Source organism: Corynebacterium jeddahense, from assembly GCF_028609865.1.
In the GTDB taxonomy this organism is placed as follows: domain Bacteria; phylum Actinomycetota; class Actinomycetes; order Mycobacteriales; family Mycobacteriaceae; genus Corynebacterium; species Corynebacterium jeddahense.
The window spans coordinates 1124651-1355336 of record NZ_CP063194.1 but is presented as its reverse complement, the minus strand read 5'-3'; the positions used below and the strand labels follow the sequence as shown (position 1 = coordinate 1355336).

Below are 230686 nucleotides of genomic sequence, written 5' to 3'. Positions count from 1 at the left end.
GGCAAAGTGTCGAGTAGATGCGCGCGAACTAGGCTCAGTTCCCATGACGCGCTACTTGGGAACCGAGACCGAATACGGCATCACCTGCCCCGACAACCCGCAGATCAGCCCGCTGGTGACGTCGACGCACGCGGTGGTGGCCTACGCGGCGCTGCGCACCCAGGCCCGCACGCGCTGGGATTACGCGGAGGAGGCGCCCCTGAAGGACACCCGCGGCTTCGACCTGCAGCGCTACCGCAGCGTGCCCGTCGTCGACGCGAACGCGATCGGGGTCGCCAATGTCGTCGTCGCCAACGGGGCGCGCTACTACGTGGACCACGGCCACCCGGAGTACTCCAGCCCGGAGTGCTCGAACGCCTTCGACGCGATGGTCTACGACGCCGCCGGCGACATCATCTTGAACGACGCCGCCGCGGACATCCGCAGCCTATGGGACCAGCAGGTCTCCGTGCTGGCCAAGCACGACCCGTGCCCGCCGCTGAAGTTCTACAAGAACAACGTCGACGGTAAGGGCCGCTCCTACGGCAGCCACGAGAACTACCAGTACTCGCGCCACACCAACTTCGAGCGCCTCACCGCCGCGCTCATCCCGTTCTTTGTCACCCGCCAGGTCATCATTGGCGCGGGCCGCGTCGGCATCGGCCAGGCCTCGGAGCGCCCCGGCTTCCAGATCTCGCAGCGCGCGGACTACTTCGAGCAGGAGGTCTCGCTGGAGACGACGCTCAACCGCGGCATCGTGAACACCCGAGACGAGCCGCACGCGCCGGAGGAGGAGTTCCGCCGCCTCCACGTCATCGTCGGCGACGCCAACATGAGCCAGACCTCCACCTTCCTCAAGCTCGGCATGACCTCGCTCGTCCTCGACGCGATCGAGGACGACGTCGACTTCGCCGACCTGCGCCTGGCCAACCCGGTCGAGGAAATCAAGGCAGTCAGCCACGACCCCTCGCTCGCCCACGAGCTCTTGCTTGACGACGGCCGAAGGCTCACCGCCGTGAACCTCCTCCGTGAATACCGGAAGCGGTGCCGGGCGCGAAGCGACGTCGATACGCAAGTGCTCGAGACATGGGGCGAGATCCTCGACGACCTCGAGCGCGACCCGCTGTCCACGGCCGACCGGCTCGACTGGACGGCGAAGTGGGCGCTCGTGCGGCGCTTCGAGGAGCGCGGCGCGAGCCAGGCCAAGCTGCAGGCACTCGACCTGCATTACGCGGACATCGACACGGCGAGCTCGCTCTACCACGCGCTCGTGCGCAAGGGGGCGATGCGCACGCTGGTCGGCGCCGACACGATCGCGCACGCCGCGGCGCACCCGCCGGAGGACACGCGCGCGTACTTCCGCGGCGTGGCGGGGGAGAAGTTCGGCGCGGACCTCACGGCCTCAAACTGGCAGTCGATGCTGTTCACCGTGGACGGCGAGCTCTACCGGGTGCCGCTGGACATGGTCGGCGAGCACACGAAGGCGGACGTCGGCGAGCTCATCGAGCGCTCCGGCTCGGCCCGCGAGCTGCTTTCGGGCCTGGGGCTCATCGCCAAGTTGTAGGGTTTGACGTATGGCTACGCAACAGACACACGCCGCCGGCGGCGGCAACCGCGACGAGGGCGGGGACGACTTCGACGCGGGCCAGGCCCAGATCAACACCAGCGGCACGGAGGACTTGCTCGACGAGATCGACGCGCTGCTCGACTCGAACGCCGAGGAGTTCGTGAAGTCCTTCGTGCAAAAGGGCGGGCAGTAGGCGCATGGCCACCGGGTACCCGCGCCGCATCATGGGCGTGGAAACGGAGTTCGGCATCGCCGCGTACGACGGCGCGCGCCAGGTGCTCGCGCCCGAGGAAATCGCCCGCTACCTGTTCCGCCCCGTGGTGGCCGCGCACCGCAGCTCGAACGTCTACGTCGGTAACGCAGCCCGGCTCTACCTCGACGTCGGCTCGCACCCCGAGTACGCCACCGCGGAGTGCGACTCGCTCTCGCAGCTGCTCGCGCACGACAAGGCGGGCGAGCGCATCTTCGTCGGGTTGGCCAAGACCGCGGACGAGGCGCTGCGCGCCGACGGCGTCGGCGGCGCGACGTACCTGTTCAAGAACAACGTCGACTCGCGCGGCAACTCCTACGGGACCCACGAGAACTACCTGGTCAGCCGCGAGCTGGCGCTGAAGTCGTTCGGTCAGCAGTTCCTGCCGTTCCTCATCACCCGCCAGCTCATCTGTGGCGCAGGCAAGATCGCCGGCGGCCGCTTCCTCATCTCCCAGCGCGCCGACCAGGTGTGGGAGGGCGTCTCGTCGGCGACGACGCGCACGCGCCCGATTATCAACACCCGCGACGAGCCGCACGGGGACTCGCACCGGTTCCGCCGCATGCACGTCATTGTGGGCGACTCGAACATGTCCGAGCCGACGTTCGCGCTGAAGGTCGGCTCGATGCTGCTGGTCATCGAGATGCTCGAGGCCGGCTTCGACCTGCCGGACATGGAGCTTTCCGACCCGATCTCGCACATCCGGGACATTGCCGCCGACCCGGCGGGCAGCACGGCGCTCGACCTCTCCGCCGGCGGAACCGTTACCGCGCTGGAGGTGCAGCGCCGCACGCTCGAGGCAGCGACGCGCTGGCTCGCCGTGCGCCCCGACGAGGGCACGCCGAACGAGGAGATGGCCCGGGTCGTCGAGCTGTGGGGCAGGGTGCTCGACGCGATTGAGACCCAGGACTTCTCGGGCGTGGACCAGGAGATCGACTGGGTGATCAAGCGCAGGTTGCTGGAGCAGGTGAAAGACAAGCTCGGCTGCGGGTGGGGCCACCCGAAGCTCGCGCAGGTGGACCTCACCTACCACGACATCGACCCGGACCGCGGCCTGTTCTACCTGCTGCAGCGCAAGGGCCTGGCGAAGCGCTGGATCACGGACGCGGACATCGAGCGCGCCGTCGCGGCCCCGCCGGAGACCACCCGCGCGGCGATCCGCGGAGAATTCCTGGACGCCGTGCGCGAGCGCGGTCTTGCGCATAATGTCGACTGGGTGAACCTCAAGGTCAACCGTTTAGAGCCGCGCACGGTCGAGCTGCTCGACCCGTTCGCCGCCACCGACCCCGCCGCGGCGGAGCTCATCGACTGGGTTCGCCAGCAGCCGGCGGAGGAGTAGTACGCCGTGGCCAACGACAACGACATGGTCGTGCGCCAAGTTGGGCTCACCTTCGCGTTGCTCGCCTCGCCGGGCAAGCGCGACGTGGCTTGGGTGCAGGCGCATGTCGATGGCTACGGCGGTCGCACCCGGGACGCGGCCGCCCACCTCCTCGACCGCGACGTGCGCGATCTGCGCCGCCTCGGCGTCCCCGCCCGCTACGTCGACGGTGAGGTCTGGGTGAACAAGGACCTCTACGAGTTGCCGCCCGTCGACCTCACCCCGGAGGAGGCGTCCGTCGTCGGGCTCGCCGCCGACCTGAGCAAGCCGGGCTCGCTCGGCGAGTTCGCCCGCTCGGGGTGGACAAAGCTCGCCGCCTCCGGCGCCACCCGCGGGAACGAATCGACCGCACTGTCGTCGGTGTCCAACGACATCTTCCAGCTGCGCCCCGAGACGCTGCGCGACATCGTCGCCTGCGCGGAGGCGAAGCAACGCATGTCCTTCGACTTCGTGCGCGCCCCCGGTAAGGAGCCGGAGCGGCGCGAGGTGGACCCGTGGGGCGTGGTGTCGCTGAACAACCGGGCTTACTTCGTCGGCTACGACATCGACCGCGGCGCGGAGCGCGTGTTCCGGGTGAAGAAGATCTCGCGGGTGAAGAAGGTAAAGCACGCGGACGCGTTCCACGAGCCGACGCGCCCGCTGCAGCAGATCGTGGAGGAGTCGCTGCGCGGCGAGACGGTCGACGCCACCGTGCGGGTCACCGTCGGCGTCGGCGACGAGCTCGCGGCGCGCGGCACCCGCGACGGGGAGACCATCACCCTTACCGGGGTGGATCGCGACTGGGCGGTGCGCGCGATTGCGGCGCTTGCCGGCAACGTGGTCTCGGTGGAGCCGGATGGGGTGCGGGACGACGTCGTCAAGCTACTGCGCGCTGCCGCGGAAAGGGGCGAGTGATGGGCAACGAACTCCAGCGCCAGGAGCGGGTGGTGCGCCTGCTCAACCTGCTGGCCTACGCGTCGAACCACCCCGGGCTCACGCCGCTCGAGATCGCCCGGGACCTCGGCGCGGACCCGATGCAGGTGCGCGACGACTTCAACCTGCTGTTCCTCTCCGGCGTGGGCACCGGGCCGGGGGAGATGATCGACCTCGAGTACTCCTGGAAGGGCGTGCACATTGTCGACGACCAGGGGATGACCACGCCGCTGCGCCTCGCCCCCGCGGAGGCGAGCGCGCTGCTCGTCCTACTCGATTCCCTCGAGACGATGCCCGGCCTCGTCGACGCCAGCGCGGTGCGCTCGGCCGCCGCGAAAATCCGGGCGGTGGCGAACTCGCGCGGCGTGAGCGACGCGGAACATCCCACGGAGGCCGGCATCGCGGTCACTATCGCCGACGCGCTCGCGCAGCGCCGCCCGCTCGAGGTGACGTACTACTCGGCGTCCTCCGACGCCACCACGCGCCGCCGCATCGCCCCGGCGAACCTCTTCCACGAGTCCGGCAACACCTACCTGCGCGCCGCCGAGGCGGGGGAGATGAAGACGTTCCGGCTCGACCGGATCAAGGACGCGTTGCTTCTCGACGCTCCTTCGGGCCCCGCCGAGCCCAACACCGGCGCCGCCGGCCCGGCGTTCGACCCCGCCGACCCGTTTGGCATGGCCGGGCGGGCCCAGGCGCGGCTGCTCATCCACCCGGACGCGACGTGGCTGGCGGACTACTGGGAAATCGAGCTCGAACCCGCACGAACTTCCGGGGACGGGGGCGCCGACGACGTGGACGGCGGCCGCGAATCCGCTGCGTGGATCCCCGCCACAATGCGCTACGGCAGCGAGGATTGGCTGGTGAGGTTCTGCCTCGGGCAGGCGGACCGGGTGCGCATCGTCGAACCGGAGGAGTTGGCCGCGGAGGTGGTGGCGCGCGCGAGGCGGGCGATCGAGGCGTTACACTGATAAGCCTTAACGTCCGTTGTTGAAAGGAATGCCATGCCGAACCTCGGTTGGACGGAACTCCTCATCATCCTCTTCGTCGTGCTGCTACTGTTCGGCGCGAACAAGCTCCCGGACCTCGCGCGCTCGATGGGCCGCTCCGCGCGCATCTTCAAGTCCGAGGTCAAGGAGATGCGCAACGACGACGAGCAGCCGGCGGCCCCCCAGCAGCACCAGATCGAGTCCGCGACCGCGCAGGAGACCCGCAGCGCCGCGCAGGACGCCGACTTCTGGGAGCGCCCGGAGAACCAGCCGCGCTAGACCCGCCTGATGGCACGCACGAAAAAGAAGAGGCCGAAGAACCCGACCGGCGAGATGACGCTGGTGGAGCACCTCCAGGAGCTCCGCCAGCGCATCATCGTGTCGCTTGTCGCCGTCACCGTCGGCACCGTCATCGGCTTCATCTGGTACCAGAGCGCGCCGCCGCACATCATGTCGCTCGGGGAGATCATCAGGGGGCCGTACTGCAACTTGCCGAGTGACCTGCGCGCGGACTTCACCGGCGAAGGGGAGTGCCGGCTGCTGGCCACGAGCCCGTTTGAGATGTTCATGCTGCGCCTCAAGGTGGGTGCGCTCGCGGGCGTGGTGCTCGCGTCGCCGGTGTGGCTCACGGAGATCTGGAAGTTCATCACCCCCGGCCTGCACAAGAACGAGCGCCGCTACACCCTCACCTTTGTCACGCTCGCCGTCGTGCTCTTCGTCGCCGGCGCGCTGCTCGCGTACTTCGTGCTGGATAAGGGACTCTACGTGCTTATGTCCATGGGCTCGGAGGTCCAGGTCGCGGCGCTGACCGGCGGGGAGTACTACAGCTTCCTCATCGCCCTCATCGTCATCTTCGGCGTGAGCTTCGAGGTGCCGCTCGTCATCGTCATGCTCAACCTCGTCGGCGTGCTGCGCTACGAGCACGTCAAGGACAAGCGGCGCGGCATCATCGTGCTCATCTTCATCTTCGCCGCGGTGATGACGCCGGGGCAGGATCCGTTCTCGATGGTCGCGCTCGCCCTGTCCATCTGCGTGCTCGTCGAGGCGGCGTTCCAGTTCTGTCGCGTCCACGACCGGAAGCGCAACGAGGAACGCCCCGCGTGGATGGACCTCGACGACGAGGAAGCCTCCGGGCCGATCGAGGCGCCGGCGCCGATCGGTACGGCGGGGCGCATCACAGCGGAGCCCATCGAGGCGCCCGCCCCGATTCGCTCGGCGCCCGCGCGGCGGCCGGGAGGCGCGGATACGCAACGCGCGCCGAAACAAGGCTTCGAGGGCGGGGCCGATTTCGGCGACGTACTCTAGGGGGCATGCTTTCCCCCGAGAACTCAACGACCTTCCTGAGCGAATTCGCGAACGCGAAGCCGTTCGAGCTCGACGACTTCCAGCTCCGCGCCTGCGCTGCGGTCGAGGAGGATCGGGGGGTACTCGTCTGCGCGCCGACCGGATCGGGCAAGACGATCGTCGGGGAGTTCGCGGTGGCGCTCGCGCTGCGGCGGGGGACGAAGTGCTTCTACACCACGCCGATTAAGGCGCTGAGCAACCAGAAGTACCACGACCTCGTCGCCGAGCACGGCGCGGACGCGGTGGGGCTGCTCACCGGCGATACCAGCATCAACGGCTCGGCGGAGATCGTGGTGATGACCACCGAGGTCCTGCGCAACATGCTCTACGCGGAGTCGCCCCAGCTCGACCGGCTCACGCACGTGGTCATGGACGAGATCCACTACCTCGCGGACCGCGAGCGCGGCGCGGTGTGGGAGGAGATCATCCTCAACCTCGACGACTCGGTGAGCGTCATCGGCCTGTCTGCGACCGTGTCCAACTCGGAGGAGTTCGGCGAGTGGCTCGCGGCGGTACGCGGCGACACCGAGGTCATCGTCTCCGAGCACCGCCCGGTGCCGCTGAGCCAGTACATGATGGTCGGGCGCAAGATGCTCCCGCTGTTCGAGCCGGGGTCTGACGGGCGCGTCAACCACGCACTCGAGCACGCCATTGAGCGCGTCGAGGCCGGCTCCTCCGATGAGGGCCGCCGCGACTTCGAGGAGGGCCGAGGCTTTCGCTCCCGCTCGCGCGGCGGGCGCAGCGGCCGCACCCGCGGCCAGGACAAGGTCCGCCCGGTCGGCCGGCCGGAGACCGTTTCCGTGCTGCAGGGCCAGGACATGCTCCCAGCGATCGTCTTCATCTTCTCCCGCGCCGGCTGCGACGGCGCCCTGTTCCAGTGCCTGCGCTCGCGCAAGGAGCTGACCACGCCGGAGGAGCGGGAGCTCATCGCAACGCTTATCGACGAAGGCGTGACCGGCATCCCCGACGAAGACCTCGAGGTGCTCAACTTCCGCCAGCTGCGCACCGCCTGGATGCGTGGCTTCGCGGCCCACCACGCCGGCCTGCTGCCCGCGTTCAAGCACATCGTCGAGCAGCTGTTCGTCCGCGGCCTAGTCAAGGTCGTCTTCGCCACCGAGACGCTCGCGCTGGGCATCAATATGCCGGCGCGCACCGTCGTGCTGGAGAAGCTGGTGAAGTTCAACGGCGAGGCCCACGTAGACCTTACGCCCGGCCAGTACACGCAGCTCACCGGGCGCGCTGGACGCCGCGGCATCGACCACATCGGCAACGCAGTCGTGCAGTGGGCGCCGGCGATGGACCCGCACGAGGTGGCCGGGCTCGCGTCGACACGCACGTACCCGCTCATCTCCCAGTTCCAGCCCGGCTACAACATGGCCATCAACATGCTGGCCATGAACGGCTACGAGGATTCGATCCGCCTCATCGAGCAGTCCTTCGCCCAGTTCCAAACCGACCGCTCCGTGGTCGGCGAGGTGCGCGACATCGAGCGGCTCCAGGCGAAGGTGCGTGAGCTGCGCGCCGCCCTCGAACGCGACATCGCGCGCTTCGCCCCGCCGTCGGACGACCCCGCGGCCGAGCTCGTCGAGTACTCGCAGCTGCGCCGGGACCTCAGCGACGCGGAGAAGAAGGCGCGGCGCGACGCGCTGGACAGCCGACAGACCGAGACGGTGCGCGTGCTCGGCCGCCTCCAGGTCGGCGAGGTCATCGCCCTGCCCGGCAAGCGCTCGCCCGAACTCGCCGCCGTGGTCCAGGCGGCGGGCAAGCCGAACGACCCCCGGCCGTGGGTGACTACCGAGCGCGGCTGGTCCGGCCGCATCGACGCCGCCTCGTTCCGCAACCCGCCCGTCGTGGTGGGGCGCATCAAGGTTCCGCGCCACATGCAGGACCAGCCGCGCAAGCACGCCCGCAAGGTCGCCGACATGCTGCACCGCGGCCACTTCAACGCGCCGAAGCGCCTGCGCGAGGAGGCGCGGGTGCGGCCGAACAAGCAGGTCACCGCGTTGCGCGAGGCGATCCGCAACCACCCCGTGCACGCCTGGCCGGCCCACGAGCGCGAGCTACTCGCCCGCACCGCGGAGGAGATCGTGCGCGAGGAGCGCCGGCTCGCCGCGGTGGAGCGCCGCATCGACGACTCGACGGACTCGTTGGGACGCACCTTCGAGCGCATCATCGGGCTGCTCGCGGAGATGGACTACGTCGAGATTGTCGGCGGCGAACCGCAGGTGACCGACGAGGGCGAGCGCCTGTCGCGCATCCACAGCGTGTCGGACCTGCTCGTCGCGCAGTGCCTCAAGCGCGGCATCTGGGACGGGCTCGACCCGGCGGAGCTCGCGGGGGTGGCCTCGATGGTGGTCTTCGAGAACCGGCGCGCCACCGGGGGCTCGCCGGAAGCCGCCACCGACGCGATGGCGGACGCGATGAACGAGACGATGCGCGTATACAACGAGCTCGTGTCCGACGAGCAGCGCCATCGCCTGCCCGCCACGCGTCTGCCCGACCCGGGCTTTAGCCTCTCCGTCCACCAGTGGACCGCGGGCGCGCCGCTCGGCTACGCGCTCGCCGCGGCGGCGGAATCCGGCGCAGAGCTCACCCCGGGCGACTTCGTGCGCTGGTGCCGGCAGGTGATCGACCTGCTCGAGCAGATCAAGAAGACCGGCTACTCCGAGCAGATCCGGGACAACGCCAACCGGGCGGTGGACGCGATCCGCCGCGGCGTGGTGGCCATCGGCAACTAGCCCAGCCGGCGCTATCCCAATTGGCACTATCCCAATTGGTGCAGTGCGTCGGCGGGCCCGTTCGGCCCCGCCGGCCACAGCGCGACGGTGGACAGGCGCAGGTTGCGCCCGCCGGGGTTGAGGATGAGCGACTGCAGCCCGATGACGCGCCCGCCGACGAGCACCGGGCCCCCGGAATCGCCCTTGACGGCGGGCGGGTCGGCGTAGACGAAGCCCGCGGGGCGCACGCGCGTGGCGAAGGTGCACGAGTACGACACCGGCAGTTCGCCGAGGAACACGCCCGGGCGCGCGGCGGGCGCGGCGGCGCGGGCGCCGAAACCGAACGTGACCGTGCGGCTCAGCGGCCGCGGGGAGGGACCGAGCGGCAAGGGCTGGGCCGCGACGCGACGCGCGAGCCGCACGAGGGCGATGTCGGTGCCGGCGAGGACCTGGGTGGAGGCGGAGGGGACCGTGAGGCCGTCGATACGCACCTGCACCTGCGAGCGTCCCGGGCGGAAGAAGTGGGCGCACGTGGCCACGATGTCGGGGGCGATGAGCACCCCCGAGCAGTACCCGGCCCCCGAGGCGGTGAGGCGCGCGATCGATCGGGGCAGGGCGGAAGGCACGCGGCTCATGGTAGCGCTCTAGCATGGCCGCATGAGTGTCTTTGATGCAAGCGTGTACCGGGCGCGGCGGGCCAGCGCCGTCGAGCTGGTGAACGACCGGGCGATGGGCGGGCTGGTGATCGGCACCGGCGCGGAGTTCGCCTTCCTCACCGGATCGTTCGCTTCCTCGCACGAGCGCCTCACCGCGCTCGTGGTCGCGCCGGACGGGCTGCGGGTGGTCGCCCCGCTGACGGACATCGGCTCGCTCGGGCTCGGCGGCGCGGACGACGTCGAGGTGGTCGGCTGGCGCGACGGCGAAGACCCGTACGAGCTCGTCGCCGAGGTGCTCGGCGGGGGCGAGGTGGGGCTGGGCTCGTCGCTCACGGCGGACCACGTATTCGCGCTCCAGGCGCGCGTGGCGGACACCGTCCTCGCCTCCGACGCGGTGGCGGAGCTGTTCATGGTGAAAGACCCGCTCGAGGTCGAGCAGCTCGCCGCGGCGGGCGCGGCGATCGACCGGGTGCACGAGCGCGCGGCCGCGCTCCTCGTGCCTGGGACCACCGAGCGCGAGGTGGCGGCGCAGCTCGAGGCGATAATCCTCGAGGAGCACGAACGCGTCGAATTCGTCATCGTCGGCTCCGGCCCGAACGGCGCCAACCCGCACCACGACTTCTCCGACCGCGTCCTCGCGGCGGGCGACCCGGTCGTGGTGGACCTCGGCGGCGCGCTCGCCTCGGGCTACCAGTCCGACTGCACGCGCACCCACGTCGTCGGCGGCGCCGACGCCGCCCCGGCCGAGTTCCGCGAGGCGTACGCCGTGCTCGAGCGTGCCTTCGACGCCGCGTGCGCTGCGGCGCGGCCGGGCATCACGGCAGGCGAGCTCGACGCCGCGGCGCGCGACGTCATCGCGGAGGCCGGCTACGGCGAGTGCTTCACGCACCGCCTCGGCCACGGCATCGGCCTAGCCGGCCACGAGCAGCCGTTCATCATCGCCGGCAGCGACACCGTCCTGCGCGAAGGCATGGCGTTTTCCATCGAGCCGGGCATCTACGTGCCGGGCAAATGGGGCGCGCGCATCGAGGACATCGTCGTGCTCACCGAGGGCGGCGTCGAGCACCTCAACACCACGGGCCACGGGCTGGGAGAGGCGCGTGCGTAGCGCGGCCGCAGCGGCGGCGCGCCCTGGTACTGTCCTGCTCCTCGGCGCGCGCAGCGACATCGGCGGCGAGGTGACTGCCCGCGTGTGCGCCGGCCGGGAGGTCGTGCTCGCGGCCAGGGGCGGGGCGGGCCTGGGGGACGTCGAGAAGCGGCTGCTCGACGCCGGGGCCGCGGGCGTGCGCGCGGTGGACTTTGACGCGACTGATCTGGAGTCGCACCGCCGCGTCGTGCGCGAGGCGGGCGAGGTGACCACGGCGATCGTCGCGTTCGGCATCCTCGGCGACCAGGCGCTCGCGGAGCGCGACGAGCGTGAGGCGGCGCGTATCGCTGCCGTCGACTACCTCGCGCAGGTCTCCATGCTCACCGTCCTCGCGGACGAGATGGAGCGCGGCGAGATCTACGCGTTTTCCTCCATCGCCGGGTGGCGGCCGCGGCGCGCGAACTACGTCTACGGCTCGACGAAGGCCGGCCTCGACGCGTTCTGCCAGGGGCTCATGGACCGGCTCCACGGCACGTCGCTGCACCTCATCCTCGCCCGCCCCGGTTTCGTCATCGGGTCCATGACGGAGGGGATGAAGCCGGCGGTGATGTCGGTGACGCCGGACGTGGTCGCGGACGCCGTTGTCGCCGCCGCGGGCAAGGGGAGAAGCGCGACGGTGTGGATCCCGCGCCGCCTCGCCGCACTCGCGGCGGTCATGCGGATCGTGCCGCGCCCAATCTGGCGGCGGATGCCGAGATAGCGGGCGTGCCCGGGTACCCTCGTGCCATGCCGATTTTCTTTCTCGCCTACGTTGTCGTCGAAGCGCTGGCCTTCTTCCTCGTGGCCAAGCTCATCGGGGTGGGCTGGGCGCTGCTCGCGGCCATCCTGCTCATGATCCTCGGCGGGGCGATTTCCACGAACGAGCTGCGCAAGGCCCTGTTCGACGCCGTGGACGGACGTACGAGCGTCGGGCAGCTGGCGGGGGATTCCGCGCTGCTCATCGCCGGCTGGGCGCTCAGCGTCGTGCCGGGCTTTGTCACCTCGCTGCTCGGCCTGCCGCTCGTGTTCGCCCCGACGCGCGCTATCGTGCGCCGCACCATGACCTCGCGCGTGCGCGCCCGGGTGGAAGACCTCGGCGCCGCCGTGTACGCGGCGACGCCGCTCGGGCAGCAGACCACCTCCTACGGCAGCTTCGCGGACCCGGCCCGCCCCGCCGGCGGCGCGGGCTCGACGAGCGCAGAGCGTCACGAGGTCATCGACGCCGAGGAGCTCGAACAGTGGTACCGGATGGACGGCGGGGGAGAGCGCTAGGTGCCAGCTTTCCTGCGTCTCGGCCTCGCCGCGATTTCCGGCTGGCTGGTCTACCTGTCCTACGAGCCGCACGGCTTCTGGTGGTCCGCCCTCGCCGGCATCGCGCTGTTTTGGCTCACCCTCGTGCCGTGGCCACGGGCGGTGACGGCGCGCGTCGGGATGGCTGGCGAGGCGCAGGAGCGGCCCTCCGTGCGGTTCGGGGCGCTCGTCGGGTTCACCCACGGGCTGTTTTGCTACCTCTTCCTGCTGCCGTGGGTCGGCGAGTTCGTCGGCGCGATGCCGTACGTCGCGCTCGCGGTGTCCATGGCCGTCTACGCCCTGGCCACAGGCGCGTTCGGGGTGCTCGTCGCGCGGTGGTGCTACGGCTTCGCCGCGTTCGCGCCGGTGTACCTCGCAGTCGAGTTCGTCCGCTCCTCGGTGCCGTTCGGCGGTTTTAGCTGGGTGCGCCTCGCGTGGGGCCAGATCGACGGCCCGCTCGCCGCGCTCGCCGCGTGGGGCGGCCCCGCGCTGGTCACCCTCGCCGCGGTGCTCGTGGGTACCGGACTCGCATCGCTTATCGACGCGCGCACGCGCCCAGCCGGCGCCCTCGCCGTCATCGTCCCGCTGGCCCTCGGCGCCGCGGCGGGGCTCGGCGTCGACCGGGACGGATCGACCGTGGGGGAGGCGACGGTGGCCGCCGTGCAGGGCAACGTGCCACGCATGGGCCTCGACTTCAACGCGCAGCGCCGCGCCGTGCTCTCGAACCACGTCAACGAGACGCTGCGCCTCGCCGAGGACGTCCGTGCGTCCGGCACGCACCTCGACATGGTGGTCTGGCCGGAAAACGCCTCCGACGTCAACCCGTTCGCGGACACGGAGGCGGCGTCGCTCGTGGGTGTGGCGCTGCGCGCCGTCGATACGCCACTGCTCGTTGGCACCCTCACGCGCGACGACGTTGGCGCGCGCAACACGATGGTCGTCTTCGACCCGAAGACGGGGGCGGGGGACTACCACTACAAGCGCTACCTGCAGCCGTTTGGCGAGTACATGCCCATGCGCAGCTTCTTCCGGAAGTTCTCGGACCTCGTCGACCTGGCGGGGGACTTCAAGCCCGGCGACGGCGACGGCGTGGTGCGGATGGGTAACATCCCCGTCGGCGTGGCAACGTGCTACGAGGTCGCCGAGGACGACGCGTACCGGCGGGCCGTGCGCAACGGGGCGCAGATCCTGGCCACGCCGACAAATAACGCCACGTTCGGGTTCACGGATATGACCTACCAGCAACTCGCGATGAGCCGGATGCGCGCCATCGAGAACGACCGCGCGGTGGTCGTGGCCGCCACGTCGGGCGTGTCGGCGATCGTACGGCCCGACGGCTCGGTGTCCCAGCAGACCAAGATCTTCACGCCGGCACACCTCGTGGACACGCTGCCGCTTCGCGACGACGAGACGCCGGCCGTGCGCTTCGGCGGGGTGCTGGAATGGATGCTGGTCGCCCTCGGCGCAGCGCTCATGGCCGCCGCGACCGTCGCATCGCGCCGGCGCGCGCGGGGGTATGCTCCTGAGGGAACTGAGTAAGCAGCACTACCCCCGAGGAGACACAGCACCGTGGCCAACGACACCCTGGTGATCATCCCGACCTACAACGAGGTGGAGAACCTCCCGCTCATCGTCGGCCGCGTGCTGGCCGCGCAGGACGGCGTTGACGTCCTCGTCGTCGATGACAACTCGCCGGACGGCACGGGCGCGAAGGCCGACGAGCTGGCCGCCGAGCACGACGAGGTCAACGTCCTGCACCGCGCTGGCAAGGAGGGCCTGCTCGCCGCGTACCGCGACGGCTTCCGCTGGGGCCTCGAGCGCGACTACCAGGTGTTCGTGCAGATGGACGCCGACGGCTCGCACGCGCCCGAGGAGCTCGGCCGCCTGCTCGGCGCGATCGACGACGGCGCCGACCTGGTCATCGGGTCGCGCTACATCGACGGCGGCGAGGTGAAGAACTGGCCGAAGAACCGCTACCTGCTGTCCAAGCTGGGCAACGAGTACATCGCGCTCGCGCTCGGCGGCGACGTGAAAGACATGACCGCCGGCTACCGCGCCTTCAAGCGCGAGACACTCGAGGCGCTCGACTTCGATGCGCTGTCCGGCAAGGGCTACATCTTCCAGGTGGAAGTCGCGCACAAGGCGGAGCAGCTCGGCTTCGACGTGCGCGAGGTGCCCGTCACGTTCGAGGACCGCAAGCTCGGCGAGTCCAAGCTCGACGCGAGCTTCGCCGCCGCCTCGCTCGCCGAGGTGACGAAGTGGGGCGTGCAGGACAAGGCGACCGTTGTGAAGGACCTGTCCACCGAGACCGGCCGCCAGATCGTCCACGCCGCCGAGCAGTCGAAGCTCTCCGGCCTGGGCAAGCGTATCGAGGGCGCGCCCGAGCAGGTGGTCAACGCGATCAGCGAGTTCGTGCCCGTGGTGAAGCACGAGGTCGAGGGCCTGCAGCTCGGCTCGCTGCGCACCCGCGCCGCCCGTCGCACCAACGACGCGATCAACCTCGGCGCGGAGACGATCCGCCAGGCGCTGCACGCCCTGGGGCTCGACTCGAAGAAATAGCGGCGTACGCGAAAGCGCCCGCCGCCACCGAGGGGGGGTGGCGCGGGCGCGTCGTCGTTGTTGCTGGGGGAGCTGCGGGTGGCTAGCTCTCGTTGGCCTGCTGCTGCTCCTTCGCAATGCGGGCCGCGGTGCGGCGGCGCTTGCGCAGCTGCTCCAGGCGCTCCTCGAGCAGCACGTCGAGCTCCTCGATGGAGCGGCGCTCGCGCAGCATGTCCCAGTGGGTCCGCGGCGGCTTCGCGGGCTTCGACTCGACGCCTTCGCCCTCCATCAACGTGCCAACCTGGCCGTTCTTGCACATCCACTCTTCAGGAATCTCAGCCTCGTCGGCGAACGGCACCTCGAACACCTCACCGTTGGGGGTGCGGTACTTCGCCATCCGGCGCGGCGCGAGGTCGTGGTCGCGGTCCGTCTCGTAGCTCACCGCGCCCATGCGGCTTCCGCGCAGCACTCGATCCGCCATGACTGTCACCATCCTTTTCGTTGTCAAACCCGTGCGTCAACAGTCGCTCCAGTATAACGGCGCGCACCATTGCATTGTTCCCCGGTACGCACCGGGCCGGACACGTGTAATAGAGTGGGTGACTGTGATGGAAAACCAGCGCGCCCAACGCGGTGAGACTCCGACGTGTGCGTGGTGCGGCAAAGAGATCCCGGTGAACACTGGCCGCGGCCGCAAGCGTAAGTACTGCGGCGCGTCCTGCAAGCAGCGGGCCTACGAGCAGCGAACCATGCTGGCAGGCACCACGGTGGACGAGGACGCGCTGATTTTGAGCCGCAGCAGGGTCGAGGAGATCCGCGACAGGCTCTACGCGCTGCGCTGCGCCGCTGAGGACGTGCGCACCGCGAGCGCCGAGGGGGCGTCGCCCCGAGAATTGGGGGCGCTGTGTGACGATTTAGTAGGCTTAGCCAAACAATTAGAGAAGTTGAGGTAAGCCGCACGTGGAAGACCGAGAACCCGCTCGAGACATCACAGCATCCCAGACGCAACGACAAGCACAATCGCGCAAGCGCACACTGCTCATCGTCGCAGTGTCCATCTTTATCGTCATCGCGGTGGTGATCGCCGCGGTGCCGCTGGTGCGTACGCTGTTGTTCAGTCACGGCGTGAAGACGGAGGGCATCGACCGCGGGCACGTCTCGGCCGCCGGCACGGACATCGACGGCGACTGGGAGGTCTCGCGGCGCCCAGAACGCAACGCGACCTCGGCTGGCTTCACCTTCGACGAGGTGCTGCCGGGCGAGCGCCGCAGCACGTCCGCGTCGACAGACGAGGTCTCCGGCTGGGCGACCATCGAGTCCGGCACGCTCACGGCCGGCGAGATCACCGTCGACATGACCCACCTCACGTCCGACAGCGACGTGCGCGACGAGAGCGTGCGCCAGCGCATCCTGCACACCGCGCAGTACCCGGAGGCGACGTTCAAGGTGACGCAGCCGGCTGATGTGTCCGGCGTGCCCGGCGACGGCACGGTCGGCTCCGTGGAGCTCACCGGCGATCTCACCATCCACGGCACGACGCGGCAGATCTCGCAGCAGTTCGACGTCGCGCGCTCCGGCAAGAGCCTCATCGTCGCCGCGGACATTCCGATCAACCGCTTGGACTACGGCGTGGAGACGCCGGAGCTCGTCGCCGCGAAAATTCACGAAGAGGGCAAAGTCAACGTCCGCGTGAACATGCAGAAGCGGTAGCCGCTTAATCCGTCACGTTACGTTTTAACGGTGTACCGGGCGGTGGTTCGCCACCTCAGGAGGTTGTCCGATAATGTACATTATGTAAACTACCGCGCTAGGCCACCGCCCCGCGTCCGGCGCGCTTGCTTAACGACGCCCCCTCCGGCTCCTCCGCGCCAGCACCATTTGACTCACGTCGATCATGCCCAGGCGCGCCAGCGCCTCGCGCAACGCGAACTGCCACGTCCACAGCCGCCGGAACACCGCGTCGTAGCCGTCGGCCGCCGCCTCGCGCAGGTGCGAATCAAACACCATGCGCTGTAGGCGCAGCGACGCCCCAAGGTGCTCCGGCGCGCTCGTGCGCTCCACGATGCGCAGGTTCGTTGACCTGTCCACGGCCCGCGCGAGCTCCTCCGGCGCGGCGTAATGCAGCCCCGGCCAGACGTACGCGCGCAGCGAGTCGAGGGCGCGATCAGCCGTCGCCGAAAACGCGTCGGTGCGCACGACGGTCTGCAGCCCAGCCCGCCCCGCCGGCGCGAGCAGCACGTCGACCGCCTCGAGGTAGCGCACCTGCCCCGCGACGGGCAGCGCCTCGAGGACCTCCATGCTCACCACGGCGTCGTAGACGCCCGCCCGCTGTCGCGCGAACTCGGCAGCGCCACCGGCCGCAACGTCGAGGCGGATGGATGCGTCCACGCCGCCGACGACGAAGCGCTCGAGCACGGCCCGGCGGCTAAGCTCGTCGCGCACTGCGGCGTCCACCGTGGCACCCGCCGCGTTCGCCTGCATCGCGAGCGCGCCGCCCTGGCACGGGTACTCCAGCACGTGCGCCCCGGGCCCCACGCCGACCGCCGCCAAGAGCATCTCGGCGCTGCGGCGCTGGGCGTCGCCCAAATCCGGGCGGTCCGAGGCGAGCGGCGCGCCGATGCTCGTCGCGTCGACGAAGTGGTGCGCAGGTTCCCCGCCCTTGCCGGCGCCTGGGGTGTGCGACTTCTCCCGCAGCCGTTCGGTGGTGGCCACGCCGGTGGCAAAGTGCCCCTGGAAGGCGCTCATCCCATCGCCCGAAAAGAGCGCCACGAGATCCGGGGGCAGTTCGCCGCCCTCGGCCCGCTTCTGCGCGACCACCCGCGGGGCGCGCGGGCGGTAGTCGGCGCGGATGAGGGCCGTGAGGACGTCGACAAGCTGTTGCGATGAGCCTGTCTCCCACTCCCGCGCCATGTAGCCCTCGGCGAGACCCACCCAGCCGCTCGCGGCGATGCGCGCGAACAGCTCGGAGCGCTCGACGGTGAGGTCGCGCTCGGGCCCGTCGAGCGAGAGTCCCGCCTTCGCGCAGGCGCGGGCAAACCCTGCCTCGGCGCGCTTCACGTGCAGGCTGCCTCCGGCGAGACCCCGGGGCTGCGGGACCGTGGCGACGCCGGGCCACGCGGCGGCATCGACGGACGAGAGGTGCGCGGGAGAAGGTTCGGCCATTCCCCGAATGCTAGCGCCCGGGCGCGCGCCCACAGGTGAGCCACGGCGGTGGCCGCGCTGAGTGTGTCCGAACAGACGCGTAGGATGTAGCCCGTTCCAACTACACGTCCAAGACCACGAGGAGAGAATTCACATGGCCTCTACGGTGCACCGCCCCGAAGGTAGCCGCCACCACGTCGTTATCGTCGGCGCCGGCTTCGGCGGCGTCAACGCTGCGAAGGAACTCGCAGACGCAGACGTCGACATCACGCTGATCAACAACACCAACCACCACCTGTTCCCGCCGCTGCTCTACCAGGTGGCCACCGGCCTGATGTCGTCCGGCGAGGTCACCGGCGACATCCGCCAGATGTTCGCGGGCCAGCAGAACGTTCGCATCGTCCGCGGCAACGTCGAGTCCGTCGACGTCAAGGCGAAGACCGTCACCTCCGTCGAGGGCGGCAAGGAGTCCACGTTCGGCTACGACTCGCTCGTCGTCGCGGCCGGCGCCGGCCAATCCTACTTCGGCAACGACCAGTTCGCCGAGTTCGCCCCGGGCCTGAAGACCCTCGACCACGCGTTTGAGATCCGCGCCCGCCTCATCGCCGCCTTCGAGCGCGCGGAACTGGCGGAGACCCCGGAGGAGCGCGACCGCGAGCTCACCTTCGTCATCGTGGGCGCTGGCCCGACCGGCGTGGAGCTCGCCGGCCAGGTCGCCGAGATGGCGCACCGCGCGTTCACCTCCGGCCGCTACTCCTTCAGTACCGAGCAGGCCAAGATCTACCTGCTCGACGGCGCTCCGCAGGTGCTGCCGCCGTTTGGCAAGCGCCTGGGCAAGAAGGCGCAGCGCCTGCTGGAGAAGGCCGGCGTCACCGTCATCCTCAACGCGATGGTGACCAACGTCGACGCGGACTCCGTGACCTACAAGGACATGAAGACCGAGCAGGAGCACACGATTAACACCCCGACCAAGATCTGGTCCGCCGGTGTGGCCGCTTCCCCGCTGGGCAAGCAGATCGCGGATCAGCTCGGCGTCGAGGCGGAGCGCTCCGGCAAGGTCCCGGTCAACGCCGACCTCACCGTGGGCGACGACCACGACGTGTTCATCGTCGGCGACATGATGAGCCGCGACCGCCTGCCGGGCGTGGCCCAGGTGGCCATCCAGTCCGGCGCGTACGTGGGCAAGACCATCAAGGAGCAAGTCGAGCACGACGTCACTCCGGAGAGCCGCGACCCGTTCAACTACTTCGACAAGGGCTCCATGGCCATCATCAACCGCTTCAACGCGGTGGTGAAGATGGGCAAGGTTGAGATCTCCGGCTTCATCGGCTGGCTGATGTGGCTCGGCGTCCACCTCTCCTTCCTCACCGGCACCCGCAACCGCCTGGTCGCGGCGAACGAGTGGACCATCAACGCGTTCTCCCGCACGCGCCACAACCTCGCCGTCACCGACGTGCAGCTCGAGGGCCGCACCTCCGTCGACGCGCAGACCGCCGAATCGAAGTAGCCCGCCGCTGCTTCCCTCCCCCGCTATGCAACCGGCTTACGCCGGCTGCACAGCGGGGTTTCTTTGACGGCCGTACCCCCGGTAGACAACCGGCTCCGCGCGCGTAATATCACCTAGGTTGTCGAGCGCGCCCCGCGTGCGCACTCTCCGCCGCAATTGGGGTCCGCGCTCCGGCGTGCCGGCCCCTCGCACGAACGAAAGGGGGCTGAGCCATGCCACCGCGTATTCCAATGCCGGGTCAACGACCGAAGAGGGTTGAGCCCCCGAGGCGCCCGACCATCCCCGTGCCGCTGGAGAGACAGATCGACTTCTGCCGCGTGTTCGTGGACGGCAAGCGCCAGCCCGGAAACGTGCGCATGGCGCACGCCCTCGAAGTCGTGGAGCGCTACGAGAACGCCTTCGTCTGGCTCAGCCTCAAGGAGCCGACGAACGAGCAGATGGAGAAGATCGCGGAGATCTTCGACGTCGAGGACCTCGTGGTCGACGACGTCGTGGACGCGCACCAGCGCCCGAAGATCGAGCGCAACGACGAGCAGCTGTTCATGGTCGTGCGCTCGGTTTCCTACCGCGACGACGAGGAAGTAGCGGACGCCCGCGAGATCATTTCCACCGGAGAGGTGCAGATGATCGTCGGCGAGCGATTCGCCATCACCATCCGCCACAACGCGCACCTGCCCGACCTCACGGCGAAGCTGGAGGAGGAGGAAGACCTCGCAGTCCTCGGCCCCACCGCCGTCGCGTGGGCCGTGTCCGACTACCTGGTGGACAACTACCTCAAGGTCACGGACTTCCTCGAGGACGACGTCGACGAACTGGAAAACGAGGTGTTCACGCCGCGGCACACCATCAACATCGACAAGATCTACAGCTACAAGCGAGAGGTCTTGGAGATGCGCCACGCGATCGACCCCCTCGCACCCGCCCTGCGCAACGGCCTGACCAACAACAAGGACCTGCTGCGCAAGGCGCTGCGCTCCTACTTCCGGGACGTGCAGGACAACGCGACCATCGTCTCGGACCGCCTCTCCGGCTTCGACGAGCGGCTCACCTCGCTGCTCGACGCCTCGGTGGCGAAGGTGACCATGCAGCAGAACGCGGACATGCGCACGATCTCCGCCGTCGTCGGCATGGCCGCGGTGCCGACGCTCATCGCCGGCATCTACGGCATGAACTTCGAGGAGATGCCCGAGCTGAAGTGGTCCTTCGGCTACCCCCTCGCCCTCGTGGTCATGCTCGCCGCGATGGCGCTGATGTTCTGGTGGTTCCGCAAGAACCACTGGCTGTAGGCCATCATCGGTCCAGGATCATCAGCTTGAGGTTGGTCACGGCGGCGAGGCGGTCGCCGGCGCGCATCTCCACGCGCCACAGGTGCGTCCGCTTGCCGGTGTGCACCGGCTCGGCCACCGCCCGGATCGTCTCCCCTTCGCGCACCCCGGCGAGCAGGTCGGTGTAGTTGCTCATGCCGACCGCGGGCTTGGCCGTGGCGGCGACGGCCGCGATGGAGGCGGTGGTCTCGCCTATCGCGCAATAGACGCCCCCGTTGACGACGCCTGTCGGCTGGAGGTGGCGCGCCTCGACGAGCAGGCTCGCCTCGAGCCGGGTGGCCGAACAGTACGTGAGCTGCAACCCGAGCCCCTGCGCGAAGTCGACGTTCGCGGCGTTAATCGCCGCGAGCTCGTCGTCGCTCAGCGGCGGGTCGATGATGTCGTCGTACAGCCTGCAGTCGGTGAGGTCCATACCCGCCGATGATACGGGCTGGGCCCGCGTAGACTGCGAGCCATGACTACCCCCGCTTCTGCACAGCAGCACCTCGCACACATCGGCGTCGTCGGCATGGCGGTGATGGGCTCGAACCTCGCCCGCAACTTCGCCTCGAAGGGCCACACCGTGGCCATCTACAACCGCTCGCCGGAAAAGACGCGCGCGGTGATGGAGGAGTTCGGCGCCGAGGGCGACTTCATCCCGGCTGAGACGATCGAGGAGTTCGTCGCCTCGCTCGAGCGCCCCCGCAAGGCCGTGATCATGGTCCAGGCTGGCCCCGCGACCGACGCCGTCATCGCCCAGCTTGTCGACGCCATGGACGAGGGCGACATCATCATCGACGGCGGCAACTCGCTGTTTACCGACACCATCCGCCGCGAGCGCGAGGTGGCCGCCACAGGCCGCCACTTCGTCGGCGCAGGCATCTCCGGCGGCGAGGAGGGCGCGCTGCGCGGCCCGTCGATCATGCCGGGCGGCCCGGCGGAGTCCTGGGAGACGCTCGGCCCGCTGCTCGAGGACATCGCCGCGAAGGTCGACGGCGTGCCGTGCGTGACCCACATCGGCCCGGACGGCGCCGGCCACTTTGTGAAGATGGTGCACAACGGCATCGAGTACGCCGACATGCAGGTCATCGGCGAGGCCTACCACCTGCTGCGCTACGCGGCCGGGCTCGAGCCCGCCCAGATCGCCGACATCTTCGCGGAATGGAACAAGGGCGACCTGGACTCCTACCTCATCGAGATCACCGCCGAGGTGCTGCGCCAGGTCGACGCCCGCACCGGCCAGCCGTTCATCGACGTCATCGTCGACGCCGCCGGGCAGAAAGGCACGGGCCGCTGGACGGTGAAGGAGGCGCTCGACCTCGGCGTGCCCACCACCGGCATCGGCGAGGCCGTCTTCGCCCGCGCATTGTCTTCCGCGCTGGCCCAGCGCGAGGCGGCGCACGAGGCCGGGCTGCCGGCGGGCGAGGTGTCGACGTTGGCGTCCCTGGGCGTCGATACGCAGGCGTTCGTCGAGGATGTGCGGCGCGCGCTCTACGCCTCGAAGCTCGTGGCGTACGCGCAGGGCTTCGACGAGATCAACGCGGGCTCGCAGGAGCACGACTGGGGCATCAAGCCGGGTGATCTCGCGCGCATCTGGCGCGGCGGCTGCATCATCCGCGCGAAGTTCCTCGACCGCATCACCGAGGCGTACGAGCGCGACCCGGAGCTGCCGTCGCTGCTGCTCGACCCGTACTTCAAGGGCGAGCTGGAAAAGGGCCTGGTGGATTCGTGGCGCCGCGTCGTGGTTGTAGCTACGCAGCTCGGCCTGCCGGTGCCGGTGTTCGCGTCCTCACTGTCCTACTACGACTCGCTGCGTGCGGACCGCCTGCCGGCGGCGCTCATCCAGGGCCAGCGCGACTTCTTCGGCGCGCACACCTACCGCCGCGTGGACATGGAGGGTACCTTCCACACCACCTGGTCCGGCGAGCGCGAGGAACTCAGCTACTAGCGGGCGGGTGCCACCGCGTAGACTGGCCCGAATGACTACGTTCGCCGACCTCGGCCTCCCCCGCGACATCGTCAACGTCCTGCGCAAGGAGGGCATCACCGAGCCCTTCCCCATCCAGGAGGCAGCGATCCCGGACGCGCTCGCCGGACGCGACGTGCTCGGGCGCGGGCCGACAGGCTCGGGCAAGACGTTCACGTTCGGCCTGCCCATGCTTGCGCGCCTCGCGGGCGCGCCGTCGAAGCCGGGCCACCCGCGCGGTCTCGTCCTCGCCCCCACCCGCGAGCTCGCCGCGCAGATCCGCGAGCGTCTCGACGCACCGGCGGCCGCCCTCGGCCTGCGCGTCTTTGACGTCGTCGGCGGCGTGAACATCAACCAGCACATCCGCGCGCTCGCCTCGCCGGTCGATCTTCTGGTGGCCACCCCGGGGCGCGCCGAGGACCTCATCAACCAGAAGAAGCTCTTCTTCGACGCGGTGGAGATCACCGCCCTGGACGAGGCGGACCAGATGGCGGACATGGGCTTTCTGCCCCAGGTGCGCAAGCTGCTCGACCGCACTCCCAAGGACGGGCAGCGCCTGTTGTTCTCCGCCACCCTGGACGGGGACGTTCAGAAGCTCGTCGACCGCTACATGCACGACCCGGTGACGCACTCCACCGCGCCTGCGGAGGCCGCGGTGGACACGATGGAGCACTACCGCCTGCTCGTGGGCGGACGCGAGGAGCGCGGCGAGATCGTGCTCCAGATCGCGGCCCGCGAGGGCAAGACCATCATGTTCATGCGCACGAAGCACGGTGTGGACCGCCAGGTGAAGAAGCTGCGCCGGGCCGGCATCAACGCGCAGGGCCTCCACGGCGACAAGGGCCAGGGCGCGCGCACCCGCGCGCTCGAGGGGTTCTCGGACGGCTCGACGCCGGTGCTCGTGGCCACGGACATCGCGGCGCGCGGCATCGACGTCGACGACGTCTCCCTGGTGGTCCACGTCGATCCCCCGGCGGAGCACAAGGCCTACCTGCACCGCGCTGGCCGTACTGCGCGCGCGGGCACCTCCGGTACCGTCGTCACGCTGGTGATGGACGAGCAGCGCAAGGAGGTCGACCAGCTCCTGCGCAAGGCGGGCGTGGACGCGCCCGCCGTCGAGGTCGAACCGATGTCGCCGCAGTTGGTTACCATTACCGGTGCACGCGTCCCGCAGGGATCGCCCCTGCCCCCGCCGGGCCAACCGCAGGGCAAGGGGCAGCGCCAGCCGCAGCGGCCCAACGCCGCCGGCGGGTCGGGCCGCGGCAGGCGCAGGCCCTCCCGCAACCGCGGCGGGAACAGGAACCGAAGGAGTAACGCCGGCTAAGGCGCAGATGCACCCCGATGGACATAGTCGTATCCATTCTTTCCCTCGCGGCCTTCGTGCTGCTCACCGCCTCGACCGGCCTGTTCGTGGCCGTCGAGTTCGCGATGACGGGCCTCGAGCGCTCCACCATTGAGGCGGACCTCAAGGAGCGCGGGGACGCCACCGCGCACGCCGTCGCCCGCGACCACGGCAACCTCTCGTTCACGCTTTCCGGCGCCCAGCTGGGTATCACCGTGACCACGCTCGCCGCGGGCTTCCTCGCGGAGCCCGTCTTGGGCAAGTTCTTCACCCCGCTGCTCGAGCTCATCGGGCTCGGCGCGAACGCCTCGCAGACGGTGGCGGTCATTCTCGCGCTCATCGTGGCGACGCTGCTGTCCATGGTGTTCGGCGAGCTGGTGCCGAAGAACATCGCCATCACCGACCCGCTCGCCACGGCGCGAGTGGTCGTGCCCCCGGTGCACTGGTTCAACGTCGGGGCCAAGCCCTTCATCGACCTGCTCAACGCGTCGGCGAACTGGGTGGTGCGCAAGATGGGCATGGAGCCTGCCGACGAGCTCGCGTCCGCGCGGTCCTCCCAGGAGCTCGGCGCGATGGTGCGCAGCTCCGCGGAGGCGGGTGGCCTCGACGCGGCGACGGCAGCCGTGATCGACCGCTCCCTGCGCTTCGGCGAGACCACGGCGGAGGAGGTGATGACGCCGCGCTCCACCATCGACTCGCTCGATGCCGACGACACCGTGGCCGACCTCATCAGCCTCGCCCGGGAGACGGGCCACTCCCGCTTCCCCGTTCGCCGCGGCGACCTCGACGACACGCTCGGCGTCGTGCACATCAAGGACGCGTTCTCGGTGCCACGCGAGGAGCGCGCCACCACCCGCCTGGCCACGCTGGCCCGCCGCGTGCCGTTCGTGCCGGGCACCCTCGACGGCGACTCGGTGCTCAACCGGGTGCGCTCCGCGGGATCCCAGGTCGTGCTCGTCGCCGACGAGTACGGCGGCACGCAAGGCCTGGTCACCATCGAGGACCTGGTCGAGGAGATCCTGGGCGAGGTCTACGACGAGTACGACGACCGCGAGGGCGAGCGGGACTTCGCCCGCCTCGGCACGTCGTGGCAGGTCGCGGGGCTCGTGCGTCTCGACGAGCTCGCGGAGCGCATCGGCTACACCGCCCCTGACGGCCCATACGAGACCCTCGGCGGCCTGGTCATGGCGACGCTCGGGCGCATCCCCGAGGTCGGCGACGAGGTGGTGCTCCACGAGTCCGTCGCAAGCTTCCAGGAGGAGTTCCAGTCCGCCGGTGCCGGCGACTGGCTCGCCCAGGTCACGGAGATGGACGGGCGGCGCATCGACCGCGTCATGCTGCGCCCCGTCCCGCCGGAGGAGGTCGCGTAAATGAGCATCTGGCTTGCGATCCTCCTCATCGCGGCGCTGCTGGCCGTCAACGCGTTCTTCGTCGGCGCCGAGTTCTCCCTCGTTTCCTCCCGCCGGGACCGCCTCGAGTCCCTCCTCGCCCAGGGCAAGACGAAGGCCCAGGACGTGCTCTACGCCACCGAGCACCTCTCCATCTACCTCGCCGGCGCCCAGTTCGGTATCACGGTGGCGTCGCTCGTGCTCGGCAAGGTCGCCGAGCCGGCCGTGGCCTCCTACATCGAGGGGCCATTCCTCGCGCTCGGGATGCCCGCGAACCTGCTGCACCCCGTCGCGTTCATCCTCGCGCTGGCGATCATCTCGTTCCTGCACATCCTGTTCGGCGAGATGGTGCCCAAGAACATCGCCATCGCCGGCCCGGAGCAGACCGCCATGTGGCTCACCCCGGCGATGACGGCGTGGGTGAAAATCACCCGGCCGGTGCTCGAGTTCCTCAACTGGGTGGCCCGCAAGACGCTCGGGCTGTTCGGCATCGAGCAGAAGGACGAGCTGGAATCCACCGTCGACCAGCAGCAGCTCGCGTCCATGATTCAGGAGTCGCGCGAGGAGGGGCTGCTCGACGCCGAGGAGACGGTCCGCCTGGCCAAGGCGCTGCGCCAGGATTCGCGCCAGCTCAAGGAGGCGATGATCCCGCTGGAGCGGGTGAAGATGCTCCCCTACGACCCGCGCGGCGTGCGCCTCTCCGCGATCGAGCAGGCCGTGCAGGAGACCGGCTACTCCCGCTTCCCTGTCCGCATCGACGCGACCTCGCTCGCGGGCTACATCCACGTCAAGGACATCCTCGACCTCATGGAATCCCCCGAGCAGGACCCGCGCGTGCCGCTCAAGCGCATCCGCCCGCTCACCACCATCGAGGCCACGCAGTCCATGGACGACGCGCTCGCCCTGCTCCACCGGCGAAGCGCCCACATGGCGGAGGTGCACGACGCCGGCAACCTCGTCGGCGTCGTCGCGCTCGAGGATCTCATCGAGGAGTACGTGGGCACGGTGTCCGACTGGACCCACGAGGCCGAGTGATGGAGGTCCTCGCCCGCGAGGAGTACATGCCCCGCATCGCCGCGCATGAGGCGCGCGCCGCGGTGTGGGCGGACCCCCGTGTCGCGCGGCGCGCCCGCGGCGGGTACCACCCAGTGTGGGACTTCCTCTTCGACTATTACCCACTGCGCCCGGGGCACCTCAAGCGTTGGCACCCCGGCGTGGGCGTCGCGCTCGAGGACGCCGCCGACCTCCCGCAGGCGGGGTGGCGGGACTACGCCGTCGCCCCCGACGGGACGGTCGCGCTCGACCTCGAGCGGTTCCTCGCCCACCGTGGGAGCGAGGTGGAGGCGGTGGCGGAGCTCCTGCGGGCCGTCGCTACGCACGATGCCCACTTCGACTGCTTCGGCATGCACGAGTGGGCGATGGTGTACCGCACCGACCACCCCCGCCACGGGCTGCCGCTGCGCCTCGGTGCGGACGGCACCGACGAGGTCGTGCGCTCCCACCAGCTGAAATGCTCCCATTTCGACGCGTACCGCTTCTTCACCCCGGCCGCGGTGCCGCTCAACCTCACGGTGCTCAGCCGCGAGGCGCAGGCGGACAACGACCAGCCCGGGTGCGTCCACGTGAGCATGGACCTGTACAAGTGGGCGTTCAAGCTCGGCCCGCTTGTGCCGGGCGAGCTGCTCATGGACTGCTTCGAGCTCGCCGCCGACGCCCGCAGGCTGGACATGGAGGCCTCGCCGTACGACTGCCGCGGGCTCGGCCTCGGTGTCGTCGCGGTGGAAACGCCCGAGGGTAAGGCGGAGTACGTCGCACGCCAACGCGGGCTTGCGGCGCGCGCGGAACCGCTGCGCGCCCGGCTTGTCGCGCAGGTTGAGGCGGCCCTCGGACGCTAGACTCGGAGCAGGTTTTCACACGTTCACGAGCAAGGGGCGGCGACCACGATGGCACGGCATGCAAGCGGCAAGAACAACTTCAGGCTGGCCGGGTGGGTCATCGCGTTGCTCGTGGCGCTCGCGCTGGCCGTGGCGCTCATCTGGTACCTCGCCCAGCGCGACGGCGGCAGCGACTCTAACGCCGCCGCCGAGCCGGAGTGCGTCGCGGGCGAGCTGACCCTCCCCATCGCCACATCCGACACGCAGGTCGGGCAGCAGCTTATCGACGCCTACCGGGACACCCACCCCGTCGTCCGCGACTACTGCGTCAAGCCGCAGCTCGTGGACAGCGTGAGCGCCGCCGCGGTCTACGTCGCGCCGAACACCACCGTGAGCCACACTGAGCTCGACAACGCCGGGCGCACCGCGGCGGTCGCGGACCCGCAGGCTGTCTTCAGCGAGCCGGCGGGCGTGGCCAGTAAGGACGGGGTGAAGCTCGAGGACCTGAAGATCGCCTCAGTGCGCTTCCCCGTCGAGGAGGAGTCGGCGGCCTCGGCGCTGGTTGCTCGCAAGGTGGCGGGCGACGACAACGCCGCGGTGAAGGCACTCACGGACCAGCGCATTTCCACGCTGGCGGACTTCAACGCGGGCGGCGGCGATGCGGTAGCGACGGTCGAGGACAACGTGCCGAGCGGTCTGCAGTTCACCCCGGTCGGCTCTGACGTTGTCTACGCGGCTATTCCGCTGAACCAGACTGAGAAGGTGAACGAGGACCAGTCGCGCGCCGGGCAGGACTTCGCGCGCCACTCTGCCGAGCAGTTCGACGGCTCGGCGAACGACCAGCCGGTGATCTCCGACCTCGTGTGGGCGGCGGCGCTGCCCGGCGGCGGCGAAGGCCTCACCGGCGACGCCGGCAAGAGGAACGCACAGGCGCAGTCGTCGGCGCACACCACGGCACCGGTGGCGCAGGTGCAGCCGGAGAACACGCTGTTCCTGCTCGACACCTCCGACGCGATGGCGCCCTACATCGAGTCCGCGAAGGACGCGATCGCGGACGCCGCGCTCGCCCTCGGCGCCGACGGCAAGGAGGTCGGCCTGTGGAACTACTCCTCGCCGCTCAACCCGGGCGTCGTCGTCGGCTACCGCCAGAACCTCACCGTCTCCCCCGACGCCGAATCCGTCGCTGTTGCCGTGCGCCGCTTCCTCACCGGCGGCGTGCCCCAGACCCGCGAGGCGGTGGAGGCGGCGGCCGGCGCCTACGGCGGCGCGGCAACGACAACGCGCATCGTGCTCGTAACCACGGGCACCGCCGACGCCGGCGACGACAAGGCGTTCGCCGACGCGGTGCGCAAGGCCGCGGGCGACACCGTCCACCTCACCGTGGTGCGCGTCGGCGAGGGCGAGCCGGACGCCGCGGTAAGCGGCCTCGCGCAGAAAGCCGTTGACGCGAAGCAGGCAGATGCGATCCCGGCCGCCGTGCGGGAGGCCGCGGGCCTGTAGCCGGGCCGCACCCGCGCCACGCGGAGCTGGGGATAGTGCCCAGCGGGAATGAGGACAATATCGCCCTCATTCCCTCGCACCCCTCCCTCCAACTACCGAGGGCAGCGAAAGCGAACGCCGGCCCCGTTCGGTCGGGGCCGGCGTTGTGGGAGTAACGCGCGCTAGGAGGTCTTGCGACGGCGGCGATCCGCGAGCTCGTCGAAGCCGATGACGTTGGTCGGCTCCTCCTCCGCGACGCGCTCCGACGGGAACGCGGAGATGGTGCCGGTGAGCTCTTTCATGATCTGAGGGACGGCGATGCCGAACACGCCCTGGCCGCCGCCGAGGAGGTCGATGATCTCCTCGTTGGAGCGGCACTCGTAGACGGTGACGCCGTCGGAAACGAGGGTGATCTCGGCGATGTCGGAGACGCCGCGGTCGCGGAGCTTGTCCACGGCGAGGCGGATGTTCTGCAGGGAGATGCCGGTGTCCAGCAGGCCTTTGACAATCTTGAGCACGAGGATGTCTTTGAACGAGTACAGACGCTGGGAGCCGGAGCCCTTCGCGCCGCGGATCGACGGGCGGACCAGACCGGTGCGCGCCCAGTAGTCGAGCTGACGGTACGTGATGCTGGCGACCTGGCATGCGATGGGCACGCGGTAGCCGACCTCGTCGGACGGGCCGACGTCGAAGAGGGATTCCTGCACTGCCTCGAGCTGAGGGTCCTCGGTGATGCTCACGTAATTACTCCCATGAAAGTTAGCTGAACGCCTGATGACTATTAAAAGCTAAGGATACGCAGCTGGTCAAGAGTCACACGCGTAACACGCCGAAAGTCTCAACTAAAACTTGAGGGTTTTTACTGCTCCGGTTCGGCGTCGCCGCCATCCCCCAAATCGGATTCCTCGACGCCGAAGCTGCGCATGAGTTCCTCGAAGTCGGCGTCCGCCTGCGCGTCGCCACTCGCCGACTCGCGCTCCCCTTCCGCCTCCACCGGCGCGATTTCCGCCTGCAGGTAGCGGCGGGCATCCTCGGGCGAGAGGAAGACCGACGCCTGCGCGGCGACGGTCTCGTCGACGGCGATGTCGACGTCCAGCTCCGACGCGAGCAGCAACGCGTCCGAGGCGCGCATGTCGATTTCGGTGCCGTCCGCGAGCGTCGTCGTCGCCATCATGATGCCGTCGACGTAGCTGGACAGCTCGATGGATTCGACCCCGGGCGTGGACTGGCGGATGAGGTCGGCGAGCGCGTCGGTCGGGCGCGGGCGGTTCGGCGCCCAGCCGCCCACGCGACCGGCGAGCTCGGCGCCCTCCTGCGGCGGCAGCCAGACCGGGATGCAGCGCCCGTTCGAGGGGCGCTGGAGTAGCGCGCAGAGGAAGTTTTCCGGGCCGACCGGGAACACCCCGATGAGCTGGACGGATTCCATTAGTTGCCCAGCTGGCGGCGCAGCTCGTTCTTCACCAGCGACGCATGCAGCGACACGACGAGCGCGGACATCTGCTGCCCGATCTCCTCGGCCTTTTGCTTCGCGGTGACCTTGCCGGACTTTGCGACGGGCTCCGCCACCTGGTTGATCATGTCCGCCTGGCGCGCCGCGGCGGTGCGCAGCGTCTTCAGGTGGCGCGCGTCGAACCCGAACTCCGCGAGCGAGAGCGCGGTGGTGGCGGTGCGTACATCGTCGGCCGTGAACAGGCCAGCGGCGTCTGGGGCGATGAGGCCGAGCGAGATGTACTCGTCGATCGCCTCCTGCGGCGCCTGCGCCTGCTCGGCGACGTCGGTTGCCGTGAGGTGCGTCGCCACGGGGGCTCGGAAGTTCTCCGGGGAGATCATCGGCTCCGCATCCGAAGATGCGGCCGAGAGCAGCGCGGTGACGTGGCCGGAATCCATCGCCTCGAGCTGCTCGCGGATGACCTTGAGCGGCAGGTAGTTGTCGCGCTGGGTGACCAGGATGTAGCGCAGGCGCTCGACGTCCTCTTCGGTGAACCGCCGGTACCCCGAGGCGGTGCGCTGCGGGGTGATCAGCCCCTCGGACTCGAGGAAGCGGATCTTCGACACCGTGACGTCCGGGAACTCCGCACGCAGCCGCTCGAGCACGACGCCGATCGACATGGTCTTGGCCGGCTTGGCGGCCTTGGCTCCGGCAGGTGCGGTCTGCAGGGCGGCGGCGGTTTGGCGGATTGCGCTCACTGGGTCGTTCTCTTCTTTCTCGGGGCCGGGGCTAGCGGTGCGGAAACGGGTTTACTTGTCCGCGGCGATGAAGACGAGGCGGAATTTGCCGATCTGGATCTCGTCGCCGTTGGTCAGTTCCTGGGAGTTGCGCGGCTCGCGGTTGACGTAGGTGCCGTTGAGGGAACCCACGTCCACGACCTCGTAGCCGGACTCGTTTCGGCGGAATTCAGCGTGGCGGCGCGAGACGGTCACGTCGTCGAGGAAGATGTCCGCCTCCGGGTGGCGGCCCGCGGTGGTGGAGTCCTGGTCGAGCAGGAAGCGGGCGCCAGCGTTCGGGCCACGCTTGACGACGAGCAGCGCCTCGCCCTCGGCGAGCTTGTCGGCGCCCGCCCCGGAGTCTACCGAGGCTGCCGCACCGGATTCCATCTCTTTGAGCAGGTCAGCGCGGAAGACCGAGGTGGTTTCTACCTGGTTCTGCGGCGTGTTGTCGCTCATCGTTCGCTCCTTGACTGTCGAGTCGTGGTTGAGATCTTCTGCCATACTAGCGCCCCGCGGGCTTGGACGGGCGACTAGCGGAAGATGTTTCCAATGCCGGTGATTATCGAGTTGCCGGAACCCGCGAGCGGGTTGTCGGAAACCATGTACGTCCACGTGGCGCTCGGGCGCTTCCAGCCGGCGTCGGCGAGGTGGGCGCCGGAGGCGTCGATAGGCACTGTCCGGAACGTGTCCACCGACTCGTCCACTGCCCTGTTGGCGAGGTCCTTGAACTCGCGCACCGCGATGCGGTGGTACTCGGTGATCGGCGTCTCGCGCGCGATGGCGCGCAGGTGGATGGACTCGCGGACGTCGTCCATGAGCGCGAGGTGCTCGGACCACTCGGCGTCGAGGTGGAAGAGCATGATCTCGCGCGCCGCCTGCTCGAGGACCTCCTGCGGCAGCCCCGCCAGCTCGGCGGCGCGCTCGGGGGCCCGCTGCGAGAGCTCGCGCCAAGCGGTGTCAGTGTCCAGCAGCGCCGCGCGCCGCTCGTCGAGGATGTCGCGGTGGTCCGCGAGCAGCTTGTTGTACTTCCAGGTCTGGGAGTGGATCTCCAGCAGCTGCCCCTCGGTGACGCGCTGGCAGTGCTCGACGAACTGCTGCGCGCGGTTGCCGGTGATGCGCCCGTCCGCCTCGGGCTGCGCGGAGAACTGCTCGTCCGCGCCGCCGGTGGCCACGATGTCGTCCTCGAGGGAGACGAAAAACAGGCTCAGGCCCGGGTCGCCCTGGCGTCCGGCGCGGCCGCGCAGCTGGTTGTCCAGGCGGGCCGTGCGGTAGCGGGCGGTGCCGAGCACCGCCAGGCCGCCGAGGGCCGCGACCTTGTCGTGGTCGCGCTCGTCCGCCCCGCCGAGGCGGATGTCGGTACCGCGGCCCGCCATCTGGGTGGACACGGTCACCCGGCCCACGTCACCGGCCTCGGCGATGATCCGGGCCTCTTCCGCGTCGTTCTTCGCGTTGAGCACGTTCGCCTCGATGCCGCGCTCGCCCAGCGCCTCCGCGAGCGCCTCCGATTCCGCGACGTCGTGGGTGCCCACGAGCACCGGCTGGCCGGTGGCGTGGATGTGCGCGATCTCGTCGACGATCGCGGCGTTCTTCTCCTCCATGGTGGCGTAGATGCGGTCCGCCTCGTCGAAACGCTTGAGCTCGTTGGCGCGGTCGATGACCGCGACGTGGAGGTCGTAGAACGAGCGCAGCTGGTCGGTCGCCTCGACAGCGGTGCCGGTCATGCCGCACACGAGCGGGTAGCGGCGCATGAGCGCCTGGAGCGTGATGGAGTCGAGGATGCGCCCGCCCTCGGAGACGGCGAGGCCCTCTTTCGACTCCACCGCGGCCTGCAGGCCGTCGGGCCAGCGCTGCAGCTCGGCGACGCGCCCGCGCGAGGCGTCCACGAGCGCCACCTTGCCGTCGTCGACGATGTAGTGCACGTCCCGGATGAGCAGCGCCTTCGCGTGCAGCGCGAGGTTGACGCGCACGAGCGTCGTGCCGATGTGCTCGTCCGAATAGAGCGAGTCGATGCCGAGGAGGCGCTCGACCTTGCGCGCGCCGTCGTCGGTGAGAAAGACGTTGCGGCCCTCCGCGTCGATCGTGTAGTCCTCGTCCTCCACGAGGTGCGAGACCGCCTCGGTGATCTGCCCGGTCGCCTGCTGGGTGCCCTCGGAGCCGGCGAGTACGAGCGGCACGAGCGCCTCGTCCACGAGCACGCTGTCCGCCTCGTCCACGAGGGCGACGTCGGCGGCGGCCTGCACCGTCTGGTTGCGGGAGGTGATCTGGTTGTCGCGCAGGTGGTCGAAGCCGATCTCGGTGACCGGCGCGTAGACGACGTCGCAGCGGTAGGCGGCCACGCGCTCGTCGCGTGTCGACGCCTCCGTGACCGCCGAGACCGTCAACCCGAAGAATTCGACGAGCGGGCGCATCCACGCCGCGTCGCGGGCGGCGAGGTAGTTGTTCACAGTGATGAGGTGCACACGCTTGCCTTGCAGCGCGAACCCGGTCGCCGCCATGGCGCCGACGAGCGTCTTGCCCTCGCCGGTGGCCATCTGGATGACGTCGCCCTCGAGCAGGCGCAGCACCGCCTGGTTTTGCACCTCGAACGGGGTCATGCCGAGGGTGCGCTGCGAGGCGACCGACAGCCCGGCGAGGAAGCGGGCTTTGTCGGCGATCGCGCCGTCGCGGACGGTGGAGCGGACTGCGTCGGCCAGCGAAGCGTCGTCGAGAAGCGAAAGCTCCTCGATGAGGCCGTGCGCGTCGGCGACGACGGCCTTCGACTTCTTGTTGTTGCGCTCTGCGGTGGAGCCCATGGCCTTCCAGAACCAGTCGAATTTGCCCATGGGGCAATGGTAGGTCAACCGGTCGGTCTCACCGTCTTCGCCTAGGCTTGGGCACCATGCTTTCGATGAATGTTGAAGTGCCCTCCTCGAAGGGCCTCAAGATGGCGGGGACCATCGACCGGCCCGACGGCCCGGCGCAGGCCTACGCCATCTTCGCGCACTGCTTCGCCGGCTCGCGGCACACCCCGGGCGCCTCGCGCATTGCCAAGCGGCTCACCGAGCACGGCATTGCCACCCTCCGCTTCGATTTCCCCGGCCTGGGCCAGTCCGAGGGCGAGTTCAAGGACACCTCGTTCTCCGAGAACGTCGACGACATCGTCGCCGCCGCGCAGTGGCTCGAGGAGAACTACAAGGCCCCGCAGCTGCTCATGGGCCACTCCCTCGGCGGTGCCGCGGCGCTCAAGGCGGCGACGCGGCCGGAGCTGAAGAAGATGATCAAGGCCGTGGCCACCGTCGGCGCCCCCTTCGACCCTGCACACTCCGTGCTGCACTACGCCAACGCCATCGGCGAGGCGGACGCGAACGGCTCCGTGCCGGTCGTCCTCGGCGGGCGCGAGCTCATCATCTCCCGCGAGTTCTTGGAGGACCTCGCGGACACTAACCCGGAGGAGTACCTGCCCAAGCTGCGCAAGCCACTGCTGCTCGTGCACTCGCCTATCGACGTCACCGTCGGCATCGACAACGCCCAGAACATCTTCTCGCTCGCGCGCTACCCGAAGTCGCTCATGGCCCTGGACAAGGCGGATCACCTGCTCACCCGCCAGGGCACCGCGCAGCGCGCCGCCGACATCATCGGCTCGTGGGCGGTGCAGTACATCGAGCCGCTGTTCGAGCCCGCGAAGACGACGGACACCAACGCCGTGTCCTACTCCGCGCGCGGCACGAAGTACGGCGACGTCGTGCGCACCTCCGACGTGGCGATTACCACCGACCGTTCCAAGAACACCGGTGGCAAGGGCCAGGGCGTGACGTCAACCGGCCTTTACATGTCCGCGCTCGCGGTGAGCTGCTCGCAGGCCGTGCGCGAGGCGGCGAAGGGCATGAAGCTTGACGACGTCCGCGTGGAGGTCAACCACAACGGCGACGGCACTTTCACCCGCCTGATCACGCTGTACGGCGACCTCACCGACGAGCAGGTGGAGACCCTGCGCACCGCCGGCGCCTCCTCCACCGTCGACGGCTACGTGGCCAAGGACAACATCACCACCACCGCCGAGACCGCCTCGCTCGAGCGCCGCCGCCGCCAGAACCGCCTGCACCGCGCCGAGCGCCTGGGCAAGTAATGCCGACCAAGCTCTGCCCCTGCGGGCTTGGCCTGCCGTACGACGAGTGCTGCGGGCGCTACCTCTCCGGCGCCGCGAATGCCCCGACCGCGGAGGCGCTCATGCGGGCGCGCTACACCGCGTTCGTGCGCGGTAACGGCGACTTTGTCTCCGACACCTGGGCACCGGAGACCCGCCCAGCCGACCTGCGCGTCGACCCGGCCGGCGAGCCGTATACCGGGCTCACCGTGCTGAGCGCGCAGCGCGGCGGCCCGTTCGACGCGGAGGGCGTGGTCGAGTTCGCCGCCCACTACCCCGGAGGCGTGATGCGGGAGCGCTCCCGCTTCGAGCGCCGCGCCGGCCGCTGGGTCTACGTTTCCGGCGTACTCGGCTGACCTGCCGGTTTTGGGCACGCATCACAGTGCTGTAATATCTTCCGAGTTACCGCTTCTACCATTGGTAAAGCAGTAGCGGATCGGGCTGTGGCGCAGTTTGGTAGCGCACCATACTGGGGGTGTGGGGGTCGCAGGTTCAAATCCTGTCAGTCCGACAACATGCGCAAAACCCCCGGCCTGAGCTGGGGGTTTACGCGTTGATGCCGTCTTACGGCTTGAGGACGACCTTGATGCAGCCGTCCTGCTTCTTTTGGAACTTCTCATACATCGTGGGAGCCTCGTCGAGCGGCGCTGTGTGGGTGGTCAAATCGAGCACGCCGAGTGGATCGGACGGGTCGTCCACCAGCGGGAGAAGGTCATCGGTCCAGTTGCGCACGTTGCACTGGCCCATCCGCATCTGAATCTGCTTGTCAAACAGCGTCATCATCGGCATCGGGTCCTTCATCCCGCCGTACACGCCGCTCAGCGAGATGGTGCCGCCGCGTCGCACGGCTTCAATGGCGGTGTAGAGCGCGCTCATGCGGTCCACACCCGCATTCTCCATAGCGGCGCGGCCGAGCGGAGAAGGCAGCAGGCCAGTCGCGGCCTGGGCGATGCCTGCGACGGGAGACTCGTGAGCCTCCATGCCGACGGCGTCGAGGACGGAGTCGGGCCCGCGGCCGTCGGTAAGCTCGCGCAGCTTCTCGACGACCTCCTCGTCGCTGCCCTCGATGACCTCGATGCCGTGACGGGCTGCCATAGCGCGTCGCTCCGCGACGGGGTCGACGCCAATCACGCGGTAGCCGAAGTGTGCGCCGATACGCGTGGCCATCTGCCCGATCGGGCCAAGGCCGAGCACCGCGAGGGTGCCACCTTCAGGTACGTCGGCGTACTTGACGCCCTGCCAGGCGGTCGGCAGCACGTCGGAAAGGAAGAGAAAGCGCTCATCCTCGCCGACGCTGGGGATTTTGATGGGACCGTAGTCGGCGTGAGGGACGCGCAAGTACTCGGCCTGGCCGCCCGGAAGCGAACCGTACAGGCGCGAATAGCCGAGCAAGGTAGCTCCGTTGCCGTACTCGCGAACCTGCGTGGTCTCACACTGGGACTGAAGGCCGTGCTCGCACATGTAGCAGTGCCCGCAGGAAACGTTGAAGGGAACGACCACACGATCGCCAGGTTTCAGGTTGGTGACAGCGCTGCCAACTTCTTCGACGATGCCCATCGGCTCGTGGCCAATCACGTCGCCCTTGTCCATGAAGGGGACGAGAACCTCGTAGAGGTGGAGGTCTGAGCCGCAGATGGCGGTAGAGGTAACGCGGATGATGGCGTCGGTGGGTTCGATGATCTTCGGGTCTGGAACTTCCTCGACAGACACGGTCCGCTTGGCTTGCCAGGTTAGGGCTTTCATTGGGGGCCTTTCACTCGTATAAGGTGCACCATGCAATGAGGCACCATGTAATTCACGTTACATAAAACGCCATCTATTTGTCCCAAGCGTCACCGAAGAAAGAAAACGTTACATGCGTGTCGTCTCTTGAGTGAACGGGAGTTTACGAGTAGCAACTAGTCGATAGGTGCTACTCGGATCTGGTTGCCGTCTGGATCCGCGACGACGAACGTCGTTCCGAACACGTCCTGGTGGGGCTCTCGAATGACGTCAACCCCCTTGTCCGTCCAAGTCTTGAACAGTCCCATGACCTCTTCCGCGTTGACGTTGAGGCACACTTCAGTCGTCCGCGCCGGGGCGCCAGCAAGGGCCGCGGAGTTTCCGGTCCACAGTGCGAGAGCGACACCGTCCGCCAAAGCGAACGTCACGTAGCGGGGTGAAACAAAATCGGTTTCCAACTCCAGGAGGGCTGAGTAAAATTCGACCGATCTCTCGATGTCGGTCGCGTAAACGATGAAGACGATCTCGCGGTTCACTTGGGCACCCTTCCTTCTCGATACTTTGGGACCCACCACGTTACGCAAGCTGCCCCAACCCTGAGTCCGTCTCTATCGCACCATCCAGCAGCTACTCAAATATGACACAATACTGCTATGAACACGTCAAAAGTGAGTATCCGTAGAACTCCCCGCGCGGTTGAAGGCGGACTTATCGAGATCGGCGAAGATCTGCAGCGCTGGCGTCGCCTCAACCGTCTCACAATCGAGCAGGCTGCCTACCGCGCCGACGTGAGCGTGTCCACGTTGCGTCGCTTAGAGCAAGGTCACGGCGCGACGATGGAAAATTTCCTCAGGGTGTGCCGCGCGTTCCAGCTGCTCGACCGCGTAAAAGCTGCGGTTGATCCGATGGAACACGATCGCGGTCGGGCTTTGATTGAGCAGATGATTTAGCGATGGCACCCACGTCTATACACATCTGGACGGAGATCGGAGACCGCAAGCTCTCTGTCGCAACCTATTTTCCGCATCAACACGGAGGGACGCTCGAGTACGAAAAAGAGTGGATACAACATCCGGACGCGTACGAGATCAGCCCTGCGCTTCCCCTTCACAGCGGAAAGCAACCTCTTGTCTCTGATCGCGGGCATCTGCCCACCGCTCTTTCTGATTCTGCCCCGGATCGCTGGGGGCGATTGCTCATTCAAAAACAGTATGCGCGGCGGGGTGATCAGCCGTCCGAGGTCGACTACCTCCTCGGTGTGAATGATCGCCTTCGCTTAGGAGCGTTGCGTTTCGAAGTGAACGGGGTGACCCAATCGCCGAGCAGCCGGGTACCCAAAATTGTGAACCTCGCTGACATTGAGCGTGCCTCGCGCGCCGTTGAGGAGGGCGATGATGCAGTGGATGCCTTGAGACGCATCGCCGTTGCAGGATCCTCTCTGGGGGGCGCCCGTCCGAAAGCGACAGTCATCGATGACGAAGGCAAGCTGATGATGGCGAAGTTCTCGTCATCCGCGGACACTATTGACGCAGTTGCCTGGGAAAAGGTCTGTTTGGATATCGCAGAACTTGCGGGCATCACCACACCGAGGTCGAGACTTTTGGAGATAAACGGGCGGTCCGTATTGCTTCTGGAAAGGTTCGACCGAGCCTACGGTGAGGATGGAAGCGAAGCCCGTATCCCCTACATGTCCGCAATGACTCTGCTCAATCGTACGGACGGCGACCGTGCGTCCATGGTTGAGATCGCTGAGGAGCTTCGGCTGCTGAGCATCAATGGCGATTCCGCGGCTGAGCTTTTTAGCAGGACAGCGATCAACCTGCTGGTGGGCAACACCGATAACCACCTGCGAAACCACGGATTCATTCGCGTAGATGGCGCGTGGCGGCTCTCCCCCGTATTCGATATCACGCCCGCCACAACCAAAACCAATTTTGCCACTTCGGTGGACGTTATCGGCGACGATTCGGTAGAAACACTCATTGGTGCCGCGGGCTGGTTTGGCCTCAATGACGCTCAAGCCATCGAGCGACTCAGCCGCGCAGTTGACGCAGTGAAGCAATGGAAAGAGCTCGCACGCAGAAACCACATCGCCGTCGCCGAGGACAAACTGGTTGCGCCTGGTTTTGACGGAGGGCATCTGCAGCGAGCTCAACAGCTTATCCGCGAGCACCGCACCTAGGAAACAATATTTCCGTTCACGTCGTAGGTGTAGAAGCCCTGCCCCGCCTCCAGGCCAGTCTTGCCGGCGGCGATCATCGGCTCAAGGGTCTCCTTAACAAATTGCTTCTTCCAATCAGCGGCGTTCTCGTCGGACTGGATCACGGCGGCCAGGGTGCGCACACCGACGAGGTCCATGATCTCGAACGGGCCGCGCGGCGAGCCGGTGGAGTTGCGCCAGTCACGGTCGATGTCAACCGGTTCGGCGACGTCGTGGTGCAGCAGATACATACCAGCACTCAGGAGCGGCACCAGCAGGGTGTTCAGCACGTAGCCGGGCTGCTCGCGCTTAAGCGGGACCGGCACCATGTTAATCTGCTCTGCAAACTCGACGAGCTGGTCCACATACTTCGGGTCGGTGCCCTCGTGCGGCATCACCTCGGCGGTGTTCTGGATCCAGATGTGGTTGGCAAAGTGCAGCGCCAAGAAACGCTCCGGAGCGCCCGTCGCGTCTGCGAACTTGCTTGGCATGAGCGTGGAGGTGTTGGTGGCGAACACCGCGGTTTCCGGGGCGTACTGCCCCACCTCAGCCCATACCTTGCGCTTTAGCTCGAGGTTCTCCGGGATCGCCTCGATGACCAGGTCCGCGTTCGCCACCGCCTCCTTCAGGTCCGAGGTCTGCGTCAGGTTGGCGTGCGCTGCCGCGACGGTTTCGTCGTTGGCGGATTCGAGCTCCGCCTTCATCTGTTCACCGATGGCGTCGAAACGCTTCTTGCCGGCCGCGAGGGCCTCCTCGTTGATGTCGTAGGACACAACCTTCTTGCCCGCGAACGCAGAGCAAAAAGCGATCTGCGCGCCCAGGACACCTGCACCAAGTACTGTTACGTTATTCAATGTCATAACAGTCACATTACTCCTCTTTGCGTGACTTTGATGATTCTTTCAATGTGAACTTCTACTCCTTAAACCGCTCCACCGGCGCCAAACCGGTGGCCGCCCGCCGGCCCAGTTCCACGTAGTACGCCGCGTGGCGCAACCTCGCCTCGTAGGTGTCCGGATCGAGCGTGCGCTTCACTTTAGCGGGCACGCCGGCCGCCAGAGAGAACTCCGGCAGCTGCTGTCCTTCGAGCACCACTGCCCCGCCCGCCACGATGCTGCCCTTGCCCACGCGGGACCTCGACAGCACCGTCGCGCTCATGCCGATGAGGCAGCCGGGCCCGACGTGGCAGCCGTGGACCATGGCGAGGTGGCCGACGGTGACGTCGTCGTCAAGCAGTGTCTCCCCGTTCGTGTCCACGTGGAGCACGGAGCCGTCCTGGACGTTGACGCGGGCGCCGAGGCGGATCGCGCCGACGTCGCCGCGGATGACCACGCCGGGCCAGATGTTGGCGTCCTCGCCGATGGTGACGTCGCCGATGATGGTCGCGTCTTCTGCGATGAACGCCGAGGGGTGGATGGTGGGGGCCTTGCCTTCGAAGCTGTAGATCATGGGGCCCATTGTGCCCGCGTGGCTAAGCGCGGTCGACGCCGAAGAACTTCAGCAGGGCGTCGGTGGCGAAGCCGGCCGGCACGAGGCCGGAGTTGTCGGACGCGCCGCCCGGCCAGATGTGCCCACCGCCGGCGATGCGGTAGTGGCTCAGCGCCGCGTCGCAGCCGACCCAGTCCACCTCCGTCACCGTCGCGGAGACCTCGACGTCCTCGCCGCGCGCGTCGCAATGGTTGCGCACCGCGGCCTCCTCGAGCATCTCCGCGGTGGAGTCGTAGACCGTCTCGTGGCGCTCGCCGCCGTTGTAGGCGATGACAGGGTCGGCGGTGCCGTGGAAGTCGATGTGCTTCATCGGGATCTGGGAGCACCCCTCCGAAACGCGCTGGTAGAACGCGCCGGCGACGGTGGCGATGCCGGTGAACTCCTGCGGCCGCTGGCACCCGACGAAGGAGGCGAACCCGCCCCCGTTGGAGAACCCGGCGGCAAACACGCGCGCCCGGTCGATGGAGAACTCCCCCTCCAGCTGCGCGACCACCCCGTCCACGAACGCGAGGTCCTGCTCCCCCGTCGTCGTCGCGTACGGGGCCGGCGCCCACGCGTTGCCCACGCCGTTGAGGTAGGCGACCACGGCGTCCGCGCCGTCCAGCCCGGAGTTGGCGCGCAGCTTGTCGGCGTCCTCGCGGTAGCCGTGGAAGGCGAGGATGAGCGGCAGGCGCTCGCGCTGCTTCGCGCCCTGCGGCAGCGAGAGGACAAAGTCGCGCTTCATCCCCGCAGACACAATGGTGCGGTGCTCGGACGACGCCGCGTCCCACGGCTCGAGCTCGCGCACGGAGTCCTCCAACGTCGGCGCCGACGACGTCATCGCGACCGGGAGCCGGCGCCCGTCCGCGGAGCACCCGGCTGCGACGAAGCATCCCGCCACCGCTGCCGCGGCGAGCGCCCTCCGCAGATGCTCTCGTGTACACACGCAAGGTAGATTAACTGATCATGCACGTCGGCGGAACACAACCGGGCCCCAGCAGGAAGTCCGGCCCGGCCTTCCGCGACCGGGCCCACCGCACGCAGGCGGCCGCCGCGTTCGTCCGCGACGCGCACCGCTACGACGTCGCCCGCCCCACCTACCCCGCGGCCGTCGCGGAGCTGCTCGCCGGGTGCGGCGAGGTGTGCGACGCCGGCGCAGGCACCGGCAAGCTCACGCAGTTGCTTCACGACGTCGCTCGCGCCACCTACGCCTTCGACCCCAGCGCCGACATGGTCCGCGTCCTGCGCGCGCAGCTTCCCGACGTCCCCGTGTGGCGGGCCACCGCCGAGGCGACCGGGCTGCGTGGCGGCGCGGTCGACGCGCTGGCCTGCGCGCAGACCTGGCACTGGGTCGACGCGGAGGCGGCCAGCCGCGAGGCCGACCGGGTTGTGCGCGACGGCGGCGCGCTCCTGCTGTGCTGGAACACGCTTGCCGTGCGCCACCCGTGGGTGCTGCGGCTGAGCCGCATCATGCACTCCGGCGACGTGCAGCGCGAGGGGTTCTACCCCACCGTCGCCGCCCCGTGGCGCCTCGAGACCGAGCTGCGCGAGGAATGGGTGCAGATGATCGCCGTCGAGGACTGCTTCGAGCTCATGGCCACGCGCTCCTACTGGCTCAAGGCGGGCGAGGCGACCCGCGCAAAGATGGAGGCGAACCTCACCTGGTACCTCTACGAGCGTCTCGGCTTCGAGCGCGGGCAGGTGATCCCCCTGCCGTACCGCACGGACGCGTTCGTCTACCGGCGCTAGCCCAGTTACCGGCGCGAATCGAGGCCGAAGAACTCGAGGATCTCCGCCGTAGCGTCGACGCCGCGCCGGGCCGCACCCGAACCCGTCGGCCACTCGTGCCCCATCCCCTCGACTCGGCGCAGCGTGGCTGGCCGCCGACGGCGATCTCGCGCGTGCGCATGGCTACCTGCCGGTCACTTGCGCCCGCGGCGCTCGCGCACGCGCACCGCGATGCGCACCGGAGTGCCGTGGTAGCCGAACTGCTCGCGGAACTTGCGCTCGAGGTAGCGGCGGTAGCCCGCGTCGAGGAAGCCGGTGGTAAACAGCACGATTGTCGGCGGGCGCGTCGACGCCATCGTGGCGAAGAGGAGCTTCGGCAGGCGGTTGTTCTTCATCGGCGGCGGGTTCGCCGCGATGGCCTCGCGCAGCCAGTTGTTGAGCTGGCCGGTGGAGACGCGCTTGTCCCAGTTCTCCAGCGCCTCCTTCATCGCCGGCTCGAGGCGGTGCAGGCCGCGGCCGGTGTCGGCGGAGATATTCAGCTTGGTCACCCACTTGAGCTGCCCCATCGTCTCGTCGAACTCGCGGTCGAAGTCGTAGCGGCGATCCTCGTCCATGAGGTCCCACTTGTTGAAGCAGATGACCATCGCCTTGCCGGCCTCGAGCACCATGGAGATGACGCGCTGGTCTTGCTCGGAGATCTCCTGGGAGGCGTCGATAAGCACGACGCACACCTCGGCCGCCTCGATCGTGCCGCGGGTGCGCAGCGACGCGTAGTACTCGTGGCCCTGCGCGTTCTTCACCTTCTTGCGCAGGCCGGCGGTGTCGATGAAGGTCCAGAGGTCCTCGTCGAGCTGGACGAGCTCGTCGACCGGGTCGACCGTCGTGCCGGCGACGTTGTCCACCACGGAACGATTCGACTTCGTCAGCTTGTTCAGCAGGCTCGACTTGCCCACGTTCGGCCGGCCCACGAGCGCGACGCGGCGCGGGCCGCCCGTGATGGAGTCCTTTGCGCGGGGCACCTCCGGGAAGAGCCGGAGGATCTCGTCGAGCACGTCAGCGCCGCCGCGGCCGTGCAGCGCCGAGACCGGCCACGGGTCGCCCAGGCCGAGGGAGTAGAACTCCGCGACGTCGCCCCACTGGCTGTCCGACTCGAACTTGTTGGCCACGAGGATCACCGGCACCTCGGAGCGCTGCAGGTTGCGCGCCATGACGGCGTCGGTTTCCGTGATGCCGGTCTTCGCGTCCACGACCATGACGATGACGTCGGAGGTGGCCATCGCGGCCTCGGACTGGCGCGCGATGGCGGCGTGGATGCCCTTCGCGTCCGGGTCCCAGCCGCCGGTGTCTTGCACCCAGAAGCGGCGTCCGCCCCAGTCGGTGATGTAGCTGACGCGGTCGCGCGTCACGCCGGGGTGGTCCTCCACGACGGCCTCGCGGCGGCCGATGAAGCGGTTGACCAGCGTGGATTTGCCCACGTTCGGGCGGCCGACGACGGAGACCGTCGGCAGCGCCTCGGTGACCATGGCGGGCTGGATAATGCCGTACTCGGCCTCGAGCGCGGCCCAGTCCTCGTCCGTATAGTCGTCGGCGTCCTCGGCCTCGTCATCGAATTCGTCGCCGTAGTCGGCCTCGCCGAACTCGGAATCGTCGAACTCGTCTGCGTCGAACTCGTCTGCGTCGAACTCGTCTGCGTCGAAGTCGTCTGCGTCGAAGTCGGCGTCCTCGTAGTACTCCGCGCTGTCGGCGCCGACCTCGTAGGCCTCCATTTCCTCGTAGCCCGAGGCGTCGATGCCCGGCTGGATGAACTGGGTCTCCGGCTCGCGGTCCTCGCGATTGTCCTGCGTGCTCATCGCGCACTCCTCTCCACCACAGCGGTCAGCGCGGCGAGTACTTCGTCCGGGGTCATCGCGGACGTATCGACGAGCTCCGCGTCCTCCGCCGGCTTCAGCGGGCTGGTGGCGCGGGAGGAGTCCGCCTCGTCCCGGCGCTTCACGTCGGCGAGCACCACGTCGAAATCGGCCTCGCGGCCAGCGGCGACGTCCTGGTCGTAGCGGCGCTTCGCGCGGACCTCCGGGCTCGCCGTCATGAACACCTTCGCCGGCGCGTTGGGCAGCACGACGGTGCCAATGTCGCGGCCCTCCACGATCGCCCTGCCCGCCTCGCGCGCCAGCTTGCGCTGCAGTTCGACGAGGTTCACGCGAACCTCCGGGATCGCGGAAACCGCGGAGACGTGGCGGGTGACCTCCGGGCCGCGGATCTCGCCCTTGACGTCCTCGCCCGCCAGCAGAACCTGGGTCGAATCCGGGTCGTCCGAGACCTCCAGCGGCAGGTCCGCCGTCGCTTCGATCACCGCGGCCGTATCGGCTGGGTCGATGCCGGCGCGCAGCACGGCGAGTGTGGCCACGCGGTACATCGCGCCGGTGTCCACATACTTCGCGTCGAGGCGCTTGGCCAGCGCGCGGCACATGGTGGACTTGCCGGTCCCCGAAGGCCCGTCGACAGTGAGGATGAGCCCGCCGTCGGGCAGGTTGGAAAGCGTTGCGTCAGCCATCACATCTCCACCGCCTTGTACAGCGAGGCGAGTTCAGAGGAGTTGAGCGCGCGCATCGAACCCGGCTTCATGTCACCGAGCTGGACGGTGTGGAACTTCGTGCGCACGAGCCGCTGCACCGGGTAGCCCGCCTCCTTGAGCAGGCGGCGCACGATGTGCTTGCGGCCCTCGTGCAGCTCGACGCGGACGATGGACTGGCCGTTGTGCACGTCCACGATCTGGGCGTAGTCGACCTTGGCGGGGCCGTCGTCAAGCTCGATGCCCTCCTTGAGCTGCTTGACCAGCGCGTTGTTCGCCTCGCCGAGCACGGTGGCCAGGTAGGTCTTGGACACCTCGTACTTCGGGTGCATGAGGCGGTTGGCCAGCTCCCCGTCGTTGGTGAGCAGGAGCAGGCCCTCCGTGTCGGCGTCGAGGCGGCCGACGTGGAAGAGGCGCTGGCCCGCGGCGGTGCGCTCGGAGAGGTAGGAGCCGACGGAGGTGCGGTCGAGCTCGTCCTTCATCGTCGAGTGCACGCCGCGCGGCTTGTTGAACGCGAAGTACTCGTGCTCCTCGTTGACGTTGATGCGCGCGCCGTCGACGCGGATGACGTCCACGTTCGGGTTCACGCGCATGCCTTGGCGGGTGACAATCTCGCCGTTGACCTCCACGCGGCCCTGGTCGATCATCGCCTCCGCGTGGCGCCGGGAGGCGACGCCTGCCTGGGCGAGCACCTTCTGCAGGCGCACGCCCTCGTTGCCCGCGGGCGCGTCGTCCCACCAGTTGTCTTCCAGCGGGTGCTCGTCGTGCTGCTTGGCGGCGTCGGCCTTGCGCTTTTGCAGGTTAACGTGCTGTTTCTTGGCCGGCTTGGCGTACGAGATGTAGAACGGATCGTCCTTCTCGTGCCTGTCCGGTGTGCCGTCTCGGCGAGCGGGAGGTGTCATGGGGCCACAGCCTACCAGGCGTCCTCGATGGAATCGATGTCCGGAAGCAGCGGCGCGAGCTCGGGCAGCCGGTCGAGCGAGTCGATGCCGAGCAGCTCGAGGAACAACTCGGTGGTGACGTAGCGGTGCGCGCCGTGCGCCGCCTCGTCGCCCTCGGCCCCCTCGGAGCCTTCCGGGTCCACCTCCGCGATGAGCCCGCGCAGCGCGAGCGTGCGCATCACCCCGTCGACGTTCACCCCGCGCACGCCCGCGACCTGGGCGCGCGTCACCGGCTGCCGGTACGCCACCACCGCGAGCGTCTCCATCGCGGCGCGCGAGAGCTTCTTCTGGGTGCCGTCGAGGAGGAACGCCTCCACGGCGTCCGCGTTCTCGGTGCGGGTGTACAGCCGCCACCCCTCAGCGGTCTCGCGCAGATCCATGCCGCTGCCGCGCGCGTCGAGCTCCGCGCTCCACGCGCGCAGCACATCGGACACCTCGCGTATCGACGCCCCAAGGGCCCCCGCCAGCGCCTCCACCTCCACCGGTGCGTCGACGACGAGCAGCACCGACTCGATGCGCGAGCGCAGCTGGGACACCATCGGCATGTTCTCCATGACGAGGCAGTCTATCGCGGTGCCTACTCCCAGTTCGCCGCGGCGACGACGGCCGGGTCCACGTTGAGGCCCGTCCAGGCGACGTCGAGACGCCCGAGCGCCTCGGGCTGTTCCGCCTCCACCGCGCGCGCCTTGTAGAGCTCGAGTAGCGCGAGGAACCGGCCGACGACCTCCATCGACCGCGTGCAGTCGCGGGTGAGTGCGGCGAACGTGAGCCACGCCCCGGTGCCGGCGAGCTTAAGCGTGTCCAGGATCTTGCCCGCCTGCTCCGGCACAGACACCGCGACGGCGTGGAGGTGGTCGGTGCGCACGTCCTCGGGGGGCTTCGGGCGGAACACGCTGGCGGCGAGCTCCGCGAAGCTCGCCGGCGTGTGGCCGAGCTCCACCGGTGGGAGCAGGTCGGCGAAGCGCGGCTCCATGGCCACGGCGCGCGGGTAGCGGCGCAACGCGTGCTGCTGCCAGTGCGCGAACTGGTCCGCCACCTGCTGGTAGGCGCGGTACTGCAGGAGGCGAGCGAAGAGGAGGTCGCGGGCCTCGAGCAGCTCGAGGTCCTCGATCTCGCTGCCGTCGTTGCCGGGCAGCAGGCGCGCCGTCTTAAGGTCGAGCAGCGTCGCGGCGACCACGAGGAACTCCGTCACCTCGTCGAGGGCCTGCGTCTCGCCGAGCGCGCGGGTGTAGGCGATGAACTCGTCCGTCACCTCGGCGAGCGCGACCTCGGTGACGTCGAGCTTCCTCGACTGGATGAGACTGAGCAAGAGGTCGAACGGGCCCTCGAAGTTGGCCAGCGCGAGGGTGAACCCGGTGATCTCGGGCTGCTCGTAGCGGTCCGCCACTAGCTGGTGCGCTCCAACACCTCAAGCGCGAGGTCGCGGTACTGCTTGGCGCCCTGGGAGTTCGGGGCCCAGGTGATGATCGGCTCGCCGGCGACCGAGGTTTCCGGGAACCGGACGGTGCGGGTGATCACGGTGTCGAAGACACGGTCGCCGAAGACCTCCACCACCCGCTCCATCACCTCGCGGGCGTGCGTGGTGCGGCGGTCGAACATGGTGACCAGGATGCCCACGATGTCGAGGTCGAAGTTGATGCGGTCGCGCACCTTCTCCACCGTGTTCGTGAGCAACGCGAGGCCGCGCAGGGAGAAGTATTCGCACTCCATCGGGATGATCACGCCGTGCGAGCACGCCAGCGCGTTGACCGTGAGCAGGCCGAGCGACGGGCCGCAGTCGAGGATGATGAAGTCGTACTCGCCGCGCACCGGTCGCAGCGCGCGGGCCAAAGTATGCTCGCGGCCCACCTCGTTGACCAGCTGGATCTCCGCCGCCGAGAGGTCGATGTTCGCGGGCACGAGGTCGAGCCCGCTCACGTTCGTGGGGTTGATCGCGGCGTGGATGCTCGCGGTGGTGTCGAAGAGTAGATCGTAGACGGTGACCTGGTCCTCGCTCGCCGCCACGCCGAGGCCGGCGGAAAGCGCGCCCTGCGGGTCGAGGTCCACGAGCAGCACCTTGCGCCCCTGCTCAGCCAGGCAGGCGCCGAGGTTGATCGTCGAGGTGGTCTTGCCCACCCCGCCCTTCTGGTTCACCATCGAGATGACGGTGGCGGGCCCGTGCTTGTCCAGCTCCTTCGGCTGCGCGAACTCGCGCCACGGCCGCCCGGTCAGAAACGTCTTCTGATCCGCCGCGTCAAACAACGCCTCGTCCGCCATGGCCGACCCTTCCCTTAGATCACGTCTTACACCTTGACTGCGGCCATCTTACAACGGTGTGATTACCCCGTCACGCCACCTGACCGCGCCGGCGGCGTCGCAGCAGCGCGATGAGGAGCGCAAGCGCAGCGAGGAGCGCCACGCCCGCCACCATCAAGGGGACGATATTGCGTGACGACGACCCTCCGGCGTCAACCCTCTCCCCTTGACGCGGCGCGTAGTCCGAGTCCGCCGCAGCCTGCTCGACGGGCGCGTTCGTCGCCGTAATGGTGGCAATGAACTCGGCGTTGCCGTCGCGCACGACCTCCATGATGAACGGGTTGTCGGGCGTCTCTCCCTCCGGGTACGTGAGCGTGAGCGTGCGCCCGGCAATATCGATGTCGCGCTTGACCCCCTCGATGACGTTGCCGTTGACGTCGAGGTAGCGCAGCGTCGCGTGCTCCTTGTCGTAGTTCGCGTACTGCATGAGGTCCTTGGCCTTGGACCACGGCACCTTGACCACGATCTCGTTGCCGCGGATCTCGCCGTCGAAGTACAGCCGCTTCGCCGAAGTCGTATCGACGTGCTCCGCCTGCCGCCGCTCCGGGTGCTCCACCGCCACAGCACCCGAGCCTGCGCCCGTCCCTGCGCCCGAGCCGGCGCCCGAGCCGGCCTCGCTGCCCTGCGTGCCTGTGTCTGGCGCGCTCTTTTCTTGCGTACCGGCGTCCTGCGCGCCGCCCTTGGCGCCCGCACCGCCCGCGCCCTTTGTACCTTCCGCGCCGACGGCGACCAAGTTCACGGTCGTGGAGAACCCACCCGCGGACGCCGGCACGGCCGCGGACGCGCCCGGGCGGTCGGGCGCCGTGACGGTCACCGACGTCCCGGAGGAGCTGACCACCCAGCCGTCCGCAGCGTAGTTGACGTCGACGGGCACACCGACGTCGACGGTCGTGCTCTCCCCGGCGGGTACGGAGATCTCCGACGGGATCATCGACTGGACTGCCTCGGGGTTGAGCCCTCCAGGCAGCTGCGCCTGCGCGGCGGGCGCCCCGCCGGCAGCGGCGAGCGCCACCGCAGCCGCCGCGGCGGCAACAGCGAGCCCAGGGGCTCGGCGGGCGGTGTGGTTACGTCGTGCGAAAGCCAAGGCAGGCAATCCTTTCGTTCGGGGTCAGCCTGTACAGAAAGCGACAAGCTTACGCACGCGGGTGCGCGCTGCGCCACACCTCGCGGAGGTTGTCGGCGGTGATGTGGGTGTAGATCTGGGTGGTGGTCACCGACGCGTGGCCGAGCAGCTCCTGGACGCTGCGCACGTCCGCGCCGCCTTCGAGCAGGTGCGTGGCAAACGAGTGCCGCAGCGTGTGCGGCGAGATCTCCTTGTCGATTCCGGCCCGTTGCGCCGCCTGCTTGATCGCGTTCCACGCGCTCTGGCGCGAAAGCGCGCCGCCGCGGGCGTTGAGGAACAGGGCATGGGACTTGCCGTTGGCGAACGCGGGCCGGGCGCGCACGAGGTACGCCTCGAGCGCCTCGCGCGCGTGGCTGCCCAGGGGAACCAGCCGCTGCTTGTTGCCCTTGCCCGTCACCGCGAGCACGCCGTCCGCGGCGACGGCCGCGGTCACGTCGTCGACACTGAGCGCGAGCGCCTCGGAGACGCGCGCGCCGGTGGCGTACAGGGTCTCCAGCAGCGCCTTGTCGCGCAGGCCGGAGGCGGTGTCGGTCGGGCACGCGTCGAGAAGCGATGCAACCTCGGCGATGCTCAGCGTGTCCGGCAGCTTCTCCCCCGCGGACGGCGGCGCGACCTCGGCGGCGACGTCCGCGGCGAGGACTCCTTCCTCGACGCCGAACTTGTGCAGGCCGCGCGCGACGGTGAGCGCCCGGGCCGCCGAGGACGCGGCGAGCGGGCGCGCGCCGTCCACCCCGCGGCGCAGGTCCGCCACGTACGCCTCGAGGTCCGTCGCCGCCACCTGCGCCAGGTCGGTCTTGCCCGCCGCGGCGAGCCAGTTCGTGTACCGGTGCACGTCGCGGGTGTAGTTGCTCAGCGTGTGCGGCGACACCCCGCGCTCCACCGCGAGGTGGGTGAGCCAGCGCTGCGCCAGGTCTTCGGCCTCCATAGGCGTGCCTAGATGCGCTTCATGTCCGGCACGATGCCGGCGGCGGCGCGGCGCTCGGCGAGCGAGGTCGGCCGGAACTCGAACGGTTCCGCGACGTCGCGCGGACTCGCCTGGCCGGCCTCGACGCGGCAGGCGGCGAGGATGCCGGCGACCGCGATGGAGTTGACGATGCGCCCGCTGAGCACCATGTCCGCGGCGTCGGTGAGATCCACCCAGCGCAGCGTCATGTCGGCCTCTTCGTTCTCGGCCTCCGGCCGCTCCACCTCCTCGAGGTCGCGGGCGATGAAGACGCGCACGGCCTCCTCCGCGAAGCCCGGCGACGTGACCAAGTCCACGAGCACGCCCCACTCGCGCGCCGCGAGCCCGGCCTCCTCCTGCAGCTCGCGCTTCGCGCAGGCGAGCTCGGCCTCCGCGTGCATGTCCAGCAGCCCGGCGGGCAGTTCGAGCAGCCTCGTGCCCACGGAATGCCGATACTGCTCCACGAGCGCGACGCGGCCCTGGTCGTCCAGCGCCACGACGGCAACGGCGCCGAAGTGCTCCACGATTTCGCGGTCCGCCTCGTTGCCCCCGGGCATGACGAGCCGGTCTCTGCGCACGGCGATGATCGGCGCGTCGACGAGCAGGGAGGATCCGGTGACGGTGAATTCGTGGCTCATGGTGCCCAACCCTAGCGCCCCGCAGCGCCCTGCAACTGCGTTAGGACGTCGCGGCGAGCACCGCCGAGATCCGGCCGGTCTCGGTGTCCACGCCGCCGACGACCTTCACCCCGCGCACCTCGCCAGGGTCGTACTCCGCGTTCGCGAGCACCGTGGTCCCGCCCGACGCCAGGCCCTCCGCGAAGTCGCCCACCATCTTCTGGGCGAACTCGCCGCCGCCCGAGCCGTCGCGCCGCCCATCGACCACGACGATCTTCCGTGCGGGCACGACAGACCCGCGGAAGTCGACGTAACCGGCCTGTTGCAGCGATTCGAGGACGAGCGTGCGCTCGGCCGCGTCGACACGCGACTCGCCCTTCGCCGGGTCCTCGAACAGCACCGCGGACAGTGACTCGCCCGCGTGCGCGCCGGGGGCCCGGTTCTCCACGGAGAGCTGCGCCCCGGCCGGCAGCGTGTTGGCCACGATCGAGGACAGCTCGTCCGCGGCCGACTGGTCGGTGAAGCGCTCGGTGAGCTTGAGCTCGCCGGCATCGGAGGCCCCTGCCGCGTTGAGCAGCCAGCGCACCGCCTCGACGTCCTCGTCCGCGGCCGCAGCGGTGCGCACGATGGTCACGGGCACGTCCTTGAGCGCCCCGGCCACGATGGAGACGGACTCCTCGGCGAGCAGGTCCTCCGCCGCCTCGGCGCGCTGCTGCGCGTCGCGCAGCGCAGGGTCGTCCCCCGCCTCCTGGGCCGCGGTCGCCCCCTTTGCGTGGTCGCCGAACCCGACGTCCGCCGTGCCCGGGATCGACGGGGCGAGCACGAGCGCGCCGAGGGCGATGCCGAGGGCCGCACCCCAGCCGAAACCCGCCGTGACCAGGCCGGTCCTACCAGTCGTCTTCGCCATTGCCGGGCCCTCCTATTTAAACCAGCTCTGCACGGTGGTTGCGATGGCGTTCCACGTGTCCACGAGGTTGTCCGCGAAGTTGCCGTCGCCGCCGAGACCAGCGATGAGGATCGCCGCGGCCGCCGCAACGAGGAAGCCGAGGATCGCCCAGGCCCAGGCCACGCCGGCGCCGGACTCCACGGTGTACAGGTGCTCGATCACCGTGGAGTCCACGAGCTTGCGCCCCGCCTTCAACCGGGACAGCAGCGCGGCCGGTTCCGTCGCCGGCGTCCCGGTCGCGTTCGCGGAATCCGCGAAGATGCGGTCGAGCTCCACCGGCTGCCCGACGGTGACAATCATTTCCGCGTCGTGGAACGTCGCGAGCAGGATGGCCAGGTCCGTCGGGGATTCCGTCGCGGCCGGAAACGTCATCGCCCCGACGCCGAGGTCCTGGATCCGCTCCAGCCCGGGGGCGTAGCCGTCCGGCTCCGCGGGCAGAATCACCTTCGCCTCGGAGCGCAGGTTCTCGGCGGCCACATCGGTCGGGTCGCCGACGATGAGGTCGGGGGCGTAGCCCATGTCCGCGAGCGTGTTCGCCGCCTGGCCGACGCCGATGACGACGGGGGTGTATTCCTGCATGAAGTTCTTCAGCCCGTCGAGACGCTCGCGCGTATCGGGCGCGGGCGAGACGACGACGACCTTGCGCTCGGCCATGATGTCGCCGAGCTCCGGGGCGCCGACGCCGTCGATGAGCAGCGGCGCCTCGGAGTGGATGAACTCGATGGTGTTGCCGAAGTACGCCTCCATGTTCTCCACGAGGCCGCGCTGGGCCTGCGAGAACGTCGCGTCGACCTCCGTGCGGGTCACCGGCTGCGCGGTGCCGGCGGCCTTGCGCCCCACGGTGATCTCCCCCGCCGGCGTCACGGTGACCTTCTTGCCGTCGCGGATCTTCGCGCGCATGCCGCTGCCGGCCGCCTCGAAGAGCGGAACGCCGGCGTCGAGAAGCAAATGCGGCCCGAACGTGGGCAGGGTGCCGGTGGAGTACGGCGCGAGGTTGACCACCGCGGCGGGGCGGCGGGCGACGAGCTGTTCCGCGAGCCTACGCGACATGTCGGGCGCGTCAACGAACGCGATGTCGCCCTCGCCGAGGCGCCCCAAGCCCTTGCCCTGCGGCGTGCAGTCGCGCAGCGTGCCGCGCAAGGTGCCGGCGGCGGGGTCCATCGTTGGTTCTCCGGCGGGGGGTGCAACAGTCATGCACACCATTGTGCATCCTTGACCTGCCGGAACCGGGGAGGCGCGCGGGGCTAGGCGCGCAATTCGGCCACCTCGCGCCGGGCGCGCCCGAACAGCTCCGCCGCGTGGGCCCGCCCCGTGTCGGAGTCCTCCATGCCCGCCATCATGCGCGCGAGCTCCTCGATGCGCGCCTCCGGCTCGAGCGCCGCGACGCCGGACGTCACGGTCTCGTCCCCGACATCCTTGGACACGTGCAGGTGCGTGTCGGCGTACGCGGCGACTTGGGGCAGGTGCGTGACGACGATCACCTGGTTGCGCCCCGCCAACCGCGCGAGGCGCCGCCCGATCTCCACGGCGGCGCGCCCGCCCACACCGGCGTCCACCTCGTCGAACACGAGGGGCGCCCCGCTCGATGACTCGGACAAGATGACCTCGAGGGCGAGCATGACGCGCGAGAGCTCGCCGCCGGACGCGCTGGTGGCCAGCGGTTTCGGCTCAAGCGATGCGTTCTGCGCGAGGAGGATTTCCACCTCGTCCGCGCCGTCGCGGCCGAACGGCGCCTCGCGGACGTCGACACGCAGCTGCGCCTTCGGCATGGCCAGCCCGTGCAGCTCCTCGGTGACCGCGGCGCCGAGCTGCTTCGCGGCCTTCGCGCGCGCCTTCGTCAGCGCCGCCGCCTTCGCGCGCATCGCTTGCTCCAGCTCCGCGACCTTCGCCTTGAGCTTCTCGACGGCCGCCTCGGACGTGTCAATCTTTTCCAGCCGCGCCCCGGCCTTCGCGCGCCACGCGATGACACCCTCGACGTCGGGGGCGTACTTGCGCGTGAGCGACTTGATCTCCTGCTGCCGCTGGAGCATCCGCTCCAGCTCGCCCGGGTCGGATGGGAGGTTCGCGGTGTAGCTGCCGAGTTCGGCCGAGACATCGCCGAGCAGGCCCGCCACCTCGCCGAGGCGCGCGCCGAGCTCGCGCAGCGTCTCGTCGCTCGCCCCCTCGAGCGCCGCCTGCGCGCGCCCCACGAGGTCGGAGGCCGGCTCCTCCTCGCCGCCACCGTCCCCGCCGCCCACGGCGTCTGCCCCGTCGATCGCGGCGAGCGCGGTCTCCGCCGCCTCGCGCAGCGCATCGACGTCCTGCAGCCGGTTGATGTCCGCCACCAGCTCGGCGTCCTCCCCGGGCTGCGGGTCGACGGCGTCGATCTCCTCGACCGCGAACGTGAGCCTGTCGAGCTCCTGGGCGAGCTCGAGGCGCTTCTCCGTGCGCTCCTTGAGATCCTTCGCCGCGAGCCGCCACGCGGTGTAGGCGGCCCGGTAGGCCTCGAGCTTGCCGGCGATCGCCGGGTCGAACCGGTCGAGCGCCGCGAGCTGCTGGTCCGGGGCGAGCAGCCGGAGCTGATCGTTCTGCCCGTGGATAGTGAGCAGCTCCGCGGACAGCTCCGCGAGCGTGGCCGCCGGCACCTTGCGGCCGCCGAGGTGGGCGCTTGACCGGCCCGTCGCCTTCACCGAACGGGTGACCAGGTACTCCCCGTTCTCGTCCGCCTCGGCGCCGGCCTCCTCGGCGATGCGGCGCACCGCCTCGCGCGCCGCCTCCGGCAGCTCGCCCGTGTGAAACGCGCCCTCGACGACCGCGCCGTCGGTGCCCGTGCGCACCCGGGAGGCGTCCGCGCGGCCGCCGGTGAGCAGCCGCAGGCCAGTGACCACCATCGTCTTGCCCGCGCCGGTCTCGCCCGTGAGCACCGTGAGTCCGGGGGAAAACTCCGCCGAGGCGTGGCTGATCACACCGAGGTTCGAAATCGCGATTTCAGCGAGCAACATGCCTCCCTGTCGGTGTCTGCATCGGCCGCCGCGCTAGACGCCGCGCGGCCCGCGCCAGCCGGACACTGGCAGCTGGAACTTGTCCACGAGCCGATCCGTAAACGGCCTGTCGTCCAAGCGTACCCACCGCACCGGACGTGCGCCCCGCACCACCTCGACGCGGGAACCGGGCGGCACCGGCAGGCGCCGCACGCCATCCATCACGGCGGTGGCGGCGCTCGTCTGCGGCTCCGACTCCACCGCTACCGTCGAATTCGGCGAGACGACGAGCGGCTTCGCAAACAGCGCGTGCGCGTTGTTGGGCACCACGAGGATTGCGTCGAGCTGCGGCCACATCACCGGCCCCCCGGCCGAGAACGCGTAGGCCGTGGAGCCCGTCGGGGTGGAGATAAGCACCCCGTCGCACCCAAACGATGACACGGGGCGGAAGTCCACCTCGAGGGTCGCATCCAGCACCCGGGAGCGTTCCGTGTTTTCCACGCTGCACTCGTTGAGCGCCCAGCTCTGCCCGATGGCCTCGCCGTCCTCGCCGGTCACCGTGACATCGATGGTCATGCGCTCCACGACGCGGTACGACCTGTCGATGACCTGGTTGATCACCGTCTCCAAACTCGCCGCGTCGCCCTCTGCGAGGAAGCCGACGTGCCCGAGGTTGATCCCCAGCACGGGGATGTCCTGGGCCCGCGCGTAGCCCGCCGCGCGCAGGAACGTGCCGTCGCCGCCGAGCACCAAGACGAGCTCGCAGCCCGCCGCCGCGGCGTCGTCCGCGTGCGCCCTGCGCAGCCCGCACAGCACGGGGCTCGTCTCAATCTCCTCCATCTGCTCCTGCTCGAGCAGCCGCACGGCGATGCCAGCGTCCGTGAGCAGCTGCGCCGCCCGCGCCGCCGCGGCGATGTTCGACGAGCGGAACAGGTGCGGCACGAGGAGGATTTCGCGGTCGGATTCGGTGGTCATCGGCTACTGCGGTCCTTCCTCCACTGCCCGGGCAATTGTTTCGGCGAGGGCACCGCGGTCAAGCATCCGCTCCCCGCCGTCCTTCACCAGCCACAGGAAGTATTCCACGTTGCCGCTCGGGCCCGGCAGCGGGGACGCCACCGCGCCCTTCACACTCAGCCCGAGCGTCTGGGCGAAGCGGGCGACGTCGAGCGTGACTTCCGCGCGTAGTTCCGGCGAGCGCACGACCCCGCCACTGCCGAGCCGGTCCTTGCCTACCTCGAACTGCGGCTTCACCATCGGCAGCATGTCCGCCCCGTCAACCATGCAGTCGGCGAGCGCCGGCAGCACGAGCTTCAGCGAGATGAACGACAGATCGCCCACCATGAGCTCCGCCGGCCCGCCCATCATGTCCGGGGTGAGGTTGCGGATGTTCGTGCGGTCGAGCACACGCACGCGCTCGTCGTTCTGCAGCCGCCACACGAGCTGGCCGTACCCCACATCCACCGCGACCACCTCGCTCGCACCGCGCGCGAGCAGCACGTCGGTAAACCCGCCCGTCGACGCGCCAGCGTCGAGGGCTTTTCGCTTTGCGACGACAAGCCCCTCCGGCCCGAACGCGTCCAGCGCCCCAATGAGCTTGTGGGCCCCGCGCGACGCCCAGTCGTCGACGTCGTCGGTGTTGACCTTGATGGAGACCTCGGGTTCGACCACCGTCGCGGGCTTCGTCGCCACGAACCCCGCCACCTCGACGCGGCCCTCCTTGATCCAGGTCTGCGCCTGGTCCCGCGACCGCGCGATCTTGCGCCGGACGAGCTCGGCGTCGAGCCGTGTGCGCTTCGGTGCCATCGTGCCTCCTTTCGGGTGGTTAGCGGTCTTGGTCTAGCGGTCTTGGTCTAGCGGTCTTGCAGCGCGTCGTGGAGCACGGCGTGGGCGCGGCTGAGTTGGTCCGCTTCCGCGGCGAGGTCCTCGGCTGGTTCGGCGAGGATCGCCTCGACAGCCCGGGTGAGATCCTCGGCGCTGACGCGCGGGGCGCGGGGGTCGCGCGGCTTCGGAGCTGGCATCGCGCTCACCACCAGTGCTCGAGGGCGGCTTCGGCGACCTCCGACGCTGCGCGCACGCGTTCGACGCGCGCGCCGGAGTCCCACGCTGCGGACACCGCGGTGCGGACCGCTTCGAGCAGGCCTGCGCCTGCATCGCCGCCGTCGAGCACGACCGCGTCCCCGTCCACACGGGCGGTAAAGCCCCCCTGCGGGCGCGGCCGGAGCTCGCCCGGGTCGGCGCCAAGCGATCGCAGATCCGCCCCGATGTAGGTCGGCCGCTGGTTCTCGGGCGCCTCGAGGAGCGCCTGCGGACCGGACACCCCGGTGAGCACGTGCAGCGTGGGCATCCCGGCCGCGACGCCCCCGGCGATGTCGGTGTCGAGCCGGTCCCCGACCGCGAGCGGGCTCCCCGCGCCGGCCAGCTCTGCGGCCTGATGGAACATCGCCGGCCCCGGCTTACCCGCTGCCTCGGGCGTGACCCCGGTTGCCGACGTCACCGCCGCCACCATCGACCCATTACCCACCATGAGGCCGCGCTCCATCGGCAGCGTCGTATCCAGGTTCGAGGCGAGGTACACCGCCCCGCGCTGGATCGCCAGCGCGGCCTCGGACAGCTCGCGCCAGCCGGTTTCCAGGTTGTGCCCGTGCAGCACCACCTTCGGGTGGTCGTCCGCGCTCTCAACCACGGCGTACCCCGCGTCCCGCACCAGCTGCTTGAACGAATCGGCGCCCACCACGAGCACCGGATCCCCCGCCTCCAGCCGGCCCTTCGCGAGGCCGAGCGCCGCCATCGCGGACGTGAGCACGTCCTCCTCGCTGGCTGCCAGCCCGATGTCGCGCAGCCGCTCAGCGACGTCTGCGGCACTCCGCGACGCGTTATTGGTCACGTACATCGCCCGCAGACCGGACGCCTCGATCGCCTCCACCGCGTGCGGGATCGCCTCGCCTCCGGACCACACGGTGCCGTCCAGGTCGAGCAAGAGGGCATCATGCTTCTCGACGAGCTCCGCCACCTGACCTACCCCAACTCCGCAGCGCGCTCTGCCGCGTCAGTAAGCCCGTCAACATCGATTTCCGCGGCATGCTTGAACCACGTCGCCGCTTCGGCCTCGTTGCCCACGGCAAGGAGCGCATCCGCGTACGCGTACGACAGGCGCGCCTGCGAGAGCCCCTGCGAGTCAAGCGACGGGTTGAGCCGCTGCAGCGTCGCCACCGCAGAGTCGTGCTGGCCTAAATCGTGCCGAGCGCCAGCCATGACGATGGCGAGCTCGATCTGGCCGTCCTCGTCAAGCTCCCGCGCCTCGGGGCTGCGCCCCAGCTCGAGGGCCTTCTCCGGACGCCCGAGTCCGCGCTCCGCGTCAGCCATGACAGCTAGCAGCCCCGGGCCGCCGGAGATGCGCCGTGCGGCGCGCAGCTCGGAAAGCGCTTCCTTCCACTCCCCGGCGTGGTACGCAACGACGCCGTTGGTCTCCCGCACGACGCCGACGCGACCCGCGCGGTTCTTTGCCGCCCGCGCGTGCCGCAGCGCAAGCTCCGGGTCGTCGTGCAGCAGGTCGGTTGCCATGAGCATGTGCTTGGCCACCCGGTCAGCGTTCTCCTTCGCCAGCACCTTCAGGTCCTGCAGCACCGAGGGGTCCAAGTCGTTGACGTCGAGTCCCTGCGGCAAGTCGGGCTCGCGGTCCTTGAGGGACATGCGATCTTCGCGGTAGCCCTCGCGACGCGGGTTCGAGCGATCGTGGCGCGGCCCGCCGTCCCGGCCGCCACTGCGACCAGCGTTCCTGCCGCCACTTCTGCCACCGTTTCTGCCGCCGCCGTTCCTATCGCCGCGGCGGTGATCATCCCTACGCCCGCCATCTTTGTGGTCGCCGCGGGCACCGCGCTTATGGTCCCGGTTCGCTCCATCGCCACGGGATCGGTTTTCCCGGGACGCGTCGTCTCCCTGACGACCGTCTTCCGCATCTACCATCGGACCCTCCAATTCGTATCTCGACCATTATAGGAAAGCGTTCCACACCCCCGCGTTCGGTACTCAGCCCAAGCACCCCGGGCGACCGGACCGTGGCCGGCTTCCGGCACTCACGCGCCCAGACCCCTGATTCTTCATGACCACCCCGGCCAATACCGCCACTTTGCTAGCCCTCAGCGTTGTCCCCTTCGCGTTTGCCCTGGTGGCGTGTGACTGGTGTGGTGGTTTCTGCACTGAGGGCTAGTGGCGTTCGTATAGCTAGCCCTCAGCGTAGTTCGCCAGATGTATTGCCAGGAGCTGTGTTGCTCATGTGGCGACGCACTCCCTGAGGGCTAGCAGCATGGAGACTGCGCAGCCACAACAAACCTGCATTGCGGAGTGTGTAGGTACCTCCATTGTCTGCAATGCAGAGAAGCGCAGTCCGCAACGGGGGCGGGCTTTTACGTCCGCGGGGCGTCCGCAATGAGTCCACGCCTCGCCTACCTGCCTACGAGACTGCATTGTGGAGTGTGTAGGTACCTTCGTTGTCTGCAATGCGGAGTGGCGGAGTCCGCAACGGGGGCGGGCTCTTACGTCCGCGGGGTGCCCGCAATGAGCCCACGCCTCGCCTACCTGCCAACGAGTCTTCATTGTGGAGTGTGTAGGTACCTGTAGTGTCCGCAATGTGGAGCTGCGACGTCGGACCGCAGTGAGGCCGGAGAACCCTCCCCTCGCTGCGCACTAGGTTCCCCCGTTGCGGAATCGGTGGGTACCTGCAGTGTCTGCAATGCAGTGTCCGCGATGCGGAGTTGTGGTGTCCGCGAGTCGGTGGTGGAGGGGGTATATAGAACACCCGCCGCGCACCAGTTGGGTTGGTGTGTGGCGGGTGCTGGTGTGAAGTTGTTGGGTCGGCGGTAACCTACTCTCCCACCTCCTCCCGGGGGCAGTACCATCGGCGCGGGCGGGCTTAGCTTCCGGGTTCGGAATGGGACCGGGCGTTTCCCCGCCGCTATCAACCACCGACACATCCATGAGGGGTGTACACGATATGTCTGTGTGTATTTGGTTGTGTGATTGTGTTGGTGTTGTGTCAGTGACTGCACAGTGGACGCGGTGGATTGTTTTCTTGTCGTGTTTCGTGTTTGGTTGTTTGGTGTTTTGCACACCTGGTTGAGCGTGTTGGTGTGTTTATTGGTGTATTAGTACCGGTCGCCTCCACACCTTGCGGTGCTTCCAGTTCCGGCCTATCAACCCAGTAGTCTGCTGGGAACCTCGAATGAAACCTCATCTTAAAACAGGCTTCCCGCTTAGATGCTTTCAGCGGTTATCCCTCCCGTACGTAGCCAACCAGCGATGCTCCTGGCGGAACAACTGGCACACTAGAGGTACGTCCGTCCCGGTCCTCTCGTACTAGGGACAGCCTTTTTCAAGTTTCAACGCGCGCGGCGGATAGAGACCGAACTGTCTCACGACGTTCTGAACCCAGCTCGCGTGCCGCTTTAATGGGCGAACAGCCCAACCCTTGGGACCTACTCCAGCCCCAGGATGCGACGAGCCGACATCGAGGTGCCAAACCATCCCGTCGATATGGACTCTTGGGGAAGATCAGCCTGTTATCCCCGGGGTACCTTTTATCCGTTGAGCGACACCACATCCACAAGTAGGTGCCGGATCACTAGTCCCGACTTTCGTCCCTGCTCGACTGGTAAGTCTCGCAGTCAAGCTCCCTTGTGCACTTACACTCTTGCACCTGATTGCCAACCAGGCTGAGGGAACCTTTGGGCGCCTCCGTTACATTTTGGGAGGCAACCGCCCCAGTTAAACTACCCACCAGGCACTGTCCCCAACCCAGATCATGGGCCAAGGTTAGATATCCACTACGGTCAGAGTGGTATTTCAACAACGACTCCACCACCACTAGCGTGACGGTTTCACAGTCTCCCACCTATCCTACACAAACCGCACCGAATGCCAATACCAAGCTATAGTGAAGGTCCCGGGGTCTTTTCGTCCTGCCGCGCGAAACGAGCATCTTTACTCGTACTGCAATTTCACCGGGCCTGTGGTTGAGACAGCAGGGGAGTCGTTACGCCATTCGTGCAGGTCGGAACTTACCCGACAAGGAATTTCGCTACCTTAGGATGGTTATAGTTACCACCGCCGTTTACTGGGGCTTAAATTCTCCGCTTCGACCCAACAAGGGGTCTAACAGGTCCTCTTAACCTTCCAGCACCGGGCAGGCGTCAGTCCGTATACATCAACTTCATCGTCTTCGCACGGACCTGTGTTTTTGATAAACAGTCGCTCCCCTCTCTTCTCTGCGACCACCCTCAGCTTCCACCACGTGTGTGGTGCCACCGAGTGTGGTCCCCCTTCTCCCGAAGTTACGGGGGCATTTTGCCGAGTTCCTTAACCACAGTTCACCCGAGCGCCTTAGTATTCTCTACCTGACCACCTGTGTCGGTTTAGGGTACGGGCCGTACACGCACATCGCTAGAGGCTTTTCTCGGCAGTCCAGGATCACCAACATCACCCAACGTTTGGGCTACGCATCACGCCTCACACTTATTGACAGCCGCATTTGACATGCTGTCGTGCCACACGCTTGCACCGCAATCCAATAAGCGGCTCGGCTACCTCACTGCGTCACCCCATCACTGACCTACCACGGATCAGGCCCCACGCGTTACCACCAACTGATCATCAATGATGATCATGCCGGAGGGTCAGGGTGGTTAGTATCACCGCTTCGATACTGGGCGCGCGTATACGGGTACGGGAATATCAACCCGTTGACCATCGACTACGCCTGTCGGCCTCGCCTTAGGACCCGACTCACCCTGGGAAGACGAACTTGACCCAGGAACCCTTAGTCATCCGGCGGGCAAGATTCTCACTTGCCATTCGTTACTCATGCCTGCATTCTCACTCGCGTGCAGTCCACCGCGCCTTACGATACGGCTTCACCCCACACACGACGCTCCCCTACCCAACAAAACATTGTTGCCGCGGCTTCGGCGGTGTGCTTGAGCCCCACTACATTGTCGGCGCGGAACCACTCGACCAGTGAGCTATTACGCACTCTTTCAAGGGTGGCTGCTTCTAAGCCAACCTCCTGGCTGTCATCGCGATCCCACATCCTTTTCCACTTAGCACACCCTTAGGGGCCTTAACCGGCGATCTGGGCTGTTTCCCTCTCGACTATGAAGCTTATCCCCCACAGTCTCACTGCAATGCACCACTTCAACCGGCATTCGGAGTTTGGCTGACGTCGCTAAGATGATAGTCCCGCTCAACCAACCAGTAGCTCTACCTCCGGCAAGCTCACATCACGCTGCACCTAAATGCATTTCGGGGAGAACCAGCTATCACGGAGTTTGATTGGCCTTTCACCCCTACCCACAACTCATCCCCTCAGTTTTCAACCTAAGTGGGTTCGCGCCTCCACAACCTCTTACAGCTGCTTCACACTGGCCATGGGTAGATCACCCCGCTTCGGGTCCAGGACATGCCACTAACAACACCCTATTCGGATTCGCTTTCGCTACGACTACCCCACACGGGTTAACCTCGCGACATGCCGCTGACTCGCAGGCTCATTCTTCAAAAGGCACGCCATCACACACATACAGGTGCTCTGACGGATTGTAAGCGCATGGTTTCAGGAACTCTTTCACTCCCCTCCCGGGGTACTTTTCACCATTCCCTCACGGTACTTCATTCACTATCGGTCACACTGAGTATTCAGGCTTACCGGGTGGTCCCGGCAGATTCACAGCAGATTCCACGAGCCCGCTGCTACTCGGGAACACAAACAACACAACCACACATGCCTTCACGTACGGGACTTATCACCCACTCCGGTGCACCATCCCAGATGCTTCCGCTGACACACGCGCATCATGCTCACAGTTGACAGCCTGCGACATTCATGCCCCACAACACCGCACACGCAACCCCTGCCAGGTATCACACGCACACGGTTTAGCCACCATCCGCTATCGCTCGCCACTACACACGGAATCACAATTGTTTTCTTCTCCTACGGGTACTGAGATGTTTCACTTCCCCGCGTCAACCCCCACACAGGCTATGCATTCACCTGCAGGTAACACCACACAACTGGTGCTGGGTTTCCCCATTCGGACATCCTCGGATCAACGCTTTGTTGGCAACTCCCCGAGGCATAACGCAGCCTCACACGTCCTTCATCGGCTCAGCATGCCAAGGCATCCACCATACGCCCGTAACAAAACACACGGACACACAATCAGCGCACAAAACACTAAAACACAAAAAAAGAAAGAAAAATAATGCTCGCGTCCACTATACAGTTCTCACACAACACCACCCCCCACAAGCACACCACCACCAACACAGCAGCAGCACACCCACGACAGGGGCACAATCAGGAACACACACACTCGTGCTGCCCCAGACACCCAACAGTGCACCAACAAACCACTTTTGCCACGCAACCAGGTCACTCAACCCACCACACACACACCGTGTTCACGCGCAACCCCTTTGTGGTTGCTCCCTATCCACCCCACACACAATGAGGCAGGTGCGCATCCACTCCGGATTTCTCAAAATACAGGTGGCAGTCACACACTCGGTGACATCAACCACCACACCCACAACTGCGGGCAAACATAAAGCTCCTTAGAAAGGAGGTGATCCAGCCGCACCTTCCGGTACGGCTACCTTGTTACGACTTCGTCCCAATCGCCGATCCCACCTTCGACAGCTCCCTTTCACAGGCCACTGGCTTCGGGTGTTACCAACTTTCATGACGTGACGGGCGGTGTGTACAAGGCCCGGGAACGTATTCACCGCAGCGTTGCTGATCTGCGATTACTAGCGACTCCGACTTCATGGGGTCGAGTTGCAGACCCCAATCCGAACTAAGGCCGGCTTTCAGCGGTTAGCTCACCCTCACAGGCTCGCGGACGCGTTGTACCGACCATTGTAGCATGTGTGAAGCCCTGGACATAAGGGGCATGATGATTTGACGTCATCCCCACCTTCCTCCGAGTTAACCCCGGCAGTCTCTCATGAGTCCCCGGCCGAACCGCTGGCAACATAAGACAAGGGTTGCGCTCGTTGCGGGACTTAACCCAACATCTCACGACACGAGCTGACGACAACCATGCACCACCTGTACACCAACCACAAGGGAAACTACATCTCTGCAGCGATTCAGTGTATGTCAAGCCCAGGTAAGGTTCTTCGCGTTGCATCGAATTAATCCACATGCTCCGCCGCTTGTGCGGGCCCCCGTCAATTCCTTTGAGTTTTAGCCTTGCGGCCGTACTCCCCAGGCGGGGCGCTTAATGCGTTAGCTACGGCACGAACCCCGTGGAAGGGACTCACACCTAGCGCCCACCGTTTACGGCATGGACTACCAGGGTATCTAATCCTGTTCGCTCCCCATGCTTTCGCTCCTCAGCGTCAGTTACTGCCCAGAGACCTGCCTTCGCCATCGGTGTTCCTCCTGATATCTGCGCATTCCACCGCTACACCAGGAATTCCAGTCTCCCCTACAGCACTCAAGTTATGCCCGTATCGCCTGCAGTCCCGCAGTTAAGCTGCGGACTTACACAAACGACGCGACAAACCACCTACGAGCTCTTTACGCCCAGTAATTCCGGACAACGCTCGCACCCTACGTATTACCGCGGCTGCTGGCACGTAGTTAGCCGGTGCTTCTTCTCCAGGTACCGTCAATTACTCTTCGTCCCTAGCGAAAGGAGTTTACAACCCGAAGGCCGTCATCCCCCACGCGGCGTCGCTGCATCAGGCTTGCGCCCATTGTGCAATATTCCCCACTGCTGCCTCCCGTAGGAGTCTGGGCCGTATCTCAGTCCCAATGTGGCCGTACACCCTCTCAGGCCGGCTACCCGTCGACGCCTTGGTAGGCCATTACCCCACCAACAAGCTGATAGGCCGCGAGCTCATCCCACACCGAAAAAACTTTCCACCACACCATCCAAAATGCGGTCCTATCCGGTATTAGACCCAGTTTCCCAAGCTTATCCCGAAGTGCAGGGCAGATCACCCACGTGTTACTCACCCGTTCGCCACTCGAGTACCCCTGCAAGCAGGAGCCTTTCCGTTCGACTTGCATGTGTTAAGCACGCCGCCAGCGTTCATCCTGAGCCAGGATCAAACTCTCCACAAAACGTTTCAACAAAACCAGTGAAACAGGCCGTGAAAAGCCCAAAACCCAACCAAAAAAACAAACCAAACCAACACCACCACCACAACAGCAGCAGCATCAGACCTGGCAAAAAATCCAAAAATTACAAAGGTTCAACAACCAACCCCCACCCGACAGGGAAAAAGGGGGTCAGTAAAAATACGCGAGAAAATCAACCAACCCGCGCACACCAAACCAAACAGCAGCATGATCCATCAATGGATTCAACCACACCACCACCGGCACACACCCAAACAAACACAAAGGATGCAAAACACAGTGCACACAAGGCAGGCAAACAACCCACGCAACAAAAGTACATTGGCACACTATCGAGTTCTCAAACAACACCAGCACACCCACCAACCAGAACCACACAGTCCCAGCCGATCAAGCGGCGCAGAAGAGTAAGTTACCCACCCGGTAAACAAAAGTCAAACCCAAGTTCAACCACCGTTCACCAAACGGCAACCATATCAACTTCACTCATTCCCCCTGACCGGCAACAACCGCTCAGAAGCAACGGATGGATATATAACCACGAACCACCAACCAACACAAACACCCAGGCAGAAGCGTATTTTCTGCCTGGGTGTTCGTGAATAAAGCGGGCTATACGCGCTTCGCGCCGGCGAAGTTCTTCTTCCCGCGGCGCAGCACCAGCCACGAGCCGTGGAGGAGGTCATCCGCCTCCGGGGCCCACGATTCGTCCTCGATGCGCTGGTTGTTCACGTACACGCCGCCCTCCTTGATGGATCGGCGGGCCGCACCTTTCGAGTCGGCGAGTCCAGCGCCGACGAGTAGGTCGACGATCGTCGGCTGGTCACCCGCGCTGAACTCGAACACGTCGGTCTCGGAGACGGCGGCGGCGAGCGTCGCCTCGTCGAGATCCGTAAGCTCGGCGCGGCCGAAGAGCGCCTGCGAGGCGAGCTCGACCGCCTCTCGAGCCTCCCTGCCGTGGACGAGATCGGTCATCTCCTGCGCCAGGCGCCGCTGCGCCTCGCGCTTGAACGGCCGCTCGGCGACCTCGGTCTCCAGGCGCTCCAGCTCCTCTTGGTCCAGGAACGTGAACCAGCGCAGGTAGCGGATCACGTCGGCGTCCGCGGTGTTCACAAAGTACTGGTACCACGTGTACGGGCTGGTCATCTCTGGGTCGAGCCACAGCGACCCGCCGCCGGTGGACTTGCCGAACTTCTTGCCCTCGGAGTCCGTCACCAGCGGCACCGTCAGCGCGTGCACCTGGGCGCCGTCCATGCGACGGTTCAGGTCCACGCCCGCGACGAGGTTGCCCCACTGATCCCCGCCGCCGATCTGGAGCACGCAGTCGTGGTTGCGGCGAAGCTGGACGAAGTCGTTCGCCTGCAGGAGCATGTAGGAGAACTCGGTGTAGGAGATGCCGTCGTTTTCCAGGCGGCGCTTCACCGTCTCGCGCCCGAGCATCGTCGACAGCGAGAAGTGCTTGCCGATGTCGCGGAGGAACGCGATCGTCGTCAGGTCCTTCGTCCACTCGTAGTTGTTCACGAGCTTCGCCGCGTTCTCTCCGTCGAAGTGCACGAACCGCTTGAGCTGCCCGGTGATGCGCTCGGCCCAGTCGCGCACCGTGTCTTCGGAGTGCATCGAGCGCTCCCCGACCTCGCGCGGGTCGCCGATCATCCCGGTCGCGCCGCCGGCAAGCACAATCGGTGTGTGCCCGGCCTCCTGGAAACGGCGCAGCATAAGCAGCGGAACGAGGTGGCCCGCGTGCAGCGACGGCCCGGTCGGATCGAAGCCGCAGTACAGGGCGATTGGCTGTGCCGTCGCCTCGCGCAACTGATCCAGATCCGTGGACTGGTTAATCAGCCCGCGCCACGTCAGCTCGTCGATAATGTTCGGGGTTGCGGTCATGGTGGCTTTCTTAGTTCGAGGATGCGGGGGTGTACGGCTCTGCTTCGTCGATGAGCAGCACCGGGATGCCGTCGTCTATGCGATAGGCGACGCCGAGCCGCTCGTTGACCAGCAGTTGCTTGTCTTCGTCGTACGTCAGCGGGCCTTTGTCCTGCGGGCACGCGAGGATCCCAAGGAGCTTCGGATCGAGTGTCATGCCCTCGGATCGTACCCGGCGCCGCCGTGGTAGCTGTCGTCGAGTCCGGGCAAGTCGCCCAATTCTTGGCGCAGGAACTGAGCCTGGGAGTCCATCGCCCGCAAGTTGTCGTCGAGGATTCCCTGGCGGATGCGCCAGGCTGCGCGCGTGAGCGTGGACAGCGAGTCCACCACCACGCTCACCGCCGCCGGGTCGCGGTACTGCGGCGCCTCGAGATAGGTCTTCACCACCTCCGGGTAGTACACCTGCACGACGTTCCAGATGGTCTGCCGGTGTTCGGGGGTCGGCTCGAGGTGGTCCCACTCGGCAAGGACAAACCGCACATATTCCTGCAGCGTCTCCGATTGGGCCATCACTTCGCGCGGCGGGCGGGCCATCGCCAGCTGCGCGGAGGTGCGGCGCAGCGATTCCTCGAGCACGACGGGTGTCGGCTGGGATTCAGTGAGTTCGCGCCGCTTCGGCGCCGGGGCGAGCGCGGCGCCCGCGCCGTACGCGGCCAGCGCCGCCACCGGCCAGAGGTCGCCGAGCCCGACCACGAGGTGCAGGACGATAACCAGGATGGCGAGCACCATCCCCACCTGGTTCTTCGCCGAGACGAAGTAGCGGCCGATGGCGCTGCCGATCGAGCCGGCGGTTGCGTTACTGGAAGCCACGAATCTCCTTAAATGCCCTGGCGAGGTCGCCGCCGAAGGCATCGAACACCTCGCCGCCGGTCAGCTCGGCAAGCCCGCGCATCTCTTTCTCGTTCGCGTCGCCGTAGAGGATGACAAAAACGGGGATCGACCGCTGCGCCGCAGGCAGGGCGTTGTACTCCTTGCGGAACTGGGAGAAGTTCGGGCCCATCGTATCGGCGCCGTCGCTGAGCAAGACTATCGACGGAATACCTTCGGCGGGATCCGTCGCCTTCAAGGCGGCGAGCAACGTCTGGTACATCGCGGTATTCCCGCTGGCGTTCAACCCGTCGATGTACGAATTCAGCTCGTTGGCGCTCGCGGGGTTGTCCCGCTGGAATCGCACAGTCACCGGGGTGCCGGGCGACGTGTCGAAGGCCCACATCGTCACATTCTCCCGGTCGCGCAGGGAAACGTCTCCGGTGAGGGTCGAGGCGGAGCCGTCGATAAGCGAGTGCATGATGTCCTTCAGCGAGCTGATCCGCCTGCCGTCCATGGAGCCGGATGTGTCCAGGACGAACGTGGTGGTGCCGGGCTTGCGGTACGAGTTGTTGTACGCGTAGATCAGCTCGTTGACGACGCCCTGGTTCGCGGGGAACGGCAGCTCGATGACCTGCTGCTGGGCGATCTCCGGGGGAAGGTTGCCAACTTGGGTCACGGGTCGGCGGTACGACGAGGCGATGTCGTCCTGGTGCGCGAGGAGCCACTCGGAGAGGGCGCGGACGCGTTCCGACGCGTCGCCGTGCGCGGGCGCGGCGAGCGTGGACAGCGGGTAGTCCGCAGAGATGACGCCGTCGGCGGGCACAACCACCTCGATCGGCTTGCCCTGGGAGCGCAGTTGGTGCAGCGTGGACTCGTAGTTGACGATGGCGTCGGCGCGGCCCGGGTCGTTGACGAAGGCCTCCGCGAGCCAGCCGGAGGACCCCGAGACGAGCGACTGCGCCTCGAACAGCCCCTTCATCGCCGGCGAGACGCGCTCGAGGTCGCCCGTCGTGATGGCCTCGCCGGTGTCCGCAAGCGCGGTCGCGACGGCGACGAGCGCCGAGAACCCGGAGTTCGACGACGACGGGTCGGTCATGCCGAACGTGAACTCGCCTGCCTCGGCGGCCTTGGCGAACTCCGCCCACGTCGGCTGCTTTGCGTCCCACCCGAGGCGCTTCGCGCTCTCCTCCCAGACGCCGAACGCGACGGGGCTCGTGGCGATTTTGGTCTCGTCGGCGAGCTTGTCGGAGGCACCGATGAGGTTGACGTAGCGGTTCGTGGCAAACCAGGTCGCGTCGACCTGGCCGTCGAACCTGCCGCGGCTCAAGTCCTGCGAGTTGTCCAGCGTCCCGCCCGGGAACTGGAGCTCGATGGAGAAGCCCAGCTCGCGCGACCCCTTATCGACGAGGTCCTTGAGGTCCTTGAGCTCGGTGGCCGCGACGATGGTCAGGTCGGCCTTCTCGCCGGGCTTCCCGTTGCCCGAGTCGAGCGGCGTCGAGCACCCGGCAACGAGGAGCACCGACAGCAGGCCAGCGAACAGGCCCGTGATGAGTCTGGGGAGGCGGTTCACTGTTCGTCTTCCTTTCTCGCTGGTGGCGCGGCGCCGGAGTACTGCTCGCCGACCCCGCTAATGAGCTGTTCGAGCCTGTCGTAGGGCGGCGGGTCAATGGAATCCGCGTAGTCCGACGGGGCCGCGAGCCCGTGATCCTCCATCTCCTTCGCGAGCGAGCCGGAGGTGCTCGGGCGGAAGCCGTGCCGGGCGGCGAGCTGCTGCAGCTGCGGGTCGGTGGTAAGCAGCCTGCCGAGTTCCTTGCCGCCCGCCGTCACGCCGACGATCCCGTGGTTGGCCAGCACCGTCGGGCTGAGCTGCAGCAGCGCCATGTCGTCGCGGATGCGCGACGTCTGCTGCATCTGCTCGCCGAGGTACTGCGCCTCGTACACCATCACCATGGGCGCGGCGCCCATGCCCTGGCTCAGGTAGTCAGAGAACGGCCCGGACGAGGAGGACTCGCTGTAGCCCTGGCCGGTGAAAAACGGCGCGATCTCGTCAACGAGGAACTGCACGTCGTTCGCCTTGTCCGGATGCTTGTCCGCCACCTCCCATGCCAAGAGCGAGAGGTACATCGCCGCCGAGTTCGAGGTGCGGATGTCGGTCGAGCGGATCTGCACGCTGCGCGGCGAGGGGTAGGCCTCCCCCAGGTCGCGCCACCGCTTACCCGAGCGCGCGAGGTCCATGTACGCCGGCATGTCCAGCACGTAGGCGCCGCCGCGCTCGCTCACCACGCCTTGCTGCTCGAGCAGTTGCACGATGGGCTTCCAGCTCGCGACGGCCATCGGGGTAAAGAACGGGTAGTCCACCGAGTACCCGCTCCCCTGTTCGCGCACCTTCTGCGCGGCGGGCGCGGAGGAAGGAAAGACGAAATCCTGGGCCGCGATGTCCGTCTCGGTCGCGATCTGGCGCGACCCCGCGGTGGTGAACGTAACGCTGTAGCCCAGCTCGGCGAGCCGCGCCTTCACGTCCGGGTCCTCGAAGTAATCGCGCTTCTCGGAGCCGATGACGCCGTGCAGCGCGGTGAGCTTCGACCCGCCTCGCCCGCCGCCGCCGTCTCCGTTGTCATCGGTGGAGCCGTCCGGGCTCCATACTCCCTTGCCGATGAGCACCGCCGCGGCGGCCACCGTGAGAAGAACGACACCAAGCACGACGGAGAGCTTCCTCCCCTTGCGCGTCGTGTCATTGCTGCTTGGCGCACTCATACCCCTCATGCTAGAGGGTCAGTGCGCCGCGCGCGCGACTATTTCGAACGCACCGGCGTTTCCGCCCACGCGCGCGCCTCGGCGTTCGCCTCCCGCACGCGCTCGCGCTGCTCTTCGACGCGCGGTTTCGCGGTTCCGCCGCGCGTGTCGCGCGAGGCCACCGCGCCGTCGACGGTGAGCACCTCCCGCACCTCGGGGCGCAGACGCGTATCGACGCTTGCCAGTTCCTCGTCCGTCAAATCCACCAGGTCAACGCCCCTGGCCTCCGCGATGCGCACGCACGCCCCGGACGCCTCGTGCGCCTCCCGGAACGGCACGCCCTGGCGCACCATCCACTCCGCGAGGTCGGTCGCGAGCGTGAACCCGGCGGGCGCGAGCTCGCGCATCCGGTCCTCGTGGAACTCCAGCGTGGACACCAAGCCGGTGAACGCGGGCAGGAGGATGGACAGCTGGGTGACCGAGTCGATCACCGGCTCCTTGTCCTCCTGCAGGTCGCGGTTGTACGCGAGCGGCATGGCCTTGAGCGTGGCCAGCAGGCCGGCGAGGTTGCCGATCAAGCGTCCGGCCTTGCCGCGGGCGAGCTCCGGGACGTCCGGGTTCTTCTTCTGCGGCATGATCGACGAGCCGGTAGACCAGGCATCGTCGAGCGTGACGTAGCCGAACTCCGGCGTGGACCAGGCGATGATCTCCTCGGCGAAGCGGGACACGTCGATCGCGATCTGGGTGAGCACGTAAGCGGCCTCCGCGGCGAAATCGCGCGAGGCGGTGCCGTCGAGCGAGTTGTCGGTCGCAGAATCGAATCCGAGCTCAGCGGCGATCGCCTCCGGGTCGAGGTGGAGCGACGAGCCCGCGAGCGCGCCGGAGCCGTACGGGGAGACGGCGAGGCGCTTGTCGCAGTCGCGGATGCGCTCGAGGTCGCGCAGCAGCGGCTGGGCGTGCGCGAGCAGCGAGTGCGCGAGCAGGATCGGCTGCGCGGCCTGGAAGTGCGTTTTGCCCGGCATGATCGCGTCCGGGTGCGCCTCCGCCTGCGCGACGATCGCGTCGACGAGGTCGCAGACGTCCTGCGCAACGCCGCGCAACGCATCGCGCAGCCACATGCGAAACATCGCGGCGACCTGGTCGTTGCGGGAGCGTCCGGCGCGCAGGCGGCCGCCGACCTCGGGGCCGACGCGGTCGATGAGGCCGCGCTCCATCGCGCCGTGCACGTCCTCATCGGAGGGCAGCGGGCCGAACGAGCCGTCCGCCACGTCGCGGCCGAGCTGATCGAGGCCGGCGAGCATCACCGCGAGGTCGTCGTCGTCAAGCAACCCGGCCCTGTTGAGCACCTTCGCGTGCGCCTTCGAGGCGAGGACGTCGTACGGGGCGAGCACCCAGTCGAAGTGGGTGGACACGGACAGGGCGAACATCGCCTCCGACGGTCCGCCGGAAAAGCGCCCGCCCCACAGGGCACCCTCGTTGGTCTTGTGCTGCTCCATTTACTTGCCGGCCTCGCGGTCGCGCTTGTTCGCAATCTGGGAGGACAGGCCGTGCAGGCGCACGAAGCCTTTCGCCAGGGTCTGGTCGAAGGTGTCGCCCGTGTCGTAGGTGGCCAGGTTGAAGTCGTAGAGCGAGTGGTTGGAGCGGCGGCCGTTCACTGTCGCTGTACCGGCGTGCAGCACCATGCGGATGTCGCCGGTGACGTGCTCCTGGGTGGACTCGATGAACGCGTCGAGGGAGCGCTTGAGCGGGCCGAACCACAGGCCGTCGTAAACCTCCTCGGACCAGCGGGCGTCGACGAGGCGCTTGTAGCGGGCGAGCTCGCGCTCGACCGTGACGTCCTCGAGGGCCTTGTGGGCGGTGATGAGCGCGATCGCGCCCGGGGCCTCGTAGACCTCGCGGGACTTGATGCCCACGAGGCGGTCCTCCACCATGTCGAGGCGCCCGATGCCCTGGGCGCCGGCGCGACGGTTCATCTCCTCGATGGCCTCGAGGACGGTGACCTTGCGACCGTCGATGGCGACGGGCTTGCCGGCCTCGAAGGAGATGATGACCTCGTCCGGGGCGTTGCCCAGCGCCGGGTCCTCGGTGTAGGCGTAGAGGTCCTTTGTCGGCGGGTTCCACAGGTCCTCGAGGAAGCCGGTCTCCACCGCGCGTCCCCACACGTTCTGGTCGATGGAGAACGGCGAGGCGGCGGACTGCTCGATGGGCAGGTCCTTGCCCTCGGCGTACTCGATGGCCTTGTCGCGGGTCCACGCGTAGTCGCGGGCCGGGGCGATGATCTCAAGGTTCGGGTCCTGGTTGAGGAAGCCGACCTCGAAGCGGACCTGGTCGTTGCCCTTGCCGGTGCAGCCGTGGGCGACGTGGGTGCCGCCGAACTGGTGGCCGGCCTCGACGAGGTGCTTGACGATGAGCGGGCGCGAGATCGCGGAGAGGAGCGGGTACTGGCCCTGGTACATGCCGTTGGCCTTGATCGTGGGCAGGCAGTATTCGTCGGCGAACTCGTCCTTCGCGTCGACCACCACAGCCTCGACCGCGCCGCAGTCGAGCGCGCGCTGGCGCACGGACTCCATGTCCTCGCCGCCCTGGCCGAGGTCGAGGGAGACGGCGACGACCTCGCCGCCCGTCATCTCGGCGAGGTACGGGATGGCGACAGAGGTGTCCAGGCCGCCCGAGTAGGCGAGCACAACGCGGTTAGTCATAACGGTATATCTCCTTGAGGTTGAGTTCTTGGAAAGTTGGTTTTGTGGTTAATCGTGCATCCCGAAGATCTCGCGGGCGAGGTCTTCTCCCGTGAGCGGATCGCGCGCGAGCACGAAAATCGTATCGTCACCCGCGATGGAGCCGACGACCTGCTCGAGGCCGACGCGGTCGATGTAGCTCGCGAGGTATTGCGCCGCGCCCGGCGGGGTACGCAGCACCGCGATATTGCCGGAGTGGTCGACCGAGACGACGAGTTCCTCGATCATCCGCCGCAGCTTCTCCCGCGGGCCGGAGTGCGCGACGTCGAGCGCCTCGGCCTCGCCGCCGACGGTGTAGTACGCACGCCCGCCGCCGCGCGGCCGGACCTTCTTCGCGCCGAGCTCGTCGAGGTCGCGCGACAGGGTCGCCTGCGTGATGTCGATCCCCTCGTCCAGCAGCAGCTCGGACAGCTGCACCTGGGAGGACACGCGAGTCTGGTCGAGCAGCTCGAGGATTCTCGCCTGCCGCGCGGTGCGGGACACGGGTTGGGTCATGCTTGATGCTCCAGAAGCCAGGCCAGCAACGCTTTCTGGGCGTGCAGGCGGTTTTCTGCCTCGTCGAAGACGCGCGACTGCGGGCCGTCGATAACGTCCGCGGCGACTTCGTTCCCGCGGTATGCGGGGAGACAGTGTAAGAATATGGCGTCCTCCGCCGCGGCGGCCATCAGGTCCGCATTCACCTGGTACGGCAGGAACGGCGTGCGGCGGTCCTTGCCGTCGCCCTCCATCCCCATGGACACCCAGGTGTCCGTGATCACGACGTTCGCCCCGGCGGCAGCCGCGACGTCGTCAGTGACCTCGACCCGCGCCCCCGTCTCGGCGGCGCGTCGACGCGCCCGCTCCACGAACTCCGCGCGCGGCTGGAAGCTAGCCGGGGCGATGACGGTGATATCCACCCCGGCGGTGGCGAACCCGATGAGGTACGAGTTGGCCATGTTGTTGTCGCCGTCGCCGAGGTACACGGCCTTCACGCCCTTCAGCCCCGCCGGCCCCTCCTCGGGGCAGAACTCCTCGACCATCGTCTGCAGGTCCGCGAGGATCTGGCACGGGTGCAGGTCGTCGGACAGGGCGTTGACGATGGGCACGGTCGCGGTCTCCGCCATCGCGAGCAGGTTGGATTGGGCGTAGGTGCGCCAGACGATCGCCTCGACGTAGCGCGAGAGCACCGCCCCGGTGTCCTGGTAGCTCTCCTTCTCGCCCATCTGCGCGTTGCCGGTCTCGGTGACGACGGCGTGCCCGCCGAGTTGCGCGATGCCGGCGTCGAAGGAGAAGCGGGTGCGCGTTGAGGTCTTATCGAAGAGCACGGCGACCGACCGCGGCCCCTCGAGCGGGCGGCGCGAGAACGGCGCGCGCTTGAGCTCCGCGGCGAGCGCGAGCACCTCCGCCTGCTCCGCCGGGGTGAGGTCGTCGTCGGCGAGGAAATGTCGAACCATGGTGTTAGCTCCTTTCTGTTGCGTCCGCGATGGCCCCGGCGAGTCGCTCGGCGGCCTGACGGATTTCTTCATCGTTGATCACCAGCGGCGGCGTCAGCCTGATCACCGTGTCGCTCGGCGCGTTGAGGATCACGCCGCGCTCGAGCCCATGCGTGACGACGAGCTTCGCCACCTCAGCGTCCAACACCACCCCAAGCATCAACCCGCGTCCGCGGACGTCCTTGACGCCGGGGATGCGCGAGGCTTCGTCGCGAAGCAACTGTCCCTTGCGCCGCACCTCGGCGAGGAACCCGTCGTCGACCGTGCGCAGCACCGCGCCGGCGGCGGCGCACGCGACGGGGTTGCCGCCGAAGGTGGTGCCGTGGCTGCCCGCCGTGAACAGGCCGGCCGCCGGCCCGCGGGCGATGGTTGCGCCGATGGGCAGACCGCCGCCGAGGCCCTTCGCCATGGTGATCACGTCGGGCAGCACGCCCTCGTGTTCGAAGGCGAAGAAGTCGCCGGTGCGGCCGACGCCGGTCTGGACCTCGTCGACGATGAGGAGGATGCCGTGGGCGTCGCACAGCTGGCGCACCGCGGGGAGGAAGCCGGCGGGCGCGGGCACGACGCCAGTCTCCCCCTGGATCGGCTCGAGGATGATCGCGGCGGTGCCCGCCGGATCCTGCGCCACGAGGGCCGTGAGCGCGTCGATGTCGCCGTAAGGGTAGAACTCCACCCCGGCGGGCATCGGCTCGAACGGCGCGCGCTTGTCTGGCTGGCCGGTCATGGCGAGCGCGCCCATCGTGCGCCCGTGGAAGCCCCGCTCGGCGGCGAGGATGCGGCGGCGCCCGGTCAGGCGGGCGAGCTTGAAGGCGGCCTCGTTGGCCTCCGCCCCGGAGTTGCAGAAGAACACGCGCGCCGTGTCGTCCCCCACGCGTGCGCACAGCCCCTCGGCGGCCTCGATAACCGGCCGGGAGCCGAACAGGTTGGACACGTGGCCGAGGGTGCTCATCTGCTGGGTCACGGCCTCCACCACGGCGGGGTGCGCGTGGCCGAGGGCGTTAACCGCGATGCCGGCGAGCATGTCGATGTAGGTGTTGCCGTCCGCGTCGGTGACGGTGGCGCCGCTGCCGGAGACCAGCTCCACCGGCGGGGCCGGGTAGGTGTCCAGCAGCGCGGCGCCCCAGCGGGATTGGAAGTCGCTCATGCGTCGTCCTTTCTGAAGATGTTGCCGTCGGGGTACTGGGCGCGGTCGTAGTCGTCGGGCAGCACCATGGTGCCCACCCCGCCCGTGGTGAGCAGCTCCAAGAGCACCGAGTGGGCCACCCGGCCGTCGATGACGTGCGCGGCCTTCACCCCGGACTGCACCGCGTGGAGGCAGGCCTGCATCTTCGGGATCATGCCAGTGGACAGGCTCGGCAGCATGCGCTCGAGCTCCGCCGCCTCGATCTTGGACAGCAGCGAGTCCTTGTTGGGCCAGTCGGTGTACAGGCCTTCGACGTTGGTGAGCACCACGAGTCGCTCCGCGCCGATCGCCGCCGCGAGCGCCCCGGCCGCCTCGTCGGCGTTGATGTTGTAGACCTCCTCGTCGCGGCCCGGTGCAATGCCGGAGACGACGGGGATGCGCCCGGCCTCGATGATGTCCATCACCGCCGCCGGGTTGACGTCCGTGATGGTGCCCACGAGCCCGATGTCGCGGGACTCGCCGTCCACCTCCACCGTCCGGCGCTCGGCGGTGAATAGCCCGGCGTCCTCGCCCGAGGTGCCGACGGCGTACGGGCCGTGCGAGTTGATTTTGCCCAGCAGGTCCCGGCCCACCTGCCCGAAGAGGACCATGCGGACGACGTCGAGGATCTCCGGCGTGGTCACCCGGAACCCGCCGACGAACTCACCGCCGTCGAGCCCCAGCCGGGCGAGCATCGCGCTGATCTGCGGGCCGCCGCCGTGCACGACCACCGGTTTCGCGCCGACGGTGCGCAGGAAGACCATGTCCGCGGCGAAGGCGGCCTTGAGGTCTTCGTCGATCATGGCGTTGCCGCCGTACTTCACCACCACGATCTTGTCGCGGTAGTGCTGCAGCCACGGCAGGGCCTCCGCGAGCACGGTGGCGCGCTGCTCGTTGGTGAGGTTGGGCATCATATTGGCCATCCCCCTAACTCGTGTACGCGGAGTTGATCTCGACGTACGCGTGTGAAAGGTCGGTCGTGCGCACCGTCGCGCGGCCCGCACCGCCGGTGCCCAGATCCACCACGACGTCGATGTCCGCGCCGCTGAGGTCCACGTCCCGGGCCCCGGGCGCGCCGGCGGAGCGCTCGCACACGGTGTGGCCGTTGAAGGCCACGGTGATGTTCTCCGCGTCCATCTCCGCATCCGCCATGCCCACGGCCGCGAGCACGCGGCCCCAGTTCGGGTCGGAGCCGAACATCGCCGTCTTCACCAGATTGTCGCGCCCGATCGTGCGCGCCGCCTCGAGCGCCTGCGCGTCATCCGCGGCGCCGGCGACGGTGATGGACACGCGCTTGGTCACGCCCTCCGCGTCCGACTGCATCAGGGCGGCGAGCTGCGCGCACGCCTCGTGCACCGCCGCGTCGAGCTCCTCCTGCGCGGGGGCCACGCCGCTCGCGCCGGAGGCCATCGCGATCACCGTGTCGTTGGTGGACGTCGAGCCGTCGATGTCCAGCGTGTTGAAGGTATCGGCGACGGCGGCCTCGACGGCCCGCTGCAGCGCCGCACTGCTCACCTGGGCGTCCGTGGTCACGCACACGAGCATCGTCGCCAGCGACGGCGCCATCATGCCCGCACCCTTGCCCATCGCGCCGAGCGTCCACCCGCTGCCACGGACTACGACCTGCTTCGCCACGGTGTCCGTGGTCATGATCGCCTCGGCAGCCGCCGCGCCGTGATCACCGAGCTGCGTGGCAGCGGCCCCGATCCCGGCCGCCACCTTCTCCATCGGCAGCGCGTCGCCAATAATGCCCGTCGAGCACACCGCGACCCTTACCGGGTCGGCGCCGACGCCCTGCGCGGCGAGGCGTTGCATCTCGCGCGCGTCCGCCTCGCCCTGCGCGCCGGTGCAGGCGTTGGCGTTGCCCGAGTTGAAGACGACGGCCTGCAGCGCGCCGCCGGCAACGGCCTCGCGGCTGACCTTCACGGGCGCCGCGAACACTTTGTTGCGGGTAAAGACAGCGGCTGCGGCGTACTCGGGCCCTTCGTTGACCACGATGGCCACGTCCGGCTTGCCGGACGGCTTGATGCCGGCGCGGGTCGCGGCGGCGGAGAATCCTTGGGGCGCGGTGACTCCAGTCTCGCTCATTGGGGTTCGGTCCTTTCGACGGGGAGGTTCTGGGGCGGGGCGGCGGTTACGGAGCCACCGCGGCTCGCGGCAATCCCGCCGCCTCCTCGAACCCGAGCGCGAGGTTCATGCACTGCACCGCCGCTCCCCCGGTGCCCTTGGTGAGGTTGTCGATTGCGGAGGTCACCACCAGCTTGTCCTGGGCCGGATCGACCGCGACCTGCACGTGGCACATGTTCGAGCCGAGCACGTGCTGCGTTTCGGGCTGCTGCTTCTCTGGGAGCAGGCGCAGGAACGGCTCGCCCTTGTAGGCGGCCGCGTACGCGGCGCGGGCCTGCGTGGTGCTCACATCCCCGGCGAGCGGCGCAACCACCGTGGTGAGGATGCCGCGCGGCAGCGGCGCGAGGACCGGGGTGAAGGTGAGGCGGACGTCGTCCTCCGCAACCTCCTGCAGGTTCTGCACCATCTCCGGGGTGTGGCGGTGAGCGCCGGCGACGTTGTAGGCGCGCAGCGACCCCATCGTCTCGGCGCCGAGCGTAGCCACTGAGGCCTTCTTACCCGCCCCGGAAACACCGCTGACGGAAACGACCGACAGGTCTGGCTCGATGAGGCCCGCCTCGAGCGCCGGCCACGCGGCGAGCGTCGCCCCCGTGGGGAAGCACCCCGGCACCGCGATCCTGCGCGCCCCGGCGAGCTCATCGCGGTGGCCCGGCAGCTCCGGCAGCCCGTACGGCCAGCACCCGGCGTATCCGGGGCCGTAGTGGGCCAGCCAGTCGTCCTCGTTGCGGAGCCGGAAGTCGGCGGCGCAGTCGATCACCACCACATCGTCTGGCAGCGCGGCCCCGATTTCCGCCGAGTGCCCGTGCGGCAGGGCCAAGAAGACCACATCGTGCTCGGCCAGGGTGTCCAGCGCCGTGTCCTCGATCTCCCGGTCCGCGAGCTGCGGCAGGTGCGGCATGAGCTCCCCCACGCTGGCGCCCGCGCTCGACGCGCCGGTGAGCGCCCCGATCTCGAGCTCACCGGTGAGGTAGGCGGGGTGGCCGAGTAGGAGGCGGAGAATCTCCCCACCCGCGTACCCGGACGCACCCGCGACCGCGACCTTCCACACGCTGTCTGACATACCGGCGAGTATATCAGTTATACAGTCGAGTGGAAGTTATTCACCCGAAACGGGTGCGGATCAGCCGCGCATCTCCGCGCCGTGGCGCTGCTTCGCCAGCTCCGCGGCGGCGAGGCGCGCCTCGGACGCCTCCTCCTCCGTGAGCGTGCGGTCAGGGGCGCGGAAAGCAAGGCCGAACGCGAGCGACTTCTTGCTTTCGCCGAGGGCGTCGGAACGGTACACGTCGAAAAGCTGCACCGCCTCGACGAGCTCACCCGCGCCCTCCTCGAGGGTGCGGCGGACGTCTTCGGCGGCGACCGCCTCGTCGACGACGAGCGCGATGTCCTGGTTGAGCAGCGGGAACGCGGACAGGCGAGGGGCCGGGAAGCGCTCCTCGAGCGGGATCGCGGTGAGGTCGATCTCCATCGCGCACGTGCGGGCGGGCAGCCCGAGCCGTTCGAGAACCTGCGGGTGGAGCTCGCCGGCGTGGCCGACGACGACGTTCGCGCCATCCGCGCCGCGGACCGACAGCTCGGCGCAGCGGCCCGGGTGCCACGGCAAGTACTCGGCGGCTGCAACGGCCAGCTCGACGCCGCAGGCGCGGGCGACGACCTGGGCGGCGTCGACGGCGTCGGACCAGTCGTAACCGCGGCCCGCACCCCACGGCCCAGCGAGCTCGGCGTTGCCCACCGCGACGGTCGCGGCGTGGAGGTGCTGCTCGGGCAGGGACTCGATGAGTTCGGCGATGACCTCTGCCGACGGCCGCTCGGCGACGCTCGGCAGCGGCGAGACGTCCGCGCGCTTTTCGGAGGTCTGCGCGACCGAGTAGACGGCGACGTCGGCGCGGCCGCGCGCGACGTTGCGCCCCACCGCCTCGAGCATCGACGGCAGCAGCGTCGTGCCCAGCACGCCGTAATCGGCGTCGAGCGGGTTCTGGACCTTCACGGTCTTGCGGCGCGGGTCGTCCGCGTCGAGGCCCCAGGTATCGAACGTGTCGTTGGCGATGAACGGCGTCGGGATGATCTCCGCGTAGCCCGAGTACGCCAGCGCGTGCGTGACGGCGCGGCGGCGGCGCTGCAGCGGGCTCAGACCCCGGCCGCCGCGCGGGGTGGGCAGCACGAGCGGGATCTCGTCGAGCCCCTCGAGGCGCACGACCTCCTCGACCAGCTCCACCGGCACCGTGATGTCCGTGCGCCACGTCGGCGGGGTGACCTGCAGCTCCTCGCCGTCGCCCTCGACCGCGCAGCCAACCTCCTCGAGGCGGCGCACGACGGTCTCGCGCGGGTACTCCACGCCGACGAGCTCCGACGGGCGCGCGGCGCGCATCGCAATCGCAGTCCGCGTCTCGACGCCGCCGACCAGCGTGCGCCCCGCCGCCACGGTGCCGCCGGCGATCTGGGTGAGCAGCGCGCAGGCGATGTCGAGTGCGACCTCCACCAGCGCGGGGTCCACGCCGCGTTCGAAGCGCCGGGACGCCTCCGAGCTGAGCTTGTGGCGGCGCGCGGTGCGGGCGACGGTGAGCGCGTCCCACGTCGCTGCCTCGAAGTGCACGTTCACCGTCCCGCCGGAGATCTCGGAGGTCGTGCCGCCCATGACGCCGGCGAGCGACTGGATGCCGTTGTCGTCGCTGATCACCACGTCCTCGGCGCTCAGCGTGCGCTTCACGTGGTCGAGGGTCTCGAATTCTTCGCCGTCGGCGGCGTTGCGCACGTGCAGGCCGCCGGCGATCTTGTCGGCGTCGAAGGCGTGCATCGGCTGGCCGGTGAGCAGCATGACGTAGTTGGTCACGTCAGTCGCGGCGTTGACGGAACGGATGCCGGCGAGCATGAGCTCGCGCTGCATCCAGAAGGGCGCGGCGGCGTGCGGGTCGATGCCTTCGACGGTGCGCAGGCCGAAGCGCTTCGCCTTCGTCGCCGGGTCAACGGTGACCGCGATGGTCTCCCCGCTCGGCGCCGGGACCACGCTCACGTCGATGCCGGCCACCGACGGGTCACTGGCGACGTCGGTATAGCGCAGGTCGAAGGCGGAGGCGATCTCGCGGGTCAGGCCGCGCGCGGACAGCGCGTAGCCGCGGTCCGGGGTGACGTTGACGTCGAAGACGGTGTCGTCCGAGCCGAGGATGGCGCGGGCGTCGTCGCCGGGGGCGGTGCCGGCCGGCAGGGAGGCGTCGTCAAGCGTGATGATGCCCTCGCTCTTCTGGGCGAGCCCGAGCTCGGCGGCGGAGGCCATCATGCCGTTCGAGATGTGGTCGTAGGTCTCGCGCGCGGCGATGGCGAAGCCGCCCGGCAGCACCGCGCCCGGCAGCGAGACGACGACGAGGTCGCCCTCCTTGAAGTTGCGCGCGCCGCAGATGATGCCCTGCGGCTCGCCCGTGCCATTCGCTTGGCCGATGTCGACCTGGCAGTAACGGATCGGCTTCTTAAACCCGGTGAGCTCTTCGATCTCTTTCACGCGGCCGATGACGAGCGGGCCGGTCGTTTCCGGCAGCGGCGCGTAGCCCTCGGTTTCAAAGCCGACGCGCACGAAGCCCGCGTCGAGCTCCTCGTCGGTGGGGTTGAAGCCCTCGTTGCCCGCGTTGGCCAGCAGGCGGGTGATCCAGTTCTTGGAAATCAGCATTCTCGGTTCTCCTTTTCGCCTGGTTACGCCTGGTTACGCCTGCACGCCGAACGGGATGGTGAAGCGGACGTCGCCCTCGACCATGTCGCGCATGTCCGACAGTCCGTTGCGGAACTGCAGCGTGCGCTCCAGCCCCATGCCGAACGCGAAGCCGGAGTACTCCTCCGGGTCGATGCCCACCGCGCGCAGCACGTTCGGGTTGACCATGCCGCAGCCGCCCCACTCGATCCAGCCGGCTCCGCCCTTCTTGTTCGGGAACCACACGTCCACCTCCGCGGACGGCTCCGTGAACGGGAAGTAGTTCGTGCGCATGCGCGTCTTCGTCTCTGGGCCGAAGAGCACCTTGGCCAGGTGGTCGAGCGTGCCGCGCAGGTGCGCCATCGTCAGGCCCTTGTCCACGGCGAGGCCCTCCACCTGGTGGAAGACCGGGGTGTGCGTCGCGTCGAGCTCGTCGGTGCGGAACACGCGGCCCGGGCAGGCGATGTAGATGGGCACGTCGCGCTCGAGCATCGTGCGCACCTGCACCGGCGAGGTGTGGGTGCGCATCACCTGCTTGGAACCCTCTTCACCGATATAGAAGGTGTCCTGCAAGGTACGAGCCGGGTGGTCGGGGATGAAGTTCAACGCGTCGAAGTTGAAGTACTCGGCCTCCACCTCGGGACCCTCGGCTACTTCCCAGCCCATGCCGATGAAGATGTCGGCGATGTGCTCGCTCAGGGTGGTGATCGGGTGCATGGCTCCCGCGTGACGACGAGCCGTCGGCAACGTCACGTCCACCCTTTCTTCACGCAACTGCTGCTCGCGGTGCTCCACCTCGCGCACCTCGCGCAGCTCGGCGTAGCGCTTCTCCGCGCGGCCGCGCGCCATGTTGACGAAGCGCCCGGCGTCCTTGCGCTGGTCCTTCGGCAGCGTGCCGAGGGCGCGGCGCGCCTGCGGGATCGGCGCCTTCTCCCCCAGGTGCGCGCGGTGCGCCTCCTCCAGTGCGGCAAGGTCGGGCGCCGCCTCGAACGCTGCGATGGCGGCCTCCGCGGCCTGGTTCAAGGCCTCTTCGGTCAGTTCAATCTCGGCCACGTTGTGCCTTTCTTCTCGCGCGGTGAAAACGGTGACAAGCATACCCAGCGGCCCGACCGGCGCCGGCGCAGGGCGGGCTGCGCGCGGCAGCGGGTGCGCGCCTGACGCATTCCGCCAGAATCTGTCAGGCGAGCCGCAAACCCCCAGGTCACTGACAAATCAGGCCGAGTTTACAGGCCAAGCAAACGTGCAGGTACCTACTAGCTTGCCCGGTACGTCCGCGAACGCAATTACCAAAGTGTGCCGGTACCTTCCTTTCTCGTGCATTAGGAAAGGAAGGTCCCATGACCAGATTCTTCGAGGGCCGCGCCCTCCACCGCCCAGACGACGACGTCGAGGACCAGGGCCTCGCCTTCGACCTCGGCACCATCGAAAACCGCCTCTCCCGCCGCAAACTGCTCGGGATGCTCGGCGTCGGCGCCGGCGCGGCGGCCCTCGCCGCGTGCACATCCGGCACCTCAAACGCGAGCTCGACGGCGAGCTCAACTGCGAACAGCACCTCAAGCGGCGCCGCGACAACTACCGCCGCCGCGGCATCCTCCTTCACCGAGATGAAGACCGAAACCGCGGGCCCCTACCCCGGCGACGGCTCAAACGGACCCGACGTGCTGGAGAAGGTCGGTGTGGAACGCAGGGACATCCGCGGGTCCATCGGCGGCGGCGCGACCGCGAGCGGCGTGCCGCTTACCCTGAAGATGAACATTATCGACATGGTGAGCAACAACGCCCCGATGGCGGGCGCGGCCGTGTACGTCTGGCACTGCGACGCCGCCGGCAAGTACTCGATGTACTCCACCGGCCTTGAGGACGAGACGTACCTGCGCGGCGTGCAGGTCACCGGCGACGACGGGTCGGTCGAGTTCACCACCATCGTCCCGGGCTGCTACGAGGGGCGCTGGCCGCACATCCACTTCGAGGTCTTCTCCTCCGTCGACGACATCGCCGAAGCGTCGAAGGCCATCCTCACCTCCCAAATCGCCGTCCCGGAGGAGGTGGATACGGCGGTCTACGCCACTGACAACTACGCGGACTCCGTCTCGCCGTTCTCCCACATCACCCTGGCCAACGACAACGTCTTCTCCGACGGCTGGGACCAGCAGCTGCCGTCCTTCACCGGCGATGTGCAGGCGGGGTATTCGTTCACCATCGACGTGCCCATCGACACCACCACCCCCAACTCCGGCGGCGGCGCGGCCCCGAACCCGGGTGGCGGCCCCGGCGGGCAGGATGGGCCGGGTGGCCCCGGCGGTACGCCCCCGACCGGCATGCCGCAGCCGCCGGCAAGTTACTAGCGCCTACTCCCCCAGCGCTTTCGAGGATTCCCACAGGCAGATCGCCGCGGCGGTGGCGAGGTTCAACGACTCGGCCGACCCCTTGATCGGGATGGTCACCCGCGCGTCGCACGCGGCCTCGACGTCCTCGTCAAGCCCGTGCGCCTCGTTGCCGAACAGCCACGCCGTCGGCCGGTCGAGCAGGTCGCCGGGTGCGGCGAGGGAGGTGTCGCCGTCGATGGCGGTCGCGAGCGTCGATAAGCCTGCTGCCCGAAGCTCCCCGAGCACCCGGCGCACGTCGCGGTCGCGCGCCACCGGGATCTGGAAGAGCGATCCCGCGGTCGAGCGCACCACTTTCGGCGACTCCGGGTCGACCGTGTCGCCGGCGAAGATCACCGCGTCAGCGCCGACCGCGTCCGCAATGCGGATGATCGTGCCCGCGTTGCCGGGGTCGGCGGTCTCCACGCAGACCGCGACCAACTTCGGCCTACCCTTCAGGATGGCGCCGACCGACCACAGCACCGGCTTGCACACCGCGAAGATGCCGGTGTGCGTCACGGTGTCGGCGAGCGCGTCGGCGGCCTTATCCGTGATCGCGTGGGTGTAGACGTCCATGTATCCCGCCGCGCGCACGATCTCCTCGAAGCGCTCGGCGGCGAACTCGGTGACGAAGAGGTCAGTCGCCGCCCCCGTGGCCACCGCGGCTTCCACCGCGTTTTCCCCCTCCGCCAAAAAAGCTTTTGCTTTACGACGCCCCGGTCCACGCTTCAACTTCCCCGCATTCACCACACGGGGGGTTCGCTCTGTAAACGGCTGCCCGAAATCCAACGCCATGCGCGCAACGATACCCGCACGCTTTGGAGACAGTTTGGGTGCTATAAAAACTTGATGGAAATTAGGTCGGCCATGCGGCCAGTGGTGTTCGTGCTCATCGGCTCGCTGGGGATTCAATCCTCCGCAGTCATTTCCTCCACGTTGTTTGCGAAGCACGGAACCGTAGCCGTGTCAACGTTCCGCCTCCTTATCGCAGCAGCCCTGCTCCTCATCGTGTTCCGCCCCTCGCTGCGCAGACTGACTCGGCAAAGGTGGATCAACGCCTGTATCTACGGCACAGCAATGGCTGCGATGAACCAATTCTTCTTTGCGGCGGTGGCGCGCTTACCACTCGGTGTAGCGGTCACGCTAGATTTCCTCGGACCATGTCTGGTGTCGTTTTTTGGACTACGGCGAGGAAAGGACCGAGTCTGGGCTGTGTGCGCTTTTACGGGCGTAGTTCTGATCGCTGGGCCGTCTTCAGGGCTGGACCCGTTAGGTGTCGTGTTTGGATTGCTCGCAGGAGCATTCTTCGCGGCCTACACGGTCTTTGCGGAACGCGTGGGCAAGTCGGAGAGCGGATTGGGCGATCTCGCCATCTCGGTTTCGGTAGCCGCGCTACTGACGTTGCCGCTCACCGCGCCAAAATTGAGCGAGCTGAACGTCCGTGCGTGGCTGGTGCTCACTCTTGCGGCCGTCGTAGGCGTAGTCATTCCCTACATCGCTGACACGCTCGCCGCGCGCTTCTCCTCTGCCCAAGTGGTGGGGACTCTATTCGCCCTCGACCCCGTAGTCGGCTCAGTACTTGGCTGGTGGTGGGCGGGCGACGAGCTTACCGGGCGAATGGTGGTGGGCATCGTACTTGTCACGCTCTCCGGCGCGATTATCACGTGGCGTTCGTCGAAACCTAACCTCGCTGAGGTCGCCCCGTCCCCAGGACGCGAACTCTAGGATGCATATCGGCCGAGTAATGCAGTCCCCAGCGGCTGTTTGGGCCAGTTTTACTCGACGAATCTACACCTAGGAATTCACATGTAGAGAGTTCGCAGCCTCGAGTTCGCATCTACGCCTTGACCGAGTCTGAGGTGCAGCAATACAACAACGCCCCGCCTCCGCCGATGCGGCGGGGACGGGGCGTCGCTAAGCCGGAATGCGCTTAGGCGGCCTTCGGCGCGTTGACGTCCTCCGGAAGGGCGTTCTTTGCAACCTCGCACAGCGCGGAGAACGCGGCGAAGTCGTTGACCGCGAGCTCGGCGAGGATCTTGCGGTCGACCTCGACCTCGGCCAGCTTGAGGCCGTGGATGAGGCGGTTGTAGGTGATGCCGTTCATGCGGGCAGCGGCGTTGATGCGCTGGATCCACAGCTTGCGGAACTCGCCCTTGCGCTTACGACGGTCGTTGTAGGCGTAGGTCTGGGAGTGCAGCCACTGCTCCTTGGCCTTGCGGTACAGGCGGGAGCGCTGGCCGCGGTAGCCCTTCGCGGACTTGAGAATCGCGCGGCGCTTCTTCTTCGCATTGACTGAACGCTTCACACGTGCCATGAGTCAAACTTCCTTTTCTTTGTGGTGGTCGGTTGATTGATCGGGCCGTGCTTAGGCCTTGCCCAGGAGGCGCTTTGCGCGCTTGACGTCCGAGCCGGCAACGTCGGTGGTGCCGGAGAGCTTGCGGCGGCGCTTCGACGAGAGCTTCTCGTTGAGGTGGCGCTTGCCGGCCTGCTCGCGGCGGAGCTTGCCGTTGCCGTTGACCTTGATGCGCTTAGCGGTGCCCTTGTGGGTCTTCTGCTTCATGGTGAAAGCCCTTCAGAGTGTCGATTTCGTGAACTACTTCTTGCCCTTGCGGGCGGGTCCGAAGACCATCGTCATGTTTCGGCCGTCCTGCTTCGGGCGGGACTCGACCACACCGAGATCGCCGATGTCGTCGGCGAGGCGCTCGAGCAGCCGGTAGCCCAGCTCGGGGCGGGACTGCTCGCGGCCGCGGAACATGATGGTGACCTTGACCTTGTTGCCCTTCTCCAGGAAGCGCTCTACATTTGCCTTCTTGGTCTGGTAGTCGTGCTCATCGATCTTGGGGCGGAACTTCTGCTCCTTGACCACGGTCTGCTGCTGGTTCTTGCGGGCCTCCCGGGCCTTCTGATCCTGCTCGTACTTGAACTTGCCGTAGTCCATGATCTTGGCCACGGGCGGCTTCGCGTTCGGGGCAACCTCGACCAGGTCGAGATCCGCCTCGTACGCCAGCTTGCGGGCGTCGTCCGTGCGGACGATGCCGACCTGCTCGCCGGACGGGCCGACGAGACGAACTTCAGGGACGCGGATTCGTTCGTTAATCCGAGCTTCAGCGCTGATGAGAACTCCTAGAGACTTCGAGAAACAATGTGTGCCGCACTCGAGCCCCAACCGAGCTCATCCCACGCGAAACTCCCGCGCACCGTGGTCGGTGGCGGGAGATCGTCCAAAACGCGCCGGTCTTGCGCCGGCGCACTCTTGACCCGTATCCAGCTCGCCGGAGCGAGCGGCTTGGGGTGGGATTCACTCCACTTGCGGCCCCGCACCCGGAAGCGGGCGCGCTGGGCGGTGTAGGTGGCACTGTACACGCACCACAGCGCGGCGACCAAATCGCGCCGCGCTACCCCTTCGCCAGGATGTCCTGCAGGAAGTGGCCGGTGAAGGACGCCTCGACCTTGGCGACGTCTTCCGGCGTACCCTGCGCGACCACCGTGCCGCCGCCGGAGCCACCCTCCGGACCCATGTCGATAATCCAGTCTGCGGACTTGATCACGTCGAGGTTGTGCTCGATGACCAGTACAGTGTTGCCCTTGTCCACCAGCCCGTTGAGCACGAGCATGAGCTTGCGGATGTCCTCGAAGTGCAGGCCCGTCGTCGGCTCGTCGAGGATGTAGATGGTCCGCCCGTTCGAGCGCTTCTGCAGCTCAGAAGCGAGCTTCACGCGCTGCGCCTCGCCGCCGGAAAGGGTGGTCGCGCTCTGCCCGAGGCGGACGTAGCCAAGCCCGACGTCGACAAGCGTCTGCAAATACCGGTGGATCGAGGTGATCGGCTCGAAGAACTCGGCCGCCTCCGAGATCGGCATCTCGAGCACCTCGGCGATGTTCTTGCCCTTGTAGCGCACCTCGAGCGTCTCGCGGTTGTAGCGCGCGCCGTGGCAGACCTCGCAGGGCACGTACACGTCGGGCAGGAAGTTCATCTCGATCTTGATCGTGCCGTCGCCGTGGCACGCCTCACAGCGCCCGCCCTTGACGTTGAAGGAGAAGCGCCCGGCCTTGTACCCGCGCACCTTCGCCTCCTGCGTCTCGGCGAAGAGATTGCGGATCTTGTCAAAGACGCCGGTGTACGTCGCCGGGTTCGACCGCGGGGTGCGCCCGATCGGCGACTGGTCCACCTGCACGAGCTTGTCCAGGTGTTCGAGCCCCTCAACCTTCTTCACCCGGCCTGGCACCTGGCGCGCGCCGTTGAGCTGGTTCTGCAGCGTCTTCGCCAAAATCTGGTTCACAAGCGTCGACTTCCCGGAGCCGGACACGCCCGTCACCGCGACGAGCACGCCGAGCGGGATGTCCACCGACACGTTGTCGAGGTTGTTCTCGCGCGCGCCGACCACTTTGAGCTTGCGTTGCGTATCGACGGGCCTCCGGCGCTCCGGCACCTCAATCTTTTTCCGGCCGGACAGGTAGTCGCCCGTGAGCGAACCCGTCGCCTCGAGGATGCCCGCCGGCTCGCCCTGGTAGACCACCTCGCCGCCGTACTCGCCGGCGCGCGGGCCGATGTCGATGAGCCAGTCCGCTTCGCGGATCGTGTCCTCGTCGTGCTCGACAACGACGAGCGTGTTGCCGAGGTCGCGCAGCTTCTTCAGGGTGGTGATGAGGCGCTGGTTGTCGCGCTGGTGCAGGCCGATCGACGGCTCGTCGAGGACGTAGAGCACGCCCGCCAGCCCGGAGCCGATCTGGGTGGCCAGGCGGATGCGCTGCGCCTCGCCACCGGAGAGCGTGCCCGCTGAGCGCGCGAGCGTGAGGTAGTTCAGGCCGACGTCGAGCAGGAAGTGCAGCCGGGCCTGGATCTCGCGCAGCACGGCGCCGGCGATCATCTCCTCGCGGTAGCCGAGCACGAGGTGGTCCAGGTACTCCGAGGCCTCCTCGATGGACAGCTCCGTCAGCCCCGCGATGGACTTCTCCCCGTGCGTCGTCGACGCGAGGCGCACGGCGAGGATCTCTGGCTTGAGGCGCGTGCCCTCGCACGTCGGGCACGGCACCTCGCGGGTGTAGGCGAGCAGGCGCTCCTTCTGCGTGTCGGACTCCGCCTGTTCCAGCTTGCGTTCGAGGTAGCCGACGATGCCCTCGTAGGCCGCGGTATAGGAGCGCTGGCGCCCGTAGCGGTTCTTGTACTTGACGTTGACCTGCGTCGACGAGCCGTGGATGAGGTGCTTCTGCTGCGTCTTCGTCAGCGAGCTCAGCGGCGCGTGCGCGTCGAAGCCCTCCTCCTTCGCCAGCGCCTCGATGAGTTTGGTGAAGTACTTCTTGTTCGGGCTGGAGTTCCACGGCTGGAACGCGTCCACCGCGGGCGCGTCGGGGTCCGGGATGACAAGGTCGACGTCGATCTCCTTGCGCACGCCCAGACCGTCGCAGGCCGGGCAGGCGCCGAACGGCGAGTTGAAGGAGAACGCGCGCGGCTCGTACTCCTCCAAGCCGAGCTTGTGCCCGTTCGGGCACGCCATCTTCTCGGAGAAGATCTGCACGCGGTCCGGGTCGTCCGCGTCGAGGTCGACGAAGTCGAAGCCGACCAGCCCGTCCGCGAGCTTGAGCGCCGTCTCCACCGAGTCGGTGAGGCGCTGCTTCTGGCTCGCCTTCACGGTCAGGCGGTCCACCACGACGTCGATGTTGTGCTTGACCTGCTTCTCCAGCTTCGGCGGGTCCGTGAGCTGGTACGTCTCCCCGTCCACGTTCACGCGCGAGTAGCCCTGCGCCGCAAGGTCCGCGAAGAGGTCCTGGAACTCGCCCTTGCGCTTGCGCACGATCGGCGCGAGCACCTGGAACTTCGTGCGCTCCTCCATCTCCAGGACGCGGTCGACGATCTGCTGCGGCGTCTGGCGTTCGATGACGGCGTCGCACACCGGGCAGTGCGGGGTGCCGGCGCGGGCGTAGAGCAGGCGCAGGTAGTCATAGATCTCGGTGATCGTACCCACCGTCGAACGCGGGTTGCGGTTCGTCGACTTCTGGTCGATCGACACCGCCGGGCTCAGCCCATCGATGTAGTCCACGTCGGGCTTGTCCATCTGCCCGAGGAACATGCGCGCGTAGGAGGACAGCGATTCAACGTAGCGGCGCTGCCCCTCAGCGAAGATGGTGTCGAAGGCCAGCGAGGACTTGCCCGAGCCGGACAGGCCGGTGAACACCGCCATCTTGTCGCGGGGCAGCTCGATGTCCACGCCCTTGAGGTTGTGCTCGCGGGCGCCGCGCACGGTGAGTTTGTCTGCCACGTCTGTCTCGCCTTTCGTCGTTGCGTACCCCCAAGAAGCTACCAACGCCGGGCGGGCGGCGAGCATTCCTCGCTAGCCTGGGGCGCATGCTCGAACTGCACCACATCTCCGTTTCCAGCATGGACAACAACTGCTACCTCCTCTGCGACGAGGGGCGGGGCTTGCTTATCGACGCCGCCAGCGACCCCGACGCCCTCCTCGCCATGGCGCGCGAGGCCGGCGTGGAGATCGCGGCGGTGCTCACCACGCACCGGCATCACGACCACACGCGCGCGCTCGCGGACGTCCTGGCGGCGACCGGGGCGACGCACTACGCGCCGTTCTTGGACGCCCCCGCGCTGCCCGCCCGCGTCGACGTCGAGTTGACGGAAGGCGACGTCGTCGAGCTCGCGGGCCACCGGTTCCCCGTGACGATTTTGCGTGGCCACACTCCGGGAGGGGCGTGCCTCGTAGCAACGATCGACGGCACCGACAACCTCTTCGTCGGCGACTCGCTCTTCCCCGGCGGCCTGGGCAAGACCCAGTCCGAGGGCGACTTCGTGCGCCTGTTCAACGACGTGAAGAAAAAGGTGTTCGACGTCTTCCCCGACGAGGCGGTCGTGTGGCCGGGCCACGGCAAGCCGACGACCGTCGGCACGGAGCGCCCGCACCTCGACGAGTGGTGGGAGCGTCGCTGGTAGAGCCAATCCTGCGACCGGGCCGCGGCAAAGTGGTTACACTCGGGGGAAGCACATACAGCTACGAAAATGTAAGGATTGGGTAGAGATATGATCCGCAAAATCGCACGCCCGATGCTCGCTTCGGTCTACGTGATCGACGGTGTCGAGACCCTGTTGAACCCGGCAGGCCACAAGGAGAGCGCCGAGAGCGTCCTCAAGAAGGTCCGCGCTATGACGCCGCGCGAGTACCGCAACTTCCTGCCGAAGGACGCGGAGACCGCGGCGCAGATCGTGGGCGCCACGAAGGCCGGCGCCGGCGCTTCCTTCGCCATCGGCAAGGCCCCGCGCCTGTCCGCCTCCCTCCTCGCCGCGACGGCGCTGCCGACCATCCTCGGCCGCCACGCGTTCTGGGAGGCTGAGGACGACGAGGAGAAGGCACGCCGCCGCAACGGCGCGCTGACCGACCTCGGCCTCGCCGGCGGCGTCCTGCTCGCTACCGTCGATACGGCGGGCAAGCCCGACATGAAGTGGCGCGCGCAGAACGCCGCGCAGACCGCGCAGAAGAACATCCAGCAGGCGCTGCCGGGCAAGTCCGAGCGCGAGAAGGCCTTCGACAAGGCCGGCGACTGGTTCTCCGACCAGACCGATCGCGTTACCGATTACATCGACGACAACAAGGGCGACTGGAAGAAGGCCGCCGCGAAGGCGGGCGACACCGCAGGCGACTGGTTCGGCGACGCCAAGAAGCAGGCCTCTCACTTCCTCTCCGACGCGGGCGACTGGCTGGACGACGCCGCCGATAAGGCCGAGGACAAGGTCGACGACCTCAAGCCGTCCAAGGTGCAGCAGTACAAGGCGAAGCGCAAGGTCAACGGCCTGGTCGGCGACCTGCAGGATCAGCTCGACGACCTCAAGCCGTCGAAGTTCGAGCAGTACAAGACGAAGCGCAAGGTGAACAAGGCCACCTCCAAGGCCCAGGGCAAGGCGCAGGACGCGATCAACGACCTGCAGCACGCCTGGGGCAAGCTGGACGCGAACCCGTCCTGGTACACCAAGCTGAAGTGGAAGCGCAAGGCCAAGAAGGCTGAGAAGCGCGCGAAGAAGCTGGTGAAGAAGGCGCAGAAGAAGCTCGGCTAAGGCTCGAGCGGCTACACGGCCCCGCGGCAGGGAATAATCCCCGCCCCGGGGCCGTTTGTTGTGGGGATGCAGGACTCAGAACAGCAGTACGTGGACACGCTCTTCGCCCACCTCGATGCGGAGGTGGCGAAGGCGCAGGCCCGGCTCGACGCCGTGCAGCGCGACGTCGACCCGGACAACCCGGACGCGGACGCGCTCGTGCGCCGCGAGACGGAGTACCACTCGCTGAACGCCAAGCTCGACGCGCTCAACGTCGCGGAGACCGGCCTCGTGTTCGGGCGCATCGACGTCACGGAGGACCACCCGGAAAACCCCGTGCCGGGCCGGCCGGACCTGGAGCGGCGCTACATCGGCCGCATGGGCATCGACGACCGCGAGGACGACTACCGGACCCTGCTGCTCGACTGGCGCGCGCCGCTGGCGCGGCCGTTCTACTTGGCCACGACGGCGCACCCCGAAGGCGTCGAGAAGCGGCGCAACATCCGGATGCGCGGGCGCGCGGTCACCGCCGTCGACGACGAGGTCCTCTCCGGCGACGGCGCGGAAACCTCGGCGGCCGGCGTCGGCTCGGAGGCCGCGCTGCGCCGCGCGATGAACGAGGCGCGCACGGGCCACATGCGCTCGATCGTGGAGACGATCCAGCGCGAACAGGACAAGATCATCCGCGACCCCACGCGCGGGGTCATGGTGGTCCAGGGCGGCCCCGGCACGGGCAAGACCGCGGTGGCGCTGCACCGCATCGCGTACCTCATGTACACGTGGCGCGAGCAGCTCACGCGCACCGGCGTGCTCGTGGTCGGCCCGAACCCGACGTTCCTCGAGTACATCTCGCGCGTGCTGCCGGAGCTCGGCGAGACGGGCGTGGTGCTCGCCACCGTCGGGCAGCTCGTCCCCGGCTTCACCCCCACGGGCGCGGACACGCCGGAGGCCCGCGAGGTGAAGGGTTCCGAGGAGATGGTCACCGTGCTCAAGCGCGCGGTGCAGGCCTACGAAACGGTCCCCGCCGAGGCGGTGCAGCTGCGTTTCGACGGCGTCCCCGTCGCCGCCACCCCGGCCATGGTCAAGGCCGCCCGCACCCGCGCGCGGCGCAGCCACAAGCCGCACAACCAGGCCCGGCCCGTCTTCGCGGAGCACCTCACCCAGCTCCTCGCCGAGGCGCTGGCGCAGCGCATCGGCGCCGACCCGCTCGGCGGGGCGAACCTGCTCTCCGCCGCGGACGTGGACCAGCTGCACGACGACCTCGCGGAGGAGCCCCAGGTGCAGGCGCTCATCGACGCGCACTTCCCCGAGCTCGATCCGGTTGAGGTGCTCGACGCGCTGCTCACCAGCGAGGAGGCGATCGCCGCGGCCGCGCACGACTACGACGATTACACCCGCGCCGCGCTGTACCGCTCCCCCGGCTCGCCGTTCACGGACTCGGACACCGCGCTCGTGGACGAGCTCGCGGTGCTCATTGGCACCATCGATCCGGAGGAGCAGCGCCGCAAGGAGGAGGCGGAGTGGCGCGAGCTCGTCGCCGAGGCCGAGGGCGCGCTTGACGTGCTGTCCTCGTCCGAGTCCACCGACAACGACGACGACCAGTTCGAGGCCGAGATCCTCTCCGCCGCCGACGTCATCGATGCGGAGACGCTGGCGAGCCGGCAGCGGGAAACGGACACCCGCTCCACCGCCCAGCGCGCCCGCGAGGACCAGACGTGGGCGTACGGCCACGTCATCGTCGACGAGGCCCAGGAGCTCTCCCCGATGGAATGGCGCATGGTGTTCCGCCGCTGCCCGTCGCGGTGGATGACGCTTGTGGGCGACACCGCCCAAACCTCGTCGCCGGCGGGGGTCGACGACTGGACCGCGGCACTCGAGCCGTTCGTCGGCGGGCGCTTCCGCCTCCACGAGCTCACGGTGAACTACCGCACGCCGAAGGAGGTCTCGGACTACGCCGCCGACGTGCTCGCCCACATCGATCCGGACGCGACCGTCCCCGAGGCGATCCGCGCGTCCGGCGTGCCTGTGCGCCACGTCCGCGAGCTCACCGAGGTTGAGCGGCGCGACGACGGGCTCACCGCCGTGATCGACGCGGGCAACGTCCGAGACATGAAAGGACTCGAATTTGACCACGTCGTTGTGGTGGAGCCGCACAAAATAATTGAGGCCTCGCCACAGGGGTGGCAAGACCTCTACGTCGCCGTCACCCGCGCCACACAGACGCTGACGGTGGTTGGCGAGTGATTAGTTGACCGTGTGCACGATCATCACGTCGCAGTCCGACTGCCGGGCGACGTCTGCCGGCACCGAGCCGAGCAGGCGGCCGGTGAGCGAGTTGATGCCGCGGTTGCCCACGACGAGCAGGTCGGCGTTGTTGTCGTTGACGATGGCCATGAGGGCCTGCACCGGGGTGCCCGGGCGGGTCGCGGTCTGCACCTCCGGGGCGCCGGCGGCGCGCGCGTGCTCGGCGGCGCCCTCGAGGTTCTCCAGCGCCTTCTGGTCGCCCAGGATGGTCACGGAGTCCTGGCGCAGCGTCTTCGCGGCGTCCTCCTCGTTCTCGTAGTACGCGGTACCGATAACGAGCGTGGAGCCGAACGCGGCGGCCAGCTTCGCGGCGCGCTCGACCGCGAGCAGCGAAGACTTGGAGCCGTCGGAGCCAACGACGATGGTCTTGTACGGGGAATCGGCCATGGTGGGATCACCTTTCAGAACATGAGGTCACAGCAGTACGAAGTGTACTCCCAATCAGTTGTGGCCCTCGGCACGGGTATCCACCAGCATGACGTCCACCGGCGCCTTCTTGGCCACGTTGCCCGGGATGTTGCCGAAGATGCGGCCGGCCATCGAGCGCATCCCCTTGTTGCCCACGACGAGCAGGTCCACGCCGTGCTCATTGACGGACTCGATGAGCACGTTGGCGGGCTGGCCACCCTTGGACACAAGGTTGATCTTGCCGGCCTGTTCTTCCTTCGCGATCGCCTCGGCGCGTTGCAGGATGTCGCTGGCGTTCGTCTCGGTGACGATGTCCACGCGGCTGAGTTCGGCGTTCGTCGAGTTCAGCATCGAGCCGGAGGCCGTGTAGTGGGCGCAGATAATTGTCAGCTCCGCGCCGTAGACGCGGGCCAGGCTGGCGGCGGCGCGCACGGCGACCATGGAGGTGTCCGAGCCGTCGGTGCCAACCGCGATCGAGTTGTAGGTGTACATTGCTTCGGTCCTTTCGCTAATTCCCTGTGTCCTTGATACCACGCAGCTCACGTTTGAGATCGGCAATCTCGTCGCGCAGCCGCCCCGCGAGCTCGAATTTCAGCTCGCCGGCGGCGTCGCGCATCTGAACCGTGAGGTCGTCGATAAGCTGCTGCACCTCGTCGGAGGCCATGTTGGCCACGTCGGGGCGATCCGCGACGGCGGCGTCGGAGGCGAGGCTCGGCGACGCGTCCGGGTCCCCGTCCTCGTAGACCTGGTCGAGGATGTCGGCGATGGCCTTGCGCAGCGGCTGCGGGTCGATGCCGTGCTCCTCGTTGTACGCGATCTGCTTCTCGCGGCGGCGCTCCGTCTCGTCGATGGCCTCCTGCATGGACTCGGTGACCTGGTCGGCGTACATGATCACCTCGCCGGAGACGTTGCGGGCGGCGCGGCCGATGGTCTGGATGAGCGACTTCGTCGAGCGGAGGAAGCCCTCCTTGTCCGCGTCGAGGATTGCCACGAGCGAGACCTCGGGCAGGTCGAGGCCCTCGCGCAGGAGGTTGATGCCCACGAGCACGTCGTACTCGCCGAGGCGCAGCTGGCGCAGCAGCTCCACGCGCTGCAGCGTGTCGATGTCGGAGTGGAGGTAGCGGACCTTGATGCCGTTGTCCAACAGGTAGTCGGTGAGGTCCTCGGCCATGCGCTTGGTCAGGGTGGTCACTAGCACGCGCTCGTTCTTCGCGGTGCGCTGCCGGATCTCGTCGATGAGGTCGTCGATCTGCCCCTTCGTCGGCTTCACCGTCACCTTCGGGTCCACGAGACCGGTCGGGCGGATCACCTGCTCGACGAACTCGCCCTGCGCGGCCTCGAGCTCGAAGTCGCCGGGGGTGGCGGACATGTAGACGGTCTGGCCCACGCGCGCCTCGAACTCGTCGAAGGTGAGCGGGCGATTATCGACGGCCGAAGGCAGGCGGAACCCGAACTCCACGAGGTTGCGCTTGCGGGACATGTCGCCCTCGTACATGCCACCGATCTGCGGGACGGTGACGTGGGACTCGTCGATGATGGTGAGGAAGTCCTCTGGGAAGTAGTCGATGAGCGTCGCCGGCGCGGAGCCGGCGGGGCGGCCGTCCATGTGGCGCGAGTAGTTCTCGATGCCGGAGCAAAAGCCCACCTGCTGGATCATCTCGAGGTCGTATTCCGTGCGCATGCGCAGGCGCTGCGCCTCGAGCAGCTTGCCCTTGCTCTCCAGCTCCTCGAGCCGGTCGGCGAGCTCCTCCTTGATGGCCTCGACGGCCTTCTCCATGCGTTCGTCGGTGGCTACGTAGTGCGTCGCCGGGAAGATGCGCACCTCGTCCTCCTGGCTGATCACGTCCCCGGTGAGCGGGTGGATGTAGTAGAGCGAATCAACCTCATCGCCGAAGAACTCCACGCGGACCGCGACCTCCTCGTAGGCCGGGATGATGTCGACGGTGTCGCCCTTGACGCGGAACGTGCCGCGCTTGAAGTCGATGTCGTTGCGCTCATATTGCACGTCCACGAGCAGGCGGAGGAAGCGGTCGCGCTCGACCTCCTCGCCGACACGCAGCACGATCGAGCGGTCGAGGTAGCTCTGCGGCGTACCCAGGCCGTAGATGCAAGACACCGACGCGACCACGACGACGTCGCGCCGCGAGAGCAGCGCGGAGGTGGCGGAGTGGCGCAGGCGCTCCACGTCGTCGTTGATGGAGGAGTCCTTCTCGATGTACGTGTCCGTCTGCGCGATGTACGCCTCGGGTTGGTAGTAGTCGTAGTAGGAGACGAAGTACTCGACGGCGTTGTTCGGCAACAGCTGGCGCAGCTCGTTGGCGAGCTGGGCCGCGAGCGTCTTGTTCGGCGCGAGCACGAGCGTGGGCCGCTGCTGCTTTTCAATCAGCCACGCTGCGGTAGCGGACTTACCGGTACCGGTTGCGCCCATGAGCACGACGTCGCGCTCGCCGCGGCGCAGCCGCTCGTCGAGCTCCTTGATCGCGTGTGGCTGGTCGCCCGAGGGCTGGTACTCGGAGACGACCTCGAAGGGCTTTTCCCGCCGCTCGATCTCGCCGACGGGGCGGAACTCGGACTGGGCGAGGACGGGGTGTTCAGCAGCAAACGCCATGCGTTTCAGTCTATCTGCGCGGGCAAATCGGGCCTTTGCTTATCGACGATCTTTCGTTAGGTGACGAAAACCTTGGAGTAGCGTGGACTCTATGTTCGATTTCCTGCAGAGCATCATGAGTCCGGCCTCCGTCCTCTTCGTCGTGGCGATGATGTTCTCGACGGGGCTGTCGCTAAAAGTCGGCGATTTGAAGGAGACTATCTCCGACTGGCGCTACTTCGCCCGGCTGCTCATCGTGAACTTCCTCGCGGTGCCGGGCATCATGCTGGTGTTCATCAGCCTGTTTAACATCGAGCAGCCGTATTCGACGGGCATGCTTATCCACGCCTGCGTGGCCGGCGCGCCGCTGATCATGGCGCTGACCCAGCTGAGCAAGAACTCCATCGCGCTGGGCGCGACCGTACAGATGGTGCTCATGGTGGCAACGGTGATTATCATGCCGCTGCTTCTGCCCGCGCTCATCGGCATCAACGACTTTTCGGTCTGGCCGCTGATCCGCTCGCTGCTGCTGCAGATGGTGCTGCCGATGGTCATCGGCATGGTGCTGTTGTACTTCTCCCCCGATATGACCGCGAAGATCCGGCCGGTGGTCTCCAAGACCGCCAACATCATCATGCTGATCTTCCTGGTGCTCTCCGTCATCGCGTTCGCGCCGTACTTCACCGACGGCCACCTGTGGAAGGCGGTGCTGCTCGGCATGCTCGCGCTGACCGTTGCGTTCTACGTCGGCTTCGGCACCGGCTTGGACGGCGGCGGCCCGAAGTCCCAGCTGGGCGCGCTCGGTTCGGCGCAGCGCAACACCGCCGCCGGCGTGATCACCGCGTTCGCGTTCGATGACGCGCTGGTGTTTATCACGTTCGTGTTCATCAACAGCTTCATGATGTTCGTGCTCATGGGCTTTGCCAAGCGCTTCGGCGCGGGCAAGGAGATGCCACTGTTGACCTCTCGCTCGTAGCCGCGCGCACCTGCACAACCTGACATAATCTCACCCACTTGTGGGTGACACGCGTGATAATGGTCGGCATGATTTCCACGATTGTGCCGGATGGCTTTGAAGTAAAAGAACACACCATCGAGGTCCCGTGGGACCGCAGTGATCCCTCACTGGGCAACCTTGAGCTGTTCGCTCGGGAAATTTACGCAGACCCGTCTGCCCCGCCGCTCGCCTACTTCCAGGGTGGCCCCGGCAACCCCGGCCCGCGCTCCATGATGCCGTGGATCCCGGAGGCGCTGAAGCACTACCGCATCTTTCTTATCGACGAGCGCGGCACCGGCCGCTCCACCCCGATCGACAAATCGCGCCCGGAGCTGATCGACGTCGCTCACCTGTCGCGCCTGCGCCCACCGGACATCGCGGCGGATGCGGAGGAGCTGCGCAAGCACCTCGGGTTTGAAAAGTGGGATCTGCTGGGCAACTCGTTCGGAGGCATCTGCATCGGCTCGTACATGTCCTACTACCCGGAGGGCATCGGCCGAGCTATGCTGACGGGCTCCATCCCACCGTTCGGTATTTCGGCCGACTTTTACAACGACAAGATCCTCGACCTGCTCGAGCGCCGCGTAAAGAAGATTTACGAAAAGGCCCCCTGGATCGAGGATCGCATCCGCGAGGTCAGCGAGTACTTAAACCACAACGAGGAGTTCCTGCCCACCGGCGAGCGCCTGACCTCCCAGCGGTTCCGCTTCGTGGGCGTCATGCTCGGCGAAGAACACGGTTGGGAGAAGCTGGCGATCCTGCTCGAGGAGCCGTTCCACCGCGAAGGCGGCAGGAAGCACCTGCGCCCAGACTTTTTGGCCACCGTCGGCATGACCGTCAGCACCGAGACGAACCCAATGTGGCCGGTCGTCCACGAGCAGATCTTCGGTGGGTTTACCGAGGGCTCTGTGGACTGGTCCTGCGAGCGCGTCTACAACCAGCGCGAGGGCTTCGAGCTGGACGCGGATCCGGGTGGCAAGACGTTCTACCCGTTCGGCAACGCGTTTTTCCGCTTCCATTTCGACGAGGACCCTGCGCAACAGCCGTTCCGCGATGTGGTGCACGAAATTTTCCAGAAGACCGACTGGCAGGCTGTTGCGAACCAAGAGCAGCTGCTGCAAAACGAGGTTCCGGCTGCGGTGTTGCTCTACGAGGACGACATGTTCATCCCGTTCGAATTCGCAAGCAGCATCGTGGAGAAGATCCCGAACATGAACCTGGTCACGCACCCCGAGTACCAGCACGACGCGATCTACCGCCACGGTGACGTGTTCAACCGCGTCTTCGAAGCACTCCCCCAATAGGGGAAAATTGCGATAGTTTGACTACAAATCAGTCAAACTGTTGCGATCGTTCACAGCTGACCATACGGTTTACGTATGGTTTCGTCCCAACCCCATTTCACCGCGCGCGCCGCAATCCAGGCCGCGGGCTTGAAGCACCGCGACGTGGCGGCGGCACTCGGCATCGACGCGAGCAAGCTGTCCAAGTCGCTGTCTGGGGTGCGCAAGTTCAACCCCGAGGAGCTGCGCCGTCTCGCCGAGATCACCGGCGTGGACGCGGAGTGCCTGCAATCCCCGCCGACCTACCCGGGCTCCGACGAGCAGGCGCACCCCAACCCCCGCACCAGCGGGGAGGAGCACGCCCGCCGCAAGCGCCACATCGTTGACGCCGCCTGGCCACTATTTACGGCCCGCGGATACCACGCCGTCACCGTCGCGGACATCGCCGCCGCGGCGGGCATGTCTACTTCGGCGGTGCACTACTACTTCCCGGCCAAGAACGACGTGTTTATCGAAACGCTCGGCGTGTGCGTGCAGCGGGCTGCTCTGCGACGAGCGTTCGTTCACGACATCGCTGACCCGGCCGAACGCCTGCTCCGCTTCGCCGAAGTGCAGCTCGACGGCTCCCCGGAATCCATGCGCGAGTGGACCACCTGGGCGCAGTTCTGGGCCTCCGCACTCGCGTTTTCCGACGCACAGCAGGCCACCGCGGCCGCCTACGCCCAGTGGCAGCAGGGGCTTCGCGACATCGTCGAGGACGGCATCGCCGCAGGCCGGTTCTACCAGGGCAACCCGGAGGACATGGTCAACGCGGTCACCGCGATGCTCGACGGGTTTGGCGTACGCATGCTTTCTGGCGTGCTCACCGCCCAGCAAGCCCGCGACGCCGTCACCGCCTACCTGCGAACCTGGCTGCTTCCACAGGAGCAGCCCGCGGCGGCTTATTAGGAAAGGGACAGCTCAACATGCTTCAACTCACCAGACGCCAACTGTTGCAGGCCACCGCGCTTGGCGGTGCAGCCTTCGCGTTGACCTCGTGCTCGGGCGAAGCCCCGGTCGAGCAGGTCGACACCTCCGGCCCGCCGCGTTCCGGCGGCACCCTGCGCGTGGGACTCGTCGGCGGGTCCGCTACCGACACGATCGACGCGCACATCCCCGCCAGCCAGTCCGACGGCGCGCGCCTGATCAACATGTACGACGCGCTCGCCCGCCGCGACGAGAACTACGAGCTGCAGTACCGCCTGGCCACGGCCATCGAGCCGAACGACTCCGCCGACGAGTGGACCATCACCCTGCGCGAGGGCGCGCTGTTTTCCGACGGCTCGCCTGTGCGCCCCGAGGACGTCATCTTCTCGCTCAACCGCATCAAGGACCCGGACGATCCGAAGTCCGGTGCGGCCTCGATTAACCACATCGCGTCGATGGAAGTCGTCGATAAGCAAAGGCTCAAAATCTTCCTTTCCACCCCCGATGCGACGCTCGTCGACTCGCTCGCCGAGTACCAGATAGGCATCGTGCCGGAGGGCTACGACCCCAAAAACCCGATCGGCGCGGGCCCGTTCAAGCTGGAGTACTTCTCCCCCGGCCAATCCACCGTGCTGGTACGCAACGACAACTTCTGGGGTGGCGCGCCCTACCTTGAGCGCCTCGAGCTCATCGACTTCCAGGAGGAGGACGCGATGCTCAACGCGCTTTTGTCCTCCCAGGTGGATGCGATCGGTAGCCTGAACCACTCGCTGGCGCGCGTCATCGAATCCGATCCACGACTGAACATCCTCGACTCCGAGACCGGCATGTGGCTGCCGCTGACCATGCGCGTCGACGTCGAACCCTTCGACGACGTGCGCGTGCGCCAGGCGATGCGGCTTGCGGCCAACCGCCAGCAGCTGGTGGATCAGGTCTACTCGGGCGAAGGGCAGATCGGCAACGACATGTTCGCCATCTACGACCCCACCTACCCGCACGACTTCCCGCAGCGCGAGCAGAACATCGAGGAAGCCAAGCGATTGCTCGCGGAGGCGGGCTATCCCGACGGTATCGACGTCACGCTCGCCGCCGCCGAGATCCAGACCGGCGCGATCCGCTCCGCGCAGGTGTTCGCCGAGCAGGCACGCCCCGCCGGCATCCGGGTCAAGATCGAACAGGTCGACTCCTCGACGTTCTTCGCCGACGGCAACTACCTCGAGTACCCGTTCGCGCTGACCTTCTACTACACGCGCAACTTCTTGCAGCAGGTCAACCAGTGTGCCACCGCGGACTCCCCGTTCAACGAGACGCACTGGGACGACCCGGAGTTCACCGCCAAGGCGAACGAGGCCCGCACGATCGTCGACGAGCAACAGCGCGGCCAGATGATCCGCGAGCTGCAGCGCGAGCTATACGACGAAGGCGGCTACATCGTCTGGGGCTTTGCCAACCAGATTGACGCGTACCACAACTACGTGGTCGGCCTGGGCCCCCACCCTGGCGGCATGCCGCTAGGCCAAGCCATGTTCGAAAAAGTTTGGATTGCGGAGGTTTAACCAACGATGGGAAAGTTCATTCTTCGCAGACTCGCGGTGAGCATCTTCATCCTCTTCGCCGTGTCCATCATCATTTTCTGCGCCACGCTCCTGCTGCCCGGCTCTCCCGCCGAGGCGATCCTGGGCCAGCAGGCCACCCCGGAGCGCATCGCGGCGCTCGAGGCCGAGATGAACCTGGACAAGCCGCCGGTGGAGCGCTACTTCCTCTGGCTCGGCGGCGTGTTCGCCGGCGACTTCGGCACCTCCACATCCACCGGCGGGCCGGTCTCTGACCTCTTGGGCGAGCCGCTGGTCAACTCGCTGGTGCTCATGGCGCTCGCCGCGCTGTTCTCCATCCCGCTGGGCATCTTCGTGGGTATCTACTCCGCCTGGTGGCGCGGCTACAAGCGCGACACCACGATCACGTGGATCACGCTGATCTTGGCGGCGATGCCGGAATTCGTCATCGGTATTGCGCTGATCACCCTGTTCGCCACCTCGGTCTTCCAGGTGCTGCCGGCGGTGACGATGAACCCGCCGGGCAGCCACGTGTGGGAGTACCCCTCCCAGCTCGTGCTGCCCACGTTGACGCTCACGCTGGTGGTCAGCCCGTACATCGCGCGCATGACGCGCGCGACGATGATCGAAACGCTCGACTCCGGCTACGTCGAGATGGCGCGGCTGAAGGGTGTGCCGGAGCGCCGCGTGATCTTCGGCCACGCGCTGCCGCACGCTGTTGGCCCGATCGCGCAGGTGGTGGCGATCCAGCTGGCGTGGCTCGCCGGCGGCATCGTGGTCGTCGAGTACCTTTTCCGCTACCCCGGCCTCGGCGTGGCTTTAATCGACGCGGTGAACTACCGCGACGTCCAAGTCGTCCAGGCCGTCTCCCTGCTTATCGCCGCGGTCTACGTGGTGGTGAATCTCCTCGCCGACATCATCGGCATCCTGGCCAACCCGAAGTTAAGGAGCAACTCATGACTACTCCTGAAAACACCCAGCAAGCCAGAGACGAGCTCAAGGCGTCCGCCTCCAAACCGGCCCCGATCATGAGCCGCATCTGGGCGCAGCCGGAGGGCAAGGTCGGCATGATCATCACCGGCGTGATCCTGCTGCTCACCCTGGTTGGCTACTTCTTCGCCGAACCGCTGACCGGCTACTCCACCACCGAGTTCATCGGCCTGCCGTTTAGCGATACCGGCCCGTTCGGCACCGACAACCTGGGCCGTTCCGTGCTCTCCCGCTTCGTCGCCGGCGGCCTGGTCCTGCTCGTCACGGCGTTTCTGGCCACGCTGCTCGGCATGATCGTCGGCACGATCATCGGCATGATCGCCGGCTACGCGGGCGGGGCGACCGACTCGGTGCTCATGCGCTTAAACGACGTCATCCTCGCGTTCCCGCAGCTTATCTTCGCTATGCTGGCCATCGTGATCTTCGGCCCGTCCGCGACGGTGCTCGTGCTGGTCATTGGGCTTACCCACGCGCCGCGCATCGCACGTGTCGCCCGCGCAGCCACGCTGGACGTGACCAACGAGGATTACATCCGCGCCGCCCAGATGTACTCCGTGCCGCACTGGAAGATCCTGGTCCAGGAGATCCTGCCGAACATCACCGGCCCGCTCGCCGTCGAGGCCGGCCTGCGCCTGACGTACTCGATCGGCTCCATCGCTTCGCTGTCGTTCTTGGGCTTGGGCATCCAGCCGCCGACCGCGGACTGGGGCTTGATGATCAATGAGAACCGCATCGCCCTGTCCATCCAGCCGTGGGGCGTGCTGCTGCCGGTTATCGCGATCGCGTTTTTGACCATCGGCACCAACCTGCTCGCCGACGCCACCGCGCGCGCCACCGCGACCACCGCAATGCCGGTCAAGCGCACCGGCGGCGTTGTCGGTGAGCAGAAGCCGAAGACCGAACCCATCCGCCACGACGCACCGGTGAAGGAGACCCGCTGATGACCACCGCTTACCGCCCCGGCGCAACCCTTAATCCCGGCGGGCAAGATACACCCCGCGAGACCGTGCTCGAGGTGCGCAACCTGCGCCTGGGCACCCTCGACGGCACGGAGATCCTCCACGGCATCGATTTCGACCTGCACCGCGGCGAGATTGTCGGCCTGGTCGGCGAGTCCGGCTCCGGCAAGACCACCGCGGGCCTGGCCGCAATGGGGCACTTCCGCCCGGGACTTTCGCTTTACGACGGCTCCGTGACCCTCCACACCCACGACGGCGAGACCATCGACGTGCTCGGGCTTGACGAGGACGGCCTGCGCTCCCTGCGCGGGGCGCGTGTGGCCTACGTCCCGCAGGACCCGGCGCTCAGTTTGAACCCCACGATGCGCATCGGAGCCCAGATCCACGAGGTGCTGGGCATCCACGGCTTCGACGGCGACGCCACCGAGCGCGTCCGCGAGGTCATGCGCGACGTCGACCTGCCGGATACCGACGAGTACCTCGCGCGCTGGCCGCACCAGCTTTCGGGCGGCCAGCAGCAGCGCGTCGGCATCGCCATGGCGTTTGCGATGTACCCGGATGTGCTGGTCCTGGATGAGCCGACCACTGGCCTGGACGTGTCCACGCAGGCGCACGTGCTGGAAACGGTGCGTTCGATGACCGAGCGCAACGACGTGGCCTCGCTTTACATCACGCACGACCTGGCGGTCGTCGCAGAACTTGCCGACCGCGTCGTGGTGATGCTGCGCGGCGACATCGTCGAGGAAGGCCCCGTGGAAACCGTCCTCTACGAGGCGGAGCACCCCTACACCAAGAAGCTCCTGGCCTCGATCCCGGACCTGCAGGGCAGAAAGGACATAACCGGGCACGGCCGCCCGCAGCCGTTCGGCGGCGAAACCTTGGAGTCCGCCCCGCTTTTGGACGTGCGCAACCTGGAGATGGCTTACGGGGACAACAAGGTGCTCCACGGCATCAACCTGTCTCTAGATGAAGGCGAGTCGATCCTGCTGCTCGGCGAGTCCGGCTCCGGCAAGACCACGCTCGCCCGCTCGATTGCGGGGCTGAACCCGGATTACACCGGCGAGGTCGCCTTGCGCGGCGAGGTACTCGAGCACGGCAGCCGTCAGCGCACCGTGGAACAGCGCCAGGACATCCAGTACATCTTCCAGTCCCCGTTCTCGTCGTTGAACCCGCGGCGCACCATCGGCGAGTCCCTGTCGGTGCCGCTGCAGATGTCGGGCAAGCTGTCGCGCTCCGAGCAGCGCGCCGCAATCGAGGAAGTCTTGGAGGCGGTGCAGCTCGACCGCAGCTTCTACGATCGCCGCCCGGGCGATCTCTCCGGCGGCGAGCGCCAGCGCGCCGCGATCGGCCGCGCGCTGGTCAACGCGCCGAGCGTGCTGGTGTGCGACGAGATCACCTCGGCGCTGGACGTCTCAGTGCAGGCCTCCATCTTGAGCCTGTTGGCGGAGCTGCGCCAGGAGCGCGGGCTGTCGATGCTCTTTGTCACCCACAACATCGCGCTGGCCCGCCACACCGCCACGCGCGTCGCGGTGCTGAACAAGGGCGCGATTGTTGACGAGGGCCCAACAGACGAGGTCTTGGAAAACCCGCAGCACGAGTACACCCGCGAGCTGTTGGCCAACATTCCCGAACTATAAGGCCTGCTCACCTGCCATTTAGTAGGTAGTCTTGGTGCTGACCACGACTACCTACGGAAGGCAGAGAAATGGCGGCGTCCCTGACCATCGCACCGCACCCAGCAACCACCGACCTGAAACCGCTTCCCGTCCCGGAACTCGACAACTCGCTCGACGCGTACTCGCACGCGCTCGAGGCGGTTCTCGAAGGCGACCGGCTCGAGCGGGCCAAGGGCATCGTGGAAGACTTCCGCACCGGAAAGGGCCCGGAGCTCGACGCGAAGCTGCGTGAGCGCGCCGCTGAGCGCGAGGAGCAGGGGGTCAACTGGCTGCACAACGAGTGGTACGCGGGCTATCTCACCGTCCGCGAGCCGCTGGCGTTGTCCACCAACGTGCTGTTCCAGATTGACCTGCCGGACAAGGACATGCCGGTCGGCATGGGGCGCGCGGTCGAGTTCATCCAGCGCGCCGCCGCGATCCACCTACAGGCTGCCGCCGGGGAGACCCCGGAGGACCAGGACGCCCGCGGCAACCGGATCACCATGAACCAGTGGTTCCCCTACGCCGGCGCGATCCGCCACCCGGAGCCCGGCGAGGACGTCATCATCCAGACCGAACTCGATGCCACCAACCGCGAGATCGGCGTGTTCTGCAACGGCCAGTTCTTCGCCCTGCAGATCAGCGACGACGAGGGTAAGCCCGCCTCCGATAAGGCCATTGCGGACGCGCTGGAGAAGATCCTTGCAGCCAGCCAGACCGAGGAGGGCACGTTCGACTTCAACGTTCCGTCGCTCATCGGCTCGGGCGCCCTGGCGGAGCTGTTGCCGGATCTGCTCGAGCTGGGCTACAACCGGGCGGTTTACGACCGCCTTGCCAACATGCTGTTCACCATCGACATTGTCGACGCGGAGATGGCGGGCGACCGCGAGCACTTCAAGCGCGATACCTTCGCACCGCGCGGCGCATGGCTGTACAAGCCGATGAGCTACCAGATCTCGCTGCGCGACCACTGGATCGGCCTGCAGGTGGAGCACTCCTGCCAGGACGGCGCCACCCTGGTCACCGCAATCAAGCGCATGCAGTCCGTGGTACTTCCCGCCGAGGCCTCGAACACGCTGACCGAGATCGAGCCGCAGTTTTTGATCTGGGAGATCAGCGACGAGCTGGGCGCCAAGCTGCAGCAGGAGCTGGACCAGACGCTCGCGCAGGCCGATAAGTTCGACGTGGAGATCATCACCGTGCCGCATAAGCAGCCGGCCGAGATGCCGTTCAAGGTCTCCCGCGACGCGTCCGCCCAGCTGACCATGTCGATCGCGCAGGAGCTGACCTACGGCCGCGTCCGCGCGGTCTACGAAGCGGTGGATATGCGCGAGTTCCGCGCCGGCCGTACCGAGTGCCTGCGCGCCGCGACCCCGGAAGCGGTGAACTTTGCCAAGAAGCTCGTCGCTGGCAAGGCCACTAGCGAGGACCTGGAGTCCGCGATCAACGCGCACCGCGGCTGGGTGAAGCGCTGCAAGTCCGGCAACGGCTTCGACCGCCACTTCCAGATGCTGGCCACCGTCGACGAGGAAGCCGCGGCCAACGAGCCGTTCTTCACTGACGAGGACGCGACCGCAGCGCGCCGCGACTTCCTGTCCACCACCTCGATCGGCGGCGCTGACCAGGTCGTGCGCTACTCGTTCGTCCCGTCCCTGCCGGAAGGCTTCGGCATCGCCTACACCCCGCTGCCGCAGGACGGCGAGTTCTGCGTGTCCTGGAACACCGAGACCGCCGAGAAGCCGGAGGAGTTCCGCGCGAACCTGGAGAAGGCCTCCGATATGTTCTGGGGTTTCTGCGCGACGCTCTAGGCGCGCACGCTAGGAGACGAACCGGCGGGTCACGGCGAGCCACTCGTCGAGCTCACCGGTGTCCTCCCACAGCGAGTACAGCTCAGAGCCGCCCGGGCGCACCGCGGCTTGGGCGCGCCGCCTGATCCACTGTTTGTCGTCCATGGTGAACGGGTAGTCCAAATCAGACGGGGAGTAGTTGTCCGGCGCGTGCCCATTGAGCACGGCTGCGAGCGCGATGATGGATTCCGCATCGTCCGTGGCCAGCGGCCCCATGCCGCACTCGAAGCGGAACTGATCCATGCGGAACGTGCCGTCGGCCAGTGCGGCGACGGCATCTGCTGCGGGGTCATTGTCGAACGGCCCCGTGTTCCACGTTCCCACGAGGGGTCACAGTAGACCCGTGAGGTAAATAAATTTTTACCTATAGGTTAATTTCGCGGGTATAAATCTTTACCTTTTGAGCGTCTCGATCAGCTCTCGCACCTGCGGCTCGAGCGCCTCTTTGGGCCCGTTGTTGTCGATGATGACGTCGGCTGCGGCTTTGCGGGTGTCGTCGTCAAGCTGCTGCTTGATACGCGCCCTCGCGTCGGCCTCGTCGAGCCCTCGCGTAGCGACGAGCCTCCGGACCCGCTCCTCCACATCCACGTCCACGACCACGGTGAGGTCCATGTCCTTGTCCAGGCCGAGGTCCACGAGCAGCGGCATGTCGTAGACGACCGCCGGCTCCCCCGCCACCGCCGCCGCGGCGAACCTGCGCTCGGACTCCGCGCGGATGGCCGGGTGGGTGATGGCGTTGAGCCGCGCTGTCTGCTCCCGCGAGGCGAACGCGCGCCGCGCCAGCTCGCCGCGGTTGAGCGCGCCGCCGGGGCCGATGAGATCCGCGCCGAACTCGCGGGCTACCTCGTCGAGCACCGGCGAGCCGGGTTCCATGATCTCGCGTGCGATCTGGTCCGCGTCCACCACCGCGAACCCCGCGTCGGCGAGCATCCGCGCCACCGTCGACTTGCCGCTGCCGATGCCGCCTGTCAGGCCCACTTTCTTCATGGGGCCGAAGATAGCAAAACGTCCCGCCCCCGCTGGTTGCGGCGGGGGCGGGACGAATCGTCGTGAAGCGAGGTGCTTAGTTGCCGGCGAGCTTGTCGCGCAGCGCGGCGAGCTGCTCGTCGGAGGCGAGGGAGCCGATGTTCTCCTCGGCCTGGTCGGCTGCCGGAGCCGCAGCCTCAGACTCGGAGGAGTAGTTCGTCTGCTCGCCCTCGTGCTCCGCGGCCTCGGCGGCTGCGGCGCGGTGGCGCTCGATCTGCGCGGTGTGCGCGGTGTGGCGGCGCTCCGCCTCGGCGTAGCGAGCCTCCCACTCCTGGCGGGCCTCGTCGTAGCCTTCCATCCACTCGTTGGTCTCCGGGTCGAAGCCCTCCGGGAAGATGTAGTTGCCCTGCTCGTCGTAGGAGTCGGCCATGCCGTAGCGAGACGGGTCGAACTCCTCGACGTAGTCCTCGTCAGCCTGCTTGAGCGACAGGGAGATGCGGCGACGGTCCAGATCGATGTCGATGACCTTGACCATGACCTCCTCGCCGACGTTGACAACCTGGTCCGGGACCTCCACGTGGCGCTGGGCCAGCTCGGAGATGTGGACGAGGCCCTCGATGCCCTCCTCGACGCGGACGAACGCGCCGAACGGGACGAGCTTGGTCACCTTGCCCGGGACGATCTGGCCCACGGCGTGCGTGCGGGCGAAGACGCGCCACGGATCCTCCTGCGTCGCCTTGAGCGACAGGGAGACGCGCTCACGGTCGAGGTCGACGTCGAGCACCTCGACGGTGACCTCGTCGCCCACGGCGACAACCTCGGACGGGTGGTCGATGTGCTTCCAGGACAGCTCGGAGACGTGCACGAGGCCGTCAACACCGCCGAGGTCGACGAACGCACCGAAGTTGACGATGGAGGACACGACGCCCTTGCGCACCTGGCCCTTCTGCAGCTGGTGCAGGAAGTCGGAGCGGACCGCGGACTGGGTCTCCTCCAGGTAGGCGCGGCGGGACAGCACGACGTTGTTGCGGTGCTTGTCCAGCTCGATGATCTTCGCCTCGAGCTCCTGGCCGATGTACGGATCCAGGTCGCGCACGCGGCGCATCTCGACGAGCGACGCCGGCAGGAAGCCGCGCAGGCCGATGTCGAGGATGAGGCCGCCCTTGACGACCTCGATGACGGTGCCGGTAACCGGCTGATCGTTGGCCTGCAGCTCCTCGATGGTGCCCCACGCACGCTCGTACTGCGCACGCTTCTTGGACAGCATGAGGCGGCCTTCCTTGTCCTCTTTGGTCAGGACAAGCGCGTCGATCTCATCGCCGACCTCGACCACGTCCTCCGGGTCGACGTCGTGCTTGATGGACAGCTCGCGGGTGAGGATGATGCCCTCGGTCTTGTAACCGATGTCGAGCAGGACCTCGTCGTGGTCGACCTTGACCACGGTGCCGGTGACGATGTCGCCATCGTTGAAGTACTTGATGGTCGCGTCAACTGCGGCGAGGAATTCCTCAGGGCCACCGATGTCGTTGATGGCAACCTGGGGTGCGTTGGAAGTGCGCATAAGAAGTATGTGCTCCGAAAAATAGGAGATCGTAGGTGTACAGGAACGCATCTCTCGGGGGCGCGTTGGCCGCCCGATCCCACGCCGCGCTGGCAGCCTCACCCTCCTATTACGGTGGGCGCCGCACGGTCGCGTCGATACGCCCGAGCAAGTGTAGACACTTTCCCCAGCTAGAGCAAATAATTCGCAGATGCGTATCGACGCCCCTCCGGTCGCCCCGCACGAACCGGCGACTATCATAGCCCGCGTCTTATCAATCTCCCAGATTTTGGAGCCACCAGTATGTGGAAACGCAGTGTCGCTGTCGCCGCCTCGTTCGTTGGCATCGTCGTCGGCGCCGGATTCGCCTCGGGCATGGAGGCGATGCAGTACTTCGTGGCCTACGGCACGGACGGGTTCTACGGCGTCATCCTCGCCGGGGTGACCATGATCTTCGCCGCCACTGCCTTCATGACGTTCGGCTCCTACTTCCTCGCCGACGAGCACAACGAGGTCTTCTACAAGGTCACCTCGAAGCCGGCGGCGTTCATCATGGACTGGTCCGCCGTGGCCTGCATGTTCTCCGTCGGCTTCGTTATGTTCGCCGGCGCCGGGTCGAACCTGCGACAGTCCTTCGGCTGGCCGATCTGGGTCGGCGCGTCGCTCATGCTCGCGCTCATGCTCGTCGTCGGCCGCTTCGACGTGGACAAGGTCTCCTCCGTCATCGGGTTCGCCACCCCGGTCCTGGTCATCTTCGTGCTCATCGGCGCGATCTACTCCTTCACCCAGGTCGACGTCGACTGGGCTCAGGTGAGCGACTACGCGCAGTCCGAGGTCACCCGCGCCGACGGCACGCCATTCTGGTGGCTCGGCGCGCTCAACCACACCGGCCTCAACGCGCTGTGCGGCGTGTCCATGGCGCTGGTGATGGCCGGCGACGAGTTTGACACGAAGTCGAGCCGCCTCGGTGGCATCATCGGCGGGTTCATCTACGTGGGCATGCTCGCGCTCCTCGTCGCGTCCCTGCTCATCCAGGTGGAGTCCGTCAACGGCGACGACATGCCGCTGCTCTCCGTCATCGAGAACGTCGACCCGGTGCTCGGCTTCATCATGACCTGGGTCATCTTCCTCATGGTCTTCAACACCTGCCTGGGCATGTTCTACGCGCTGGCGAAGCGCCTCACCCGCAAGCACCCGGAGAAGTTCTACCGCGTGTACGCGATCGCCTGCATCGTGGGCTTCGTCCTGTCCTTCGCTGGCTTCCAGCCGCTGGTGAACAGCCTCTACCCCGTTCTCGGCTACCTCGGTCTCTTCGTCATGGCCGTGATGACGGCGGTCTACCTCAAGCACCGCTCCGAGCTCAAGGACGAAGGCGAGCGCCGGGCGCGCGCCGTTGCGCTGGCCAGCGGCGACGCCGCCTCCGACGACAACGCATCCGAGCGCTATGAGAGCAGCAACAACGGCGACTACGACAGCCCCGGCAACCCAGCGGGCTACGCCGCGCACATCCCGGCCGCCGACGCGGACGAGGACACTGGCGACGACGCCGACGATGCGGTGGCTGGCAAGGACCTCGACGAGCTGGCCGGCGACTCGAACCTCGATGACGAAGAGTTCAAGAAGGCCCTGCGCGACGAGGTCGACTCCTCCGATGGGGACGAGCGGCGCTCGCTCAACGACCTGCTCTAGCCCGGCCGCCCGAGCGCCACGGGGGTAGCCGGCGGGGGCGAAACAGGCGGTGGACCGCCGGTGAACGACGGGTGAACGAAACCGATCGCCAAGCTGGCCACGCGCCCTACTACGCTGCCGTCCAAGTTAAACGGTTGGTGACACCTAAGAAACACCTTGCCCCCTATTGAGCTTTCTCTCAGCTTTCTGCTAGCTTTAGCTCTGGCACTCGGGGGACAGACCCAGCCAGGGGTGAAATCGAAGCCCCGGCACGGTCGCACGGCCGACCCCCGCGGCCCCTTCCCCCCGGGGAGGACGACAATTGAATATGGTAGCGGGGTTTTGGGGGAAGCCCCTGGGGGGAATCTGCGGTGGCCGGGGTGGTCCGCCGCACGCGAGGCGGGCAGGGTTGCGACGCGGCCCTGCCCGCCTCGGCGGTTAGTGCGCCGCCGCGTCCCAGTTCGCACCGGTGCCGGCCGAGACCTCGAGCGGGACGAGCAGCTCGATCGCACCGTCCATTTCGCGTTCGACGATCGCGCGGACCGCCTCGAGCTCGCCCGGGGCGACCTCGACCACGAGCTCGTCGTGCACCTGGAGCAGGACGCGCGAGCGCTTGCCCTCGAGCGCGGCGTCGACGCGCAGCATGGCGACCTTGATGATGTCGGCGGCCGTGCCCTGGATCGGCGCGTTGAGCGCCGCGCGCTCGGCGTTCTCCCGGGCCACGCGGTTGTCACTGTTGAGCTCCGGCAGGTAGCGGCGGCGGCCGAACACCGTGGAGGTGTAGCCATCGCGGCGCGCCTGCTCGACCACCTCGTCGAGGTAACGCTTCACCCCGCCGAAGCGCTCGAAGTAGCTGGCCATGATGTCCTTCGCCTCGCCCGCGGAGATGGAGAGCTGGTTCGACAGCCCGTACGCGGACAGGCCGTAGACCAGGCCGTACGACATCGCCTTGACGCGGCGGCGCAGTTCCGGGGTGACCTGGTCGATGGGCACGTCGAACACGCGCGAACCGACGAAGTTGTGCAGGTCCTCCCCCGCCCGGTACGCCTCGATGAGCCCGTCGTCCTTGGACAGGTGCGCCATGACGCGCATCTCGATCTGGGAGTAGTCCGCGGTGAGCAGGCACTCGTAGCCCTCGCCCACGACGAACGCGGAGCGGATCTTGCGGCCGGCCTCGGTGCGCACCGGGATGTTTTGCAGATTCGGCTCCGCGGAGCTGAGCCGCCCCGTCGAGGCGACCGTCTGGTTAAACGTGGTGTGGATGCGCCCGTCCGGTTGCACCGTCTTGATCAGCCCCTCGATCGTGGACTTCATCTTCTGGTGCTCGCGGTGCGCGAGCAGCTGGTCCAAGAACGGGTGCGGGTGCTTCTCCGCGAGCGCCTCGATCTCGCCCGCCGCGGTGGAGTAGCCGGTCTTCGTCTTCTTCGTCTTCGGCAGCCCGAGTTTGTCAAAGAGCACCGCGGACAGCTGCTTGGGGCTGGAGAGGTTGAGCGAAGGCTCGTCGACAAGCTGGCGCGCCTCCTCCTCGACCTGCTCGACCTTGAGCGTGAACTCCTTGCGCAGGCCCTCAAGGACCTCGATGTCGACGGCGATGCCAGTGTGCTCCATCTCGGCGAGCACGGTTACGAGCGGCAGCTCGAGGTCCGAGTACAGCTCGTAGGAGTCGATCGCGCGCAGCTCCTCCGCCAGCGCCGCCGACAGCTCCAGCACCGCCGCTGCCGCGTCGAGGTCGGCGGTCTCGCTGAGCAGGCTGAGCTGGTCCGATCCCGGGTTGAGCTGGCGCTGCAGGTGGCGCTGGTAGATGTCCTCGAGCGCGTACGTGCGCTGGCCGGGCCGCAGCAGGTACGCGGCGATCGCGGTGTCGTGCGCGATACCGCGTAGCTCGATGCCGCGCCCGCGCAGCATGTGGTACGCCGCCTTCGCCTCGTGGAAGAACTTCGGCGCGTCCGACTCGAGCCAGCGCTTCAGCGCCACGTCCTCGGCGGCGCTCAGGTCGGCGGCGAGCTTGCTTACGCCGTGCCGTTGCTTATCGACGATCGCCAGCGCCACCACGTCACCCTCCCCGGGCGTGGCGTTGCCGGTGACGTAGACCGCCAACCCGTCGCCTTCTCGCTGGGCCAGCCAGGCGTCCAACGGGGCGTCGTCAAGCGTAATGTCCTCGAGCTCGACCGCCTCGGCGGCGGGCGCGGTGCCGTCTGTGGGCACCGCGGCGAGCACGCGCTCGCGGAGGTTCACGCCGAACTCGAGGTCGTCGAAGCGGGAGGCGACCCTGCTCACCTCGGCGGGCTTGAGTTCGAGGTCGTCCGGGCCGACCGGCAGCTCGACGTCGGTGACCATCTGCGTGAGCTCGCGGTTGAGGCGGACCTGCTCGATGCGCTCGCGGAAGTTGTTCGCGGCCTGGCCCTTGAGCTCGTCGGCGTGGTCGATGAGCCCGTCGAGCGTGCCGTACTGCGCAATCCACTTCGTCGCGGTCTTCTCCCCCACCTTGGGCACGCTGGGCAGGTTGTCGGACGGGTCCCCGCGAAGCGCGGCGAAGTCCGGGTACTGCGCCGGGGTGAGGCCGTACTTGCGCTCCACCTCCTCGGGCGTGAAGCGGGTCATGGTAGACACGCCGCGGGTCGGGTACAGCAGCGTCGTCGTGGCGTCGACAAGCTGGATGTAGTCGCGGTCGCCCGAGACGAGCACGATCTCAAAGTCGCCCGCCGCCCGCGCCTGCGTGGTCAGGGTGGCCACGATGTCGTCCGCCTCGAAGTTCTCCTTGCTCAAGGTGGTGATGCCGAGGTCGCCGAGCACGTCCTCGATGATCGGCACCTGGCCTTTGAACTCCGGCGGTGCCGCCTCGCGCTGCGCCTTGTACTCGGCGAACTTCTCGGTGCGGAAGGTCTTGCGGCCGACGTCGAAGGCCACCGCAGCGTGCGTCGGCCGCTCCTCGGCGAGGATGTTGGCGAACATGGAGAGGAACCCGTACACCGCGTTCGTGTGCTGCCCACCCGTGGTGGAGAAGTTCTCCGTGGGCAGCGCGTAAAAGGCGCGGAAGGCCATCGAGTGGCCGTCGATCAGCAGCAGTCGCTTCGTGTTCTCGGGTGTCTCGCTCACGGTCAGCCAGTCTAGCGGCCGCCCCGACACGGCCCTGCTGCGCTCGCTGCGCCGGGATTTCCTGGGGCGCGGGCGCTGCGATAGACTTTCGCGCGACGCCCCAGTAGCCCAATTGGCAGAGGCAACGGATTCAAAACCCGTCCAGTGTGAGTTCGAGTCTCACCTGGGGCACGAAATAATACACTCCATTAACCAGTAACAACGAGGTCAGGCGGGGTGCTATCCACAAATGAATAGGCAAAAAAGCCAATAAATAGGCACTTCCAGCACTGCTATTGCCGTATGGATGCCGTACAGCTCCGCCCCTAGAGGATGGAATCCATCGCTGCTGTCAGAGAATCTAGGTCACTATCGAACAGCTCGGTGTAGTGATCCAACGTCATCGAAATGTTCTTGTGTCCCACCTGACGTGAGATTACAGAGATGGGTGCCCCCACGCTCACCTTCAAAGAGATGGCGGTGTGACGAAGATCATGAGATGTCACATGGGGGAAATCCTCATCTACTGCTTGAATGCGTCCTACGGCACAACCGAGCCACAACTTCGTCCCCTGCGGTCGCTTTAACGGCTCTTTTGTTCCCTGTTTGGTGAAGAGGAAATCTGTTTTCTTCTTCCCCTCGCACAGTGCTGTGAGTTCGTCGTCAAACTTCGAAGAGAAGGCAACTTCACGCCTTGAACTCTCAGTTTTGAGAGCTTCCTTGACATGCACTTCATTGCCAACCGTGACAGCCTGACGCTTAATACTGATACGGTGCCGTTCCAAGTCAAGGTCTCCCACCTGAAGCCCCGCAACCTCACCGAACAGTATTTCCCGCCTGCATTCCGCAGAATCGACCTAGACTTAAACGTGAACGTGGTGCTGCCACCACTTGCAGAACGGAGGGAAATTCATGGTCAACGAGAACATCGAGAAATTATCAGCCACGCTGGAGGAAACTCGTGCCGAGCGGGAAGAGCTGTATAAGTGGTTCCACCGGAACCCGGAGTTGTCCATGGAGGAGCATGAGACAGCCGCCCGCATCGAAGAAGAGCTCAAACGCATGGGGCTCGAGGTGCAGACATTCGCGGGGACCGGCAAAGTCGCTGTCATCGAGAATGGCGACGGCCCGACCGTCTTGTTCCGGTCCGACCACGACGCGCTGCCGATCGCCGAAGACACTGGAGCCGATTACGCCGTGCCGGCCGAGCAAGGTGTCATGCATGCGTGCGGTCACGACATGCACACCGCCGCGCATCTCGGTGCCGTGAATGCGCTCGTCCGCAATAAAGACGCTTGGTCGGGTACCTTCATCGCCCTTTTCCAACCCGGCGAGGAAGCTGGGGGCGGGGCCCGCCGAATGGTGGAGGACGGCCTTGTTCAACGGTTGCCTAAGCCGGATTACGTGTTCGGCCAGCACGTTCTAGCCGAAGACCCGCCGCTCGGCTTCGCCTTCACGCCGGGACGAATGACTACCGCCGCGTCGAACTGGAAGGTTCGCATCCACGGAAAATCCGGCCACGGCTCCCTTCCGCACCGCGCAATCGACCCGATTCCAACCGCGGGGACGATTGTCACCCGACTGCAAGCTGCGGTAGCCCGCGAGATCGACCCGCTCGAGATTGGCGTGATCTCGGTGGGATCTATCCACGGCGGAACGTCGTCCAACTCGATCTGCGATCTCGTCGAGCTCGGAATCAACACGCGTGCCTCAACCGACGAGATCTCCGAACAGATCCAGGACATCATGAAACGCGTCATCACCGCCGAGTGCGAGGCCGGTAACTGTCCGGAGCCGCCTGAGTTCGAATACCTCGATTCCGTCCCCGTGATCTACAACGACAGGGATCTGACCGAGCGCCTTAAGGACACTTTCACCGATTACTTCGGCGAAGAACTGGTCGGATGGGGCACCGGCTTATCCGGCTCCGAGGATTTCCCGGTCATCCCGAACGCCTGGGATGCCCCCTATGTCTTCATTGCCTGGTCCGGATTCGAGGAGGGCCACGACGGTCCGCCCAACCACAACAAGGGTTTCCTCCCGCAGCTCCAGCCGACTCTCGACCGCGGCTCCATGTCTGTGCTCCTCGCCGCAGCCACGGTCATGGCCAAGGATTAAGGCGCGCCCCCGCTTATCGACTATCGGCCCCGAGGCTTCCCCTCGGGGCCGATTTCATGTGTCGGCACGATGCTAGCGCTGATGTCTGCGAGCTACTTCTTCTGATTCTTCGCCCACAGCTTGCGGGTTTTCTTGACCGAGAGCGTGAATCCGATCATGAAGATGACCGTCACGAACGGGACGAGGACGAAGCCGGCACCATAAGAACCGAATTTGTCTGGGAACGCTCCCCACAACGGTGTTCCTACCGCCAAGCCGATGGGGTAGGCCATGCCGAGCACACCCCAGATCTTAGAGAAGTCCCGCTGCCCGAACGTCGCCTGCGCGACGAGTGGGGGAGACACCGTACCGTTCGAAGTGCCCAGGGACATAATGACGATGAGGACAAGGTACGGAATGAAGTAGGTGACCCAGGTGGAGATGAACACCGCAACACCGGCCACTCCCAAGGTCAGCCACATCGCCGGTAGAAGCCCCATCTTGTCGATCAACCAGCCGATCAGCGGTTTGAACACGATCAAACTCAGAGTCGCGGTGATGACCACCGCGGAGATCTTGCTGGAGGAGACAAAGATGCCCCACGGAGTGCCAGACAGGTACGCCACAAAGTGCTGCGTCATCGCGTACGTCATGCCGAAGAGAAAGTAGGACGCGATGAGCACGTAGAACCAGGGCACCGAGAACGCTTCTTTTTGGGTCAAGCCCGGCTCGACTCCGGAGACGTCGGCGGCTTCATCAGCGTTGACAGCCGTCTCGCCGTAGCCCGGGATTTGATAATCCAGTGGGGAGTTGCGCACCAGGAAGATCGCCGGAAGTATCGTGAACGCCGCCATGAATGCCGCGAGGAAGAATGAGGCGGCGCGCCAGCCGACTGAATCCAAGAGATATGGCATGCCGATTCCGAGGATCATGCCTCCCACCCCGGAGCCAGCCAAGACGACACCCATGATGGTGCCCTTATTCCGGAAGAACCATCGGTTGACCACAACGATAGGCACATACTGTGCAGAAAGGCCCACACCGACACCGATCACGATGCCCGCGAGGTAGAACATCCACAGCGACGTTGACAGCCCAAAGATGATTAGCCCCACCGCAGCAATGATTCCGCCGATAATGAGCAGTCCCTGTGCCTTCAGCTTGTCCACCAGCTGACCTGCCACTGGCATCGCCAAGGCCGATGACACACCGAGCAGCGTGTAGTAGACGAGGAATGACGAGCTCGTGAACTCCGGGAATTGCGACAAGATCACCGGGGTGAAAAAGCTCATCGCCGTGAACGACACGGCCATCGCGATATTGACTAGCAGCGCACCGACGGCCACCCGCAGATAGATTCCGGACAGCTTCTCGCTGGCGGCGATGTCTTCACCAGAAAAACCGCCCGCCCCGGGATTCGATGCGCCATCAGCTCCGATAGCAGTAGACATAGGGGCTCCCTTCTCTCACCTTGAGCGTACAGCTCGATGGCCGAGGGGCCGTGGGTTTCGCGCTCTGGCTGGCCCGTCGCAATGACAGACACATTGGGCGGGCCTGCAGTTTTCGCTGTCGACGATGAGTTCGGGTCTCACCTGGGGCACGAATTATTACACTCCAGCAACCAGCAACCACGAGGTCAGGCACTACGCCAGGCCCGGGATGTAGGCCACGCTGCCGCCAAGCGACATCGTGACAAACAGCGGGGTGAGCACGAGGGGGCCGAGCCACGCGCGGCCGGTCTGCGAGTAGAACAGCTTGTTCATGATCGGCAGCAGGATCATCATCGGCAGGATCGACTGCAGCATGTTCACGTAGAGCCAGTCGTCGGTCCAGTGCACCGTGCTGGTCGCGGTGAAGACTGCGTACTGCACCACGAAGATGGCGGCGAGGCCGAGGGAGTTCGCAACCGCCGCGATGAGGTACGTCTGCCACGCCGGAACGTCGCGGTAGCGCGTGCCCACCGCAGCGCGCAGGGAGTTGGCGAAGTAGAAGACGAACATCACGGGCACGTACTCGCACGCGACGAGGAACCAGCGCAGCGTCAGCGGCCGGGACGCGATGACGAGGAAGCGGTAGTCCGTGTGGAACGCGGTGTAGACCACCGCGAGGATTGAGAAGTAGACGAACAGGATGCACACGGCGAGGACGACGGTCCGGCCGAAGGAGCGCCACGGCATGGTCATGCCCCACGCGCGGCTACGCTCGCCCGCCGGGTAGGTGTCCTTGTCCCGCGTGAAATCGCCCACCCTCCGCGGCTTCGTCAGTGCCGCGGGCCCGGTTTGGCCGGCTGTTTCGTGTGGTTGGAGCACTGTAGACACTGTTGACACCTGGGGGTTCTACTTTCCGTTTTCAGTCACGTGACCGAGGGATCGTATCTGCCCCGGGCGCCGCCCGGCAGCCGTTCTTCAGGATCCCACAGTTTGCTTTTATATAGCCTAACTATATAGTGTGCCTATGCAATCGGATCAGGATCTCGCCTCGCTCGCCGTCGACCTCGTCTCCGCGGGCAGCCACTTCGCACGCGCCGTCTTCCAGGCGACCGGCACCGAGCTCTCCTACGTCTCGCTGCGCGTCCTCGCCACGCTCGAGCGCGAACCCGGCCTGCGCGTCGGGGAGCTCGCGAGGCGCGAGGGCATCACGCAGCCGTCGATGAGCCAAGCGATCAAGCGGCTTGTCGACGACGGCCTCGTCGACCGCGCCCCCGCCCCCGACGACGCGCGGGCGAGCGAGCTGACCGTGACCGATGCCGGCCGCCGCGTCGTGCGCGACTACCGCGACGCCTCGGCGAGGCAGGTCGTGCCGATGTTCCGGGATCTCTCCCCTGGTGACGTCGAGACGCTGCAGAGCGCCGCGGCGCTGCTACCGAAACTCACCGAACAACTCCGAGACCGCAAAGGAGGCCGCGCGTGACGGACACGCCACACGTTGAAACCGAACCCCATTCCATCCTGAAACAGCCCATCGCCGTGTGGGCGCTCGCCTTCGCCTGCGCCGTGTCCTTCATGGGCATCGGCCTGGTGGATCCGATCCTGCCCGCGATCTCGCGCGAGCTCAACGCAACGCCGACGCAGACGATGCTGCTGTTCACGAGCTACCTGCTCATCACCGCGATCGCGATGTTCTTCAGCGCGTTTATCTCCTCGCGCATCGGCGTCAAGCGCACGCTCTTGATCGGCCTCGCGCTCATCGTCGTGTTCGCATTCCTCTCCGGCGCGGCCGGCTCCGTGGACGCGATCATCGGCTTCCGCGCCGGCTGGGGCCTGGGCAACGCGCTGTTCATTTCCACCGCGCTCGCGGCCATCGTCGGCGCCGCGGCCGGGCACTCGGGTGAGGCCGTCATCCTCTACGAGGCCGCGATGGGCATCGGCATGGCCGTCGGCCCGCTACTCGGCGGGGTGCTCGGCAGCATCAGCTGGCGCGCACCGTTCTACGGCACCGCGGTGCTCATGGCCATCGGCTTCGCCGCCATCGCACTGCTGCTGAAGAAGGCGGAGCACACCCCCGAGCCGGTCGAGCTCGCCGCGGGCCTCGCCGCGGTGAAAGACCCGGCGCTGTTCACGCTCGGGCTCGTGGCATTTTTCTACAACTACGGATTCTTCACGCTGCTCGCCTACTCCCCCTACCCGATCGACGAGGCCGCGGCTGAGGCCGGCCGCGACTTCGGCGCGACCGAGCTCGGGTTCGTCTTCTTCGGCTGGGGCCTCGCGCTCGCGCTCTCGGCGGTCTTCCTCGCGCCACGCCTGACCCGGGCTTTCGGGCTCATGCCGGTGCTGGTGACCATCCTCACCAGCTTCGGCGTGGTCCTTGCCGCCCTCGGCTTCGGCGTACACAACCTCACCGCGGTGATCACTTTGGTCATCATCGCCGGCGTCTTTATCGGCGTGTTCAACACCGTGCTCACCGAGGCGGTTATGGAGGCGACCGAGATGCCGCGCAACGTTGCGTCCTCGAGCTACTCGGGCATGCGCTTCCTCGGAGGCGCGGTCGCCCCGGCCGTCTCTGGGCCGCTCGCCGCGTCGTACGGCGCCGGCGTGCCCTACTGGGTGGGCGCAGTCTCGCTCGCGGTCTCGCTCATCGTGCTCTTCGCGGGCAAGCGTTCGCTCCACCGCATCGCGTAGCGGCTAGAACGGCAGCGTGATTCCGAACTGCTCGGCGAGCTGCGGACCGTAGAACCCGAGGAGGCCGACCACAAACAGCACTGCCCAGATAGCGGTGGACGCCGCCTCGGAGATGCCGAGTTTCGCCGACAGCGAGTCGGTCGCCGCGATGATAATGTCCGAGACCTTATCCAGGGCCGGTTCCAGCGCCGCCGCGGGTGCCTGCCGCGCCGGCGCAGACGCGCCCGCCGGCAGCGGACGGCGCGGCATTCGGTGCGATGTACGGGGCCGCCACCGGGGCGGCGAGGGACAGGCTCGTCGCGAGAGCAAGTGCGGGGCGGGCGCGGTTCATGGGCATGATGCTACCTGTTCACGGCCGCGCGGGAGCAGTTATGATACCCGCTATGCGCAAGACCTACCTCGCCGGCGCGGTCGCCGGAGCACTCGTTTTCACCACCCTCGCCCCCGTGCCGGCCTTCGCCCAGACCGACACGACTGGGGCGTCGAACGCCGCGGATAGCGACAAGCCCGCGAGCAACGACAACGCCACGGGTACGACGAACCCGGACGGCGAAAAGGCCCTCGTGGACGCAGCGAAGGCGTTCCAGGACCTTTCCGACGCCTCCGGTTCCGCGAACAAGGACGGCGCAGGCTCCTCCTCCGACCTTAAGCTCGACCCGGAGAACGACCCCCTCTACATCGACCCGGAGAAGAACCCGCTGAAGAAGGTCTCCAGCTCCGAGATGTTCCTCGAGGTCACGGGCAAGCCGGCGAACGGCGAGGATCCGAACGTCGCGCAGGCGTGGGCCGCGAACTCCTCGATCCCGGACACCGCGAACCCGATCGAGCTGCTCAAACAGGAGGCGCAGGGCTCCTCGATGATGTGGGAGGGCTTGTTCACCGGGGACTTCGCGATGTCGTCCGCGGGTTCGAGCCAGGCGACCTCGGTGTGGCTCTCCACGGTCATCGGCATCGCCGTCATCGGCCAGATCATCGAGCTCATCATGCGCGGGATCCGGATGGCGCAGCGGTAGCTTGCCGGAGGTGCGTCGATACGCATTGGCCCGGGGTGTAATATACGATAAATCGTAATTATTCATCCCCGATGGAAACGAGCCATGCGACATCCCACCTCGACATTTGCGGCGCTCGCCGCGACCAGCCTGCTCGCGGGCTGCGTCACCAACGCTGAAGGCGGCACCCCCGACGGCTGGGAGCCGATCGTGCCGGACGCCGTGCCCGAGATCGCGGCGATGGTGCCGCCCGACGTCGCCGCCGACGGTGTGCTCAACGTCGGCGCCAATCCCCCCTTCGCGCCGTTCGAATACAAGGACTCCACGGGCAACATCATCGGGGTGGAGATGGACCTCGCGCGCGCCGTTGCGGCCGTGATGGGGATGGACTTTCACGTCGACGACATGGACTTTTCCATGATCCTGCCCGCCGTGAGCGCGGGCAGCCTCGACGCCGGCTCCTCCGGGTTCACCGACAACGAGGAGCGCCAGAAGTCCTTCGACTTCGTCGACTTCCTCTACGCCGGCGTGCAGTGGGCCGCGCAGCCGGGCGCGGGCGTCGACCCAGACAACGCCTGCGGGCTCACCGTGGCGGTGCAGCGCACCACAGTCTCCGACACCGACGACGTGCGCCCGAAGTCCGAGGCGTGCGAGGCGGCGGGCAAGGACCCCATCACCGTGCTCGCCTTCGATACCGCCGACAACGCCGCGCTCGCCGCGCTCGTCGGCCGCGCGGACGCCTACAGCGCGGACTCCCCCGTCGCGGCGTGGGCGGTGGAGCGCTCCGACGGCAAGCTCGAGATGATCGGCGACATGTTCGACGCCGCGCCGTACGGCTTCGCGGTGCCGAAGGGCTCGCCGCTCGCCCCTGCAATGGCGGCGGCGATGCAGCACCTCATCGACACCGGCGACTACGCCCGCATTCTCAAGCAGTGGAACATCACGAGCGGCCTGCTGGATACGGCCCTGATCAACGAACACCCCGTGGGAGGAAAGTGACATGAGCACCCCCTATTCCAAGTACGCCGCCCAGCGCGGCGAGCGCACCCGCCCGCAGCGCATCGAGGCGAAGCCGCTGCGCCACCCCGGGCGCTGGGTGCTCGCGGCGGTGCTCGTCGCGCTCGTCGTGTGGTTCATCATCGGTGCCGCGCGTAACGACGCCTACGGCTGGGACACCTACTTCCAATACCTCTTCGACACCCGCATCGCCACCGCCGCGCTGCACACCATCGCGATCACGTTGCTGGCCATGCTCATCGGCGTGGCCGGCGGCGTACTCCTCGCCGTGATGCGGATGAGCCCGAACCCCGTGTTCAAGACGGTGGCCTGGGTGTTCCTGTGGATCTTCCGCGGCACCCCGGTCTACGTCCAGCTCATGTTCTGGGGCCTTATCGGCGCGATCTACGACACGATCAACCTCGGCTTCGCCGACATCCCGCTCGAGCCGTTCACCTCCTCCGCGTTCGCGCTCGCCGTCGTCGGGCTCGGGCTCAACGAGGCGGCCTACATGGCCGAGATCGTCCGCTCCGGCGTCTCCGCCGTGCCGGAGGGCCAAGTCGAGGCGTCGAAGGCGCTCGGCATGAGCTGGGGGCAGACGATGCGCCGCACCGTCCTACCGCAGGCGATGCGCATCATCATCCCGCCCACCGGCAACGAGTTCATCTCCTTGCTCAAGACGTCCTCTCTCGTCGTCGCGGTGCCGTACTCCCTCGAGCTCTACGGCCGCTCGATGGACATCGCGGCCGCGCTCTTCGAGCCGGTGCCGCTACTGCTCGTCGCCGCGACGTGGTACCTGGCCATCACGTCGCTGCTCATGGTCGCCCAGCACTACCTCGAGCGCTACTTTGACCGCGGCGCGACCCGCCAGCTCACCGCCCGCCAGCTCGCGTCGCTCGCCGACGCCGAGGGCACCATCCCCAACAACGTGCAGATCGTCGAGCAGCCGCAGAAGAAGGGACGCTAGCCATGACCATCAAACAGACCCCGATGATCCAGGCCGTGGACGTCTGGAAGAACTTCGGCAACCTCGACGTGCTCAAGGGCATCGACCTCGAGGTCGCCCCCGGCGAGGTGGCCTGCCTCATCGGCCCGTCCGGCTCGGGCAAGTCCACGCTGCTGCGCTGCGTGAACCACCTGGAAAAGGTCAACGCCGGGCGCCTCTACGTCGACGGCGAGCTCATCGGCTACCACGAGCGCGACGGCGTGCTCCACGAGATGAGCGAGCGCGACGCCGCGAAGCAGCGCCGCGACATTGGCATGGTGTTCCAGAACTTCAACCTCTTCGGCCACCGCACCGTGCTGGACAACATTATCGAGGCCCCGGTCCACGTCAAGGGCCAGCCCGTCGACCAGGCGAAGGCCCGCGCGATGGAGCTGCTCGACATGGTCGGCCTCGCCTCGAAGGCAGACGCGTACCCCATCCAGCTCTCCGGCGGGCAGCAGCAGCGCGTGGCCATCGCGCGCGCCGTGGCGATGGACCCGAAGCTCATGCTTTTCGACGAACCCACCTCCGCCCTCGACCCAGAACTCGTGGGCGAGGTGCTGCGCGTCATGCGCGACCTCGCCGACGGCGGCATGACCATGCTCGTGGTCACCCACGAGCTCGCGTTCGCGCGCGAGGTCGCCGACAAGGTCGCGTTCATGGACGGTGGCCAGATCGTCGAGTACGGCACCCCGCAAGAGGTGCTCGACCACCCGCAGCACGAGCGCACGCGCGCGTTCGTGTCCACGCTGTTCTAGAGCTCCAGGCCGGGGCTTGCAGGACAGGCGCTGCTAGCCCTCAGCGTCGGCGGCGCCCCATGAGTCACACGCGACCTGGGGAAACGCCCCGGCGGGTTCGTTGAGGGCTAGCAAACCCCGCGTGTTCGCAGGCCCGCAGCGCTACAGCAGCCCGCGCACGAGCGCCGTCGCGCCCCCGAGGAACGCAAGCGCGAGGGCGATCTTGTGCGCGATGTCGGAGGGCACCCGCGGCGCAAGCAGCTTGCCGACGACGATCCCGACCGCCAGCGCCACCAGCGTCGTCGCCCACAGCGCCGGCTCGATCGCGCTGACGTCGGCCGCTCCGGTGAGCTCCTTAACCGTGAACGAGAGCGCCCCGGCGACGAGGAAGATCGGCTGCAGCGTCGCGGCGTAGACGCGCTGAGGCCAGCGCGCCGCGTGCGCGTAGACGGTGATCGCGGGCCCCGCGACGCCGGCGAGGGTGTTCATGAACCCGCCGATCACGCCGGAGATCGCGGCGGGGACGACGCCCTCGACATCCGGGACGTAGCGCTTGCCCAGGGTCACGATGGACAGCGCGAGGAGCAGCAGCGCGCCCACGAGGACGAGGAGCACCTTGGGCGAGACGTGGGCGATGACCCACGCGCCCGGGAAGACGCCGAACGGGAGGGCGAGGGCGATGGGCCAGAACTTGCGCCAGTCGACGTCGTCACGCATGCCCCACGTATTGGTCGCCGCGTTGATCACGGCGAGCAGGTTCACCAGCAGGACGCCGTCGACCGGGCCGAGCAGCAGCGACAGCACGGGCGCGGCGATGAGCCCGACGCCCATGCCGGAGATGCGCTGCATCGTCGCGCCGATTGCGACGGCCAGCCCCACGCCGAGAATGACGAGCATCAGCGGAACTTCTCCAGCATCGCCTCGCGCACGGTCTCGGGGACAAGGCCGGTGACGTCGCCGCCGTACTTCGCCACCTCCTTGGTCAGCGAGGAGGAGATGTAGCCGTACTTCTCGTCGGTGAGCAGGAAGTACGTGTCCACGCCGGTGAGGCGGCGGTTCATCTGCGCCATGGGCAGCTCGTACTCGTAGTCCAGCGAGGAGCGCAGTCCCTTCACCAGCGCGGTGATGCTGTGCTCGGAGGTGTAGTCCACGAGCAGCCCGCCCCAGCTGTCCACGCGCACGCCGGGCAGGTGGGCGGTGGCGGTGCGGATGAGCTCGACGCGCTCGTCGATGGTGAACAGCCCCGAGGTCTTCGTCGGGTTGCCGGTGACCAAAACGACCACCTCGTCGAAGTGCCGCGAGGCGCGGGTGACAATGTCCAGGTGGCCGTTCGTGATCGGGTCGAACGAGCCGGGGCACACTGCAACAGTCATTTATTCCTCCGCTTCCGGGTCTGCGTAGACGGCCATGTCCATCCGGGCGATGCCGTAGAGGCGCTTCTTCAGCTTCTGCCCCGTCGGGGTGAACTCGGGCGGCCAGGCGGTCTCGGGGCTCTCGCGGTGGCGCTCGACGACGACCACGGCGCCGTCGACAAGCGTCGGCTTGAGCGCCTCCACCATCTCCGCGACGGCCTCGTCCGCGAGCTCGTAGGGCGGGTCCGCGAAGACCATGTCGAAGTGCTTGCGCGGCGCGCCGGCGAGGTAGGTGGACGCCTTCACCGGCTCGACGCGCACGTGTGGGTGGCCGACAACGCCGGCGTTGTACTCGATGATGCGGACCGCGTCCGGGTTGTTCTCCACGAGCACGACCTCTGCCGCGCCGCGCGAGGCCGCCTCGAGCCCGAGCGCGCCGGAACCCGCGAAGAGGTCAAGCACGCGCTTGTCCACGAAGCCGAACCGGACCTGCAGCGAAGAAAACAGCCCCTCGCGCGCGCGGTCCGAGGTGGGCCGGGTGCCCTCCGGTGGCACCTTGATCTTGCGGCCGCGGGCCTCGCCCGAGATGATGCGATTCATGCGGACAACCTTAGCTCTTGTCCAAATACTCGAAGTCGGCGGCGACGAAATCGGCGGTGACTGCGCGCGCGTACTCCAGGTTGGTGTTCACGATGGCCTCGGCGTCGTCGTAGGCGCGCTTCACCAGGTCGAAATCCTCCACGAGGTTGATCAGCTGCAGCGTGCGGTGCAGGCCGGACTGGTTTGTGCCCAGCACGTCTCCTTCGCGCCGGTTGAGCAGGTCGAGCTCGGCGAGCGTGAACCCGTCGCTCGTCGCCGCCACCTGGCTCACGCGGGTGTAGGCCGGCGTGTCCTCCTCGGCGAGGGTGTGGAAGAGGCACAGCGACTGGTTGCCTCCGCGGCCGACGCGCCCGCGCAGCTGGTGCAGCTGGGAGACGCCGAAGTGCTCTGACTCGCGCACCATCATCACCGTCGCGTTCGGCACGTCGACGCCGACCTCAATGACGGTGGTGGCCACGAGCACGTCGACGCCGCCCGCCGCGAAGTCCGCCATCACCCGGTCCTTCTCCTCCCCCTTCATCCGGCCGTGGAGCACCGCGACGGTCAGCCCGCTGAACTCCGTCGCGGCGAGCGTGGCGGCGACCTCGGTGACGCCGCCCTCGCCGTCGATGCGCGGGCAGACGATGTACGCCTGGTGGCCGGCGGCGACCTCTTCACGGATCTTCTCCCACGCGCGCTCCACCCAGCGCGGCTTGAACTCCGGCACCACCGCCGACTGGATCGGCTTGCGCCCGCCGGGCAGCTCGCGCAGCGTGGAGACGGTCAGGTCCCCGAACACCGTGATCGCGATCGTGCGCGGGATCGGCGTCGCCGTCATTACCAGCAGGTGCGGCGTGGACTCGCCCGCCTTCGCGCGCAGCTGGTCGCGCTGCTCCACGCCGAAGCGGTGCTGCTCGTCCACCACGACGAGCCCGAGCTTGAAAAAGTCCACCCCTTCCTGCAGGAGCGCGTGCGTACCGACGACGATGTCCGCCTCCCCCGAGACAATCTTGAGCAACGCCTCCTGCTTCCTGCCCGCCGGCATCGAGCCGGTGAGCGCCACCACACGCGTGGGCAGGCCGGCGCGCATGAGCGTCTGCGTCATCGAGCGCGCGTGCTGCATCACGAGCACCTCGGTCGGGGCGAGGAAGGCGCACTGCGCGCCGTTGTCCACCGCCTGGAGCATGGCCAGCAGCGCAACGATCGTCTTGCCCGAGCCGACCTCACCCTGCAGCAGGCGGCTCATCGGCGCGGTGCGCGCCAGGTCCGCGGCGATGTCGTCGAGCACCTCCTGCTGCCCGCCGGTGAGCGGGAACGGCAGGCGCGTGAGCATGGCCTCCTGGTCGCGCCCCGCGACGCGCGGCAACGCGGGCGCGGTGTGGTTCGCGGCGTCGGCGCGGCGCACGCCCATCGCGAGCGCCACGGAGAGGGCCTCGTCGTACTTGAGCCGCTGCAGCGCCTTGTGCGGCCCGGTCGCCGGCGGCTCGTGGATCTGCCGGACCGCCGAGTTCAGCGGGAGGAAGCCGATCGGGGTGGAGCCCATCGGCTCGTCGATCGGCGGCAGCGACTTGAGCACCGTGTGCACCGCGCCCATGATCGTCCACGTGCTCACGTTCTTCGCGGCCGGGTAGATGGGCAGCCACTCGCGGCCGCGCAGGATCTCCTCGAGGTCGCCGAAGTGGGCGAGCTGCTTGAGGGAGCCGGTGGCCTCCGTCGGGCCGTCGAGAAGGACGAAGTCCGGGTGCGCAAGCTGCGGCTGGTTGCGGAACAGCTCGTACTTGCCGGTGAGCATGACCCGGCGGCCCTCCTTGAGCACGCGCTGGGCGTAGTTGGAGCCGAAGAAGGTGGCCTGGAAGACCCGCCGCCCGTCGTCGACGTAGACCTTCGTGATCGTGCGCTGCGGCGGTTTGTGCGTGCGGAACGATTCGGTGTGCGTCACGGTCCCCACGACGTTGACGGTGTCGCCCGGCGCCACGCCGTCGAGGTCCGCGCCGCTGCCGAAGTGCAGGTAGCGCCGCGGGTAGTGGTGCAAAAGCTCGCCGCAGGTGTGAATCTCGAGGTGTTTGCCAATCGCCCTCGCCTGCTTCAGCGGGATGACCAGGTTGAGCGGCCGCGTGTCCTCGAACCCGAGCATTACTCCACCCCTATCTCCGCGCAGGCTTCCAATCCGTCGGCAGGATAAACCATGACCTCGACACGCAGCGCGGAGGCGAGCTCCTCCAGCTCCGCGGCGGAGAGCTCCGCCGGGTCGAAAAGGATGGTCACCTGCTCTCCCCCGTGCTCGAGGAGACGGCGGCACGCGCGCTCGACGGCATCGGCGGGGCGGTCCGCGATGAGCAGCGTCTCGCCGCGCGCGGTGACCACCACGTCGCCCTTGCCCACGGCGCCGCCCTGGGTGAGCGCGCCCTTCTCCGCGCGCACCGCCACCGCCGTGCGCATCTCGCCCGCCGCCTCGGACATGGTGAACGCCGCGGTGGCCAGCGGCTGCGTCTCGTCGTACACCGACAGCGCGGCGATGCCGGAGACGAGCCGGACAGTGGGCAGCAGCGTGATGGTCTGCTCCATCGCCCGTGTCGCTTTCTCCACCGCGGCGAGGTTGTCGCTGCTGAGCAGCCCGTTCGGCAGGACGATGATCTCGTCGCTCTGCGAGTGCTTGATCGCGGCGAGCATGTCCGAGATCACCTCCGGGCCCGGGGCGACGGTAACGGCGCCGGACTCGGCGTAGAGCGTGGTGAGCGAGCCGGGCGGGGTCACCGCGATGATGAGGCGCCGCGGCGCGGCGGTGGCGGGCGCGGGGGCGGCCGTCGCGGGCGGGAGCGCCTCGAGCCGCAGCTCGCTCACCGCGCCCGCAGCGTAGGCGGCCTCAACCACGCGCCCGGCCTCGTGCGAGTGGATGTGCACCCGGCCCGCGGTCTCGTTGAGCCGCGCCACAATGAGGCTGTCGCCGAGCGGCGCGAGCGCACCTTCGAGCGCGTCGAGATCCCCCTCGAAGGAGAACAGCACCTCGAGCGCCACATCACCCCCGAGCCCATGCGTATCGACGTCCTTCGGCGCAGCCTCGCTCGCCAGCCCGGGCGCCGCGGGCGCCGTCTCACCGACGAGCGTTTCCAGCAGCACGACGAGCCCCGCGCCGCCGGCGTCGACCACCCCGGCCTCGCGCAGGGCCGGCAGCTGCGAGGGGGTGCGCGCGAGCGCGACGCGGGCGGCGTCGGTGGCGGGCACGGCGACGTCGGTAAGCGAGAGCGCGGCGGGGTCGTCGGCTTCCTCCACGACCTCACGTGCTTCGGCGGCGGCGGCGCGCAGCACGGTGACCACGGTGCCCTCGACGGGATCCGCGATCGCGCGGTCGACGAACCCCACGGCGCTGCCGAGCGCCTCGGCGACCATGACCCCCTCGGAGGCGTCCTCCGCGATCGACTGCGCTACGCCGCGCATCACCTGGGAGAGCACGACGCCGGAGTTGCCGCGCGCGCCGCGCACCGCCCCGACGGCGAGCGCCTCGGCGACCTCCTCGGCCCCGGCGCCCGGCCCGAGCGCCTCGGCCTCCTCGACCGCGGCCGCCATGGTGTGGGCCATGTTCGAGCCCGTGTCCGCGTCGGGCACCGGGAAGACGTTGAGCGCGTTGATCTCCACCCGGCGCCTGTCCAGCTCGTCGGCGGCGCGGCGGGCCCATGCGAGCAGCCGGGTGCCGTCGAGAAGCGGGGATGCAGCCATGGTGGGTGAGTTTACAGCCCCCAGTCCACGGGCTGCGCCCCCATCTCCTCGAGCGCCCGATTCGCGCGCGAGAACGGGCGGGAGCCGAAGAAGCCCCGCGAGGCGGACAGTGGCGAGGGGTGTGGCGACTCGATGCGCGGGGTGTCGCCGAGGAACCGGGCGGCCGACTGCGCGTCGCGGCCCCAGAGGATGGCCACCAGCGGCGCGTCGCGGCGCACGAGCGCCTCGATCGCAGCCTGCGTCACCGGCTCCCAGCCCTTCCCGCGGTGCGAGGCGGGCTTGCCGGGGCGGACGGTGAGCACCCTGTTGAGCAGGAGGATCCCCTGCGTGGACCAGGAGCTTAAATCCCCGTCCGCGCGCGGCGGGACGCCGAGGTCGTCGTTGAGCTCCTTGTAGATGTTCACGAGCGAGCGCGGCGCGGGCACGCCGGGCTGGGTGGAAAACGCCAGCCCCATCGGGTGGCCGGGCGTGGGGTACGGGTCCTGGCCGAGGATGAGCACGCGCACGTCGTCGAACGGGTCGGCGAAGGCGCGCAGGATGTCGTGGCCGCGGGGCAGGTAGTCCCCCTCGGCGCGCAGGAAGTCCCCCATCGCGTGGATCTGCGCCTCGACCGGGGCGAGCGGTTCCTGCCAAGACTCGTGGACGGGCAGCATCAGAAGCTCTCCCATCCGGCGGTGACGGCGGGCACGGCGCCGTCGACACGCACGCCCGCCTTGCGGGAGACGGTGCCGATGGAGCGGAAGCCCACCGGCGCCGAGCCCTCGATGGTGCCCAGCAGTGTGTGGTCCTCGCCGCCGCCGAGGACCCACTGCCACGGGTCGGTGCCGAGGAGCTCGCCGGCGGCGACGAGCAGCGGGTCCGGGGCGATGGCGGTCGAGGCGAGCTCGATGCCCACCCCGGACGCTTCCGCGAGCATGGTGAGGTCCCGGATGAGGCCGTCCGAGTTGTCCGTCATCGCGCAGGCGCCCGCCGCCCGCGCGACCACCCCGCGGCCCGGGATGAGCTCCGGCACCTGGTGCGCGTGGACGAGGGGTTCGAGGCGCTCCGGCACGTCCACCCCCGCCTGGAGCAGCGCCAGTCCGGCGGCCGAGTAGCCGAGGCGCCCGTGCGCGATGACGCGCTGGCCCGGCCGCGCCCCGTCGAGCGTGAGCGGCGGGCGGTTGCCGCCGAGCGCCCCGATCGCGGTGACGGCGACGACGAGCCGGTTCCCGCCGGTGACGTCCCCGCCGACGAGTTCGCAAGCGTAGGCGGAGGCTTCGTCGGCCACGCCGCGGGCGAGGTCCTCGAGCACCCGCGCCGGCGTCTCCGGGTCCGCGGAGACGGCGAGCAGCGCCGCGATCGGGCGCGCGCCCATCGCCTCGATGTCGGCGAAGTTCTGCAGCACCGCCTTGCGCCCGACGAAGTACGGCGTCGACGTCTCCGGCGCGAAATGGCGCCCCTCGACGAGCATGTCCGTGCTCGCCACCACGCGGGAGTTCGGCGCCGCCGGGGTGAGCACCGCGGCGTCATCGCCGTTGAGCGAGGACGGGGCGGCCGCGCGCATGAGGCGGATGACCTCGCGCTCGCCGAGCTCGCGCAGCGTCGGGCCGGAAGCGGGGAAGCCTGTCGTAATCACGGGCGCAGACCACCTTTCACTAAACTTTTCCGCCATGAGTTCCACGGCGCACGAACCACAGATTAACCGCACCGTCGTCTTCGTCAGCCTCGGGCTCGCGCTCGCGCTCGTCCTCGCCGTGCTGGTCGGTGCGCGCGTGTTCTACAACCGGGTGGCCCTTCAGCCCGTGGCCATGTCGGAGCTCCCCGCGCCCGAGGCGTCCTCGCCCGAGTGCGCCTCGCTTATCGACGCCCTGCCGGGCTCCCTCGCCGGCCTCAAGCGAGCGGAGCTGGCGGAGCCCGCCCCCGCCGGCGCCGCCGCGTGGCAGTCCTCCTCCACCGAGCGCATCACCCTGCGCTGCGGCGTGGACCTGCCCGCGCAGTACACCCCGTACTCGCAGACCCAGGACGTCGGCGGCGCGCAGTGGCTGCGCGTCGACGACGCCACCCCGGGCTCGGACCTGACCACCTGGTACGCGGTCGACCGCTCCCCCGCCCTCGCGGTGACGGCCTCCGGGGAGCGCTCGCGTGACGACGAACCTCCGGTCGCCGACGTCGACACCTCCGCGCTCTCCGCCCTCTCCGCCACGGCGCCGCACCCCAACCCGGCGCCGCTCGCCGACCTCCCCGCCGCGGCGGGCGCGTCCGGCGCGTGCGCGGAGCTCATCGGCGCCGCGCCAGACTCGATCGCGGGGGGCTACACGCGCGTGGCCGAGCCGGCGAGCCCGGACACCGCGGCCTGGGCCGCGCCGGGGCGCGACGCCATCGTGCTGCGCTGCGGCGTGGCCGCGCCCGCGAGCTACCGGCCCGGCGCGCGCTTGGATCAGGTCAACGGCGTGCCCTGGTTCGAGGACGTGACGCTCGCCAACGGCACCACCGCGTCCACCTGGTACGCGCTGGGGCGGACGGTCAACGTCGCCGCCTCACTGCCACAGGCTGAAAGCAACGAGGCGATCACGAACCTCACTAACCTCATCGAGGCGCACACGGCGAAGGATCCCGCGGCGAACTAGCGCAGCGCGGTCTGCACCAGCGTGTCCAGCAACTCCGGGTAGTCCAGCCCGGAGGCGGCCCAGACCTGCGGGTACATCGAGATCGCGGTGAACCCGGGCATGGTGTTCACCTCGTTGAGCACCGGGCCGTCGGCGGTGACGAAGAAGTCCACGCGCGCGAGCGACTTACAGTTCAGCGCCTTGAAGCAGGTCACCGCCATCTCCTGCAGCTGCGCGGTGAGCGCCTCGTCGTACGGCGCGGGGATCGTGGCGGTGACCTCGTTGTCGAGGTACTTCGTCTCAAACCCGTAGAAGCCCTCCGCGGAGTCCTCGGTGCCGTTGAGCTTGGCGGGCACGGACGCGGCGACAGTGCCGTCCGGGCGCTCGAGCACGCCGACCTCGACCTCGTCGCCGACGAGCTCCGCCTCGACGATCACCTTGCCGTCGGACTCGAGCGCGAGGTCGACGGCCGCGGGCAGCTCCTCCCACGAGCCGACCTTGGACACGCCGATGGAGGAGCCGCCGTTCGCCGGCTTCACAAAGACGGGCAGGCCGAGGTACGCGCGCTCGTCGTCGGTGAGTTCGGTGCGCCCGTCGAGCACCACCTCGCGGGTGATCGGGATGCCGGCCGCGGCGACGAGCTTCTTCGTGTACTCCTTGTCCATCCCGCACGCGGAGGCGAGCACGCCGGGGCCGACGTACGGCAGCCCGGCGAGCTCGAGGAGGCCCTGTACCGTGCCGTCCTCGCCGTACTTGCCGTGCAGGGCCGGGAACACGGCGTCGACGCGGGTGAGTTCCTCGCCTGTGGTGACGTCGTAAATCAGCCCCTTCGTACCGGGGTTGAGCGAGAGCGCGACCTCGCGCCCGCCCTCGACGACCGGCAGCTCCGCACCCTCGGCAGGGTTGGTCACACCCTCGACCCACACGCCGTCGCGGGTGATGCCGATGGGCACGACCTCGTAGTCGCGCGGCATGTGCGACATGATCGAATCGGCGGAAATGCAGGAAATCGAGTGCTCGGTGGACATGCCACCGTACAAAACAGCAATGCGGATCACGGAAGGCTAGCCTACCGCCGCCTACTCCGCCTTCTTGCTGCGACCCATGAGCGCCGAGATGGTCTCCGGCACCCGAACCCCCTCGTGGCACACGGCGTAGACGGCCTGGGTGATGGGCATGTCCACGCCGTGCTCCTGGGCGAGTTGGAAGATACTGCGCGAGGACACGACGCCCTCGGCCACCTGCCCCTTCGTGGCGGCGCGTGCCTCGTCCATCGTCGCGCCCTCGCCGAGCGCCGCGCCAAACGTGCGGTTGCGCGAGAGCGGGGACGCGCAGGTGGCCACGAGGTCGCCCATGCCGGCCAGGCCCGCAAACGTGCGCGCGTCGGCGCCGAGCGCGGTGCCGAGGCGCGACGTTTCTGCGAGGCCGCGGGTGATGAGCGTGGCCACGGTGTTGTCGCCGAGGCCCATGCCCGCGGCCATGCCGCAGGCGAGCGCGATGACGTTCTTCGTCGCGCCGCCGATCTCGCAGCCGACGACGTCCGCGTTGGTGTACGGGCGCAGGTAGCTCGTCGCGCACGCCGCCTGGACGAGCTTCGCCCGGTTCTCGTCGGTGCAGGCGATGACCGTCGCCGCGGGCTGCTCCTCCGCGATCTCGCGCGACAGGTTCGGCCCGCTGAGCACCGCGATGCGGCTCTGGTCCGCGCCGGTGACCTCCGCGATGATCTCGCTCATACGCATATGCGTGCCCGTTTCCACGCCCTTGGCAATCGACATGAGCGTCGCGTCCCCGGGCAGGTGCGGCGCGAACGCGGTGAGGTTGTCGCGCATCGTCTGGCTGGGCACGCCGAACACGGCGATGGCGGCGCCGCCGAGGGCCTCCGCGGCGTCCGAGGTGGCCTCCACCGCCTCCGGGATCACGATGCCGGGCAGGTACTCCAGGTTCTCGCGCGTTTGCTGGATCGTGCGCGCCACGGCATCTCGCCGGGCCCACAGCGCCACCTGGTTGCCGGCGTCGGCGAAGACCTTCGCCAGCGTGGTGCCCCACGAGCCCGCGCCGAGTACCGCCACCTTCACCATGCCTCGCGTCCTCCCAGCATCACTGCAGTTAAACCCGCACTAACCTACCATTGAGGGCGAACGTAGCGCGGAGTCGCGGTGTGCGACACAATAGAACCCATGCCTAAGCACACTTCCCCTTCCGCCGCCTCCGGCAGCGCCACGCTGCACGAGCAGGACAAGGACACGCAGCGGGAGATGTTCATCACCGGGCGCCTCCAGGAAATCCCGGCCAAGCCGCACGACGAGTTCGAGCGCACCACGCTCGCGGCCGGGGCCGTGCTCTGGCGCGGCACGTTGTCGGACCTGTCCACCGTGGAGGTCGCCTGCATCCACCGCCCGCACTACGATGACTGGTCCCTGGCCAAGGGCAAGGTGGACCCGGACGAGTCCCTCGTGCAGACCGCGGTGCGCGAGATCAAGGAGGAGACGGGCTACGACGTGCGGCTTGGCAAGCTGCTGGGCAAGACCGTCTACCCAGTGAAAAAGACTACGAAGGTGGTCTACTACTGGACGGGCGAGGTCACCGGCGGCGAGTTCACCCCAAACGACGAGGTGGACGAGATCCGCTGGCTGCCCATCGGCGAGGCGCGCGAGCTCATGACGTACGACCTCGACCGAGAGGTGCTGGACAAGGCGGAGAAACGCTTCCGCACCCCCGCCGACGCGCGCGTGCTCTACGTCCGCCACGCGCGGGCACACGAGCGGGAGAAGTGGGCGGGCGACGATAACCTGCGCCCGTTGGACAAGAAGGGCCGCCGCCAGTCCGAGATGCTCGTCCCGCTGCTCAGCGCGTTTCGCCCGCAGCGCATCTACTCCGCGCAGCCCGAGCGCTGCCAGTCCACCGTCGCGCCGCTCGCGGACGAGCTCGGCCTGCCGGTCGCCGTCGACGCCCGCTTCGGCGACGACGCGTGGCTCTCGGGCATGGTCGGCGCGCAGGCGGCCTTCACCGACGTCATCGCGCAGGGCGGCACGAGCGTCGTGTGCGCCCAGGGCGAGATCATCCCCGGGCTCATCGCCTGGCTGTCGGCGCAGGGCACCTTGCCTATCGACGGCGAGATCCACGCCAAAAAGGGCTCGGTGTGGGTGCTGAGCTTCCACGGAGGCCAGCTCACCGGCGCCGACTACATCCCCTCGGCGCTGCCGGTGAGGTAACCGCCGCATACGCATGCGAAGACACGCGAAGAAAGGAATGAGCCAATGGCAATGACATTTGCCCCCGTCAGCCAGGATCGCATCGCCGCGACGCTGGAGGCGATGGATCTGAAGTACTTCCGGGAAGACGATGGCGACACGCGCACCGCGTTTCCCGGCCTCGTCGTCTTTTTCGAGGTCGAAAGCGAGGGGTTCAAAGCGACCTCGCGCTGGATGGCCACGGCGTCGCAGCCGGAGGACGTCGAGACGCTGCGCGAGCTCTCGAACCACCTCAACCGCTCGATGCCGCTCGTGCGCGTCCACCCGGTGCGCCGCGACGACGGCACCGCCATCGCCATCATCGAGGCCCCGTTCTTCTCCAACGACGGCTTCTCCGACGAGCAGCTGCAGCAGATGCTTGAGTACTTCTTCTCCGCGATCCACCACGCCGCGGCGCAGCTGCGCGAGGCCTTGCCCGGGCTTGAGGAAGCATTCACCGACACCCCCGCCGAGGAGGCATAACCGTGAGCACCGAACAGACCGCCCCCGCATCCATCCAGCGCGTCAAGGACGTCTTCGCCCAGGAGGGGTGGGAGTACACCGAGGTCAACGAGGTCGTGCTCCGCACCGGTTTCGCCGGCATCGGCCTGGAGATCAATTACATTGAGCCGACGGTCAACGTCGTGTCCACCGTCGCCGTGGATGAGCTGACCGCCGAGCGCTACGGGGAGGTGCGCGACTGGGTGGAGCAGTACAACTTCACTAAGGCGTTCCCCTCCGTCACGGCGCTCAAGGACGAGAACCGCGGCATCGCCGCGTTCGGGGCCACGTACGCGATCCCGGGGTACTGGGAGTACACCGACGCGCAGTTCGACTCCCACGTGCGCACCGGTATCCAGGGCGTGGTCGCCGCCTCCCGCGACTTCCTCGCCACCTTCGCGCCGCAGGTGCTCGAGTACCTGGACAACCAGGCACAGAGCTAACGCGGCACTAGCGCGGCCTTAACGTACGGCCGGCTTGAACGCGGGGCGGCGCGCCTCGAAACGCTCGATGGCGTCCTCGTTGCGGAGGGTGAGCCCGATATCGTCGAGGCCCTCGGCGAGGCGCCACCGCGTGTAGTCGTCGATCTCAAACGTGAACGTGTTGTCGCCGACGGTGACGGTGCGGTCGGCGAGCGAGACCGTCGCGGTCTCTCCCGGGTGCTGCTCGAGGAGCTTCCACACGAGCTCGATGTCCGACTCCTCCATCACCCCGGCGAGCAGCCCCGCCTTGCCCGCGTTGCCGCGGAAGATGTCGGCGAAGCGGGGGCTGAACACGGCGCGGAAGCCGTAGTCCATGAGCGCCCAGACGGCGTGCTCGCGCGAGGATCCGGTACCGAAGTCCGGGCCCGCGAACAGCACCGACCCGTCCTTGTAGGCGTCCTGGTTGAGCACGAAGCCGGGCTCGTTCTCGCGCCAGTTGGAAAACAGGCCGTCCTCGAAGCCCGTGCGGGTGACGCGCTTGAGGTAGCGCGCCGGGATGATCTGGTCCGTATCCACGTTCGACCTGGTCAGTGGCACCGCCACGCCGGTGTGTGTGGTGAATTTCTCCATGGGGTTGCTCCTTTACAGGTCGGCGGGGCTGGCGAGGTGGCCGGCGACGGCGGTCGCGGCGGCCACGAGCGGCGAGACGAGGTGGGTGCGCCCGCCCGGGCCTTGGCGGCCCTCGAAGTTGCGGTTGCTTGTCGACGCACTCCGCTCCCCCGGGCGCAACTGGTCCGGGTTCATGCCCAGGCACATCGAGCACCCGGCCGTGCGCCACTCCGCGCCGAAGTCGGTGAAGATCTTGTCCAGGCCTTCGTCCTCGGCCTGCTGCTTGACCATCGTCGAGCTGGGCACGACGAGCATGCGCGTCGACGGCGCGATGGAGCGCCCCTTGACCACCGCCGCGGCGGCGCGTAGGTCCTCAATGCGGGCGTTCGTGCACGAGCCGAGGAAGACGGTGTCGATGGCGATGTCGCGCAGCGGCGTGCCCGGGGTCAGCCCCATGTAGTCGATGGCCTTCGCCGCGGCCTGTTTCGCCGTGTCGTCCGCGAGGTCCTCCGGGTCGGGCACGTTCTCCCCGAGCGGGAGGCCCTGGCCGGGGTTGGTGCCCCAGGTGACAAACGGGGTGAGGCTCGCGCCGTCGATCTCGACGACGGTGTCGAACGTCGCGCCGTCGTCAGTGGGCAGCGTGCGCCAGTATTCGACGGCCGCGTCCCAGTCCGCGCCCTTCGGCGCGTACTCGCGGCCCTCGAGGTAGTCGAACGTCTTCTGGTCGGGGGCGACCATGCCGGCGCGCGCGCCGGCCTCGATGGACATGTTGCAGATGGTCATGCGGGCTTCCATCGACATCTTCTCGATGGCCTCGCCGCGGTACTCGATGATGTGGCCCTGTCCCCCGCCGGTGCCGATCTTGGCGATGATGGCGAGGATGACGTCCTTCGCCGTCACGCCCTCCTGCAGCTCGCCGGTGACCTCCACCGCCATGGTCTTGAACGGCTTGAGCGGCAGGGTCTGCGTGGCCATCACGTGCTCGACCTCGCTCGTGCCGATGCCCATCGCGATGGAGCCGAACGCGCCGTGCGTCGAGGTGTGGCTGTCGCCACAGACGATGGTCATGCCGGGCTGGGTGATGCCGAGCTGGGGGCCGACCGTGTGCACGATGCCCTGCTTGACGTCGCCCATCGGGTGGAGCTTCACGCCGAACTCCGCGCAGTTTTTCCGCAGCGTGGCCACCTGGGTCCGGGAGGTGGGCTCGGCGATCTCGGTGAGGTCGCCCGCCTTGATCCCCTCCGTGGGCACGTTGTGGTCCTCGGTGGCCAGGTGCAGCTCCGGGTGGCGCATCGTGCGGCCCGCCATGCGCAGCCCGTCGAACGCCTGCGGCGAGGTCACCTCGTGGAGGAGCTGGAAGTCGATGTAGATGAGGTCCGGCTGACCGTTCTCCCCCTCCTGCACCACGTGGTCGCGCCACACCTTCTCGGCCAACGTCAACGGCTTGTCCGCCATGAAACACTCCTTCGCACTCTCGCCCACATTCTCACATAATGAGATGATAGGATTCAAACCGTGAGACAGTATAACGAAGGATCCGGGATCAAAGTGCTCGACCGCGCGGTGGCGATCGTGCGCGCCGTCGCCGCCGGGGACAAGACGCTCGGGGAGCTCAGCGAGGCCACCGAACTACCCCGCGCGACCGCGCACCGCATCGCCACCGCACTGGAGGTGCACCACGTCCTCGCCCGGACCCCGCGCGGCGAGTGGACCTTGGGCCCGGCCCTCGCCGGATACACCGACGGCCCGTCGCCGAAGCTGCTTGCTGCCGCCGCGCCAGTCTTGCGCGACCTCGTCGCCGCGACCGGCGAGTCAGCCCAGCTCTACCAGCTCACCGGCTCAACGCGTACCTGCATCGCAGCCGACGAGCCGGAACACGGACTGCATAACGTCGTTCCGGTGGGCTCGCAACTGCCTCTTTCCGCGGGTTCAGCCGCGCGCGTCTTCGCCGCCTATTCGCTTATCGACGCCACCGCCTTTCCAGCCGACGAGCTCGCCACCGTCACCGAGACGGGGCTCGCGGAATCCGTCGCCGAGCGAGAGGTCGGGCTCGCCTCGGTCTCCGCGCCGGTGTTCGAGTCAGACCGCCGCGTCGTAGCCGTGCTGTCCGTCTCGGGCCCGGCCGAGCGTCTCGGACCGAGCCCCGCAGCCAAGTGGGGCGCCGCGCTCAAGGACGCCACCGCTCGGTTGAGCGCCGAGCTCTAGCCGAGCTCGGGCCTGGCGCTGGGGGTGCCATGAAGTACCCAGCGGTGTTCGGGATCGCGACGAGGTCTCCCGCCGCCACACCGCGGGGGAAGCGGATCTTCCGCCGCAGGATCAGTTCGTCCTCGATGCAGTAGGCGCCGACCAAGAACGCCTCGATCTCCTCGCTCGGCGGGGTCCGCTTGACCAGGTAGGGGTCGATGAGGAAGTTATCCGAGGTCGTGCGGCACTGGAAGCGGTTCATGGCTAGGCCCACCAGGGACACGCCATCCGAACGGGTCTTGGTGAAGGCGACTTCGACAAGGGTTAGCTCGCAGCCGTCGACAAGCGAGCGCCCCGGCTGCTGCGTTTCCCCTAACGCTCCATTCGAGGGTACGCTCGCCACGTGAGAAAGAGCGGGCAGATTCTTGGACGGGACATTCGTCGCCTACTGCGCGTTCCCCGGGCCTTCATCATCATCGTCGGCGTGCTCATCATCCCCGCGCTCTACGCGTGGTTCAACATCAACGCCTTCTGGGACCCCTACGCCCACACCCAGAACATCCGCATCGCGGTGGTCAACAACGACCGTGGCGCATCCGCCGAACGCGTCGGCGAGGTCGACATCGGCGAGCAGATCACCGAGCAGCTCAAGGGCAACGACAAGATCGGGTGGGTGTTCCTCCCCGAGGACGAAGCCCGCGACGGGCTCATGCGCGGCGACTACTACGCCATGTTCCTCATCCCGCCCGAGTTCAGCGAGGACATGCTGAGCCTGGTCAGCGGCACCTACACGCAGCCGGTGCTGGAGTACTACGTCAACGAGAAGAGCAACGGCGTCGCCCCCTCGATCACCGACGCTGGCGCCTCCGCCGTCGACACGGCCGTGTCCGAGGCCTTCAAGAAGAAGGTCGGCGAGGCCGCGGCGACCGAGCTGCGCAACAAAGGGTTCGCGTCGCGCGATGGCGCCGAGGAGGTCCGAGGCAAGGCCTCCGGGAGCTTCGGCCAGATCGCCGCCGACCTCGATGCCGCCCAGGGGCGGGTGGCCACGATGAAGCAGAGCATCAGCGGGGCGCGCCCGGTCGTCGCCGAGCTGAACACCCTCGTCGGCTCCGTCGACGACACCCTCGTGTCCGTGGACTCCTCCCTTGGCGAGGCCGAGGGGATCATCGCCGAGCTGCAGAAGTCCTCCGCTGGTTTCAGCGCCGACACGTCGGCCGCGCTCGTCGAGTCCACCAACGCGCTCAGCCTCGGCGCCGCCTCCGCCAACGCCTCCATCGCGGAGGCGACGGACCAGCTCGGCACCGCCCAGGGGCGGGTGCGCTCCGCCGTCGGCGAGGTCGACGGCGTGGTCAAGCAGGGCGAATCCGCCGCCGCGCAGCTGCGCGCCATATCGGCCGGGGCCGCCCTATCGCCCGAGGTCCGCGCTCAGCTCGACGCCGCGGCCAGCGCGCTGGAGGAGCGTACCGCCGCCTCCCGCGCCGTCCTCGACGGCCTGAACAACGTGGACCGCAGCGCGGGCGCCGCGCTGGCGTCGATAGGCGAGCTCGGCGACTCCCTCGAGGCCGCGACCGCCGACTCCAACGCCGCAGCGCGCGACGCGAGCAAGCAGCTCGGCGAGTCCGTGCCCGCGATCAACGCCTCGCTCGCGCAGGCCTCCGGCAGCGTCGCCTCCGTGCGCGGCGCGCTGAGCAGCCAGCGTGCTCTGCGCGAGGAAACGACCTCCCTGCTCGCCGGGGTGGACAACCAGCTCGCGGCCAGCCTCGGCATCCTCGACGAGGTCTCGGGCAACCTCGGCACGCTTGCCGACGGCGCCCGCTCCGCCCAGTCCGACATCAACGCCCTCCTGGCCACCTCCGACTCGAAGGCCCTCAACACTGTCACAAACCTTAACTCCGCGCAGATCGGCGAGTACATCTCCTCGCCCGTCACCGTCGAGCAGCAGGCCATCTTCCCCACGGAGAACTACGGCAGCTCTATGGCCTCCTTCTTCACCAACCTGGCCCTGTGGATCGGCGCGTTCGTGCTGACGATCATCTTCCGCGTCGAGGTCGACACCGAGGGCTTCCGCCGCCTCACCGTCGGCCAGGCCTACCTCGGTCGCTTCCTCCTTTTCGCCACGCTCTCGGTGCTCCAGGCCGTCGTGGTGACGCTCGGCAACGTGGCCTTCGGGGTGCAGATGCAGTCCGTCACGGCCTTTCTCGCCACCGCAATCGCCATCGGGGTCGCCTACACGGGGATCATCTACTCCATCGTCTCCGCGCTCGGCCACATTGGCCGCGGCATCGCCGTCTTCCTCGTCGTCATCCAGATCCCGGGCGCGTCGGGCCTCTACCCCATCGAGCTCATGCCCGACTTCTTCCGCCACATCTACCCCTTCCTCCCCTTCCGCTACGGCATCGACGCGATGCGCGAGACCGTCGCCGGGTTCTACGACCATCACTACCTCCGCTTTTTGGCGACGCTTCTCGCCATGTCCGCCGCGGCCTTCGCGCTGGGGTGGCTGTTCCGACTCACCTCCTCGCACGCCAACCTCCTGTTCAACCGCCAGCTCGCGCGCACGAACCTGATCACCAACGAGAAGGTGGAGGTCATGGGCTCGCCCTACCGCGCGTCCGACATCATGGCCGCCCTGTCGGACCGGGATGAGTTCCGCGGGGGCCTCGAGAAGCGGGCGCGGATGCTGCGGGAGAACTACCGCACCCTCATTTTCGGCGGGATCGGCGCGGGCGTTGTCGGCATCGCCATCATCACCCTGCTCACCATGCTCCTGCCCACCGACAAGACGATCATGCTGGCCATCGTCGTCGCCTGGTCGCTGCTGGTCACCCTCTACCTCGGCGCGGTGGAGTACTTCACGCAGAGCCTCGTCGACGCCGAACAGGTCTCGCGCCTCGGCGAGGCCGAGCTGCGCGACGCCGTGATCCACCGCCACGACTCCGCCGGCACCAGTGTCACCATCGGGTCCGCGGACGCCGAAAGCGAGGACACCAAGTGAGAACCGTCTTCTCCATCGCCTACAACGACCTGCGGCGGCTCTACACCAACGTCATGGCGGGCATCGTCATGGTCGGCCTCGTAGCCATCCCCTGCCTCTTCGCCTGGTTCAACGTGCTGGCCACGTGGGACCCATTCGGCAACACCGAGCACCTCAAGGTGGCGGTGGCCAACACCGACCGCGGCCACACGAGCGACCTCACCCCGCTGACCGTCAACGTCGGCGACATGGTGCTCTCCCAGCTCTACCGCGACGACTCGATGGACTGGGTCATCACCGACGCCGACGACGCCATCGAGGGCGCGAAATCCGGCGAGTACTACGCCGCCATCGTCCTGCCTCCCACGCTGAGCGACGACATGTTCACCTTCTACGCCGGCGACGCCGAACCCAGCCGCATCGACCTTTACGTCAACGAGAAGAAGAACCCAATCTCCCCGCTGCTCATCTCCAACGGCACGCAGGGCGTCAGCGCCCAGATCAGCGCGTCGTTCACCAGGGCCCTCTCCGAGGTGTCATTCGGGTTGATCGAGACGACCTCGGACTACTTCAACGAGGCGGAGACCAAGCAGGCGCTCGACTCCATCGAGACGCGCACCGCCAGCGCCCGCGACCTGCTGCTCTCCAGCGCCAGCACCGTCGACGCGCTCGCCTCGCTCACAGAGTCGAGCGTGCCGCTCGTCGACAGCGCCGCGCGGATCTCCGGGGCGCTGGGCGACTCTCTCGGGCAGGTCCACCCCGTCGACCTCGGGGTCACCGGGGCGGGCCTCGGCGGAGGCGGTGCGGCGCTTGCGGCGGCGCTGGGGGCGACCTCGGTAAGCTTCGCCGCCGTGAGCGACCGTGTCGACCAGCTGCTGGCGGACTCCTCCGCCACCTCCCAGGCCACCGCCGCGAGCCTGACGGACATCGCCGCGCGCATCGATGTCCAGGTGAAGCAGTACACGGCCCTGCGCTACACCATCAACGGCCAAGTCGCCCCGGCGCTTCCCCCCGACGCCCAGCCGGGGGTGCGCGCGGTGGTCGGCCACCTCAACGACGCCATCGCCCGCCAGACGGCCGTGCGCGACGGACTCAACGACGCCGCCGCGCACCTCACCGCCGGGCAGGGCGGCCGGGACGGGAAGAACGCGGACCGGCAGGAGATCGAGGACTCGATCGCCCGGGCCCGCGAGGCGATGGACTCGGCCAAGAATTCCTACGACACCGGGATCCGCCCGCGCCTCGAGGCGCTGTCGGGCTCGCTGGACAACGTCCGCGCGAACGTCGACAAGGCCCGCTCGGACATGGACGGCGTCTCCTCTGCCCTGGCCAACCGGCCCGGCTCGCTGCGCGACACCCTCGCAGCCTCCGGTGCGGACCTGCGCGACACGGCGGAATCCCTGCGCGCCAACGCGGCGAGGATGCAGGAGGCGCAGCGGTCGATCGCGCAGGCGCGCTCGAGCGGGGACCTGACGAAGCTGGCCGACCTCGTCTCCAGCCACCCGGAAGTGCTCGCCGACGCCCTCGTCGACCCAGTCAAGGTGGAGCGCAAGGAGGTCTTCCCCCGCGTCAGCTTCGGCGCCGGCATGGCCCCGCTCTACACGGTGCTCGCCCTGTGGGTGGGCGCCCTGTTGACGTCGGTGGCCCTGCGCATGGACGACCGCTCCATCGAACAGAACGTGGTCGATCCCGGCCGCGTCACCGCGGGCCAGAAGTACTTTGGCCGCTACCTGACGTTCGTGACAACCGGCCTGGCCCAATCCACGCTCCTCATGGCGGGGCTCATCATCTACGTGGGCATCGAGCCCGCGCACCCCTTCCTCCTCTTCGTGGCGGGGTGGGTCTCGAGCCTGGTCTTCCACCTGATCTGCTACACGCTGGTGCTCTCCCTGAGCAACGCCGGCAAGGCCGTGGGCGTGCTCATCCTGGTGCTCCAAGTCTCGGCGGCGGGCGGCGCCTACCCGCTGCAGCTGCTGCCGGGCTGGGCGCAGGCGATCAGCCCCTGGCTGCCCGCGACCTACTCGATCCGCGCTATGCGCGCCGCGGTCTTCGGCACCTACGGCTGGGACTTCTGGCGAGCCCTCGGCAGCCTCGTCCTCTTCGTGCTGCCTTTCCTCTTCCTCGGCCTCTGGCTGCGCCACCGGCTGCACCACGCGATCGGCCGCATGGACGAGGCGGTCGCCCAGACCAAGGTGATGATGACGTAGGCCGCCCGCCTACAGCTCGATGGTGCCGCGCACGCGCGCGGTGACCAGCCCGCCCACCCAGATGTCGCGGCCGTCGTCGATAAGCAGATTATGCTTCGACGAACCCCTCGCCGATGCGCCACTGGCGCTTCGTGCCCAGCGCGACGGTTGCGTCCGGGTCCTCCACGTCGGAGACGCGGTAGTACAGCATGTCCACGTAGTCGTAGTGGATGCTGGCGATGCCGTAGCCGTGCGCGTCGAAGTCGATGTGGCTCACCCACGGGTTGTAGTCCCGGATGGTCTTCTCCACCAGCAATGAGGTGGAGTTGTCCTCCTTGTGGTACGCACCAAACGTGGTGGTCAAGATCTCATCAACATTCGGAGCCGAGATCGAGGTGGTCACCATCTCGCAGCCGATCTCGCCGAAGCCGGATGGCGAGACGATCGAGTTCGCCCACTCCGAGTGGATATCGCCGGTGAGAAACAGCGCGTTGGACTCCTGCTCGTCCAACATGGTCAGCAGGCGGTCGCGTTCCGCGGCGTAGCCGTCCCACTGGTCCGAGTTCACCGCGATGCCCGTCGCGCGCTCCTGCATGTACCCGGTCGCGATGTTCGCCTTCTTGTTGTTCTGGATGGTGACGAAACGCATCGGCGAAATCATCACCGAGTTGCCCAGCACGTCCCAGCGCGCGTCCGACTGCTGCAGCTGCTCCGCCACCCACTTGAACTGAGCTTCGCCCAGCATCGTGCGGCTGTCCTCGCCGAAGCGGTCGCCCGTCGTTTCCTCGTCGCGGAAGGAGCGCAGATCCATCATCGTCAGCTGCGCCAGTTTTCCGAACGTGAAGCTGCGGTAAAGGACCTGCTCCTCGGTTTGCGCCCGCACAGGCAACCACTCGAAGTACGCCTGGACCGCCGCCGCGAGACGTTCGGGCCACTCGCCCTCGACGCGGCCGTCGGTGTGGTTCTCGGCGCCTTCCATCCAGCTGTTGTTCGCGGTCTCGTGATCGTCCCACACCACGATCCACGGGCATGCCGCGTGCGCGGCCTGCAGGTTCAAGTCCGTGCGGTAACGGCCGTAGCGCTGGCGGTAATCCTCAAGTGTGGTGATCTCCCACTCGGGGTGGTGCATACGAGCAACACCGCTCTTGCCGGCGTACTCACCGGTCGGATACTCGTAGATGTAATCGCCCAGGAATACGACATGATCGATCTCGCCAGCGCGGGCGCGCTTCGCCATATCACCGTAGGCGCTAAAGAACCCGGATTCCCAGTTCGCACATGAGGCGATCGCGAGGTTGAGGTGGTCGAGTTCTGTATCGGCAGCAGGCGCGGTCAACGTGCGGCCAACGGGAGAGGTCGATCCGGAAAACTGCCCTTTCTTCACGATGAAGCGGTAGAAATACTCAGTCCCTGCAGCGAGGCCATCCGGGTCGACGTGAACAGTGTGATCGGATGCTGCCGTAGCCGTGATGGTGCCAGTACGGGGGTTCGAGAAGTTTTCGGAGGTATCGATCTGCCATTCCAACTCGACATCTTCGCCCAGTCCCGATCCGGGCAACGCGTCGCGTGATGGGGTGACGCGCGTCCACAGCACCACACGGTCCGGCAGCGGATCACCGGAAGCCACACCGTGCAGGAAGGGCAGAGCCCACTGATCAGCCGGCGTGGGATCCTCCGGCGTAGACACAGTTCCGCGACGGGCGGCGTACGCACCACCTGCGCCAATCGCCGTAGCCGCGACAGCTGCGGCGGCGGACTGCAGGAACACGCGACGGTTCAGACGGTGATTGGCGCTGGGATTCACATTAGAATTCACACCGGAATTCACATGGCGGTTTGAGCTCATGGGGCTCACTTTCAACCAGGTCACAGGCTTGCGCAAGAAGGTCAGCTGCATGTTGCTTAAAATTCACTTTGAATTCACTGAGGTGTCGCCCCGCTTGTAACCGGCTGTTAACTCCTGGGCATTTAAGTACGAGGGCATGACCCTTTTGCGTTCTCCCCAAAACCCACCACTTCGCCGCGGCGCGCTTGCCACCGCCGTCGCGATTACCCTTCTCACCTCCTCCGCCACCGCGGTTTCCGCCAACGCCCAAGAGACCATCAACACCAGGATCAGCCGCATCGTTCTCGGTGTCGGCTCCGACGCCACCGAGGCGAACCTCGCATGGCAGTCGAAGAGATCAGGTGCACAGTACGTCCAGTACTGGCCTGCAAACGACCCGGACAGTGTCACTGAGATTGAATCCACGCCTGGCCCGTACAACGCGGCGTTTTTCTACCCGCACCAGGCCACAATGACGGGGCTGCAACCAGAGACGCAGTACATCTACCGCGTAGGAAACGACCGCCGCGGGTGGAGCGAGAAACGCACATTCACCACCGGCGCCGACTCGGATACGTGGAACTTCCTTGCTATGGCAGATGTGCAGATCGGCGTCGACACCAAGATCCGTGAGCAGGCTGCGGCCTGGAACAAGGCGGTCAACGTCGCGACCGGTGAACACCCAGAATCGGCCTTCATCATGCTCTTGGGTGACCAGATTGAGGGCTGGGGCGCACCTGTGGCTCAGCTCGAGGCCTTCACCGCACCGGAGAAACTTCAGCAGTACCGCCTCGCCGTAATGAAGGGCAACCACGAAACCTACGCGCCGGATTCCCACTTCCGCGACACGTACTTCCTGCCGAACGAGGTTGGCTCGTCTGCGAACTACTTCTTCAATTACAACAACGTGCTGTTCATCGGCCTTGACGGGAACCGTTCGAGCAGCGAGGACATCAACTCCCACGCGAAGTTTGTCAACGACACGATTGCAAACAGCGGCGCGGAGGCAGACTGGGTTGTCGTTGGTATCCACCAGGCTCCGTTCTCCCAGGGCAAGCACTACACCGACAGTGACGTCGTTCGCCTGCGCAACGAGCTCACGCCGAAGCTCTCCGAAGCTGGCGTGGACCTCGTCCTCAGCGGCCACGACCACATCTACACCCGCACCCACCTGATGAACGGTTTCAACCCCGTCATCCCGGAGGGTGCGTCGAAGTCCGGCGACGTGCTGATCCCGGAAGACGGCGAAGTCCTCTACGTCACCTCCACCACCGCGACCGGCGGCAAGTACTACGACTTCCAGGACAAATACGGTGACACTCACCCGAACATCCGCGAGGAGCGCGCACGCGATCTGGCTCACGACTCAACCGCCCGCTGGCGCCAAGACTACAACCCGGATTACACCAACATCGAGGTCTCCCCAACTGAGCTGAAGCTGACGACCTACAACATCAACACCCCGTACGTGGTGGACCAGGTCACGCTGAAGAAGAAGGACGTTCCGGAGGAGACTCCTACCGCGAACCCCACCACTGAGCAGCCAACCACTGAGCAGCCAACCACTGGGCAGCCAACTTCTGGGCAGCCAACCTCCGAGCAAACCTCGACGGCGGCTGAGCCCACCACTGAGCCGTCGGGCAGCACCGTCACCGCAACAGCCACCGAAACAGCCACCGCAACAGCTACCGAAACAGCTACTGCAACGCAGACCACGACGGCGACGCAACCGCCCAAGACGGAGGTTCTCACCACCACCGTCACCTCCGAGAAGCTGGTCACCACGACCAAGACTTCCGTGGGAACCGCCACCGTCACGCAGACGTCGACGCAGACGACTCCGGTGACCCAGGTGGTCGAGCAGACGAAGACTGTGCCCACCACCGTGAAGGAGACAGTCGTTCAGACCGAAACGGTGAAGGTGCCTACCACGATTACAAAGGCTCAGGCAACGGAGGTGGTGACCACGACCCGGACCTCGGTGGGAAGCGCAACCGTCACCGAGACGGCGACGCTGACCTCGCCGGTAACGAAGGTGGTTGAGACGACTAAGACGGTGCCTACCACCGCAACGGAAACCATCGTTGAAACCAAGCTGGTGCCGACGACCCTCACCGGTGCCGCCGACCCGAAGACTCAGGTTGTGACCACGACCCTGACGTCTAACGGCACCACCACGGTGGTTGAGAAGACGACCACCATAAAGGCAACGGATAGCTCCCTGAGCACTGTCACCAAGACGGTGTCCCAGGAGCCGGCCCCTGCAACCACGGCGAAGCCTTCCGGCCAGACCGACGGCGACGTTGAGCAGACCTCCAGCGGCAGCAGCGCCTCCAGCATCATCGCGATTGTGCTGGGCCTTCTGGCTGCACTCCTAGCGGGGATCATCGCAGTGATCTTCGACATGTACCCGCAGCTGGTGGAAGACTTCCGCGAGCGCTACAACATCTAGCGCCCAGCTCAGGAAATTCGCACACCCTGCCCCGGTCTCGGGCGGGGTGTGCGTTTTTTGCGTCACCCACATTCGTGCGATTGTGCAGGGGGTGGCGCTGCACATGGCTACGACGTAGGGAACCCGGCCGCAAGCGTTCCCCTGGCGCTCCCCTCCCGCGCTCCAACCCCATCGGGAGTTTCCAGCGAAACGGTCGTAGCGAAACGCCCGAAACCCGGGATTCGCTACAACCGTTTCGCTGGATTTGCATCCCAAGGGCCTGGGACGTGGCTTGATCTGGCGGACACGGACGGGCTACGTCTGATCGATCGCGTCGAGTTCCCCAGCCGGCCACACCACGTTCTTCGCCAACGGGATCTGGTGGGAGGCACTTTCCAAAATGTGCATGAGGTATCCGGCGGCGTTGGGGATGGCCACGATGTCGCCCGGTGCAATACCGTTGGGGAAGCGGATTCTCCGCCTCAGGATGATTTCGTCCTCGATGCAGTACGCGCCAACTAGAAACGCTTCCACGGCGTCGCCAGTGGGGGTGCGCTTCACCAAGATTGGGTCAGTGAGGTAGTCGTCGGAGGTGGTCCTGCACTGCGTGCGGTTCATCTCCAACCCGACAAGCGGAAGCCCGTCTGAACGGGTCTTTACAAACGCAACCCGGGCGAGGATGACCCCGCAGCCGTCGAGAAGCGAGCGCCCCGGCTCAAGGTGCAGCCGCAGGCCACGCTCCCGCATGGCATCTGCAACGCCGTCTGCGAGTACCTCCTCTAGCCACTTCCCTCGGGTGGGTTCCTGCCAGTACGGGTAGGTGTTGTGCAACGGGTCGGCTTTCCAGGTGAACGGCTCCGCGTATCCTGCGCGTTGCAGGTCGATCGCGTCCTGGTATGCGCGCCACTGCGACTCGTGTTCGAGGTAGCGCATGGGCACCCCGCCCCCGATGTCGATAAAGGTGGGGGTGTGGCCGGCGGCCGTGAGGGCGTCGATAAGCATCATGCATTCGCGCAGCGCAGCTGAGCGGTCCGCGGCTGCATAGCCGTGGAGGTGCGCGTGCACGCCAACGATGCGGACCGCCTCCGCAGGTGCGGCGAGGTGCTCCGCCCAGGCGTGGAGCCGCTCCCCGAAACGGGTCGGGGGCATGGTGTCCGGGTCCGGAGCGAGCCGAGGTGCGACGAGCGCCTGGGTGCCGCTAGCTTCAGCCAACGCTTTGATGCGGTCGTACTCGGCACGGTTGTCGGCGGAGATGACCACACCGTTTTCGATCGCCAGCTGCAGCAACCGGTCAGGCTTGATCGCGGCGGACAGGATGATCCGCTCCCCCGGCACCCCACGACCGAGCACCTGCCGTAGCTCGTTTTCGCTGGCCACATCGACGCCGTTTCCGGTATCGCGAGCGGTGCCGGCGAAGATTAGCGCCTTGTTCGCCTTGCGGGCGTAGAAGACTTTCGTCTCCACTCCAGCTCGCTCGCCGGCGGAAACCAGCTCATCGATGTTCGCCTGCATCGGCTCCGGGTTGAGCACGTTGACCGGGCTGCCGTATCGCTCCAACAAGGCGTTGCACGCGTCAGCATCGTCGAGCAGCGCGTCAGACCACGCGAACCGTTTGGGTTCAAGCGGAGGCAGGCCGTGGACGCGAACGGGGTCGGTCAGCGCCGCAGCGCTCACCCTGTCCGCCCAGCGTTCAATGACGTCGTGGTCAGTACGCTTCAACGTGTCGTGGCCGAGAATCAACCCCTCGTTCATGCGGCCCGCCGCGGCGATGTGGCGCTGGCCCACGAGGGTCCCATCGCGCCCCACGTGCAGCGCGTTAGTGTCGCCGTAGCGCACACCCACGCCTTGCTCCACGAGGTCCCCTACCAGCGTGCCCTCGACGACACCTGGGGGTGCCAAGACCGCATCGATGATCACGGTGGCGCCGATTTCCCGGGCAAGCTCGCCGAGGTCCTCGCTGCCGCGCGCCATGAGGTCGGTGCGGACGCGGCCGGCGTCGATGAGGTTAAGCAGCATTTCCGCGGAGTCCACGGGCGGGCCAAAGGCCACGCGCTCCATGGTGCGGGTGAAGGCGTAGAAATCGGCGCCGCCAAGGGTGTCGCGGCCGCCGAATGAGGCACGCTCAATCAGCGCATCGTAGGTGTCCCTGAACGCAGCTGCCACAGCCAGCGCTGGTGTCCACGGTCGCTCCCCGCGCGCAGCAGTAAGGGATGTTCGCAGCTCTGTGACGGGGTCACCGCTAAAGTCCTCGCCGCGCAGCACCGCGCGAATATCGTCCTCGGTCCCCTCCCCGCCTGCTTCAGCGAGAATGGCCGCGGCGCAGTCAGCGAGGATCACTCTCAGTTCGTCTAAGCCCTTGCAGGCCAGGATCGCGCGAGACGCAGCGTCCACCCGAGGCTTGACTGCCGCCGATTGGGTGGCATCGAGGTACGCCTTGACCTCCATGAACCGTCCCGTACGCGTGACTGGATAAAACACTTTTGCGCGCGCGACCTTGACCACGTCGATGAACGTCAACGCGGCCCCCCGAACGAGCGCCACGTCTTCGCCCGTGACGGCATCGAGGTTTGATGCCGGATATACCGGCGCAACCACCCGCACGTCACCGAAGTCGGCGTGCGCGAGAGAGCCTGGCCAATCGTGCGCGTGGCCGGTGGCGATGAGCACCTCAGCGAAACGCTCGCCGTCCACAACCACCCCTTCCCCATCCGGTGCCACCGACTCCACCCGCTGGACCCGGAACTCGAAAGAGCACCCTGGGGGCAGATGCGCCTCCAGCGCGCGCCAGGAGGATTCGAGGTGCGCGCCGACGACCCGTCGGCTTGGGAAGTCCCCATCAAACCGGTTCCCGGGATCAAGCTCGCCGAGCTGGGTCCGAACAATGCGCTTCGGCGCGTTCAGAACCCACTCCTTCGGCACCGAGGCCCCGAACGCCCCCGGCGCCGAAACCTCCTCAAGCGCCACGTCGCTGAATACCACGAGCTCGATCGACGCACCCCGCTGGCGCGCCCGCTCCATCAACGCCTCGGCGGCCCACAAGCCGCGCGGGCCTGCGCCTACAACGGCCACTCGCACGTTTCCACCTCCACACCGAGCTGCTCGCTCACCCAATCATCGTTGTACACAGTGTCAAGGTAGGCGCGCCCGTCGTCGTGGAAGACCCCGACGATCTCGTCCGCAGCCCCCTCGCTCACAAGCTTCTCGACGGCCCAGGCCACCGCCCCGCCCGAAGCCCCCGGCACAAACCCGGTCGACCTCGCAAGTGCGCGAGCGGCGTCCACGGCATCGAATGCCTCGACCCGGATCACCCGGTCCGGCTCGACCTCCTTCGAAAGCTCCGTCACCACCCCCGCGCCGTAGCCGGGAAGGATGCGCTCACCCCTCGCGCCTTCGAAGAGGACTGACCCCTCCGCATCCACGGCCGCCACCTTGGTGGCGTACCCGTGCTCACGCACGTGTCTGAGGCACCCTCCGATGGTGCCAGTAGTACTCACCGCCACTACAACCATCTCGGGCGCGTGGCCGAGCTGCTGCACGATCTCCGCCATGGTGCCGTAATCGTGCGCGTCGAAGGCCGCCCGGTTTGAGTATTGGTCCAGGTTGACCGCGCCGAGTTCCTCTTTGAGCTGCGCGACCAGGTTGCGGCGGGCGGTGAGCCAGTCCCCGGTCTCCGGGTCCGGTTCGGTGACGGGGTGGAGGACGGCGCCCAAGGCGCGCATCATGGCCAAGGTAGCTGCATTGGTCCGCGGGTCCACCACACAGTGGAACTCCCAGCCTCCGATGACGGCCTCGCGCGCCAGGGCGATGCCGAGGTTTCCGCTGCTCGACTCCACTGCGACCGCACCGGGGTGAAGCAGCCCCTTCGCGGTGGCATCTGCAACCAATGCGCGGGCCGTGCGGTCTTTCGCGCTTCCGCCGGGGTTGAAGGACTCGAGCTTGCCCCACACACGTGCGTCGGGCGCGAATCCCGCTCTGAAGTCGACGAGCGGCGTGTGCCCGATTGCGCTCATGAGCCCTTGTGGGCTGTCAGGTTGGCCGGTGAAATCCATGCGTCCCACCCTATGCGTTAGAGGCTCTCGAGCTCGTCGACCCGCCTCCCCAGCTCCTCCACCAGCGGATTGCCGGGCAGGCGCTCGGCCGCCACCGTGTAAATCGAGCGGTACCACCACTGCTGGCGCTCCTTGCCGGAGTTGAAGCGGCCCCAAAGTTCGTCCCCCAGCTCTGTGTGGTCCGCGAGAATGGACAGCAAGTTATGCAGCTTGTCGGCGGCGGAGACCATCACGGAGCCGTCATCCGCCTGGCGCAAGTGGGCGAGGTACGCATCAGCGCGGTCCTGCCAGCTTGTCAGCGTGTCGTCCTTGGTCACCCCGAGGACGAGCTGTACCACGCGCTCGCCGAAATCCTGCGCCATTTGCTCACGCGAGTACTCCTCGGGCACGTCCTCGAGGATGTCGTGGAACAGCGCCGCAATCTGCACGTCCTCGTCGTCGGTGACCTGGGAGACGAGGTGCATCACGCCAAACACGTGCGAGACGTAGGGGATGTCCGTGCCCTTGCGGGTGTGGTTGCGGTGCGCCCACGCCGCGACGTTGATGGCGCGGATGAGACGGGGAGACGCGCCCGTGAGGGCGAAGTTATCTGCCATAGGAGGGTCCTTTCGGTCGGGAACGATCTCAGGATACGACCCGCCTCGGACACAACGAGGAGTCTATCGCATACTTGTGCTAATCGACGGCAAGTTTGCCACGCGCCCGCACCTCAACCGCACCACCCACCCACAGCGCATCCCCGTCGTCGACGATCTGGACCCGGCCATCTCGGCCCAAGGCCATCCCCTGCGCGACGGTGTAGCGGGCGGGCACGTCCCCGCGGGCCCGTAACCACTGAGCCATCGCGCCGTTCGCGCTGCCCGTCACCGGGTCCTCAAACGTCGGGGTGAACGCGCGCAGTTCGTAGGCCGGATCATTCCCGCCGGTCAGCGCCGCGAACGCGACCTTGAGCCCAGGCACCCGTGGATGCGTCAGACCGCGGAGCGTGTCCACGCTGTCGAGGAGCCCGAGTTTCCAGCCGGGGCCGTTGTCACCGAAGGCTGCGTCGATAAGCTGCTGCTCTTGGAGCGCGAACGCCTGAACGATCTCGCCGAGGTCGTCGCCTGGGAGGGGGCCGCTGCGACGCAGGGGCGGTGTAGCGAACGCGAGCGAGCCGTCGTGCACACGCACCTCAACCTCTCCTACCCCGCATTCCTGGACGACGCACCCTGGCTTCTTGGGTTGGCCCCCGAGTTCCAGCCACGCTTTGGCCGAGCCGAGGGTCGGGTGGCCCGCGAACGCAAACTCCTCTGTCGGGGTGAAGATGCGGACACGGTAATCTGCCGCGGGGCTTTCCGGCGTGAGCAAGAAGGTCGTTTCCGAAAAGTTCGTCCACGACGCGATGGACTGCATCTGCTCGGTGGTCAGCGCGTCTGCGCCTGCGACTACGGCAAGCGGGTTACCGGTGAATGGACTGGTGGCGAAAACGTCGAGTTCAAAGAAGTCGAGGGAAGTCACCGAGCCGAGGGTACCAATGCGAAATCCCCCGACCCGTTATCCGGATCGAGGGATCTGCGTTGTACCCCGTACGGGATTTGAACCCGTGTTACCGCCGTGAGAGGGCGACGTCCTAGGCCGCTAGACGAACGGGGCGCGTTCGCTTTCGTTTTGCGACTTGGTAACAATAAAGGACGCGCCGCGGAGAACACAAATCCGCAGCTGGTAAGCGAAAACCCTCAATAGAGCGTGTTGCGGATCTGCGCCCGCAGGCGCTCGGCCCGGGCGATGGAATGCAGCTGCAGCTCGGTATCGGGCGCCGTTTCCAGCTGGGTGATCGCTCCCTCGATGTCACGCACCATCTGATTCAAGGCCCCGCTGTTGCTGTAGAACGTCTCCTCGAACTTTGTCCCCACACCTCGTGTGCGCACCACCTGGTCGACGTCGATCAGGAGTGTGCGCAGATCGCTCGCGCTTTCTGCTGCAAGCGCCGCCACCTGCTGCTGCGCCTCCTCGATGGCACGCCGGTGGGCAGTGTGGTCGCGCGCTTGGAGCAGAAGCTTTCCCGCGTAAAACACACCCGCAATCGCGACAGCTACGGCGAGGAGTTTCAGCGCGAACCCGACTAGCCACAAAATGACTCCGAGCAACAGCATCACCGCAACGAGAATGCCGCATCCGGCCCCGCTGTCGTTTTGCTTAGCCATCGAACGCCCCCAAGAGAGCATCGCCGGCCCAGTACAGCGCCGCTGCCATGACGAACGCTCCGATGAGCACCGCTGCTGCGATAGCCACGACCTCACCTGTCGATCGGTGGGCGTTCTGCGACCAGGATTTCAGATCCTCATTCAGGCGCATCACGTCCGATTCGAAGGACGTGAGGTCATCCGGGGTGAAGATCGCGCTTCGCTGGGCACGCAGGCGCGTGAGCTGACCTGAAAGGTCCGGCTGCACCGGGCGCGCTAGCGCGTTGGAGATTGGGTTGTCCACACCGATCAATGTATCCGAGGTCAGTGCTGACGGCTCGACCCCGATGACCCCTTCCCTCCAACAGGTTGGGGGGCTTCCGACGGCTTGAGGTCCACCACCACCGGGGTGTCGCGGGTAAAGGGCTTCACGTCCAGCGCTGGCCCGATCACGTCCCAACTCTTGCGCATGGAAAGTTCGAACAGCCCCCAGCTGTGCGTGCCTTCGACTTGCCCGTACCACTCAACGTCGACCCCGGCTTCACGCGCCTTCTCGACGAAATAGGTGGAACAGGCGTAGGACGCAGCTTCAATGGCGACGGGCGGGCCGATGCGCTCGGAGGACGTTGCCGTTGCGTCGATTGCTCCGGGCACCCCTTCCGCCGCGGAAACGAACAACGCGATGTCCTTGAAGTCGTCCAGGTGGAGCACGGGTGAGTGCGCGACCCATGCAGGGTCTCCGAAGCGGCCCCACATCTTCACCTTGTCCGCGCCGTTCATCTTCAAACCTTCAGACACGTAGATGTTGCCCAGGAAACCAGACGTCGCCGGACAGCCCGAGTAAGACGCGGCGGCTCGGAAGCGGGCGGGTTCGAGGGATGCGATGTGTAGAGCCGGCCCGCCCGAAAGCGAGATCCCGCCGATGGCGTCGCGCCCGTTGCCGTAGAAGTGTGCGTCCATGAGCGGTGGAAGTTCTTTGGTGAAGTAGGTCAGCCACTTGTTGCGGCCAGTTTCTTTGTCGTCCTCGTACCAGTCCGCTTGCATGGATGACACCGATCCGATGGGGGTGACCACGTTGACCAGCTTGTCCTGGAAGAACTCCTGGTGCTTCGAGGAGTTTCGCCAGGACCAGCCGTTGGCGGCACCATCTGCTCCCATTAGGAGATAGAACGTGGGTCGCCGCTCAGCGTTCCCTGGCCCACCGGGGAGGATCACCTCGTTTTTCACCTCCCGCCTCATGGCGTGGGAGTACACCACGACTTCGTACATGTCGTGCTCGATGTGTGTGACGCTCTTCAGCGTCGCTGGCTTGGCGTCGGCATCCGGAAACGTCTCATCCACGTTGCCTGCGCGGGAGCTCAGCGGTGATTCCGAGCTTCCCGTGGCCTCGTACATCGAGCTCCCGAAGATGCCTCCGCCAAGGATTGCGAGGAACAGCGCGGGCACTGCGAGCAGCGGTGTGGAGGACATGAGGCTTGATGCCGCCCACGGCACGCTGGATGAGTCGAGGACGCTCGACCCGGTCCGGCTGGGAAACCCAGTGAAGATAGACGACAGTGGGTTAAACGAGGACGCCGACGAGAGGACAGATGACAGGCTCCAGGTCATGGGAATAACCTACCCACGCAAATCGGCGCCGCGTTCCTTGGGTGGAACGCGGCGCCGCATTGGTACCCCGTACGGGATTTGAACCCGTGTTACCGCCGTGAGAGGGCGACGTCCTAGGCCGCTAGACGAACGGGGCATTGGGACAGCAAAACTTGTTTTACTAGCTTTGCAGCTGGCCTACCAGGACTCGAACCTAGAATGACGGTACCAGAAACCGTAGTGTTGCCAATTACACCATAGGCCATCGTTTTCCAGCTCTTACCTGCGGAAACACCCTGCATTTCCTACCGGCTCGGTCTGAACAACGTGGATTACTATAACCACGAAGCGTGGCGGGCTCCAAATCGCCTGCACATCCCCCGAAACGGCAGACATTGCGGGCGAGCAAACAACAGCGGTGTAACTCGCCCGCGTGCCCCAGCGCTACTCCGCCGCCTGGTACGGCGTCACCGCGCGGGCGGCGCGCAGGCGTGTCAGCGTGGACTCGCGGCCGAGCAGCTCCATGGACTCGAACAGCGGCGGGGACACCGCAGCACCGGTGGCGCCGACGCGCAGTGCGCCGAAGGCGACGCGTGGCTTGAGCCCCAGGTCGTCGATAAGTGCCTCGTTCAGTGCCGCCTCGATGTTCGCCGTCGTCCAGTCGGCCTCCCCGATCGCCTCGAGCGCCGCGATGCCCGCGTCGAGCGGTTCGATGGCGGTGTCCTTGAGGTTCTTCTTCGCGCTCTTCTCGTCCAGCACGAGGTCCTCATCCGCGGTGACCAGGAACTTGAGCAGGTCGTACGCCTCAGACAGTGTCTTGATGCGTGTCTGCACCAGGTCGGCGGCCACCTCGAACTTTTCCGCCGGGTAATCTGCCGGGAAGTCGGTGTACGCCGTGAGGTAGTCGCGCAGGCGATCGCGGAAGTCCTCCGGCGTAAGCAGGCGGATGTGGTCGGCGTTGATGGCCTCGAGCTTCTTCTGATCGAAGCGGGCGGGGTTGCCCAGCACGTCGGACACGTCGAAGGCCTCGACGAACTCTTCGACGGAGAAGATGTCCTTGTCCGCAGACAGCGACCAGCCCAAAAGCGCAAGGTAGTTGATCATGCCCTCGGGGATGATTCCGTTGTCGCGGTGGTTGAACAGGTTCGATTCCGGGTCGCGCTTGGACAACTTCTTGTTGCCCTGCCCCATCACGAACGGCAGGTGGCCAAACTCCGGCGTCCGCTCGGCGACACCAATGCGCTTGAGCGCCTCGTACAACGCCATCTGGCGCGGGGTGGAGGAAAGCAGGTCCTCGCCGCGCAGCACGTGGGTGATGCCCATGAGCGCGTCATCCACCGGGTTCACCAGCGTGTACAGCGGCGCACCGTTGGAGCGGGCCACCACGAAGTCCGGCTGCGTCTCGGATTTGAACGTGACCTCGCCGCGCACGAGGTCGTTCCAGGTCCAGTCTTGATCCGGCATGCGCAGGCGCCACACGGGCTTGCGCCCCTCTGCCTCGTACGCGTCGATCTGCTCCTGGGTCAGCTCTCGGTCGAAGTTGTCGTAGCCCAGCTGCGGGTCGCGGCCTGCCGCCTTGTGCCGTTCCGCGACCTCCTCGTTGGTGGAGTAGGCGGGGTACACCTCGCCCGCGTCGATAAGCTTCTGCAGCACTTCGGCGTAGATGTCGGAGCGCTGGGACTGGCGGTACGGCTCGTGCGGGCCGCCGACATTGATCCCCTCGTCCCAGCCCAGGCCGAGCCACTCGAGCGAATCGATGATCGCCTGGTAGCTCTCCTCCGAGTCGCGCGCGGCGTCGGTGTCCTCGATGCGGAAGACGAACGTGCCGCCGGAGTGGCGCGCCTGCGCCCAGTTGAACAAGGCGGTGCGCACCATGCCCACGTGCGGGGTTCCGGTTGGCGACGGGCAGAAGCGGACTCGCATATTCGAGGATTCAGTCATGGGGCAATGGTAGCGCGCGGGGCATCCTGCTTAGCGACGCCTCCGGCTCCCCCACCATGCCATGAAACGCCCGCCCCGCGCTTCCTTGTGGGAAGGGCGGGGCGGGCGAGAGCTCGTCGAGAAGCGGGGCGCTACTTCGGGTTGCGCATGAGGAAGGCCCACATCTCGTCGGCCGCGGACGGCTCGTACCACCAGAAGTGGTTGGAGCCGTGGACCTTGATCACCTCGACGCCTTTGAGGCAACCGCGGGCCGAGACGCGGGTGGCGTAGTTGCCCACCGGCGCCTGGTCAACGCCGCCGGCGCAGTGGTTGCGACGCTCGTAGGACTGGAACAGCTCCGGCACAGCCATGACGCGCACGCCGCGGCGGATGGTGCCGTTGTACGGGGTGAGCGTGTCGCCGGTGCCGTGCAGCGCCATAAACGCGATGGGCAGGTTCTGGCAGTTCATGTTCACCGGCTCGTAGTAGGCGCCGGAGACACCGGCGACGCCCGCGAACAGGTCAGCCATGTGGCACGCGGACACCGCGGCCATGCCGCCGCCGGTGGACATGCCCGTGGCGTAGATGCGGCGGCGGTCGATGTTGTAGTAGCGCTGCACGTCGTTGATCATGGCGCGGACGAACGCGATGTCCTGGCCCGGGCCGGTGGACGCGGTCGGCGAGCCCTCCCAGGAGGCGCCAATGGCGCGCGGGTAGACGATGATCGCGTCGCGGCCAACGGAGGACTCGCGCAGGCGCGAGTAGTTGCGGAAGTTCTCGGTCGAGTCCTCGAACGCGGAGTAGCCGACCATCACCGGCACCGGGTTCGCCGGGTTGTAGTTGCGCGGCACCCAGATGAGGTAGCTGCGGCCGGCGGCACGGACCTCACCGTTCGTGCCGTTCGCCACCGGCGCGGGGGCCTGCGGCGACCATGCGCGCGGCGCGACGGGGGCGGGAGCCGGCGCGGGAGCAGGAGCCTGTGGGACCGGGATCGGGTTCTTCGGCAGCGAGGACCCCGGCGGGAGCGACTCGTTGGCCATCTGCACGAACTTGTTCCACTCGGCGTTGGCCTGGTTCGCGGCGTCGGCCGCGGCCCGGTTCGCGTCGTTGATGGCGCTGTTGATTTGGCCGTTGATCTGGCCACTGATCTGGCCACTGATCTGGGATGACATGTCCTGGGCGGTCGCGTGCGCCGGCACGAGGGCGCTCGCCGCCACTAATACAGCGGCGAAGCCGCCCGCAAGAGCGTTACCAATTTTCACACAGGCAACAATAAACCCAGTGGTATACACCGGCAAGTGGACCGGCAGCGTGTCCCAAGCGCGTTGGCGATAAAGTGTTGCCCCATGTCATCGTCGCCCGAACCAGACTCCTCCCCGGATAGCAACCCGGATCCCGCTTCGCACTCCGGCCGCCCCGCGTCGGCGCCGGACTTCCTGCTCTCCCGCGGGGACGGCTCGGTGCGCACCCAGGGCGCGCGCGGCACGTTCACCGACGCTTGGGAGGCCGTCGAGGCGATCGAGCGCGGCGAGGTGGAGATGGTTGTCGGCGCACTCCCCTTCGACCAGCACTGCCCCGCCGCGCTCACCGTCCCCGAGCGCATCGTGCGCGAGCCGGGCCCGCTTGAGCCGCACCCCTACTACCGCGTCGGTGTAGGGTCGCGCCTGCACGCCTCGCTTGTCGACGTCGACCCGTCCCCCGCCGAGCATCTGCGCCGCGTTGAGGCCGCCGTCTCGACGATCCAGGGGTCGATCCTGGACAAAGTGGTCCTCGCGCGCGCCGTCGACATCGCTTTCGACCCGCCCGTCGACCCGCGCCTCGTCGCGGCCCGCCTCATCGACCTGTCCGCCACCCGCGACGGGTTCATCGCCGAGCTCACCCCCGCCGGCAGGCGCGGGCATTTCCTCGTCGGCTCCTCCCCCGAGGTGCTCGTGCGCCGCCGGGGCAACCGGGTCCGGTCCTTCCCGCTCGCCGGTTCGGCGCCGCGCTACCGGGACGACCCGGCGGCCGACCGCGCCGCGGCGGCCGGGCTGCAGGATTCGCAGAAGGATCTCGACGAACACCGCTTCGTCGTCGAGCACATCCGCGGCGTGCTCGCGCCGCTGTGCAACGAGCTGCGCATCCCCGAGCGCCCCGTCCTAGAGAAGACGAGCGAGATGTGGCACCTGGCCACGCCCATCGAGGGCGTGCTCAAAGACCCCGCCCCGACGGCGCTCGACCTCGCGCTGCGCCTCTACCCCACCCCCGCGGTGTGCGGCACCCCGCAGGCAGCAGCCGAGGCGCTCATCACCACCGCCGAGTCGGACCGCGGGTTCTACGCCGGGGCCGTCGGGTACACCGACGCCGCCGGCGACGGCGAGTACATGGTGGCCATCCGCTGCGCCGAGGTCAACGGCGACGGCACCCGCGCCCGCGCCTGGGCCGGCGGCGGGCTCACCGCCGACTCGGACCCGCAGGCGGAGCTTGACGAAACCACGGCGAAGCTGCGCACCATCATGCGCGCGCTGGGCTTGTAGCGGCGTTAGGCGCGCTCGACCGAGTTGCGCAGGGTGCCGATGCCGGGGATCTCCACCTCGATGGTGTCGCCCGGCACCATCTCCGCCGTGCCGGCCGGCGAACCGGTGGCGATGACGTCGCCCGGCAGCAGGGTGAACGACTGGGAGACCCACTCGACCATCTCTCCGACGGACTTGATCATCTGGTTCGAGTTCGAGTCCTGCTTCGTCTCCCGTACCCCGTCGTGGGTGTGGTGCGCCTTGATGGGCAGGTTGGCGAAGTCGAACTTCTCCAGGTCGGTCTCAATCCACGGGCCGAGCGGGCCGAACGTGTCCATGCCCTTCGCGCGGGCCCACTGGCCGTCCGCGAACTGCAGGTCGCGCGAGGAGACGTCGTTGATGATGGTCACGCCGCGGATGACTGACTTCCAGTCCTCAGCCTTGACGTTCTTGCACGGCACGCCGACGACGAGCGCGAGTTCGCCCTCGAACTCGACGCGGGTGGCAAACTCCGGGATCTTGATCGCCGCGTCCGGCCCGATCACCGCGGTGGACGGCTTGATAAAGATGGTCGGCGGCAGGTGCTCCGCCGACTTCTGGAACACCTCGGCGACGTGGTCCGCGTAGTTGCGGCCGACGGCGACGATCTTCGACGGCAGCGTCGGGGCGAGCAGGCGCACCTGCTCAAGCGGGTATTCCTTGCCCGTGTACTCGGGCTCCGTGAACGGCGTGCCGGCGATGACTTTCGCGGTGGCGCCCTCGTCGTCGATGACGGCGAACGTCATTCCTTCTGGGGTTGCAATTCGTCCAAAACGCATGTGACCGAGCATACAACCGCGGCCCCGCAGTGGCGCCTCGTCAGCTCGTGAGCGCGAGGTAGAGCTCGGCGCACGCAATCGCGTCTGTGAGCGCGTTGTGGTTGCCGTAGGCGGGCAGCCCGTAGCGCTGCCGTACCCGGGCCAGGCGCAGGTCCTCGCCGCGCGGGTACGTGCCCATGCGCTCCATGTGGCGCCGCTCGAGCGCGAAGGTGTCCACCACCTCGCTGCCGTGCAGCGCCCACGGCGTCCCCCGCACGTCCTTGTGCAGCGTGCCCAGGAAGCCCAGCTCCATCTGCGCGAAGTGCGCGAGCAGCTTGCGCCCTTCGAGCGCGGCGAGGAACGCGTCGAGGATGTCCGCGGGGTCGCGCCCCAGCCGGGCGACGTCGTCGTCCGTCACCCCGTGCAGCGTCGCGGACTCCCCGACCTGTGCCCCGGCGGCGACAAAGTACTCCGCGCCGGAGAGGTCGATCACTCGGCCATCGACCGGCACCCAGCCGACGGAGACGAGCTGCGCGCGCTCGGGCTTGAGGCCGGTCGTCTCGACGTCCACGGCGAGCAGGGCACCGTCGATAAGCGGGCGCTTCTTCGGGCCGAACAACACGTCACACCGCCCTCGTCTGGTACTTCTGCGCGAGCGCCGCCTGCTGGGATTTGATCACGCCGAACGCGTCGCGCAGCGCCGCGCGGTCGCGCTCGGGCAGCCGCTTCGGGTCGATGTGGTAGTCCGGCCGCTCGCCGGCGCGCAGCTGCTGCACCTGGTGCCGCATGGCGAGGTCGCTGAGGTACTCGTACGCGTCGAGGAGGTCCGCGGCGCCCTGCGCGGAGACCGACTGCCCCGCCGCCGCGCGCAGGCGGCTGGCGGTGTCGGTCGCATCGACGCCGGCGGCGATGGCGTAGAGCCGCGCCATCTGCACCACCGCCGCCGTGCCGCCACGCTTGATATCCAGCGTGTTCGCGTACTCGCCGCTGCGCTCGACCACGAGGCCGCGGAAGAACCCGACGGGCGGCTCGCGGAACGTCGCCAGCGCGGCGAGGTGGACGTGCAGGCGCGCGGAGCCGTGGGCCGAGGACAGCGCCGTGGCGCGCACGCGCTCGGCGAGCCCCTCCCAGCCATCGCCCGCGCCGAAAACCGCGCGGAAGTCGAAGAACACCTGCGCGTGCAGCAGCGCGTCCGGCACGGGCGCGGTGACCCAGCCGTGGAACGTGCGCTCCCACTGCGACTCCGTCATGCGCCACTCCGGGTTCGAGGCCATCATGTTCCCGGGACACAGCGCCTGGCCGGCCCCGGCGAGGCCGGCGCAGACGAACTCGGCGAGCGCGGCGAAGTACGCGCCGTGCGCCGCGGGGTCGAAGCCGTCGCCGAGGACGAGCGCGTTGTCCTGGTCCGAGGCCGGCCCCATCTCGCCGCGCGCCTGGGAGCCCACCGCGACGAACGCGAACGGCACCGGCGGAGGCCCAAGCTTCTCGACGGCCAAGGTGCCCAGCCGCCGCGCCACCGCGTCCGCGACGGAGGTGGAGAACCGCTGCGTCTCCCCCGCCGACGCCCCGCGCTCGAAGAACCGCCCCGCCGCGCGCGCCGCGTCCACGTACGCTCCCTCAAGCTCGTCGAGCGAGCTGTGCTGCACCTGCGTGGTCAGGTAGATCGGGTCCGTCTGCAGCTGGCGCATGATGTCGGCGGCGTCGAGCACCCCGGCGATGCCGTCTGACCCCACCACGGGCAGGTGGTGCACGCCGATCTCGCCCATCGTGAGCATCGCCTCGATGACGAGCGCGTCGGGGCCGATCGTGCGCACCGGCGCCGTCATCACCTCCGCCACGGGGCGCGCCGGATCGAGCTGCCGGGCCACCACCCGGGCGCGCATGTCGTGGTCCGTGACAATGCCGGCGATGCCGCCCCGCTCGCCTTGGTCGCTGGTGAGGATGAGGCAGCTCACCCCGTATTCACCCATCGCCTCCGCGGCCCGGGCGATGGAGACGGTGGCCGGCTGCGTCGCGGCCCGGCGGCCGACGAAGAGGTCGCGCACCGGCGTGCGCAGCACGTCTGCCGCTCCGTGGTCGCGGATCTCCTCCGCCGCGGCCTGCACGCGGCGCGACGCGGTTTGGAAGAACCGGCCGAGGTCCGGAAACTCCGCGAGCAGCCCTGCGAACGCCTCGCGCGGGAGCATGAGCAGGACGCTGTCCTCCACCGCCTGCATGAGGTAGCGCGACTCGCGCTCGCCCACAAGCGTGGAGTAGCCGAAGTTCAGCCCCGCCTCGCGGCGGTCGAGCAGCATGTCGTCCGCGCTGACGACGTCGACGGCGCCCGAGCGGATGATGTAGAGCGTGTCGTTCGACTCGCCCACGGCGACGACGGTCTCGCCGCGGCGCACGTACGTGATGCCCATGGATGCGGGCAGGGCGCGCAGGGTGTCCTCGGGCAGCGTGGAAAACGGCTCGTGCTGGGCGAGGAAGCGGGTGATTTCCTCCAGTTCAACGCTCATGCCCCGAGCCTATCGTGGCCCGGGGCACATTTTCGGCGTTTTTACTGGTAGCTCACAAACCAGGGTCGCGGGTTCACGTCCGCGTACGTCTGCTGCGGGGTAAACATCGGCGAGTCCTCGTCGAAGAAGTTCTTCCACGCCATGAAGAAGTTCGGATCGAGGCCCTCGCGCAGCACGTTCCAGGTCTCGAACTTCAGCTCCGGCGTGCCGTGCCCGTCCGCGTGGAGCACCCAGGCGAGCTCGGGCTGGCCGGTGACGATGTTCTCGCGGTCCGGGAACATCGAGGAGTTGAACTGGTGGAGCACCATCGCCTTTTGCGGCAGGTGGTTGTCGCGCACGAGGGCGGCGAGCCAGTCCGCGACCTCGTTGATCTCCGCCGCGGACGCGCTGCCGATGCGCGACAGCGGCGCCTCCCCCGGGTTGAGCTTCCACTCCGCGTCGAGCGCGAGCCCCACGTTCGGCCGCTTGAGCAGGTCCTCGTAGAGCTTCGCCTGCTGCAGGAAGTTGCCCTGCCCCGGCTGGAGGTCGATCACCGCGTAGCCGCCCGCGTTCACGATCGCGTCGACGTAGGGCACGAGGTCCTCCGCCGGCGTCTCGTTGGAGAAGTTGCCGTCGTCGCCCGGGAACTCGGACGCCACCGAGGCGATGACCTCGAACGCGGGGACGATCGGCTGGTCGTCGAGCGGCTGGTACTCGGCGGCGAACTTCTTCGCCAGCTCCACGGACGCCGCCGGGTCCTGCTCGCCCAGCACACCGAGGTCCGGGCCGTACGGGTGGCCGTAGAGCGCGACCATGCGCCGCCCCGGGAACACCAGCCCGCCGCCGCCCGGCAGCTCGCCGTTGCCCGCCAGCGCCGCGCGCTCGCGGAAGTTGTCGGTCGAGCCCCACTGGCGGCCGAGCGCGAGGGCATCCTGCTCCGTGACGTCGCGCATGCTTTGCGACGTCGCCCGCGGGTCCGCCGCCGCAAGCACCTGCACGTCGGCGCCGGCCGCGCGCGCCGTGGCGACGGACGCCCGCGACGACAGCGCCGTGGCGAACACCGGCGGCATCTCCAGGTCGCGCGGGTTGCCCGGGTCCACCGCCGCGATCGCCGCGACGTCCCCGGATTTTTCCGCGGAGGCGACGGGCTCAGTCGACCCGATCTCCGCGTCGTCGCCCGGCACGTTGATCACGCGCTTCGCGCCGAGTCGCTCGATTTCCGCGTCAACGGCCGCATCGGTGCCGTCGACACGCGTGAGCATCGGCGCACCCAGCTTCACCGCGAGCGCCGCGGCTTTGAGCTGCTGGTCGCGCTCCTTCGCGGCAACGACGACCGTGTCGGAGGAGTCGAAGAAGCGCTGCGACACCTCGGCGCCGGAGCCGTCGGCGTCCTGGATGACCTCGTCGCCGTCGGTCTTCAGCTTGCTCTTGCCGGGCTTGACGGCGTCGACGACCCCGCCGACTGAGCCGTCCGAGCCGTCTGAGCTGTCTGAGCCACAGCCGGCGAGCAGGAGCGCCGAGGCGCTAAGGACGGCGACGGAGGTGCGGGTCACAGACATGCGCACCACCCTACGCGAGCGCGGCGGCGATCCTGTCACCCACCTCGGCGGTGCGTACCGGCGCGTCACCGCGGTCGGCGACGTCGCGCTCCACCGCCGCTTCGATGCGGTCGGCGTTCGCGTCGTCGCCGAGGAAACGCAGCATCATGGCCACCGAGAGGATCATCGCGGTCGGGTCGGCGACGCCCTGCCCCGCGATGTCCGGCGCGGAACCGTGGACCGGCTCGAACATCGACGGGAACTCGCGGGCGGCGTTGATGTTGCCGGAGCACGCCTGGCCCACGCCGCCGGTGACCGCGCCCGCGAGGTCGGTGAGGATGTCGCCGAAGAGGTTGTCGGTGAGGATGACGTCGTAGCGTGCCGGGTCCTGCACCATGTAGATCGTCGCGGCGTCGATATGGTTGTAGCCCACCTCGACCTCGGGGAACTCGGCGGCAAGCTCGTCGACCACGCGCTGCCACAGGCCGCCGGCGTTGACGAGGACGTTCGTCTTGTGCACGAGGGTGAGCTTCTTGCGCCGCGTCATCGCCAGCTCGAACGCGTAGCGCGCCACGCGCTCGGCGCCGAAGTAGGTGTTCTGGGACACCTCGGAGGCGACCTCGTGCACGGTGCCCTGACGCAGCGTGCCGCCGTTACCGGCGTAGAGGCCCTCGGTGCCCTCGCGCACGACGACGAAGTCGATGTCGCCCGGGTTCGCGAGCGGGCTCGTCGACGACGGGTAGAGCCGCGACGGGCGCAGGTTGACGTAGTGGTCGAGCTTGAACCGCAGCGGCAGGAGCAGCCCGCGCTCGAGCACGCCCGCCGGGACGCGCTCCGGGTCGCCGACCGCGCCGAGGAGGATGGCGTCGTGCTGTTTCAGGCTCTCCAGGTCTGCGTCGGTAAGCGTCTCGCGGTTGCGCAGGTAGCGCCTCGCGCCGAGGTCGTACTCCGTCGTCTCCACGTCGTCGCGCACGGCGCGGAGAACCTTCAGGCCCTCCGCCATGACCTCTTCGCCAATTCCGTCGCCTGCGATCACAGCGATCTTCATCGCGTCCACTGTCCTTCCTGGCATGTGTGTAGCCCCGGGGCCGCTAGCAGCAGCGGCCCTGCGGGTTGTTCGATTCTCGCTCCCAGCGCTGCCGCCAGTACTCCCGCTCGGAGACTGGGGTCTCTCCCGGGTGGCGGCGCGCAAGGTGGGAGCAGTACTTAGCGTATTCGTTGTCGCCCATGAGCTCCTTGACGTACCAGACCACGGCGCTCCCGGCGCGGTGCAGCGGGCGGGACACGGCTAGTGGCCTCCGGAGGTGTCGTCGAAACGCAAGCCCAGCTCCGCCATGACCTTCTTCTCGTCCTTGCTCGGGGCGAGCCCGCGGGGCAGGAAGAGGAGCGACGGCGTGTCCGGCTCCTCCGAGGTGGGCATCGCTCGGCCTTCCGCCCGCATGCGCACCGCCTTGACGCAGGTGACCGCGGCGGCCGCGACGACGATGATGACGAGCACGGCGAAGACGACGGAGAGCACGCCCTGGATCATGGTGTTGCGGATCACCGCGTCGATGGCCTCGGGGGTCTTGGCGCTGCCGAACTCGGTAAGCCCCTGCGACTTCGCGTCCCGGAAGCGGTTGTGCTGGGCGAAGTAGCCGATCGCCGGGTCCGAGGAGAAGATCTTCTGCCAGCTCGCGGTGAGCGTGACCACGAGGTCCCACACGAGCGGGACGGCGGGGACCCACACCCAGTTGTACAGCCCCTTCTTCACCACCACGACCGTGACAAGCGTGAGCGCGATCGCGGCGAGGAGCTGGTTGGCGATGCCGAAGAGCGGGAAGAGCACGTTGATGCCGCCGAGCGGGTCCGTCACGCCCATGACCAGGATCGCGCCCCACAGCGCGCAGACGAGCAGGGTGGAGATCCATGAGCCGAGCGTCCAGGACTGGTCCTTGAACTTACCGAGCCCCGGGATGTGGCTGAGCGAGTCGGACATCATGAACCGCGCGACGCGGGTGCCGGCGTCGACGGTGGTGAGGATGAACAGGGCCTCAAACATGATGGCGAAGTGGTACCAGAACGCCTGCATGTCGGCGTTGCCGACGATGTTGGTCATGATCTCGGACATGCCGAGGGCGAACGTCGGCGCGCCGCCGGTGCGCGAGACCACGGTCTGCTCGCCGACGTTGCTGGCCACCTCGGCGAGCTGGGCGGCGGTGATCGGGTCGCCGGGCAGGCCGAGGGAGTTGACGAAGTCGGCGGCGCCTTCCTCGGTGCCCGCCGTCTTGCCCGCCGGGGAGTTCACGGCGAAGTAGAGGTGGCGGTCGAGGATGACGGCGGTGATGAGCGCCATGACGGCGACGAAGGACTCCACGAGCATCGAGCCGTAGCCGATGATGCGCATGTGCGATTCCTTCTCGATGAGCTTCGGCGTCGTGCCGGACGAGATGAGGGCGTGGAACCCGGAGAGCGCGCCGCAGGCAATGGTGATGAAGAGGAACGGGAAGAGCGAGCCGGAGAACACTGGGCCGCCGCCGTCGTGGGCGAAGTGCGTCACCGCCGGCATCTGGATCGTCGGGCGGTCGATGAAGATCGCCACCGCGAGCAGGGCGATCACGCCGATCTTCATGAACGTGGAGAGGTAGTCGCGCGGGGCGAGCAGCAGCCACACCGGCAGCACCGCGGCGACGATGCCGTAGATGATGATGCACACGGCGAGCGTGGTCTTGGACAGCAGGAACACGTCCTCGCCCCACTGCGTCTCCGCGACGTAGCCGCCGCCGATGATCGCGGCGAGGAGGAGCACGACGCCGATGGCCGAGACCTCCGCGACCCTGCCGGGGCGGAAGAAGCGCGTGTAGCAGCCCATGAAGAGGGCGATCGGGATGGTCATGGCGATGGAGAACACGCCCCACACCGAGTCCGAGAGCGCGTTGACCACCACGAGCGCGAGCACGGCGATGATGATGATCATGATGACCATCGTGGCGAGGATGCCGGCGATGCCGCCGACGCGCCCGATCTCGTCGTTGATCATCTGCCCGAGCGAGCGCCCGCGGCGGCGGGTGGACACCCACAGCACGAGGAAGTCCTGCACCGCGCCGGCGAAGATGACGCCGAGGATGATCCACAGCGTGCCGGGCAGGTAGCCCATCTGCGCGGCCATGACCGGGCCGACGAGCGGGCCGGCGCCGGCGATGGCGGCGAAGTGGTGGCCGAAGAGCACGCGGCGGTCCGTGGGCACGTAGTCCTTGCCGTCGTCGACGTATTCCGCCGGCGTCGCGCGGTTGTTGCGCGGCTTGACCACGTGGTAGTCGATAAGCCGCGCATAGAGGGTGTACCCGATGAGGTAGGAGCCGATCGCGGCGAGGACGATCCACACGGAGCTGATCTGCTCGTCGCGGTGGAGGGCGATCGCGCCCCACCCGAGCGCGGCGATGACCGCCGAGATCGCGATGACCACGCGCTCCGTCGTACCGATGACCTTCTCCGGCTTCACGCCGACGACCTTCTCCTCGCCGTCCGGCGTCACCGAGATTTCCAGCCGGTCCCGCTCGGGCCACGTGTCCAGCCTGCCCGACCCCGGCCCCTGCACCGTTGTGCTCATGCCACTCCTTCCGCTTTGTCGTGAGTTCCGTCACACGATTTTGCGAAAGTGTAGCGTGGCCGCGCCGGCGCCGGGGCCGGTTCGCGCAAACACCAGGGTTTATATTCGCCCGCTCGCGCTACTGGCGGGCGAGCGCCTCGGCGTTCACGGCGCCGGGCACGTCGGCGCCCTCGCCCCGCAGCGCGCGCAGCACCGCGTCGACGGCGGCCTCCCCCGCCCGCAGCTGCGCCTCGCGTGTCGACGCCCCAAGGTGCGGCGTGAGCACCACATTCCCGCACGCAAGCAGCGGCGAATCCGCCGGCGGCTCCTCCTCGAAGACGTCGATCCCGGCCGCCCGCAGCGGCCCGTCGCGCAGGGCGTCGGCGAGCGCGCGCTCGTCGACCACACCGCCGCGCGACGCGTTCACCAGGATCTGCCCCGGCTTCGCGCCGGCGAGGCGGCGCGCGTCAAACAGCGCGCGTGTCGCCTCCGTCCTCGGCACGTGGATGGTCACCACGTCGGAGTGCGCGACAAGCTCGTCGAGGTCGGCATACTCGACGCCGATGCGTATCGACGCCTCACGGTCCCACACCGGGTCATACGCCACCACGCGCATGCCGAACGCCGCGAGCCGCTCGGCGACGAGCTGGCCGACGCGGCCGAACCCGACTACCCCGGCCGTCTTGCCGTAGAGCTCCACCCCCTGCAGCGCGGACCGCTCCCATCGCCCCGCGCGCGTCGACGCGTCCGCCGCTGGAATGTTGCGCGCCGCCGCGAGCAGCAGCGCCACCGTGTGTTCAGCGGCGGAATGGACGTTGGCGGCCGGCGTGTTGGCGACGAGGACGCCGTGGGCGGTGGCCGCGTCGACGTCGATGTTGTCGATGCCCACCCCGGCCCGCGAGACCACTCGCAGCCGCGGCGCGGCCTCGAACACCTCGCGATCCACCCGCGTCGCCGAGCGGACAACGAGCGCGTCGGCGTCGCCCACCGCCGCGAGCAGGTCCGGGCGCTGCGCGCCGGTGACGTGGCGGACGGACACGGCGGCGTCGACAAGCAACTGCTCCGCCTCGGGCGCGAGGGGATCCGCGATGAGGACGACGGGGGAAGCGGGCACGGCGGGATCTCCTCGGCACGACGAATAAGCCGCGAGTTATCTTAACGGTTGCGCTCCGCCTGGCGGATTCGGCCCGCGAGCTGCGCCGACGTGCCGAACTGCTTGCCCAGCGCCACGAGCGGGTGGTCCGACAGGCCCGCCATGGCGAAGAGGGTCTCCTCGGAGCGCCGCGGATCCGGCAGCGGCACGACCTCGACCTTCGCCCCGTAGCTGCGCGCGTTGGCCACGGAAGCGATGGAGGAGTCCCACGTGGCCACCACCTGCGGCGCCATGTTCGCGTCGCGGCGGGACTGGATGGGAAACGGCTTGGCCACCGCGCCCGGCAGCACCGCCGGGTCGCCCCACGCGGCGCGCAGCCACGTCGGGGTGCGCTGCCGCAGCGCGGCGATCTCGCGCACCGCAGAGGCCGGCTCCTGCACCTTCTTCTCCTGGAAGCGCAGCGCCGTCATGTCCCCCAGCGCGCGCAGCCCGCCCGGGTCGCGCTGCACTCGCACCACGCCGGTCGCCGGGGCCACCGACACGTTGCCGACGGTGAGCACGGTCACGGTATGCATGTCCGCGATCATGCGCACGTACTCGCCGTGCGTCGCCGGGTTGTAGACCATCATCGGCGCGTTCGTGGCCACGGCGATAGACGCCGCGCGCAGCTGGGCCTCCACCGTGTCGTCGCACAGCACGAGCGTCTCCGACTTCGGGAAGAACAGCTTGGTCGTCTCGATGCCCAGCGGGTCGTCGAGCACCTGCGGCGTGTCCGCGAACTGCGCCGCGACGTGCTTGGACTGGTTGACACTGCGCGCCCGTTCGAGCGGGCCGAGCTGCGCCTGCTGCGCGCAACCGGACAGCGACGCGACCGATACCCCGAGCGCCGCGCACGCAAGCGCCGCGGCGACCCGGCGCCCTACGCTTCGCCGCATTCTTCGTGCGCCTGCACGTCCGGCGCGTCCCAGTCGCGCACCGCCTCGCGGCCCATCGCGTACTCGATCATGCCGACGAACCGCGTCCGGCGGTCCGCGATGAAGCCCTCCCAGTCGGAGGCCATGAGCAGGTCCGGGTCCATCTCGTGGCCGGCGAGCATCGCGTCGAACTCGTCGTCCTCGAGCAGCGACTTCGACTGCAGGCGCGGCAGGTAGCGCTTCGGCTCGTTGCGCTCGATGACCACCTCGGTGCGCTGCCCCATCGGCGTGTGGTTGAGCACGGACTCGGCGAGCTGCGGGTCCACCCCTCGGACGTCGAGAAACTCGCGCGGGAAGACGAGGTGGAACCGGGGGCGCAGCTGCTCATCCGTCTCCTGGGTGAACAGCTCGCCGGTGCGCCAGTCCCGCGCCCCGCGCGCCATGAGCAGCGAGTACAGGCCGCGGTAGACGCCGCTGTCGGGCCCGGCCGTGAGCAGGCGCGACTCGTGGAAGCGCGCGTCCGCCACGGTGCGCGGCTCGTGGGCCGCCTCCCCGCGCACCCACGGCGTGACCTCGGTGACGTCGAGCCCGATCCGGATCGTCGGGGCGTGCGCGCCGTAGAGCTCGCCGAACACGCCCGACCAGAACCAGCGGTTGAGCCGGTCTGCCGCCCCGGTGTCCTCGAGCGCGCCGGGCTGCTCCGCGAGGCGGGCGAGCACGACCGCGAGCGGCACGAGCTGCGCCGGGTACGGCACCTGCTCGGCGGCGACGACGCGGCGCTCGCCGAGGAACGTCGCGGCGGCAATGAACCCGTCGCACATCTCGCCGGCGTGCGCGAGGTACTCCTGCAGCGAGATGTTTAAGATGTCGCCGCGGTGGCCGAGCGCTGGGCCGCGGCGACTGGTGAGCAGCAGCGACAGGCCGCGGAGGAACTCCACGCGCCCGACGCTTTCAAGCACGGGGTACTCGCGCAGCCGCCGCTCCACGCCCGCCCAGTGCTTCGCGAGCGCGAAGTCCGGGTCCTCCGCCGCGAACATGGCGGTGAGCAGTTCAAACACGTCCATCTGCACGCCGGCGGAGTTGGCGAAGGCGAAGATCTGCCCCACGCCCGCCTGCGTCGTGTCACGGTCGATGCGCACAACCGGCACGTCGTACGCGGGAAGGTAGCGCATGACCTGGTTGATAAAGCGCTTGGCCGCGTCGCGCAGCTCCTCGTCGCCGCTTGCAGCCATGTCGACGAGCAGGTCGTTACCCTCGCGCCACAGCAGTGCGCTGACGGGGATGACGCCGTTTGCAATGAAGTCCTCCCGCGTCGCCAGCGCGCCCTGCACGTCCGGGCCGAAGTGGGAGCGCACGACACCGTCCGGGTCGACGGCGAAGAGGGCCTCGACCGGCATCGGGTCCGCGGAGACGGCCGCGCGGACGTCGACCATGAAGCGCCGCCGAATCGGGCGGCCGAGGTAGTCCACCGTCACCACTTCCCCGTCGCCCTTGAACGCGTGGAAGAGCGAGGTGAGGCGCTGCTGGCCGTCGAGAAGCAACAGCCCCGGCTCGACGCCCTCCGCGGCGATGCCCTCGAGCGGGCGTGGCCGGAAGCGCTGCGGGGTGTTGCGCGTGTCCAGCGCGAGGAACGACCCGACCGGGTAGCCACGCAGCACAGACGTGACCAAGGTGCGGATCCGGTCGACGTCCCACGTGTAGGAGCGCTGGAAATCCGGCAGCTGCAGCTCCCCGCGTTCGGCGCGGGAGAACAGGTCCTTCAGCGAGTAGCTCGGCGTGGTAAAGCCCATGCCATCAAGGGTAGATCAGATTTCGCAGACGGTCTCGTGGCCGATGTGCCCCGGCGGCTCGATCTGCACCGTCGCGTGCTCCACGCCCAGCTGGTGCAGGGCGTCCTGGACGCCGTCGAGCACCCGGTCGCGGTCCGCCCCCGCCGCAGGCACGACGTGCACCGTAGCAATGACGTGCACTCCATCCAGGGACCACAGATGCAGGTCGTGCGTATCGACGACTCCGCCCACCCCGCGGATTGCCGGATCCACCGCCGCGGCATCGAATCCGCCCGGCACGTGCTCGAGCACGACTTTGGTGGAGCGGACGAGCAGCTGCCACGCCCGCGGGAGCACGAGGGCGGCGATGACGAGCGAGGCGACGACGTCCGCCCTCTCGAACCCGGTGAGCGCGATGACGGCGCCGGCCGCGAGGACCGCGAGCGAGCCGAACATGTCCACGAGCACGTGGAGGTAGGCGCCCTCGACGTTGATCGAGTCGCTGCGCTCGCGGGCCAGCACCCACGCCGACGCCGCGTTGGCCACGAGTCCGATGACGGCGATGACCATCATCGGCCCCGTCTCCACCGGCTGCGGGTTGCGGATCCGGCCGACCGCCTCCACCACGATCCACATGGAGATCGCGAGCACCGTCGCGGCGTTGAGCAGCGCGGCGAGCACCTCGACGCGCCGGTAGCCGTACGTTGCGGTCGGCGACGCCGCCCGTTTCCCGATGACGATCGCGAGGACGGCGATGACCAGACCCGCGGCGTCGGAAAGCATGTGCATCGCGTCGGCGAGCAGCGCCATCGAGCCGGTGAGCCACCCGCCGACGAGCTCCGCCACGAACACCGTCGCCGTGACCGCGAGGGCGGCGACGAGGGCGCGCAGCGGCGCGCCGTCGGTGTGCGAGTGGTCGTGGCTGTGCATGTGGTTCCCTTTCATACGACCGACTGTATGCGTCGAAAACCTTAACGACAACTTATTGAAAATCGTTCCACGCGGCGTCGACGACATCACCCACAAGGGGAAATGGTGAAATTCGCGACATCCCTTGACACGAGCCTTCCGCGGCACGTTGCGAATGTTTGTTAGAGTGGGCGACTGTTCACCGAGGATGCTGGCAATCTCCCCGCGTCGCTCGCGAACGAGATGCCAGCTCCAGAGTTAGCACGAAAGGAATTTATTATGACCACCGCGAACCCGAACGACCCGAAGCGCAACGCGAAGGACGCCGCAAAGGATTTCTCCGGCAAGGCTCACGACAAGCTGCACGCCGAGCAGGACAAGCTCCGCGCCGAGCACGACAAGCTCCACCACAAGGACGCGCACGTTGAGCGCACCACCCCGGAGCGCACCACCACCACGACCCCGGCCCGCACGACTGCTGGCTCCACCGCTGTGACCGAGGAGGGCAACAACGGCGGCGGCTGGTGGAAGTGGCTGATCGGCATCCTCGTCGCCCTGCTGCTGCTGTGGCTGCTGTGGGAGCTCTTCTCCAACAACGACGACAACGACGGCGACGTGGTCACCTCCACCACCACCGCCGCAACCGAGATCGTCTCCGAGACCACCACGGTCGACGGCACCGGTACCAACGGCACCGCCACTTCCGGCGCTGACGACACCGTCACCCAGACCGAGGTCGTCTCCGAGGTCACCGACACCCTCGCGCCGAAGACCAACTAGTCGCTCGTCGCGCTCGCGGCGCTACTCGCGTTCGCGGCGCTTCCCGCGCCCGTCGCGTTTTACCCCGCACCCACTTACCGGGTGCGGGGTTTCTCGCGTCTTGCGGGGCGCGCAGGTCGCCTCTCCCCACGCCCCGGCGCTGTTTCCAGCTACCAAGACCCAGCCAATCGGCTCCTGGAGGGCGAAAAGCTGGATCTTACCAGCTGGATTCTTGCCCGGAAGGCGGCGGGGCCTGGTCGGCTGATCCGTGCGGACGCGTCTCGCTCTTGTCAAGGTCTGGCTTGCCGGAGGCGTCGTCACGCCGGCGCACCTCGCCCCGCAGCCCACCTCCGAACGGACCCCGGCGCTGTTTCCAGCTACCAAGATCCAGCCAATCGGCTCCTGGAGCGCGAAAAGCTGGGTCTTACCAGCTGGATTCTTGCCCGGGAGGCGGCACGGGCGGATCGAACGGCCGCGAACACGACAACGCCCCGCCGCCGGAATCCGGGGCGGGGCGAAAACGCGGCGAGCGCGAAGGCGACTAGCGCGCGGTGTCGGTCAGGGGGTTCTTGACCCACGACATCATGTCGCGGAGCTCGGCGCCGGTCTTCTCGATCGGGTGCTGGGCGATGGTGTCGCGCAGGCCCTCGAGCTCCTTGTTGCCGCCCTCAACGTTGGCGACGAGGCGCTTGGTGAAGGAGCCATCCTGGATGTCCTTGAGGATGTCGCGCATGCGGTTCTTCGCGCCCTCGTCGATGACGCGTGGGCCGGAGAGGTAGCCGCCGAACTCGGCGGTGTCGGACACGGAGTAGTTCATGTTCGCGATGCCGCCTTCGTAGATGAGGTCGACGATCAGCTTCATCTCGTGGAGGCACTCGAAGTACGCCATCTCCGGCTCGTAGCCCGCCTCGACGAGCACCTCGAAGCCGTTCATGATCAGGTACTCCAGGCCGCCGCAGAGCACGGCCTGCTCGCCGAACAGGTCGGTGACGGTCTCGGCCTCGAACGTCGTCGGGATGACGCCGGCGCGTGCGCCGCCGATCGCCGCGGCGTAGGACAGCGCGAGGTCGCGGCCGTTGCCCTGCGGGTCCTGCTCCACCGCGATGAGGCAGGGCACGCCCTTACCGTCCGCGAAGGTGCGGCGCACGAGGTGGCCCGGACCCTTCGGGGCGACCATGGCGACGGTGATGTTCTCCGCCGGCTTGATCAGGCCGAAGTGGATGTTCAGGCCGTGCCCGAAGAACAGCGCGTCGCCGTCGTTGAGGTTCGGCTCGATGTCCTCGGTGAAGATCTTCGCCTGGGAGGTGTCGGGGGCGAGCAGCATGATCACGTCGGCCCACTTCGAGGCCTCCGCGTTCGACTTCACCTCGAAGCCGGCCTCGCGGGCCTTGTCGGCGGACTTGGACCCATCGCGCAGGCCGATGACCACCTCGACGCCAGACTCGCGGAGGTTCTGGGCGTGGGCGTGACCCTGGGACCCGTATCCGATGACAGCCACCTTCTTGCCCTGGATCAGGGAGAGGTCGGCGTCCTTGTCGTACAGCACATCGATTGCCATGGTGTTCACGTCACTTTCTTCATATTGTGAGACGGTCATTTCACATTATGACACAACCGCCTCGGGGATTGGGGATTAGTCGGCGGGTGCCATCGTCTTCGGGCCGCGCGAGAGCGCGACCGTGCCGGAGCGCACCAGCTCGCGGATGCCGAAGGAGTCCATCACTTCGAGGAACGCCTTGAGCTTCGCCGACGTGCCGGTGGCCTCGATGACGACGGAGTCCACCGCCACGTCGATGACACGGGCTCGGAACAGGTTCGCCGCGTCGACGACCTGTGGCCTCGTCGTGTTGTCGGCGTCGACCTTCACTAGGAGCAGCTGGCGGCCGACGGTCGAATCGTCGTCAAGCTCGAGCACCTTGTGCACCTGGATGAGCTTGTACAGCTGCTTGACGATCTGCTCGACGGCGTGCTCACTCGCGTCGACGACGACGGTGAGCCGGTTGATGCCCTCGGTGGCCGTCTTCGCGGAGACGAGCGAAACCAGGTTGTAGCCGCGCCGCGTGAACAGCGCGGTGACGCGGGTGATGATGCCGTCGACGTCATCGACGAGCACCGACAACGTGTGGCGGGAGATGTCTTGTGGCTGAGCCATGGTGTTAGTTGCCCTCCTGTGCATCGAGTGCGTCGAGCGTGTCGTTGATGGACTGCGGGGATTCGGCGGCCGACTCCTCCTCGCCGAAGAACGGGCGCATGCCGCGCGCGTACTGGATGTCCGAGTTCGAGGACCCGGCGGCGATCATCGGCCAGACCTGCGCGTCCTCCCCCACGACGAACTCGATGACCACGGGGCGGTCGTTGATCTCGCGGGCGCGCTGGATGGCGGGTAGCACCTCGTCCTTGGTGGTCACGCGGAACGAGACAGCGCCGAGGGCCTCCGACAGCTTCACAAAGTCGGGCACGTAGACCTCCCCGCCCAGCTTCGTGTGCGAGTAGTTGCCCTCGTAGAACAGGGTCTGCCACTGGCGCACCATACCCAGGTTTCCGTTGTTGATCAGGGCGACCTTGATGGGGAAGCCCTCGAGGGCGGCGGTGGTGATTTCCTGGTTGGTCATCTGGAAGCAGCCGTCGCCGTCGATGGCCCATACCTCCGTATCCGGCAGCGCGGCCTTCGCGCCCACCGCCGCCGGGATGGCATAGCCCATCGTGCCCGCGCCGCCGGAGTTGATCCAGTGCCGGGGCTTTTCGTAATCGATGAACTGCGCCGCCCACATCTGGTGCTGCCCCACGCCGGAGACGTAGACCGCGTCCGGGCCGGCCTCCTTGGACAGGGTCTCCAGCACGTACTGCGGGGCGAGGGTGCCGTCCGCGTGCTCGTCGTAGCCGCGCGGGAAGCGCTCCTTGAGCCCGGTGAGCCGCTCGAGCCACGGCCCGATCTGGGGCGGCTTCGCGCGCCCCGACGAGGTGAACGCGTCAGTGAGTGCGGAGAGCACCCGCTTCGCGTCGCCGACGATCGGCACGTCGACGGGGCGGATCTTGCCGATCTCGGCCGGGTCGATGTCGGCGTGGATGACTTTCGCGTAGGGCGCGAAGGAGTCGGTGTCGCCGGTGACGCGGTCGTCGAAACGCGTGCCGATCGCGATAAGCAGGTCCGCCTCCTGGAACGCGCCGACCGCGGGCACCGTGCCGTGCATGCCCGGCATGCCCAGGTAGAGGGGGTGCGACTGCGGGAACGCGCCGAGCGCCATGAGCGTGGTGGCCACGGGGATGCCGGTCGCGTCGACGAACTCGGCGAGCTCGTTGGCGGCCCCGGCCTTCACCACGCCGCCGCCGATGTAGAGCACCGGGCGCTGCGCCTGCGAGATCATCTCCGCCGCCTGCGCGATCTGCCGGCTGTGCGGCTTGGTGTTGGGCTTGTAGCCGGGGAGGTCGACTTCCGGCGGCCAGACGAATTCGATCTCCGCGTTTTGGACGTCCTTCGGGATGTCCACGAGCACCGGGCCGGGCCGGCCGGTCGAGGCGATGTGGAACGCCGCGGCAATCGCCGCCGGGACGTCCTCTGCGCGGGTGACCATGAAGTTGTGCTTCGTAATCGGCATCGTGATACCGCGGATGTCCGCTTCCTGGAACGCGTCCGTGCCCAGCAGCGACGAGCCGACCTGGCCCGTGATCGCCACCATCGGCACGGAGTCGAGGTACGCGTCCGCGATCGCCGTCACCAGGTTCGTCGCCCCGGGCCCCGAGGTCGCGATGCACACGCCGACCTTGCCGGAGGCCACGGCGTAGCCCTCCGCCGCGTGGCCCGCGCCCTGCTCGTGCCGCACGAGGACGTGGCGCAGGTGCTCGGCCCGGAAGAGCGCATCGTAGAGCGGCAGCACCGCCCCGCCGGGGAGTCCGAAGACGATCTCCGTGCCCAGTGCTTCGAGGCTGCGGACTACGGCGTCCGCGCCGGTGATCCGCTCGTGCCCGCTCTCCTCGTGTGTTGGGGCGTGTTGTGAAGCTGCCACGGTAGAGGCTCCTTGCTAGTTCGAATCCAACGTGTCGCGATCAAGCAACTAAAAAAGCGCCCGCGGAGCGTGTGCTCTCGAGGCGCTTCGTATGCGGCGTGTCAAACGATCCCGCTACGGCAAGCGCCGAGAGGGTACGAGAATGACGAGTCGCTGGTTGATCACGCCCGTTAGCCTAACCCCGCCCCGCGCCGGGCGCGGGTTTTTATTCATGAATCTTTTCCTCAGGGCGATTGCGTATCGACGCCCCAAGGGTGACTAGCATGCCGAACTATGACCGATAAGCCCGAGCGCACGCCGCACGCCTTTACCCCGACCCGCGAGCACATCCTCGCGATCGTCGTGGCCACCGGCATCGCGCTCATGGGCATCATGTGGGCGCCGCAGTACCTCGCCTGGCTGCTCATCTTCCCCGCGCTCTGGCTCGCGTGGGTGCTCACCGCCTCGACGACGGTGGACGCCCGCGGCATCACCGCGAAGTACCTGTTCCGCAAGAACGTCTCGCTGCCCTGGCGCGACCTCAAAGGTCTCGCGTTCAAGGGCTCCTCGGTGCGCGCCGTCGCCGCCGACGGCGCCGAGCACCCGCTGCCGGGCGTGACCTTCAACGACATCCCAGCGCTGGCGGAGGCGTCCGGCGGGCGCATCACGGACGTGATCACCTCCGCGCAGGCGGCGGCGGACGGCAAGTACGAGGTCATCGACAAGGAGGGCTACCGCGTCCTCATGAACCGGGACGAGTACGACGCCTACGTCGCCGAGCACCCGGATTTGCCGGGGCCGCGGCCGGAGGTCGTCGATACGCAACAGCCCAGAGTAAAGGAGTAGCACCGTGATCCCCTTGCGCTCACGCGTCACCACAGTCGGACGTCAGGCGGCGGGAGCCCGCGCGCTGTGGCGCGCCACCGGCACCGGAGAAAACGACTTTGGCAAGCCCATCGTGGCAATTGTGAACTCGTACACGCAGTTCGTCCCGGGCCACGTGCACCTCAAGGAAGTCGGCGAGATCGTTGCCGACGCGGTGCGCGCGGCCGGGGGTGTGCCGAAGGAGTTCAACACGATCGCGGTCGACGACGGCATCGCCATGGGTCACTCCGGCATGCTCTACTCGCTGCCGTCGCGCGAGATCATCACCGACTCGGTGGAGTACATGGTCAACGCGCACACCGCCGACGCGATGGTGTGCATCTCCAACTGCGACAAGATCACCCCGGGCATGCTCAACGCCGCGATGCGCCTGAATATCCCCGCCGTGTTCGTCTCCGGCGGCCCGATGGAGGCCGGCAAGGCGTTCTCCGTCGGCGGGGTGACCAAGCCGAAGTCGGACCTCATCGACGCGATCGCGCTGTCCGCGAACGACGACGTCACCGACACCCAGCTCGACGACATCGCGAACAACGCCTGCCCCACCTGCGGGTCCTGCTCCGGCATGTTCACCGCGAACTCGATGAACTGCCTCACCGAGGCGCTCGGCCTGTCGCTGCCCGGCAACGGCACGACCCTGGCCACGCACACCGCGCGCCGCGAGCTGTTCGAGCGCGCCGGCCGCACCGTCATGGAGCTGTGCGAGCGCTACTACGGCCAGGGCGACGAGTCGGTGCTGCCGCGCAACGTGGCCAACGAGCACGCGTTCCGCAACGCCATGTCTCTCGACATGGCCATGGGCGGGTCCACGAACACGATCCTGCACATCCTCGCCGCGGCGCAGGAGGGGGAGATCGACTTCGACCTCACCGACATCGACGAGCTGTCGCACCAGATCCCGTGCCTGTCCAAGGTCGCCCCGAACGGCGAGGCACACGTCGAGGACGTCCACCGCGCCGGCGGCATCCCCGCCATCCTCGGCGAGCTCAACCGCGCGGGGCTTTTGCATAACGACGTCCATTCGGTCGCCTACCCGTCACTCGACGCCTGGCTCGCCGACTGGGACATCCGCGGCGGCAGCGCGACGGACGACGCGCTCGAGCTCTACCACGCCGCGCCCGGCGGCGAGCGCACCACGAAGGCGTTCTCCCAGTCCGCGCGCTGGTCGGAGCTGGACACCGACGCGAAGAACGGCGTCATTCACGACGTCGAGCACCCGTTCACGTCCGACGGCGGCCTCGTCGTCCTGCGCGGCAACCTCGCCCCGGACGGCGCGATCCTGAAAACCGCCGGCGTCGAGGAGGGGCTGTGGGAGTTCTCCGGCCCGGCGCACGTCGTCGACTCGCAGGAGCAGGCGGTCTCCATGATCCTCAACCGCGAGGTGCTCGAGGGCGAGGTCGTGGTCATCCGCTACGAGGGCCCCGCGGGCGGCCCGGGCATGCAGGAGATGCTCCACCCCACCTCGTTCCTCAAGGGCGCGGGCCTGGGCAAGAAGTGCGCGCTGATCACCGACGGCCGCTTCTCCGGTGGCACGTCCGGCCTGTCCATCGGCCACATCTCCCCCGAGGCCGCGCACGGCGGGCTCATCGGGCTCATCGAGGACGGCGACACGATCGCTATCTCCGTGTCCAATCGCGAGTTGCGTCTCGACGTCCCAGAGGCCGAACTCGCCCGCCGCCGGGAAGCAATGGAGGCCTCCGAGCACCCGTGGACGCCGAACCGCGTCCGAGAGGTGTCGAAGGCCCTCCGCGCCTACGCTTCCATGGCCACCAGCGCCGACAAGGGCGCGGTGCGCAAGGTGGACTAGAACGGGTTGATCTCGGTGCCGAACCACCACATCAGCCCGGCTGCGGCCAGGCCGATGAGGGCGCAGATCCAGCTCGAGACCAGCGGGCGCTTTGCCCAGCCGCGCGAAGCGTCGATGCCGTAGCGGCCCGGGCCGGTGAACTGCACCGCGAGCGAGGCGGCGAGCAGCATCACCGGCACCCACGTCTCCGCGCTCCACGCGAAAACGTTGTACTCGCTTCCCGCAGCGGTAAACGCGTGCAGCGCCATAAAACCGGTGACCGCGACCGCGACCGCCGCGGCGACCGGGGTAAGCAGACCGAGCACGAGGAACACGCCGGCGGCCAGCTCGAGGGTGGGCACGACGACCGCGAGGCCGTTGCCATACGGGTAGCCAGCGTAGGCGTCCTCGAGGCCGGAGATGCCCTCGTTGCCGCCGAGGCGGAAGAACACGCCCACCGAATCAATGATGAGGTACGCGGCGAGGAACAGGCGCAGCAGGAACAGGCCGAGGTCGGTGGTGCCGCGGCGGGTCTCCTCCTCCACCGCGACGGGTTCGACGTTCTCCTCCACGTATGCCGGCTCGACGGTCTCCACCGGCTCGACGTAGGCGGGCTCCGCCGGCGGGATGTACTCCGGCTCGCGGTTGACGGCGGCGGTCTCGAACGCGGTCGTGGCCGGCTCCGTCACCTCAGTGGCGGGCTCCGCCGTTTCGCGCGCGGGCGCGGACGGGATGAGCGGGCCGGTCTGCTTCGTCGCGGGGTTCGCGGCGATGTGCACCTCCTCCACGGTGCCTTTCTTCTTGGAGCGGGGGAAGATTTCTGTCGGGGCGGCCTTGCCGGCGCGGGTGTACAGGCCGTCGGAGGCGGGGGCGTCGCCGCCGGTGTACTCGGGCACGTCCGGGGTGTTCAGGTCGTCCAGGTTGTGCAGCTCGTCGGGTGTGAGATCGCGTGGGTTGGTAGCCATGCCTCACAATCTATGCGAAACGTCTGCCCAACCACTGCCAACTCGCCGTGCACGGGGCCCAAAACATCGCCGTGTGCTGGGGTGTTTCGGCGCGGTGTTTCGGCGGGGTGTTTCGGCGCGGTTGCCGGAGGCGTCGGTTAGCAATGCCCGGATAATGCTGTTACTTTTGGTTGCGCTCTTTCTCATTGACTTTCGTAAGGAAAATTATGGGTAAAACCTGGAAAGTGGCCCTCGCGCTCGTTGGCCTCACGGTCGGCGCTGGCTTCGCGTCGGGCCAGGAAGTCATCCAGTACTTCCTTTCGTTCGGCTACTGGGGCGTCCTCGGCGTCGCGATCGCCGGCCTCACCATCGCCGTGTTCAGCGGCTGGGTCTACCAGCTCGGGTCCTACTACCTGGCGGACGACCACAGCGCTGTCTTCCGCAGCGTCACCCGCCCGTGGGTGGCCAAGTACATGGACGTCACCACGATGCTCACGCTGTTCTGCATCGGCTTTGTCATGATCGCCGGCGCGGGCTCCAACCTCGAGCAGCAGTTCGGCGCCCCCACCTGGGTCGGCTCCGTCATCATGGTGGTGCTGCTGTTGCTGTCCGGCCTCCTGGACATCGACAAGCTGACCAACGTCATCTCGTTCATCACCCCGCTGCTCATCCTCTGCCTGCTCGGCGCGTTCGTGATCACGCTCATGAACATGCCGGACGACTTCAGCCACCTCAACGACCTCGCGCAACAAAACCCGCACGCGACCGGCACGTTCAACAACTGGCTCATCACCGCGCTGAACTACGCCACGCTGGTGATGATCATGGACACCTCCATGATGCTCGTCTTCGCCGGCTCCCACATGAACCCGGCGCAGGCCGGCAGGGGCGGGCTGCTCGGCGGCATCATCTTCGCCGTGCTGCTCATGATCCTCACGTTCATCCTCTTCATGAACATGGAGGACATCATGGGCTCCGATATGCCGCTGCTCAAGGTGTTTGACAGCATGCACCCGGCGGTTGGCGTGTTCGTCTCCATCGTCATCTACCTGATGATCTACAACACCGCCGTCGGCCTGTTCTACGCGCTCGGCCGCCGCCTCAGCCACGACAAGCCGGCGAAGTTCCGCGCCTACTACTTCGTCGCCGTACTCGTCGGCTTCGCGCTGTCCTTCATCGGCTTCGCGGACCTCGTCGGCTGGGTGTATCCGCTGCTCGGCTACCTGGGCCTCATCCTCGCCGTGGTCATGGGGGCCGCCTGGTTCCGCGACCGCGAGAACATCAAGGACGAGACCGGCCGCCGCGAGCGTCTCGCCGAGCTTGCCGAGACGCAGCTCGACCCGGATTCCGCCGACCTCACCCGCGCCGAGCGCGCCGAGGTCGAGGAGCTCACCTCCGACTCCCACGTCGCCGACCAGGAGCTGTGGCAGTCGGTGCAGGAGGAGGTCGCCGCCGACCTCGACGCCGACTCGTCCAGCGACTTCAGCCTCAAGGATGTCCCCGCGCTCGACCCCGAGTCGAAGGCCTACGCCGGCGCCCCCGACACCCCGGGCGACGAGATCGCCTGGAAGGCCTACGACGAGATGTACAAGACGGGCGAGTTCCCCGCGATCAAGCCCGAGACGAAGTAGGCATCCGCTTCTCGACGACGCACAGCGCCCCCGCCGCCCCTCCCGGCCGCGGGGGCGTTCGCGCGTTCCGGTGGCGGCCCGCCCCCCAACGCCCGTGCCCACGAGCCAAAACCGGCTACCTCGAACCGGCTACCACGCCAAAAGGGGATGCGGTCTTTTTGTTGGAGTGCGTTTTGGGGGACTTTGTCTCGTTGTTATGCACTCAGTGCCTTGCGGTGCTCGGCGATGGTGGTGTAGCCCTCGCCGAGTGTCGACTTCAATCGTGTGTTGATGTAGAAGTCGATGTAGGAATCAATATAGTCGCGCATTTGCGCCACCGTCATCGTCGACACCACAGGCCTGCCTTTGAGCAGTTCTTGTTTCATCGTGCCGAAGAAGCCTTCGGTGCGCGCGTTGTCGCCGCTGGTGGCTTTGCGCGACAGTGACGGGATGTATCGCCACCGGTTGCCGCACCATGTATCGGCCTGGCAGTCGGGGCAATCCAAGATGTTGTGGGTGTGGTCGGTAATCAGACTGACCCAGCGTTCACTGCGGTAGAGCCCACCACGATCGGAATGGATGATCGGTTGTGCCTCGTCGGGTTTTACCTCGTCGATTCGCGCGATCATCTCGGCGACCAAGTCGTGGTTCGGTGATGTTGACATGGTCACCGCAATCGGCATCCCGTCGTAGAAATCGATCGCTGCCGACAGAAACAATTTGCCGTCTGGGCAGTGGATTTCGGTGACGTCGGTGCCGATTTTCTCCCACGGGGCATCCGCGTGGAAATCGTGGGTCAGCCCCTGAGCGTCGGCGTGGTCGATGAAGTACTGCGACGGTGCAACAACCGGCCGGGCCACATCCACATCCGCATCCCCATCATCGTCACTGTTGTCGGTTGGGGCGATCAGCAGCAGGTTCGCGGGTTTGTGGTCGGTTTCACCGGTGTAGGAGGAGTATTTGCCCGACGCTTTCGCCGGCGGGCGGCACCCAAGCTCTTCCATGAGGGTACGCACGATCTTTTCCGACACTGTATGCCCCATGATCTTCAGCCAGGCGTGGATGCGCCGGTAGCCGTAGCTTTGCCCGGATTCGGCTGCTGCCTGCAAGATCAGCGGTTTGAGTGCAGCGCGGCGCTGTTCGCGCTGGTGCACCACCTTCGTGTGGGTGTGTCGGTGGTAGTAAAACGTCGACTGCGCAATCCCGACAACCGCGCATGCTTTGGCGATGGAAAACCCGTGGGCGTCCGTGAGGGCAACCACCACTGCGGCTTTCGCCGCGGTGGACAGTTCCCCGTCACGGACGTCGTCTTTTCCCCGCGACTCACCGCCACGGACGTTGCCTTTTCCCTGCGGCTCACCGTCGCTCATGAGCACTTGGATAATGGCGTCTTTGACTGTTTCCCGGTCGCGCATCTCGACAACGAGCTTTTTCAGCTCGTCCATGTCACTGGGTAAATCAGCGATGTCGTCTATCGGTCCAGGCCCTGGCAGCCACTCGTTGACTGGCCGGGGTGGCCTTTTCGCATCGGCTGCTTCATCGACTCGCTGCTGTTGATGGTTGCGTTGGACTTTGCGGTGTTTGCTCACGCGTTCCATTGTCGCCGCAAACGCCTCGTCGAAGGTCATCGACGCTGCCGAATCGCGGTCGTCATCGTCTGGCCAGTACCGCTTCGTCCAGGTCAGTGCTGCGGTGTCGTTGACATCGAACTCCACGGCAATCTCACGCACCGTCGCCTGCGAGGTCAACCTGCGTGCTACAACCTTCGCGATGGTCTCAGCGTCGTAGGCGCGTCGCGTGCCATCAAAGGACTGGCCGCGGCGTTTGGCCGCAACCCAGTTGCCGACCGTGTCCACCGATGGTCGGCGACCACATACGTCTTCAGCCCAGTCGCAGACCTCACGGGCAGACGCCCCAGCCAAAAACCTCTCAACCGCACCATCGCGGATATCAGATGGAAACCCTGCGGGCATTGGAATACCTTCCAGCCCCCAACACTCCAACTTTTTGTCCGCGCTCCCAAAAACGGTTGGTAGCCGGTTCTAGGTAGCCGGTTTTGCGGGTGGTGGGGTGGCTGCGCAACACGCCGCACCAGCCCCGCGCGCCTACTCGGCGAGCTTCTTCGCGATGAGCTGGTTCACCTGGCCCGGGTCGGCCTTGCCCTGCGTCGCCTTCATCACCGCGCCGACGATGGCGCCGGTGACCTTGGTGTTGCCCGCGCGGTACTTCTCCACGATGTCCGGGTTGGCGGCGAGCGCCTCGTCGACGGCCTTCTCGATGGCGCCGTCGTCGCGCACGACCTCGAGGCCGCGGGCAGCCACGACCTCATCCACGGATCCCTCGCCGCCGATCACGCCGTCGATGGCCTGGCGGCCGAGCTTCGTGGTCAGCTTGCCCTCCTTGACCAGCTCGACCACGCGGGCCACATCCGCGGGCGTAACGCCGAGCGCGTCGAGGTCCTTGCCGGCCTCGTTCGCCTTGCCGTTGATGTAGCTGACCCACCAGGCGCGGGCCTCGTCCGGGGTGGCGCCGGCCTCGACGGTGTCCACGATGAGGTCGAGCGCGCCCGCGTTGACCAGGTCGCGGAACTCCTTCTCCGGCAGCTGCCACTCCTCCTGGATGCGTGCGCGGCGCACCCACGGCAGCTCCGGCAGCGTCGCGCGGATCTCCTCGACCCACTCCGGCTTCGCAATCACGGGCGGCAGGTCCGGGTCGTTGAAGTAGCGGTAGTCGGAGGCCTCCTCCTTCGGGCGGCCCTTCGACGTCGTGCCGTCCTTTTCCTGGTAGTGGCGGGTCTCCTGGACGATTGCCTCGCCGTTGTCCAGCGCGGCGGCCTGGCGCTGCATCTCGAAGCGGACGGCCTGCTCCACGGACTTGAGCGAGTTGATGTTCTTCGTCTCGGTGCGGGTGCCAAACTTCTCCTGGCCGATGGGGCGCAGGGACACGTTCGCGTCGCAACGCATGCTGCCCTGATCCATGCGCGCGTCCGAGACGCCGAGGGCCTTGACCAGCTCGCGCAGCGCGCCGACGTAGGCCTTGGCCACCTCGGGGGCGCGCTCGCCGGCGCCGGTGATCGGCTTGGTCACGATCTCGATGAGCGGAATGCCCGCGCGGTTGCAGTCCACGAGCGAGGCGGTGGCGCCGGTGATGCGGCCTGTCGACGACCCAAGGTGCGTCAGCTTGCCCGTGTCCTCCTCCATGTGGGCGCGCTCGATCTCGACGCGCCACTCCGTGCCGTCCTCGAGCACGACGTCGAGGTAACCGTCGTAGGCGATCGGCTCGTCGTACTGCGAGATCTGGTAGTTCTTCGGCTGGTCCGGGTAGAAGTAGTTCTTGCGCGCGAAGCGGGAGGATTCCGCGATCTTGCAGTTGAGCGCCAGGCCTATCTTGATGGCCCACTCGACGCCCTTCGCGTTGACCACAGGCAGCGCGCCCGGCAGGCCGAGCGAGACCGGGTCGACGTTCGTGTTCGGCTCGGCGCCGAAGTGAGCGGAAGAGGTGGAGAACATCTTCGTCTCGGTGGCGAGCTCGACGTGCACCTCAAGGCCCATCACGGGGTCGTACTTTTCCAGTACTTCGCTGTAATCCATCAGGTCGTACGCAGTCATGCGCATCAGTCTACTGCCCCGCCGCGCGCGCCCGCGCTACAGCTCGCCGCGTCGTGCCACCCACACAAATGCGGCCACCTTCTCGCGGCCGACAGCGAGCGCATTGCCTATCGACGGTCCATTGCCCGCATGGATCGTCCCCCACAATGTGTCGCCGGGGTTGGCCGGCAGGACGTCGCAAAGCAATTGCATCGCTGTGGGTGCTGCTCGTGTGGCTCTACCGCCGCTCCCGCGCAGTCGCCTCCCACACCTCGCGGTAACTCTCCGCGAGCGTGGCCACCGTCTCGTGCGCGTTGAGCCCGCTCGGGTTGCCCACCACCCACACCGGCACGCCCTCGATGGTCTCGGGTTGGAGGCCGCGGGTGGCCTTGGGGCGTCGAAAGGCATCGCGATAGGCCCCGATCCCGGCGAACATGAGCGCCCCGGGCCGATGCGTGACGACGACGTCCCGCAGGCGCCGCCCACCCTCGACGAGCTCCGCGCGGGAGAGGTCGGAGGCGCGCGGGGTCATGCGGTTGACGAGGTTGGTAAAGCCGATGCCGCGCTCGGCGAGCATTGCCGCGTCCTCGGCGGACAGGCCCTCGTTCGCGCGGACGCGGTACGGGGTGATGCCGGCGGCCTCGAGCGCCGGCCAGAACCGGTTGCCGGGGAACGCGAACGGGGCGTCCACCTCCTCGGTGAGGCGCCCCGGGTTGATGCCGACGACGAGCAGGCGGCAGGGGTCGGGGATGCGGTCGTGCAACTGGGTGAACCCCTAGGTGAACATCGTCTTCGCCGTGGCGTAGCGGCCCGCCGGCACGGACTTGAGGTGCGCAACGGCGTCCTCGAGCGAGACGAGCTCGATGTCCTCGCCGTGCAGCGCGACGCATGTGTCGAAGTTGCCCTCGTGCGCGGCGCGGGCGGCGTGGACGCCGTAGCGGGTGGCCAGCACGCGGTCGTAGGCGGTCGGGGTGCCGCCGCGCTGGATGTGGCCGAGGACGGTGGTGCGCACGTCGTAGCCGAGGCGCTTTTTCACCTCGTCGGCGATGATGTGGCCCATCCCGTTGAAGGTGGTGTGGCCGAACTCGTCCACGTCGCCGAGGCCCGCGTCCATCGTGCCCTCCTTCGGCGTGGCGCCCTCGGCGACGACGATGATGCCGTACTTCTCCCCCATCTGGAAGCGGCGCTCCATGGCCTTGCAGATGTCGGCGATGTCGAACGGCTCCTCCGGGATGACGGTGTAGTGCGCGCCGCCGGCGATGCCCGCGTGCAGCGCGATCCAGCCGACGTGGCGCCCCATCACCTCGACGATGAGGATGCGGTTGTGGGACTCGGCGGTGGTGTGCAGGCGGTCGATCGCGTCGGTAGCCACGGAGACCGCGGTGTCGAAGCCGAACGTGTAGTTCGTGGCGGCGACGTCGTTGTCAATGGTCTTGGGCACGCCCACGACCGGAATGCCGTTGTCGGAGAGCCACTTCGCGCCCTTGAGCGTGCCCTCGCCGCCGATGGCGATAAGCGCGTCGATCCCGGCGTCGTCGAGGTTCGCCTTAATCGTGTCGATGCCGGCCTTGAACTTGTCCGGGTGGAGCCTGCCGGTGCCCAGAACCGTGCCGCCGCGCAGGAGGAGGGAGTCCATGTACGCGTCGTCGTAGAGGTCGACGCGGCGGTCCTCCATGAGCCCCACCCAGCCGTCGCGGTAGCCGACGACGGTCGAGCCGTACTCCTTGTTGGCGGTGCGGACGATGCCGCGGATGACGGCGTTGAGGCCGGGGCAATCGCCGCCGGAGGTCAAAGTGGCAAGTCGCATGTTCCCAGACTAGCGCCCAAGCCACAGCGACGACACCGCGCCGACGACCATCGCGGCGAGCGGCAGGGTGAGCGATGGGGCGGCCGTCGCCTCGATGCCGCCGGAGGCAAGCACCTTGCCGACGAGCGCGACGCCGAGCACGCTGCCGACCTGCCGCGCGGTGTTGTACAGGCCTGACGCCGCGCCCGTGTCGCGCTCGGCGATGCCGCCCATGGTCACCGCCGCGTTCGGCGCCCAGACGAACGCCCCGCCGATGCCGAGCAGCGAGGTCACCGCGGTGAACCACCACGCCCCCGCCCCCGCGTGCACGAGTGCCACGGCGAGCGCGAGCCCGGCCGCGCACACCGCGAAGCCGGCGGCGCAGAGCCGACCCGGGTCGCGCCGGTCCGTGAGGTAGCCGGCGACCGGGGTGAGCACGAGCGCGAAGACGGACATCGGGGCGGAGATCGCGCCGGACGCCGTCGGCGACGCGCCAGCGACGGCCTGCAGCCAGTACATCATCGGGATGAACATGGACGCGACCGTGAAGCCCATCGCCGCGACGCCAAGCGCCCCGAGCGCGAAGGTGCGCTGGCGCATGAGCTCGAGCGGGAGGAAGCCGTGGTCCCCGCCGTTGCGCGCGGTGGCAACGAGGGCGGCGAGCAGCGCCGCGCCGGCCACGAGCGGGAGCCAGCTGCCGAACTGGATGCCGTAGACCGCGAGCCCGAGGCCGGCGAGGGAGAGGAGGACCGGGAGGACGTCGATACGCGAACTGCCCCGCGGCAGCCGCGGCAGCGCAGCGAGGCCCGCCACGAGCGCCACCGCCCCGAGACCGGCCTGCGCGAAAAACGCAGCGCGCCACCCGGCGGTCTCGGCGACCGCGCCCCCGGCGACCGGGCCGATGAGCGAGGCCACCGAGCCGATGACGCCCCACACGGCGAACGCGCGGCCCTGCGTGTCCGCGGCGAAGACGCGCGGGATGAGCCCGAACGCCTGCGGCAGGAACACCGCGGCGCCGAGGCCCTGCAACCCGCGCGCGGCGACGAGCGACGGGAACGACCACGATGCGCCCGCGAACACGAGCGCGGCGACATAGATGGCCAGGCCGATGAGGAAGATGCGGCGCTGGCCGAAGGCGTCGCCAAGACGGCCCGTCGCCGGCATCGGGGCGACGGTGCACAGCAGGTAGACGGTGGTCAGCCACACCGCGCCGCCGACGTCGTACGGCAGCAGCGGGGTGATCACGGGCATGAAGCCCTGGTCGATCAGGACAAGAAAATACCCCGCAGCCAGCGCTGCCAGGGTATTCCAGGGGTTAACGGCCGGCTTCAAACGCGGCACCCACGCGGTAGAGGCGGGCGTCCTCGAACGCCGGGGCGATGAGCTGCAGGCCCACCGGCAGCCCGGTGTCGGAGGCCTCCCCCGCCGGCACCGACATGCCGGGCAGGCCGGCGAGGTTGAGCGGCAGGGTGAACAGGTCGAAGTTGTACATCGCCAGCGGGTCGTCCACCTTCTCGCCGAGCTTGAACGCCGTGGTGGGCACGGCCGGGGCGGCGATGACGTCGCAGGCCTCGAAGGCACGCGCGAAGTCTTGCGCGATGAGCGCGCGCACGCGCTGCGCCTGCAGGTAGTACGCGTCGTAGTAGCCGACAGACAGGGCGTAGGTGCCCAGGATGATGCGGCGCTTCACCTCCGCGCCGAAGCCCGCGCCGCGGGTGGCGGCCATGACCTCCTCGGCGGAGTGCGTGCCGTCGTCGCCGACGCGCTGGCCGTAGCGCATGCCGTCGAAGCGGGCGAGGTTCGAGCTCACCTCGGAGGTCTGGATGAGGTAGTAGGCGCCCATCGCGTCCTCGAAGTGGGGGCAGTCCACCTCGACGAGCTCCGCGCCCTGGCGTTCGAGCTGCGCGTAGGCGTTCTCGATCGCCTCGTTGACGCCATCTTGCGTGCCGGGGCGCTGGAACTGCTTCACGCGGCCGATCTTCACGCCGCTCAGGTCGCCGGACGCGCCCTCGCGGGCCGCGTCGGCGCACTTCGGCACCTCGCGCTCGACGCTCGTGGCGTCGAACTCGTCCGCACCGGCGATGATCTCGTGCAGCAGCGCCGTGTCGAGCACCGTGTTCGCGCACGGGCCGACCTGGTCGAGGGAGGACGCGCAGGCGATGACGCCGTAGCGGCTCACCCCGCCGTACGTCGGCTTCACGCCGACGGTGCCGGTGAGCGACGCCGGCTGGCGGATCGAGCCGCCGGTGTCGGTGCCGATACCCAGCGGGGCCTCGCCCGCCGCCAGCGCCGCCGCGGTGCCGCCGCCGGAGCCGCCCGGCACGCGCTCGAGGTCGTGCGGGTTCTTCGTCGGCTTGTACGCGGAGTTCTCGGTGGAGGAACCCATCGCGAACTCGTCGAGGTTCGTCTTGCCCAGAATCGGGATGCCGGCGTCGCGCAGGTGCTTCACGACGGTCGCGTCGTACGGGCTCATGTAGCCCTCGAGCATCTTCGACGCAGCGGTCGTCGGCGCGTCGGTGGTCACGAGCAGGTCCTTGAGCGCGAGCGGCACGCCCGCGAGCGCGGAGGCCGGCTCGGCGCCGCTTTTCACCTGCTCGTCGACCTTGTCCGCGGCCGCGAGCGCCTCGTCGGCGCCGACGTGGAGGAACGCGCCGAGCTCGCCGTCGACCTCGGCGATGCGGTCGAGGAACGCCTGCGTCACCTCGCGCGAGGTGACCTCCCCGGACTGGATCATTCGGGCGAGCTCGTGCGCCGGCTTAGCGACGAGACCTTCGGCCGGCATCGTGTACTGCGTCATCTTCTACTCTCCCTCTCCGAGAATCTGCGGGACCACGAAACGGTCGTCCTCCACCGCCGGCGCCTGGTCGAGCGCCTCGGCCTGCGTGAGCGTCTTCTTCTCCACGTCCTCGCGCATGCCGGCCTCGATGGCGTGCGGGTGGCTCATCGGCGTCACACCCTCGGTGTCCACGCTCTGCACCTTCGACACCGCATCGACGATCGTGTCCAGCTGCTGGGCGATGTCGTCCAGCTCCTCGTCCTTCAGCGCGATGCGCGCCAGGCGTGCGATGCGCGACACCTCGTCGCGTGAAATCTCAGCCACAGTCCATTCCCTTCCACGTCGCGTGGGTTGCGTTTACCGCGGTTCATCTTACGGCACGGCGCTCGCCTCACCCGCGAGCGGTGAGGCGCACCGGCAGGGACGCCCAGCCGCCCACCGGGTGGGTTTCGCGCTCGCCCTCCCCGGCGCGGGAGAGCTCGGCGACGGCGAGGAGCTCCTCGGTGAGCGCCTGCAGCTCGACGATCGACAGCGCCCGCCCCGGGCAGGCGTGCGGCCCGGCGCCCCAGACGAGGTTGCCGCTCGCGTTGGCGTCCGGGTCGAAGCCGTCGGCGTCGGCGAACGCATCTGGGTCGCGGTTCGCCGCGGTCCAGTGGATGCGCACCCGCTGGCCCTCCGGCAGGTCGACCCCGTCGAGCTGGACCGGGCACGTGGTCACGCGCCGGTTGCTCACGAACGGCGAGTCGGCGCGGAGGATCTCGTCCGCGATCGCGCCGAACTCCCGGCGCGACACGCCTTGGCGCAGGCGGTCCTGCAGCTCCGGGTGCTCGATGAGCGCGTCGAGCACGACGCCGATGCAGTACGCCATCGAGCTCAAGTCCCCCGCCGTCCAGTTGCGCAGCACCGAGACGACCTCGTCGAACTCGAGGCGGCGCCCGAGGCTGTCGTCGTGGACGAGGCGCGAGGTCACCGAGTCGTCCGGGTGCTCCTGCAGCGGCTCGACGACGGAGCGGATGATGGCGTCGAAGCGCTCGGCGACCTCGGCGGTGCGCGCGAGCTCGCCGGAGCGGGTGGCGGCGTTGTTGTCCGCGACCCACGCCACGAGCGTGTCGTCGAGCTCGGCGGGCCAGCCGAGCCAGGTCGTCATCGCCCGCACCGCGTACTGCGCGCCCAGGTCGTTGACCGAGTCGACCGTGCCGCGAGCGGCGGCGTCGGCGGCGAGCTCGCGGGCGATGCGGCGGAACTCCGGCTCGAGGTGGTCGACCTGGTCGGGGGCGAGGTAGGCGTCGATAAGCGAGCGCACCTTCGTGTGCTCCTCGCCGTCGAGGCCGTTGGGCAGCTGTAGGAAGCGCGACACGCCGGAGGAGAAGCGCTGCGGGTCTTCCGCCACGTCGCGGGCGAGCGCGTTGCCGGTGACGACGATCTCTTCGCCGTCGCGCGCGAGCTTCGCGTCGCGTTCGAGCAGGGCGTCGCCGTAGGCGCGCGGCTCGGATCCGGCGAGGGGCGCGTCGATGAGGTTGTGGTGTTCCATGGCAATCCTTCCGTCGAAACGTGACCTTCAATGACCAACCGTACGCCCGCCGCCAGGTGCGCCGGTTGCTATAAATGAGGCCATGTCCTACCTCATCCGCGTATCGCTCCCGGACGTCCCTGGCAGCCTCGGACAGCTGGCCGAGGCGTTCGGCATGGTGGACGCCGACATCAACTCCGTCGATATCGTCGAGACCGGCACGGACGGCACCGTTACCGACGACATCGTGGTCTCGCTGCCCACCGGGGTCATGGTGGACACCCTTATCACCGCGGTCGCCGCCGTCGACGGCGCGGAGGTGGACTCAATCCGCCCGTTCACCGGCCGCGTCGACCGGCGCGGGCAGATCCAGATGCTCGCGAAGATCGCCGCGCAGACGCGCAACACGGCGAAGACGCTCGACGAGCTCGTGCGCGTCGTGCCCGGCGCGGTGACCTCCTCGTGGGCCGTGGTGCTGCGCAACGGGGAGGGCGGCCTCGAGCGCGTCGCCGCCTCCCCCGCCGCGCCGGAAGACGACGGCTCCACGCCGCAGATGCCGCCTCTCGACGGCGCGCGCGTCCTCCAGCCCGACTTCGACGCGTGGCTGCCGGCGTCGTGGTCCCAGCTTGGCACGGCGCTGACCATGACCCCGCTGCACGGCACGGACCTCGTGCTCGTGGTGGGCCGCGTCGGCGGGCCGGACTTCCTCGCCTCGGAGGTCACGGAGATCGGCGACCTCGGCTGCATCGTCGGCGCGATGCTGCGCTAGCGCTCCACCAGCGCTACGCCAGCGCGTCCGGCCCGCCCTCGAGCAGCTGGACGAACTGCGCCTCGGTGAGGATCGGGCGGCCGAGCTCCTCCGCCTTCGCCGCCTTCGAGCCGGCGTTCTCGCCCACGACGACGTAGTCGGTCTTCTTGGACACCGAACCCGCCGCCTTGCCGCCGCGCGCAAGGATCGCCTCCTTCGCCTCATCGCGGGTGAAGCCCTCGAGCGAGCCGGTGACCACGACGGTGAGCCCCTCCAGCGTCTGCGGGGCGCGGTCGTCCTCGCTCGATTCCATGGTCACCCCGGCCGCGGCCCAAGCGTCCACGATGTCGCGGTGCCAGTCCACGGTGAACCAGTCTTTGAAGCTCTCGGCAATTACCTCGCCGACGCCATCGGTTTCGGCGAGTTGGTCCGTCGGTGCGTCGATAAGCGCCTGCATCGAGTGGAAGCGCGCGGCGAGCGCGCGGGCGGCGGTGGGGCCCACGTGGCGGATGGATAGGGCGACGATGACGCGCCACAGCTCTGCGCCCTTGGCGGTCTCGAGGTTGGCCAGCAGCTTTTTCCCGGCGGCGTTGACCTGTCCGTCTTTGCGGGTGTACGCGCTGGATTTGCGCAGGTCTTCCTCGGTGAGGTCGAAGAGACGGGCTTCGTCGACGAGCACGCCGGAGGCGATGAGGTCGGCCGCGCCCTTCTCGCCGAGCGCCTCGATGTCGAACGCGCCGCGCGAGGCGAGGTACTCGAGCCGGGCGGCGAGCTGCGCGGGGCACGAGCGGGTGTTCGGACAGCGCCAATCGGCGTCGCCCTCCCGCGCGGGGGCGAGCTTCGTGCCGCACGCCGGGCAGTGTTCGGGGTAGACGAAGGCGCGCTCGGTGCCGTCGCGCAGGTCGGCGACCGGGCCGAGCACCTCGGGGATGATCTCGCCGGCCTTGCGCACCACGACGGTGTCGCCGATCATGACGCCCTTGCGCTTGACCTCGTGCTGGTTGTGCAGCGTGGCCAGGGACACCGTCGAGCCGGAGACGAACACCGGCTCGAGCACGGCGAACGGGGTGGCGCGGCCGGTGCGGCCGACGGAAACCTCGATGTCGAGCAGCTTCGTGGTCACCTCCTGGGGCGGGTACTTGTACGCGATGGCCCAGCGCGGGGCGCGGGAGGTGGCGCCGAGCGCGCGCTGCTCCGCGACGGAGTCCACCTTGACCACCAGCCCGTCCATCTCGTGGATCGCGTCGTTGCGGTGGTCTCCCCAGTAATGCACGGCCTCGATGACCTCGTCGGCGGTCTCGGCGCGGCGCGTGTACTCGGAGACGGGCAGGCCCCACTTGGCCAGCGCCTCGTAGGCCTCGTGCTGCGTGGCGGGGGTGAATCCCTCGCGCGCGCCGATGCCGTGGCAGATCATGTGGAGCTTTCGCTTCTTGACGTCCTCCGGGTTCTTCTGCCGCAGGCCCCCGGCCGCGGTGTTGCGCGGGTTTGCGAACGGCTTGCCGCCCTCGGCCTGGCGCAGCTCGTTGAGCTCGCCGAAGTCCTCGGGCCGGATGAACACCTCGCCGCGGACCTCCAGGAGCGCCGGCGGCTCGCCGCTGAGCGTGTGCGGGATGTCCTCGATGACGCGGGCGTTGGCGGTGATGTCCTCGCCTGTGGTGCCGTCGCCACGCGTGGCGGCGCGGGTGAGCTCGCCGTGTTCGTAGATGAGGTCGATGGACAGCCCGTCGATCTTCAGCTCGGTGAGGTAGGGCCCCGGCGCCTTGGACAGCCACTCGCGCATCTCGTCGTCGGAGAAGACGTTGTCCAGGCTCATCATCCGCTCGGGGTGGCGCACGTCGGCGAACGCGCTGTCCGTGGGCGCGGCGCCGACCTCCTTCGTCGGAGAGTCCGGCACCGCGAGCTCGGGGTGCTCCTCCTCGAGGGCCTGGAGCTTGCGGAAGAGCGTGTCGAACTCGGCGTCCGAGATCACCGGCTCGCCGTTGTAGTAGAGGTCCCGGTGGTGGCGCACCTGATCGGCGAGCTCGTCCCATTCGTGGAGCAGATCGGCGGAAATTTCACTCACGCGCACCGAGTGTAGTTCCCGCCCGGTGCGTGTCGGCGCGCTCACTACAATGACCGCCATGGCCACATTCGACGCCTCCCGCATGCTCTCCTTCGACCTGGAGACTACCTCCGCCAACCCGCGCGAGGCCCGCGTGGTCACCTCCGCGCTCGTGCGTATCGACGGCTCCGCGGTCGACGCGAAAGAAACCCTCGCCGACCCGGGTGTGGAGATCCCCGAGGAGGCCGCCAAGGTCCACGGCATCACCACCGAACAGGCCCGCGCGGAGGGCCGGGACCACGACGAAGTGGTGCGCGAGACCGTCGAGGCGATCAAGCGCGGCTGGGAGGACGGACTGACCCTGGTGGTGTTCAACGCCCCTTACGACCTCACCGTCCTACGCGGTCTGACCGGGGACTTCACCGTCACGGGGCCGGTGTACGACCCGCTGCTCGTCGACCGGGCGAAGGACCGCTATCGCAAGGGCCCGCGCAACCTGAGCGCGATGTGCGAGCACTACGGCGTGCGCATCGACAACGCCCACGAAGCCACCGCCGACGCCTTCGCCGCGGCGCGCGTGGCGTGGGTGCAGGTGCGCAAGGCCTACCCGGAGCTCGCGCAGATGGACACGGGCGACCTCATGGAGTTCCAAGCCGTGGAGTACTTCCAGCTGCAGGAGGACCGGAAGCGCTACTTCGAGGCGAACGGGCGCGACGCGTCGAACGTGCTGCCCGGCTGGCCGATGCTCGGCTAGGCCAGCGCCTGGGCCATCTCGCGGGCGGCCCGGTAGACCGCCGCGGTGTCCAGCAGGGTGCGCCCGCCCTCGGCGTAGACGTCGATCGTGGCCGTCGCCGGGTCGATCTGCAGCTCGTCGAAGATTCGGTAGAGCTCGCGCGGTGCCATGGTGGGGATGGCGATGCGCGTGCCGCGGTCGAGCAGCCGGGCGAGCGCGTCCTTGTCGGCGGTGCGCGGGTCGACGGTGAGCCAAGGGACGTCGCACAGGATGGTCGTGTTGAGCAGGTGCTCGCCGAAGCGCGCCAGCGTCTCCTCGGGCTCCGGGATCGCGCGGATGGTCTCAAAGTCGGTGGCGCCGGCGAGCGTACCGGCGACGACTTCGGGCAGGCGCGGCTCGTCGAGCTGGAGCACGCATCCGCCGAATCGCTTGGCGACGTCCCTCCGGTGCCCCTCGCTCACCTCGAGCAGCGCGTCAGTGAGGTCACGCAGCGCGCCCGGATCGGAGATCATGCGGTGGCCGTTCGGCATCTCGATCTCCGCGGCGAGCGTGAATGGGCCGACAAGCTGCGCCTTCACCCGGTCTACCTTGCCGTGCCAGAGCTCCTCGAGCCGGTCGAGGTCGCGCTCCATCCGGTCCGCGTCCCCGCGCTTCCGCGGTGCGACGCGCCACCCGCGGGGCCCGGGCGCGACCGGGATCTCGAGCAGCGCCGCCGTGCGCCCGATCAGATTCGAGCCCAGCCCGCGCTCTGGGAGCTGCGGGACGTGCGGCAGCGGGGTTTCGCTGAGCACGACGTCGGCGGCCTGCTCGAAGTCCATGCCGGGCATCGGGCCGAGGCCGAACGCGGTGGGTGGGAGCTGGTTCACGGCGTCCGATGCTACGCCGTCGCGCAGATCGTCCCGGAGCCGAGCACGATGTCGCCCTGCCCGTCCGGGTCCGGCAGATACAGCACCGCGGCCTGCCCGCGCGCCACACCCTCGAGCGGCTCGTGGAGCTTCAAGGTCATCTCGTCCTCGCCGATGAGGGCATCGCACGTGACGACGCCTCCGTGCGCCCGAATCTGCACATTCGCCTCGAGCGCCCCCTCCATCGCGGGGTGGAGCCGCTTGAGCCGGTCCGCGGTGATCTCGGTGATGCGCAGCGCCTCGCGCGGGCCGACGGTGACGGTGCCGGTGGCGGTGTCCACGTCGGTGACGTAGCGCGGCTTGCCGTCGGCGGCCGGTACGCGGATGTTCAGGCCCTTGCGCTGGCCGATCGTGTACTGGAACGCGCCGTCGTGCTCCTTGAGGTCGCGGCCCTCGGTGTCCTTGATCATGCCCGGGCGCATGCCGATCGAGCGGCCGAGAAACGCCTGCGTGTTGCCGTCCGGGATGAAGCAGATGTCGTAGGAGTCCGGCTTCGAGGCGGTGGCGAAGCCGTGGGCCGCGGCCTCCTCGCGGATTTGTGGCTTTTCCGTGTCGCCAACTGGGAAGATGCAGCGGTCCAGCTCGTCGCGGGTGAGCACGCCGAGGACGTAGGACTGGTCCTTCTTCGGGTCTTTGGAGCGGCGGAGGTTGCCTTGGGCGTCGATAATCGCGTAATGCCCAGTGGCGATGGCGTCGAAGCCGAGCGTGACCGCGCGGTCGAGCAGCGCCGCGAACTTGATCTTCTCGTTGCAGCGCAGGCAGGGGTTCGGTGTCTCGCCGTGCTCGTAGGACCAGACGAAGTTGTCGATGACCTCGTCCTTGAACCGGTCCGAGAAGTCCCACACGTAGAACGGGATGCCGAGCTTGTCGCACACGCGGCGGGCGTCCGCGGAGTCCTCGAGCGAGCAGCACCCGCGGGCGGACTCGCGCGTCTGCTGTGCGTCTTTGCTCAGCGCCAGGTGCACGCCGACGACGTCATGGCCCGCCTCAACCAGGCGCGCAGCGGCGACTGAGGAGTCGACTCCCCCGCTCATGGCCGCCAATACTCGCATGTCGCGGGAGTGTAGTCCCGTGAGCGCGAAAGGCGAAACGTCGGGCCGTACGGATGGGGCACACCCTAGACTTGTACCCCCCTGGGGTATTAACGTGGGAGACGATCGTCGTGCTAGGCCCCGTCACGGCCGAACCGATCACAACTATCAACTGCAACGAAAGAACAGAACCATGAACGACAGGCACACCCACTCCGACGCCGGACCCGGTGGACACACCAGCCATCACGGGCACGACGCTCACGAGGCCCATGCAGGACCCGGTGGTCACGAGCACGCAGGACCCGGTGGTCACGAGCACGCAGGACACGGTGGTCACGAGCACGCAGGACACGGTGGTCACGTTGCCCAGTTCCGCAGACTCTTCTGGATCATGCTGGTTCTAGCGATCCCGGTTGTCGGATTTAACGAAACCTTCGCCCATCTCATCGGCTACCAGCTGCCTGACGCGGAATGGGCCCAGTGGATCTCACCGCTTTTGGGAACGGTGATCTACTTGTGGGGAGGCCGGCCGTTTTTGACTGGGGCTGTATCCGAGATCCGCTCCCGTAACCCCGGCATGATGCTGCTCATCACGCTAGCGATCACTGTTGCGTTCATCTCGTCTTGGGGTGCGAGCCTGCACTTACTGGATCGCGAACTGGATTTCTGGTGGGAACTGGCGCTGCTGGTGGTCATCATGCTGCTGGGACACTGGATCGAGATGCGCTCACTCGCCCAGACCACCTCCGCCCTGGACTCGCTTGCGGCACTCCTGCCCGACGAGGCTGAGAAGGTCGACGGCGACGAGGTTGTGAAGGTTACCCCGGCGGATCTTGAGGTCGGCGATGTCGTGATCGTGCGGCCCGGCGCGTCCGTGCCTGCCGACGGCACAATCGTCGAAGGCAGCGCCAGCATGGACGAGTCGATGGTCACCGGTGAGTCGAAAACGGTGCGCCGCGGTGAAGGCGAGCACGTAGTCGCTGGCACCATCGCGGCAGACTCGGGCCTGCGCATCAAGGTCACAGCCACGGGTGGCGACACCGCGTTGGCCGGCATTCAAAAGCTCGTCACCGATGCCCAAGAATCGTCATCGCGGGCGCAGCGCCTCGCAGACAAGGCTGCCGCGTGGTTGTTCTGGTTCACCCTCGGCGCCGCCATTCTGACTGCCGTAATCTGGACGATCGTCGGGGTACCGAACGACGCGGTCGTGCGTACCATCACCGTGCTCGTCATCGCCTGCCCCCACGCCTTAGGTCTCGCGATCCCGCTGGTTGTTTCAATCGCGACGGAACGCGCCGCCCGCGGTGGGGTGCTGATTAAGGACCGGCTCGCGCTTGAATCCATGCGCAACGTCGACGCCGTGTTGTTCGACAAGACCGGCACCCTCACCAAAGGCGAACCGACCGTCACCGCGATCGACCCCGTCAGCGGATATGAGGAAGCAGACGTGCTCGCGCTGGCAGCGGCCGCCGAGGCGGACAGTGAGCACCCACTCGCTCGCGCCATCACCGGTGCGGCGGAGACCCGTGACGTGGCTGTGCCGAGTGCCAGCGACTTCTCCTCGTCGCCAGCCGTGGGCGTAAAAGCGACGGTCGAGGCAAGAACGGTCGAAGTCGGCGGCCCCTACCTGCTTGAGCAGCACTCCGTAGACGAGCTTCCGGTCGCCGACCAGTGGCGCGAGGAAGATGCGATCATCTTGCACGTGCTCGCCGACGGCGAGGTGATCGGAGCCTTGCGGCTTGCCGACGAGATCCGTCCCGAGTCCCGCGACGCCGTCGACGCTCTGCGCGCTTCTGGCGTTCAGGTCGTCATGATTACCGGCGATGCGCAAGCGGTCGCCGACTCCGTCGCTCACGATCTGGGTATTGACCGGGTCTTCGCGGGCGTGCGTCCCGAGCACAAAGCTGCAAAAGTCAAGGAGCTGCAGGGCGAGGGCCACAAGGTCGCCATGGTCGGCGACGGCGTCAACGACGCCCCCGCGCTGGCCCAGGCCAATGTCGGCATCGCGATCGGTGCCGGCACAGACGTGGCCATCGGCTCGGCGGGCGTCGTCCTGGCAAGCTCCGACCCGCGTTTGGTGCTTTCGGTCATCGAGCTCTCCCGTGCGACCTACCGGAAGATGAAGCAGAACCTGTGGTGGGCGGCAGGCTACAACCTGCTGTCCGTGCCGCTGGCCGCCGGTATCCTCGCCCCAATCGGGTTCGTGATGCCGATGAGCGTCGGCGCAATCCTGATGTCGGCCTCGACCGTCGTCGTCGCCCTCAATGCGCAGTTGCTCCGCCGTCTCGACCTCACCCCACAGGGCAGCGCCGACCGTATGCTCAACCGATCCAAGTGACCCGACACCGCTCACACCATCCAGGAGGCCCATGATGAACGACCACGGCTACATCGGCGATAAAGACCGCTACCTCGCCCGGCTCAAACGTATCGAGGGGCAAACCCGCGGTATTCACCGCATGATCGACGAAAACGCCTACTGCATTGACATCCTCACCCAGATCAGTGCGGTAAACGCGGCCCTGAAGGGCGTAGCACTGGGCCTGTTGGACGACCACTTGAAGCACTGTGTTGCCGATGCGATGAGCGACGGTCAGGAAGCCGACGCAAAGATCGAAGAAGCGTCCGCAGCTATCGCTCGACTGGTGAAATCCTAGCCTCGAGTACCCTCACCTGCCATGGCCGCGAAAAGCGAGTTTTTCGAGATCGACACCGGCACCGCCGAGATCCTCCACGAGCCAGACGGCTCCATGGTCCTGCTGGTCAACGGCGTGCCCAGCTCTCACGTCGTCCCAGGCGAGCCGACCCGGTTGGATTTCGAGTACATGCGCTGGATCGCGGACTTCCTCGACGACGCGTACCCGGACGAGGCGAAGCCGAAGTCGCGCCTGACGCACCTCGGCGGCGGCGCCTGCACGCTCGCGCGCTACTTCGCGCACACCTGGCCCGGCTCGCGCAACACGGTCGTCGAGATCGACGGCGAGCTGGCTCAGCTCGCGCGGCAGCGTTTCGACGTCCCCCGGTCCCCCACCGTGAAAATCCGGGTCGGCGACGCCCGCGAGGAAACGGACGGCTTCAAACCCGCCACGCGCGACGTGATCATCCGAGACGTCTTCTCCTCGGCGACCACGCCGCGCAACCTGACGACGGTGGAGTTTTACCGCAGCGCGCGGGCGTCGCTCAGCGAGGGCGGCCTCTACGTGGCCAACTGCGGATCGCACGCGGACCTCACCGAGGCGAAGGAGGAGCTCGCCGGGATGTGCGAGGTGTTCCCGCACGTCGCCGCGATCGCGGATCCGCCGATGCTCAAGGGCCGGCGCTACGGCAACATCGTGCTTATCGGCGCGAACCGGCCGCTGGAAGCGAGCGACGCGCTCACCCGCAACCTGCTCAAGGGCGCGGTGCCGTCGCAGTTCAAGGGCGAGGCGTGGGCGCGGCGGCTGGCGACGTCGCCTCGGTTTGATCCCGCCGGCTGAGAAACTCCTTCACCACCGCCGCCATGTCCGCGGTCTTCATGTCGGGCAGGTAGCAGCTCACCACCGCGAGCCCGATGGACGGCAGGGCAAGCTCGTCGTCGTAAGCGAGGTTCCAGCTCGTGTGCGTCGGGTGGAACTTGTGCTTCGAGGCGGCCAGCGAGCGGAAGCCGTAGAGGGGCTCGATGGTCGCGCCGGTCTTGTCGAGGAGGATCTCGAGGAAGGCCGTCGGCTCGTCGGTACGCGCGAGCGGCGCGCCGGACAGCGACACCCAGCCCAGGCCCTCCGACCCGGCGACGACGGCCGCCTCCGCGAGCAGGTACTCGATGACGGGGCGGAACCCGTCCGCGTCGCGGCGCATGAAGTCGAGCGTGTACCCGGCGAGCTCGCCGTGCTCGTAGACCGGCAGCCAACTGGTCACGCCGTGCAGGCGGCCCTCCTCGTCGACGGCGAGGAGGAGCTTCGTGTCCGGGTCGCGCAGTTCCTCCAGGCCGCCGAGGGTAAAGCCCATCTCCGGCAGCGCCTTGTCGGCGACCCACTGTTCGGACAGCGCGGCGATCTTCTCGCGCATCTCGAAGCCGCAGTCCGCCCACGCCGTCCACACCGCGCGCACGCCTTCCTTCGCGGCGCGGTTGCGGGCGGTGCGGATGTTCTGGAACTTCTTGCCCTTAAACTCGAGGTTGTCGGTGTAGAGCACGGATTCCTCGGCGACGTGGAGGGTGCGAAAGCCCGGCCGGTCAAACGACGCCGGCACCGAGTACCACGCCACCTGCCAGCCCTGGGCGGCGGCGAAGCGCTCGAACGCGGCGGCCACGTCCTGCTCGGTCGCGCCCTCGCCGACCACGGGCGAGCCGACCGTCACCGCGATGTTGTGCGAGACGCGGTACGCGACGTAGCCAGCCTCGCCGGCGAAAAAGTAGCGGTTGCCGTCCCACTGGCCCATCCAGGCGAGGTGGTCGCCGGTGCCGTCGATAAGCATGCGCCTCGCGCGCTCCCGGTCGGCGCGCGCGGGGGCGGCCGGGGCGGCGGCGAGCACCCGGTAGAGCGCGACGAGCGCGACGGCCCAGAACACGACGCCGACCCACTCGTAGAGCGCCCACGCCGCACCCGAGTGTGGGAAGATGCGGTGGTCGAGCTGCACCGCGACCGCGGGCGGGAGGTAGCGCGCCGGCAGCTCCGCGAGCGCGTTGCCGAGCGTCACCTCGCCGATGAACCCGCCGCGCAGCGCCATGGCGCCGGCGACCCACGCGGCGGCCGTACCCGCGAGCGCGAGGCCGGCCGGCGCGAGCGCGGGGCGGGCGTCGGAGGCGACGGCGAACCGGGCGCGTGTGGCCACGAGCACCGCGAGCATAACCACCCACGGCAGCACGACGAGCGCGGTGTTGGCGGCGGTGAGCGCGTCCTCACCACGGCCCGCCACCTGGGCGGTAACCACCGCGAGCGACGCGACGCTCAGCGCCACCGCGCCCCACCACGCGAGCCGGCGCCCGCGCCGCAGCCCGGTGGCCAGCACCGCGGCGAGCGCGACGGGGACGATGTTGAGCAGCAGCGGCGCGAGCCCGTGCTGCTGGTTGATCGCCATCGCCTCGAGGCAGTCGAGCGCGCCGGGGTCGGCGCAGCGCTGTTGCACCTCGTGCGCCGCGACGGCCGGCTCCCACATGAGCAGGCTCTCGGCCGCGAACGGGCCCTGCGCGCCGGGGTTGAGCGCGGTGAGCACCGGGCCCACCGAGACCGCGACGAAGAGGACCGCGACCAGCACGCGCGATTCGCGTATCGACGTCCTCCGGCTCGGCCGCGTCGCCCCAAAGCTCAGCTCGCCCGCGATCCACCCCGCGACGACGGCCGTGAACGCGACAACGTCGGCGAGCGTGCCCGAGTACAGCACGAGCGTGCCGGTGAGCGCCGCCATGACGAGGCGCAGACGGCGCCGCCACAGCACGCCCATCGACGCGGTGGCGAAGGCGAGCGGGCCGAAGATCCAGGCGAGCGGGGTGCAGTAGACCTCGTTGGTGAGGTCGGCGCCCCACCGGTTGAACCCGGCGCGCTCGACGGCGGCGCCGAGGACGCACGCGATCGGCGCGGCGACGGCCTGCGAGGCGACGGCGGCAAGCGCGAACGCGCGCGAGCCCAGCTTCGCCTCCGCCGGCAGCGCGAAGCACGCTGCAGCGAGCGTGGCCACCACCGCGGAGGTGATGTTCGGCGCGGTGATCCCTGCGGTGAGCGCGTGCCAAATGTGCACGTCGGCGGGCAGGTTGTAGCCGAGGTCGCCGCGCCACGCGTACGCGGCCCACATGCAGGCCACGAGCGCGATGGTGACCGGTGTTGCCTTGAGTACCTTCATCGGATCCCTCCCCGCTGGGCGGCGAAATCGAAGTTCTCGCGCAGCGCGACGCGCCACACCTGGTAGCTGTGGCCGCCCGGCAGCGCGGTGTAGGTGGTGCGCATCCCCGCGGCCTGGGCGAGGTGGTTGAGGTGCGGCAGGGCGGCACTCGACATGGGGTCACGCTCGCCGGCGACGAAGCGGCCCGCGATGCCCCGGTACGTGTCCGACCCGGCGGCGCGGACGAGCAGCGTCGAGGGGTTGACGGCGAGGAACGCGTCCTCGTCGCCGCCGAAGAGCTCGTCGACCGTCTTCTCGTGCGTGCCCACGGTCGGCTCGGGCTCGCCGGAGAAGTCGAGGAACGTGCCGTAGGCGTGCGGGTTGTTCGTAACCACCTGCAGCGAGCACGTGCCGCCGTAGCTCAAGCCCCCGATGGTCCACGTGGACTGGTCGGGGTTGACGCGGAACGTGTCCTTGAGCAGCGCCGGGATGTCCTCGGCTAGGTAAGTCTGCATATTCAGGTTCGGCCCGTCGACGCAGGCGGGGTTGCCGGTGGTCGACCCGGTGCCGTCGACGCCGACGACGATCGGCGAGGCGCCGTCGTGGCCCTGTTGGAAGTTGTCGGCGGTCTGCGTGGCCTGGCCGTCGGTGAACCAGCCCATCGGGGTGCCCGGGCTGCCGGAGAGCAGCACCATGACGGGTAGCGTCGCGCCGTGCCAGTAGGCCGGCGGGACGTAGGCGACGGCGTCGCGCATCGGCGCCGCCGGCACGGTCACCAGCGCGCCAACCTCGCGGCCGTTGAGCGTTGGCGCGGACGTCGACTGCTCGAACTGCTCGAGCGTCATGTTCACGCTCACCGGCACGGGCCGGAACGACCCGACCGTCGGGTACTGCTGGTATTCCAGATTGGTACCCAGGTACGCGAGCGCGACCGCGGGCACCGCCACCGCCGCGAGCGCGAGGCGCCGCCAGCGTTTGGCGAAGACGACGCCCATCACGGCGAAGACGCCGACGGCCCAGCTCGAATACACCGGCACCGGGATGCCGTCCGGGAACGGCTTCGGCCACACGGAGAGGTAGAACACCACCACCGCCATCACCGCGGCGGTGGCCAGCGCCGCCCACAGCGTGCGCAGCCTCGGCCCCATGAGCCCGAGCACCGCCACGACCGCCAGCCCGAGCAGGCAGGAGATCACCGCCGCGGCGTCGTGCCCGACCACCGGGATCGCTCGAATCGCTTGCACGGTGAGTAGGTTTACTCCCCATGTCGCTCGCCGCCCAGATCCCGCCGCTACTTCCCGACCCATCCACAGCAAACTCACAGCCGCGCGTCGTCGTCGCGCTGCACGGCACGCTCGGCACCCCGTACGCGTTCCGCCCCCTCGCGCGCGAGCTTTCCGCCCGCGGCGTCGGCCTGCTCGCCCCCGCGTACGGGCGCAGGGGCACACTGCGTCTCGACGACTGCGCCGCCGCCGTCGCCCGCACCATCGCCGGGCTGCCGGATGCGGTCGAGCGTGTCGACATCGTCGGGCATTCCTACGGCGGGCTCGTCGGCTTGCGGGCGCTCGCGGTGCCGGCTGTGCGGGCGCGGGTGCGCACACTCGTAGGCCTCGGGGCGTGCTGGCGTGGCACCCAGACGGGCTGGGGGCCCGCGTGGCTCGTGCGCCGCGTGCTCGGCGAGTCGTTCGTTGAACTCGACGCCTTCCGCGGCGAGCCGGCCGTGCCCGCGGGGGTCGAGGTCGTCTCGGTGGTCTCGGACGCGGATCGGGTGGTGCCGGAGGCGTCGTCACGCTTGGGGCGCGTCGTGGAGCTGCACGGGGTGCGGCACAACGCGCTGCCGCGGCAGACCGGGGCGATTCTCGCGGCGCTCGGGTGCTAGGCCTGCTTCGCGGCGTTGTCGAGGAGGATGAGCAGGTCGCCGATCTGGTAGTTGCCGATCATCATGGTGCGCAGGTCGTCGACGGGCAGCTCGCCCTGGTTCGCGAGCGCGCGGACGAGGCCGGCGATGTTGTCCGCGTCGGTCGGGTCGAAGCCGGCGAGCCGGGCGGCGTCGATAAGCTGCTGCGCCCCAAGGCCACCCGAGGCGAGCGCGAGGATGGCGACGACGAGCGCGGTGTTGTCCTGCTCGAGCACCTTGAGCTCGCCGGAGTCCGGCGCCTGGAAGCGCTCGAGCACGCCGCCGCCGGCGCGCAGGTTGCCCGCGGCGAACTGGCCGAGCTGGCCCTCGTTGCCGTTGAAGATGTTCATGTCCACCGGGGTGTTGATGCCCACGACGCGGCCCGACTCGCTGCGCTGCCAGAAGCTCAGCTTGTCCCAGCCGCCGACCGGGGCGGGCGGCTGGTTCTGGTAGGCGGCGAGCCACAGCGGGTAGGACGTGAACGCGTTCGTGTTGTCCATGCGCTCGTACCAGAAGTAGCGGTAAGTGTAGATCATCGGGCGCTTGCCGGTCCGCGCCTGCACCTCGGAGAGGAACGTCTGCGTCCAGGCGGCGAGCTGGACGGGGCCGAGGCCCTCGTCGACCTCGAGGTCGAGCACCGGCGGCAGCTGCGTCGCCGGGCCCGCGTTGATCACGGAGGCGAAGTAGCGCGCCTGCGTCGCGGCGTCCTCCGCCGGGCGGGCGTAGTGGTAGGCGCCGACCTTGAGGCCAGCGTCGGCGGCGGCCTTGGCGTCCTCGTCGTAGTACTCGTTCTTCCAGCCCTCGCCCTCGGAGGCCTTCACGAAAGCGAAGTCCTGCCCGCCGATCGTGCCCACGGACTTCCAATCGATGGCGGCGCCGCCCGGGCGCTGGTGGCCGGCGACGTCGACGCCGGAGACGACGCCGGGAAACGACTGCGCCTCGGCGGGTTCGGTCACGGGCGCGACCGTGCTCAGCCCGAGGGCGAGCGTGGCCACGGCGGCGGCAACGGAGCGGATGCGGCGAGAGAAGTGCATGACCAACACACTAAAGCACTTGCGTCACACAAACCACACGCGACACGCGCGTTAGATCGCGCCGGCCGCGCGCGCCCGCTCCACCACGCCCGCGATCGCCGCGAGGAAGCGCTCGACGTCGTCGCTGGTGGTCGTCCTCCCCACCGTGACGCGCAGCGCGCCCATCGCCTCGCGCTCGGTAAAGCCCATCGTCTCGAGCACGTGGCTCATGCGCACCACCCCGCTCGCGCACGCGGAGCCGGCGGCGACCTCGATGCCCGCCGCGTCGAGCAGCATGATGAGCGCGTCCGCGTTCGCGCCGGGAAACATCATGTGCGCGTGCCCGTCGAGCGCGGGCTCCTGCGTAGCGACGATCACCTCCGGCACCGCCGCCGCCACCCCCGAGAGCAGCGCGTCGCGCAAGCCCCGCACCCGCGCCCGCTCGCGGCCCATCTCGGCGACGGCCTCCTCGAGCGCGGCGGCCGTCGCGGCAGCTGAGGCGACGTCGACGGTGCCGGAGCGGATGCCGCGTTCCTGGCCCCCGCCGAGGACGACCGGCAGCGGCGCCGGCGAGCGCCTGGCCAGCAGTATCCCCGTGCCGCGCGGGCCGCCGAACTTGTGGGCGCTCGCGGCGAGCGTCGTCGCGCCGCACGCGTGGAAGTCCACCGGCACGTGGCCGACGGCCTGCACCGCGTCGACGTGCACTGGCGTGCCGGCCGCGGACGCGCGCTCGACGACCTCGCCGACCGGCTGGATCGCGCCGGTCTCGTTGTTCGCCCACATCACCGCCGCCACCGCGGCCGGCTCGTCGAGCGCGGCGAGGTCGCGCACGTGCCCGTCGCGTCCCACCGGCAGCCACGCCACCTCCGCGACGGTCTGGCCCAGGGCCTTGACCGGCTCGAGCACGGCGGGGTGCTCGATCGGGGTGGAGATGACGCGGGGGATGCCGGAGGCCAGGTAAAGCCCGCGCACCCCGATGTTGTTCGCCTCGGTGCCGGAGCCGGTGAACACGACCTCGACTGGGTCCGCGCCGAGGGCCGCCGCGACGCGCTCACGGGCATCGGCGAGCACCGCGTTCGCGCGGCGGCCGGCGGCGTGCGGGCTGCCGGCGTTGAGCGCGCCCGAGTGCTCGACCCACACGTCGACGGCGCACTGGCGCATGGGGGTGGTGGCTGCGTGATCGAGGTAGGCCATGCCGGCCAGATTAAGCGTGCGCGCGGGCGGCGCACACATGCGCCACCGCCTGGTCGCCCACCCGCGCGATGACGACGCCCATCGGCCGGTCACCGCGCAGCTTGAGCTTCGCGCGCAGCTGGTCCGGGTCGACGTCGACGCCGCGCACGAGGATCTCCGCGCTGCCCGCCCCGTGGCCCGCGAGCGACTTGCGCAGCGCGCGCAGCGGCACCGCCTCAATGAACTCAAAACCGCTGTGGCCAGGCGGGATACTGTCGCCGGTGAGGAACGCGATGTGCTCGTCGAGCATGCTCAGCCCGTGGCGCGCCGCCCACTGCCGCACGAGCCCGGCGCGCACGACCGCCCCGTCCGGCTCGACGATGTAGCGGCGCGGCGCGGTGACTGCGACGTCGTCCGGGTCGCGGTCGGTGACGCGCTCCTCGGCGCCGCGCAGCACCACCGCTTCTCGACGAGCTCCGCCACCCAACCCCGGCGTATACAGGCACGCCTCCTTCACCCCGCCGTCGACGGAAACGACGCTGACCAGCCCGTCCCAGCCGGAGTAGTCGATGCCCGGCGCGCACTTCACCGCCAGCTCGCGGCCGGCGTAGGCGTCGAGCAGCGCGGGCAGGGGCGGCACGAGCTTCGCGGGGTCGGTGATGCGCCGGCCCCCGGCGCGGCGGGCGGGGTCGGCGACGACGACGCCGCCGCTGGTGACGGGCGCGAGCGCGTCGGCGCGGGCGAGCCAGGCGCCGGGACCGAGGTTGTGGCGGGCCATCGCGAGGCGGGCCGGGTCGATGTCCGAGCCGAGCCAGTCGACGCCGACCGCCGCGAACGCGGGCGCCTCGGAGCCGACGGAGCAGGTGACGTCGTGGACGAACGCGGCGCCGGCGTCCGCGATGCGCCGCGCCCGCACGCACGCGACGCGGGCCGGGGTGGCCTGCTGGGCGGCGTCGGCGTCGGTGAGCCAGTCGCCCGGGAACTTCCCCGCCGCCGCGCGCTGGGCGGCGATGAGCGCGCTCACCGCGCGGGCGTAGGCGCCGTAGCGGGCCTCGAGCGTCGCGCGGTCGGCGAACACGGTCTTCTTCGTCAGCGCGACCTGCGGCGCCACGTTCGCGATGTCGGCGGCGTTGGCGGCGAGAAAGCGCACCTCGTCGAGGTCAAACGCCACGGCCGCGCCCGATCCGGTCGACGGGGATGAAGCCGTAGAAGTCGCTGTAGCGCGCGTCCGCCACCGGGTCGCCGATGATCGGCGCGAGGTCCGCGTCCGCCACGGAGGCCAGGGCCGCGTCGACGTCGTCGTACTTCGCAATCTCGCGCAGCTGCGCCCACGTCGACGGGGCGAGGCGGACGAGGCCGTGGCGCCAGCCGTCGAGAAGCAGCTGCGGCGGGAACCAATTCGCGTCGTCCGCCTCGCCCGTGTTGGCGTCGGGCTCCTGGCCCCACGGCTGGGCGGCAACGAAAGTGAAGGTGTCGAACCAGTTGCCACTCTCCGAGCGCCCCACCCAGCGCGCCGCCGGTCGCAGCAGGTCGCCGGAGACGTTGAGGTTCGATTCGAGCAGCACGTCGGTGAGCGAGAGCTCGTGCGACTCGAGCTTGAGGCGACTCGCGTGGAACTGGCGGGCGTCGGCAAGCAGCGTGCCCTCGTCGTCGACGGCGAGGAGCGTGCCCGTCTCCTCGAACAGCTCGCGCACCGCCGCGAACATGAGCGCGTGCGCCTTGTACTTTGTCACGCCCAGCTGTCGGGCGAGCGAGATGGCGGAGCGGCCGAGCCACAGCTCCCCGTCGTCCCACGAGCGTGGCGGGAAGTCGCGCGAGTCCACCCCGCCGCCCGGGAAGACGGTGATGCCCGGGTAGTTCGGCATGGACAGCACCCGCTCCTGCATCCAGACCTCGAGCCCGCCCACCCCGTCGCGCAAGAGGATCACGGTCGCAGACAGGCGCGCGCCGCGGAACCCGCTCTGCTCGCCCGGGTCGATCGAGTCCGCGGCGTCGTGCGAGAGCGACGACGCCGCGGGGTTGATGCGCTGGTTCTGCGTGGGCATGGCTGCTCCCCCGGGGCTTACGCCCGGTGCGCACCCCCGCGCTTCGCCCGCGCCCGGCGCGCGAAGTAGCGCCCACCGTCACGCGTGACCTCGATCGGCTGGTGGTAGGCGTGCGAGACGTTGTCGGAGGTGAGCACGTCGTCGATGAGCCCCTGGGCGACGACCTCGCCCTCGTCGAGGAGCATCGCGTGGGTGAAGCCCTCCGGGATCTCCTCGAGGTGGTGCGTGATCATCACCATCGCCGGCGCGTCCGGGTCCATCGCGAGCTCGCCGAGGTACGCGAGCAGGTCCTCGCGCCCGCCGAGGTCCATGCCGGCGGCCGGCTCGTCGAGGATGAGCAGCTCCGGGTTCGTCATCACGGCGCGCGCGACGAGGACGCGCTTTTTCTCCCCGTCGGAGAGCGTGCCCCACGTCCGGTCGATGAGGTGCATCGCGCCGACCTGCTCGAGCACCTCGAGTGCCTGGTCGTAGTCCTGCGCCTCGTACTGCTCGCGCCACCGGCCGAGGATGGCGTAGCCGGCGGAGACGACGAGGTCGCCGACGCGCTCTTCGTCCGGCACGCGGTGCGCCACCGCCGACGACGTCACGCCGATCGCCGCGCGCAAGTCGCGCATGTCCGTCGCGCCGATGCGCTCGCCGAGGATGAACACGTTGCCCGACGACGGGAACTCCTGCGCCGAGGCCATCCGGATGAGCGTCGTCTTGCCTGCGCCGTTCGGCCCGACGACGACCCACCGTTCGTCGAGCTCGACCTGCCACGTCACGGGCCCGACGAGCGTCTGCCCGCCGCGGACGAACGTCACGTCGCGCATGTCCACGAGGAGATCGGGGTCCGTCACCAATTCGTCTGTCTGCTTCACAACCCCCATCTTGGCCTATTTCGCCCCGCGCGTGTGGGAGGCCCGCGCTACCCTTGCGTCAGGACTGCTGGCCGGCCGAGAGGGTTTCGAACATGGTTGCACGCTTGGGTATCGACGACGTCCGCCCCCAGATCTCCGGGCGCACACTGCCCGCAAAGGCCGTGGTCGGCGAGGTCGTGCCGGTTTCGGCGCTCGTGTGGCGCGAGGGCCACGACGCCGTATCCGCCACCCTTGTGCTCATCTCCCCCTCCGGCGAGCAGACCCGCGTGCCCATGCAGCAGGAGGTCTACCGCCCGGACTACGTCCACGCCGTGTTCATCCCCCGCGAGCAGGGCCTGTGGCGCTTCCGCGTCGACGCGTGGAGCGACCCGATGGCCACGTGGCGCAACGCCGTGGAGAAGAAGGTCGCCGCGGGCCAGACCGAGGCGCAGCTCGCCAACGACATCGCCCACGGCGCCGACCTCTTCGCCGCCGCCATCGCCCAGACCCCCTCGCCCGGGGTGCTCGAGGCCGCGCGCGCCACGCTTCTCGACGCCTCGTTGCCGCTCGCCGAGCGCATCGCCCCGGGCACGTCCGCCGAGGTGCAGGCCGTGCTCGCCGAGTACCCGCTGCGCGAGCTGGTCACGCGCGGACCGATCGCGGACATCCTCGTCGAGCGCCGCGCCGCGCTGGTGAACTCGTGGTACGAACTGTTCCCTCGCTCGACCGGAGGCGTCGATACGCAAGGCAACCCGGTCCACGGCACGTGGGCCACCACCGCCGCCGCGCTCGACCGCGTCGCGGCGATGGGCTTCGACACCGTCTACTTCCCTCCCATCCACCCGATCGGCGAGGTGAACCGCAAGGGCCGCAACAACACGCTCGACCCAGAGGACGGCGACGTCGGCTCGCCGTGGGCGATCGGCTCGAAGCACGGCGGCCACGACGCGTTCGACCCGGCGCTCGGCGACGAGGACGCGTTCCTCGACATGATGGACCACGCCAACGAGCTCGGCCTCGAAATCGCCCTCGACTTCGCACTCCAGGCCGCCCCCGACCACCCGTGGGCAAAGCAGCACCCGGAATTTTTCACCGTGCTGCCCGACGGCACCATCGCCTACGCCGAGAACCCGCCGAAGAAGTACCAGGACATCTACCCGCTCAACTTCGACAACGCCCCCGAGGCGCTCTACGCGGAGATCTACCGGGTGCTCATGTACTGGGTGGACCTCGGCGTAACCACCTTCCGCGTGGACAACCCACACACGAAGCCGGTGAACTTCTGGCACTGGCTCATCGCGAAGGTTCACGAGACCGACCCCGACGTCATCTTCCTCGCCGAGGCGTTCACCCGCCCGCCGCGCATGTACGGCCTGTCCAAGGCGGGCTTTTCGCAGTCCTACACCCACTTCACGTGGAAGACCACGAAGGCGGAGCTCACCGACTTCGGGCAGCTGCTCGTCGACGTCGCCGACGTGAGCCGCCCCAACCTCTTCGTCAACACCCCCGACATCCTCCACGCCTCCCTCCAGGAGGGCGGGCCGGCCGCGTTCGCGCTGCGCGCCACCCTCGCCGCGACGCTAAGCCCGCTGTGGGGCGTCTACTCCGGCTACGAGCTCTACGAGTCGCGCCCCGTCGCCGAGGGCAGCGAGGAATACCTCGACAGCGAGAAGTACCAGCTGCGCCCTCGCGACTTCGGCGCGGCGCTCGAGCGCGGCGCGTCGCTCGAGCCGTACCTCACGCTGCTCAACCACATCCGCCGCACGAACCCGGCGCTGCAGCAGCTGCGCCAGATCCGCTTCCACGACATCGCGAACGACAAGATCATCGCCTACTCCAAGGTCGACGCCGACAGCGGCAACGCGGTGCTCGTCGTGGTCAACCTCGACCCGCACGCCACCCAGGAGGGCATGCTGCGTATCGACGCACCTTCGGTCGGCCTCAACCCCGGCGAGACCTTCGACGTCCACGACCAGGTCACCGGCGAGCGCTACACCTGGACGGCCAACGACACCGGCAACTTCGTCCGGCTCGCCCCGGAGAAAAACGTCGCCCACATCTTCCGGCTGCCGGAGGTGCCACAGGCGCGTCGAGAAGCACTCGCCTACCGCCAGATTTCCGACCACGACTACCGCCCCTAAGGACTCCCCATGAACCCCGACCTACTCATCCCCGACGCCGACCGTCAGCGGCTCGTCGAGTGCAAGCACCACGCCCCGCACGACTTCTACGGCTGGCACGCCACCAGCGCCGGCTCCGTGGTGCGCACCCGCTTCCTCGGCGCCGAGCGCGTGGAGCTGCTCGTGCACAACGAGGCGGTGGCGATGGAGCCCATCGGCGACGACATCTGGGCCGCGGCCCTCGACGACGAGCACGCCCCCGACTACCGGCTGCGCGTGACCTACCCGGGCGACGAGCCGGTGATCACCGCCGACGCCTACCACTTCCTGCCCACCCTCGGCTCGCTCGACCTGCACCTCATCAGCGAGGGTCGCCACGAGCGCCTCTGGGAGGTGCTCGGCGCGAACGTGCGCACGTACGAAACGGCGCTCGGCGAGGTCACCGGCACCTCGTTCGCGGTGTGGGCGCCGAACGCGAAGGGCGTGGCCGTCGTCGGCGAGTTCTGCGGGTGGAACCCGAACCAGTACCCGATGCGCTCACTCGGCGCCTCCGGCGTGTGGGAGATCTTCATCCCCGGCATCGGCGACGGCGCGACGTACAAGTACGCCGTGCAGACCGCCGACGGCGTGCGCGTGGACAAGGCGGACCCGCTGGCCAAGCGCACGCTCACCCCGCCGGAGACCGTCTCCGTCGTCGCCGCGCCGAGCGCGTTTGAGTGGCACGACGAGGACTGGGTCGCCCACCGCGCAGGCGCGGACGCGACGAACCTGGCCATGAGCGTCTACGAGTGCCACATCGGCTCGTGGAAGCAGGGCTCGAACTACGCCACGCTCACCGAGGAGCTCGTGCCGTACCTCGTCGACAACGGCTTCACGCACGTCGAGTTCCTCCCGGTCGCGGAGCACCCGTTCGGCGGGTCGTGGGGCTACCAAGTCACGGGCTACTACGCGCCGACGGCGCGCTGGGGGACGCCGGATGAGTTCCGGAGGCTCGTCGATACGCTGCATGCGAACGGCATCGGTGTGATCGTGGACTGGGTGCCCGCCCACTTCCCGAAGGACGCCTGGGCGCTCGCGCGTTTCGACGGCACCGCCCTCTACGAGCACCCCGACTGGCGCCGCGGCGAGCAGAAGGACTGGGGCACCTACGTCTTCGACTTCGGGCGGCGCGAGGTGCGCAACTTCCTCGTCGCCAACGCCTTGTACTGGTGCGAGGAGTTCCACCTCGACGGGCTGCGCGTCGACGCCGTCGCCTCGATGCTCTACCTCGACTACTCGCGCGAGCCCGGCGAGTGGCTGCCCAACCAGTACGGCGGGCGCGAGCACTGGGAGGCCGTGCAGTTCCTCCAGGAGATGAACGCGACCGTGCACCGCGAGCACCCGGGCGTGCTCACCATCGCCGAGGAGTCCACCGCGTGGCCCGGCGTGACGGCGCAGACCGACGCCGACGGGCTCGGGTTCTCCCTGAAGTGGAACATGGGCTGGATGAACGACACGCTCGAGTACTTCTCGCTCGACCCGATCCACCGCTCGTACCACCACAACGAGATCACGTTCTCGCTGGTCTACGCGTTCTCCGAGCGCTACGTCCTGCCGTTTAGCCACGACGAGGTCGTCCACGGCAAGGGCTCGCTGTGGCAGCGCATGCCCGGCGACGACTGGAACAAGGCCGCGGGCCTGCGCGCGCTCTACGGCTACATGTTCTCCCACCCGGGCAAGCAGCTCATGTTCATGGGCTGCGAGTGGGGCCAGACCACGGAGTGGGACGAGGCGCACTCGGTGAACTGGGACAACATCGCCGACGGTTGGGGCAACGACTACCACCGCGGCATCCAGCGCCTCGTGCGGGACTTGAACCTCGTCTACCGCGACACCCCGGCGCTGTTCTCGCAGGACAACACGCCGATGGGCTTCCAGTGGGTGAAGGGCGACGACTCGGCGCACAACATCCTCGCCTACATCCGCTGGGGCGTCGACGCCACCCCGGTTCTCGCGGTGGTGAACATGTCCGGCGCCTCCCAGCCCGCCTACCGCCTTGGCCTGCCGGAGGCCGGCGAGTGGGAGCTGCTCATCAACACCGACGACGCCGTCTACGGCGGCGCCGGCAACGACCTCCCGCGCCTCCTGCACACCGAGCCCACGGAGTGGGACCGGTTCGAGCAGTCGGTCGAGCTCCACGTGCCCGCCATGAGCGCGCAGTGGTACATCCTCCGGCGCTAGCCGAAGAGTTGGTCCATCGCCCCGCGGTCGGAGTTTTTCACCGGGACCCCGCCGGGTGAGATCCAGGTGGGCGCGCCGCGGATCATCGCGATGCGCCCGCGCACGTTGCGCCACGGATCGTCATCATTGACCCGGTTGTGGTACCGACACAACGGCGCGAGGTTGTCCACGTTCGTCTCCCCGCCGTGCTTCCACGCCGTCACGTGGTGGATCTCGCACGCCTCCGCCCCGTGCCGGCACCCCGGAAACGCACACACCGGCATCGAAAGCCGCGCCAAATCCCGCTGCTTCCCATTCGCCAACCGCCGCGTGCGATACAAGTTCACCGCACCCGCCGCCGGGTGAAACGCCGCCACCTCAAGCTCCTCGCCGAACTCCAAGGCGAGAAACGTAGCCCCCGTCATCGTCGTGCCGTCCGTCATCGCCAGCACAACATCATCGCCCTCGCCCGCCAAGATCCGGGTAAACGCCGGCAACGGCACGAGCACCATCGGCCGGGGCGCCGCCGCGGGAATCCCGCCGTCGCCGAAGAAGCGCTCCACCAAGTTATCCGCAAGCTGCTGCGCCGCAGGCTTCGACGGGTCAATCCCCTGCCGGCCGGCGTGCTCCATGTCGGCCATCTCGCGCTCGTCGTAGGTCAGGTGCAGCGTGCGCTTACCCCGCCGCGACGGGCCGAACTTCGCCTGGTTGACCGCCGGCGCCTCCTCGGCCGGGACAAGCTCGCGCGCCGCCTTCTCGATCGCCGCATAACCCCCCGCAACCCCCAGCAGCGCCAGGCGCAACCCCCACCGCTGCCCCGCGTCCGTCACCGGCGTGATGCGCCGCTCGATGAGCGCGAGCTCGTCGAGGGAACGCCCCCGCGCCAACCGCACCGCATCGCGCTGCTTGCGCGTGAACTTCGTCACCCCGAAATACACCTCACGCAGGCGCGCCCACGCCCGCGCCCGCCCCGGCTCCACACCGGCGGCAAGCGCGACATCGAGGTCGAAATGATCCAGCGTCTCCAACGCCGCGACCGACATCGCCTCAATCAACGCATCAAACGGATTCATGCCGAGGACACTAACCCACGCGAGCGAACCCCGGCCCCGCGCCTGTGGAATTCGCGACAGCGGACCTGTGGATAACCCTAAAACAGCGAGCTTGCGAGCCTCGTGCGCGCCGCGATGACGCGCGGGTCCGCCGGCTCGAGCAGCGCGAGCAGCTCGAGCAGGCGCTCCTTCGCGCGCGGCTCCGATTTCACCAGCGCCAGCAGCCCGTCGAACGCCGCGTCCGGGTCGCCCGCGACGAACTGCCGGTCCGCCAGCTGCAGCTGGCGCTCCACCTCGTCCGCAGGCTCGGCCTGCGCCTCCACCCGCTTGAGCACGGCGACGGTCGCCTTCGCCTGCTTGATCTCGGCGTTGGCGGGGTCCTCGGCGAGGATCTCGTCGTAGACCGCGGTCGCCGCGTCGAAATCGCCGGCGTTGAGCGCCGCGGTCGCCCGGTCGAGGCGGGGGTCTTCGGCGGGCTGCGGGTCGGGCGACGCGTCGTCGTCACGCAGGCCCTGCAGCTGGGGCCCGAGTTGGCTCACGAGCGCGCCCACCCACTGCTCGAGCTGGTCGGCGGGCTGGTTGCCCTCGAAGTCCGTGACGGGGCGCCCGGCCGCGAGCGCGACGACCGTCGGCAGCACGCGCACGCCGAGCATCTGCGCGACCTGCGGCGTCGCGTCGGCGTCGACGTAGGCGACCATAAACGCGCGCTGTCCTGCGGCGAGGCGCTCGAATGCCGCCTTGAGGCTTTCCGAGTCCGCGCTGCGCGCCGTACCGATGAGCAGCACGACCGGCACCTCGAGCGAGCGCTGGAATGCTTGCGCCTCGATCGTCGTCTCGTCGACGGTGACAAACGGCTGGAAACCCGTGCCCGCCTCGCGCTGGGACTCGCGCTGCTGCGCCAGCGCGCCGAGGTCGATCGCGCCGCCGGTGAAATCCTGGGCCATCGTCTACGCCTCCAAGTGCTTGTTCAGGGATTCGACTTTCTGGTGCAGCATGTCCGTGTGGCCGGGGCGGATGTCCGCCTTGACCACGAGCGAGACGCGCGGGGCGACCTCCGCGACCGCCTCGGTGGCGCGCTTGATCACGTCCATCACCTCGTCCCACTCCCCTTCGACGAGGGTGAACATGGCGTTCGTCTCGTGCGGCAGCCCGGAGTCGCGCACGACCCGCACGGCGCGGGCGACGACGTCGGACATCTCGGCGTTCGAATTTGCTGTCGTGGTCGGGGCCACGGAAAACGCTGCAATCATGCCGCCAATCCTAGCGCCGCTGCCAGCAGTGCTTGTGCCAGTGGCGGCGGTCGTCGGCGCCGCGGCCCGTGTCGCGCGGCCACGCCACGACGTGCGCCACGCCCGGCGGGATGTTCTGGTTGCAGCCCGGGCAGACGTAGTACTTCGTCGCCGCGGCCGCGCCGATCTGGCGCACCTTGTACACCTCGCCACGGGTCCAGCTCGGCCCCTCCATCTCCTGGGTGCCGATGAACGTCGAGCCGTCGCGCGGGAGCACATAGCGTGGCGACGCCACCTGCCGGCGGTTCTTCCGCGGCATCAGAACAGCCGCAGTTCCGTCGACGCGATGCCGCGCAGCTCGTCGTAGTCGAGCGTGACGCACTCGAACCCGCGGTCCCCGGCGAGCGTGCGGGCCTGCGGCTTGATCTCCTGGGCGGCGAAGACGCCGCGCACGGGGCGCAGGAGCTCGTCGCGGTTGAGCAGCTCGACGTAGCGGGTGAGCTGCTCCACCCCGTCGATGCCGCCGCGCCGCTTCACCTCGACGGCGAGCGTGCCGCCGTCGGGGTCGCGCGCAAGGATGTCCACCGGCCCGATCGCAGTCGGGTACTCGCGCCGCACGAGGGTCACCCCCTCCCCGAGCGTGGAGATGTGCTCGGCCAAGAGCTCCTGCAGGTGCGACTCGACCCCGTCCTTGACTAAGCCGGGGTCGACGCCGAGGTCCTTGGTTTCGTCGAGAAGCACCTGCGTAATGGTGATGCGCAGCTGCTCGCCCTTCGGGTTCTCCACGATCCACAGCTGCTCGCCGGTGTCGGCGCCGTCGAGGTCGACGACCGCCTCGATACGGGTGGTACACGGCGGCGTCATCCAGTTGAGCGGCTTGTACGCGCGGTCGTCGGCGTGGATGGAGACCGAGCCGTCGGCCTTGACCATGATGAGGCGCAGCGCCTCGGGCAGGTGCGCATCCAGGCGGCCGACGTAGTCGACGGAGCAGCGGGCGATGACGAGACGCATGCGCCTTAGGCTACCGCCCGCGCGCTCAGCGCCCGGAATCGCGTTGGGCGCGCGCGGCGAGCGATCGCTTATCGACGCGCTCCTGACGGGCGTCCGGAGCCGATTCCACCCAGGACACGAGCCCCATTTCCGTGCGCCTGTCGGCGGCGAACTCGAAGTCGCCGTCCGGGCCGGAAAGGCGAAGGACGTGGCCGATGTCGGGCATGAACTCGCGTTCGCCCTCGGTCACGTCCCGGAACCCCTCGAACTGCATGCCGCGCCTGTCGAGCGCGACGTCGTGCGAAAACGAGAGGGAGCGCAGCTTGTAGAACAGCAGGCGCTCGCCGTCGTAGCGCAGCACGCCGTGGCGCCAGCCGTGGACGCCGTTGGCGGGCAGGCGCCGCATCATGGCGCGGGCGCCGGAGTTGCGCACGTTGGCGAAGCGCCACAGCCCCGACGCGCACAGCGCCACGACGGCGACGAATGCGACTGCGATCAACATGGCAACATCTTAACGTCTCCCCAGCACACGGACAGCGAAACGCCCCCGTCCGGGGATCCGGGCGGGGGCGTGTCGCGTGCAGGCGGTCGGCTGGGTGCCTTCCTGACCTCGCTTGCGGCTACAGCTGCTGGCGGCGCACCGCGGCGAGCTCCGCTTCGGAGCGGGCCTTGATGGTGCGGTCCTCGTCGTTGAGGTGGGACTCCGCGTCGGCGGCGTCGACCTCGTCGGCGAGCACGGCGTAGTCGGCGAGGACGGTCACCTTGTCGCCCACGACGGACAGGAACCCGCCCTGGACGGCCGCGACGATGCGGTCGCCCTCGACGGGGCGGATGGTGACCACGCCGTTGTCCTTGAGCTGGCCCAAGAGCGGCTCGTGGCCAGGAAGGATGCCGATCTCACCCTCCGTGGTCTGGGCGGTGACGATGCTTGCCTGGCCCTGCCAGAGCATGCGGTCGACCGCGACCAGTTGAGCGGTAAGTTCAGCCATGGTTTCCTCCTAGCCCTGCAGCTTCTTGTACGCAGCCTCGACGTCGTCGAGACCGCCGAGGTTGTTGAAGGCCTGCTCCGGGTAGTGGTCGAACTCGCCCTCGCAGAGCTTGTCGAAGGCCTCGATGGTCTCCTCGAGCGGGACGTAGGAGCCTTCGTCGCCGGTGAACTTCTTCGCCACGAAGAAGTTCTGGCCCAGGAAGCGCTGGATCTTACGCGCGCGCTGCACGGTGATCTTGTCTTCCTCGGACAGCTCGTCCATACCGAGGATGGCGATGATGTCCTGGAGCTCCTTGTTCTTCTGCAGGATGCCGATGACCTTCTGCGCGACCGCGTAGTGGCGCTCGCCCACGATGCCCGGCTCGAGGATGCGCGACGTGGAGGTCAGCGGGTCCACGGCCGGGTAGATGCCCTTCGAGGCGATGGAGCGGGAAAGCTCGGTGGTCGCGTCGAGGTGGGCGAAGGTGGTGGCCGGAGCCGGGTCGGTGTAGTCGTCCGCCGGCACGTAGACGGCCTGCAGCGACGTAATCGAACGGCCCTTCGTCGAGGTAATGCGCTCCTGGAGCACACCCATCTCGTCGGCCAGGGTCGGCTGGTAGCCCACGGCGGACGGCATGCGGCCCAGCAGGGTCGACACCTCGGAGCCCGCCTGGGTGAAGCGGAAGATGTTGTCGATGAACAGCAGCACGTCCTGGTTCTGCACATCGCGGAAGTACTCCGCCATGGTCAGGCCGGACAGGGCCACGCGCATACGCACCCCTGGCGGCTCGTCCATCTGGCCGAAGACAAGCGCGGTGTCGGGCAGCACGCCCATGTCCTCCATTTCGAGGAACAGGTCGGTGCCCTCACGGGTGCGCTCGCCGACGCCGGCGAAGACCGAGGTACCGGAGAACTCGCGCGCGATACGCGTAATCATCTCCTGGATAAGCACGGTCTTGCCCACGCCCGCGCCGCCGAACAGGCCGATCTTGCCGCCCTTGACGTACGGGGTGAGCAGGTCGATGACCTTGATGCCGGTCTCGAGGATCTCGGTCTTGCCCTCGAGGTCCTTGAACGCCGGGGGCTCGCGGTGGATGCCCCAGCGCTCGCCGCTCTGGCCGACGCTCGGGTCGTCCAGGCACTGGCCCAGCGCGTTGAACACGTGGCCCTTCACCTGGTCGCCGACCGGCACGGAGATCGGGTTGCCGGTGTCCGCCACCTTGGCGCCGCGGACGAGGCCGTCGGTCGGCGCCATGGCGATGGTGCGCACGAGGTTGTCGCCCAGGAACTGGGCCACCTCGAGCACGATGGTCTTGGACATCTCGCCGAGGTCGATGTCGACCTCGAGCGCGTTGTACAGGGCGGGCAGCTCGCCACGCGGGAACTCCACGTCGACGACTGCGCCAATGACGCGCACGACACGGCCGTTCTCGGAACCGCGCGGGTTCTGAGTGTTCTCGACCTGAGCCGGGGTGGTGGACTCGGAAAGCGCCGCACCCGCCAGCTCGTCGTTGCGCTCATCAAAAGAGTGAGCAGTAGTCATGATTTAGTCACTTTCTCCACTACCGGACAGCGCGCCAGCGCCGCCGATAATCTCGGTGATTTCCTGGGTGATCTTTGCCTGACGGGCTTGGTTTGCTTCACGGGACAGGTCGTTGGCCAGCTCCGTAGCGTTATCCGTCGCGTTCTTCATAGCCGTGCGGCGAGACGCCGACTCCGCAGCCGCGGACTCCAGGAAGATCGAGTACAGCAACCTGGAGACGTACACCGGCAGCAGCTCCTCCATGAGGGTGTCCGGGTCCGGCTCGAAGTTCATGTCCGGGGCCACCTCGCCGGAGGTGGTCAGCATGTCTTCCTGCTTGTATTCGAATTCCTGAAGCACCGGCTCGATCGGCAGCAGCTGCTGCACGCGGGCCTCCTGCGAGAGCATGGAGACGAACTCCGTGTACACCACGTGCACGACGTCGAAGCCGCGGACGGTCTGGCCCTCGGCCCCGTCGATACGCAGCGGCACCGTGCCCTCCGAACCGGCCATGTAGCCGTCGATGATCTGGTGGCGCACCGCGTGGGTGTCCTCCCACGACGGCTGCTGCGAGAACCCGGTCCAAGAGCCCTCAACGTCCATGTCGCGGAACCTGAAGTGCGTCACACCCTTGTTGCCGGTGACGTAGCGGACGACCTCGTACCCGGCGTCAGTGAGCATGCGCTCGAGCTGGGCCGCCATCTTCAGGACGTTGTGGTTGTAGCCGCCGGCCATACCGCGGTCAGAGGTGACCACGAGGATCGCCGCGACCCGGCCGTTCTCACGCTCGTGGAGCATGGGGTGGGCCAGGGAGCTCGCGGCTGCGAGGCGTTCCATGACGTCTTTCAGCTCGTCTGCGTACGGCTTCGCCGCCTCGACGCGCTGCTGGGCCTTGGTGATCTGCGCGGTGGCGATCAGCTCCTGGGCCTTCGTGATCTTCTTCGTAGAGTTGACGGACCTGATGCGGTCGCGCAATTCGCGAAGCGTTGCCATGGTGATTCCTCCCTTCCTTTAAGTAGTTGTCCTAGCGCGTGCGACGACGCTAGGAGCGGCTGACGTTGAGCTTGTTCTTGGCCACTTCGCGCGAGTCGAGCGGCTCGTGCTCCGGCTCGCGCACGATGCGCTCGCCGGACGACGCCTCGAAGCTGCGGGCGAGGTCCTCGTTGACGCGCAGGATGGCGTTCTGGGAATCCTCGTCCAGTTGCTTGCCGCCCGCGATCTGGTCGTAGACCTGCGGGGCGTTGGCGCGGATCGCTTCGTGCAGCTCGGCCTCGTAGCGGCGGACGTCTTCGACGGGAACGACGTCGAAGACGCCCTGGTTCGCGGCCCAGATGGAGATGATCTGGAACTCGACGGACTGCGGGGAGTTCTCGGACTGCTTGAGCAGCTCCACGAGGCGCTGGCCGCGCTCGAGCTGCTTCTTCGAAGCGGCGTCGAGGTCGGACGCGAAGGCGGCGAACGCCTCCAGGTCGCGGTACGCGGCGAGGTCGAGACGGAGGTTACCGGCGACCTTCTTCATGCCCTTGGTCTGCGCGGCGCCGCCGACGCGGGACACGGAGATGCCCACGTCGATAGCCGGGCGCACGCCCTGGTTGAACAGGTCGGACTGGAGGAAGACCTGGCCGTCCGTGATCGAGATGACGTTCGTCGGGATGAAGGCGCCCACGTCGTTCGCCTTCGTCTCGATGATCGGCAGCGCGGTCAGGGAGCCGGCGCCGAGCTCGTCGTTGAGCTTCGCGGCGCGCTCCAGCAGACGGGAGTGCAGGTAGAACACGTCGCCCGGGTACGCCTCGCGCCCCGGCGGGCGGCGCAGCAGCAGGGAAATCGCACGGTAGGCCTCGGCCTGCTTGGTCAGATCATCGTAGATGACCAGGACGTGCTTGCCCTGGTACATCCAGTGCTGGCCGAGCGCGGCGCCGGAGAACGGCGCCAGCCACTTGAAGCCGGCGGAGTCCGACGCCGGGGCCGCCACGATGGTGGTGTACTCCAGCGCGCCGTTCTCCTCCAGCGTCTGGCGCACACCAGCGATGGTGGAGCCCTTCTGGCCGACCGCGACGTAGATGCAGCGGACCTGCTTCGACGGATCGCCGGTCTCCCAGAACGCCTTCTGGTTGAGGATGGTGTCGATGCAGACCGCGGTCTTGCCGGTCTTGCGGTCGCCGATGATGAGCTGACGCTGGCCGCGGCCGATCGGCGTCATGGCGTCGATCGCCTTGAGGCCAGTCTGCATCGGCTCCTCGACCGGCTGGCGGTCGAGGACGCCTGCGGCCTGGAGCTCCAGGGCGCGCTCTTCGTTGGACTCGATCGGGCCGAGGCCGTCGATCGGCTGGCCCAGGGGGTTGATCACGCGGCCGAGGAAGTTCTCGCCGACCGGGATCGAGAGAACCTCGCCCGTCCGCTTGACTTCGTCGCCCTCGGAAAGGGTCTCAAAATTACCCAGCACCACGACACCGATGGAGTCGGTCTCGAGGTTCTGTGCGACGCCGATGACGCCGTTCGGGAACTCGAGCAGCTCGTTCGTCATACAGCCTGGCAGCCCGGAAACCTGGGCAATACCATCTGCAGCCGAAGTCACCACGCCGACCTCCTCACGGGAGGCCTCCGCGGAGTAGCTCGAGGTGTAGTTCGCTATCGCGCTACGGATCTCATCGGAGGAGATCGTCAGCTCCGCCATGTTCTTCCTGCTCTCGGTAGTTTCTTCCAGCATATTTCTGTTCTATTTGGTCGCCTGGGCCGCCATGTCGGTGCGGAGACGCTCGAGCTTGCCGCGCGTCGAACCGTCGATGACCTCATCGCCCACACGGACAACCATTCCGCCGAGGAGGCTGGGGTCAACCTCAGAGTGGATGGCCATCTCGCGACCGTAAATCTGCTCCAGCTTGCCTGCCAGTGCCGTACGCTGCGCATCGCTGAGTGCTTCAGCGGACGCGACGCGCGCCACGGCCTTGCCGCGCATCTCCGCGACGCCCCCGGCCAGGGAGGCCAGGTCGTCAACGGGGTTGCGGTTCGGCCGGCCGATCACCTGCAGTGCCAGAGCCTCGGTGAACATCGTCACCTTGCCGTAAATCACGCTAGCCAGCAGCCCGCGCTTCTGCGCCGGGGTCGCGGTCCGGTCCGAGAGCAGCTGGGTGAGCTCCTTCTCGTCCTCGAGCAGGATGGAGAGCTGGTAGAGCTCCTCCTCCACCTGCTCCAGCTGGCCCTGCTCCTTCGCACCCAGCTCCAGCGCACGGCGGCCGAGGTTGATCAGGCCCGTGCGGAACTCGCGCGGGGTCGACCACTCCTCCTTCGCGGCGGCGGTGAGGATGTTCAGGGTGGGCTCCGCGACCTTGCCGCCGAAGACCTCGCGCATGATGCCTTCGCGCTGCGAGGCGTCGAGCGAGGCGTCGGCGACTGCTACGCGCAGCGCGCGCTCGGTGTCGAGCTGGTCCACAACGAGGAACAGCTCGGTGCCGACCTGCGCGGCGGTGGCGACGGCGTTGTCGGCGCTGCGAACCAGCTCGTCGAGCTGCTCCGTGACGTGCGACTGTGCTTCGCGACTAGCTGCCTTCATCTCGCCTACTTCCTCGTCGACACGCGGTCGAGCTCGTTGAGGAAAGCGTCGATCGTGTTCGAGCGGCGGGTCGAATCCGACAACTCGGTGCCCAGCAGACGCTCAGCCAGCGAGATGGAGTTCTGGCCCATCTCATTGCGCAGCTCAGCGACAACCTGCTCGCGGGACGCCTGCAGCTGCTTCTCACCGGACTCGATGATGCGGCGGGCCTCCTCCTCGGCGCGGGCGCGAGACTCAGCCTCGATCTCCTTGCCGCGGGCGCGGGCAGCTTCGCGGATCTCGGCGGCCTCGTGGCGCGCCTCCGCAAGCTCGGCGTTGTTCTTCTCCAGGGCAGCCTTGGCTTCCTTCTGGGCGACCTCAGCACGCTCGATGCCGCCCTTGATTCGGTCTTCGCGCTCCGCCAGCACTTCCTGGAACCTCGGAATGACGTACTTCCAGAACAGCAGGCCGACGATGATGAAAACGACAAGAGACCAAACCACGTCGTACGTGGCCGGGAGGAGGATGGAAGGCTCCTTCTCCATCGGCAACGTCTCGTGGCCCTCTGCGGCGGCCACGAGGAATGCATTGACGTTAGTCATTGGTTGCTCCTGATCTAAAAAATGTACGGGTGAACTCGTTCTCGTTTTTTAGAACAGGAAGCCGGCGACGAGGCCGATGAGGGCGAGCGCCTCGACGAAGGCGATACCCAGGAACATGGTGGTGCGGAGCTGGCCGGCCATCTCCGGCTGGCGAGCCATGCCCTCGACGGTCTTGCCGACGAGGATGCCGATGCCGAGGCCCGGGCCGATGGTGGCGAGGCCGTAGCCGATGGTGCCGAGACCCTCGTAACGGTTCACGGTCTCCGCTGCCTGGGCAAGAATGATGTCGTTCATGTGAAAGTCGTTCCCTTTCTAGGCGTTCCCCCGCGCGGTGCAGGGGAACTGGTGACAAATGTTGGGGTTATTCAGTTGGCCGTGTGGTCGCGCTTTGTTAGTGCGCATCCGCGTGCAGCGACAGCTCGATGTACACCGCGGTCAGCAGGGCGAAGATGTACGCCTGCAGGAAGATGATGATCAACTCGTACGCGGTGAACAGCAGCGCTGCGATCAGGGTCAGGCCACTCATCGCCGTCCATGCGTTCAGCTGCCAGAAGAAGAAGTTCGTGGCGGAATACAGCAGGACGAGGATGATGTGGCCGGCCAGGAAGTTCGCCATAAGACGAAGCGCCAGGGTGACCGGACGCAGAATGAACGTCGAGAAGAACTCGATGGGCACCACCAGCAGGTGGAGGGCCGGCGGGAGGCCGGGGATCACCGTCGAGTGCTTGAAGTACGCGATGCCGTACCGCTTGATACCGGCGTAGATCATCGCGATGTAGGCCGCAACCGCCAACACGATCGGCATACCGATGCGCGCGTTCGGCGAGATGTTCAGGCCCGGGATAATCGTCGCCACATTCATGAACAAGATGGTGAAGAAGATGGTGCACAGCAGCGGCAGGAACCGCTTGCCGTCCTTCTTGCCCAACGTGTCCTCCGCGATGTTCACGCGGACGAAGTCGACGCCGATCTCGGCGACATTCTGCAGGCCTTTGGGAACCAGCTTCGGGTTCCGGAAGGCAATAACAAAGAGGAGCACCAGGATCGCCGCGACAAACAGGCGGACGATCATGATGCGGTCGAGTGCGAACCAACCATTAGCGAAGTCTTCGCCAATGATCTGGCCGTACGTCTGCCCCGGGAAAAATTCTGGACCGAGTGAAGGTGCGTGGAACTCACCCTTCATGGCCAAAGTTGTAACGCTCAGCGTTCTCTCCCGTTCTCGGGCCGTACCCCGGCGGGCGGGGCACGGTGCGATGGACGTCTTCAACAAGACTGCCTCCGCGGCGGACTCCGTCGCACATCTGCTTCCGCGGGGACAGGGGATGTCGTTCGCCGGCCGGTTTGCCCTGCGTATGAGGGTGGTTATCGACCTGGAACAAACCCAGCGGTTATCCTAACAGGCCGTCTACGAAACGTAGGTTTTACCTGTGCGAATGTCCCCCCGCCGGTGCACCCACCGCGCACCGCGGGCCTCAACGACCCAGCTCGGACGCATTTTGCGCCGGTTGTTAGCTCTATCACAAGACGCGATCGCGCAGGACAAGCCCTAATCCAGGTACGTGGTGCGGGTGGTAATCACGCCCCACGTCTCCGCCGCGAGGGCGACGGCGAGCGCGGCCAACGTGGTCACGCCGAACGCGCGGTGGTCGTAGAAGTCGAACCCGCGGATCCACATGAGAAACACCGCGAGCAGGCCGACCTTCACCAGCCAGCCGCCGAGTACGACGGCCATCGTCGTCGTCGGCGTCGAGTTCGCGGTCGCGAGCACCGTCGCCGCGGTGGCGAGCACGAAGCCCCCGCCGACCGCCACGCCCATGAGCACCGCCCAGATCCCGGGCAGGTCGCGCGCCGCGCCCCACGCCATGAGCGAGACCACGGTGAGCGCGACGAGTGCCCACCCCGCCACCTTCAGCGCCCGGATGAGCGGCTGGCGGTGGTCGGAGGCGTCGGAGGCGTCGTTGACTTCAAGTGGTTTCACGCTGGGTCATCTTAAGGCATCGACGCGTGTCGACGTCGCACCTTCCGGCCCACCGACGCTGCCCCCGACGCGCCCGCCAGTATCGCCGCCAGTATCGCCCCCACTGCGCCGCTGCGGGCCGATCTTGCCCTGCCACAGCGGCACGAGCGTCGCTAAGAATGCCCCGACAAGCGCCACGGCGGTGAACGCGACCGCGACGCGGGAGGGCACGACGGAGAAGCTCACGGCGCCGAACGCGACGGCCGAGACCCACATATAGAGCACGAGTACGGTGCGGCGGTGGGTGTGGCCGAGGCGCAGGAGGCGGTGGTGGATGTGACCGGCGTCCGCGGTGAACGGGCTCTGCCCCTTGGCGGTGCGACGGATCACGGCCCAGACGAGGTCGAGCACCGGCAGCGCGATCGCGGCGAGCACGACGATGATGGGGCTGACCAGGGCGACGAGGTCGGCAGCGCCGTAGAGTGACATGTTGATCTTGCCGGACGCGGAGATGGACGCCGCGGCGAGCAGTAGCCCGATGAGCATTGCGCCGGAGTCTCCCATGAAAATGCGGGCGGGCTCGAAGTTGTGCGGCAGGAACCCGGCGCAGATGCCCACGAGGATGGCGCAGATGATCGCGGGCGGGTAGGCGGACACGGCACCGCCGAGGTCGTAGAGCACTGAGAGCGAGTACACGAGGATCGCACTGCCGGCGATCATGCCCAGCCCGGCGGCGAGCCCGTCGATGCCGTCGACAAAGTTCACCGCGTTGATGAGCATGACGGTGAACACCACGCTCAACACCATCCCCTGGGCCTGGTCGAGGATGAGCGTCGTGCCCTCCCCGAACGGGACGTAGAAGACGGTGAAGCCGATGCCCAGGACCGTCATCACGATGGCGGCGGCGAACTGGCCGATGAGCTTCGCGATGGCACTGAGCTCGTAGAGGTCGTCCACGACGCCGACGAGGACGATGGCGAGCCCGCCGGCGAGCACCGCCGTCATCTCCGGGGTGACGGGCGCGAACCCGCGCGTGAGCGCCGGCAGCTGCTGCGCAAGCAGGTACGCCCCGACGAAGCCGGTGAACATCGCCAGCCCGCCGAGCGACGGCGTGGGCTGAGTGTGCACGTCGCGCTGGCGGATCTCTGCGACCCGGCCGGTGCGCACGAGCATGGAGCGCACCGGCCCGGTGGCGAGGTAGGTGATCGCCGCGGCGACGAGGAGGACGAGGCCCAGCTCGCGCAGCGGCACGCCTGCTGCTGGCATCTACGCCCTCCGCAGGCTCTCCGGGTCAAGGCCCAGCACTTCACCGATGCGCTCGACGGGGATCGCGCCTTCGCGCAGGATCACCGGGCGCGGCTTCGAGATGTCGATGATCGTCGACGGCTCCCCCACCGCCGCCGGGCCGCCGTCGAGGTAAACCCCGACCGTGTCGCCGAACTGCGCCTTCGCCTCGGCCGCCGTGGTGGCCGGCGGGTTGCCGGAGATGTTCGCCGAGGACACGGCCATCGGGCCGGTCTCCTGCAGCAGCTCGAGCGCGAGCGGCTGGTTCGGCATGCGCAGCAGCACGGTGCCGCGGGTGTCGCCCAGGTTCCACGGCAGGCTCGGCGCCTCCGGCACGACGATGGACAGCCCGCCGGGCCAGAACGCCTCCACGAGCGTCTTCGCGGTCTCGGAGAACTCGCGCACGAGCCCCTGGATGGTCACCCAGGAGCCGACGAGCACCGGCACCGGCATGTCCGGCCCGCGGTGCTTCGTGGCCAGCAGCGTGGCCACCGCGTCGTTGTTGAAGGCGTCGCAGCCGATGCCGTAGACGGTGTCGGTGGGCAGCACCACGCAACGGCCGGCGCGCACGGCGTCGGCCGCCGCGCTCACGCCGTCGCCCCGCACGTTCGGGTCGAGGCAGTCGTAGATCGCGGGCATGGGTGCTCCTTCGTGTCGGAATCGTTACCGGGAAAGTTACGCGGACAGCTTACTCGCCGTGACAAACCTGGCCCGCCCGGCGAGATCCTGCATTACGCGCGGCGCACCGAACGCCCCGCTGCCGCGCACCACCGCCTGCACGTCGCGCGAGGTTGCGTCGTCGTGCTCGATGCCCAGGCGCCCGCCGGGGCAAAGCAGCCGCGCCGCGACGGGCACGAGCCCGCGGATCGCGTCCATCCCGTCCGCGCCGGAGAACACCGCCTCGTGCGGGTCGGCGTACACCTCCGCGTCGAGGTCGGGGGTCTCCGGCACGTACGGCGGGTTCGCCGCCACCACATCCACCGCCCCGTCGAGCTCGCGCAGGAGCGCCGGGTCCGTCATGTCGCCGGG

Annotated in this window: 206 protein-coding genes, 5 tRNA genes, 3 rRNA genes and 1 pseudogene (1 of these 215 only partly in view); 73 read left to right on the top strand and 142 right to left on the bottom strand. The window is 68.0% G+C overall.

What is annotated here, in order from left to right; all coding sequences use genetic code 11:
* The first annotated feature begins 43 nt into the window (after positions 1-43).
* Genes dop through CJEDD_RS06585 form a run of 8 tightly spaced genes read left to right on the top strand, consistent with a single transcriptional unit; the run spans position 44 to position 9157 of the window.
* Positions 44-1543 (top strand): depupylase/deamidase Dop, encoded by a 1500-nt coding sequence (dop, locus tag CJEDD_RS06620; protein ID WP_042405749.1) that lies wholly within the window; start codon positions 44-46, stop codon positions 1541-1543.
* A gap of 10 nt (positions 1544-1553) precedes the next feature.
* Entirely contained in the window at positions 1554-1739 is a 186-nt protein-coding gene (locus CJEDD_RS06615; RefSeq protein WP_042405752.1) for a ubiquitin-like protein Pup, read from the top strand.
* A 4-nt stretch (positions 1740-1743) separates the two neighbouring features.
* Positions 1744-3135, top strand: coding sequence for a Pup--protein ligase (gene pafA / locus CJEDD_RS06610; RefSeq protein WP_042405755.1), 1392 nt, complete (start codon positions 1744-1746; stop codon positions 3133-3135).
* A 6-nt stretch (positions 3136-3141) separates the two neighbouring features.
* Positions 3142-4068: a helix-turn-helix transcriptional regulator gene (locus tag CJEDD_RS06605; RefSeq protein ID WP_052333730.1), complete on the top strand. Its 927-nt coding sequence runs from the start codon at positions 3142-3144 to the stop codon at positions 4066-4068.
* Positions 4068-5057: a helix-turn-helix transcriptional regulator gene (locus CJEDD_RS06600; protein ID WP_042405757.1), complete on the top strand. Its 990-nt coding sequence runs from the start codon at positions 4068-4070 to the stop codon at positions 5055-5057. Before CJEDD_RS06605 ends, CJEDD_RS06600 begins: the two co-directional genes overlap by 1 nt.
* Before the next feature lie 33 nt (positions 5058-5090).
* Complete coding sequence (tatA, locus tag CJEDD_RS06595; RefSeq protein ID WP_042405758.1) at positions 5091-5354, top strand: Sec-independent protein translocase subunit TatA; 264 nt, start codon at positions 5091-5093, stop codon at positions 5352-5354.
* A gap of 54 nt (positions 5355-5408) precedes the next feature.
* Positions 5409-6380, top strand: coding sequence for a twin-arginine translocase subunit TatC (gene tatC, locus CJEDD_RS06590; RefSeq protein WP_081764487.1), 972 nt, complete (start codon positions 5409-5411; stop codon positions 6378-6380).
* Positions 6381-6385: 5 nt separating this feature from the next.
* Positions 6386-9157: a DEAD/DEAH box helicase gene (locus CJEDD_RS06585; protein ID WP_042405760.1), complete on the top strand. Its 2772-nt coding sequence runs from the start codon at positions 6386-6388 to the stop codon at positions 9155-9157.
* A gap of 26 nt (positions 9158-9183) precedes the next feature.
* On the opposite strand, the gene CJEDD_RS06580 is transcribed toward CJEDD_RS06585, so the two are convergent.
* On the bottom strand, positions 9184-9762 hold the full coding sequence (locus tag CJEDD_RS06580; protein WP_273657447.1) for a trypsin-like serine peptidase: 579 nt from the start codon (positions 9760-9762) through the stop codon (positions 9184-9186).
* A 31-nt stretch (positions 9763-9793) separates the two neighbouring features.
* Between CJEDD_RS06580 and CJEDD_RS06575 the strand changes: the two genes are divergently transcribed.
* From CJEDD_RS06575 to CJEDD_RS06555, 5 genes are read left to right on the top strand one after another with little or no spacing between them, the layout of a single operon-like run.
* Positions 9794-10900, top strand: a complete 1107-nt coding sequence (locus CJEDD_RS06575) for a M24 family metallopeptidase (RefSeq protein WP_052333891.1) — start codon at positions 9794-9796, stop codon at positions 10898-10900.
* A complete protein-coding gene (locus CJEDD_RS06570; protein WP_273657445.1) occupies positions 10893-11639 on the top strand; it encodes an SDR family NAD(P)-dependent oxidoreductase in 747 nt (248 codons plus the stop codon). The genes CJEDD_RS06575 and CJEDD_RS06570 overlap by 8 nt, the downstream gene beginning before the upstream one ends.
* 26 nt (positions 11640-11665) lie before the next feature.
* A complete protein-coding gene (locus CJEDD_RS06565) occupies positions 11666-12190 on the top strand; it encodes an FxsA family protein (protein ID WP_042405816.1) in 525 nt (174 codons plus the stop codon).
* Entirely contained in the window at positions 12191-13747 is a 1557-nt protein-coding gene (gene lnt / locus CJEDD_RS06560) for an apolipoprotein N-acyltransferase (RefSeq protein ID WP_042405818.1), read from the top strand.
* Positions 13748-13777: 30 nt separating this feature from the next.
* Positions 13778-14767: a polyprenol monophosphomannose synthase gene (locus CJEDD_RS06555; protein ID WP_042405820.1), complete on the top strand. Its 990-nt coding sequence runs from the start codon at positions 13778-13780 to the stop codon at positions 14765-14767.
* An 82-nt stretch (positions 14768-14849) separates the two neighbouring features.
* Here CJEDD_RS06555 and CJEDD_RS06550 read toward each other — a convergent pair whose 3' ends face one another.
* On the bottom strand, positions 14850-15227 hold the full coding sequence (locus CJEDD_RS06550) for an RNA polymerase-binding protein RbpA (protein ID WP_042405821.1): 378 nt from the start codon (positions 15225-15227) through the stop codon (positions 14850-14852).
* 127 nt (positions 15228-15354) lie between these two features.
* Between CJEDD_RS06550 and CJEDD_RS06545 the strand changes: the two genes are divergently transcribed.
* Together CJEDD_RS06545 and CJEDD_RS06540 are read left to right on the top strand one after the other, a co-directional pair.
* Entirely contained in the window at positions 15355-15699 is a 345-nt protein-coding gene (locus CJEDD_RS06545) for a hypothetical protein (RefSeq protein WP_042405852.1), read from the top strand.
* Positions 15700-15796: 97 nt separating this feature from the next.
* Complete coding sequence (locus CJEDD_RS06540) at positions 15797-16456, top strand: YceI family protein (protein ID WP_232297675.1); 660 nt, start codon at positions 15797-15799, stop codon at positions 16454-16456.
* Between the two features lie 129 nt (positions 16457-16585).
* Here CJEDD_RS06540 and CJEDD_RS06535 read toward each other — a convergent pair whose 3' ends face one another.
* Positions 16586-17908 carry an SAM-dependent methyltransferase gene (locus tag CJEDD_RS06535; RefSeq protein ID WP_042405823.1) on the bottom strand — a complete coding sequence of 441 codons (1323 nt, stop codon included), beginning with the start codon at positions 17906-17908 and terminating at the stop codon, positions 16586-16588.
* Between the two features lie 133 nt (positions 17909-18041).
* Here CJEDD_RS06535 and CJEDD_RS06530 point away from each other — a divergent pair, with 133 nt between their 5' ends.
* Together CJEDD_RS06530 and CJEDD_RS06525 are read left to right on the top strand one after the other, a co-directional pair.
* Entirely contained in the window at positions 18042-19394 is a 1353-nt protein-coding gene (locus CJEDD_RS06530) for an NAD(P)/FAD-dependent oxidoreductase (RefSeq protein ID WP_042405826.1), read from the top strand.
* Between the two features lie 212 nt (positions 19395-19606).
* On the top strand, positions 19607-20680 hold the full coding sequence (locus tag CJEDD_RS06525; RefSeq protein ID WP_042405828.1) for a magnesium and cobalt transport protein CorA: 1074 nt from the start codon (positions 19607-19609) through the stop codon (positions 20678-20680).
* A gap of 4 nt (positions 20681-20684) precedes the next feature.
* On the opposite strand, the gene CJEDD_RS06520 is transcribed toward CJEDD_RS06525, so the two are convergent.
* Complete coding sequence (locus CJEDD_RS06520) at positions 20685-21131, bottom strand: PaaI family thioesterase (protein ID WP_042405829.1); 447 nt, start codon at positions 21129-21131, stop codon at positions 20685-20687.
* A gap of 42 nt (positions 21132-21173) precedes the next feature.
* Between CJEDD_RS06520 and gndA the strand changes: the two genes are divergently transcribed.
* The 6 genes from gndA to CJEDD_RS06490 are packed head-to-tail and all read left to right on the top strand — an operon-like array spanning position 21174 to position 28768.
* Complete coding sequence (gene gndA / locus CJEDD_RS06515; RefSeq protein ID WP_042405830.1) at positions 21174-22646, top strand: NADP-dependent phosphogluconate dehydrogenase; 1473 nt, start codon at positions 21174-21176, stop codon at positions 22644-22646.
* Positions 22647-22677: 31 nt separating this feature from the next.
* Positions 22678-23988, top strand: a complete 1311-nt coding sequence (locus tag CJEDD_RS06510) for a DEAD/DEAH box helicase (RefSeq protein WP_042405831.1) — start codon at positions 22678-22680, stop codon at positions 23986-23988.
* Between the two features lie 17 nt (positions 23989-24005).
* Positions 24006-25376, top strand: a complete 1371-nt coding sequence (locus CJEDD_RS06505; protein ID WP_042405833.1) for a hemolysin family protein — start codon at positions 24006-24008, stop codon at positions 25374-25376.
* Positions 25377-26429 carry a hemolysin family protein gene (locus CJEDD_RS06500; protein ID WP_042405835.1) on the top strand — a complete coding sequence of 351 codons (1053 nt, stop codon included), beginning with the start codon at positions 25377-25379 and terminating at the stop codon, positions 26427-26429.
* Complete coding sequence (locus tag CJEDD_RS06495) at positions 26429-27289, top strand: hypothetical protein (RefSeq protein WP_042405837.1); 861 nt, start codon at positions 26429-26431, stop codon at positions 27287-27289. Before CJEDD_RS06500 ends, CJEDD_RS06495 begins: the two co-directional genes overlap by 1 nt.
* Before the next feature lie 48 nt (positions 27290-27337).
* Complete coding sequence (locus CJEDD_RS06490) at positions 27338-28768, top strand: VWA domain-containing protein (RefSeq protein ID WP_042405839.1); 1431 nt, start codon at positions 27338-27340, stop codon at positions 28766-28768.
* Between the two features lie 161 nt (positions 28769-28929).
* On the opposite strand, the gene CJEDD_RS06485 is transcribed toward CJEDD_RS06490, so the two are convergent.
* From CJEDD_RS06485 to secA2, 5 genes are all read right to left on the bottom strand, one after another.
* On the bottom strand, positions 28930-29487 hold the full coding sequence (locus CJEDD_RS06485) for a MerR family transcriptional regulator (protein WP_042405841.1): 558 nt from the start codon (positions 29485-29487) through the stop codon (positions 28930-28932).
* Between the two features lie 119 nt (positions 29488-29606).
* Positions 29607-30173, bottom strand: a complete 567-nt coding sequence (locus CJEDD_RS06480) for a bifunctional nuclease domain-containing protein (RefSeq protein WP_042405844.1) — start codon at positions 30171-30173, stop codon at positions 29607-29609.
* Positions 30173-30934, bottom strand: a complete 762-nt coding sequence (gene ftsR / locus CJEDD_RS06475; protein WP_042405846.1) for a transcriptional regulator FtsR — start codon at positions 30932-30934, stop codon at positions 30173-30175. Before ftsR ends, CJEDD_RS06480 begins: the two co-directional genes overlap by 1 nt.
* A 51-nt stretch (positions 30935-30985) precedes the next feature.
* A complete protein-coding gene (gene odhI / locus CJEDD_RS06470) occupies positions 30986-31411 on the bottom strand; it encodes an oxoglutarate dehydrogenase inhibitor Odhl (protein WP_042405848.1) in 426 nt (141 codons plus the stop codon).
* Between the two features lie 74 nt (positions 31412-31485).
* Entirely contained in the window at positions 31486-33777 is a 2292-nt protein-coding gene (secA2, locus tag CJEDD_RS06465) for an accessory Sec system translocase SecA2 (protein WP_042405850.1), read from the bottom strand.
* A gap of 56 nt (positions 33778-33833) precedes the next feature.
* On the opposite strand from secA2, the gene CJEDD_RS06460 reads away from it, so the two are divergent.
* From CJEDD_RS06460 to CJEDD_RS06450, 3 genes are all read left to right on the top strand, one after another.
* Positions 33834-35060, top strand: coding sequence for a bifunctional alpha/beta hydrolase/OsmC family protein (locus tag CJEDD_RS06460; protein ID WP_273657440.1), 1227 nt, complete (start codon positions 33834-33836; stop codon positions 35058-35060).
* Positions 35060-35434: a YchJ family protein gene (locus tag CJEDD_RS06455; protein WP_042409422.1), complete on the top strand. Its 375-nt coding sequence runs from the start codon at positions 35060-35062 to the stop codon at positions 35432-35434. The genes CJEDD_RS06460 and CJEDD_RS06455 overlap by 1 nt, the downstream gene beginning before the upstream one ends.
* An 81-nt stretch (positions 35435-35515) precedes the next feature.
* A tRNA-Pro gene (locus CJEDD_RS06450) sits at positions 35516-35589 on the top strand.
* 53 nt (positions 35590-35642) lie between these two features.
* On the opposite strand, the gene CJEDD_RS06445 is transcribed toward CJEDD_RS06450, so the two are convergent.
* Together CJEDD_RS06445 and CJEDD_RS06440 are read right to left on the bottom strand one after the other, a co-directional pair.
* Positions 35643-36821 (bottom strand): zinc-dependent alcohol dehydrogenase, encoded by a 1179-nt coding sequence (locus tag CJEDD_RS06445; RefSeq protein ID WP_042409426.1) that lies wholly within the window; start codon positions 36819-36821, stop codon positions 35643-35645.
* Between the two features lie 155 nt (positions 36822-36976).
* Positions 36977-37336, bottom strand: coding sequence for a VOC family protein (locus CJEDD_RS06440; protein ID WP_042409429.1), 360 nt, complete (start codon positions 37334-37336; stop codon positions 36977-36979).
* Between the two features lie 117 nt (positions 37337-37453).
* Between CJEDD_RS06440 and CJEDD_RS06435 the strand changes: the two genes are divergently transcribed.
* On the top strand, positions 37454-37750 hold the full coding sequence (locus tag CJEDD_RS06435; RefSeq protein ID WP_052333856.1) for a helix-turn-helix domain-containing protein: 297 nt from the start codon (positions 37454-37456) through the stop codon (positions 37748-37750).
* Between the two features lie 2 nt (positions 37751-37752).
* Positions 37753-38982 (top strand): type II toxin-antitoxin system HipA family toxin, encoded by a 1230-nt coding sequence (locus CJEDD_RS06430; RefSeq protein ID WP_042409431.1) that lies wholly within the window; start codon positions 37753-37755, stop codon positions 38980-38982.
* Here CJEDD_RS06430 and CJEDD_RS06425 read toward each other — a convergent pair.
* The 3 genes from CJEDD_RS06425 to CJEDD_RS06415 are packed head-to-tail and all read right to left on the bottom strand — an operon-like array spanning position 38979 to position 41413.
* On the bottom strand, positions 38979-39860 hold the full coding sequence (locus tag CJEDD_RS06425) for a 3-hydroxyacyl-CoA dehydrogenase (RefSeq protein ID WP_042409433.1): 882 nt from the start codon (positions 39858-39860) through the stop codon (positions 38979-38981). The two genes, CJEDD_RS06430 and CJEDD_RS06425, sit on opposite strands and share 4 nt — an antisense overlap.
* A 55-nt stretch (positions 39861-39915) precedes the next feature.
* The gene (locus CJEDD_RS06420; RefSeq protein WP_042409435.1) at positions 39916-40449 is read right to left on the bottom strand and encodes a gamma carbonic anhydrase family protein; all 534 of its coding nucleotides are present in this window, start codon (positions 40447-40449) and stop codon (positions 39916-39918) included.
* Positions 40450-40471: 22 nt separating this feature from the next.
* Complete coding sequence (locus CJEDD_RS06415; RefSeq protein WP_157034523.1) at positions 40472-41413, bottom strand: CE1 family esterase; 942 nt, start codon at positions 41411-41413, stop codon at positions 40472-40474.
* Positions 41414-41433: 20 nt separating this feature from the next.
* Here CJEDD_RS06415 and CJEDD_RS06410 point away from each other — a divergent pair, with 20 nt between their 5' ends.
* Positions 41434-42216: a class I SAM-dependent methyltransferase gene (locus tag CJEDD_RS06410; protein WP_042409437.1), complete on the top strand. Its 783-nt coding sequence runs from the start codon at positions 41434-41436 to the stop codon at positions 42214-42216.
* Positions 42217-42389: 173 nt separating this feature from the next.
* On the opposite strand, the gene der is transcribed toward CJEDD_RS06410, so the two are convergent.
* From der to pheS, 35 genes are all read right to left on the bottom strand, one after another.
* A complete protein-coding gene (gene der, locus CJEDD_RS06405) occupies positions 42390-44045 on the bottom strand; it encodes a ribosome biogenesis GTPase Der (protein ID WP_042406993.1) in 1656 nt (551 codons plus the stop codon).
* Entirely contained in the window at positions 44042-44746 is a 705-nt protein-coding gene (gene cmk, locus CJEDD_RS06400; protein ID WP_042406991.1) for a (d)CMP kinase, read from the bottom strand. The genes der and cmk overlap by 4 nt, the downstream gene beginning before the upstream one ends.
* Positions 44746-45666, bottom strand: a complete 921-nt coding sequence (locus CJEDD_RS06395; RefSeq protein ID WP_042406988.1) for a pseudouridine synthase — start codon at positions 45664-45666, stop codon at positions 44746-44748. Before CJEDD_RS06395 ends, cmk begins: the two co-directional genes overlap by 1 nt.
* Before the next feature lie 11 nt (positions 45667-45677).
* Entirely contained in the window at positions 45678-46259 is a 582-nt protein-coding gene (gene scpB, locus CJEDD_RS06390; RefSeq protein WP_042406986.1) for an SMC-Scp complex subunit ScpB, read from the bottom strand.
* A gap of 23 nt (positions 46260-46282) precedes the next feature.
* Positions 46283-47092, bottom strand: coding sequence for a segregation and condensation protein A (locus tag CJEDD_RS06385; RefSeq protein ID WP_042406983.1), 810 nt, complete (start codon positions 47090-47092; stop codon positions 46283-46285).
* On the bottom strand, positions 47092-47961 hold the full coding sequence (locus tag CJEDD_RS06380; protein ID WP_042406980.1) for a ParA family protein: 870 nt from the start codon (positions 47959-47961) through the stop codon (positions 47092-47094). Before CJEDD_RS06380 ends, CJEDD_RS06385 begins: the two co-directional genes overlap by 1 nt.
* Positions 47962-48031: 70 nt before the next feature.
* Positions 48032-49084: a hypothetical protein gene (locus tag CJEDD_RS06375; RefSeq protein WP_198132988.1), complete on the bottom strand. Its 1053-nt coding sequence runs from the start codon at positions 49082-49084 to the stop codon at positions 48032-48034.
* Positions 49085-49133: 49 nt separating this feature from the next.
* Positions 49134-50048 (bottom strand): site-specific tyrosine recombinase XerD, encoded by a 915-nt coding sequence (gene xerD / locus CJEDD_RS06370; protein WP_042406974.1) that lies wholly within the window; start codon positions 50046-50048, stop codon positions 49134-49136.
* An 8-nt stretch (positions 50049-50056) separates the two neighbouring features.
* A complete protein-coding gene (locus CJEDD_RS06365; protein ID WP_042407004.1) occupies positions 50057-50704 on the bottom strand; it encodes an NUDIX domain-containing protein in 648 nt (215 codons plus the stop codon).
* A 40-nt stretch (positions 50705-50744) separates the two neighbouring features.
* A complete protein-coding gene (locus CJEDD_RS06360; RefSeq protein WP_052333775.1) occupies positions 50745-51590 on the bottom strand; it encodes a copper transporter in 846 nt (281 codons plus the stop codon).
* 12 nt (positions 51591-51602) lie between these two features.
* Positions 51603-52823 carry a putative cytokinetic ring protein SteA gene (steA, locus tag CJEDD_RS06355; protein WP_232297703.1) on the bottom strand — a complete coding sequence of 407 codons (1221 nt, stop codon included), beginning with the start codon at positions 52821-52823 and terminating at the stop codon, positions 51603-51605.
* 50 nt (positions 52824-52873) lie between these two features.
* Positions 52874-54607, bottom strand: coding sequence for a DNA repair protein RecN (recN, locus tag CJEDD_RS06350; RefSeq protein WP_042406996.1), 1734 nt, complete (start codon positions 54605-54607; stop codon positions 52874-52876).
* A gap of 36 nt (positions 54608-54643) precedes the next feature.
* Positions 54644-55564, bottom strand: coding sequence for an NAD kinase (locus CJEDD_RS06345; protein ID WP_042406968.1), 921 nt, complete (start codon positions 55562-55564; stop codon positions 54644-54646).
* A gap of 3 nt (positions 55565-55567) precedes the next feature.
* Positions 55568-56392: a TlyA family RNA methyltransferase gene (locus tag CJEDD_RS06340; protein WP_042406966.1), complete on the bottom strand. Its 825-nt coding sequence runs from the start codon at positions 56390-56392 to the stop codon at positions 55568-55570.
* 47 nt (positions 56393-56439) lie between these two features.
* Positions 56440-56607 carry a hypothetical protein gene (locus tag CJEDD_RS06335; RefSeq protein ID WP_198132987.1) on the bottom strand — a complete coding sequence of 56 codons (168 nt, stop codon included), beginning with the start codon at positions 56605-56607 and terminating at the stop codon, positions 56440-56442.
* A gap of 5 nt (positions 56608-56612) precedes the next feature.
* Entirely contained in the window at positions 56613-57599 is a 987-nt protein-coding gene (locus tag CJEDD_RS06330; protein WP_042406960.1) for an HAD-IIA family hydrolase, read from the bottom strand.
* A gap of 5 nt (positions 57600-57604) precedes the next feature.
* Positions 57605-58279, bottom strand: a complete 675-nt coding sequence (locus CJEDD_RS06325; protein ID WP_042406957.1) for a tetratricopeptide repeat protein — start codon at positions 58277-58279, stop codon at positions 57605-57607.
* 1158 nt (positions 58280-59437) lie between these two features.
* Positions 59438-59555: ribosomal RNA gene (rrf, locus tag CJEDD_RS06320) — 5S ribosomal RNA — on the bottom strand.
* Between the two features lie 156 nt (positions 59556-59711).
* Positions 59712-62791, bottom strand: a 23S ribosomal RNA gene (locus CJEDD_RS06315).
* A gap of 409 nt (positions 62792-63200) precedes the next feature.
* Positions 63201-64715: ribosomal RNA gene (locus CJEDD_RS06310) — 16S ribosomal RNA — on the bottom strand.
* Together the 16S, 23S and 5S rRNA genes form the textbook arrangement of a ribosomal RNA operon.
* Before the next feature lie 630 nt (positions 64716-65345).
* Positions 65346-66617, bottom strand: coding sequence for a tyrosine--tRNA ligase (gene tyrS / locus CJEDD_RS06305; RefSeq protein ID WP_042409186.1), 1272 nt, complete (start codon positions 66615-66617; stop codon positions 65346-65348).
* A gap of 10 nt (positions 66618-66627) precedes the next feature.
* A complete protein-coding gene (locus tag CJEDD_RS06300) occupies positions 66628-66813 on the bottom strand; it encodes a Trm112 family protein (RefSeq protein WP_042409188.1) in 186 nt (61 codons plus the stop codon).
* Positions 66810-67466, bottom strand: coding sequence for a hypothetical protein (locus CJEDD_RS06295; protein WP_042409192.1), 657 nt, complete (start codon positions 67464-67466; stop codon positions 66810-66812). The genes CJEDD_RS06300 and CJEDD_RS06295 overlap by 4 nt, the downstream gene beginning before the upstream one ends.
* The gene (locus CJEDD_RS06290; RefSeq protein WP_042409197.1) at positions 67453-69036 is read right to left on the bottom strand and encodes a substrate-binding domain-containing protein; all 1584 of its coding nucleotides are present in this window, start codon (positions 69034-69036) and stop codon (positions 67453-67455) included. The genes CJEDD_RS06295 and CJEDD_RS06290 overlap by 14 nt, the downstream gene beginning before the upstream one ends.
* Complete coding sequence (locus tag CJEDD_RS06285) at positions 69033-70220, bottom strand: hypothetical protein (protein WP_042409199.1); 1188 nt, start codon at positions 70218-70220, stop codon at positions 69033-69035. The genes CJEDD_RS06290 and CJEDD_RS06285 overlap by 4 nt, the downstream gene beginning before the upstream one ends.
* Positions 70221-70258: 38 nt before the next feature.
* On the bottom strand, positions 70259-71695 hold the full coding sequence (gene argH / locus CJEDD_RS06280) for an argininosuccinate lyase (RefSeq protein WP_042409203.1): 1437 nt from the start codon (positions 71693-71695) through the stop codon (positions 70259-70261).
* Positions 71696-72898, bottom strand: a complete 1203-nt coding sequence (locus tag CJEDD_RS06275; protein ID WP_042409206.1) for an argininosuccinate synthase — start codon at positions 72896-72898, stop codon at positions 71696-71698.
* A gap of 48 nt (positions 72899-72946) precedes the next feature.
* A complete protein-coding gene (locus CJEDD_RS06270; protein ID WP_042409209.1) occupies positions 72947-73432 on the bottom strand; it encodes an arginine repressor in 486 nt (161 codons plus the stop codon).
* On the bottom strand, positions 73429-74370 hold the full coding sequence (gene argF, locus CJEDD_RS06265; protein ID WP_273657690.1) for an ornithine carbamoyltransferase: 942 nt from the start codon (positions 74368-74370) through the stop codon (positions 73429-73431). Before argF ends, CJEDD_RS06270 begins: the two co-directional genes overlap by 4 nt.
* Before the next feature lie 4 nt (positions 74371-74374).
* The gene (locus tag CJEDD_RS06260) at positions 74375-75553 is read right to left on the bottom strand and encodes an acetylornithine transaminase (protein WP_042409070.1); all 1179 of its coding nucleotides are present in this window, start codon (positions 75551-75553) and stop codon (positions 74375-74377) included.
* Positions 75550-76485: an acetylglutamate kinase gene (gene argB, locus CJEDD_RS06255; protein ID WP_042409072.1), complete on the bottom strand. Its 936-nt coding sequence runs from the start codon at positions 76483-76485 to the stop codon at positions 75550-75552. Before argB ends, CJEDD_RS06260 begins: the two co-directional genes overlap by 4 nt.
* A gap of 13 nt (positions 76486-76498) precedes the next feature.
* Positions 76499-77659, bottom strand: coding sequence for a bifunctional glutamate N-acetyltransferase/amino-acid acetyltransferase ArgJ (gene argJ / locus CJEDD_RS06250; protein WP_042409074.1), 1161 nt, complete (start codon positions 77657-77659; stop codon positions 76499-76501).
* Between the two features lie 46 nt (positions 77660-77705).
* Positions 77706-78758 (bottom strand): N-acetyl-gamma-glutamyl-phosphate reductase, encoded by a 1053-nt coding sequence (gene argC / locus CJEDD_RS06245; protein WP_042409077.1) that lies wholly within the window; start codon positions 78756-78758, stop codon positions 77706-77708.
* A gap of 60 nt (positions 78759-78818) precedes the next feature.
* Complete coding sequence (gene pheT, locus CJEDD_RS06240) at positions 78819-81353, bottom strand: phenylalanine--tRNA ligase subunit beta (RefSeq protein WP_042409079.1); 2535 nt, start codon at positions 81351-81353, stop codon at positions 78819-78821.
* Between the two features lie 33 nt (positions 81354-81386).
* Complete coding sequence (pheS, locus tag CJEDD_RS06235) at positions 81387-82466, bottom strand: phenylalanine--tRNA ligase subunit alpha (RefSeq protein ID WP_074432571.1); 1080 nt, start codon at positions 82464-82466, stop codon at positions 81387-81389.
* 242 nt (positions 82467-82708) lie between these two features.
* Between pheS and CJEDD_RS06230 the strand changes: the two genes are divergently transcribed.
* On the top strand, positions 82709-83716 hold the full coding sequence (locus tag CJEDD_RS06230) for a dioxygenase family protein (protein WP_042410268.1): 1008 nt from the start codon (positions 82709-82711) through the stop codon (positions 83714-83716).
* A gap of 3 nt (positions 83717-83719) precedes the next feature.
* Here the strand turns inward: CJEDD_RS06230 and CJEDD_RS06225 are convergent, their stop codons facing one another.
* Positions 83720-84529, bottom strand: a complete 810-nt coding sequence (locus CJEDD_RS06225) for a TrmH family RNA methyltransferase (RefSeq protein ID WP_042410271.1) — start codon at positions 84527-84529, stop codon at positions 83720-83722.
* Between the two features lie 84 nt (positions 84530-84613).
* Here CJEDD_RS06225 and CJEDD_RS06220 point away from each other — a divergent pair, with 84 nt between their 5' ends.
* Positions 84614-85459, top strand: a complete 846-nt coding sequence (locus tag CJEDD_RS06220; protein WP_232297782.1) for an EamA family transporter — start codon at positions 84614-84616, stop codon at positions 85457-85459.
* 205 nt (positions 85460-85664) lie between these two features.
* On the opposite strand, the gene rplT is transcribed toward CJEDD_RS06220, so the two are convergent.
* From rplT to uvrA, 4 genes are all read right to left on the bottom strand, one after another.
* Positions 85665-86048 carry a 50S ribosomal protein L20 gene (gene rplT, locus CJEDD_RS06215; protein ID WP_273657689.1) on the bottom strand — a complete coding sequence of 128 codons (384 nt, stop codon included), beginning with the start codon at positions 86046-86048 and terminating at the stop codon, positions 85665-85667.
* Between the two features lie 51 nt (positions 86049-86099).
* A complete protein-coding gene (gene rpmI, locus CJEDD_RS06210; RefSeq protein ID WP_042404678.1) occupies positions 86100-86294 on the bottom strand; it encodes a 50S ribosomal protein L35 in 195 nt (64 codons plus the stop codon).
* Between the two features lie 33 nt (positions 86295-86327).
* Positions 86328-86900, bottom strand: a complete 573-nt coding sequence (gene infC / locus CJEDD_RS06205) for a translation initiation factor IF-3 (protein WP_081764441.1) — start codon at positions 86898-86900, stop codon at positions 86328-86330.
* A gap of 229 nt (positions 86901-87129) precedes the next feature.
* Positions 87130-89988: an excinuclease ABC subunit UvrA gene (gene uvrA / locus CJEDD_RS06200; RefSeq protein WP_042404681.1), complete on the bottom strand. Its 2859-nt coding sequence runs from the start codon at positions 89986-89988 to the stop codon at positions 87130-87132.
* 86 nt (positions 89989-90074) lie between these two features.
* Between uvrA and CJEDD_RS06195 the strand changes: the two genes are divergently transcribed.
* From CJEDD_RS06195 to CJEDD_RS06185, 3 genes are all read left to right on the top strand, one after another.
* Complete coding sequence (locus tag CJEDD_RS06195) at positions 90075-90668, top strand: MBL fold metallo-hydrolase (protein WP_042404683.1); 594 nt, start codon at positions 90075-90077, stop codon at positions 90666-90668.
* A gap of 87 nt (positions 90669-90755) precedes the next feature.
* The gene (locus CJEDD_RS06190) at positions 90756-91784 is read left to right on the top strand and encodes a DoxX family protein (protein ID WP_042404685.1); all 1029 of its coding nucleotides are present in this window, start codon (positions 90756-90758) and stop codon (positions 91782-91784) included.
* A gap of 66 nt (positions 91785-91850) precedes the next feature.
* A complete protein-coding gene (locus CJEDD_RS06185) occupies positions 91851-94007 on the top strand; it encodes a HelD family protein (RefSeq protein WP_042404687.1) in 2157 nt (718 codons plus the stop codon).
* Here CJEDD_RS06185 and CJEDD_RS06180 read toward each other — a convergent pair whose 3' ends face one another.
* From CJEDD_RS06180 to uvrB, 3 genes are read right to left on the bottom strand one after another with little or no spacing between them, the layout of a single operon-like run.
* Positions 94008-94454 carry a universal stress protein gene (locus CJEDD_RS06180; protein WP_042404689.1) on the bottom strand — a complete coding sequence of 149 codons (447 nt, stop codon included), beginning with the start codon at positions 94452-94454 and terminating at the stop codon, positions 94008-94010.
* Positions 94455-94508: 54 nt separating this feature from the next.
* A complete protein-coding gene (locus CJEDD_RS06175) occupies positions 94509-94967 on the bottom strand; it encodes a universal stress protein (protein ID WP_042404690.1) in 459 nt (152 codons plus the stop codon).
* A 16-nt stretch (positions 94968-94983) separates the two neighbouring features.
* Positions 94984-97083 carry an excinuclease ABC subunit UvrB gene (gene uvrB, locus CJEDD_RS06170; protein ID WP_042404693.1) on the bottom strand — a complete coding sequence of 700 codons (2100 nt, stop codon included), beginning with the start codon at positions 97081-97083 and terminating at the stop codon, positions 94984-94986.
* 91 nt (positions 97084-97174) lie between these two features.
* Here uvrB and CJEDD_RS06165 point away from each other — a divergent pair, with 91 nt between their 5' ends.
* The 8 genes from CJEDD_RS06165 to CJEDD_RS06130 all read left to right on the top strand — a co-directional run bounded on the left by CJEDD_RS06165 (position 97175) and on the right by CJEDD_RS06130 (position 107273).
* Positions 97175-98038: a bile acid:sodium symporter family protein gene (locus CJEDD_RS06165; RefSeq protein ID WP_052333684.1), complete on the top strand. Its 864-nt coding sequence runs from the start codon at positions 97175-97177 to the stop codon at positions 98036-98038.
* Positions 98039-98106: 68 nt separating this feature from the next.
* Positions 98107-99363 (top strand): alpha/beta fold hydrolase, encoded by a 1257-nt coding sequence (locus tag CJEDD_RS06160; protein WP_042404737.1) that lies wholly within the window; start codon positions 98107-98109, stop codon positions 99361-99363.
* Between the two features lie 75 nt (positions 99364-99438).
* Positions 99439-100290, top strand: a complete 852-nt coding sequence (locus CJEDD_RS06155; protein WP_052333685.1) for a TetR family transcriptional regulator C-terminal domain-containing protein — start codon at positions 99439-99441, stop codon at positions 100288-100290.
* A 17-nt stretch (positions 100291-100307) separates the two neighbouring features.
* Positions 100308-101864, top strand: a complete 1557-nt coding sequence (locus CJEDD_RS06150; protein ID WP_042404695.1) for an ABC transporter substrate-binding protein — start codon at positions 100308-100310, stop codon at positions 101862-101864.
* A gap of 36 nt (positions 101865-101900) precedes the next feature.
* Complete coding sequence (locus CJEDD_RS06145) at positions 101901-102821, top strand: ABC transporter permease (protein WP_273657684.1); 921 nt, start codon at positions 101901-101903, stop codon at positions 102819-102821.
* Positions 102818-103792 (top strand): ABC transporter permease, encoded by a 975-nt coding sequence (locus tag CJEDD_RS06140; RefSeq protein ID WP_074432455.1) that lies wholly within the window; start codon positions 102818-102820, stop codon positions 103790-103792. Before CJEDD_RS06145 ends, CJEDD_RS06140 begins: the two co-directional genes overlap by 4 nt.
* Positions 103792-105447, top strand: coding sequence for an ABC transporter ATP-binding protein (locus tag CJEDD_RS06135; RefSeq protein ID WP_081764443.1), 1656 nt, complete (start codon positions 103792-103794; stop codon positions 105445-105447). The genes CJEDD_RS06140 and CJEDD_RS06135 overlap by 1 nt, the downstream gene beginning before the upstream one ends.
* Before the next feature lie 68 nt (positions 105448-105515).
* A complete protein-coding gene (locus tag CJEDD_RS06130; RefSeq protein ID WP_042404697.1) occupies positions 105516-107273 on the top strand; it encodes a choline/carnitine O-acyltransferase in 1758 nt (585 codons plus the stop codon).
* 9 nt (positions 107274-107282) lie between these two features.
* Here CJEDD_RS06130 and CJEDD_RS06125 read toward each other — a convergent pair whose 3' ends face one another.
* The 3 genes from CJEDD_RS06125 to rpsA form a co-directional block, all read right to left on the bottom strand.
* The gene (locus tag CJEDD_RS06125) at positions 107283-107636 is read right to left on the bottom strand and encodes a DUF4259 domain-containing protein (RefSeq protein ID WP_042404698.1); all 354 of its coding nucleotides are present in this window, start codon (positions 107634-107636) and stop codon (positions 107283-107285) included.
* 69 nt (positions 107637-107705) lie between these two features.
* Positions 107706-108299 (bottom strand): dephospho-CoA kinase, encoded by a 594-nt coding sequence (gene coaE / locus CJEDD_RS06120; RefSeq protein WP_042404699.1) that lies wholly within the window; start codon positions 108297-108299, stop codon positions 107706-107708.
* Between the two features lie 76 nt (positions 108300-108375).
* On the bottom strand, positions 108376-109839 hold the full coding sequence (gene rpsA, locus CJEDD_RS06115) for a 30S ribosomal protein S1 (protein ID WP_042404701.1): 1464 nt from the start codon (positions 109837-109839) through the stop codon (positions 108376-108378).
* 282 nt (positions 109840-110121) lie between these two features.
* Between rpsA and CJEDD_RS06110 the strand changes: the two genes are divergently transcribed.
* Positions 110122-111507 (top strand): YkvI family membrane protein, encoded by a 1386-nt coding sequence (locus CJEDD_RS06110; RefSeq protein WP_042404703.1) that lies wholly within the window; start codon positions 110122-110124, stop codon positions 111505-111507.
* A gap of 417 nt (positions 111508-111924) precedes the next feature.
* On the opposite strand, the gene polA is transcribed toward CJEDD_RS06110, so the two are convergent.
* Positions 111925-114528 carry a DNA polymerase I gene (gene polA, locus CJEDD_RS06105; protein WP_042404745.1) on the bottom strand — a complete coding sequence of 868 codons (2604 nt, stop codon included), beginning with the start codon at positions 114526-114528 and terminating at the stop codon, positions 111925-111927.
* A 151-nt stretch (positions 114529-114679) separates the two neighbouring features.
* Here polA and CJEDD_RS06100 point away from each other — a divergent pair.
* Positions 114680-114753: transfer RNA gene (locus CJEDD_RS06100), tRNA-Leu, on the top strand.
* A 134-nt stretch (positions 114754-114887) separates the two neighbouring features.
* On the opposite strand, the gene CJEDD_RS06095 is transcribed toward CJEDD_RS06100, so the two are convergent.
* Positions 114888-115361 (bottom strand): tyrosine-type recombinase/integrase, encoded by a 474-nt coding sequence (locus tag CJEDD_RS06095; protein WP_074432456.1) that lies wholly within the window; start codon positions 115359-115361, stop codon positions 114888-114890.
* Between the two features lie 112 nt (positions 115362-115473).
* Between CJEDD_RS06095 and CJEDD_RS06090 the strand changes: the two genes are divergently transcribed.
* Positions 115474-116679 carry an amidohydrolase gene (locus tag CJEDD_RS06090; RefSeq protein WP_042404705.1) on the top strand — a complete coding sequence of 402 codons (1206 nt, stop codon included), beginning with the start codon at positions 115474-115476 and terminating at the stop codon, positions 116677-116679.
* 92 nt (positions 116680-116771) lie between these two features.
* Here CJEDD_RS06090 and CJEDD_RS06085 read toward each other — a convergent pair whose 3' ends face one another.
* Positions 116772-118109: an MFS transporter gene (locus CJEDD_RS06085; protein WP_042404707.1), complete on the bottom strand. Its 1338-nt coding sequence runs from the start codon at positions 118107-118109 to the stop codon at positions 116772-116774.
* Positions 118110-118301: 192 nt separating this feature from the next.
* The gene (locus CJEDD_RS06080) at positions 118302-118904 is read right to left on the bottom strand and encodes a hypothetical protein (protein WP_042404709.1); all 603 of its coding nucleotides are present in this window, start codon (positions 118902-118904) and stop codon (positions 118302-118304) included.
* Positions 118905-119112: 208 nt separating this feature from the next.
* Here CJEDD_RS06080 and CJEDD_RS06075 point away from each other — a divergent pair, with 208 nt between their 5' ends.
* The gene (locus CJEDD_RS06075; RefSeq protein ID WP_042404711.1) at positions 119113-119568 is read left to right on the top strand and encodes a MarR family winged helix-turn-helix transcriptional regulator; all 456 of its coding nucleotides are present in this window, start codon (positions 119113-119115) and stop codon (positions 119566-119568) included.
* On the top strand, positions 119565-120776 hold the full coding sequence (locus CJEDD_RS06070) for an MFS transporter (RefSeq protein WP_042404713.1): 1212 nt from the start codon (positions 119565-119567) through the stop codon (positions 120774-120776). Before CJEDD_RS06075 ends, CJEDD_RS06070 begins: the two co-directional genes overlap by 4 nt.
* A gap of 3 nt (positions 120777-120779) precedes the next feature.
* Here the strand turns inward: CJEDD_RS06070 and CJEDD_RS06065 are convergent, their stop codons facing one another.
* Positions 120780-121025: a hypothetical protein gene (locus CJEDD_RS06065; RefSeq protein WP_042404715.1), complete on the bottom strand. Its 246-nt coding sequence runs from the start codon at positions 121023-121025 to the stop codon at positions 120780-120782.
* A 134-nt stretch (positions 121026-121159) separates the two neighbouring features.
* On the opposite strand from CJEDD_RS06065, the gene CJEDD_RS06060 reads away from it, so the two are divergent.
* The 4 genes from CJEDD_RS06060 (at position 121160) to CJEDD_RS06045 (ending at position 124507) form a co-directional block, all read left to right on the top strand.
* Complete coding sequence (locus CJEDD_RS06060) at positions 121160-121789, top strand: hypothetical protein (RefSeq protein ID WP_042404717.1); 630 nt, start codon at positions 121160-121162, stop codon at positions 121787-121789.
* Positions 121790-121873: 84 nt separating this feature from the next.
* The gene (locus tag CJEDD_RS06055) at positions 121874-122767 is read left to right on the top strand and encodes an ABC transporter substrate-binding protein (RefSeq protein WP_042404719.1); all 894 of its coding nucleotides are present in this window, start codon (positions 121874-121876) and stop codon (positions 122765-122767) included.
* Position 122768: 1 nt separating this feature from the next.
* Positions 122769-123731: an amino acid ABC transporter permease gene (locus CJEDD_RS06050; RefSeq protein WP_042404722.1), complete on the top strand. Its 963-nt coding sequence runs from the start codon at positions 122769-122771 to the stop codon at positions 123729-123731.
* 2 nt (positions 123732-123733) lie between these two features.
* Entirely contained in the window at positions 123734-124507 is a 774-nt protein-coding gene (locus CJEDD_RS06045; protein WP_042404723.1) for an amino acid ABC transporter ATP-binding protein, read from the top strand.
* Positions 124508-124648: 141 nt separating this feature from the next.
* Here CJEDD_RS06045 and CJEDD_RS06040 read toward each other — a convergent pair whose 3' ends face one another.
* The 7 genes from CJEDD_RS06040 to CJEDD_RS06010 are packed head-to-tail and all read right to left on the bottom strand — an operon-like array spanning position 124649 to position 131746.
* Positions 124649-125383: a sulfite exporter TauE/SafE family protein gene (locus CJEDD_RS06040; protein ID WP_042404724.1), complete on the bottom strand. Its 735-nt coding sequence runs from the start codon at positions 125381-125383 to the stop codon at positions 124649-124651.
* Positions 125383-125859: a pantetheine-phosphate adenylyltransferase gene (gene coaD, locus CJEDD_RS06035; RefSeq protein ID WP_042404725.1), complete on the bottom strand. Its 477-nt coding sequence runs from the start codon at positions 125857-125859 to the stop codon at positions 125383-125385. The genes CJEDD_RS06040 and coaD overlap by 1 nt, the downstream gene beginning before the upstream one ends.
* Entirely contained in the window at positions 125860-126438 is a 579-nt protein-coding gene (locus CJEDD_RS06030) for an RsmD family RNA methyltransferase (protein WP_042404726.1), read from the bottom strand. It lies immediately after the preceding gene.
* A 10-nt stretch (positions 126439-126448) separates the two neighbouring features.
* Complete coding sequence (locus CJEDD_RS06025) at positions 126449-128551, bottom strand: ATP-dependent DNA helicase RecG (protein ID WP_042404727.1); 2103 nt, start codon at positions 128549-128551, stop codon at positions 126449-126451.
* The gene (locus CJEDD_RS06020) at positions 128551-130131 is read right to left on the bottom strand and encodes a DAK2 domain-containing protein (protein ID WP_042404728.1); all 1581 of its coding nucleotides are present in this window, start codon (positions 130129-130131) and stop codon (positions 128551-128553) included. Before CJEDD_RS06020 ends, CJEDD_RS06025 begins: the two co-directional genes overlap by 1 nt.
* An 11-nt stretch (positions 130132-130142) precedes the next feature.
* Complete coding sequence (locus tag CJEDD_RS06015) at positions 130143-130784, bottom strand: uracil-DNA glycosylase (protein ID WP_232297644.1); 642 nt, start codon at positions 130782-130784, stop codon at positions 130143-130145.
* Positions 130784-131746: a thiamine-phosphate kinase gene (locus CJEDD_RS06010; protein WP_042404729.1), complete on the bottom strand. Its 963-nt coding sequence runs from the start codon at positions 131744-131746 to the stop codon at positions 130784-130786. Before CJEDD_RS06010 ends, CJEDD_RS06015 begins: the two co-directional genes overlap by 1 nt.
* A gap of 34 nt (positions 131747-131780) precedes the next feature.
* On the opposite strand from CJEDD_RS06010, the gene CJEDD_RS06005 reads away from it, so the two are divergent.
* Entirely contained in the window at positions 131781-132737 is a 957-nt protein-coding gene (locus tag CJEDD_RS06005) for a DUF3515 domain-containing protein (protein ID WP_273657679.1), read from the top strand.
* Here the strand turns inward: CJEDD_RS06005 and CJEDD_RS06000 are convergent.
* On the bottom strand, positions 132734-133744 hold the full coding sequence (locus CJEDD_RS06000; RefSeq protein WP_042408744.1) for a D-alanine--D-alanine ligase family protein: 1011 nt from the start codon (positions 133742-133744) through the stop codon (positions 132734-132736). The two genes, CJEDD_RS06005 and CJEDD_RS06000, sit on opposite strands and share 4 nt — an antisense overlap.
* A 51-nt stretch (positions 133745-133795) precedes the next feature.
* Positions 133796-134794, bottom strand: a complete 999-nt coding sequence (locus CJEDD_RS05995) for an NAD(P)H-dependent glycerol-3-phosphate dehydrogenase (protein ID WP_042408747.1) — start codon at positions 134792-134794, stop codon at positions 133796-133798.
* Positions 134795-134893: 99 nt separating this feature from the next.
* Between CJEDD_RS05995 and CJEDD_RS05990 the strand changes: the two genes are divergently transcribed.
* The 3 genes from CJEDD_RS05990 to CJEDD_RS05980 are packed head-to-tail and all read left to right on the top strand — an operon-like array spanning position 134894 to position 136890.
* Positions 134894-135928 (top strand): NUDIX hydrolase, encoded by a 1035-nt coding sequence (locus CJEDD_RS05990; protein WP_042408749.1) that lies wholly within the window; start codon positions 134894-134896, stop codon positions 135926-135928.
* Between the two features lie 45 nt (positions 135929-135973).
* Positions 135974-136429, top strand: a complete 456-nt coding sequence (locus CJEDD_RS05985) for a YbjN domain-containing protein (protein ID WP_081764572.1) — start codon at positions 135974-135976, stop codon at positions 136427-136429.
* A gap of 2 nt (positions 136430-136431) precedes the next feature.
* Positions 136432-136890, top strand: a complete 459-nt coding sequence (locus CJEDD_RS05980; protein ID WP_042408757.1) for a hypothetical protein — start codon at positions 136432-136434, stop codon at positions 136888-136890.
* Between the two features lie 18 nt (positions 136891-136908).
* Here CJEDD_RS05980 and leuD read toward each other — a convergent pair whose 3' ends face one another.
* Positions 136909-137499, bottom strand: a complete 591-nt coding sequence (leuD, locus tag CJEDD_RS05975; protein ID WP_042408759.1) for a 3-isopropylmalate dehydratase small subunit — start codon at positions 137497-137499, stop codon at positions 136909-136911.
* A 12-nt stretch (positions 137500-137511) separates the two neighbouring features.
* Positions 137512-138933: a 3-isopropylmalate dehydratase large subunit gene (gene leuC, locus CJEDD_RS05970; protein ID WP_042408763.1), complete on the bottom strand. Its 1422-nt coding sequence runs from the start codon at positions 138931-138933 to the stop codon at positions 137512-137514.
* Positions 138934-138993: 60 nt separating this feature from the next.
* Between leuC and CJEDD_RS05965 the strand changes: the two genes are divergently transcribed.
* On the top strand, positions 138994-139683 hold the full coding sequence (locus CJEDD_RS05965) for an IclR family transcriptional regulator (protein WP_198133012.1): 690 nt from the start codon (positions 138994-138996) through the stop codon (positions 139681-139683).
* A gap of 28 nt (positions 139684-139711) precedes the next feature.
* Here CJEDD_RS05965 and CJEDD_RS05960 read toward each other — a convergent pair.
* Positions 139712-140023, bottom strand: a pseudogene (locus CJEDD_RS05960) (FAD/NAD(P)-binding protein); the annotation flags it as partial.
* A gap of 42 nt (positions 140024-140065) precedes the next feature.
* Between CJEDD_RS05960 and CJEDD_RS05955 the strand changes: the two are divergent.
* Positions 140066-142657, top strand: a complete 2592-nt coding sequence (locus CJEDD_RS05955; protein ID WP_042408771.1) for a YhgE/Pip domain-containing protein — start codon at positions 140066-140068, stop codon at positions 142655-142657.
* Positions 142654-144843 carry a YhgE/Pip domain-containing protein gene (locus CJEDD_RS05950; RefSeq protein ID WP_273657674.1) on the top strand — a complete coding sequence of 730 codons (2190 nt, stop codon included), beginning with the start codon at positions 142654-142656 and terminating at the stop codon, positions 144841-144843. Before CJEDD_RS05955 ends, CJEDD_RS05950 begins: the two co-directional genes overlap by 4 nt.
* An 88-nt stretch (positions 144844-144931) precedes the next feature.
* Here CJEDD_RS05950 and CJEDD_RS05945 read toward each other — a convergent pair whose 3' ends face one another.
* Positions 144932-146719: an alkaline phosphatase D family protein gene (locus tag CJEDD_RS05945; protein ID WP_232297753.1), complete on the bottom strand. Its 1788-nt coding sequence runs from the start codon at positions 146717-146719 to the stop codon at positions 144932-144934.
* An 85-nt stretch (positions 146720-146804) separates the two neighbouring features.
* Between CJEDD_RS05945 and CJEDD_RS05940 the strand changes: the two genes are divergently transcribed.
* Positions 146805-149099: a purple acid phosphatase family protein gene (locus tag CJEDD_RS05940; protein WP_052333846.1), complete on the top strand. Its 2295-nt coding sequence runs from the start codon at positions 146805-146807 to the stop codon at positions 149097-149099.
* Between the two features lie 294 nt (positions 149100-149393).
* On the opposite strand, the gene CJEDD_RS05935 is transcribed toward CJEDD_RS05940, so the two are convergent.
* The 12 genes from CJEDD_RS05935 to CJEDD_RS05880 all read right to left on the bottom strand — a co-directional run bounded on the left by CJEDD_RS05935 (position 149394) and on the right by CJEDD_RS05880 (position 160058).
* Complete coding sequence (locus CJEDD_RS05935) at positions 149394-152096, bottom strand: FAD/NAD(P)-binding protein (protein WP_042408925.1); 2703 nt, start codon at positions 152094-152096, stop codon at positions 149394-149396.
* Between the two features lie 38 nt (positions 152097-152134).
* Positions 152135-153088 carry a pyridoxal-phosphate dependent enzyme gene (locus CJEDD_RS05930; RefSeq protein WP_273657672.1) on the bottom strand — a complete coding sequence of 318 codons (954 nt, stop codon included), beginning with the start codon at positions 153086-153088 and terminating at the stop codon, positions 152135-152137.
* Between the two features lie 56 nt (positions 153089-153144).
* On the bottom strand, positions 153145-153723 hold the full coding sequence (locus CJEDD_RS05925) for an HD domain-containing protein (protein ID WP_042406665.1): 579 nt from the start codon (positions 153721-153723) through the stop codon (positions 153145-153147).
* A 79-nt stretch (positions 153724-153802) separates the two neighbouring features.
* Positions 153803-154624 carry a PhzF family phenazine biosynthesis protein gene (locus CJEDD_RS05920; RefSeq protein ID WP_042406662.1) on the bottom strand — a complete coding sequence of 274 codons (822 nt, stop codon included), beginning with the start codon at positions 154622-154624 and terminating at the stop codon, positions 153803-153805.
* Between the two features lie 62 nt (positions 154625-154686).
* A tRNA-Glu gene (locus tag CJEDD_RS05915) sits at positions 154687-154759 on the bottom strand.
* 83 nt (positions 154760-154842) lie between these two features.
* Positions 154843-155310 (bottom strand): hypothetical protein, encoded by a 468-nt coding sequence (locus CJEDD_RS05910; RefSeq protein ID WP_157034451.1) that lies wholly within the window; start codon positions 155308-155310, stop codon positions 154843-154845.
* Positions 155303-155593 (bottom strand): hypothetical protein, encoded by a 291-nt coding sequence (locus tag CJEDD_RS05905; RefSeq protein WP_157034450.1) that lies wholly within the window; start codon positions 155591-155593, stop codon positions 155303-155305. Before CJEDD_RS05905 ends, CJEDD_RS05910 begins: the two co-directional genes overlap by 8 nt.
* A 20-nt stretch (positions 155594-155613) precedes the next feature.
* Positions 155614-156897 (bottom strand): alpha/beta hydrolase, encoded by a 1284-nt coding sequence (locus tag CJEDD_RS05900; RefSeq protein WP_074432509.1) that lies wholly within the window; start codon positions 156895-156897, stop codon positions 155614-155616.
* Positions 156898-156957: 60 nt separating this feature from the next.
* Positions 156958-157033, bottom strand: a tRNA-Glu gene (locus CJEDD_RS05895).
* Positions 157034-157069: 36 nt separating this feature from the next.
* Positions 157070-157141, bottom strand: a tRNA-Gln gene (locus CJEDD_RS05890).
* Between the two features lie 179 nt (positions 157142-157320).
* Positions 157321-158817: a glutamate--tRNA ligase gene (gltX, locus tag CJEDD_RS05885; protein ID WP_042406651.1), complete on the bottom strand. Its 1497-nt coding sequence runs from the start codon at positions 158815-158817 to the stop codon at positions 157321-157323.
* A 131-nt stretch (positions 158818-158948) separates the two neighbouring features.
* The gene (locus CJEDD_RS05880; RefSeq protein WP_157034449.1) at positions 158949-160058 is read right to left on the bottom strand and encodes a CE1 family esterase; all 1110 of its coding nucleotides are present in this window, start codon (positions 160056-160058) and stop codon (positions 158949-158951) included.
* A gap of 84 nt (positions 160059-160142) precedes the next feature.
* On the opposite strand from CJEDD_RS05880, the gene CJEDD_RS05875 reads away from it, so the two are divergent.
* Positions 160143-161312, top strand: a complete 1170-nt coding sequence (locus CJEDD_RS05875) for an isochorismate synthase (protein ID WP_081764516.1) — start codon at positions 160143-160145, stop codon at positions 161310-161312.
* A 5-nt stretch (positions 161313-161317) separates the two neighbouring features.
* Here CJEDD_RS05875 and CJEDD_RS05870 read toward each other — a convergent pair whose 3' ends face one another.
* From CJEDD_RS05870 to CJEDD_RS05820, 11 genes are all read right to left on the bottom strand, one after another.
* Complete coding sequence (locus tag CJEDD_RS05870) at positions 161318-162109, bottom strand: fumarylacetoacetate hydrolase family protein (protein ID WP_042406681.1); 792 nt, start codon at positions 162107-162109, stop codon at positions 161318-161320.
* A gap of 40 nt (positions 162110-162149) precedes the next feature.
* Positions 162150-162710: an exonuclease domain-containing protein gene (locus CJEDD_RS05865; protein WP_415857852.1), complete on the bottom strand. Its 561-nt coding sequence runs from the start codon at positions 162708-162710 to the stop codon at positions 162150-162152.
* 1 nt (position 162711) lies between these two features.
* Entirely contained in the window at positions 162712-164589 is a 1878-nt protein-coding gene (locus CJEDD_RS05860) for a DUF294 nucleotidyltransferase-like domain-containing protein (protein WP_042406649.1), read from the bottom strand.
* 41 nt (positions 164590-164630) lie between these two features.
* On the bottom strand, positions 164631-166127 hold the full coding sequence (locus tag CJEDD_RS05855; protein WP_042406675.1) for a hypothetical protein: 1497 nt from the start codon (positions 166125-166127) through the stop codon (positions 164631-164633).
* 10 nt (positions 166128-166137) lie between these two features.
* Entirely contained in the window at positions 166138-167154 is a 1017-nt protein-coding gene (locus CJEDD_RS05850) for a 3-isopropylmalate dehydrogenase (RefSeq protein ID WP_042406645.1), read from the bottom strand.
* A 43-nt stretch (positions 167155-167197) separates the two neighbouring features.
* Entirely contained in the window at positions 167198-167392 is a 195-nt protein-coding gene (locus CJEDD_RS05845; RefSeq protein WP_042406642.1) for a YbdD/YjiX family protein, read from the bottom strand.
* A 2-nt stretch (positions 167393-167394) separates the two neighbouring features.
* A complete protein-coding gene (locus tag CJEDD_RS05840) occupies positions 167395-169695 on the bottom strand; it encodes a carbon starvation CstA family protein (RefSeq protein WP_081764515.1) in 2301 nt (766 codons plus the stop codon).
* 118 nt (positions 169696-169813) lie between these two features.
* On the bottom strand, positions 169814-170788 hold the full coding sequence (locus CJEDD_RS05835) for a hydroxyacid dehydrogenase (protein ID WP_273657666.1): 975 nt from the start codon (positions 170786-170788) through the stop codon (positions 169814-169816).
* Between the two features lie 41 nt (positions 170789-170829).
* A complete protein-coding gene (locus CJEDD_RS05830; protein WP_052333817.1) occupies positions 170830-171702 on the bottom strand; it encodes a hypothetical protein in 873 nt (290 codons plus the stop codon).
* Positions 171687-173471, bottom strand: a complete 1785-nt coding sequence (locus CJEDD_RS05825; RefSeq protein WP_042407731.1) for a DUF262 domain-containing protein — start codon at positions 173469-173471, stop codon at positions 171687-171689. The genes CJEDD_RS05830 and CJEDD_RS05825 overlap by 16 nt, the downstream gene beginning before the upstream one ends.
* Before the next feature lie 15 nt (positions 173472-173486).
* Positions 173487-174395: a cation diffusion facilitator family transporter gene (locus tag CJEDD_RS05820; protein WP_042407735.1), complete on the bottom strand. Its 909-nt coding sequence runs from the start codon at positions 174393-174395 to the stop codon at positions 173487-173489.
* 243 nt (positions 174396-174638) lie between these two features.
* On the opposite strand from CJEDD_RS05820, the gene CJEDD_RS05815 reads away from it, so the two are divergent.
* Complete coding sequence (locus CJEDD_RS05815; protein ID WP_042407738.1) at positions 174639-175139, top strand: hypothetical protein; 501 nt, start codon at positions 174639-174641, stop codon at positions 175137-175139.
* A gap of 520 nt (positions 175140-175659) precedes the next feature.
* Here the strand turns inward: CJEDD_RS05815 and ilvC are convergent.
* The 3 genes from ilvC to CJEDD_RS05800 all read right to left on the bottom strand — a co-directional run bounded on the left by ilvC (position 175660) and on the right by CJEDD_RS05800 (position 179122).
* Complete coding sequence (ilvC, locus tag CJEDD_RS05810; RefSeq protein ID WP_042407758.1) at positions 175660-176676, bottom strand: ketol-acid reductoisomerase; 1017 nt, start codon at positions 176674-176676, stop codon at positions 175660-175662.
* 75 nt (positions 176677-176751) lie between these two features.
* A complete protein-coding gene (gene ilvN, locus CJEDD_RS05805; RefSeq protein ID WP_042407739.1) occupies positions 176752-177270 on the bottom strand; it encodes an acetolactate synthase small subunit in 519 nt (172 codons plus the stop codon).
* Between the two features lie 4 nt (positions 177271-177274).
* The gene (locus CJEDD_RS05800) at positions 177275-179122 is read right to left on the bottom strand and encodes an acetolactate synthase large subunit (RefSeq protein ID WP_042407742.1); all 1848 of its coding nucleotides are present in this window, start codon (positions 179120-179122) and stop codon (positions 177275-177277) included.
* A gap of 273 nt (positions 179123-179395) precedes the next feature.
* Between CJEDD_RS05800 and CJEDD_RS05795 the strand changes: the two genes are divergently transcribed.
* Both CJEDD_RS05795 and ilvD read left to right on the top strand, forming a co-directional pair.
* A complete protein-coding gene (locus CJEDD_RS05795; RefSeq protein WP_042407746.1) occupies positions 179396-179947 on the top strand; it encodes a PH domain-containing protein in 552 nt (183 codons plus the stop codon).
* Between the two features lie 4 nt (positions 179948-179951).
* Positions 179952-181790: a dihydroxy-acid dehydratase gene (ilvD, locus tag CJEDD_RS05790; protein WP_042407750.1), complete on the top strand. Its 1839-nt coding sequence runs from the start codon at positions 179952-179954 to the stop codon at positions 181788-181790.
* Here ilvD and CJEDD_RS05785 read toward each other — a convergent pair.
* A complete protein-coding gene (locus CJEDD_RS05785; protein ID WP_042407752.1) occupies positions 181787-182734 on the bottom strand; it encodes a DoxX family protein in 948 nt (315 codons plus the stop codon). The genes ilvD and CJEDD_RS05785 overlap by 4 nt on opposite strands.
* A gap of 206 nt (positions 182735-182940) precedes the next feature.
* Here CJEDD_RS05785 and CJEDD_RS05780 point away from each other — a divergent pair, with 206 nt between their 5' ends.
* Positions 182941-184344 (top strand): YkvI family membrane protein, encoded by a 1404-nt coding sequence (locus CJEDD_RS05780; protein ID WP_042407754.1) that lies wholly within the window; start codon positions 182941-182943, stop codon positions 184342-184344.
* Between the two features lie 194 nt (positions 184345-184538).
* Here the strand turns inward: CJEDD_RS05780 and CJEDD_RS05775 are convergent, their stop codons facing one another.
* The 9 genes from CJEDD_RS05775 to CJEDD_RS05735 all read right to left on the bottom strand — a co-directional run bounded on the left by CJEDD_RS05775 (position 184539) and on the right by CJEDD_RS05735 (position 194003).
* Positions 184539-186296, bottom strand: coding sequence for an IS3 family transposase (locus CJEDD_RS05775; protein WP_273657480.1), 1758 nt, complete (start codon positions 186294-186296; stop codon positions 184539-184541).
* A 132-nt stretch (positions 186297-186428) separates the two neighbouring features.
* Positions 186429-187931 carry an Asp-tRNA(Asn)/Glu-tRNA(Gln) amidotransferase subunit GatB gene (gatB, locus tag CJEDD_RS05770; RefSeq protein WP_042407040.1) on the bottom strand — a complete coding sequence of 501 codons (1503 nt, stop codon included), beginning with the start codon at positions 187929-187931 and terminating at the stop codon, positions 186429-186431.
* 36 nt (positions 187932-187967) lie between these two features.
* Positions 187968-188123, bottom strand: coding sequence for a hypothetical protein (locus tag CJEDD_RS05765; RefSeq protein WP_157034462.1), 156 nt, complete (start codon positions 188121-188123; stop codon positions 187968-187970).
* 25 nt (positions 188124-188148) lie between these two features.
* Positions 188149-188673: a mismatch-specific DNA-glycosylase gene (locus CJEDD_RS05760; protein ID WP_042407009.1), complete on the bottom strand. Its 525-nt coding sequence runs from the start codon at positions 188671-188673 to the stop codon at positions 188149-188151.
* Between the two features lie 12 nt (positions 188674-188685).
* A complete protein-coding gene (locus CJEDD_RS05755; RefSeq protein WP_042407011.1) occupies positions 188686-189717 on the bottom strand; it encodes a 6-phosphofructokinase in 1032 nt (343 codons plus the stop codon).
* Between the two features lie 9 nt (positions 189718-189726).
* Positions 189727-190947 (bottom strand): MFS transporter, encoded by a 1221-nt coding sequence (locus tag CJEDD_RS05750; RefSeq protein WP_232297705.1) that lies wholly within the window; start codon positions 190945-190947, stop codon positions 189727-189729.
* A 64-nt stretch (positions 190948-191011) separates the two neighbouring features.
* The gene (gene gatA, locus CJEDD_RS05745) at positions 191012-192493 is read right to left on the bottom strand and encodes an Asp-tRNA(Asn)/Glu-tRNA(Gln) amidotransferase subunit GatA (RefSeq protein ID WP_042407018.1); all 1482 of its coding nucleotides are present in this window, start codon (positions 192491-192493) and stop codon (positions 191012-191014) included.
* A 3-nt stretch (positions 192494-192496) separates the two neighbouring features.
* The gene (gene gatC / locus CJEDD_RS05740; protein WP_042407021.1) at positions 192497-192796 is read right to left on the bottom strand and encodes an Asp-tRNA(Asn)/Glu-tRNA(Gln) amidotransferase subunit GatC; all 300 of its coding nucleotides are present in this window, start codon (positions 192794-192796) and stop codon (positions 192497-192499) included.
* Positions 192797-192863: 67 nt separating this feature from the next.
* Positions 192864-194003 (bottom strand): cytochrome P450, encoded by a 1140-nt coding sequence (locus CJEDD_RS05735; RefSeq protein ID WP_042407024.1) that lies wholly within the window; start codon positions 194001-194003, stop codon positions 192864-192866.
* Between the two features lie 82 nt (positions 194004-194085).
* On the opposite strand from CJEDD_RS05735, the gene CJEDD_RS05730 reads away from it, so the two are divergent.
* Complete coding sequence (locus CJEDD_RS05730) at positions 194086-194751, top strand: ACT domain-containing protein (protein WP_042407025.1); 666 nt, start codon at positions 194086-194088, stop codon at positions 194749-194751.
* Positions 194752-194764: 13 nt separating this feature from the next.
* On the opposite strand, the gene ligA is transcribed toward CJEDD_RS05730, so the two are convergent.
* Positions 194765-196792 (bottom strand): NAD-dependent DNA ligase LigA, encoded by a 2028-nt coding sequence (gene ligA, locus CJEDD_RS05725; protein WP_042407042.1) that lies wholly within the window; start codon positions 196790-196792, stop codon positions 194765-194767.
* Between the two features lie 58 nt (positions 196793-196850).
* Between ligA and CJEDD_RS05720 the strand changes: the two genes are divergently transcribed.
* On the top strand, positions 196851-197525 hold the full coding sequence (locus CJEDD_RS05720; protein WP_042407029.1) for a 3'-5' exonuclease: 675 nt from the start codon (positions 196851-196853) through the stop codon (positions 197523-197525).
* Here CJEDD_RS05720 and CJEDD_RS05715 read toward each other — a convergent pair.
* Together CJEDD_RS05715 and mnmA are read right to left on the bottom strand one after the other, a co-directional pair.
* Positions 197522-198370, bottom strand: a complete 849-nt coding sequence (locus CJEDD_RS05715) for a uroporphyrinogen decarboxylase/cobalamine-independent methonine synthase family protein (RefSeq protein ID WP_232297706.1) — start codon at positions 198368-198370, stop codon at positions 197522-197524. The genes CJEDD_RS05720 and CJEDD_RS05715 overlap by 4 nt on opposite strands.
* Positions 198371-198381: 11 nt before the next feature.
* On the bottom strand, positions 198382-199461 hold the full coding sequence (gene mnmA / locus CJEDD_RS05710; protein ID WP_042407032.1) for a tRNA 2-thiouridine(34) synthase MnmA: 1080 nt from the start codon (positions 199459-199461) through the stop codon (positions 198382-198384).
* A 209-nt stretch (positions 199462-199670) separates the two neighbouring features.
* On the opposite strand from mnmA, the gene CJEDD_RS12275 reads away from it, so the two are divergent.
* The 4 genes from CJEDD_RS12275 to CJEDD_RS05695 are packed head-to-tail and all read left to right on the top strand — an operon-like array spanning position 199671 to position 202919.
* Positions 199671-199847 carry a hypothetical protein gene (locus CJEDD_RS12275; protein ID WP_332307888.1) on the top strand — a complete coding sequence of 59 codons (177 nt, stop codon included), beginning with the start codon at positions 199671-199673 and terminating at the stop codon, positions 199845-199847.
* Positions 199835-201781, top strand: a complete 1947-nt coding sequence (locus CJEDD_RS05705; protein ID WP_042407035.1) for a heavy metal translocating P-type ATPase — start codon at positions 199835-199837, stop codon at positions 201779-201781. Before CJEDD_RS12275 ends, CJEDD_RS05705 begins: the two co-directional genes overlap by 13 nt.
* Positions 201782-201812: 31 nt before the next feature.
* Positions 201813-202100 carry a metal-sensitive transcriptional regulator gene (locus CJEDD_RS05700; RefSeq protein ID WP_042407036.1) on the top strand — a complete coding sequence of 96 codons (288 nt, stop codon included), beginning with the start codon at positions 201813-201815 and terminating at the stop codon, positions 202098-202100.
* 21 nt (positions 202101-202121) lie between these two features.
* Positions 202122-202919, top strand: coding sequence for a spermidine synthase (locus CJEDD_RS05695; RefSeq protein WP_273657665.1), 798 nt, complete (start codon positions 202122-202124; stop codon positions 202917-202919).
* Here CJEDD_RS05695 and CJEDD_RS05690 read toward each other — a convergent pair.
* Positions 202858-205257 (bottom strand): bifunctional lysylphosphatidylglycerol flippase/synthetase MprF, encoded by a 2400-nt coding sequence (locus CJEDD_RS05690; protein WP_042410221.1) that lies wholly within the window; start codon positions 205255-205257, stop codon positions 202858-202860. The genes CJEDD_RS05695 and CJEDD_RS05690 overlap by 62 nt on opposite strands.
* Positions 205254-206480 (bottom strand): alpha/beta hydrolase, encoded by a 1227-nt coding sequence (locus CJEDD_RS05685; protein WP_273657664.1) that lies wholly within the window; start codon positions 206478-206480, stop codon positions 205254-205256. The genes CJEDD_RS05690 and CJEDD_RS05685 overlap by 4 nt, the downstream gene beginning before the upstream one ends.
* Before the next feature lie 20 nt (positions 206481-206500).
* Here CJEDD_RS05685 and CJEDD_RS05680 point away from each other — a divergent pair, with 20 nt between their 5' ends.
* Complete coding sequence (locus CJEDD_RS05680) at positions 206501-207115, top strand: esterase/lipase family protein (RefSeq protein ID WP_042408732.1); 615 nt, start codon at positions 206501-206503, stop codon at positions 207113-207115.
* Here CJEDD_RS05680 and CJEDD_RS05675 read toward each other — a convergent pair.
* The 5 genes from CJEDD_RS05675 to CJEDD_RS05655 are packed head-to-tail and all read right to left on the bottom strand — an operon-like array spanning position 207112 to position 212176.
* The gene (locus CJEDD_RS05675) at positions 207112-208167 is read right to left on the bottom strand and encodes a glycoside hydrolase family 25 protein (protein WP_042408731.1); all 1056 of its coding nucleotides are present in this window, start codon (positions 208165-208167) and stop codon (positions 207112-207114) included. The genes CJEDD_RS05680 and CJEDD_RS05675 overlap by 4 nt on opposite strands.
* A gap of 51 nt (positions 208168-208218) precedes the next feature.
* Positions 208219-209340, bottom strand: coding sequence for a cysteine desulfurase family protein (locus CJEDD_RS05670; RefSeq protein ID WP_042408728.1), 1122 nt, complete (start codon positions 209338-209340; stop codon positions 208219-208221).
* A 10-nt stretch (positions 209341-209350) separates the two neighbouring features.
* Positions 209351-210490, bottom strand: coding sequence for a THUMP-like domain-containing protein (locus CJEDD_RS05665; RefSeq protein ID WP_042408725.1), 1140 nt, complete (start codon positions 210488-210490; stop codon positions 209351-209353).
* The gene (locus CJEDD_RS05660) at positions 210480-211364 is read right to left on the bottom strand and encodes an NUDIX hydrolase (RefSeq protein WP_042408722.1); all 885 of its coding nucleotides are present in this window, start codon (positions 211362-211364) and stop codon (positions 210480-210482) included. Before CJEDD_RS05660 ends, CJEDD_RS05665 begins: the two co-directional genes overlap by 11 nt.
* A gap of 17 nt (positions 211365-211381) precedes the next feature.
* Entirely contained in the window at positions 211382-212176 is a 795-nt protein-coding gene (locus CJEDD_RS05655) for an ABC transporter ATP-binding protein (RefSeq protein WP_232297748.1), read from the bottom strand.
* A gap of 140 nt (positions 212177-212316) precedes the next feature.
* Here CJEDD_RS05655 and CJEDD_RS05650 point away from each other — a divergent pair, with 140 nt between their 5' ends.
* Complete coding sequence (locus CJEDD_RS05650; protein WP_042408716.1) at positions 212317-214344, top strand: maltotransferase domain-containing protein; 2028 nt, start codon at positions 212317-212319, stop codon at positions 214342-214344.
* Positions 214345-214353: 9 nt separating this feature from the next.
* Positions 214354-216543 carry a 1,4-alpha-glucan branching protein GlgB gene (gene glgB, locus CJEDD_RS05645; RefSeq protein WP_042408712.1) on the top strand — a complete coding sequence of 730 codons (2190 nt, stop codon included), beginning with the start codon at positions 214354-214356 and terminating at the stop codon, positions 216541-216543.
* On the opposite strand, the gene CJEDD_RS05640 is transcribed toward glgB, so the two are convergent.
* The 18 genes from CJEDD_RS05640 to prmC form a co-directional block, all read right to left on the bottom strand.
* Entirely contained in the window at positions 216540-217595 is a 1056-nt protein-coding gene (locus tag CJEDD_RS05640; RefSeq protein WP_273657663.1) for an HNH endonuclease signature motif containing protein, read from the bottom strand. The genes glgB and CJEDD_RS05640 overlap by 4 nt on opposite strands.
* Before the next feature lie 77 nt (positions 217596-217672).
* Positions 217673-218518 carry a tetratricopeptide repeat protein gene (locus CJEDD_RS05635; protein WP_042406524.1) on the bottom strand — a complete coding sequence of 282 codons (846 nt, stop codon included), beginning with the start codon at positions 218516-218518 and terminating at the stop codon, positions 217673-217675.
* Between the two features lie 3 nt (positions 218519-218521).
* On the bottom strand, positions 218522-218824 hold the full coding sequence (locus CJEDD_RS05630) for an MTH1187 family thiamine-binding protein (protein ID WP_042406521.1): 303 nt from the start codon (positions 218822-218824) through the stop codon (positions 218522-218524).
* Positions 218825-218834: 10 nt separating this feature from the next.
* Positions 218835-219122 (bottom strand): hypothetical protein, encoded by a 288-nt coding sequence (locus CJEDD_RS05625; RefSeq protein WP_042406518.1) that lies wholly within the window; start codon positions 219120-219122, stop codon positions 218835-218837.
* A complete protein-coding gene (gene nucS, locus CJEDD_RS05620) occupies positions 219122-219814 on the bottom strand; it encodes an endonuclease NucS (protein WP_042406516.1) in 693 nt (230 codons plus the stop codon). Before nucS ends, CJEDD_RS05625 begins: the two co-directional genes overlap by 1 nt.
* A gap of 25 nt (positions 219815-219839) precedes the next feature.
* Positions 219840-220295: a DUF2550 domain-containing protein gene (locus CJEDD_RS05615; protein ID WP_042406514.1), complete on the bottom strand. Its 456-nt coding sequence runs from the start codon at positions 220293-220295 to the stop codon at positions 219840-219842.
* A gap of 118 nt (positions 220296-220413) precedes the next feature.
* Positions 220414-220782: a F0F1 ATP synthase subunit epsilon gene (locus tag CJEDD_RS05610; protein ID WP_042406512.1), complete on the bottom strand. Its 369-nt coding sequence runs from the start codon at positions 220780-220782 to the stop codon at positions 220414-220416.
* Between the two features lie 9 nt (positions 220783-220791).
* On the bottom strand, positions 220792-222303 hold the full coding sequence (gene atpD, locus CJEDD_RS05605) for a F0F1 ATP synthase subunit beta (RefSeq protein ID WP_232297698.1): 1512 nt from the start codon (positions 222301-222303) through the stop codon (positions 220792-220794).
* Between the two features lie 3 nt (positions 222304-222306).
* On the bottom strand, positions 222307-223275 hold the full coding sequence (locus tag CJEDD_RS05600; protein WP_042406509.1) for a F0F1 ATP synthase subunit gamma: 969 nt from the start codon (positions 223273-223275) through the stop codon (positions 222307-222309).
* Between the two features lie 49 nt (positions 223276-223324).
* Complete coding sequence (gene atpA, locus CJEDD_RS05595) at positions 223325-224989, bottom strand: F0F1 ATP synthase subunit alpha (RefSeq protein WP_042406508.1); 1665 nt, start codon at positions 224987-224989, stop codon at positions 223325-223327.
* A 9-nt stretch (positions 224990-224998) separates the two neighbouring features.
* Positions 224999-225832, bottom strand: coding sequence for a F0F1 ATP synthase subunit delta (locus CJEDD_RS05590; protein ID WP_042406506.1), 834 nt, complete (start codon positions 225830-225832; stop codon positions 224999-225001).
* A gap of 5 nt (positions 225833-225837) precedes the next feature.
* Positions 225838-226413, bottom strand: coding sequence for a F0F1 ATP synthase subunit B (locus tag CJEDD_RS05585; RefSeq protein ID WP_042406504.1), 576 nt, complete (start codon positions 226411-226413; stop codon positions 225838-225840).
* A 48-nt stretch (positions 226414-226461) separates the two neighbouring features.
* Positions 226462-226707 (bottom strand): ATP synthase F0 subunit C, encoded by a 246-nt coding sequence (locus tag CJEDD_RS05580; protein WP_042406503.1) that lies wholly within the window; start codon positions 226705-226707, stop codon positions 226462-226464.
* Positions 226708-226804: 97 nt separating this feature from the next.
* Positions 226805-227599, bottom strand: coding sequence for a F0F1 ATP synthase subunit A (gene atpB, locus CJEDD_RS05575; RefSeq protein ID WP_042406501.1), 795 nt, complete (start codon positions 227597-227599; stop codon positions 226805-226807).
* A 363-nt stretch (positions 227600-227962) separates the two neighbouring features.
* Positions 227963-228394 carry a Cg1360 family ATP-synthase-associated protein gene (locus tag CJEDD_RS05570; RefSeq protein WP_042406498.1) on the bottom strand — a complete coding sequence of 144 codons (432 nt, stop codon included), beginning with the start codon at positions 228392-228394 and terminating at the stop codon, positions 227963-227965.
* A gap of 6 nt (positions 228395-228400) precedes the next feature.
* Positions 228401-229639, bottom strand: coding sequence for an MraY family glycosyltransferase (locus CJEDD_RS05565; protein ID WP_081764512.1), 1239 nt, complete (start codon positions 229637-229639; stop codon positions 228401-228403).
* Positions 229640-230296, bottom strand: coding sequence for an L-threonylcarbamoyladenylate synthase (locus CJEDD_RS05560; RefSeq protein WP_042406497.1), 657 nt, complete (start codon positions 230294-230296; stop codon positions 229640-229642). It abuts the gene before it with no gap.
* A gap of 36 nt (positions 230297-230332) precedes the next feature.
* On the bottom strand, positions 230333-230686 hold the 3' portion of the coding sequence (prmC, locus tag CJEDD_RS05555) for a peptide chain release factor N(5)-glutamine methyltransferase (RefSeq protein WP_042406495.1). It continues 510 nt past the right edge of the window; 354 of the gene's 864 nt are visible here — the last part of the coding sequence; the start codon falls outside the window, past its right edge — the gene reads right to left on this strand; the stop codon is at positions 230333-230335.

Coding starts and splice junctions, on each gene's coding strand:
- CJEDD_RS05995 (WP_042408747.1), bottom strand. CDS start 134,794: ATGGTGAAGGTGGCGGTACTCGGCGCGGGCTCGTGGGGCACCACGCTG.
- CJEDD_RS05560 (WP_042406497.1), bottom strand. CDS start 230,296: ATGCCCGCGATCTACGACTGCCTCGACCCGAACGTGCGGGGCGACGGC.
- CJEDD_RS05775 (WP_273657480.1), bottom strand. CDS start 186,296: ATGCCCGCAGGGTTTCCATCTGATATCCGCGATGGTGCGGTTGAGAGG.
- CJEDD_RS06335 (WP_198132987.1), bottom strand. CDS start 56,607: ATGCCAGCTCCGAAGCCGCGCGACCCCCGCGCCCCGCGCGTCAGCGCC.
- CJEDD_RS06420 (WP_042409435.1), bottom strand. CDS start 40,449: ATGATCTACAGCTTCGAAGGCAAGGCCCCCACCATCCACCCCTCGGCG.
- leuC (WP_042408763.1), bottom strand. CDS start 138,933: ATGGCGGACAAGCCGTTGACGTTGGCCGAGAAGGTGTGGCGCGACCAC.
- CJEDD_RS05630 (WP_042406521.1), bottom strand. CDS start 218,824: ATGATTGCAGCGTTTTCCGTGGCCCCGACCACGACAGCAAATTCGAAC.
- CJEDD_RS06395 (WP_042406988.1), bottom strand. CDS start 45,666: ATGACACCTCCCGCTCGCCGAGACGGCACACCGGACAGGCACGAGAAG.
- CJEDD_RS06565 (WP_042405816.1), top strand. CDS start 11,666: ATGCCGATTTTCTTTCTCGCCTACGTTGTCGTCGAAGCGCTGGCCTTC.
- tatA (WP_042405758.1), top strand. CDS start 5,091: ATGCCGAACCTCGGTTGGACGGAACTCCTCATCATCCTCTTCGTCGTG.
- CJEDD_RS06030 (WP_042404726.1), bottom strand. CDS start 126,438: ATGAATCGCATCATCTCGGGCGAGGCCCGCGGCCGCAAGATCAAGGTG.
- CJEDD_RS05900 (WP_074432509.1), bottom strand. CDS start 156,897: ATGACCTGGAGCCTGTCATCTGTCCTCTCGTCGGCGTCCTCGTTTAAC.
- CJEDD_RS05860 (WP_042406649.1), bottom strand. CDS start 164,589: ATGAGCGTTGAACTGGAGGAAATCACCCGCTTCCTCGCCCAGCACGAG.
- ilvC (WP_042407758.1), bottom strand. CDS start 176,676: ATGGCAATCGATGTGCTGTACGACAAGGACGCCGACCTCTCCCTGATC.
- uvrB (WP_042404693.1), bottom strand. CDS start 97,083: ATGGCGTTTGCTGCTGAACACCCCGTCCTCGCCCAGTCCGAGTTCCGC.
- CJEDD_RS06495 (WP_042405837.1), top strand. CDS start 26,429: ATGGAGGTCCTCGCCCGCGAGGAGTACATGCCCCGCATCGCCGCGCAT.
- CJEDD_RS05585 (WP_042406504.1), bottom strand. CDS start 226,413: ATGACTAACGTCAATGCATTCCTCGTGGCCGCCGCAGAGGGCCACGAG.
- CJEDD_RS05615 (WP_042406514.1), bottom strand. CDS start 220,295: ATGTTGATCGCAGTCGCATTCGTCGCCGTCGTGGCGCTGTGCGCGTCG.
- CJEDD_RS06050 (WP_042404722.1), top strand. CDS start 122,769: ATGAGCACCCCCTATTCCAAGTACGCCGCCCAGCGCGGCGAGCGCACC.
- coaD (WP_042404725.1), bottom strand. CDS start 125,859: ATGACTGTTGCAGTGTGCCCCGGCTCGTTCGACCCGATCACGAACGGC.
- CJEDD_RS05565 (WP_081764512.1), bottom strand. CDS start 229,639: ATGCCAGCAGCAGGCGTGCCGCTGCGCGAGCTGGGCCTCGTCCTCCTC.
- CJEDD_RS05815 (WP_042407738.1), top strand. CDS start 174,639: ATGACCACCGCGAACCCGAACGACCCGAAGCGCAACGCGAAGGACGCC.
- CJEDD_RS05910 (WP_157034451.1), bottom strand. CDS start 155,310: ATGGCTAAGCAAAACGACAGCGGGGCCGGATGCGGCATTCTCGTTGCG.
- CJEDD_RS05675 (WP_042408731.1), bottom strand. CDS start 208,167: ATGCACTTCTCTCGCCGCATCCGCTCCGTTGCCGCCGCCGTGGCCACG.
- rpmI (WP_042404678.1), bottom strand. CDS start 86,294: ATGAAGCAGAAGACCCACAAGGGCACCGCTAAGCGCATCAAGGTCAAC.
- CJEDD_RS06270 (WP_042409209.1), bottom strand. CDS start 73,432: ATGACCCAACCCGTGTCCCGCACCGCGCGGCAGGCGAGAATCCTCGAG.
- CJEDD_RS06545 (WP_042405852.1), top strand. CDS start 15,355: ATGGAAAACCAGCGCGCCCAACGCGGTGAGACTCCGACGTGTGCGTGG.
- argC (WP_042409077.1), bottom strand. CDS start 78,758: ATGTCAGACAGCGTGTGGAAGGTCGCGGTCGCGGGTGCGTCCGGGTAC.
- CJEDD_RS06535 (WP_042405823.1), bottom strand. CDS start 17,908: ATGGCCGAACCTTCTCCCGCGCACCTCTCGTCCGTCGATGCCGCCGCG.
- CJEDD_RS06520 (WP_042405829.1), bottom strand. CDS start 21,131: ATGGACCTCACCGACTGCAGGCTGTACGACGACATCATCGACCCGCCG.
- CJEDD_RS06345 (WP_042406968.1), bottom strand. CDS start 55,564: ATGACCACCGAATCCGACCGCGAAATCCTCCTCGTGCCGCACCTGTTC.
- argF (WP_273657690.1), bottom strand. CDS start 74,370: ATGGTTCGACATTTCCTCGCCGACGACGACCTCACCCCGGCGGAGCAG.
- CJEDD_RS06430 (WP_042409431.1), top strand. CDS start 37,753: ATGGCACCCACGTCTATACACATCTGGACGGAGATCGGAGACCGCAAG.
- CJEDD_RS06510 (WP_042405831.1), top strand. CDS start 22,678: ATGACTACGTTCGCCGACCTCGGCCTCCCCCGCGACATCGTCAACGTC.
- CJEDD_RS06175 (WP_042404690.1), bottom strand. CDS start 94,967: ATGTACACCTACAACTCGATCGCGGTTGGCACCGACGGCTCGGACACC.
- CJEDD_RS05940 (WP_052333846.1), top strand. CDS start 146,805: ATGACCCTTTTGCGTTCTCCCCAAAACCCACCACTTCGCCGCGGCGCG.
- steA (WP_232297703.1), bottom strand. CDS start 52,823: ATGACTGTTGCACCCCCCGCCGGAGAACCAACGATGGACCCCGCCGCC.
- CJEDD_RS06040 (WP_042404724.1), bottom strand. CDS start 125,383: ATGCTCGTCATTCTCGGCGTGGGGCTGGCCGTCGCAATCGGCGCGACG.
- CJEDD_RS06190 (WP_042404685.1), top strand. CDS start 90,756: ATGATCCGCAAAATCGCACGCCCGATGCTCGCTTCGGTCTACGTGATC.
- CJEDD_RS06525 (WP_042405828.1), top strand. CDS start 19,607: ATGCCACCGCGTATTCCAATGCCGGGTCAACGACCGAAGAGGGTTGAG.
- CJEDD_RS05690 (WP_042410221.1), bottom strand. CDS start 205,257: ATGAAGGTACTCAAGGCAACACCGGTCACCATCGCGCTCGTGGCCTGC.
- CJEDD_RS06160 (WP_042404737.1), top strand. CDS start 98,107: ATGATTTCCACGATTGTGCCGGATGGCTTTGAAGTAAAAGAACACACC.
- CJEDD_RS05590 (WP_042406506.1), bottom strand. CDS start 225,832: ATGAAGGCAGCTAGTCGCGAAGCACAGTCGCACGTCACGGAGCAGCTC.
- CJEDD_RS06275 (WP_042409206.1), bottom strand. CDS start 72,898: ATGACTAACCGCGTTGTGCTCGCCTACTCGGGCGGCCTGGACACCTCT.
- CJEDD_RS05935 (WP_042408925.1), bottom strand. CDS start 152,096: ATGGAGCGGGCGCGCCAGCGGGGTGCGTCGATCGAGCTCGTGGTATTC.
- CJEDD_RS05985 (WP_081764572.1), top strand. CDS start 135,974: ATGGCAATGACATTTGCCCCCGTCAGCCAGGATCGCATCGCCGCGACG.
- CJEDD_RS06065 (WP_042404715.1), bottom strand. CDS start 121,025: ATGCCGCGCCGTCCGCTGCCGGCGGGCGCGTCTGCGCCGGCGCGGCAG.
- CJEDD_RS06130 (WP_042404697.1), top strand. CDS start 105,516: ATGGCGGCGTCCCTGACCATCGCACCGCACCCAGCAACCACCGACCTG.
- CJEDD_RS05640 (WP_273657663.1), bottom strand. CDS start 217,595: ATGAATCCGTTTGATGCGTTGATTGAGGCGATGTCGGTCGCGGCGTTG.
- CJEDD_RS05840 (WP_081764515.1), bottom strand. CDS start 169,695: ATGAGCACAACGGTGCAGGGGCCGGGGTCGGGCAGGCTGGACACGTGG.
- CJEDD_RS05655 (WP_232297748.1), bottom strand. CDS start 212,176: ATGCGCGACGTGACGTTCGTCCGCGGCGGGCAGACGCTCGTCGGGCCC.
- CJEDD_RS06490 (WP_042405839.1), top strand. CDS start 27,338: ATGGCACGGCATGCAAGCGGCAAGAACAACTTCAGGCTGGCCGGGTGG.
- atpB (WP_042406501.1), bottom strand. CDS start 227,599: ATGAAGGGTGAGTTCCACGCACCTTCACTCGGTCCAGAATTTTTCCCG.
- cmk (WP_042406991.1), bottom strand. CDS start 44,746: ATGGCTGACGCAACGCTTTCCAACCTGCCCGACGGCGGGCTCATCCTC.
- CJEDD_RS05755 (WP_042407011.1), bottom strand. CDS start 189,717: ATGCGACTTGCCACTTTGACCTCCGGCGGCGATTGCCCCGGCCTCAAC.
- pheS (WP_074432571.1), bottom strand. CDS start 82,466: ATGCTTGTCACCGTTTTCACCGCGCGAGAAGAAAGGCACAACGTGGCC.
- gndA (WP_042405830.1), top strand. CDS start 21,174: ATGACTACCCCCGCTTCTGCACAGCAGCACCTCGCACACATCGGCGTC.
- rpsA (WP_042404701.1), bottom strand. CDS start 109,839: ATGCGCACTTCCAACGCACCCCAGGTTGCCATCAACGACATCGGTGGC.
- CJEDD_RS05820 (WP_042407735.1), bottom strand. CDS start 174,395: ATGAAAGGGAACCACATGCACAGCCACGACCACTCGCACACCGACGGC.
- CJEDD_RS06600 (WP_042405757.1), top strand. CDS start 4,068: ATGGGCAACGAACTCCAGCGCCAGGAGCGGGTGGTGCGCCTGCTCAAC.
- CJEDD_RS05850 (WP_042406645.1), bottom strand. CDS start 167,154: ATGAAGATCGCTGTGATCGCAGGCGACGGAATTGGCGAAGAGGTCATG.
- CJEDD_RS06230 (WP_042410268.1), top strand. CDS start 82,709: ATGACCAGATTCTTCGAGGGCCGCGCCCTCCACCGCCCAGACGACGAC.
- CJEDD_RS06225 (WP_042410271.1), bottom strand. CDS start 84,529: ATGGCGTTGGATTTCGGGCAGCCGTTTACAGAGCGAACCCCCCGTGTG.
- CJEDD_RS06460 (WP_273657440.1), top strand. CDS start 33,834: ATGCTTTCGATGAATGTTGAAGTGCCCTCCTCGAAGGGCCTCAAGATG.
- CJEDD_RS06360 (WP_052333775.1), bottom strand. CDS start 51,590: ATGGCGAAGACGACTGGTAGGACCGGCCTGGTCACGGCGGGTTTCGGC.
- argJ (WP_042409074.1), bottom strand. CDS start 77,659: ATGAGCGAGACTGGAGTCACCGCGCCCCAAGGATTCTCCGCCGCCGCG.
- CJEDD_RS05600 (WP_042406509.1), bottom strand. CDS start 223,275: ATGGCAACGCTTCGCGAATTGCGCGACCGCATCAGGTCCGTCAACTCT.
- CJEDD_RS06000 (WP_042408744.1), bottom strand. CDS start 133,744: ATGTCCACCGAGCACTCGATTTCCTGCATTTCCGCCGATTCGATCATG.
- CJEDD_RS06260 (WP_042409070.1), bottom strand. CDS start 75,553: ATGAGCGACTTCCAATCCCGCTGGGGCGCCGCGCTGCTGGACACCTAC.
- CJEDD_RS05735 (WP_042407024.1), bottom strand. CDS start 194,003: ATGGAACACCACAACCTCATCGACGCGCCCCTCGCCGGATCCGAGCCG.
- CJEDD_RS06185 (WP_042404687.1), top strand. CDS start 91,851: ATGCAGGACTCAGAACAGCAGTACGTGGACACGCTCTTCGCCCACCTC.
- CJEDD_RS06155 (WP_052333685.1), top strand. CDS start 99,439: ATGGTTTCGTCCCAACCCCATTTCACCGCGCGCGCCGCAATCCAGGCC.
- CJEDD_RS05990 (WP_042408749.1), top strand. CDS start 134,894: ATGCCTAAGCACACTTCCCCTTCCGCCGCCTCCGGCAGCGCCACGCTG.
- CJEDD_RS06480 (WP_042405844.1), bottom strand. CDS start 30,173: ATGGAATCCGTCCAGCTCATCGGGGTGTTCCCGGTCGGCCCGGAAAAC.
- CJEDD_RS06425 (WP_042409433.1), bottom strand. CDS start 39,860: ATGACATTGAATAACGTAACAGTACTTGGTGCAGGTGTCCTGGGCGCG.
- CJEDD_RS05625 (WP_042406518.1), bottom strand. CDS start 219,122: ATGCCGCGGAAGAACCGCCGGCAGGTGGCGTCGCCACGCTATGTGCTC.
- CJEDD_RS06135 (WP_081764443.1), top strand. CDS start 103,792: ATGACCACCGCTTACCGCCCCGGCGCAACCCTTAATCCCGGCGGGCAA.
- gatB (WP_042407040.1), bottom strand. CDS start 187,931: ATGACTGCGTACGACCTGATGGATTACAGCGAAGTACTGGAAAAGTAC.
- CJEDD_RS06365 (WP_042407004.1), bottom strand. CDS start 50,704: ATGAGCCACGAATTCACCGTCACCGGATCCTCCCTGCTCGTCGACGCG.
- CJEDD_RS06325 (WP_042406957.1), bottom strand. CDS start 58,279: ATGTCCCTCAAGGACCGCGAGCCCGACTTGCCGCAGGGACTCGACGTC.
- dop (WP_042405749.1), top strand. CDS start 44: ATGACGCGCTACTTGGGAACCGAGACCGAATACGGCATCACCTGCCCC.
- CJEDD_RS05795 (WP_042407746.1), top strand. CDS start 179,396: ATGACCGATAAGCCCGAGCGCACGCCGCACGCCTTTACCCCGACCCGC.
- CJEDD_RS05855 (WP_042406675.1), bottom strand. CDS start 166,127: ATGTCTGTGACCCGCACCTCCGTCGCCGTCCTTAGCGCCTCGGCGCTC.
- glgB (WP_042408712.1), top strand. CDS start 214,354: ATGAACCCCGACCTACTCATCCCCGACGCCGACCGTCAGCGGCTCGTC.
- CJEDD_RS05870 (WP_042406681.1), bottom strand. CDS start 162,109: ATGCGTTTTGGACGAATTGCAACCCCAGAAGGAATGACGTTCGCCGTC.
- nucS (WP_042406516.1), bottom strand. CDS start 219,814: ATGCGTCTCGTCATCGCCCGCTGCTCCGTCGACTACGTCGGCCGCCTG.
- tatC (WP_081764487.1), top strand. CDS start 5,409: ATGACGCTGGTGGAGCACCTCCAGGAGCTCCGCCAGCGCATCATCGTG.
- CJEDD_RS06445 (WP_042409426.1), bottom strand. CDS start 36,821: ATGAAAGCCCTAACCTGGCAAGCCAAGCGGACCGTGTCTGTCGAGGAA.
- CJEDD_RS05945 (WP_232297753.1), bottom strand. CDS start 146,719: ATGCAGCTGACCTTCTTGCGCAAGCCTGTGACCTGGTTGAAAGTGAGC.
- CJEDD_RS06055 (WP_042404719.1), top strand. CDS start 121,874: ATGCGACATCCCACCTCGACATTTGCGGCGCTCGCCGCGACCAGCCTG.
- tyrS (WP_042409186.1), bottom strand. CDS start 66,617: ATGACCGCAACCCCGAACATTATCGACGAGCTGACGTGGCGCGGGCTG.
- CJEDD_RS06410 (WP_042409437.1), top strand. CDS start 41,434: ATGCACGTCGGCGGAACACAACCGGGCCCCAGCAGGAAGTCCGGCCCG.
- CJEDD_RS06150 (WP_042404695.1), top strand. CDS start 100,308: ATGCTTCAACTCACCAGACGCCAACTGTTGCAGGCCACCGCGCTTGGC.
- CJEDD_RS05680 (WP_042408732.1), top strand. CDS start 206,501: ATGTCGCTCGCCGCCCAGATCCCGCCGCTACTTCCCGACCCATCCACA.
- mnmA (WP_042407032.1), bottom strand. CDS start 199,461: ATGCGAGTATTGGCGGCCATGAGCGGGGGAGTCGACTCCTCAGTCGCC.
- gltX (WP_042406651.1), bottom strand. CDS start 158,817: ATGACTGAATCCTCGAATATGCGAGTCCGCTTCTGCCCGTCGCCAACC.
- CJEDD_RS06285 (WP_042409199.1), bottom strand. CDS start 70,220: ATGAGTGCGCCAAGCAGCAATGACACGACGCGCAAGGGGAGGAAGCTC.
- CJEDD_RS06015 (WP_232297644.1), bottom strand. CDS start 130,784: ATGCTGCCCGTCCACGAGTCTTGGCAGGAACCGCTCGCCCCGGTCGAG.
- CJEDD_RS06005 (WP_273657679.1), top strand. CDS start 131,781: ATGAGTTCCACGGCGCACGAACCACAGATTAACCGCACCGTCGTCTTC.
- CJEDD_RS05635 (WP_042406524.1), bottom strand. CDS start 218,518: ATGGCCCAGGATTTCACCGGCGGCGCGATCGACCTCGGCGCGCTGGCG.
- CJEDD_RS05700 (WP_042407036.1), top strand. CDS start 201,813: ATGATGAACGACCACGGCTACATCGGCGATAAAGACCGCTACCTCGCC.
- gatA (WP_042407018.1), bottom strand. CDS start 192,493: ATGACGCAGTACACGATGCCGGCCGAAGGTCTCGTCGCTAAGCCGGCG.
- CJEDD_RS06380 (WP_042406980.1), bottom strand. CDS start 47,961: ATGGCGGACGAGGCGTTGTTTGACGCGGCGGATCAGAAGACGTTTCTG.
- CJEDD_RS06060 (WP_042404717.1), top strand. CDS start 121,160: ATGCGCAAGACCTACCTCGCCGGCGCGGTCGCCGGAGCACTCGTTTTC.
- CJEDD_RS05750 (WP_232297705.1), bottom strand. CDS start 190,947: ATGCCCGTGATCACCCCGCTGCTGCCGTACGACGTCGGCGGCGCGGTG.
- leuD (WP_042408759.1), bottom strand. CDS start 137,499: ATGGAGAAATTCACCACACACACCGGCGTGGCGGTGCCACTGACCAGG.
- CJEDD_RS06575 (WP_052333891.1), top strand. CDS start 9,794: ATGAGTGTCTTTGATGCAAGCGTGTACCGGGCGCGGCGGGCCAGCGCC.
- CJEDD_RS06500 (WP_042405835.1), top strand. CDS start 25,377: ATGAGCATCTGGCTTGCGATCCTCCTCATCGCGGCGCTGCTGGCCGTC.
- CJEDD_RS06505 (WP_042405833.1), top strand. CDS start 24,006: ATGGACATAGTCGTATCCATTCTTTCCCTCGCGGCCTTCGTGCTGCTC.
- CJEDD_RS06195 (WP_042404683.1), top strand. CDS start 90,075: ATGCTCGAACTGCACCACATCTCCGTTTCCAGCATGGACAACAACTGC.
- CJEDD_RS06025 (WP_042404727.1), bottom strand. CDS start 128,551: ATGCTCGGGTTCGAGGACACGCGGCCGCTCAACCTGGTCATCCCGCTG.
- ilvN (WP_042407739.1), bottom strand. CDS start 177,270: ATGGCTCAGCCACAAGACATCTCCCGCCACACGTTGTCGGTGCTCGTC.
- scpB (WP_042406986.1), bottom strand. CDS start 46,259: ATGGAGAACATGCCGATGGTGTCCCAGCTGCGCTCGCGCATCGAGTCG.
- CJEDD_RS06550 (WP_042405821.1), bottom strand. CDS start 15,227: ATGGCGGATCGAGTGCTGCGCGGAAGCCGCATGGGCGCGGTGAGCTAC.
- CJEDD_RS06585 (WP_042405760.1), top strand. CDS start 6,386: ATGCTTTCCCCCGAGAACTCAACGACCTTCCTGAGCGAATTCGCGAAC.
- der (WP_042406993.1), bottom strand. CDS start 44,045: ATGAGCACGCAGGACAATCGCGAGGACCGCGAGCCGGAGACCCAGTTC.
- atpD (WP_232297698.1), bottom strand. CDS start 222,303: ATGACTACTGCTCACTCTTTTGATGAGCGCAACGACGAGCTGGCGGGT.
- CJEDD_RS05765 (WP_157034462.1), bottom strand. CDS start 188,123: ATGCAATTGCTTTGCGACGTCCTGCCGGCCAACCCCGGCGACACATTG.
- CJEDD_RS06340 (WP_042406966.1), bottom strand. CDS start 56,392: ATGGCACCGAAGCGCACACGGCTCGACGCCGAGCTCGTCCGGCGCAAG.
- CJEDD_RS05925 (WP_042406665.1), bottom strand. CDS start 153,723: ATGGCAGATAACTTCGCCCTCACGGGCGCGTCTCCCCGTCTCATCCGC.
- CJEDD_RS06045 (WP_042404723.1), top strand. CDS start 123,734: ATGACCATCAAACAGACCCCGATGATCCAGGCCGTGGACGTCTGGAAG.
- CJEDD_RS05695 (WP_273657665.1), top strand. CDS start 202,122: ATGGCCGCGAAAAGCGAGTTTTTCGAGATCGACACCGGCACCGCCGAG.
- CJEDD_RS06085 (WP_042404707.1), bottom strand. CDS start 118,109: ATGTCTACTGCTATCGGAGCTGATGGCGCATCGAATCCCGGGGCGGGC.
- CJEDD_RS05875 (WP_081764516.1), top strand. CDS start 160,143: ATGTCATCGTCGCCCGAACCAGACTCCTCCCCGGATAGCAACCCGGAT.
- atpA (WP_042406508.1), bottom strand. CDS start 224,989: ATGCTGGAAGAAACTACCGAGAGCAGGAAGAACATGGCGGAGCTGACG.
- CJEDD_RS05660 (WP_042408722.1), bottom strand. CDS start 211,364: ATGCCCACGCAGAACCAGCGCATCAACCCCGCGGCGTCGTCGCTCTCG.
- argH (WP_042409203.1), bottom strand. CDS start 71,695: ATGGAGCAGCACAAGACCAACGAGGGTGCCCTGTGGGGCGGGCGCTTT.
- CJEDD_RS06140 (WP_074432455.1), top strand. CDS start 102,818: ATGACTACTCCTGAAAACACCCAGCAAGCCAGAGACGAGCTCAAGGCG.
- CJEDD_RS06110 (WP_042404703.1), top strand. CDS start 110,122: ATGTGGAAACGCAGTGTCGCTGTCGCCGCCTCGTTCGTTGGCATCGTC.
- CJEDD_RS05720 (WP_042407029.1), top strand. CDS start 196,851: ATGGCCACATTCGACGCCTCCCGCATGCTCTCCTTCGACCTGGAGACT.
- CJEDD_RS05830 (WP_052333817.1), bottom strand. CDS start 171,702: ATGCGGCGAAGCGTAGGGCGCCGGGTCGCCGCGGCGCTTGCGTGCGCG.
- CJEDD_RS05705 (WP_042407035.1), top strand. CDS start 199,835: ATGCTGGTTCTAGCGATCCCGGTTGTCGGATTTAACGAAACCTTCGCC.
- CJEDD_RS05580 (WP_042406503.1), bottom strand. CDS start 226,707: ATGAACGACATCATTCTTGCCCAGGCAGCGGAGACCGTGAACCGTTAC.
- pheT (WP_042409079.1), bottom strand. CDS start 81,353: ATGCTGATTTCCAAGAACTGGATCACCCGCCTGCTGGCCAACGCGGGC.
- CJEDD_RS06615 (WP_042405752.1), top strand. CDS start 1,554: ATGGCTACGCAACAGACACACGCCGCCGGCGGCGGCAACCGCGACGAG.
- CJEDD_RS06455 (WP_042409422.1), top strand. CDS start 35,060: ATGCCGACCAAGCTCTGCCCCTGCGGGCTTGGCCTGCCGTACGACGAG.
- CJEDD_RS05650 (WP_042408716.1), top strand. CDS start 212,317: ATGGTTGCACGCTTGGGTATCGACGACGTCCGCCCCCAGATCTCCGGG.
- secA2 (WP_042405850.1), bottom strand. CDS start 33,777: ATGGGCAAATTCGACTGGTTCTGGAAGGCCATGGGCTCCACCGCAGAG.
- argB (WP_042409072.1), bottom strand. CDS start 76,485: ATGATGCCCAACCTCACCAACGAGCAGCGCGCCACCGTGCTCGCGGAG.
- odhI (WP_042405848.1), bottom strand. CDS start 31,411: ATGAGCGACAACACGCCGCAGAACCAGGTAGAAACCACCTCGGTCTTC.
- CJEDD_RS05930 (WP_273657672.1), bottom strand. CDS start 153,088: ATGAGCGCAATCGGGCACACGCCGCTCGTCGACTTCAGAGCGGGATTC.
- polA (WP_042404745.1), bottom strand. CDS start 114,528: ATGGCCTTCCGCGCCTTTTACGCGCTGCCCACGGAGAACTTCTCCACC.
- CJEDD_RS06020 (WP_042404728.1), bottom strand. CDS start 130,131: ATGGCTGCATCCCCGCTTCTCGACGGCACCCGGCTGCTCGCATGGGCC.
- CJEDD_RS06165 (WP_052333684.1), top strand. CDS start 97,175: ATGTTCGATTTCCTGCAGAGCATCATGAGTCCGGCCTCCGTCCTCTTC.
- CJEDD_RS06530 (WP_042405826.1), top strand. CDS start 18,042: ATGGCCTCTACGGTGCACCGCCCCGAAGGTAGCCGCCACCACGTCGTT.
- CJEDD_RS05780 (WP_042407754.1), top strand. CDS start 182,941: ATGGGTAAAACCTGGAAAGTGGCCCTCGCGCTCGTTGGCCTCACGGTC.
- CJEDD_RS06435 (WP_052333856.1), top strand. CDS start 37,454: ATGAACACGTCAAAAGTGAGTATCCGTAGAACTCCCCGCGCGGTTGAA.
- CJEDD_RS06075 (WP_042404711.1), top strand. CDS start 119,113: ATGCAATCGGATCAGGATCTCGCCTCGCTCGCCGTCGACCTCGTCTCC.
- pafA (WP_042405755.1), top strand. CDS start 1,744: ATGGCCACCGGGTACCCGCGCCGCATCATGGGCGTGGAAACGGAGTTC.
- CJEDD_RS05785 (WP_042407752.1), bottom strand. CDS start 182,734: ATGGCTACCAACCCACGCGATCTCACACCCGACGAGCTGCACAACCTG.
- CJEDD_RS05730 (WP_042407025.1), top strand. CDS start 194,086: ATGTCCTACCTCATCCGCGTATCGCTCCCGGACGTCCCTGGCAGCCTC.
- CJEDD_RS06300 (WP_042409188.1), bottom strand. CDS start 66,813: ATGACACTCGATCCGAAGCTCCTTGGGATCCTCGCGTGCCCGCAGGAC.
- xerD (WP_042406974.1), bottom strand. CDS start 50,048: ATGGAGGCCGAAGACCTGGCGCAGCGCTGGCTCACCCACCTCGCGGTG.
- CJEDD_RS05610 (WP_042406512.1), bottom strand. CDS start 220,782: ATGGCTGAACTTACCGCTCAACTGGTCGCGGTCGACCGCATGCTCTGG.
- CJEDD_RS06180 (WP_042404689.1), bottom strand. CDS start 94,454: ATGGCCGATTCCCCGTACAAGACCATCGTCGTTGGCTCCGACGGCTCC.
- CJEDD_RS06090 (WP_042404705.1), top strand. CDS start 115,474: ATGGTCAACGAGAACATCGAGAAATTATCAGCCACGCTGGAGGAAACT.
- coaE (WP_042404699.1), bottom strand. CDS start 108,299: ATGAAGAAAGTGGGCCTGACAGGCGGCATCGGCAGCGGCAAGTCGACG.
- rplT (WP_273657689.1), bottom strand. CDS start 86,048: ATGGCACGTGTGAAGCGTTCAGTCAATGCGAAGAAGAAGCGCCGCGCG.
- CJEDD_RS05670 (WP_042408728.1), bottom strand. CDS start 209,340: ATGGCCTACCTCGATCACGCAGCCACCACCCCCATGCGCCAGTGCGCC.
- CJEDD_RS05825 (WP_042407731.1), bottom strand. CDS start 173,471: ATGGGCTTTACCACGCCGAGCTACTCGCTGAAGGACCTGTTCTCCCGC.